Annotated in this window: 163 protein-coding genes, 1 pseudogene and 1 riboswitch (1 of these 165 only partly in view); of the genes and pseudogenes, 101 read left to right on the forward strand and 63 right to left on the reverse strand. The window is 69.1% G+C overall.

The features are described from left to right. Positions 1 to 277 carry the end of a SpoIIE family protein phosphatase gene (locus tag H074_RS34480; RefSeq protein WP_007034726.1) on the forward strand. Its footprint begins 1,301 nt before the window's first position, so the window shows 277 of its 1,578 coding nt (coding positions 1,302-1,578); its start codon lies beyond the left edge, outside the window; its stop codon occupies positions 275 to 277. On the opposite strand, the gene H074_RS34485 is transcribed toward H074_RS34480, so the two are convergent. Continuing rightward, a complete protein-coding gene (locus H074_RS34485; protein ID WP_039924166.1) occupies positions 260 to 1,267 on the reverse strand; it encodes a DNA topoisomerase IB in 1,008 nt (335 codons plus the stop codon). The two genes, H074_RS34480 and H074_RS34485, sit on opposite strands and share 18 nt — an antisense overlap. Positions 1,268 to 1,366: 99 nt before the next feature. Between H074_RS34485 and H074_RS34490 the strand changes: the two genes are divergently transcribed. Both H074_RS34490 and H074_RS41205 read left to right on the forward strand, forming a co-directional pair. Continuing rightward, positions 1,367 to 1,909 (forward strand): type 1 glutamine amidotransferase domain-containing protein, encoded by a 543-nt coding sequence (locus H074_RS34490; RefSeq protein WP_007034728.1) that lies wholly within the window; start codon positions 1,367 to 1,369, stop codon positions 1,907 to 1,909. A gap of 58 nt (positions 1,910 to 1,967) precedes the next feature. Continuing rightward, positions 1,968 to 2,144, forward strand: a complete 177-nt coding sequence (locus H074_RS41205) for a hypothetical protein (RefSeq protein ID WP_167333193.1) — start codon at positions 1,968 to 1,970, stop codon at positions 2,142 to 2,144. Here the strand turns inward: H074_RS41205 and H074_RS34495 are convergent. Both H074_RS34495 and H074_RS34500 read right to left on the reverse strand, forming a co-directional pair. Continuing rightward, positions 2,137 to 2,523 carry a hypothetical protein gene (locus H074_RS34495; protein WP_007034729.1) on the reverse strand — a complete coding sequence of 129 codons (387 nt, stop codon included), beginning with the start codon at positions 2,521 to 2,523 and terminating at the stop codon, positions 2,137 to 2,139. The genes H074_RS41205 and H074_RS34495 overlap by 8 nt on opposite strands. Positions 2,524 to 2,572: 49 nt before the next feature. Beyond that, entirely contained in the window at positions 2,573 to 3,889 is a 1,317-nt protein-coding gene (locus H074_RS34500) for a serine/threonine-protein kinase (protein WP_007034730.1), read from the reverse strand. Positions 3,890 to 4,033: 144 nt separating this feature from the next. Between H074_RS34500 and H074_RS34505 the strand changes: the two genes are divergently transcribed. Further along, entirely contained in the window at positions 4,034 to 5,131 is a 1,098-nt protein-coding gene (locus H074_RS34505) for a sialidase family protein (RefSeq protein WP_007034731.1), read from the forward strand. A gap of 138 nt (positions 5,132 to 5,269) precedes the next feature. After that, entirely contained in the window at positions 5,270 to 6,100 is an 831-nt protein-coding gene (locus H074_RS34510) for an SAM-dependent methyltransferase (protein WP_007034732.1), read from the forward strand. Between the two features lie 46 nt (positions 6,101 to 6,146). On the opposite strand, the gene H074_RS34515 is transcribed toward H074_RS34510, so the two are convergent. The 3 genes from H074_RS34515 to H074_RS34525 form a co-directional block, all read right to left on the reverse strand. Continuing rightward, entirely contained in the window at positions 6,147 to 8,030 is a 1,884-nt protein-coding gene (locus H074_RS34515; RefSeq protein ID WP_007034733.1) for a M48 family metalloprotease, read from the reverse strand. A gap of 190 nt (positions 8,031 to 8,220) precedes the next feature. Beyond that, positions 8,221 to 9,054, reverse strand: a complete 834-nt coding sequence (locus tag H074_RS34520) for an aldo/keto reductase (protein WP_007034734.1) — start codon at positions 9,052 to 9,054, stop codon at positions 8,221 to 8,223. A gap of 28 nt (positions 9,055 to 9,082) precedes the next feature. Then, positions 9,083 to 10,264, reverse strand: a complete 1,182-nt coding sequence (locus H074_RS34525) for an MFS transporter (protein WP_007034735.1) — start codon at positions 10,262 to 10,264, stop codon at positions 9,083 to 9,085. Between the two features lie 146 nt (positions 10,265 to 10,410). Between H074_RS34525 and H074_RS34530 the strand changes: the two genes are divergently transcribed. The 4 genes from H074_RS34530 to H074_RS34545 are packed head-to-tail and all read left to right on the forward strand — an operon-like array spanning position 10,411 to position 13,343. After that, positions 10,411 to 10,863 (forward strand): MarR family winged helix-turn-helix transcriptional regulator, encoded by a 453-nt coding sequence (locus tag H074_RS34530; protein WP_007034736.1) that lies wholly within the window; start codon positions 10,411 to 10,413, stop codon positions 10,861 to 10,863. 49 nt (positions 10,864 to 10,912) lie between these two features. Further along, on the forward strand, positions 10,913 to 12,370 hold the full coding sequence (locus tag H074_RS34535; RefSeq protein WP_039924100.1) for an amidohydrolase: 1,458 nt from the start codon (positions 10,913 to 10,915) through the stop codon (positions 12,368 to 12,370). A 44-nt stretch (positions 12,371 to 12,414) separates the two neighbouring features. Next, positions 12,415 to 12,819: a hypothetical protein gene (locus H074_RS34540; protein ID WP_007034738.1), complete on the forward strand. Its 405-nt coding sequence runs from the start codon at positions 12,415 to 12,417 to the stop codon at positions 12,817 to 12,819. Between the two features lie 59 nt (positions 12,820 to 12,878). Then, positions 12,879 to 13,343 (forward strand): DUF2127 domain-containing protein, encoded by a 465-nt coding sequence (locus H074_RS34545; protein ID WP_007034739.1) that lies wholly within the window; start codon positions 12,879 to 12,881, stop codon positions 13,341 to 13,343. 9 nt (positions 13,344 to 13,352) lie between these two features. On the opposite strand, the gene H074_RS34550 is transcribed toward H074_RS34545, so the two are convergent. From H074_RS34550 to H074_RS34580, 7 genes are all read right to left on the reverse strand, one after another. Beyond that, entirely contained in the window at positions 13,353 to 14,051 is a 699-nt protein-coding gene (locus H074_RS34550) for a PP2C family protein-serine/threonine phosphatase (protein ID WP_007034740.1), read from the reverse strand. A 149-nt stretch (positions 14,052 to 14,200) separates the two neighbouring features. After that, positions 14,201 to 15,022 (reverse strand): hypothetical protein, encoded by an 822-nt coding sequence (locus H074_RS39745; RefSeq protein WP_200865848.1) that lies wholly within the window; start codon positions 15,020 to 15,022, stop codon positions 14,201 to 14,203. A 44-nt stretch (positions 15,023 to 15,066) separates the two neighbouring features. Continuing rightward, positions 15,067 to 16,917, reverse strand: a complete 1,851-nt coding sequence (locus H074_RS34560) for a glycosyltransferase family 39 protein (protein WP_007034742.1) — start codon at positions 16,915 to 16,917, stop codon at positions 15,067 to 15,069. A 3-nt stretch (positions 16,918 to 16,920) separates the two neighbouring features. Further along, positions 16,921 to 18,174, reverse strand: a complete 1,254-nt coding sequence (locus H074_RS34565) for a bifunctional glycosyltransferase family 2/GtrA family protein (protein WP_007034743.1) — start codon at positions 18,172 to 18,174, stop codon at positions 16,921 to 16,923. A 74-nt stretch (positions 18,175 to 18,248) separates the two neighbouring features. Next, the gene (locus H074_RS34570; protein ID WP_007034744.1) at positions 18,249 to 20,099 is read right to left on the reverse strand and encodes an ArnT family glycosyltransferase; all 1,851 of its coding nucleotides are present in this window, start codon (positions 20,097 to 20,099) and stop codon (positions 18,249 to 18,251) included. 4 nt (positions 20,100 to 20,103) lie between these two features. Beyond that, positions 20,104 to 21,636 carry a sensor histidine kinase gene (locus tag H074_RS34575; protein WP_007034745.1) on the reverse strand — a complete coding sequence of 511 codons (1,533 nt, stop codon included), beginning with the start codon at positions 21,634 to 21,636 and terminating at the stop codon, positions 20,104 to 20,106. A 156-nt stretch (positions 21,637 to 21,792) separates the two neighbouring features. Then, entirely contained in the window at positions 21,793 to 23,805 is a 2,013-nt protein-coding gene (locus H074_RS34580) for a fatty acid desaturase (RefSeq protein WP_007034746.1), read from the reverse strand. 465 nt (positions 23,806 to 24,270) lie between these two features. Here H074_RS34580 and tig point away from each other — a divergent pair, with 465 nt between their 5' ends. From tig to H074_RS34610, 6 genes are all read left to right on the forward strand, one after another. Continuing rightward, positions 24,271 to 25,641: a trigger factor gene (gene tig, locus H074_RS34585; protein WP_007034747.1), complete on the forward strand. Its 1,371-nt coding sequence runs from the start codon at positions 24,271 to 24,273 to the stop codon at positions 25,639 to 25,641. A gap of 184 nt (positions 25,642 to 25,825) precedes the next feature. Continuing rightward, a complete protein-coding gene (locus H074_RS34590) occupies positions 25,826 to 26,428 on the forward strand; it encodes a ClpP family protease (protein WP_007034748.1) in 603 nt (200 codons plus the stop codon). A 28-nt stretch (positions 26,429 to 26,456) separates the two neighbouring features. Then, on the forward strand, positions 26,457 to 27,128 hold the full coding sequence (locus H074_RS34595) for an ATP-dependent Clp protease proteolytic subunit (RefSeq protein ID WP_007034749.1): 672 nt from the start codon (positions 26,457 to 26,459) through the stop codon (positions 27,126 to 27,128). Positions 27,129 to 27,346: 218 nt separating this feature from the next. Beyond that, positions 27,347 to 28,642: an ATP-dependent Clp protease ATP-binding subunit ClpX gene (clpX, locus tag H074_RS34600; protein WP_005158397.1), complete on the forward strand. Its 1,296-nt coding sequence runs from the start codon at positions 27,347 to 27,349 to the stop codon at positions 28,640 to 28,642. A gap of 114 nt (positions 28,643 to 28,756) precedes the next feature. Continuing rightward, the gene (locus tag H074_RS34605; protein ID WP_007034750.1) at positions 28,757 to 29,140 is read left to right on the forward strand and encodes a hypothetical protein; all 384 of its coding nucleotides are present in this window, start codon (positions 28,757 to 28,759) and stop codon (positions 29,138 to 29,140) included. Between the two features lie 74 nt (positions 29,141 to 29,214). Then, positions 29,215 to 30,135, forward strand: coding sequence for a sensor histidine kinase (locus tag H074_RS34610; RefSeq protein ID WP_268744786.1), 921 nt, complete (start codon positions 29,215 to 29,217; stop codon positions 30,133 to 30,135). 7 nt (positions 30,136 to 30,142) lie between these two features. Here H074_RS34610 and H074_RS34615 read toward each other — a convergent pair whose 3' ends face one another. Then, positions 30,143 to 31,084 carry an alpha/beta hydrolase gene (locus H074_RS34615; protein ID WP_007034752.1) on the reverse strand — a complete coding sequence of 314 codons (942 nt, stop codon included), beginning with the start codon at positions 31,082 to 31,084 and terminating at the stop codon, positions 30,143 to 30,145. A gap of 98 nt (positions 31,085 to 31,182) precedes the next feature. After that, on the reverse strand, positions 31,183 to 31,881 hold the full coding sequence (locus tag H074_RS34620) for a TetR/AcrR family transcriptional regulator (protein ID WP_007034753.1): 699 nt from the start codon (positions 31,879 to 31,881) through the stop codon (positions 31,183 to 31,185). Positions 31,882 to 31,963: 82 nt separating this feature from the next. Here H074_RS34620 and H074_RS34625 point away from each other — a divergent pair, with 82 nt between their 5' ends. Further along, positions 31,964 to 33,409, forward strand: a complete 1,446-nt coding sequence (locus tag H074_RS34625; RefSeq protein WP_007034754.1) for a carotenoid oxygenase family protein — start codon at positions 31,964 to 31,966, stop codon at positions 33,407 to 33,409. 68 nt (positions 33,410 to 33,477) lie between these two features. On the opposite strand, the gene fdhD is transcribed toward H074_RS34625, so the two are convergent. Then, positions 33,478 to 34,311: a formate dehydrogenase accessory sulfurtransferase FdhD gene (fdhD, locus tag H074_RS34630; RefSeq protein WP_039924103.1), complete on the reverse strand. Its 834-nt coding sequence runs from the start codon at positions 34,309 to 34,311 to the stop codon at positions 33,478 to 33,480. Positions 34,312 to 34,426: 115 nt separating this feature from the next. Between fdhD and H074_RS34635 the strand changes: the two genes are divergently transcribed. Genes H074_RS34635 through H074_RS34645 form a run of 4 tightly spaced genes read left to right on the forward strand, consistent with a single transcriptional unit; the run spans position 34,427 to position 38,137 of the window. Continuing rightward, positions 34,427 to 35,788: an L-lactate MFS transporter gene (locus H074_RS34635; RefSeq protein WP_007034756.1), complete on the forward strand. Its 1,362-nt coding sequence runs from the start codon at positions 34,427 to 34,429 to the stop codon at positions 35,786 to 35,788. After that, positions 35,785 to 35,913: an MFS transporter small subunit gene (locus H074_RS42155; protein WP_007034757.1), complete on the forward strand. Its 129-nt coding sequence runs from the start codon at positions 35,785 to 35,787 to the stop codon at positions 35,911 to 35,913. The genes H074_RS34635 and H074_RS42155 overlap by 4 nt, the downstream gene beginning before the upstream one ends. 13 nt (positions 35,914 to 35,926) lie before the next feature. Continuing rightward, on the forward strand, positions 35,927 to 36,685 hold the full coding sequence (locus H074_RS34640) for an SDR family NAD(P)-dependent oxidoreductase (RefSeq protein WP_200865846.1): 759 nt from the start codon (positions 35,927 to 35,929) through the stop codon (positions 36,683 to 36,685). Positions 36,686 to 36,733: 48 nt separating this feature from the next. Then, a complete protein-coding gene (locus H074_RS34645) occupies positions 36,734 to 38,137 on the forward strand; it encodes an LCP family protein (RefSeq protein ID WP_039924170.1) in 1,404 nt (467 codons plus the stop codon). Between the two features lie 59 nt (positions 38,138 to 38,196). Here H074_RS34645 and H074_RS34650 read toward each other — a convergent pair whose 3' ends face one another. The 4 genes from H074_RS34650 to H074_RS34665 all read right to left on the reverse strand — a co-directional run bounded on the left by H074_RS34650 (position 38,197) and on the right by H074_RS34665 (position 43,545). Continuing rightward, complete coding sequence (locus tag H074_RS34650) at positions 38,197 to 39,762, reverse strand: SMI1/KNR4 family protein (RefSeq protein WP_039924105.1); 1,566 nt, start codon at positions 39,760 to 39,762, stop codon at positions 38,197 to 38,199. Between the two features lie 38 nt (positions 39,763 to 39,800). After that, a complete protein-coding gene (locus H074_RS34655; RefSeq protein WP_007034761.1) occupies positions 39,801 to 42,107 on the reverse strand; it encodes an FdhF/YdeP family oxidoreductase in 2,307 nt (768 codons plus the stop codon). Between the two features lie 101 nt (positions 42,108 to 42,208). Beyond that, positions 42,209 to 42,535, reverse strand: coding sequence for a hypothetical protein (locus tag H074_RS34660; RefSeq protein WP_007034762.1), 327 nt, complete (start codon positions 42,533 to 42,535; stop codon positions 42,209 to 42,211). 29 nt (positions 42,536 to 42,564) lie between these two features. Further along, positions 42,565 to 43,545: a hypothetical protein gene (locus tag H074_RS34665; RefSeq protein WP_167333194.1), complete on the reverse strand. Its 981-nt coding sequence runs from the start codon at positions 43,543 to 43,545 to the stop codon at positions 42,565 to 42,567. A gap of 108 nt (positions 43,546 to 43,653) precedes the next feature. Between H074_RS34665 and H074_RS34670 the strand changes: the two genes are divergently transcribed. Then, complete coding sequence (locus H074_RS34670; RefSeq protein WP_007034764.1) at positions 43,654 to 46,287, forward strand: valine--tRNA ligase; 2,634 nt, start codon at positions 43,654 to 43,656, stop codon at positions 46,285 to 46,287. Between the two features lie 66 nt (positions 46,288 to 46,353). Here the strand turns inward: H074_RS34670 and H074_RS34675 are convergent, their stop codons facing one another. Then, positions 46,354 to 47,229 carry an SGNH/GDSL hydrolase family protein gene (locus H074_RS34675; RefSeq protein ID WP_007034765.1) on the reverse strand — a complete coding sequence of 292 codons (876 nt, stop codon included), beginning with the start codon at positions 47,227 to 47,229 and terminating at the stop codon, positions 46,354 to 46,356. A 107-nt stretch (positions 47,230 to 47,336) separates the two neighbouring features. Continuing rightward, positions 47,337 to 47,966: a class I SAM-dependent methyltransferase gene (locus H074_RS34680; RefSeq protein WP_007034766.1), complete on the reverse strand. Its 630-nt coding sequence runs from the start codon at positions 47,964 to 47,966 to the stop codon at positions 47,337 to 47,339. Positions 47,967 to 48,036: 70 nt separating this feature from the next. Between H074_RS34680 and folC the strand changes: the two genes are divergently transcribed. From folC to H074_RS34695, 4 genes are read left to right on the forward strand one after another with little or no spacing between them, the layout of a single operon-like run. After that, positions 48,037 to 49,713 (forward strand): bifunctional tetrahydrofolate synthase/dihydrofolate synthase, encoded by a 1,677-nt coding sequence (folC, locus tag H074_RS34685; protein WP_007034767.1) that lies wholly within the window; start codon positions 48,037 to 48,039, stop codon positions 49,711 to 49,713. Then, positions 49,710 to 50,105 carry a DUF4233 domain-containing protein gene (locus tag H074_RS34690; protein WP_007034768.1) on the forward strand — a complete coding sequence of 132 codons (396 nt, stop codon included), beginning with the start codon at positions 49,710 to 49,712 and terminating at the stop codon, positions 50,103 to 50,105. Before folC ends, H074_RS34690 begins: the two co-directional genes overlap by 4 nt. Positions 50,106 to 50,115: 10 nt before the next feature. Then, on the forward strand, positions 50,116 to 50,262 hold the full coding sequence (locus H074_RS40860; RefSeq protein WP_161630721.1) for a hypothetical protein: 147 nt from the start codon (positions 50,116 to 50,118) through the stop codon (positions 50,260 to 50,262). Continuing rightward, positions 50,259 to 50,543 (forward strand): hypothetical protein, encoded by a 285-nt coding sequence (locus H074_RS34695; protein WP_152521553.1) that lies wholly within the window; start codon positions 50,259 to 50,261, stop codon positions 50,541 to 50,543. The genes H074_RS40860 and H074_RS34695 overlap by 4 nt, the downstream gene beginning before the upstream one ends. A 64-nt stretch (positions 50,544 to 50,607) precedes the next feature. Here the strand turns inward: H074_RS34695 and H074_RS34700 are convergent, their stop codons facing one another. Continuing rightward, positions 50,608 to 52,215, reverse strand: a complete 1,608-nt coding sequence (locus H074_RS34700; protein ID WP_007034770.1) for a hypothetical protein — start codon at positions 52,213 to 52,215, stop codon at positions 50,608 to 50,610. A gap of 165 nt (positions 52,216 to 52,380) precedes the next feature. Here H074_RS34700 and H074_RS34705 point away from each other — a divergent pair, with 165 nt between their 5' ends. Further along, on the forward strand, positions 52,381 to 53,931 hold the full coding sequence (locus tag H074_RS34705; protein WP_007034771.1) for an alkaline phosphatase D family protein: 1,551 nt from the start codon (positions 52,381 to 52,383) through the stop codon (positions 53,929 to 53,931). Here H074_RS34705 and H074_RS34710 read toward each other — a convergent pair. Continuing rightward, entirely contained in the window at positions 53,885 to 54,778 is an 894-nt protein-coding gene (locus tag H074_RS34710; RefSeq protein ID WP_007034772.1) for an NAD(P)-dependent oxidoreductase, read from the reverse strand. The genes H074_RS34705 and H074_RS34710 overlap by 47 nt on opposite strands. A 112-nt stretch (positions 54,779 to 54,890) precedes the next feature. Here H074_RS34710 and H074_RS34715 point away from each other — a divergent pair, with 112 nt between their 5' ends. The 4 genes from H074_RS34715 (at position 54,891) to H074_RS34730 (ending at position 59,986) form a co-directional block, all read left to right on the forward strand. Further along, entirely contained in the window at positions 54,891 to 55,238 is a 348-nt protein-coding gene (locus tag H074_RS34715; RefSeq protein ID WP_007034773.1) for a winged helix-turn-helix transcriptional regulator, read from the forward strand. Between the two features lie 64 nt (positions 55,239 to 55,302). Continuing rightward, on the forward strand, positions 55,303 to 55,713 hold the full coding sequence (gene ndk, locus H074_RS34720; protein WP_005158515.1) for a nucleoside-diphosphate kinase: 411 nt from the start codon (positions 55,303 to 55,305) through the stop codon (positions 55,711 to 55,713). 56 nt (positions 55,714 to 55,769) lie between these two features. Continuing rightward, the gene (locus H074_RS34725) at positions 55,770 to 56,513 is read left to right on the forward strand and encodes a maleylpyruvate isomerase family mycothiol-dependent enzyme (protein ID WP_007034774.1); all 744 of its coding nucleotides are present in this window, start codon (positions 55,770 to 55,772) and stop codon (positions 56,511 to 56,513) included. 128 nt (positions 56,514 to 56,641) lie between these two features. Further along, the gene (locus tag H074_RS34730) at positions 56,642 to 59,986 is read left to right on the forward strand and encodes a phosphodiester glycosidase family protein (RefSeq protein WP_007034775.1); all 3,345 of its coding nucleotides are present in this window, start codon (positions 56,642 to 56,644) and stop codon (positions 59,984 to 59,986) included. Here the strand turns inward: H074_RS34730 and H074_RS34735 are convergent. Continuing rightward, a complete protein-coding gene (locus H074_RS34735; protein ID WP_063705488.1) occupies positions 59,973 to 61,037 on the reverse strand; it encodes a M14 family zinc carboxypeptidase in 1,065 nt (354 codons plus the stop codon). The genes H074_RS34730 and H074_RS34735 overlap by 14 nt on opposite strands. Before the next feature lie 118 nt (positions 61,038 to 61,155). Between H074_RS34735 and H074_RS34740 the strand changes: the two genes are divergently transcribed. From H074_RS34740 to H074_RS34750, 3 genes are read left to right on the forward strand one after another with little or no spacing between them, the layout of a single operon-like run. After that, a complete protein-coding gene (locus H074_RS34740) occupies positions 61,156 to 62,070 on the forward strand; it encodes an ABC transporter ATP-binding protein (RefSeq protein WP_051072078.1) in 915 nt (304 codons plus the stop codon). Beyond that, entirely contained in the window at positions 62,070 to 62,885 is an 816-nt protein-coding gene (locus H074_RS34745) for an ABC transporter permease (protein WP_007034778.1), read from the forward strand. The genes H074_RS34740 and H074_RS34745 overlap by 1 nt, the downstream gene beginning before the upstream one ends. Then, positions 62,885 to 63,727, forward strand: a complete 843-nt coding sequence (locus H074_RS34750; protein WP_039924116.1) for an ABC transporter permease — start codon at positions 62,885 to 62,887, stop codon at positions 63,725 to 63,727. The genes H074_RS34745 and H074_RS34750 overlap by 1 nt, the downstream gene beginning before the upstream one ends. Before the next feature lie 39 nt (positions 63,728 to 63,766). Here H074_RS34750 and H074_RS34755 read toward each other — a convergent pair whose 3' ends face one another. After that, positions 63,767 to 65,197 (reverse strand): S8 family peptidase, encoded by a 1,431-nt coding sequence (locus tag H074_RS34755; protein ID WP_007034780.1) that lies wholly within the window; start codon positions 65,195 to 65,197, stop codon positions 63,767 to 63,769. Positions 65,198 to 65,732: 535 nt separating this feature from the next. Between H074_RS34755 and H074_RS34760 the strand changes: the two genes are divergently transcribed. The 5 genes from H074_RS34760 to proB all read left to right on the forward strand — a co-directional run bounded on the left by H074_RS34760 (position 65,733) and on the right by proB (position 72,289). Beyond that, on the forward strand, positions 65,733 to 68,834 hold the full coding sequence (locus H074_RS34760) for a translation initiation factor IF-2 N-terminal domain-containing protein (RefSeq protein WP_007034781.1): 3,102 nt from the start codon (positions 65,733 to 65,735) through the stop codon (positions 68,832 to 68,834). Between the two features lie 165 nt (positions 68,835 to 68,999). Next, entirely contained in the window at positions 69,000 to 69,314 is a 315-nt protein-coding gene (rplU, locus tag H074_RS34765) for a 50S ribosomal protein L21 (RefSeq protein WP_005158538.1), read from the forward strand. 38 nt (positions 69,315 to 69,352) lie between these two features. Continuing rightward, on the forward strand, positions 69,353 to 69,610 hold the full coding sequence (gene rpmA / locus H074_RS34770) for a 50S ribosomal protein L27 (protein ID WP_007034782.1): 258 nt from the start codon (positions 69,353 to 69,355) through the stop codon (positions 69,608 to 69,610). 109 nt (positions 69,611 to 69,719) lie between these two features. Continuing rightward, the gene (gene obgE / locus H074_RS34775) at positions 69,720 to 71,183 is read left to right on the forward strand and encodes a GTPase ObgE (protein ID WP_007034783.1); all 1,464 of its coding nucleotides are present in this window, start codon (positions 69,720 to 69,722) and stop codon (positions 71,181 to 71,183) included. Next, complete coding sequence (gene proB / locus H074_RS34780) at positions 71,180 to 72,289, forward strand: glutamate 5-kinase (protein ID WP_039924118.1); 1,110 nt, start codon at positions 71,180 to 71,182, stop codon at positions 72,287 to 72,289. Before obgE ends, proB begins: the two co-directional genes overlap by 4 nt. Positions 72,290 to 72,350: 61 nt before the next feature. Here proB and H074_RS34785 read toward each other — a convergent pair whose 3' ends face one another. Further along, positions 72,351 to 72,986 carry a TetR/AcrR family transcriptional regulator gene (locus H074_RS34785; RefSeq protein WP_007034785.1) on the reverse strand — a complete coding sequence of 212 codons (636 nt, stop codon included), beginning with the start codon at positions 72,984 to 72,986 and terminating at the stop codon, positions 72,351 to 72,353. A 91-nt stretch (positions 72,987 to 73,077) separates the two neighbouring features. Here H074_RS34785 and H074_RS34790 point away from each other — a divergent pair, with 91 nt between their 5' ends. Then, positions 73,078 to 74,352, forward strand: coding sequence for an FAD-dependent oxidoreductase (locus H074_RS34790; RefSeq protein WP_007034786.1), 1,275 nt, complete (start codon positions 73,078 to 73,080; stop codon positions 74,350 to 74,352). Here H074_RS34790 and H074_RS34795 read toward each other — a convergent pair. From H074_RS34795 to H074_RS34805, 3 genes are all read right to left on the reverse strand, one after another. Next, positions 74,347 to 74,526 carry a DALR anticodon-binding domain-containing protein gene (locus tag H074_RS34795; RefSeq protein WP_007034787.1) on the reverse strand — a complete coding sequence of 60 codons (180 nt, stop codon included), beginning with the start codon at positions 74,524 to 74,526 and terminating at the stop codon, positions 74,347 to 74,349. The genes H074_RS34790 and H074_RS34795 overlap by 6 nt on opposite strands. A gap of 71 nt (positions 74,527 to 74,597) precedes the next feature. Beyond that, the gene (locus H074_RS34800) at positions 74,598 to 75,884 is read right to left on the reverse strand and encodes an MFS transporter (RefSeq protein ID WP_039924121.1); all 1,287 of its coding nucleotides are present in this window, start codon (positions 75,882 to 75,884) and stop codon (positions 74,598 to 74,600) included. Positions 75,885 to 76,034: 150 nt separating this feature from the next. Then, positions 76,035 to 78,140, reverse strand: a complete 2,106-nt coding sequence (locus tag H074_RS34805; protein ID WP_007034789.1) for a RecQ family ATP-dependent DNA helicase — start codon at positions 78,138 to 78,140, stop codon at positions 76,035 to 76,037. A 161-nt stretch (positions 78,141 to 78,301) separates the two neighbouring features. On the opposite strand from H074_RS34805, the gene nadD reads away from it, so the two are divergent. From nadD to H074_RS34840, 7 genes are all read left to right on the forward strand, one after another. Further along, positions 78,302 to 78,901: a nicotinate-nucleotide adenylyltransferase gene (nadD, locus tag H074_RS34810; protein ID WP_083920547.1), complete on the forward strand. Its 600-nt coding sequence runs from the start codon at positions 78,302 to 78,304 to the stop codon at positions 78,899 to 78,901. A 55-nt stretch (positions 78,902 to 78,956) separates the two neighbouring features. After that, positions 78,957 to 79,361, forward strand: a complete 405-nt coding sequence (gene rsfS, locus H074_RS34815) for a ribosome silencing factor (protein WP_005158575.1) — start codon at positions 78,957 to 78,959, stop codon at positions 79,359 to 79,361. After that, positions 79,358 to 79,972, forward strand: a complete 615-nt coding sequence (locus H074_RS34820; protein WP_007034791.1) for a histidine phosphatase family protein — start codon at positions 79,358 to 79,360, stop codon at positions 79,970 to 79,972. The genes rsfS and H074_RS34820 overlap by 4 nt, the downstream gene beginning before the upstream one ends. Positions 79,973 to 79,975: 3 nt before the next feature. After that, the gene (gene octT, locus H074_RS34825; protein ID WP_007034792.1) at positions 79,976 to 80,704 is read left to right on the forward strand and encodes a diglucosylglycerate octanoyltransferase; all 729 of its coding nucleotides are present in this window, start codon (positions 79,976 to 79,978) and stop codon (positions 80,702 to 80,704) included. A 10-nt stretch (positions 80,705 to 80,714) separates the two neighbouring features. Next, the gene (locus tag H074_RS34830) at positions 80,715 to 81,560 is read left to right on the forward strand and encodes a DegV family protein (RefSeq protein WP_007034793.1); all 846 of its coding nucleotides are present in this window, start codon (positions 80,715 to 80,717) and stop codon (positions 81,558 to 81,560) included. Between the two features lie 147 nt (positions 81,561 to 81,707). Beyond that, positions 81,708 to 82,430 carry a ComEA family DNA-binding protein gene (locus H074_RS34835; RefSeq protein ID WP_007034794.1) on the forward strand — a complete coding sequence of 241 codons (723 nt, stop codon included), beginning with the start codon at positions 81,708 to 81,710 and terminating at the stop codon, positions 82,428 to 82,430. Then, entirely contained in the window at positions 82,427 to 84,832 is a 2,406-nt protein-coding gene (locus H074_RS34840) for a ComEC/Rec2 family competence protein (protein WP_007034795.1), read from the forward strand. The genes H074_RS34835 and H074_RS34840 overlap by 4 nt, the downstream gene beginning before the upstream one ends. A gap of 17 nt (positions 84,833 to 84,849) precedes the next feature. On the opposite strand, the gene thrC is transcribed toward H074_RS34840, so the two are convergent. Beyond that, positions 84,850 to 86,115: a threonine synthase gene (gene thrC, locus H074_RS34845; RefSeq protein WP_007034796.1), complete on the reverse strand. Its 1,266-nt coding sequence runs from the start codon at positions 86,113 to 86,115 to the stop codon at positions 84,850 to 84,852. A gap of 13 nt (positions 86,116 to 86,128) precedes the next feature. Beyond that, positions 86,129 to 86,261, reverse strand: a riboswitch (SAM riboswitch). 135 nt (positions 86,262 to 86,396) lie between these two features. Here thrC and holA point away from each other — a divergent pair. Next, positions 86,397 to 87,380 (forward strand): DNA polymerase III subunit delta, encoded by a 984-nt coding sequence (gene holA, locus H074_RS34850; protein WP_007034797.1) that lies wholly within the window; start codon positions 86,397 to 86,399, stop codon positions 87,378 to 87,380. A gap of 52 nt (positions 87,381 to 87,432) precedes the next feature. On the opposite strand, the gene rpsT is transcribed toward holA, so the two are convergent. Next, entirely contained in the window at positions 87,433 to 87,693 is a 261-nt protein-coding gene (gene rpsT, locus H074_RS34855; protein WP_007034798.1) for a 30S ribosomal protein S20, read from the reverse strand. Between the two features lie 362 nt (positions 87,694 to 88,055). On the opposite strand from rpsT, the gene H074_RS34860 reads away from it, so the two are divergent. Together H074_RS34860 and H074_RS34865 are read left to right on the forward strand one after the other, a co-directional pair. After that, entirely contained in the window at positions 88,056 to 88,934 is an 879-nt protein-coding gene (locus H074_RS34860) for an EamA family transporter (RefSeq protein WP_007034799.1), read from the forward strand. A gap of 23 nt (positions 88,935 to 88,957) precedes the next feature. Next, positions 88,958 to 89,332 carry a VOC family protein gene (locus H074_RS34865; RefSeq protein ID WP_007034800.1) on the forward strand — a complete coding sequence of 125 codons (375 nt, stop codon included), beginning with the start codon at positions 88,958 to 88,960 and terminating at the stop codon, positions 89,330 to 89,332. On the opposite strand, the gene H074_RS34870 is transcribed toward H074_RS34865, so the two are convergent. Beyond that, positions 89,329 to 89,916, reverse strand: a complete 588-nt coding sequence (locus tag H074_RS34870) for a class I SAM-dependent methyltransferase (protein ID WP_051072072.1) — start codon at positions 89,914 to 89,916, stop codon at positions 89,329 to 89,331. The two genes, H074_RS34865 and H074_RS34870, sit on opposite strands and share 4 nt — an antisense overlap. Positions 89,917 to 89,997: 81 nt before the next feature. Here H074_RS34870 and lepA point away from each other — a divergent pair, with 81 nt between their 5' ends. Next, the gene (gene lepA / locus H074_RS34875) at positions 89,998 to 91,872 is read left to right on the forward strand and encodes a translation elongation factor 4 (RefSeq protein WP_051072073.1); all 1,875 of its coding nucleotides are present in this window, start codon (positions 89,998 to 90,000) and stop codon (positions 91,870 to 91,872) included. A 50-nt stretch (positions 91,873 to 91,922) separates the two neighbouring features. Here lepA and H074_RS34880 read toward each other — a convergent pair whose 3' ends face one another. Together H074_RS34880 and H074_RS34885 are read right to left on the reverse strand one after the other, a co-directional pair. Continuing rightward, a complete protein-coding gene (locus tag H074_RS34880; protein ID WP_007034803.1) occupies positions 91,923 to 92,369 on the reverse strand; it encodes a pyridoxamine 5'-phosphate oxidase family protein in 447 nt (148 codons plus the stop codon). Between the two features lie 57 nt (positions 92,370 to 92,426). Further along, the gene (locus tag H074_RS34885) at positions 92,427 to 94,190 is read right to left on the reverse strand and encodes a family 20 glycosylhydrolase (RefSeq protein WP_007034804.1); all 1,764 of its coding nucleotides are present in this window, start codon (positions 94,188 to 94,190) and stop codon (positions 92,427 to 92,429) included. Positions 94,191 to 94,342: 152 nt separating this feature from the next. On the opposite strand from H074_RS34885, the gene H074_RS34890 reads away from it, so the two are divergent. After that, positions 94,343 to 95,395, forward strand: coding sequence for an NAD(P)H-dependent flavin oxidoreductase (locus tag H074_RS34890; protein WP_007034805.1), 1,053 nt, complete (start codon positions 94,343 to 94,345; stop codon positions 95,393 to 95,395). On the opposite strand, the gene H074_RS34895 is transcribed toward H074_RS34890, so the two are convergent. From H074_RS34895 to H074_RS34905, 3 genes are all read right to left on the reverse strand, one after another. Next, positions 95,370 to 96,848: an amino acid permease gene (locus tag H074_RS34895; RefSeq protein ID WP_007034806.1), complete on the reverse strand. Its 1,479-nt coding sequence runs from the start codon at positions 96,846 to 96,848 to the stop codon at positions 95,370 to 95,372. The genes H074_RS34890 and H074_RS34895 overlap by 26 nt on opposite strands. Before the next feature lie 78 nt (positions 96,849 to 96,926). Further along, positions 96,927 to 97,970 carry an alpha/beta hydrolase gene (locus H074_RS34900; RefSeq protein ID WP_007034807.1) on the reverse strand — a complete coding sequence of 348 codons (1,044 nt, stop codon included), beginning with the start codon at positions 97,968 to 97,970 and terminating at the stop codon, positions 96,927 to 96,929. 199 nt (positions 97,971 to 98,169) lie between these two features. Continuing rightward, positions 98,170 to 99,135 (reverse strand): quinone oxidoreductase family protein, encoded by a 966-nt coding sequence (locus H074_RS34905; RefSeq protein ID WP_007034808.1) that lies wholly within the window; start codon positions 99,133 to 99,135, stop codon positions 98,170 to 98,172. Positions 99,136 to 99,195: 60 nt separating this feature from the next. Here H074_RS34905 and H074_RS34910 point away from each other — a divergent pair, with 60 nt between their 5' ends. Genes H074_RS34910 through H074_RS34920 form a run of 3 tightly spaced genes read left to right on the forward strand, consistent with a single transcriptional unit; the run spans position 99,196 to position 100,237 of the window. Beyond that, entirely contained in the window at positions 99,196 to 99,399 is a 204-nt protein-coding gene (locus H074_RS34910; protein WP_007034809.1) for a hypothetical protein, read from the forward strand. Between the two features lie 11 nt (positions 99,400 to 99,410). Further along, a complete protein-coding gene (locus tag H074_RS34915; protein WP_007034810.1) occupies positions 99,411 to 99,884 on the forward strand; it encodes a guanyl-specific ribonuclease in 474 nt (157 codons plus the stop codon). Continuing rightward, a complete protein-coding gene (locus H074_RS34920) occupies positions 99,881 to 100,237 on the forward strand; it encodes a barstar family protein (RefSeq protein ID WP_007034811.1) in 357 nt (118 codons plus the stop codon). Before H074_RS34915 ends, H074_RS34920 begins: the two co-directional genes overlap by 4 nt. On the opposite strand, the gene H074_RS34925 is transcribed toward H074_RS34920, so the two are convergent. From H074_RS34925 to H074_RS34965, 10 genes are all read right to left on the reverse strand, one after another. Next, entirely contained in the window at positions 100,234 to 101,007 is a 774-nt protein-coding gene (locus H074_RS34925; RefSeq protein ID WP_007034812.1) for an enoyl-CoA hydratase family protein, read from the reverse strand. The two genes, H074_RS34920 and H074_RS34925, sit on opposite strands and share 4 nt — an antisense overlap. Before the next feature lie 79 nt (positions 101,008 to 101,086). Beyond that, positions 101,087 to 101,710, reverse strand: a complete 624-nt coding sequence (locus H074_RS34930) for a hypothetical protein (protein WP_007034813.1) — start codon at positions 101,708 to 101,710, stop codon at positions 101,087 to 101,089. Positions 101,711 to 101,889: 179 nt separating this feature from the next. Further along, on the reverse strand, positions 101,890 to 102,636 hold the full coding sequence (locus H074_RS34935; RefSeq protein ID WP_007034814.1) for a sirohydrochlorin chelatase: 747 nt from the start codon (positions 102,634 to 102,636) through the stop codon (positions 101,890 to 101,892). Beyond that, a complete protein-coding gene (locus H074_RS34940) occupies positions 102,633 to 103,895 on the reverse strand; it encodes a sulfate adenylyltransferase subunit 1 (RefSeq protein WP_007034815.1) in 1,263 nt (420 codons plus the stop codon). The genes H074_RS34935 and H074_RS34940 overlap by 4 nt, the downstream gene beginning before the upstream one ends. Beyond that, positions 103,895 to 104,845, reverse strand: coding sequence for a sulfate adenylyltransferase subunit CysD (gene cysD, locus H074_RS34945; RefSeq protein ID WP_007034816.1), 951 nt, complete (start codon positions 104,843 to 104,845; stop codon positions 103,895 to 103,897). The genes H074_RS34940 and cysD overlap by 1 nt, the downstream gene beginning before the upstream one ends. A gap of 11 nt (positions 104,846 to 104,856) precedes the next feature. Continuing rightward, positions 104,857 to 105,552 carry a phosphoadenylyl-sulfate reductase gene (locus H074_RS34950; protein WP_007034817.1) on the reverse strand — a complete coding sequence of 232 codons (696 nt, stop codon included), beginning with the start codon at positions 105,550 to 105,552 and terminating at the stop codon, positions 104,857 to 104,859. Next, on the reverse strand, positions 105,549 to 105,701 hold the full coding sequence (locus tag H074_RS41815) for an eL43 family ribosomal protein (RefSeq protein WP_007034818.1): 153 nt from the start codon (positions 105,699 to 105,701) through the stop codon (positions 105,549 to 105,551). Before H074_RS41815 ends, H074_RS34950 begins: the two co-directional genes overlap by 4 nt. Further along, a complete protein-coding gene (locus H074_RS34960) occupies positions 105,698 to 107,392 on the reverse strand; it encodes a nitrite/sulfite reductase (protein ID WP_007034819.1) in 1,695 nt (564 codons plus the stop codon). Before H074_RS34960 ends, H074_RS41815 begins: the two co-directional genes overlap by 4 nt. 36 nt (positions 107,393 to 107,428) lie before the next feature. After that, positions 107,429 to 107,515, reverse strand: coding sequence for a putative leader peptide (locus H074_RS42415; RefSeq protein ID WP_360907593.1), 87 nt, complete (start codon positions 107,513 to 107,515; stop codon positions 107,429 to 107,431). A 152-nt stretch (positions 107,516 to 107,667) separates the two neighbouring features. After that, positions 107,668 to 108,240: a TetR/AcrR family transcriptional regulator gene (locus H074_RS34965; protein ID WP_007034820.1), complete on the reverse strand. Its 573-nt coding sequence runs from the start codon at positions 108,238 to 108,240 to the stop codon at positions 107,668 to 107,670. 82 nt (positions 108,241 to 108,322) lie between these two features. On the opposite strand from H074_RS34965, the gene H074_RS34970 reads away from it, so the two are divergent. The 3 genes from H074_RS34970 to hemW all read left to right on the forward strand — a co-directional run bounded on the left by H074_RS34970 (position 108,323) and on the right by hemW (position 110,458). Next, entirely contained in the window at positions 108,323 to 108,736 is a 414-nt protein-coding gene (locus tag H074_RS34970; RefSeq protein WP_007034821.1) for a VOC family protein, read from the forward strand. 85 nt (positions 108,737 to 108,821) lie between these two features. Beyond that, a complete protein-coding gene (locus tag H074_RS34975) occupies positions 108,822 to 109,178 on the forward strand; it encodes a hypothetical protein (RefSeq protein WP_007034822.1) in 357 nt (118 codons plus the stop codon). Positions 109,179 to 109,243: 65 nt separating this feature from the next. Continuing rightward, a complete protein-coding gene (gene hemW / locus H074_RS34980; RefSeq protein ID WP_007034823.1) occupies positions 109,244 to 110,458 on the forward strand; it encodes a radical SAM family heme chaperone HemW in 1,215 nt (404 codons plus the stop codon). Between the two features lie 48 nt (positions 110,459 to 110,506). Here hemW and H074_RS34985 read toward each other — a convergent pair whose 3' ends face one another. The 4 genes from H074_RS34985 to H074_RS42295 are packed head-to-tail and all read right to left on the reverse strand — an operon-like array spanning position 110,507 to position 116,531. Continuing rightward, complete coding sequence (locus H074_RS34985) at positions 110,507 to 111,202, reverse strand: hypothetical protein (protein ID WP_007034824.1); 696 nt, start codon at positions 111,200 to 111,202, stop codon at positions 110,507 to 110,509. Next, on the reverse strand, positions 111,199 to 113,001 hold the full coding sequence (locus H074_RS34990) for a carbamoyltransferase family protein (RefSeq protein WP_007034825.1): 1,803 nt from the start codon (positions 112,999 to 113,001) through the stop codon (positions 111,199 to 111,201). Before H074_RS34990 ends, H074_RS34985 begins: the two co-directional genes overlap by 4 nt. Positions 113,002 to 113,022: 21 nt before the next feature. After that, entirely contained in the window at positions 113,023 to 114,300 is a 1,278-nt protein-coding gene (locus H074_RS34995; RefSeq protein ID WP_007034826.1) for a hypothetical protein, read from the reverse strand. Next, positions 114,297 to 116,531: a glycosyltransferase gene (locus H074_RS42295; protein ID WP_007034827.1), complete on the reverse strand. Its 2,235-nt coding sequence runs from the start codon at positions 116,529 to 116,531 to the stop codon at positions 114,297 to 114,299. The genes H074_RS34995 and H074_RS42295 overlap by 4 nt, the downstream gene beginning before the upstream one ends. A gap of 321 nt (positions 116,532 to 116,852) precedes the next feature. On the opposite strand from H074_RS42295, the gene H074_RS35005 reads away from it, so the two are divergent. The 4 genes from H074_RS35005 to H074_RS35020 all read left to right on the forward strand — a co-directional run bounded on the left by H074_RS35005 (position 116,853) and on the right by H074_RS35020 (position 120,848). Beyond that, positions 116,853 to 117,578, forward strand: coding sequence for a hypothetical protein (locus tag H074_RS35005; protein WP_007034828.1), 726 nt, complete (start codon positions 116,853 to 116,855; stop codon positions 117,576 to 117,578). 110 nt (positions 117,579 to 117,688) lie between these two features. Beyond that, positions 117,689 to 118,792, forward strand: a complete 1,104-nt coding sequence (locus tag H074_RS35010; protein WP_007034829.1) for a hypothetical protein — start codon at positions 117,689 to 117,691, stop codon at positions 118,790 to 118,792. Continuing rightward, a complete protein-coding gene (locus H074_RS35015) occupies positions 118,789 to 119,832 on the forward strand; it encodes a hypothetical protein (protein ID WP_007034830.1) in 1,044 nt (347 codons plus the stop codon). Before H074_RS35010 ends, H074_RS35015 begins: the two co-directional genes overlap by 4 nt. Next, positions 119,826 to 120,848: a GNAT family N-acetyltransferase gene (locus H074_RS35020; protein ID WP_007034831.1), complete on the forward strand. Its 1,023-nt coding sequence runs from the start codon at positions 119,826 to 119,828 to the stop codon at positions 120,846 to 120,848. Before H074_RS35015 ends, H074_RS35020 begins: the two co-directional genes overlap by 7 nt. A gap of 41 nt (positions 120,849 to 120,889) precedes the next feature. Here H074_RS35020 and H074_RS35025 read toward each other — a convergent pair whose 3' ends face one another. Beyond that, positions 120,890 to 121,564 carry a TetR/AcrR family transcriptional regulator C-terminal domain-containing protein gene (locus tag H074_RS35025; RefSeq protein WP_007034832.1) on the reverse strand — a complete coding sequence of 225 codons (675 nt, stop codon included), beginning with the start codon at positions 121,562 to 121,564 and terminating at the stop codon, positions 120,890 to 120,892. A gap of 112 nt (positions 121,565 to 121,676) precedes the next feature. Here H074_RS35025 and H074_RS35030 point away from each other — a divergent pair, with 112 nt between their 5' ends. From H074_RS35030 to H074_RS35045, 4 genes are read left to right on the forward strand one after another with little or no spacing between them, the layout of a single operon-like run. Continuing rightward, entirely contained in the window at positions 121,677 to 122,117 is a 441-nt protein-coding gene (locus H074_RS35030) for an SgcJ/EcaC family oxidoreductase (RefSeq protein WP_039924187.1), read from the forward strand. A 29-nt stretch (positions 122,118 to 122,146) separates the two neighbouring features. After that, positions 122,147 to 122,947: a siderophore-interacting protein gene (locus H074_RS35035; RefSeq protein WP_007034834.1), complete on the forward strand. Its 801-nt coding sequence runs from the start codon at positions 122,147 to 122,149 to the stop codon at positions 122,945 to 122,947. A 10-nt stretch (positions 122,948 to 122,957) separates the two neighbouring features. Continuing rightward, positions 122,958 to 124,193, forward strand: a complete 1,236-nt coding sequence (locus tag H074_RS35040; RefSeq protein WP_007034835.1) for a serine hydrolase domain-containing protein — start codon at positions 122,958 to 122,960, stop codon at positions 124,191 to 124,193. A gap of 10 nt (positions 124,194 to 124,203) precedes the next feature. Beyond that, positions 124,204 to 125,433, forward strand: coding sequence for a styrene monooxygenase/indole monooxygenase family protein (locus H074_RS35045; protein WP_007034836.1), 1,230 nt, complete (start codon positions 124,204 to 124,206; stop codon positions 125,431 to 125,433). Here the strand turns inward: H074_RS35045 and H074_RS35050 are convergent. Beyond that, a complete protein-coding gene (locus tag H074_RS35050; protein ID WP_007034837.1) occupies positions 125,409 to 126,878 on the reverse strand; it encodes an alpha/beta hydrolase in 1,470 nt (489 codons plus the stop codon). The genes H074_RS35045 and H074_RS35050 overlap by 25 nt on opposite strands. A 174-nt stretch (positions 126,879 to 127,052) precedes the next feature. Between H074_RS35050 and H074_RS35055 the strand changes: the two genes are divergently transcribed. Then, the gene (locus H074_RS35055; RefSeq protein ID WP_007034838.1) at positions 127,053 to 128,546 is read left to right on the forward strand and encodes an FAD-dependent monooxygenase; all 1,494 of its coding nucleotides are present in this window, start codon (positions 127,053 to 127,055) and stop codon (positions 128,544 to 128,546) included. Positions 128,547 to 128,612: 66 nt separating this feature from the next. Here the strand turns inward: H074_RS35055 and H074_RS35060 are convergent, their stop codons facing one another. Genes H074_RS35060 through H074_RS35075 form a run of 4 tightly spaced genes read right to left on the reverse strand, consistent with a single transcriptional unit; the run spans position 128,613 to position 133,362 of the window. Further along, positions 128,613 to 129,602: a TIGR03842 family LLM class F420-dependent oxidoreductase gene (locus H074_RS35060; protein WP_007034839.1), complete on the reverse strand. Its 990-nt coding sequence runs from the start codon at positions 129,600 to 129,602 to the stop codon at positions 128,613 to 128,615. Positions 129,603 to 129,612: 10 nt separating this feature from the next. Further along, the gene (hydA, locus tag H074_RS35065) at positions 129,613 to 130,998 is read right to left on the reverse strand and encodes a dihydropyrimidinase (protein WP_007034840.1); all 1,386 of its coding nucleotides are present in this window, start codon (positions 130,996 to 130,998) and stop codon (positions 129,613 to 129,615) included. Beyond that, positions 130,998 to 131,840 carry a nitrilase-related carbon-nitrogen hydrolase gene (locus tag H074_RS35070; RefSeq protein ID WP_007034841.1) on the reverse strand — a complete coding sequence of 281 codons (843 nt, stop codon included), beginning with the start codon at positions 131,838 to 131,840 and terminating at the stop codon, positions 130,998 to 131,000. Before H074_RS35070 ends, hydA begins: the two co-directional genes overlap by 1 nt. Next, positions 131,791 to 133,362 (reverse strand): NCS1 family nucleobase:cation symporter-1, encoded by a 1,572-nt coding sequence (locus tag H074_RS35075; protein WP_007034842.1) that lies wholly within the window; start codon positions 133,360 to 133,362, stop codon positions 131,791 to 131,793. Before H074_RS35075 ends, H074_RS35070 begins: the two co-directional genes overlap by 50 nt. Before the next feature lie 242 nt (positions 133,363 to 133,604). Between H074_RS35075 and H074_RS35080 the strand changes: the two genes are divergently transcribed. The 3 genes and pseudogenes from H074_RS35080 (at position 133,605) to H074_RS35090 (ending at position 137,002) form a co-directional block, all read left to right on the forward strand. Continuing rightward, positions 133,605 to 134,288, forward strand: a complete 684-nt coding sequence (locus H074_RS35080) for a response regulator transcription factor (protein WP_007034843.1) — start codon at positions 133,605 to 133,607, stop codon at positions 134,286 to 134,288. Beyond that, positions 134,285 to 135,321, forward strand: a pseudogene (locus H074_RS35085) (HAMP domain-containing sensor histidine kinase). Before H074_RS35080 ends, H074_RS35085 begins: the two are co-directional and overlap by 4 nt. Positions 135,322 to 135,448: 127 nt before the next feature. Continuing rightward, positions 135,449 to 137,002, forward strand: a complete 1,554-nt coding sequence (locus tag H074_RS35090) for a DUF4153 domain-containing protein (RefSeq protein WP_007034844.1) — start codon at positions 135,449 to 135,451, stop codon at positions 137,000 to 137,002. A gap of 161 nt (positions 137,003 to 137,163) precedes the next feature. Here the strand turns inward: H074_RS35090 and H074_RS35095 are convergent, their stop codons facing one another. Together H074_RS35095 and H074_RS35100 are read right to left on the reverse strand one after the other, a co-directional pair. Then, positions 137,164 to 137,529, reverse strand: a complete 366-nt coding sequence (locus H074_RS35095) for an SSI family serine proteinase inhibitor (protein WP_007034845.1) — start codon at positions 137,527 to 137,529, stop codon at positions 137,164 to 137,166. Positions 137,530 to 137,588: 59 nt separating this feature from the next. Next, on the reverse strand, positions 137,589 to 139,211 hold the full coding sequence (locus H074_RS35100; RefSeq protein ID WP_007034846.1) for a PucR family transcriptional regulator: 1,623 nt from the start codon (positions 139,209 to 139,211) through the stop codon (positions 137,589 to 137,591). A gap of 143 nt (positions 139,212 to 139,354) precedes the next feature. On the opposite strand from H074_RS35100, the gene H074_RS35105 reads away from it, so the two are divergent. After that, entirely contained in the window at positions 139,355 to 140,851 is a 1,497-nt protein-coding gene (locus H074_RS35105; RefSeq protein WP_007034847.1) for a CoA-acylating methylmalonate-semialdehyde dehydrogenase, read from the forward strand. A 54-nt stretch (positions 140,852 to 140,905) separates the two neighbouring features. On the opposite strand, the gene H074_RS35110 is transcribed toward H074_RS35105, so the two are convergent. Next, positions 140,906 to 142,156, reverse strand: coding sequence for a lipase family protein (locus H074_RS35110; RefSeq protein WP_007034848.1), 1,251 nt, complete (start codon positions 142,154 to 142,156; stop codon positions 140,906 to 140,908). A gap of 178 nt (positions 142,157 to 142,334) precedes the next feature. Between H074_RS35110 and H074_RS40505 the strand changes: the two genes are divergently transcribed. The 21 genes from H074_RS40505 (at position 142,335) to H074_RS35210 (ending at position 158,802) form a co-directional block, all read left to right on the forward strand. Next, on the forward strand, positions 142,335 to 142,706 hold the full coding sequence (locus H074_RS40505) for a hypothetical protein (protein WP_152521554.1): 372 nt from the start codon (positions 142,335 to 142,337) through the stop codon (positions 142,704 to 142,706). A 118-nt stretch (positions 142,707 to 142,824) separates the two neighbouring features. Then, on the forward strand, positions 142,825 to 143,850 hold the full coding sequence (gene hrcA / locus H074_RS35115; RefSeq protein WP_007034849.1) for a heat-inducible transcriptional repressor HrcA: 1,026 nt from the start codon (positions 142,825 to 142,827) through the stop codon (positions 143,848 to 143,850). 42 nt (positions 143,851 to 143,892) lie between these two features. Next, the gene (gene dnaJ, locus H074_RS35120) at positions 143,893 to 145,056 is read left to right on the forward strand and encodes a molecular chaperone DnaJ (RefSeq protein ID WP_007034850.1); all 1,164 of its coding nucleotides are present in this window, start codon (positions 143,893 to 143,895) and stop codon (positions 145,054 to 145,056) included. Positions 145,057 to 145,059: 3 nt separating this feature from the next. After that, positions 145,060 to 145,812, forward strand: a complete 753-nt coding sequence (locus tag H074_RS35125; protein WP_007034851.1) for a 16S rRNA (uracil(1498)-N(3))-methyltransferase — start codon at positions 145,060 to 145,062, stop codon at positions 145,810 to 145,812. 575 nt (positions 145,813 to 146,387) lie between these two features. Beyond that, on the forward strand, positions 146,388 to 146,738 hold the full coding sequence (locus tag H074_RS35130; protein WP_007034852.1) for a histidine triad nucleotide-binding protein: 351 nt from the start codon (positions 146,388 to 146,390) through the stop codon (positions 146,736 to 146,738). A 114-nt stretch (positions 146,739 to 146,852) separates the two neighbouring features. Continuing rightward, positions 146,853 to 147,950 (forward strand): PhoH family protein, encoded by a 1,098-nt coding sequence (locus tag H074_RS35135; protein WP_007034853.1) that lies wholly within the window; start codon positions 146,853 to 146,855, stop codon positions 147,948 to 147,950. 127 nt (positions 147,951 to 148,077) lie between these two features. Beyond that, positions 148,078 to 148,632, forward strand: a complete 555-nt coding sequence (gene ybeY / locus H074_RS35140; RefSeq protein ID WP_007034854.1) for an rRNA maturation RNase YbeY — start codon at positions 148,078 to 148,080, stop codon at positions 148,630 to 148,632. 13 nt (positions 148,633 to 148,645) lie between these two features. Beyond that, positions 148,646 to 149,998: a hemolysin family protein gene (locus H074_RS35145; protein WP_007034855.1), complete on the forward strand. Its 1,353-nt coding sequence runs from the start codon at positions 148,646 to 148,648 to the stop codon at positions 149,996 to 149,998. Further along, a complete protein-coding gene (locus tag H074_RS35150) occupies positions 149,991 to 150,317 on the forward strand; it encodes a hypothetical protein (RefSeq protein ID WP_007034856.1) in 327 nt (108 codons plus the stop codon). Before H074_RS35145 ends, H074_RS35150 begins: the two co-directional genes overlap by 8 nt. Continuing rightward, the gene (era, locus tag H074_RS35155) at positions 150,317 to 151,216 is read left to right on the forward strand and encodes a GTPase Era (protein WP_007034857.1); all 900 of its coding nucleotides are present in this window, start codon (positions 150,317 to 150,319) and stop codon (positions 151,214 to 151,216) included. Before H074_RS35150 ends, era begins: the two co-directional genes overlap by 1 nt. A gap of 157 nt (positions 151,217 to 151,373) precedes the next feature. Next, the gene (locus tag H074_RS35160; RefSeq protein ID WP_007034858.1) at positions 151,374 to 151,715 is read left to right on the forward strand and encodes a CD225/dispanin family protein; all 342 of its coding nucleotides are present in this window, start codon (positions 151,374 to 151,376) and stop codon (positions 151,713 to 151,715) included. Positions 151,716 to 151,740: 25 nt separating this feature from the next. Next, entirely contained in the window at positions 151,741 to 152,091 is a 351-nt protein-coding gene (locus tag H074_RS35165) for a CD225/dispanin family protein (protein WP_007034859.1), read from the forward strand. Next, positions 152,088 to 152,540 (forward strand): DUF2752 domain-containing protein, encoded by a 453-nt coding sequence (locus H074_RS35170; RefSeq protein WP_007034860.1) that lies wholly within the window; start codon positions 152,088 to 152,090, stop codon positions 152,538 to 152,540. Before H074_RS35165 ends, H074_RS35170 begins: the two co-directional genes overlap by 4 nt. 147 nt (positions 152,541 to 152,687) lie before the next feature. Next, the gene (locus H074_RS41830; RefSeq protein ID WP_007034861.1) at positions 152,688 to 153,941 is read left to right on the forward strand and encodes an RDD family protein; all 1,254 of its coding nucleotides are present in this window, start codon (positions 152,688 to 152,690) and stop codon (positions 153,939 to 153,941) included. A gap of 54 nt (positions 153,942 to 153,995) precedes the next feature. Next, the gene (locus H074_RS35180; protein WP_007034862.1) at positions 153,996 to 154,466 is read left to right on the forward strand and encodes a CD225/dispanin family protein; all 471 of its coding nucleotides are present in this window, start codon (positions 153,996 to 153,998) and stop codon (positions 154,464 to 154,466) included. A gap of 37 nt (positions 154,467 to 154,503) precedes the next feature. Continuing rightward, positions 154,504 to 154,935, forward strand: a complete 432-nt coding sequence (locus H074_RS35185; protein ID WP_039924138.1) for a CD225/dispanin family protein — start codon at positions 154,504 to 154,506, stop codon at positions 154,933 to 154,935. Between the two features lie 49 nt (positions 154,936 to 154,984). Then, positions 154,985 to 155,746, forward strand: a complete 762-nt coding sequence (gene recO / locus H074_RS35190) for a DNA repair protein RecO (protein ID WP_007034864.1) — start codon at positions 154,985 to 154,987, stop codon at positions 155,744 to 155,746. Between the two features lie 39 nt (positions 155,747 to 155,785). Beyond that, positions 155,786 to 156,607 (forward strand): isoprenyl transferase, encoded by an 822-nt coding sequence (locus H074_RS35195; RefSeq protein ID WP_007034865.1) that lies wholly within the window; start codon positions 155,786 to 155,788, stop codon positions 156,605 to 156,607. Beyond that, positions 156,604 to 157,026: a hypothetical protein gene (locus H074_RS35200; protein WP_007034866.1), complete on the forward strand. Its 423-nt coding sequence runs from the start codon at positions 156,604 to 156,606 to the stop codon at positions 157,024 to 157,026. Before H074_RS35195 ends, H074_RS35200 begins: the two co-directional genes overlap by 4 nt. Before the next feature lie 37 nt (positions 157,027 to 157,063). Next, positions 157,064 to 158,080 carry a permease gene (locus H074_RS35205; RefSeq protein ID WP_007034867.1) on the forward strand — a complete coding sequence of 339 codons (1,017 nt, stop codon included), beginning with the start codon at positions 157,064 to 157,066 and terminating at the stop codon, positions 158,078 to 158,080. After that, positions 158,077 to 158,802, forward strand: coding sequence for a TIGR03943 family putative permease subunit (locus H074_RS35210; protein WP_007034868.1), 726 nt, complete (start codon positions 158,077 to 158,079; stop codon positions 158,800 to 158,802). The genes H074_RS35205 and H074_RS35210 overlap by 4 nt, the downstream gene beginning before the upstream one ends. Positions 158,803 to 158,873: 71 nt before the next feature. On the opposite strand, the gene H074_RS35215 is transcribed toward H074_RS35210, so the two are convergent. Both H074_RS35215 and H074_RS35220 read right to left on the reverse strand, forming a co-directional pair. Beyond that, positions 158,874 to 159,287 (reverse strand): Fur family transcriptional regulator, encoded by a 414-nt coding sequence (locus H074_RS35215; protein WP_007034869.1) that lies wholly within the window; start codon positions 159,285 to 159,287, stop codon positions 158,874 to 158,876. A 2-nt stretch (positions 159,288 to 159,289) separates the two neighbouring features. Next, on the reverse strand, positions 159,290 to 159,673 hold the full coding sequence (locus H074_RS35220) for an ArsR/SmtB family transcription factor (RefSeq protein ID WP_039924190.1): 384 nt from the start codon (positions 159,671 to 159,673) through the stop codon (positions 159,290 to 159,292). 265 nt (positions 159,674 to 159,938) lie between these two features. On the opposite strand from H074_RS35220, the gene H074_RS35225 reads away from it, so the two are divergent. The 10 genes from H074_RS35225 to H074_RS35270 all read left to right on the forward strand — a co-directional run bounded on the left by H074_RS35225 (position 159,939) and on the right by H074_RS35270 (position 169,667). Then, positions 159,939 to 161,006 (forward strand): hypothetical protein, encoded by a 1,068-nt coding sequence (locus H074_RS35225; protein ID WP_007034871.1) that lies wholly within the window; start codon positions 159,939 to 159,941, stop codon positions 161,004 to 161,006. Positions 161,007 to 161,013: 7 nt separating this feature from the next. Next, entirely contained in the window at positions 161,014 to 161,643 is a 630-nt protein-coding gene (locus H074_RS35230) for a class F sortase (RefSeq protein WP_007034872.1), read from the forward strand. Positions 161,644 to 161,730: 87 nt separating this feature from the next. Beyond that, positions 161,731 to 162,417: a class F sortase gene (locus tag H074_RS35235; protein ID WP_007034873.1), complete on the forward strand. Its 687-nt coding sequence runs from the start codon at positions 161,731 to 161,733 to the stop codon at positions 162,415 to 162,417. Between the two features lie 92 nt (positions 162,418 to 162,509). Further along, the gene (locus tag H074_RS35240) at positions 162,510 to 163,898 is read left to right on the forward strand and encodes a glycine--tRNA ligase (RefSeq protein WP_007034874.1); all 1,389 of its coding nucleotides are present in this window, start codon (positions 162,510 to 162,512) and stop codon (positions 163,896 to 163,898) included. Positions 163,899 to 164,202: 304 nt separating this feature from the next. Further along, the gene (locus H074_RS35245; RefSeq protein ID WP_007034875.1) at positions 164,203 to 165,135 is read left to right on the forward strand and encodes an ABC transporter ATP-binding protein; all 933 of its coding nucleotides are present in this window, start codon (positions 164,203 to 164,205) and stop codon (positions 165,133 to 165,135) included. Then, complete coding sequence (locus H074_RS35250) at positions 165,132 to 165,860, forward strand: ABC transporter permease (RefSeq protein WP_007034876.1); 729 nt, start codon at positions 165,132 to 165,134, stop codon at positions 165,858 to 165,860. Before H074_RS35245 ends, H074_RS35250 begins: the two co-directional genes overlap by 4 nt. A 14-nt stretch (positions 165,861 to 165,874) precedes the next feature. Further along, a complete protein-coding gene (locus tag H074_RS35255; protein ID WP_007034877.1) occupies positions 165,875 to 167,071 on the forward strand; it encodes a sensor histidine kinase in 1,197 nt (398 codons plus the stop codon). Further along, positions 167,068 to 167,673: a response regulator transcription factor gene (locus tag H074_RS35260; protein ID WP_007034878.1), complete on the forward strand. Its 606-nt coding sequence runs from the start codon at positions 167,068 to 167,070 to the stop codon at positions 167,671 to 167,673. Before H074_RS35255 ends, H074_RS35260 begins: the two co-directional genes overlap by 4 nt. A 32-nt stretch (positions 167,674 to 167,705) precedes the next feature. Continuing rightward, a complete protein-coding gene (locus tag H074_RS35265; protein ID WP_007034879.1) occupies positions 167,706 to 168,359 on the forward strand; it encodes a YdcF family protein in 654 nt (217 codons plus the stop codon). A gap of 39 nt (positions 168,360 to 168,398) precedes the next feature. Then, entirely contained in the window at positions 168,399 to 169,667 is a 1,269-nt protein-coding gene (locus tag H074_RS35270) for a deoxyguanosinetriphosphate triphosphohydrolase (RefSeq protein WP_007034880.1), read from the forward strand. Positions 169,668 to 170,542: the final 875 nt, after the last annotated feature.

Genomic DNA, 170,542 nt, shown 5'->3' on the forward strand with positions numbered 1-170,542 from the left:
CTCCCCGCAGGCCCGGTTCGCCGAGACGGCCATCCGCCTGGCCGAGGGCGACGTCTGCCTGCTCTACACGGACGGGATCACCGAAGCGCGTCACCACGAGCGGCCGTCGGACCTGTTCGGGGACGAACGGCTGCGTGAACTGCTGACCGGTTGCCAGGGGCTGTCCGGTCGCGAGGTGGTCGCCAGGGTCCGCTCCGCGGTGCGGGAGTGGCTCGGCAGCGGGACGCACGACGACATCGCCGTCCTCGCGATAGAGGCGTCACGACCCGTTCAGTAGCCGCACCACCGCCCGCTCCACGATGTCGCGGGCCTCGTCGGGGCCGGTCGCCTTCGCGGCTCGCCGCACCGCGCGTCCGACGGTCCGGTCCCGCCGGTACGCCTCGATCACCCGTGGGTCCACATAGGACCGTCGCGCCACGGCGGGCGTGTTGCCCAGCCCTTCGGCCACTTCGGTCATCACGGCCTTCTCGACCCGCTTCAATCCTCGTTCGCTGGAAGGTTTTTCTGTGTCCGCGAAGGCCGAAGCGGCCAGGACGGTGGCGTTCCAGGTGCGCAGGTCCTTGGCGGTGAAGCCCTCGCCCACGAGTTCACGGAGCCGTTCGTTGATGTCGTCGGCCTTCACCTCGTGCCAGCCCGCGCTGTTGCGGTACGCGAGCAGACGGACGTTTCCGCCCCGCGCCCGGCGCAGGGACCGGACCAACCGCACCAGCGCCTCGTCCCGCAACCGGACCTTGCGCTGGATCCCGTGCTTGGCCGGATAGTCGCAGACCAGGCATTCGTCGCGGAGCTCGACGTGCTCGCACAGCAACGTCGCCACCCCGTGCGTGCCGTGCTCGTCGGCGTAACTTTCGCCGCCGGTGCGGAAGACCCCGAGGTCGATCATGCGCAGCGCGCCGGCGAGCACGCGTTCCCGCTTCAGGCCACGCGAGTCGAGATCCTCTCGGACCGCTTCGCGCAGCTTGGGCAGCTTCCGTGCCAGCGCGAGGACGCGCTCGTGTTTCTCCTCGTCACGGGCACGCCGCCATTCCCCGTGGTAGAGATACTGTTTCCGCCCGGCGTCGTCGACCCCGACGGCCTGGATGTGGGCGTTCTCGTGCGGGGAGATCCACACGCGCCGCCACGCGGGCGGGATCGCCAGCGCGGTGATCCGTTCGATCGTGTCCGGGTCCTTGAGCGGTTCGCCGTCCGGGGTCATGTAGCCGAAGCCCCGGCCTCTTCGCCGCCTCCGGATGCCGGGGGACCCGAGGTCCGCTCGCCGAAGTCGCATACGCGGCGGATACCCGACGTGATCGCGGTTCATACCCATGGTTCGCCGGTGCCGGTCCGGGGTAGTCCGAGAGCGGACGACGACCTCAGGAGGGAACCCATGGCGACATCGCTGAACGGACGCCGCGTGGCCATCCTCGCCGCGGACGGCGTGGAACAGGTCGAATTGGTCGAACCGCGCAAGGCGGTCACCGACGCCGGGGCGAAGGCCGAAGTCGTCTCGCTGGAACCGGGCGAGATCCAGGCCATGAACGGCGACATCGACAAGGCGGACAAGTTCACCGTGGACCGGGTCGTCAAGGACGTCACGGTCGACGACTTCGACGCGCTCGTGCTGCCCGGCGGCACGATGAATCCGGACAATCTGCGCGCGGACGAGAACGCGGTCCGCTTCGTGCGCGACTTCGTGAACAGCGGCAAGCCGGTCGGGGTCATCTGTCACGGGCCGTGGACGCTCGTCGAGGCCGACGTCGTCCGCGGCCGCACGCTCACGTCGTACCCCAGCGTGCGCACCGACATCCGCAACGCCGGCGGCACCGTCGTCGACCAGGAGGTCGTCAACGACAACGGCCTGATCTCCAGCCGGAATCCCGGCGATCTGCCCGCGTTCTGCGCCGCGATCGTGGCCGGATTCGCCGAATAAAAGAGTGGCGCGCGTCACATTACTGAGGGATCGTGGTGGCGGAGAAGGAGGTGCCGCGATGACCGTGCATGCCAGACGCTACGGACGTTGGTGCCGTGAGCATTTCGAGGCCGAGCACGAGCCGGACCGAAAGCGGCCCGCGGAGGCCACAGCCGCCCCGGAGGTCGCCGACGCCCAGGCCGAGCAGGCCCAGGCCGGCGACGCCCCGAACGGGAAACCGGGCTCGCTCAGCTGAGCGTTCGCCGGTACCAGACCCGCTTCGGGCCGGGGAGGCCGATCCGCGACACCAGATCGGTCACCACGCCGCCGATGATCAGCCACAGCAGCGCGGCGAGACCGTCGTTGAACAGGGTGCGCAATTTGAGGCCCTCCGGGGTGAACAGGTTGCGCAGTCCGAGCGAGACACCGCGTGACCACTGGTCGATCAGCTGCGCGAACCCGTTCCCCGGGTTGGCTTCGCCGAACACCAGCAGGATGTGCACGATCAGCACCAGCGCGAAGATCCAGCACACGGCGTGGACCAGGGCGTTGATGACCCGCACGGCGCGGATCCTGGCGGGCGTCTGCTCGACGATCTCTTCCTGAGGCTCACGCGGGTCGTTGATGTAGGTCATCGCGGTCTCCCATCATCGTCCACAGTGGACCCCCTGACTGCGCGGTCGCTCAGCCGGGTGGCCCGGGCCTGCTGCTCTTCGTCGGAGGCCTGGGTTTGGTCCTGCTCGGCTTCGTCGAGGTGCTCGGCAGGTCGTTCGAAGCGGTCGTGTCACTCGGTGCCGAGGTGACACCGGTGTTTTCGGTGGTGCCGGGCGGATTCGCGGAGACCGGGACGGCTTCGGTCACCACCACCGTGCCGTTGCTCGCTTTCGGGCCGTCGGTGGGCACTTCGACCGCCTCCGAGGACTGTGGCCCCCGGCCTGCCACCGGAGCGGACGAGCCGGTGGCCGCAGGGGGAAGCATCCCGCCCGGCTGGAGTGGCGCGTTCGCCCCGGTCTGGTTGACCGCCAGCAGCACGCCGACGGTGATCGCGGCGGCGGGCGCGCTGATGGCGGCGACCACGGCCGCCCGCTTGCGGGTGCCCGGCGTGAGATGGGCGACCTTCGTCCCGGTGGAATCCTCCAGCAGGATCCGCGAGATCGCCGCGGCCGTCGGGCGCTGCGACGGCTTCCGCGCGGTCATCCCGCGCAACAACGTCGTCATGGTCACCGACAGCCCGCCGGGGATCCGGGGCGGCCGGTGCAGCCGCCCGACCGCGGCCTCGACCGGCGTCCCGGTGTACTCCCGTTCCCCGGACAGGCATTCGAGCAGGACCAGGCCGAGTGAATAGATGTCGGCGGGCGGGCCGACGTCCTCGCCGCGGACCTGTTCGGGCGCCATGTACGCCGCCGTGCCGACGACACCGCCGGTCTCGGTCACCCTGGTCGCGTCGAAGGCGTGCGCCACCCCGAAATCGCCGATCAACGGGCCGTCGTCGGCCATCAGGATGTTCGCCGGTTTCAGGTCACGGTGGGTGATGCCGTGCGCGTGGACGTGTGCGAGCGCGTCGGACAGCCGGGCGGCCAGTTCGACGACCGCGTCCTGGGGGAGGGGGCCGGAACGCAGGCGCTGGGCCAGGTTCGGCCCTTCGACCAGGCGCATCGTGAGGTAGGTGTAGCCGTCGTCGGAGCCCGCGTCGTACAGCGGCACGAGTCCGGGGTGGCGGACCGCGCTGAGGGTCTTGATCTCCTGCTCCCGGCGGCGCTCGTCCCGGATCATCGTGTCGGCGTGGAACAGTTTCAGTGCGACCTCGCGCCGTTCGCGCAGGTCCCGGGCCCGGAATACGCGGGCGGTCGCGCCGCGGCCGAGCAGGTCCCCGACCTCGTACCGGCCGGCCAGTTTGCGCGGCAGATGGTCCGGGTCGTGGACGTTCAGGCTGAAGCGGCGTCGAGTGGTCCCGGGGTCTTCGTCTTCGTCACCGCCAGCGCGCGAATCCGCGTCGTCCATCGGTGCTACCTCCGTCTCACCGGCCGAACGCCGTATACCCGGTCCGGCCCCGGGCGAAACAAGGTTTGAGAGCGTACCGGAGATGATCTCCGGGTTCACCCCGAACGGCGGGCAACCCCGGCGGGGTCCGGACGTCTCGTGGTCATGAAGCCGAACCGGTGGGCCGCGCTCGCCGCCGCCACACTGACCGCCCTGTCCGTCTTCACCCCGCCCGCCGCCGCCGATGCGCTGGTGCCCAAGGGTTTCGCCCCCGCGTCGACGAGCTGGACCGGGCCGCTGCGCGGTCTCGTCCTCGGGTTCTCACCGTGCGGAAAACCGGGATGGTGCGCTTCCCTGCTGTCGACGACCGACGGCGGCAAACGGTGGCGGCGCGTCGGCGAGCCGCCGATCTCGCTGCCGGACAACCACAATCAGGTCAAGCTCACGGTGATCGACGACCGTGACGTGTTCGTCTCCGACGGCACCCGGCTGCTCGCCAGCCACGACGGTGGCGGCAAGTGGTCGCAGGTCCGGCTCGCCGGGATACGGGAACCCTTCTATATTTCGAAGATCGCCGAATCAGGACCTCGTGTGTTCGCGATGGTCACCGGTTTCGGCAGCCCGTCGACGACGACGCTGTACGCCGGGATCTCCGGCGCGCGGCTCCTCCTGCCGGTCCCGGGCTTCACCGTCACCGGTTCCTCGACCTACGGCGACATCGCCACCAGCGGCGGAATCCAGGTTTCGATGGGGGCGGACTATCGCGTCCAGAAGTACTGGACATCGTCGGACGGCCTGACCTTCGCGGCCGCGCCGCCGCCTTGCCCGGCGGACACTTCGGCTTCGCTGAGCGGTGTCCGGCAAGGGCATGTGCTGGCACTGTGCAGCGCGGGGCCGGGGACGCCGCAGCCGGGGGCTACCGTCCGGCGGCTGTGGCGCGCGCCGAAGCTGGGCGGGCACTTCACCGGGACGGCGCAGGCGCCCACTCTCGGGATCAACCAGAGCTTCAGCGCGGCCTCGCCCGCGGCGGCGACCGTCGCGGCGGAAGGCGGCGGCACCGGTTTCCTGCACAGCACCGCCGACGGCGGGGCGACCTGGACGACGACCGTGCTCAGCGGCCGCGGGGTCTGCCTCAACGATCTGGACTTCCCGGACGAGCGGGTCGGGGTGGTCGTGGACGGCCTGCCCGACGCCGAAGGCGGGTCGGCCGTCTACCGCACCACCGACGGCGGCCTCACGTGGCGTGAACTCGTTTTCGGGTGATGTCGCAGGTGACCAAGGCCCTTGGGGAGGTTCACTTGGATGCACGCCATGTCGTAATCTGTGTACGGTCCGTCGATGGCGAGGGAGCCGTGGGCGCGTTCGCGCGGCCCGTGCGCGGCTGAAGGGTGGAACGTGTCCATGACTTCGGACGAGGTCCGGTCTGTGCCGGGGCGCCCGCTGCCCCTCGACTACAGCAAGCCCAACCTCGCCCGGATGAAGGACGTCCTCCTCGGCGGGCACGACCATTACGAGGTCGACAGGCAAGCGGTCGTGGACCTGCTCGCCCTCGCCCCCGACGCCGCCGCGATGGCCAAGGAGTTCCGCGCCTGGGCGAACCGGGTGGTCCGGTTCCTCGCCGGTGCCCGCGATATCGACCAGTTCCTCGATCTGGGCTCGGGCCTGCCCACCGCGGAGAACACCCATCAGGCGGCGCAGCGGTACAACCCGGACGCGCTGGTCGTCTACGTCGACCACGACCCGGTCGTCCAGGCGCACGGACTGGCCCTGTTGGAGGACCATCTCGTCCACGTCAGCGGTGCGGATCTGGCCGATCCCGCCCGGACCCTCGCCGATCCGGTGGTCGCCGAGCACATCGAACTCGACCGCCCGGTCGCGGTGATCCTGAACTCGGTGCTGCACCACATCGAAGACCTCGGCAAGGCGCAGGCCATCGTCCGCGCCTACGTCGACGCGATCGCACCGGGGTCCTACGTGCTGATCAGCCACGACTTCACACCAGGCGAGGGCTCGCGCGGTGCGCTCGCCCGGAAACTCGACGACCTGATGGCCGACACCGGACATCGCACCGTGCACCGCGGTCGCGACGAGATCGAGTCGCTGTTCGACGGGCTGGAGATGCTCGAGCCGGGTGTGGTCCACCTGCACGAATGGTGGCCGGATGGCCCGCGCCTCGCCCCGCTGACCGAGTTGAACCACCTGAGCCTCGGCGGCGTGGGGATCAAGCCCTAGGGAGAAGCCCGGCAAGGCTCCGGCGGCACAGTGACGACCGGCCTCGTCAAGCCCTCAGCGAGCCGAAGAACGCCGTCAGTTCGTCGTGGGCTGTCCCGAAGTCCTCGGTGTTGCCGGTGATCGCCAGTTCCAGCGTCTCGCCGTCGGACAGCTCCAGCGTCAGGTACTCGGTCAGCTTCCGGCGGGCGAAACCGCCCGTGACGATGTCCGAGAACGGGATCCGCCGGGCACCCGGTTCGGCGCGCAGATCGTCGAGGCCGCGCTCCCGCAGCTTCCGGATCCGCTTGCGATCCGACACCCCGCGCGCCCCGATCAGGCCGGCGAGGCCCCGGCGGATCAGCACCGAACGCGCCATCGGCAGCAGCACCACTTCGGTGTCGCAGACGATCAGGTCGTAGAGCTTCCGCTTGGCCTTCAGCGCGGTGAACATCCCGAGCATCCGGGCTTCGGCGGGATCCGGCTCCAGCCGGGGCACCTGCTTGCAGAAGTACCCGGCGGGGACACTCAGCAGCCGCAGGTTGTGGACCAGCTCGTCGACCGCGCGCGGGCTCCGCACCGCCGGGCCGACCAGCTCTGCGACGTCGAACGGCTCGCCATCGCCGAGACACAGTTCCCAGCCGCCGCCCCAGTTCAGGCGGTGCGCGGCGACGCCGTTGTCGATCATCGCGGCGGTGACGGTGTCGGCGAACAACTCGGTCAGCAGTTCGAGACCCTCTTCGCGGGACGGGGCCCGCAGGGGCTTGGCGAGCGCTTCGGCGTCTCCGTCGCGCAGCACCCGCACGACCTCGCCGATCGTGCCGCGAGGCGCCAGCCTGCTCTCGATCCCGGCCGAGGTCAGCAGCCTCGCGCCCTCCGCCACCGACGCGCGGCCGGCGCGTTTGACGACCTCGTCCCAGTCCGCGCGCGGCCCGACGTCGCGGATCAGCACGTCCAGTTCCGCCTCGGGCACGTCGATCTTCGGCGCACCCAGCAGCGACCAGCCCGGCCGCGCGTCCGGCTTCACCGGGTTGTCCGGGACACCGGCCAGCGCGGCGATCCGCCGCTTCGTGGGCGGATGGCTGTCGTACTTCGACAGCTCTTCGCCGTCAAGGATGTCTTCGGAGTACTCGGCCACCCAGTCCCGCTGGGCGGGGTGGTTGAGGTACGAGCGGAACCCCAGTAGCACCGGGGGAGTGCGCCGTGCCGTCGCGCCGAGCGACAGGTAACGCTCGGCGTAGTCCTTCCAGAGCGGGCTCAGCGTCGCGGCCTTCCGCAGCGCGGCGGCCGCCGTCCGGCTGCCCGCCGCGAGCACGGAGGCCTCGTCGGCCTGCAGTTCCTGCCGCCGGTTCGCCGACCGCGCGATCAGCAGGTACAGCTTCGAGTAGGCGGAGAGCAAGGCCTTGGCGGGGCCGCCGTCCAGCCTGTCGACGGTGAAGGCGAGCGTCTGGGTGCCGCGGTAGGTCAGCGCGAGCAGCCGGGTGTGGCCGCCGCCGTAGTGGCCGAGTTCGTGCGCGAGCACCGCGCGCAGCTCGCTGACGCTCATCGCGGCCAGCAACGGCAGCCCGATCAGCATCGTGCGGCGGCCCGGCCGCAGACCGAGGAACCGGGCGTCCTCGCTGACCGCGGCGTTGATCTCGCCGATCAGCACGATCTCGTCCGGCGGCCGTGTCTTCACCTGGGCGGCGAGGCCGTCGATCATCTCCCACAACGCGGGATGGGCGTCGCGGTCCAGCCGCGGCCCTTCGATCGGGGGACGCCGCGCCCTCAGCGCGCTCACCAGCCCGAAGCCGAGCGCGATCATGATCGCGAGCCCGCCGAGCATGACGTAGGTGCCGGCCTTGCCCTGGATCCGCAGGCCCACCAGCACACTGGCGACCCCCACCGCGACGACCACCACTGGGAACGCCACGAGCAGAAGTGTCGCGAGGACGGCGCGTCCTCGGGCCTGCATCGTCCGGTTACCTCTTTTCGCACAAGTGCCTTCTGTGCGGCCGAATAGTAACCGGCTACACAGCGGGCTCGGGCGAAAACGAAGAGCTACGCCCGCTACCTGCGAACACGCAATTAGTCACCTACTTGCGCTCACTGGGCGCGCGACGCGCCCTGGAGGCCGCAAGTAGGTGACTGATTGCGGGAGGTGCTCAGGCGACGTTGAAGGTGTCGGGATCCGGCCCGGTCCGCTCACCCCGGTCCAGCACGGACAGCGAAGCGATGTCCTCCTCCGACAGCGTGAACCCGAAGACGTCGAGGTTCTCCTTGATCCGCGACGGTGTCACGGACTTCGGGATCACGACGTTGCCCAGCTGCAGATGCCAGCGCAGGACGATTTGCGCCGGCGTACGGCCGTGCTTCGACGCGAGCGCCGTGATCGCGTCCTCGCCGAGCAGGTCGCCGCCCTTGGCCAGCGGGCTCCACGCCTCGGTCGCGATGCCGTGCTTCGCGTCGAACTCGCGGACCTCGGCCTGCTGCAGGTACGGGTGCACCTCCACCTGGTTGACCGCCGGAGTCACCGAACCGGCGTCGAGAAGCCGTTCCAGGTGGGCGGGCTGGAAGTTGGACACGCCGATCGCGCGCACCCGGCCGTCGGCGTAGAGCTTCTCGAAGGCTTTCCACGTGTCGCGGTAGAGGTCGCGCTCCGGCGTCGGCCAGTGGATGAGGTACAGGTCCAGCTGCTCGAGGCCCAGCTTGGCCAGGCTGGCGTCGAACGCCTTCAGCGTGGCGTCGTAGCCCTGTTCGCTGTTCCACAGCTTGGTGGTGATGAACAGCTCGTCGCGGGCGATGCCGGACTCGGCGAGTGCTTTGCCGACGCCCGCTTCGTTGCCGTAGATGGCGGCGGTGTCGATGCTGCGGTAGCCCGCGTCCAGCGCGGCCTTGACCGCGGCGGTGGTCTCCTCGTCCGGCACCTGGAAGACGCCGAACCCGAGCTGCGGCATCTCCACCCCGTTGTTGAGCTTGACGGTGGGAATGTCGGTCACTTGCGTTCCTTTCTTGGGTGTTTCCGGTTCAGGCGGCGGGGGCCAGTTCGGCGCGACGAGCCTTTCGCCGCCCATGGTCGAGCATGCCCGAGATGACCGCGACCAGCAGTCCGGCGAGCGCGAGCGCGGCACCGATCCAGTTGGGCGCGGTGTAGCCGAGACCGGCGTCGATGGCCTTGCCGCCGAGCCACGCGCCTCCGGCGTTGCCGAGGTTGAACGCGGCGATGTTGGCCGCCGAAGCCAGCGCGGGCGCGCCTTCGGCCTTGTTCATGACACGGGCCTGCAGCGGCGCGACGGTCGCGAAACCGGCGGCGCCGAAGACCGCGATGGTGATCGCGGCGGGAAGCTGGGCATGCGCGGTGAAGACGAACACGACCAGCACGGCCGCGAGCACGGCGAGGATGACGTACAGGCTGGGCATCAGCGACCGGTCGGCCGCCTTGCCGCCGAGCAGGTTGCCGACGAACAGGCCGCCGCCGAACAGCACCAGCAGCCAGGTCACCGCGCCGGAGGAGAAGCCGGCCACCTCGGTCATCATCGGGGCGATGTAGGTGAAGGACGCGAACACCCCGGCGAAGCCGAGCGCGGTCATCGCCAGCGCGAGCCACACCTGCGGACGCCGGAACACGGCCAGTTCGCTGCGCAGTCCGGCGCTCTTCGTCGTCGCCTGTGCGGGGACCAGCGCGAGGATCCCGATCAGGCCGATCACGCCGAGCACACTGACCGCCCAGAACGTCGAGCGCCAGCCCAGCGCCTGGCCGAGCGCGGTCCCGGCGGGGACGCCGAGGACGTTGGCGACGGTCAGCCCGGTGAACATCATCGCGATGGCGCCCGCCTGCTTGTTCGGCGCGACCAGCGAGGCGGCGACGACCGCGCCGACGCCGAAGAACGCGCCGTGCGAGAGCGCGGCGACCACGCGGCCGGTCATGAGGAGGCCGTAGGTGGGGGCCAGCGCGGAAACGACGTTGCCGGCGATGAACAGGACCATCAGGCCGACCAGGACCGTCTTGCGCGGCACCCGCGACGCGAGCGCGGTCAGCAGCGGGGCGCCGACCACGACGCCGAGCGCGTAGCCGGAGATCAGCAGCCCCGCGGAGGGGATCGAGACGCCGAAGTCGCCCGCGACCTCGGGCAGCAGGCCCATGATCACGAACTCGGTGGTGCCGATACCGAAGGCACTGATCGCCAGTGCGAGCAGAGCGGCGGGCATTGGATGCTCACTTCTTCCCGTAGAGTGGTGGTGTTGGCTGGCGTTGGCAACTACGGGCGTCCGAAATAGTTGCACGCGCCGTATATTGCACACGCTTGATGATGCATGACGCAACGAAGCTCGGGCAACCGGGGAAGAGGTGAACCGTGTCACTGGCCGATGACGCCGTGGAGGCACGCGCGCAGGGCTGGCGGACCCTCGCCGCACTGCACGCGCGGATCGAGGACGCGCTCGAGCGCGCGCTGGCGCAGGAGCACTCGCTGTCCGTCAGCGAGTACACCGTGCTGGACGTACTCGCCCGGCAGGACGGTTTCCACCTGCGGATGAACCAGCTGTCGAACGCCGTCGTGCTCAGCCAGTCGGCGACGACCCGGCTGGTGTCGCGACTGGAGGACCGGGGACTGCTGCAGCGGTATCTGTGCCCGGACGACCGGCGGGGGATCTACACGGAAGTCACGCCGTCGGGACAGGAACTGCTCGCGGCCGCGCGGCCGACGCACGACGCCGTCCTCACCGAGGCGCTCGCCGCCGCCGAAGAACTCCCCGAACTCGCGCCTTTGGTGGGCGCGCTGGGAAAGCTCACCTTCGCCCGCTCCTGACCGCCGCAAGTAGGTGACTACTCGCGAGGTGGGCTGGCAAGGTGAGGGCGTGGACGATCTTCTGTTGCGCCGGGTCCGGGTCGGCTTGGCGGGTTCCCTGTCGGACGTGCGGATCGAGAGCGGCCGGATCGCGGCCATCGCGGGCCCGGGGCAGGCGGGTGAGGCGTCGGAGATCCTGGACGGGCACGGCGGCACGCTGCTGCCCGGCCTGGTCGACGCCCACGTGCACACCGCGCAGTGGGCGGCCGTGCGCCGCCGGATCCCCCTGGGGAAGGCGACGTCCGCCGCGCACACGGTCGAACTCGTGCTGGCCCATCTGCTGGCGAATCCCGCGCCGCCCGGTGATCTCGTGCTCGGCGCCGGGTTCCGCGACGGCCTCTGGCCCGATGCCCCGCACAAGGATCTGCTGCAGAAGGCGCTGCCGGGACATCCGGTCGCCCTGTTCAGCGCCGACCTCCACACGCTGTGGCTCAGCCCCGCCGCACTGAAGCTCATCGGCCGCGAGCACCCGACCGGGGTACTGCTGGAGAACGACTGCATGAGCGCGACGGCCGAACTCCCGGTCGCCCCCGAGGACGTCCTCGACGGCTGGGTCGCCGACGCCCTCGACGCGGCGGCCGCCCGGGGCGTCACCAAGATCGTCGACTACGAATACGCCGACACGGTCACCGACTGGCGGCGACGGCTGGCGCGGAAACCCCTGCCGGTCCGGGTTTCCTGTGTGATCGCGAAGTACCTGCTCGACACCGCCGTCGAACGCGGTCTTCGCACCGGCGACGTCCTCGAAGGCAGCGGTGGGCTGCTTACGGTCGGCCCGTTCAAGCTGTTCGTCGACGGTTCGCTGAACACCCGCACCGCGTACTGCGTGGGGCACTACGCCGGAACCGAGTCCCACGGGCTGCTCGAACTGCCGCCCGAGGAGCTGGAACCGTTGATGCGCAAGGCTTCCGAGCATGGCCTGTCGCCGGCGGTGCACGCGATCGGCGATCACGCCAACAAGATCGCGCTCGACGCCTTCGAAGGCGTCGGCTGCGCGGGCCGCATCGAGCACGCGCAGCTGCTGCGCGCCGAGGACGTCGCGCGCTTCGCCGAACTGGGTGTGGTGGCGAGTGTGCAGCCCGCCCATCAGCCGGACGACCGCGACGTCGCCGACCGGCACTGGCACGGCTGGACCGATCGGGCCTTCCCTTACGGCGCTTTGCACCGCTCCGGGGTGACCCTGGAGTTCGGCTCGGACGCGCCGGTCGCGCCGCTGGACCCGTGGGACGCGATCGCGTCGGCGGTCAGCCGCACCGACGACGACCGTCCGCCTTGGCATCCCGAGCAGGCCATGCCGCTGGAGGCCGCGCTCGCGGCGGCGTCCGGTGGCCGGGCAGGAGTGGCCGTCGGGGACGTCGCGGATCTGGTCGTCACCGCGGTGGATCCGGCGCGGCTGTCCACGGCCGGACTGCGCGACATGCCCGTCACCGCCACCGTGATGAACGGTCACGTCACCTACACGGCGTAAGACGCGACTTTCGTTTCCCTGCGGCAACGCCTTAATGGGAAGGCATGGATCACCGCCTTCTCGACCGGCTCCGGGACCTTCACGGCTCCCTGGGCACCGACATCACCTTCGTCACCCGGATGGTCGAGGACGACGTGCCGCGCGCCGACGTCCTCCGTGATCTCGGCGAACGGCTCACCGACCTCGGCACGGCGCTGCTCCGGCGCTCGGACGACGTCAACGCCGACGTGCTCGCGAAGCTGCCGGACGACGGCTGGCTGCCCGAAGCGGGCGAGCACCACCGGGCGCTGGCCGTGGCCCACAACGTCGGCGAACGACCGCTGCGGTGCGGGCGGATCTACCTCGCCGTCTGCGGGGCGCCGTGCTTCCCCTTCTACGGCAGGGACCCCTCCGGCCGGACCGCCCGGCACGAACGGTGCCTGCCCTGCCAGGACCGCCTGTTCCGGTGACGGTGGCTGCGGGCGGCGGCCGGGTGCGCCAGGGTGAGGTGAGCACGGAGGGAGCGCCCATGAGCACCGAGAAGCTGTTCCGGATCGCCATCACCCTGAAGGGGCTCGACGGCGCTTTGCAGCTGGTGGGCGGGCTCGTCCTGATGATCGTCCCGGCGTCGGTCATCTCCGGTTTCGCGCACGCCGTGGTCACCCGTGACCTGCTCGGCGACCCCGAGGGAACGCTGGCCCGGCACCTGGAACTCGCCGCCGGCCACTTCGCCGAGGGCCGGACGTTCGCCGTCGTGTACCTCTTCGCGCACGGGCTCATCAAACTCGGCCTGGTCTGGGCGCTGGCGCGCAAGGTGATGCGTGCCTACCCCGTGGCCGCCGTGGTGCTTTCGGCGTTCGTGATCTACGAGGTCTTCCGCGCGATCCACACGCACTCGCTCGCGCTGCCGTTCTTCGCCGTCCTCGACGTCGTGATCGTCGTGCTGGTGCTGCGTGAGTACCGGCAGCTGAAACAGGATCGCGTCGCGGCCTGACCGCCCGGTTCAGGCCGCGACGCGAAACTTTTCCGTGGTGACGTCCGCGCCGGGCGGATCCACCACGATCGCGGTGGCGTTGTCGGAGCCACCGAGCGAGATCGCCGTCCGCACCAGCGCCGTGGCCGCCCCGTCCGGCATCCCGAGGATGCCGAGCATGGTCGGCCCGCTGAGCGTCTTGTGCACGCCGTCGCTGGTGAGCAGAAGCCCGCCGGTCGTGACGGTGGCCGTGCCGATCTCGTGTGCACCGGCCGTGCGGACGCTGGTGGTGACGACGTGTTCCATCCGCGGTGTCACGGGTTGTCCGTGGTCGCGGAAGTACTGTGCGAGCGTATGGTCCTTCGTCACCTGCCGCACGGTGTAACCGTCCCAAGCGTACGCCCGCGCGTCCCCGGCCCACGCGATGCCATACCCTTCGCCGGTCTTGACAGCCACGACGAGGACGCAGTCACCGGCCCCGCCGAGCGCGAGCACGGCTCGCTGAGCAGCGAGAACGGCCCCGACCGCCCCGTGCTCGACCGGTGTCCGGGCTGCCGCCGAGGCCGCCGTCCGCGCCGCTTGTGCCGCGTTCGGGTGATCTCCGACTCCATCGGCCAGCGCGAACACGATCCCCCGGCCGCCCGCCGCCGCGTACGCCGCGACGGCGTCCGCGTTGTGCTTGCGCGGTCCTTGCGCGCTCGCCGTGTGCCAGTGTGGAAGCTCCCTCATGGTCTTCTCCTCACCCTTGGGTGATGCCCTGCTTCCAGGATCCACCCGGATCCTGTGTGGCGCCTGAGGGTTCGGTGATAGACGGCTGTCGGTCACGCCTCGTGAGTGGTGAGGACGGTTAGAACCGTCCTCACCACTCACGAGGCCGGTCAGCGCAGTCGCGTGATCAGCGTCCGCAGCCAGCTCTCCGCCATCGCCGGTTCCTTCCGCAGATGCCGCACCAGCAGATCCCGCCCCGCCTTCGAACGCCCCGCCTCGACGATCGCGACCGCCTCGGCCAGCCCCCGCACGCGCCGTTCCGAATGCTCCGGCGCCCGGCCGTTCTCGTCCGACCAGCGCGGCCGTGGGAACGACGCCGTGAGCTTGTGCTGCGAGTTCCCGAAGTAGAGCCAGACCGGCTCGTCGAGCGAGATGTTCCGGACGCCGTTCGCGGGCAGGCCGGCGGGCCAGTCGAAGTGCTGCTGCCAGCGGAACGCCGACGGCGTCGTGCGCTCCCGGATGGTGATCCCGAGGAACCGGAGCCGCCCGCGGATGATGCTCCAGGCCTCGCGGTCGTCGTCGATCCAGTCCCGTAGCACTCCGTAGAGATCGGTGAACGTCTGTCCTGTGTAGACGAGGTCGACGAAGACCTTCGGCCGCCCGCGCGCCAGGTCGTGCGGGCTCAGGCCCACCGAAGAGAGATAGCGGCGGAGCCTGTCCACATCGGACTCCGTCAGGCCGTCGCGGGTTCCCGCGAACGACAACGGCAACCGGTGGATCCGTTCCCGCCACGGCGTTCCGCTCAGCAGGTCGTGCACGCTGTCCGCGGATCGTCCGACGAAGTACAGATCCGCGTCACCGGCGCGGGCGATCACTTTCGCGGCACATTCGATCAGCTCGTCGAGAAACCACAGCGACGGTTCTCCGGCGCGTTCCAGTAGCGTCCCGAGCTGGTCGGGGCGCACGAGATCCCAGCGGTACGGCCGATTCACGCCGTCCAGGATCGCCGTGCGTCCCGAGGGCTGTCGACGCATTTTCAGGAGAGCAGGTCGTACACCGTCTGCTCGCCGACCGTGGTGGCGGTGAAATTCGCGGCGACCCATTCGGCGATCTCGTTCGAGCCGCCACCGGGACCACCGCCTCGGCCGCCTTCGACGTAGTAGGTGATGTCGCCGTTCGCCACGTACTGCTGGAATTCCGCCAGCGTCGGCGCCGGATCCGAGCCGCTCCAGCCGCCGATGCCGATCACCGGCTTCCCGCTCGCGAGTTCCAGGCTCGCCGCCGACTGCGAACTCGCCGTCGCGGCCGCCCATTTCGTCGTGGTCGCCGCGAGTACGGCCCCGATCTCCGCCGAGGACCCCTCTTCCATCCCCATGCCCATTCCCCGCTCGCCACCGGTGGACGGGCCGGAGATCGGGATCGACCCGGAGTGTGCCTGCGAAGCGGTCTCGATGCCGTACGCGGTGGTCCCGAGGCCGATGGTCAGCACGGAGACCGTCGCGACGACGGCGACGAGTTTGCGCAGCGGCGGCACACCCACCAGGACGACGGTGGCGGTCGCCAGACCGAGCCCGGCGATGATCCAGCGCAGCGCGGGCAGCCAATCCGCGTCACGGTCCAAGAGGATGTACGCCCAGACGGCGCTGGCCGCGATCATCAGCGACAGGAACACCCGCGGCGCGAGATGCGCCCGGCCACGCCACAGCGAGGTCCCCGAGATCGCGACCACGGCGGCGATCGACGGCGCCAGCGCGACGGCGTAGTACGGGTGCACGATCCCGCTCATGAAACTGAACACCAGCGCGGTGACGAGCATCCAGCCGCCCCACACGATCAGCGCGGCCCTCGTCCGGTCGGTCCCGGCGGCCCGCCTGGTGAACCACAGCCCCGCGACCAGTCCGATCAGCGCGGCGGGCAGCAGCCACGACACCTCGCCGCCGAAGCTGGCGCCGAACATCCTGGTCAAGCCGCTCTCACCGCCGAAGCCGACGTTCCCGCCGCCGGAACCGCCGGAGCCGCCCGGGCCGCCGACCATCACGCCGCCGCCCATGCCGAAGATCCGGCCGAGACCGTTGTAGCCCAAGGCCAGTTCGAGCAGGCTGTCGTCGGTCGAACCGCCGATGTACGGCCGTGAGCCGGTCGGCCACAGATCGACCAGTGCGATGAACCAGCCGGCGGAGACGATCACCGCGACCACCGCTCCGACCAGATGAAGCAGACGTTTGCCCAGCGAGGTCGGTGCGGCGACCAGGTAGGCGAGCCCGAACGCGGGCAGTACCAGGAACGCCTGCATCATCTTGGTCAGGAAGCCGAACCCGATGGCGACGCCGGCGAAGGCCAGCCAGCGCGGGCTCGCCTTTTCGATCGCGCGGATCGTGCAGTACCCGCTGGTGATCAGCAGCAGTGTCAGCAGCGCGTCGGGGTTGTTGAACTTGAACATGAGCGCGGCGACCGGCGTGACGGCGAGCGCCGCCCCGGCGAACAGGCCCGCGACCGGTCCGGAGGTCCGCTTCACCGTCAGATACAGCAGGCCGACCGAAGCGACCCCCATCAGCGCCTGCGGGGCCAGCACGGTGAAGCTGGAGAAGCCGAAGAGCCGGGCGAATGCCGTCGTGACCCAGAGCGCGGCGGGGGGTTTGTCGACGGTCAGCACGTTCCCGGCGTCGAGGGAGCCGAACAGCCACGCCTTCCAGTCCTGCGTGCCGGACTGCACCGCCGCCGCGTAGAACGAGTTGCCGTAGCCGGAGGCGGTCAGGTTCCAGAAGTACAGCAGCGCGGTGGCGGCGAGCAGCCCGAAGACCGCGGGCCGGACCCAACGGCCGGGCGGCTGCGTGGCGCTTTCTTCGACGCGGCCGGGTTCCACCCGTGAAGCGAGTGCGGTGGTCATGGATCAGCTCTCCATCTCGGTGGCGGGCCGGCGGCGGAACACCCAGCCGCGCAGCAGCAGGAAGCGCAGGACGGTGGCCGCGAGGTTCGCGAGCACGAGCGCGGTGATTTCGAGCGTCAGCCCCGGCGCGGTCATCGTGTGCAGCAGCGCCAGCGCGCCACTGGTGAGCGCGAGCCCGAGGCCGAACACGATGAGGCCTTGGAACTGGTGCAGCCCGGCTCCTTGCCTGCCGCGGATGCCGAAGGTCAGGCGCCGGTTGAGCGCGGTGTTGCCGATCGCCGTCACCAGCAGCGCGACGAGGTTCGCCGCCTGCGCGCCGGTGAACGTCCGCAGCAGCAGGAACAGCACGAGGTAGGCGATGGTGCTGGCGACGCCGACGGCGGCGAACCGCACCAGTTGCCGCACCAGGCTCGGCGCCACGCCCGGTGCCTGAACCTGGATCGGCGCGCGGCCGAGTTGTTCGCGCAGGCCGCTGATCGGGATCTGCCCGGTCAGCGTCGCCTTGGTCAACCGGGCGATGCCTTTGAGGTCGGCGGTCGCGGTGGCGATGATGTTCACCGACGAGTCCGGGTCGTCCACCCAGTCGACCGGGACCTCGTGGATCCGCAGGCCGGCTTTCTGCGCCAGGACGAGCAGTTCGGTGTCGAAGAACCAGCCGGTGTCCTGGATGTGCGGGAGCAGCCGCTCGGCGACGTCGGCGCGGATCGCCTTGAACCCGCATTGCGCGTCGCTGAACCTCGCGGCCAGTGTGCCGCGCAGGATCAGGTTGTAGCAGCGGGAAACGAACTCCCGCTTCGGCCCGCGCACCACCCGCGCGCCGCGGGCGAGCCTGCTGCCGATGGCGAGGTCGGAATGGCCGGACAGCAGTGGCGCGACGAGCGGTCCGAGCGCGGCCAGATCGGTCGAGAGGTCGACGTCCATGTAGGCGAGCACCGGAGCGTCCGAAGTGGACCAGACCGACCGCAGTGCCCGGCCGCGGCCTTTTTCTTCGAGGTGGCGGACTTCGACGTCTTCGAACTCGCGGCTCAGGCGTTCGGCGATCCGCAGGGTGCCGTCGGTGCTGGCGTTGTCCGCGACGGTGATCCGGAACGGGTACGGGAACTGCTCCACGAGGTGGGCATGCAGTCGCCGGATGCACGGTTCGAGGTCGGTTTCCTCGTTGTAGACCGGGATGACGACGTCGAGGACGGGGGAGCCGTCCGGGGCGATGGCGGGGCGGCGGCCGGTGCCGGCGCCGGAGAGGATCGCGGTTGGCATAGCGTCAATCTCGGTCATCGCGCTGAGGTCGCCTTGTGTCCGAGCTGTGCTGTCGCTGTGTCCTGTCACGGGATTCACCGGCTCAGGTCGTAGACGTTGACACCGTCCACAGTGGTCGGTGTGTGGGTCTCCGCGACCCAGGCGGCGATCCGCTCGGCGGCGTCGCTGCCGGTCTCCCCGCGCATCATCATGCCTTCGCCGAGGAAGTAGTGGATCTGTCCATTCCGGACGAATTCCTGGAACTGTTCCAGCGTGGGAGCCGGGTCCGTGCCGTTGAAACCGCCGACGGCCATCACCGGCGCCCCGCTGCCGAGCTGGTAGCCCGCCGCGTTGTTGGAGCCCACGGTCGCCGCCGCCCAGGTGTACTTCGCGCTGTCCTGCCGGATCAGGGCGGCGAGATCTTCGCCGGGCAAGCTTGTTCCGAGCAGTCCGCCGGGGCCGCCCATCCGCATCCCCCGGCCCGTTTCCGGACCGGCGGAAGGAAGCGCGCCGGAATGCGGGGTGGCGGCCGTCGCGACCGTGTACGCGCCGGTGCCCGCGAGAACGGTGACCAGCGTGCCGACGGCGACCAGACGCCTTGCCGCGTCGGGCAATCGTGAGGCGAAGAACACCAGGAAGGCGCATAGGAGACCGGCCACGAGGATCGCGATCGCCAGTCCGGGAAGCCAGTCGGATTGCCGCGACAGCAGGAAATACGCCGTCAACGCGGTCAACCCGATGCCCGCGCTCAAGGTTCCGGCGGCGGCCGGATTCCCCCGTGCTCGCCACAACTGTGCGCTCGCGATCCCGACGAGCGCGGCGACCGCCGGGGCGAGCGCGATCGTGTAGTACGCGTGGATGATGCCGCCCATGTAGCTGAACACCACGGCGGTCACCAGGAACCAGCCGCCCCAGACGATCAGCGCCGCGCGCCCGCGATCGGTGCGCGGGGCACGGCGGGTGAACCACAGACCGGCGGCCAGCGCGACGACGGCGGCCGGAAGCAGCCAGGCGATCCCGCCCGCCATCTCGCTGCCGAACAACCGGTCCCAGCCCGTGCCGCCCCAGCCGCCGTTGGGGTTTCCGCCGACACTGCCGACCTCGTCGCCGGTGATGCGGCCGAGACCGTTGTAGCCGAAAGCGAGTTCCCACAGGCTGTTCTCCTGCGAGCCGCCGATGTACGGCCGGTCGGCGGCGGGCCACAGCGCGACGACGGCGAGATACCAGCCAGTTGAGAGGAGGGTTGCGCTTAACGCGCCGAGCAGATGCAGCAGGCGACGGCCCGGCGAGGTCGGCGCGGCGATCAGGTAGGCGAGGCCGAACGCGGGCAGCGCCAGGAACGCCTGCAGCATCTTGGCGAGGAAGCCGAAGCCGACAGCGACACCGGCCAGTGCCAGCCAACGCGGGCTCGCCTTCTCCAGCGCGCGGACGACGCAATAGGCGCCCGCGGTCAAGAGCAGGACGAGCAGCGCGTCGGGGTTGTTGAACCGGAACATCAGTGCGGCGGCCGGGGTGAGCGCGAGAACGATGCCCGCCAGCAGACCCGCGGCCGGACCGGACGTTCGTCGCACCGAGGCGAACAGCAACGCCACCGAGCCGACGCCCATCAAAGCCTGCGGCACCAGGATGCTCCAGGCGTTGACGCCGTACAAGCGCGAGGAAAGGCTCATCACCCACAACGCGGCCGGTGTCTTGTCGACCGTGATCGCGTTCGCGGCGTCGCTGGAACCGAAGAACAGCGCCTTCCAGCTCAGTGACCCGGCCTGCGCTGCCGCGGAGTAGAAGGCGTTGGCCCAGCCGGATTCGCCGAGGTTCCAGAGATACAGGACGGCGGTCGCGAGCAGGAGCGCGGCCAAGGACGGCCGGACCCAGCGCGGGTCGGTGGGCCTGCCTCGGGCGGGGGGAGCGGTTCGATCGGCTTCGTCGCGGGAGGCGAGGAGGGTCATGGCCTCAGCGTCGGGGGCCGACCTGGGGTGTGGTTGTGCCGACGCTGTGCACCCGCTGTGAGGATCCGATCACCGGCAGATGGACGGCGAACTCGGTGCGCCCCGGACGGCTGTGCACCTCGATCGTGCCGTGATGGGCCACGACGATGGCCGACGCGATCGCCATCCCGAGCCCGGTGCTGCCCGCTATCCGTGACCGGGAGGAGTCGCCGCGGGCGAAGCGTTCGAACACGCTCGGCAGGAGTTCGTGGGCGATACCGGGACCGTCGTCGGTGACGGTGAGCACCGCGGCCCCGCTGTGCGAGCGGGTCAGCGCGGTGATCACCGTGGTGCCCGGCGGGGTGTGCGTGCGCGCGTTGGACAGCAGGTTCGCCAAAACCTGGTGCAGGCGCTGGACGTCGCCGCGGACGAGTACGGGGTCCGGCGGGAGCCGCAGTTCCCAGCGGTGACCCGGGCCCGCGACATGCGCGTCGCCGACCGCGTCCGCGGCCAGCCGGGAGAGGTCGACCTCACCCGCTTCGAGTGGCCGCCCCGCGTCGAGCCTCGCCAGCAGGAGAAGGTCCTCGACCAGTGTCGTCATCCGGGCGGCCTCGGACTGGATCCGCGACATCGAGTGCGCGACCTCCGGCGGCGCCGGCGCGCTGCCGCGGCCGGCGAGTTCGGCGTATCCGCGGATCGCCGCGAGCGGGGTGCGGAGTTCGTGGCTCGCGTCGGCCACGAACCGGCGGACCCGGGTTTCGCTGGCCTGCCGGGCTTCCAGGGCCTGCGCGATATGCCCGAGCATGAGGTTCAGCGCCGAACCGACCTGGCCGACCTCGGTACGCGGATCGGTGTCGATCTCGGGCACTCGCACGGAAAGCGCGACCTGACCGCGGTCGAGCCGCATCGCCGACACCCGGCCCGCGGTCGCCGCGACCCGGTCGAGCGGCCGCAGCGTGCGCCGGACCGCGAACGCGCCGAGGAACCCGGCACCGGCGACCCCCGCCGCCGCGACCCCGAACAGGATCCAGCCGACGGTGGTCAAGGTGTCCTGCATCGGTCCGAGAGGGAGCCCGGTGACGACCACGCCGCCGGGGATCGAGACGGCCTGCACGCGGTAGTCGCCGAGACCGCCGAGCGTCATCGTCATCGGCGGCCGATCCGCCGGGACGGCGAACAGGCCTGCCTCCAGGCCGGCCGACAGCCCTTGGGGAAGTCCTTGCACGGTAAGGACTCCCGCGTACAACACCCGGTCACCGGAGAAGCGCGCGCTGAGCGTCCCGGAAGCCTGACCCGGCGCGTTGAGCGGGTTGGGGCCGAGGCCGTCCTCCGGCGGCCGGTTCGCGAAGTCGTGGGCACGGGCCGACGCGGCCGAGAGCTGACCGTCGATCTGACGGGTGAGGAACGACCGCAGGGCGATCTCGCTGGCGACGCCGATCACCAGGCAGACGAAGGTGAGCAGCAGCACCATCGATCCGGTCAGCTTGGCGCGCAGGGAAAGCCGCCCGGGCCGGGTCCGCCGGCGCGGGCCGGTGGTCGTGACCGGACCGGGTGCCATGACCCGAGCGTGCGCCGCGGTCGTATGCGCGCGTTGTGTCCCGCCTGTGAGCCCGCTGTGTGCCTTGGTCACGGAAAGGTCTGACGGTGGGGACAGGCCGGGCTCCGACGGCACCCGAAAAGCCGCAAGTAGGTGACGAATTGCGAAGAGGGAGGATCAGCGGTCGTAGTCCACATCGAGCTGGGGCGAGGTCGCCACCGCCCGGCAGGTCAGGATCCGCCCCGCCGCGACCTCCTCGTCCCCGAGCGCGTAGTGCACGTCCATCCGCGCACTGCCCCCCACCACCGTCGCCCGGCACGTGCCGCACGCCCCGCCGACGCACGCGTACGGCGCGTCGACGCCGTGCCGGAGCGCGGCGCTGAGCACGGTTTCTCCCACCGTCGCGGGGATTTCGACGGTCTTCCCGCCCGCGGTCACCGTCAGCGTCGGTCCCGGCCGCCGCGAGGGGCGGACGGGAAGCGCGCCCTGGAACAGTTCGAAGTGGACGTTCTCCTCGGGGACGTCCCGGTCCGCCAGCGTCCGGCGGGCCATGTCGACGAGGTCGCGGGGGCCGCAGAGGAACCAGTCGTCCACCTTCGCCGGGTGCAGCCGCGCCTGCAGCAGCGCGCGGAGGCGGGTGCCGTCGAGGCGGCCGCGCTGGTAGCGCTCGTGCGAGATGGCCAGCGCCTCGCCGACGATGTCGAACGGCTTCTCGAGCCGTTGCGTGCGCAGGTCCGGGTCGCGTTCGTCGGTGCGGTAGTGCACGACGTGCAGCCGTCCACCCAGCCGCGCGGCGAGGGCGCCGAGTTCGCCGGCGAACATCGTGCTGGCGCCGGAGGTGTTGATGTAGAGCAGGGTCGCCTTGCTGTTCGGCTCGTCCTGCAGGGTCGCGGTCAGGATCGACAGGATCGGCGTGATTCCGCTGCCCGCGGCGATCGCGACGTACCGGCCGGTCCGGCCCCGCGCCGGGGCGAGGGTGAACTCACCGTCCGGAGGCAGGACGTCCAGTACGTCGCCCGCGGCGAGTTCCGTGGTGGCGAACGTCGAGAACGCGCCGCCGATCTGGTGCTTGATCGCGATCCGCAGTACGCCGGAGTCCGGTGTCGAGCAGATCGAGTAGGCACGCCGCACCTCTTCCCCGTCGACCTCCGCGCGGATGACGAGGTGCTGGCCCGGGGTGAACCGGAAGGTCTCCCGCAGCCGTTCCGGCACGTCGAACGTCACGGTGACGGCACCCTCGCACAACGGCCGGACCTCGGCGACCCGCAGCGAGTGGAACCGGCTCGGCCGCCGGGGCTGGGGTGCGGGCGGTTCCTCGTCGAACGAGCCGGTGAGCTGACGCCATTCGCGGTACTCCGACGACGTCAGCTCACGGCCCCACGGGGTCGCGATCGGGACGTCCCTGGCGAGGTAGGCGTCGCGGTTGTCCTTCCACGTGCGCAGGTAGCGGTAGAACGGGACCGCCGGGTGGAGATGGTGCACCAGGTGGTAGTTCTGGCACAGCATGATCGGCGTCATCAGCCATTCGAGCCCGACGCGGACGCGGGTGGCGCCGAACCGGTCCTGCCGCCGTGCGCCGAGGTCGTGATGCGGCAGCCAGTCGAACCACCAGGCCAGCACGGCCAGTCCGACGCGCTGCGGGATCAGGTAGACCATCAGCAGTTCCCAGCCGTGGCCGCTCACGGTCAGCCAGGCGAACGCGGTGAGGCTCAGCGCGACGACGGCCGCGGTCTCGATCCGCTCCGACGGCGGCCGCGTGCGCTGCCTCGCCACGTAGAAGCGGGAGTACCAGAAGTCGATGGTCAGCCAGCGCAGCGGCAGCTGCCACCAGGGGCCGTGCGCGGTCCAGGCGTCGGGATCGGTGTGGGCGTCCTCGTTGGTGTTGCGGTGGTGCTCCAGATGGATGTAGCGCATCAGGGGAAAGGAGCCGTAGGCCGCCACGAACGGCATCGCGAGCCTGCCGAGCAGTTCGTTGACCCAGGTGAGCTGTCCGGCCGCGTGGTGCGTCGACTCGTGCAGCACGGTGAACATGGTGAAGGTGACGAGCGCGTGCAGGGGAATGGTCACCCAGAGCGGCGCGGCCTCGTTGACGACCAGCCAGGTGGCGCCCGTCCAGACCATGACGCCGCCGGTGAACAACAACACCGTCGGCACCGAGACCACCGGCAACGGGATCCGCGGGCTGGGCACACCGCGTCTCGGTCTTCTCTCGGGTGTTTCCCCCGTGTCCTCGGACCGGGTTACGGCGACGGTCATCGATCGTTCCCCTCGGTCGATGGCTACCGGGACAAGCTGTCACACCGTAGACAACTAGTACTGGTTTGTAAACTTCATCCGATTGCCGAAACGCCTCGTCACGGCGCCCGATGGTGAAGCGTGGCATGCATCCGTGTCCAGGAAAGGGCGGGTTCGTAACAGAGAAGAACCGAAAACTGGTCCGATCGGGTGGTCCACGGCCTGTTCGTCTGACGACGCCCGGAAGCTGTGATCGGTGAGAGAGGACGGGCTGGACGCGATGGTGATGGCCCCGGGCCCGGGCCGGAGAGGGACACGGCCTAGACTCGGACGGCCCGGTCTGCAAGGTGACCAGGGCACATCCGCCGTCGACGACATGCGGATGCTCAAACACATCGTTTACCGCTCGAGGAGAATACGTTGAAGAGCACCGTCGAGCAGCTCAGCCCGACGCGAGTCAAGATCAATGTCGAGGTGCCGTTCGACGAGCTCAAGCCGAACTTCGACCGCGCCTACCGCAAGATCGCCCAGCAGGTGCGCATTCCCGGCTTCCGCCCGGGCAAGGCGCCGGCTCGCGTGCTGGAAAGCCGGATCGGGCGAGCCCCGGTGCTCGACGAGGTCGTCAACGAGGTCATTCCGGCCAAGTACATGGAAGCCGTGCGCGCGGGCGAGGTCCGCACGCTGGGCCAGCCCGAGTTCGAGGTGACCAAGCTGGAGGACCGCGAGGTCCTCGAGTTCACCGCCGAGGTCGACATCCGCCCGGAGATCTCGCTGCCCGACCTCGAGGGCTTCGCGGTCAGCGTCGACGACGTCGAACTGACCGACGCCGAGGTCGACGAGCAGCTCGACGAGCTGCGCGCCCGCTTCGGCACGCTGACCGGTGTCGACCGCCCGGCCGAGAACGGCGACTTCGTCTCGATCGACCTCGCGGCCACCGTCGACGGCCAGGAGGTCGAGGAGGCCTCGACCACCGGCCTGTCCTACGAGATCGGCTCCGGCCAGCTCGTCGACGGCATCGACGAGGCGATCATCGGCGCGAACGCGGGCGAGACCAAGACCTTCACCACGAAGCTGGTCGCCGGCGAGCACACCGGCAAGGACGCCGACGTCACCGTCACCGTGCAGACCATCAAGCAGCGCGAGCTGCCCGAGGCGGACGACGAGTTCGCCCAGATGGCGAGCGAGTTCGACACGGTCGACGAGCTGAAGGCCGACCTTCGGGAGCGTCTCGGCCGCGTCAAGAAGATGCAGCAGGGCGTCCAGGCCCGCGACAAGGTCCTCGAGGAGCTGCTCGAGCGCACCGAGGTCGCGATCCCGGAGAAGGTCCTCGAGGCCGAGATCGAGAACCGCAAGCACGACGCGATCCACCCCTTCGACCACGACGAGGCGCAGTTCGCGAAGGCGCTGGAGGCCGAAGGCCGCACGATCGAGGAGTTCGACACCGAGGTCCGCGAGGAGTCGGAGAAGGCGGTCCGCACGCAGCTGCTGCTGGACAGCATCGCCGACGCCGAGCAGACGTCGGTCAACGACGGCGAGCTCACCGAGCGGATCATCTACCAGGCGCAGCGCTTCGGCGTCAGCCCGGACGAGTACGTCCAGCGGGCGCAGCAGTCCGGTCAGCTGACCGCGATCTACGCCGACGTCCGTCGCGGCAAGGCGCTGGCTTCGGTGGTCCGCAAGACCGCCGTGACCGACGCCTCCGGCGCCACGGTCGACCTCGAAGAGCTCTTCGGCCCCGCAGCCGAGGAGACGCAGGTCACCGAGGAACCCGCGAAGACTGCGGCCGAGTAGGGAATATCCGGTCCGGTCGAAACGGACCGTAAAGCTGTAAGCGAACTTGGGCGGTGTCAGGCATTCTGCACCGCCCAAGTTCGTTAGGGTCGGTTGCAAGATCCTCAGCACCTGGACACAGCATCTGGACATACAGCGGCGGCCGAGGCACGGCTGGCCGCCGTCGGCGAAAAGGCAGGCAGACGTGACGCAGCACATGCCCGAGGCGCGGACCGGAACCGCGGGGCTCAACCTCACCGACTCGGTCTTCGAGCGGTTGCTCCAGGAGCGCATCGTCGTCCTCGGCTCCGAGGTCAACGACGAGGTCGCGAACCGGATCACCGCCCAGTTGTTGCTGCTCGACGCAGACGACTCCGAGTCGGACATCCGCTTCTACATCAACTCGCCCGGTGGCTCGGTCACCGCGGGTTTCGCCATCTACGACACCATGCAGCTGATCCGCCCGGACGTCGCGACCTACGCGATGGGCCTGGCCGCGTCGATGGGGCAGTTCCTGCTCTCCTCCGGCACGCCCGGCAAGCGGTACGCGCTGCAGCACGCGCGCATCCTCATGCACCAGCCCTCGGCGGGCGTCGGCGGCACGGCCTCCGACATCGCCATCCAGGCCGAGGTGTTCGGCAAGTGGAAGCAGGAGCTGGCCCGGATCACCGCCGAGCAGACCGGCCAGACGGTCGAGCAGATCGTCAAGGACGGTGACCGCGACCGCTGGTTCACCGCGCAGGAGGCGAAGGACTACGGCTTCGTGGACCAGGTCCTCACGCGTGAGAACCCGCTTCCCAACAGCTGATCCGCGCCCGGCACACAGGAGAATCCCAATGAACGACTTCCAGCTTCCGATCGGGTCGCAGGCGCCCGGGATGCAGTCGCGGCTCCAGCTGCCGCAGTCGCGGTACGTCCTGCCCTCGTACGTCGAGCGCACGAGCTACGGCATCAAGGAATCGAACCCGTACAACAAGCTGTACGAAGAGCGCCAGATCATGCTCGGCGTGCAGATCGACGACGCGTCGGCGAACGACGTGATGGTCCAGCTGCTGCACCTCGAGCACGAGGACCCGGACCGCGACATCATGATCCTGATCAACTCGCCCGGTGGCTCGTTCACCGCGCTGATGGCGATCTACGACACGATGCAGTACGTCCGCCCCGACATCGTCACCATGTGCATCGGGCAGGCCGCCTCGGCCGCCGCGGTGCTGCTGGCCGCCGGTACCCCGGGCAAGCGGTTCACGCTGCCGAACTCGCGGGTGCTGATCCACCAGCCCGCCACCGAGGGCACCTACGGCCAGGTGTCGGACCTGGAGATCCAGGCCAACGAGATCCAGCGGGTGCGGCGCCAGATGGAGGTCATCCTGGCGAAGCACACGAAGAAGGACGCCGACGAGGTCAAGAAGGACATCGAGCGCGACAAGATCCTGACGGCCGACGAGGCCAAGGCGTACGGGATCGTCGACGAGGTGCTCGAGTACCGCAAGGCTTCGAGCAGCTGATCGCGGGAGGGGACCGGTGCGTGTCGGGAGACGACACGCACCGGATCCCTGGTCTATGGTCAGCTTCTGGCGTGCTCAGATGTGACGTTGGTTCTCCCGCCGACGGCATCGGACGGGTACCGTCAGTGGCAGTGTGTGAGGCTCCGAGAGGTCATCCGTGACCGGGGCGGCAAGACAGTCAGGCGCGTATCGCGCCGGAGGGGACGAGGTCAACGGCCATGGCACGGATCGGTGACGGCGGCGACCTGCTGAAATGTTCTTTCTGCGGCAAGAGCCAGAAGCAGGTGAAGAAGCTCATTGCCGGCCCCGGGGTCTACATCTGCGATGAGTGCATCGATCTCTGCAACGAGATCATCGAAGAGGAACTGGCCGAGGCCGGCGAGGTCAAGCTCGATGAGCTGCCCAAACCCGCCGAGATCCACGAGTTCCTCGAGCAGTACATCATCGGCCAGGACGACGCGAAGCGGTCGCTGGCCGTGGCGGTGTACAACCACTACAAGCGTGTGCAGTCCGACGACAAGGCCGGGCCGAAGGATTCCAAGGACGAGACCGTCGAGCTGGCGAAGTCCAACATCCTGATGTTGGGGCCGACGGGCTGCGGCAAGACCTATCTGGCCCAGACGCTGGCGAAGATGCTGAACGTCCCGTTCGCCATCGCGGATGCCACGGCGCTCACCGAAGCCGGGTACGTGGGCGAGGACGTCGAGAACATCCTGCTCAAGCTGATCCAGGCGGCGGACTACGACGTCAAGCGCGCCGAGACGGGCATCATCTACATCGACGAGGTCGACAAGATCGCCCGGAAGTCGGAGAACCCGTCGATCACCCGCGACGTGTCCGGCGAGGGCGTGCAGCAGGCGCTGCTGAAGATCCTCGAGGGCACCACCGCGTCGGTGCCGCCGCAGGGCGGCCGCAAGCACCCGCACCAGGAGTTCATCCAGATCGACACGACGAACGTGCTGTTCATCGTGGCCGGCGCGTTCGCCGGGCTGGAGAAGATCATCAACGAGCGGGTCGGCAAGCGCGGCCTCGGGTTCGGCGCGGAGATCCGCACCAAGGCCGAGATCGACGAGAGCGACATCTTCTCCGACACCATGCCGGAGGATCTGATCAAGTTCGGGCTGATCCCGGAGTTCATCGGCCGCCTCCCGGTCGTGGCGACGGTGACCCACCTGGACAAGGACTCGCTGGTCAGCATCCTGACCACGCCGCGCAACGCGCTGGTGAAGCAGTACAAGAAGCTCTTCGAGATGGACAACGTGGAGCTGGAGTTCACCAAGACCGCGCTCGAGGCCATCGCCGACCAGGCCGTGCTCCGCGGCACCGGTGCCCGAGGCCTGCGCGCGATCATGGAAGAGGTCCTGCAGCCGGTCATGTACGACATCCCCAGCCGCGACGACGTCGCGAAGGTCGTCATCACCGAGCAGACCGTCCGCGAGAACGTGAACCCGACGATCGTGGCGCGTCAGCCGTCACGCCGTCGCAACAGCGAGCGCGGCGAGAAGTCCGCCTAAGGATCGCCACTTCGAAGCACGCTGTCGTCACCGATGCCCCGGCCTGATTCTTCCGGCCGGGGCATCGGTTTCTCCGGCCCGGTCCGGCCGGTGACCGGACCGGGATAGGATGCGATGGTGCCGCTGACTCCCACGAAGGACGAAAACGAGGCTCCCGAACTGGCAGCCGCGAGTCCACGCGAGGTCAGGGGACTCGTCGAACTCACCGAACGCATCGTCGTCGGGGCCTACCGCGGGCATCCGTGGATCCCGCGCGCGCTGACGATCGCACTGGGCGTCCTGGTGGCGACCTGCCTGGTGGCCGGTGTCGTCCGCTTGTCGCCACTTCCGCTGATCCCGCTGCCGTTTTTCGCCGTTTCGGCGTACGCGCTCATCCGGATCAAGGCGGCGCGAAGCGCGGAGGCGAACCAGTCGCTCGTCGCGTGGACCGGACTGTTCACCGGTGCGACGCTCGCCGGATTCTGGTTGATCTCGATGGCGGGGCGCTGGCTCGGCTGATCAGCCGACACTATTTTCGGACTTTCCTCCATTAGCGGGGTTTCAGAATCACCTCGACGGGGTATGACGAGTCCGTGACAGTCACCGTGGGTCCCTTCTCTCATGTGGGCCTGCTCTACTCTTGTGACTCTGAGTACCTGGATGGCACGGTTCCGTACATCCTGGAGGGGCTGAAGCTCGACGAGCCCGTCGCGGTGGCCGTGCCGGGCCGGAACCTGACGCTGATCGAGGCCGCCCTGGGCGATGCCGCCGCCGAGGTCGAACTCATCGACATGACCGAAGCGGGCCGCAACCCGGGCCGCATCATCCCCGGCGTACTGCTCGCGTTCGCGGACAACCGGCCGGGTCCGGTCCGGATCATCGGCGAGCCGATCTGGGCGGGCCGGTCGACCATCGAGTACCCGGCGTGCGCGCAGCACGAGGCGCTGATCAACTTCGCCTTCGGCGGCCGTGACCTCGGCATCCTGTGCCCGTACGACCGGACCCGGCTCGAAGACGACGTCCTCGCCGATGCCGAGCGCACTCACCCGATCCTCTCCGGCTCGGGCGGCGATCGCCCGAGCGAGCGGTACGCCCCCGACGCGGTCATCGACAAGTACAACCTGCCGCTGCCCGAGCCGCTGGCGGCCGACGCGTTCCGCTTCGACCTCGCCAGGCTCGCCGCGGTGCGCCACTTCGCGCAGAACCGGGCCGAGGAGAGCGGACTCGCCCCGGGCCGGGTGGACGACCTCGTACTAGCCGTGGCGGAATTGTCGGCCAACAGTGTGCTGCACGGTTCGGGTCACGGTGTCGTCCGTGTCTGGCGCGACGAGGACCACGTGCTCTGCGAGGTCATCGACGAAGGCACACTGAGCGATCCGCTGGCGGGCCGTCGTCCCGCCTCGCCGGGACAGATCGGCGGACGCGGTCTGGTGCTCGTGAACCAGGTCGCCGATCTGGTCCGGCAGTACCGGAGACCGGGCTCGACCGTGACCAGGATCTACTTCCGCGTCTGAACGGACGTCAGGCCCTCTTCGGGACGTGTTTGCCGAGGAACGCGATCAGGCTCGGCACGACCGTGCGGTTGAAGGTGTCGCCGTGCTTGCCGCGCGCGGTGTGGGCGACCATGGGCCGCGCTTCGGAGATGAACTTCCGCACCCCGCCGATGAACGGGTCTTCGGTCCCGCACCAGATCCCCGTCGGCACGCTCTTGGTGACATCGATGTGGCGCAACGGATCCAGCGAGCCCCAGTCGGCGGCGTCGCGGAACGCGCGCCGTTTGCTCATCTCCGCCCACGACGTGATCAGGGCGGGCGCGAGCGCCGCGACCGCGGCGGGCGGGCGACGGCGTTCCAGACGTCGCCGGGTGTACAGCAGTGCGCCGAAGCCGCCCATCGAAAGCCCGGTGGCGGCGAACGGCTGTCCGTCCTGGCCGCCGAGGCCGCGTGCGGCCAGCCAGCGGGGGACTTCTTCGAGCAGCATCGCCATCGGGTTGTCGCCGGGCTGGTTCTCGTGCCAGTAGTGGTCGCCGCCGTCGACCGCGACGAACCCGAAGGGGGGCACAGCCTTGCGGGCGACGTCGCTGCCGAGTTGCTTGAGCAGCCCCGTCGGGGCCGCGTGCCGCGCGGTGCCGTGGAGGCCGTGCAGCATCAGCGACATCGGTAGGCCCTTGGGCGGCGCCTTGGTCGGCAGCAGCAGCACGAGATCGACCTCGCGTCCCCGGGCTTCGGAGTAGACGCGTTCGACGCGGGGGCTGCCCAGCTGGGTGGCCGGGGTCGGCGACGCGACGCCGAGCGCCCGCTGGAGCGCTTCGCTGAACGGCAGGGCTCCGGTGGCCGTTCCGGCGGCGAGCCCGGCGACTCCGAGACCGGAAGCGCCGGCGATCAGCACGGAACGACGGCTCAGCCACCGACGGGCGCCGTCCACCCCCGGCAGCGTCGTGTGCCCCTGGTCGTCGTCGTTCACCGATCCCGTTCCCCCCCGTTGTGCTTCTACCAGGTCAGACGTGCGTTTCCGCTCGAAGGTTGCACGATTCGCCGACCTGTGACCGGGGTATCGCCGGATCAGGTGCCGATGTTTCCCTCTTTCGCGCGCCACGCCTCGATCGAGACCCGTGCGGACCGCGTCGCGGCCTCGTAAGTGTCGCCGAGACCCACGCCGAGGGCGGTGGCCAGGGGAATCAGGATGTGGTCCACGCCATTCCCGCCGTCGCCGAAGTGGCCGGCGACCTCCAGCGTGATGTAGCCGTGCACGGCGCTCCAGAGCTGGGCGGCGACTTCGAACTCCGGGGCGGGCCGGAACCGGCCGGCGTCGATCACCCGTTTCGCGGCGCGGACGAGGTAGCCGAAGGCCTCCACGCCTTCTTCGCTGAGGTTCTCGCGGGTTTCCTCGTTGGTCATGTCGCCCAGCGCCGCCCTCTGCCCGTTGGGCTGGCTCTGTCCGAAGGTCACCGCGTAGAGCTGCGGGTTGTCCACCACGGTCCGCCGGTATGCCAGCGCCAAGGTGAGGATGTCGGCCACCGGATCGCCGGTTTCCCCGACCTCGCCCAGATTCGCCGACAGCCGCCGGAAGCCCTCGCGCGCGACCTCGTCCACCAGCGCGCTCATCCCGCCGAAATGGGTGTACACGGCCATGGTCGACGCGCCGATCTCGGCCGCCAGCTTGCGGGCCTGGAGCGCTTCCGGGCCGCCGTCGGAGAGCAGCCGGATCGCCGCCTCGATCAGCTTGGCCTTGACCTCGGCGGCGGAAGGTTTCGGTGCCATGCTTGCCAGTATTCCATAACCCTGTTATAAACGTATCCATAACCGCGTTATATCGCCGCAGTCATCGATCAGGGGGCCTGTGATGGGCAACAAGTTCCTCGAGGGCAACTTCGCCCCCGTCAGCCGTGAGCACACGATCACCGAACTGAGCGTCACCGGTCACATCCCGGAGTACCTGGACGGGCGCTATCTGCGGAACGGGCCGAACCCGCTGTCCGAAGTGGACCCGGCGACCTATCACTGGTTCATGGGCGACGGCATGGTGCACGGCGTCCGGCTGCGGGACGGCCGCGCCGAGTGGTACCGCAACCGCTGGGTCCGCAACCCCCGGCTGTCACGCGAGATCGGCGAGCGCTGGGAAGGCGGATCGGTCTCCGGAGTCGCCTCCATGGGGGCCAACACGAACGTGATCGGCCACGCGGGCAAGACCCTCGCGCTGATCGAGGGCGGCGCCTCCAGTTTCGAACTGACCGACGAACTCGACACCCTCGGCGCCTGCGACTTCGACGGCACCCTTCCCGGCGGCTACACCGCCCATCCGAAGCGCGACCCGGAGACCGGCGAACTGCACGCCGTGTCGTACTTCTTCGGCTGGGGCAACAAGGTGCAGTACTCGGTCATCGACGCCGAGGGCCGCGCGCGGCGCAAGGTGGACGTCGAGGTCGCCGGCTCGCCGATGATGCACGACTTCTCCCTGACCGAGAAGCACGTCGTCTTCTACGATCTCCCGGTCACGTTCGAGGCCGAGCAGGCCGTCTCCGCGTCCGTCCCGTCCTTCCTGCGCGTCCCCGCCCAGCTGGTGATCTCCGCGCTGGTGGGCAAGGTGAAGGTGCCGGACCCGTTCGGCGCGCGGCTGCGCCGGCGGATCTCGGGCAACGCCGGTCTGCCGTACCGCTGGAACCCGGAATACCCGGCGCGGATCGGTGTCATGCCGCGGGAGGGCGGCAACGGCGACGTCCGCTGGTTCGAGATCGAGCCGTGCTACGTGTTCCACCCGATGAACGCCTACGACGACGGCGACGACATCGTGCTGGACGTCGTCCGGCACCCGAAGATGTTCGCCACCGAGTTGCTCGGGCCGGCCGAGGGGCCGCCGACCCTGGACCGCTGGACCATCGACCTGACCGTCGGCAAGGTCGTCGAGGAACGCCTCGACGACCAGGGCCAGGAGTTCCCGCGCGTCGACGAGCGGCTGGTCGGGCGACGGCACCGCTTCGGCTACTCGGTGTCCACAAAGGATGGATCGGCGTCCTCGGGTGCCTTGCTGAAGCACGATCTGTGGAACCGGTCGGTCCGGAGCAAGCGGTTCGGCGACGGAGCACAGGTGGGGGAGTTCGTGTTCGTCCCGTCCTCAGTGGACGCGGGCGAGGACGAGGGCGTGCTGATGGGGTTCGTCTACGATCCCGCGACGCAGAAGAGCGATCTGACCATTTTGGACGCGGAAACGCTGGAAACCGTGGGCGCCGTGCACCTGCCGGACCGGGTGCCGAACGGCTTCCACGGCAACTGGGTCGGCACGGAGGGCTGAGGGGACTTTCCCCTCATGCCATGCGGTGAAGGGCGCTTTCGTCTCGTGAGATGCGGGGAAAGCGTCCTTCAGCCTCCGAGGCCCAGCACCCGCTGTTCGCCGCTGTAGAGGTTCATGCTGTCGCCGCGCAGGAAGCCGATGAGGGTCATGCCGTTCTCCTCGGCCAGTTCCGCGGCCAGCGACGACGGCGCGGAAACCGCCGCCAGTAGACCGATCCCGGCCATGGCGGCCTTCTGTACCAGTTCGAACGACGCACGGCCGGAGACCAGCAGACCGGTGTCCGCCGCGGGGATCCGGCCCTCCTGCAGAGCCCAGCCGAGCACCTTGTCGACGGCGTTGTGCCTGCCGACGTCCTCGCGGACGACGGCGAGATTCCCGTCGCCGTCGAACAGGGCGGCAGCGTGCAACCCGCCGGTGCTGGAGAACACCTTCTGGTGCGCGCGGAGCGTGTCCGGAAGCTTCGCCAGGACGTCGGTGCCGACCGTGAACTCGGACTTCTCCGGTGAAAACCGGCTCCGCAGCCTGACCGCGTCGAGCGCGGCCTTACCGCAGACACCGCACGAGGACGTGGTGTAGAAGTTCCGCTCGACGCCCGTCTCCGGCGGTGCGACACCTTCGGCCAGTGCGATGTCCAGGACGTTGTAGGTGTTGCGGCCCTGGTCGTCGACGCCGTCGCAGTACCGCGCGACCGCGACGTCCTCGCGGGAAGTGAGCACGCCCTCGGACAGCAGGAACCCGTGCGCGAGTTCGACGTCGTTGCCGGGCGTCCGCATGGTGACCGCGAGTGCCTTCCCGCCGACGCGGATCTCCAGCGGTTCTTCGGCCGCGAGCGCGTCGGGCCGTCGTACGTCCTTGGTCGCGGAGATCTTCCGCACCGGACGCCGCACCGTCACCCTGCCCACGTGTGGTCCACCTTTCTGCCCGTTCGACGCTGAAACATTCGACACCTGCGTACTGCAACGCCGGGAATTAAGTAATACATTCCCAGTGCACATCCTCAGAGTACGGAGGCGCCGGATGGCTGTCGGCTTCCTGGACCGTTCCCGCATCGTCGCGTCACCGGGCTGGAGTCGCTGGCTGGTGCCACCTGCCGCGCTGGCCGTCCACCTGTCGATCGGGCAGGCGTACGCGTGGAGCGTCTTCAAACCGCCGCTGGAGAAGACCCTCGGGCTCAGCGGCACGGAGAGCGCTCTGCCGTTCCAGCTCGGCATCGTGATGCTCGGGCTGTCGGCGGCGTTCGGCGGGACACTGGTCGAGCGCAACGGGCCGCGCTGGGCGATGTTCGTCTCGATGGTCTGCTTCAGTTCGGGCTTCCTGCTCTCCGCGCTCGGTGTGGCGACGTCGCAGTACTGGCTCGTCGTCCTCGGCTGGGGCGGGATCGGCGGCATCGGGCTCGGGATCGGCTACATCTCGCCGGTGTCGACGTTGATCAAGTGGTTCCCCGACCGGCCGGGGATGGCCACCGGGATCGCGATCATGGGCTTCGGCGGCGGCGCGCTGATCGCCTCTCCGTGGTCGTCGCAGATGCTGGGCGGGGCGCCGTGGTCCATCGGGACGGTCGCGACGGCCTTCCTCGTGCACGGCCTGGTCTACGCGGTCTTCATGAGTCTCGGCATCCTGCTGGTGCGGGTTCCCGCCGACGGCTGGAAGCCGGCGGGCTGGGAGCCGAAGACCGACCACGGCAACGCGATGATCACCACCGCGAACGTGTCGGCGCGCAACGCCCTCAAGACACCGCAGTTCTGGCTCCTCTGGGTGGTCCTCTGCTTCAACGTGACGGCGGGCATCGGCATCCTGGAGAAGGCGTCGCCGATGATCGCGGACTTCTTCCGCGAGACCTCGGCCCCGGTCGGCACCGCCGCCGCGGCCGGGTTCGTCGCGTTGCTCTCGCTGACCAACATGCTCGGCAGGTTCGTTTGGTCGTCCACTTCGGACTTGGTGGGACGCAAGAACATCTACCGCCTGTACCTCGGTGCCGGCGCCCTGCTTTACCTGGTGATCGCGCTGACCACCAACGCGTCGAAGCTCGTTTTCGTCTTGTGCGCCATGCTGATCCTTTCCTTCTACGGCGGCGGCTTCGCGACCGTGCCGGCGTACTTGAAGGACCTCTTCGGCACCTACCAGGTGGGAGCGATCCACGGCAGGCTGCTGACCGCGTGGTCGATGGCGGGGGTACTCGGGCCGCTCATCGTCAATGCCATCGCCGACAGCCAGAAGGCGGCGGGCAAGGTCGGCCCGGACCTCTACACGACGTCGCTGTTCATCATGATCGGCCTGCTCGTCGTCGGCTTCGTCGCCAACGAACTGGTTCGCCCGGTCAACCCGAAGTACCACGAGCCGGCGTCGTCCGGCGAGGCCGCGAGGAGTGAGGCCCGATGACCGAACAGGCTCCCGGACGCCGCCGCACCGGGCTGATGGTCTTCGCGTGGCTGTGGGTCGCGCTCCCGTTCGCCTACGGCGTCTACGAACTGTTCCGCAAGGTGGTCCAGCTCTTCGGCGGCTGAGTAAGGTCGGCTCGTGGGAGTTCTGGTGACCGGGGCGTCGCGCGGCATCGGCCGTGCGATCGCCCGCGCCTTCGCGGAAAAGGGCGACCGTGTCGCCGTCCACTACGCCTCGAAGCGGGAGGACGCCGAGCGGACACTCGGCGATCTGCCCGGTTCCGGCCACGGGCTGGTCCAGGGAGACCTCTCGGATCCCGAGGTGGCGCGGCGGGTCGCCGACGAGGCCGAGGCACTGGTGGACGGTGTCGACGTCCTGGTGAACAACGCCGCCTTCGCGCCGTCCGCGGCGTCGGCCCATCCCGTCGCCGAAGTGTCCTATGAGGACTGGCAGCGGGTCTGGCGGCGGATGCTCGACGTCAACGTGCTCGGCACGGCGAACGTGACCTACTGCGTGGCGCGGCACATGATCGAGCGCGGCACGCCCGGCCGCGTGGTCAACATCGGCTCGCGGGGCGCCTTCAAGGGCGAGCCCGAATTCCCGGCGTACGGCGCGAGCAAGGCCGCGCTGCACTCCCTCGGGCAGTCGCTCGCCGTCGCCCTCGCCCCGCACGGGATCGCGGTGACCTCGGTCGCGCCCGGTTTCACCGCGACGGACAGGGTCGCGCTCAAACTCGAAGGCGCGAGCGGTGAGGTCCTGCGCGGCGAGAGCCCGTTCGGCCGGGTCGGCACGCCGGAGGAGGTCGCGGCGGCGGTGCTCTACCTCGCTTCCGGCGAGGCCGCGTGGGCGTCCGGTGCGATCCTCGACCTGAACGGCGCGTCGCATCTGCGGATGTGAACTGGATCACCCATGCAGCAATGACGGCCTCCCGTGCGTCAAAGGATCGTGCACAAGCTGGGGAAGGTCCTGGTCGCCGCGCTCGCGGTGGCGGTGTTCGGCGGGACCGCGTACGGATACACGACGCTGGAGTCGCTCGACGGCATCACCCGCGAAGACGTGATCGAGGCACCGGACCCGGGGGAGCAGCCCGCTGACGGGTCGCTGGACATCCTGCTGGTCGGGCGCGATTCGCGGACCGACGAGCACGGCAACCCGCTGTCCCCGGAGATGCTGCGTGAGCTGCGCGTGGGCGCGAACGGCGACGACCTGACCGACACGCTCATCGTGCTCCGCATCCCCAACGGCCAGAAGGCGGTGAAGGCCTTCTCGATCCCGCGCGACTCCTGGGTCGCGGAGCCGGGGACGAAGGACAAGACCAAGATCAACGGGATCTTCGGTCACGCCAAGTTCGCTTCTGCCAGTGCGCAGCGCGCGGCGGGCAAGACCGACAAGGCGGAGATCGACAAGGTGGCGATCACGGCCGCGCGGAAGGCGACCTTGAAGGCGGTCGAGGACCTCACCGGCGTCAAGATCGATCACTTCGCCGAGGTCAACCTGCAGAGTTTCTACGACATCAGCAAGGCCGTCGGCGGGGTCGAAGTCTGCTTGAAACGGGACACCAAGGACATCAAGTCCGGCGCGAACTTCAAGGCGGGCAAGCAGACGATCCAGGGCGCCGACGCGCTGGCCTTCGTACGCCAGCGCGAGGATCTGCCTCGCAGCGACCTCGACCGCGTCCGCCGTCAGCAGGTGTTCCTCGCCGGGCTGGCGAAGCAGGTGCTCTCCGCGGGGACACTCGCCAATCCGGGCCGCCTCTCCGAACTGATCGACGCGGTGAAACGTTCGGTCGTGCTCGACGGCTCGTGGAACCTGCTCGACTTCGTCCGGCAGATGCAGGGCGTCACCGGTGGCGGCATCGCCTTCGACACGATCCCGGTGGTCAACCCCGACTACCGCTACAACCCCCGGCAACCGACCGCGACCGCCGTGCAGGTGGACCCCGCCCAGGTGAAGGCATTCGCCGCGTCCCTGATCGGTGCCCAGCCCACGACACCGCAGGCGCCCGCCGGTCCCAAGGTCGACGTCGTCAACGCGAGCGGCAAGGACGGTCTCGCCGCCCGCGTCTCGGATCTTCTGGCGGAGAAGGGATTCGGCAAGGGCGACACGACGGCCGAGACCGGACGGCGGACATCCGTCGTCCGGTTCAGCGACGCGTCCGGGCCCGCGACCGAGATCGCGAAGCTGCTCGGTGGGCTGGAAACCCAGAAGGCCGATTCCGTCGCGGCGGGCCATGTACAGGTCGTCCTCGGACAGGTCTACAAGGGACCGGGCGTGTCCGCGGGCGGCGGGGCGGCCGGGGTCCGGGCCGATCAGCCCATCACCTCCGACGACACCGGATGCATCAACTGAGCCGGGCCTGCGGTTCCGCGAGTGCGGGATCAAGGTGTTCCAGGATGACTCCGGGCAGCCTAAGGCGCGGTCAGCGTGCCCGAAGCCTCGATCACCTCCGGCGCGGGGCCGTCCGGACGCAGCCTGCGGCGCAGCCGCACGATCTCCGCGAGCGGGGCCCCGCCGGTGATCTCGATCGCGGCCAGCGAAGGCAGCGTGACACCGGCGTCCAGCAGCCGCCGGACCTGTCCGTCGTCCAGGGTGAGCACCCGCAGTGAGGGCAGTTCGCCGACGCGTTCCAGCTCGGGCACGTCGAGCCCGGCCAGACCCAGCCTGATCAGACCGGGTAGTCCGGTCAAGGGGCCGAAGTCGATCGGATGCGTCACCCCGGCGAGCGAAAGGCTCCACAGGGTGGGGTGCCCGGCGAGCCCGGTGAGATCCACCTTCGAGGTCTCGATGGCCGCCGCTTCGAGCACCGGGAACCCGGAGAGGTCCGCGACGACGGACTCGGCGCGGTTGACCCGCAGATGACGCAGCGACGACAGCGGGTTCAGAATCGCCAGATCCACCGAACCCGGGTCGTTGAGGTACAGCTCCTGGACGAGTTCCGGATCGTCGACGTCGCCGAGGTCCGTCGTCTCGGTCAGCACCTGATCGTGGCCGCGGGCGGGCTCGTCGTGGAAGGCCGCGCCGGCGATCAGATACGGCGACTCCGGCTCGTCATTGTCGTACTCGCCCGCCTTCAACGCGCGGATGACTTCTTCCATCATCTCGGTGATCGAGGCCGCGACGTACCGGATGGGACCCCAGACGTTCCGCCCGTATTCGAGAATCTGGCCGCTCGTGCCCTTTTCGGTCGGATCGAGGTCCACGGCGAGGAAGTCGCCGGCGTGATCACTGCCGAAGGTGATCCACCAATCGTTACGGGACAAGCGTTTCACCCGGCCGGCCGGCTGGGTCTCGAAGACCACGCCCTCTTTATGAACGGGGTCTTCCCAGCCGTAGGAACCGGGAACGCCGTCGAGGTAGCTCTCGACGAGCAGGGGGAGCGGATCGTGGGCGTACCGGCCCAGAAGCCCGGATTCGTTGTCCCAGCCCGTCACCCGGAACAGCGCGCGAAGGTCCTCGGGCAGCCGTGCGCCGATCCGTTCTTCGGCCTCGGCGAGCTCGGCCTCGGTGTGACCGGGCTTCCAGTCCGGCGCGTGGCCCTTGATCTTTTCGTACAGCCCGGCGAATTCCGCGGCGAGGGTGGTGATCCGCGCGAGCACGGCCGGGTCGGTCGGCGCACCGGTCGGCCGGGACCGCACGGGCAGCGGGAGACCGGGCAGCGGATGCCCCGGATAGCGGAAGCCGTCGTCGAACACGAGCCAGGCAGGGGACGTGGTGCCGACGTCCGGCGTCGCGATGAAGGCGTACTCCCCGGTGTGGCTCAGCCGGACCTCGTAGATCGACGGGGGCGAGGGCAGGAACAAGTCCGCCAGCGCCGTCATGTCGGGATGCAGGTACCGGCCGCTCATCGTCTCCGCTTGGATGGAGAGCCCGCCGCCGGTGTTGTGGATCCGCAGCACCGCGCTCGTGAATTCGACCGAACGGGTGCTGTCCCGCAGCAGGCGTGCCATCTCGCGGCCGATGTCCCCAGGGTTCATGGGCGCAGGACACTAGCGGGAGAGTCCGACAGAACAGGTCAGGTCACCGGCTCCAGCCGCACCACGACCGCCTTCGACACCGGCGTGTTCGACTTGTCCGCCACCGAATCCAGCGGCACCAGGGCGTTCGCCTCGGGGAAGTACGCGGCCGCACAGCCGCGCGCCGTCGGATAGGAGACCACCCGGAACCGCGGGGCCCGGCGGTCGCCGTCCCGCCATTCCGAGACCAGGTCGACCATCACGCCGTCGGACAGCCCGAGCGAAACCAGGTCCTCGGGGTTGACCAGCACCACGCGCCGCGCGTCCTCGATCCCTCGGTAACGGTCGGAAAGGCCGTAGATCGTGGTGTTGTACTGGTCGTGGCTGCGCATCGTCTGCAGCAGCAGCCTGCCTTCGGGCACCGCGGGGTACTCGAGCTCGGAGACGGTGAAGTTCGCCTTGCCGTTGGCGGTTCCGTTGAACTGCCGCGAGTCGCGCGGCGCGTGCGGCAGGACGAACCCGTCCGGCTCGCGCACCCGGGCGTTGTAGTCGTGGCAGCCGGGGACGACACGGGCGATCCGGTCGCGGACGAGGTCGTAGTCGGCGTGGAAATCCCGCCACGGCACGGCGTGCCCGGCACCGAGCAGGGCTTCCGCGAGATGGCAGATGATCGCGACCTCGGAGAGCAGATGCTCACTGGCCGGGGCCAGCCTGCCGCGTGAGGTGTGCACCTGGGACATCGAGTCCTCGACGGTGACGAACTGCTCGCCGCTCGCCTGGACGTCGCGTTCCGTGCGGCCGAGGGTGGGCAGGATCAGCGCGGTCCTGCCGGGGACGACGTGCGAGCGGTTGAGCTTCGTCGACACGTGCGCGGTCAACGAGCACGACTTGAGCGCCTTCTCGGTCAGCTCCGTGTCCGGCGTGGCGGAGGCGAAGTTGCCGCCGACGGCGAAGAAGACCTTGCCCTTGCCGTCCCGCATCGCGCGGATCGCGGCGACGGTGTCGTAGCCGTGCTGTCGCGGCACCTTGATGCCGAACTCCGCGTCGAGGTCGTCCATGAAGGACTCCGGCATCTTCTCCCAGATGCCCATCGTCCGGTCGCCCTGGACATTGGAGTGCCCGCGAACCGGGCACAGGCCCGCGCCCGGTTCGCCGATCATGCCGCGCACCAGCGCCAGGTTCGCGATCTCGGAGATGGTCTGCACCGCGTGCTTGTGCTGGGTCAGGCCCATCGCCCAGCAGTAGATGGTCCGCTTCGACGTCGCGATCATCCGTGCCAGCCGCTCGATCTGCTCACGCGGCAATCCGGTCGCGGCGCCGACCTCGGTCCAGTCGATCTCCCGCAGATGCCTCGCGTAGTCCTCGAACCCTTCGGTGGAGGACTCGACGAACGCGCGGTCGACGATCGTTCCGGGAGTCTCCTGCTCCCACCGCAGCAGAAGATGGCCGATCGCCTGGAACAGCGCGAGGTCGCCGCCGAGCCGGATCTGCGCGAACTCGTCGGCCAGCGGGGTCCCCTTGCCGACCACGCCGCGGACGTTCTGCGGGTTCTTGAACCGCATCAGGCCGGCTTCGGGCAGCGGGTTGACCGCCACGATCTTCGCGCCGTTGCCCTTGGCCTCCTCCAGCGCGGACAGCATGCGCGGATGGTTGGTGCCGGGGTTCTGGCCGACCACCACGATCAGGTCCGCCTTGTGGATGTCCGCGAGCGACACCGAGCCCTTGCCGATCCCGGTCGTGGCCGCGAGCGCCGCGCCGGAGGACTCGTGGCACATGTTGGAGCAGTCCGGAAGATTGTTGGTGCCGTAGGAACGCACGAGCAACTGGTAGAGGAACGCGGCCTCGTTGCTGGTGCGGCCGGAGGTGTAGAAGATCGCCTCGTTCGGGTCCTGCAGCGCGCGAAGCTCGTCCGCGACCAGGGTGAACGCGTCGTCCCAGGAGATCGGTTCGTAGTGCGAAGCCCCTTCGCGCAGCACGAACGGCTCGGTGATGCGGCCCTGCTGGCCGAGCCAGAAATCCGTCTTCTCCGCCAGCTCTCGAATGGAGTGCGTGGCGAAGAACTCGCGGCCGACCCGGCGCTTCGTCGCCTCCTCGGCGACGGCCTTCGCGCCGTTCTCGCAGAACTCCGCGAGCTTGCGGTGCTCGCCGTCGACCTCGCGCGGCTCCGGCCAGGCACAACCGGGACAGTCGAAGCCGTCGCGCTGGTTCAGCAGGCGCAGCGTCTTCACCGTGCGCGCGGCACCCATCTGCTCCATGCCGCGCATCAGGGAGACGGCGACCCCGGGGATCCCGGCCGCCCAGCTCTTCGGTTTCCCGACCTCGAGCTGTGTCTCGTCAACGTCGTTCGCGGGTGCTTCGCGGGTCATGGCCCCATCGTGCGCCTTGCCGCTTCCGCGCGCGACCGAGGGGTGGCTCACCTCGTGAGTGGTAAGGACGGTTAGAACCGTCCTTACCACTCACGAGGTGGTCAGGCGTCGGTGACGAGCCGGGTGATCTGCGACTCGTCCAACGGGAACCAGGGTGTCTCGTTCACGCCGCGCTCCTGCACCGCGTTCACCGTCACCGCGGCCACGACCAGCACGATCAGCCCGACGATCGCGGCGATCCCCGGCCACCGGCTCGAACCCGGCGAGCGGTAGCCGCCACCGGAGGCCGCGGCCGCCTTGCGCTGCTTGCGGCGCTTCTTCTTGAGCTCCTTCTTCGCACCCAGCCAGGCGTCCAGTTCGGCGTGCTTCTGCCAGTTCGGGTCGACCAGGTCCGGATGGGTCTCGATCCGCCGGTCCTCTTCGTCCATCTCGGTCCTCTTCCCCAGGGTTCGGCCGACTACCTGCAGGTGTCCCTCGTCGGCAGGGGTTTCGTCGGGTCGTAGGTGGCGGCTTCGTCGCCATCGGGCACGCCGTAGCCGGGTCCGCTCTTGTCAGCGTACTGGGGCGCGAGGACGCCGGTCTTGATCGCGTCACAGGCCATACGTGAGGTGAAGCCCGCGCTGTCGCCGAAGCTGAGCCCGGCGTCGGCCTTCGCGAACGGCGGCGCTTTGCGGATCACGTAGTCCTGCTCGTCGCGGACGAACGGGACGATGTCCGATGGCGACTTGGCCTCGCTCGGACGGGCGTCGAAGGCGTAAGCGGTCGCGTAGCTCGCGTGGATGATCAGCTCACCTTCGCGGCCGGGCTTCGCCGTCAGAGAGCCCGTCATGCGCGGAGGCTGCGGTAGCAGCCGGTTCGGCCCGATGAGGGTCAGATACTTGCCCTTCTCGACGGTGGGCGCGCTCGTGAGCGTCGGTTCGAGCCGGGCGCGCTCGTTCGGGGTCAGCAGGGCGAGCAGTTCCGAGCCGTCGTGGTCCTGCAGTGCCCGGGAACCGAGCCGTGTGGCCGCGATGGCCTCCGTCACCTTGCGATACGCCGCGTCGACCTCCACCGCGGTGAAGCCGCCGATGTCCTGACCCGGCGGCACGGTGATCCCGGCGATCCCTTCGGCCCAGGTCGCGGCGGGAGTGCGGTCGTACGGCCGGGTGAGGTCGACCCCGGTGCGCACCGGAGCCGCTTTCGGGGGCTGCCCGGCGTCGGGGACGCTGCTTCCTCGCATCTGCTGCACGACGATCGCCGCGGCTCCGAGCAAGCCCACGGTCAAGACCAGAAACAGGACCACGATGAGCCTCCGGGACATCCGGAAACGGCGGCGCGGCCGCTGCTTCCGCCGCCGTTTGAGGTCCTTCTTCGCGCCGAGCCGAGCGTCGCGTTCGGCGCGCTTGCGCCAGTCCGGATCCAGCAGGTCCGGATGCGTCTCCAATCGCGAGTCTTCCAAGAACCCCGTCCCTCCCCAGTACGTGACGACATCCCCTCAGCGGCTGGGAACGGCGGGCGTTACGGCCGGTGAGGAACTCGGTAGAGGGGGTTCGTAGACTTGTCAACTGTGACCGAGAACGCCCAGCCGCAGCAGACCGACCTTCCGGGTACCTGGAACCCGGCCGACGAAGAAGCCTCGCTCTACCAGCGTTGGGTAGACGCCGGCTACTTCACGGCCGACCCCACGTCGGACAAGCCGCCGTTCACGGTAGTCATCCCGCCGCCGAACGTGACCGGTTCGCTGCACATCGGGCACGCGTTCGAGCACACCCTGATCGACGCCATCACCCGTTACCACCGCATGCTCGGCGACGAGACGCTGTATCTGCCGGGCATGGACCACGCGAGCATCGCGGTCCACGCGCTGGTCGAGAAGCAGCTCCGCGCCGAGGGCACCAGCCGCCGTGAGCTCGGCCGCGAGGCCTTCGTGGAGCGTGTCTGGCAGTGGAAGAACGAGCACGGCGGCAAGATCCTCGCCCAGATGAAGCGCCTCGGCGAGGGCGTCGACTGGAGCCGCGAGCGGTTCACCATGGACGACGGCCTGTCCAAGGCCGTCAACACGATCTTCAAGAAGCTCTTCGACGACGGCCTGATCTACCGCGCCGAGCGGCTGGTCAACTGGTCGCCGGAACTGCGGTCGGTGCTCTCCGACGCCGAGGTTAAGCACGAAGAGGTCGAGGGTGAACTCGTCTCGATGCGCTACGGCGACGGCGAGAACGCGATCGTCGTGGCCACCACCCGGATGGAGACGATGCTCGGCGACACCGCCGTCGCGGTCCACCCGGACGACGAGCGCTACACGCACCTCATCGGCACCGAGGTCGAGCTTCCGCTGACCGGGCGCAAGATCCCGATCGTGGCGGACAAGCACGTCGACCCGGAGTTCGGCACCGGTGCGGTCAAGGTGACCCCCGCGCACGACCCGAACGACTTCGAGATCGGCCAGCGCCACGACCTGCCGATGATCACGATCATGGACGAGCAGGGCCGCATCGACGGCACGGGTACCGAGTTCGACGGCATGGACCGGTTCGAGGCCCGTGTCGCGGTGCGGGAGAAGCTGCGCGAGCAGGGCCGCATCGTCGCGGAGAAGCGTCCGTACCTGCACAGCGTCGGGCACTCCGAGCGGTCGAAGGAGCCGATCGAGCCGCGGCTTTCGCTGCAGTGGTTCGTCAAGGTCGGCCCGCTCGCGAAGGCCGCCGGTGACGCGGTCCGCGACGGCCGGGTGAACGTCCACCCGCCGGAGATGGAGAAGCGCTACTTCGACTGGGTCGACAACCTGCACGACTGGTGCATCTCGCGTCAGCTGTGGTGGGGCCACCGCATCCCGGTCTGGTACGGCCCGAACGACGAGGTCGTCTGCGTCGGACCGGACGAGGAGCCGCCCTCGGGCGAAGGCTGGACCCAGGACCCGGACGTCCTCGACACCTGGTTCTCCTCGGGCCTGTGGCCGTTCTCCACCCTCGGCTGGCCGGAGAAGACCCCGGACCTGAACAAGTTCTATCCGACGTCGGTGCTGGTCACCGGCTACGACATCCTGTTCTTCTGGGTCGTGCGGATGATGATGTTCGGCCTCTACGCCACCGGCGAGGCGCCGTTCAAGACCATCGCGCTGCACGGCATGGTCCGCGACCAGTTCGGCAAGAAGATGTCGAAGACCGCGGGCAACGGTGTCGACCCCATCGAGTGGATGGACAGCTACGGCACCGACGCACTGAGGTTCACCCTCACGCGTGGCGCCAACCCGGGCACCGACGTGCCGATCGGCGAGGAATGGGTCGCGGGCTCCCGGAACTTCACCACGAAGCTCTGGAACGCCACCAAATTCGCCATGATGAACGGCGCGGACGCGAACGCGCCTTTGCCGCCGGCGGCCGAGCTCACCGAGGCCGACCGCTGGATCCTCGGCAGGCTCGGCAGCGTCGTCGACGACGTCACCGGGTACCTCGCGGACTACCAGTTCGCCAAGGCCACCGACACGCTCTACCAGTTCACCTGGACCGAGCTGTGCGACTGGTACCTGGAGCTGTCGAAGGTCCAGGTCTTCCAGGGTGACGAGGCCCGCGTCACGGCGACGCGCGCGGTGCTGGGGCACGTGTTCGACACGGTGCTGAAGCTGCTGCACCCGTTCATCCCGTTCATCACCGAGAAGCTGTGGACGGCACTGACCGACCGCGAGTCACTGGTGATCGCCCCGTGGCCGGTGGCCGAGGCCTCGTACGCCGACGCCGTGGCGGACAAGCGGATCGCGGACGTGCGGAAGCTGGTCACCGAGGTCCGCCGGTTCCGCGCGGACCAGGGCCTCAAGCCCAGCCAGAAGGTGGCGGCGCGGCTGTCCGGCGACGGGTTCGCCGAGATCACCGGGCACGACGAGCCGATCCGCTCGCTGGTCCGGCTCACCCAGCCCGAAGACGGCTTCGCGCCGAGCGCGTCGCTCGAGGTCGGGCTGTCGGCCGGTGTCGTCACCGTCGAACTGGACCTGTCCGGCACGATCGACGTCGCCGCGGAGCGCAAGCGCCTGCAGAAGGACCTCGGCGCGGCGGAGAAGGAACTGGCGCAGGCCGAGGCCAAGCTCGGCAACCAGGCCTTCATCGACAAGGCGCCGGAGCCGGTGATCGGCAAGATCCGGGCCCGCAAGGAAACCGCCGTGGCCGACATCGAGCGCATCAACGCCCGGTTGGCGGCACTGCCCGCTTCCTGAGGCCCTCGTGAGTGGTAAGGACGGTTCTAACCGTCCTTACCACTCACGAGGTTCGCGCGCGGCGGCTCAGCGGAGGTGACGGAGGATCACTTCGGCCACGCCCGCCATCCCGGTGCGATACGGGTGGTATGCCGCCGCGGCGAGCAGTTTCGTGTCCTGCCCGTTGATCCACGCGGCACCGTTCGGCGCGCAGGCGTCATGTCCGGCGGACGGTCCGAAAGTGTCCACGAAGGTCGCCTTGCCGTCGGCGGCGACGGCCTTCTCGATCGCCGAGTTCAACGCCTTCTCGACGTCGTTGAGCCAGGCGTAGTCGCCCTCGGCGAAGGGCAGGATTTTCGGGCAGTAGCCGGATTCCGGCGCGATCCGCGGGTAGCCGACGACGAGCACGTCGGCGCGCGGCGAGCGGGCGTGGATTCCCGCCAGCACCTTCTCGACGTTCTTGCCGGTCTGGTCGATCTTGGCCTTGACGCTGTCGACACCGCCGGCGGTGAACCTGTCCTGGCACGGGTTCCCGGTGGGATCGCCGGCGCGCAGCGAGGGGCAGGTGCCGACCAGCGTGCCGAAGACGCTGTGGTCGTTGCCGCCGATACCGACGGTGACCAGGTCGGTGTCCGCGCGCAGGGCGCTGAACTGGGGCGGGTTGCTGCCGAGGGTCACGTTCTGCCGCTGCGTCATGTCGGTGGTGTCGGCGCCGCCGCAGCTGATGTCGGTGAAGGAGCGGACCTGCAGCGCCGCGGCGAGGATCGACGGATAGTTCTGCGTCGACTTGCCGCAGAAGAGCGGGTCGAGGCGGGGGAGCGGGATGAGCGGTCCGGAAGTGTAGGAATCACCCAGCGCGACGTAATTCCGGTAGGACCGCGTGGCGGCGGTGGCCGCCGTGGCGGAGGCGATCAGCAGGACGACGGTCGAGACGGCCGCGAACAGGACGCGTCTGAAGCGCATGAGGACCCCGATCTCCGGACTGGATGGCCTCTCGAAAATGAACCGGATCCGGCCGGATCGGCGCCGCCGATCGGGTGGTCGAGCGCCTGTTTCACCCGCTCGTGGTGTCACATCGGGTGATCGTCTTCCGGTCTGCGGTAGACGAGGAGGTAGCGGTAGAAGAGCAGGTTCCTGACCTCGCTCCCCGGCAGCAGCCGGGCCGCGTCGCGCCGGATCCGGTTCATCGGCGGGAACGTCTCCACGATCGGCGCCGTCGGCAGCGGATCGACCCCGCCGTTCAGCCGGTCACCGGCGTACACGACCACCCTGGCCAGCGCGTTGACCGGACAGGCCACCATGGCGCGCGCGTAGTCGGCGAACGAACTGGGCTTGCCGATGCCGAGCACGGCCAGCACACCGCCGGGGACCAGCGCGTCACGCAGCTTCGTGACCATGTCGAACGGCACATGGTGGAGCGCCGCGAGGCAGGAGATGAAGTCGTACGCCTCCTCCGGCAGCTTTTCGGCGACCACGTCGGCCTGCCGGTACGAGATCGTGCCGGGTCCCGGCGAACCGGCGGCGCGGGCGAGGTCGATCATCGGACCGGATCGGTCGATCGCCTCCACGTGCATCCCGGTCGCCGCGAGGCGCCGCGCGAACCGTCCGCTGCCGCAGCCCACGTCCAGCGCCACGCCAGGACCGGGAGGCAGCTGGTCGAGCAGCAGCGGGTGATAGTGGTCGTTGTGGTCGAACCCCATGCGTCGAGAGTGCCAGCAAAAGCCGCACGTAGACTCGGCCCGACAGGCAGCAAGGCTAAGAGGAGAGTTCGTGCCGCGAGGTGACGGCCGGGATTCCGAAGATTTCAGGGAATCCCCGGACCTGGCAGATCTGGACAGTTTCGCCGGTGTCGACGAATTGGGGGCACGCGCCCACGATCCGTCCGACGACACCGACCCGGATCTGGACGCACCCGACGCCGCGTACCAGGCGGGCGGCGGTGCCGGCGGCGGGATCGGCGGGATCGGGCAGCTGGGGGACAACCTCGCCCTCGGCCCGGTGCCGGACCTCGTCGCCCCGGAGGACGTGGAACTGCACGAACTGGACGACCAGGGCGACGAGTTCGCCCCGTCCGACCCCAACGGGCAGCAGGCGCGGCGCGAACTGCTCGCCGTCGAGGCCGAGCTGAACCAGCGCTGGCCCGAGACCAAGATCGAGCCGTCCCTCGCCCGCATCGCGGCCCTGGTCAACCTCATGGGTGAGCCGCACCGCGGATATCCGGTGCTGCACGTCGCCGGGACCAACGGCAAGGGCTCGACCACCCGGATGATCGACGCGTTGCTGACCCGGATGGGCCTGCGCGTCGGCCGGTACACGAGCCCGCACCTGCAGCTGGTCACCGAGCGGATCGCGCTCGACGGCGCCCCCGTCTCCGCCGCCGCGTACGTCGACCTGTACCGCGACGTCGCGCCGTACGTGACCATGGTGGACAACGCGGGCGGGCCCGACGCGGTGCCGATGAGCAAGTTCGAGGTGCTGACCGGCATGGCGTTCGCAGCCTTCGCCGACGCGCCCGTCGAAGCCGCGGTCATCGAAACCGGCCTCGGCGGCTCCTGGGACGCCACCAACGTCGTAGACGGCGACGTCGCCGTCATCACCCCGATCGGCGTCGACCACGTCGAGTACTTCGGCGGCTCTCCGGCCAAAGCCGCGGTGGAGAAGGCCGGGATCATCAAGCCCGGCAGCGTCGCGGTCATCGCCGAGCAGGACCCCGAAGTGCAGAAGATCCTGCTGGAACGCGCCGTCGAGGTCGACGCGAGCGTCGCCCGCGCGGGCAGTGAGTTCGGCGTGCTGGAGCGCGAGGTCGCCGTCGGCGGGCAGATGCTGAAACTGCAGGGCCTCGGCGGGGTCTACGACGAGATCTTCCTGCCGCTGCACGGCGCGCACCAGGCGGCCAACGCCGCGCTCGCGCTGGCCGCCGTCGAAGCGTTCTTCGGGGCGGGCAAGGACAAGCAACTGGTCGTCGAGGCCGTCCGCGAGGCCTTCGCCGAGGTCGAGACCCCCGGCAGGCTGGAGCGCGTCCGCGCCGCGCCGACAGTGCTGCTCGACGCCGCCCACAACCCGCACGGCGCCAAGGCGCTCGCGACCACCGTCGCCGAGGAGTTCGCCTTCCGCCGTCTCGCCGCCGTGGTCGGCGTGATGGCGGAGAAGGACGCCCGCGGCATCCTGGACGCCCTCGAACCGGTCGTCTCCGAGATCGTCGTCACCAAGAACTCCTCGCCGCGCGCGATGCCGCTCGACGAACTCAACGACATCGCCATCTCGATCTTCGGCGAAGACCGGGTCGTGGCCGAGCCCAGCCTCGACGCCGCGATCGAGACCGCCATCGGCCTCGTCGAGCAGAGCGACGATCCCGAGGAGCCGCTGGCGGGCGGAGGCGTGCTGGTCACCGGCTCGGTCGTCACGGCGGGCGAGGCCAGGACCCTGTTCGGTAAGGAGCCGGCGTGACCGACGAGACCCCGAAGCCGCCCGCCAAGGACCCGATGAAGTCCTTCCGCGGCGTGATGGCCGGTTCCCTGATCATGGAGGGCATCACCGTCGCGCTCGCGTTGCCGGTGGTGGCGAAACTCGGCGGCGGGGTCGGCTCGCTCACCGGCTGGTCGGTGATCGTCATCGCGGTCGCGCTGATCGTGCTGTGCGGTTTCCTGAAGAAGCCCTGGGCGGTGCCCGCGGTGCTCGTCCTGCAGGTCGCGTTGATCGCTTTCTTCGTCGCGCTGCCCGCCGTGGCGATCCTCGGGGTGATCTTCCTCGGGATCTGGCTGTGGCTGCTGTGGCTGCGGCGGGACGTGGCCCGGCGGATGGCGGCCGGGACGCTCCCGAGTCAGCAGCAACCTCAGTAAGGTCCTTCCTGTGGCCCGGAGAGCATTGATCGTCGCCTGCTCGGAGTACGCGGACGAACAGCTCGACGACCTGCCGGTGGTGCGGTCCGATGCCACCGTCCTCGCCGGGGTTCTCGGCGACCCGGCCATCGGGGACTTCGAGGTCGAGTGCTCTTGAACGGTACGGAGAGTGAGAGCCGCCGCGGAATCGGGCGGCTCTCCTTACGAGTACGACTCCACGACGGTTTCGTCGTCGCGAAGGCGCTGTCCCAGCCCAGGTCCTGGTGCGGACCGAGCCTGCTGCGGAAGTTCGCGCCGTTGCCGCGCGACAATCCCCGCGGGACGAAGCTGTTCGTCGACACCTACAGCGTTTTCCGCGCGATCAGGACGCTCGACCCGATCCTCGCCGCCGACCATTTCCCCGAACCGCTCCGGGAGGTCGCCACCTCACCAAGGTGACCACCCACCCGCTCCATCTCTTATCCACAATGGACCGACGGACGTCACCGGCGACGTGGTGGCGTCAGCCGGTCAGCCGTTCCGCCTCATCGGGACTGATCGGGAGGTGGCGGACGGTGAACTCGGTCAGCGGCCGGTCCGCCGTTACCCAGCCATCGGGCCGGACGAACATCTCCTCGACGGCGCCCCTTTGCCGCATCACCAGTTGTGCCTCGGCCAGGTCGAAGGCGGCCGACTGCGTGGGGAAGATCGCGAAGTACTGGATCTCGTCGTTTCGGTGTGCGACGCCCCGCCTGAGCGTCGCGGACCAGAACCTGCGGCCGACCATGCCGCGCTCGTCCACTTCGGTGACATACCACGTCGGCTCCCGGGGCAGCCGCGCGAAGACGTCGGACGGCTCCCAGCCGAGGTCGAGGGCGGACTCCTCGGCGGTCGCGGTCAGCCGCACCAACGCGACAGGTCCCCGCTCGCGGCAGCGTAACTCGAAGTAGCGAGGCTCCGCGGTGGCGAGTCGTCCGGTGATCCGGTCCAGGTCGGCCTGGCTGATCGCCAGTGTGTGCTCGTTCTGCGGGCTCGCCGTCGGCAGCCACTCGCCTGGCCGCAGGAACATCTCCCACCGCCCCGGCTCGTCCGTCGTGCGGCGGATCGCCGAGTACGCGTTGTTCACGTCCGTCGTGGCTCTGGCGCTTTCGAAAACCGCGAAGTGTTGGTGCCCACCGACAGCGGCAGCGCGTCGCTTCGCGTTCCTGACGTGGAGGCGGGCCGCGAGACGTTCCGACTCCATCGAGGACAGCGGTAGGACGATTTCGTGCTCGGGCCCGGGCTCCCGGACTATCGCGTACGCCGACTCGGGATCGAGCACGTCGGTCGGGTGGTGGAAGACCGCGTAGGCGCCCGGCGCCTCCCGCTCGGCACTCCGCTGCCGGACCAAATCGGCCATGATCCGCACGGCGGAGTCGAAGTCGATCTCCTGGATACTCGACGCCGACACCTTGTCCAGCACCTCGGTCGGCCGGAACTTCCCGTCACCGGTGAACTCCTGCGTCCCCGTTTGCCGCTGCGGGTCCTTCGCCGCCACGACCACGGAGTACGGCGTGCCATCGGCGAAGAAGACGACGTGATGGCGCCATAGTGCGGCCCAGTTCGCGTCGATCCTCTGCCTGAGGAACTGAGCCCCGGCTTCGCTGATCGCGATGTACTCCTCGGTCCAGTCCCGGCCACTGTCGAGCCGGTAGAGCTTGTCGGTTTCCTCCCACCGGTTGTGCCCGGCGTACTTCTCCTCGCGGTAGGGCTGCGGTCGCCGGATCAGCAGGTAGGCCTTGCTGAGGTCGACCACGTCCTCGGTGTGCTTGAAAACCGCGTAGTACTTGTGGTCGCTCAGTTCCGACTCGTGCGTGGCCGCGCTGATCTCGCGCACCATCTGGACCAGGAAACCGTTGGCGTATCCGACGGCGGCTTCCCGGGCGGTCCACTGTGGTTCGTCCGGCACGCGGCTCAAGAGGTTGGACGGTTCCCACATCAGGTTGTGGGTGAAGGCGTCTTCGGTGGTACCCGTCAGCCTGACCACGGCGTGCGGTAGTCGTTCTCCCTCGACGAGGATCACGAGGTAGCGGACGTTCGGATCTTCGTCGGCGGCGTAGTAGTCGCGCAGGCCCCAATTAGTGTCACGCATACGATCGCCCCCCAAGCAGACCTTTTCGTCAAGCTACTTCAACCGGGCTCCCATCAGGACAAAAGCGCGCGAGATCACATCACCCGCGCCACTACCGTCCGTTCGTTCATCACCGCGCAAACCGCCGTTGGCCGACCAGCCGTGGCCGCGGGATAGAACCTCGCCATGACCGCAACCCACCACAACCGCCGCACACTGCTCAAAGCCGGTCTCACCGGCACCGGAGCGGTCGCGGGCGGCCTGCTCCTCCCCGGGACCGCGAACGCCGCCCCCCTGATCCGCCGTGACCGGCCGGTGCTCACCCACGGTGTCCAGTCCGGCGACGTCACCACCGGTTCCGGCATCGTCTGGTCGCGCGCCGACCGGCCTGCGCGGCTGATCGTGGAGGTCTCCAGGGATCCCTCGTTCCGGCACGCGCGCCGCGTGCGCGGCCCGGTGATGAGCCCGGAGACCGGCGGTACCGGCAAGGTCCGTGTCGCCGGCCTGCCGCCGGGGGCCGAGGTCCATTACCGCGTGACCGCGGAATCCCTCGACGGCCGGACCTGCAGTGAGGCCGTCACCGGCCGGTTCGCCACCGCCCCCGTCGGCCGCTCGGACGTCCGGCTGTTGTGGTCCGGTGACGTCGCCGGGCAGAACTGGGGCATCAACCCCGAACGCGGCGGCATGACGATCTACCGCGCGATGGCCGACCGCCGCCCGGACCTGTTCCTCCACTGTGGAGACACGGTCTACGCCGACGCGCCGCTCACCGAGACCGTCGCGCTGCCCGGCGGGCGCGTGTGGCGCAACATCGTCACCCCGGAGAAGTCGAAGGTCGCCGAGACGCTCGACGAGTACCGCGGCCAGTTCGCCTACAACCTGCTCGACGAGAACCTCAAGCGCTTCACGGCGAACGTGCCCGCCTGTGTCCAGTGGGACGACCACGAAGTCGTCAACAACTGGTACCCGGGGGAGATCCTCGACGACCGCCCCGAATACACCGAGAAGCGCGTCGACGTGCTCGCCGCGCGGGCGTTCCAGGCGTTCCACGAATGGCATCCGATCGACCGGCGCCAGGCCGTCGACGGCCGCGTCTACCGCAACTTCCGGCACGGCTCCCGCGCCGAGGTCTTCGTGCTGGACATGCGGACCTACAAGGACGCCAACACCTCGGACCAGACCAAGCCGGGCCATATCCTCGGCGACCGTCAGGCCCGCTGGCTCGTCGACGCGCTCGACCGCAGCACCGCCACCTGGAAGATCATCCAGGCCGACCTCCCGATCGGGCTCACCGTCCCGGACGGCAAAGCCATCGAGGGCGTCGCCAACGGCCTGCCCGGCGCGCCCGGCGGCCGCGAGACCGAACTCGCCTGGGTGCTGCGGGAGATCTCGCGGCGCCGAGTGCGCAACGTCGTCTGGCTGACCGCCGACGTGCACTACACCGCGGCGCACCACTACTCGCCGGATCGCGCTTCCTTCACCGATTTCGACCCGTTCTGGGAGTTCGTGTCCGGCCCGCTCAACGCCGGCGCGTTCGGCCCGAACACCCTCGACCCGACCTTCGGACCGGAAGCGGTGTTCGTGCACGCCCCGCCCGCCGCGAACACCTCGCCCGCCGACGGCTTCCAGCACTTCGGTGAAGTGAACATCGACGGACGGAGCGGCGCGCTCACTGTCGATTTGAGGGACGCTACGGGCGCTTCGCTGTGGTCGAAGACCCTGCAGCCCCAACGCTGAGCAGTTCCGTCAGGACCGCGATGCTGCGGTCGCCGTACCCGGCCTCGGCGGCCCTCCGCACGAGGTCGTGCATCGGCCGCTGCCAGTCGACGTCGACGCCTTCCTCGGCCAGTTCGAGGTCGGCGGCGGCGCCGGCGTGGAAGATGTTCACCGATGCCGCGGGATCCGAGTAGTCGCCGCTGTCGATCTCCTTGGCGTACATCGGAAGTACCGAGATGATCATCTCCAGCCACTTGGTGGCGTACGGCAGGAGCGTTTCGGCTTCGAGCCCGCGCGACCGCAGCGCGGCGGCGCCCTGGAAGAACCCGACCAGCGCGGGCAACAGGGTGCCGCCGACGGCCATCTCGTACAGCGCCGCGAGGTCGGTCTCCTCGCCGAGATGGACGGTGTCGCCGCCCAGCACCCGCAACGTGTCCAGGTGTTCGTCGAAAACGGCCTTGTCACCGCCGTAGTACAGCAGCGTGTCCGGCGCTCCCACGGCCGATGGCACGTTCTTGATCGCGCCGTCGAGGAATCGCGCGCCGTGGTTCGCCGCCCACTCGGCCATCCGGCGCGCTCCCGCCGGTGAGCCGCTGTTCAAGGTGATCAAGACACGTCCGGACAGCGAAACCGGTTTCAAGGCCGCGCGGGTGTCTTCGTAGGTGGTCAGGCAGGCGATGGCCAACGGGCTCGCCCGCACCGCGTCCCCGGCCGTCGCTGCCCGGCTCGCTCCCCGCGCGACAAGAGGATCGGCCTTCGAGGCCGTCCTGTTCCACACGGTGGTCGGATGCCCGGCCGCGAGGAAAGCGCCCGCCAGGGCCGAGCCCATCGAACCGAGGCCCAGGACGGTCACCGGTGTCTTCGGCATTTTTCGCTCCAGTCAAAGGAAATCTTCGGGATGACCTCATGCTGGGCGGTCGCATACATTCGATCAAGTACCTACTATTTTGCCGGGTACTGACAAAAAGGTAAGTGACGCGATGACCAAGAACCGCACGTTCACCTGCGGCCTCGACGCCGCGATCGCCGTCATGGGCGGCAAATGGAAAGGGCTCATCCTGTTCGCGCTCCAGGACGGGCCGCTGCGCTTCGGGGAGCTGCGGCGCGCGGTGCCGGGCATCAGTGAACGGGTGCTGATCCTGCAGCTGCGCGAGATGGAGACCACCGGACTGCTGCATCGCGAGGTGTACCACCAGGTTCCACCGAAGGTGGAGTACTCGCTGACCGAGTTCGGGGATTCCCTCAACACCGCGATGGCCGCGCTCGGCGAGTGGGGCGAGGAGCACATCGAGCGCATCGAGGCCATTCCCTGGTCCGACGTGAAGTGAGCGGCGAAGCACCCAGTAGGCTCCGGGCGAATAGCACGAATCCCACCCAAGGAGAAATACCGCCGTGACTGAACGCACGCTGGTCCTCGTCAAGCCCGATGGCGTCGCGCGCGGCCTCGTCGGCGAGGTCATCGCTCGCATCGAGCGCAAGGGCCTGAAGCTCGCCGCCCTCGAACTGCGCACCGTCGAGCGCTCGGTCGCCGAGGAGCACTACGCCGAGCACAAGGAGCGCCCGTTCTTCGGCGACCTCCTCGAGTTCATCACCTCGGGCCCGCTGGTCGCGATCGCCGTCGAGGGCCCGCGCGCCATCGCCGCCTTCCGTCAGCTCGCCGGCGGCACCGACCCGGTCGAGAAGGCCACCCCCGGCACCCTGCGCGGCGACTTCGCGCTGGAGACCCAGTACAACCTGGTGCACGGGTCGGACTCCCCGGAGTCGGCCGAGCGCGAGCTCAAGCTCTGGTTCCCCGAGGTCTGACACACTCGTGGATGGCGCGGGATCGCCGCGCCATCCACGGACCTGGGGGTTTGTCGATGACACCGGACGAGTACCTGGCACGCCTGCGCGAACTCACCGCCGGTTTCGCGCGGGTGGCACGCGCCGGGGACCACGCCGCGCCCGTACCGTGCTGCGGCGATTGGCGCCTGCGTGACCTGGTCGTCCACCTCGGCAACGTCCACCGCTGGGCCACCGGGATCGTGCGTACCGGCGACCCCGCACCGCAGATCTTCGAAGCCGAACCGGACGGAGATCTCGCCGCCTGGTACGGCGAGTGCGCGGACGGCCTCGTCGAGGCACTGCGCGAGGCTTCCCCGGAAGACGGCGCCTGGAACTTCACCGCCGCCGCCAAGACCAAGGCCTTCTGGTTCCGCCGCCAGGTCCACGAGACCGCGGTGCACCTGCTCGACGCGCACCGCGCGGCAGGGACCGAGTACACCCTCGACCCGTCCGTCGCCGCCGATGGCGTGGACGAGGTCCTTCTCGGCATGCTGCCGAAGGTGAAACGCTGGCACACCCCGCCCACGGTCACCGTTCCGTTGCTGCTGAAGACATCCGACACCGGACACGCCTGGTTGATCACACCGCCGGGTGAGACCGGCGTCCCCGGCTCCCGAACGGCCGATCCCGCCGAATCCGCGGGAGCCGTCGTCGAAGGCCCCGCGGAAGGGCTCGACTTGTTGCTGTGGCAACGGGTCGGGCTCGCCGAGTCGGGCCTCGGAATCACCGGTGACGTCGCTGCGGCGGAGACCTTCCTCGCCGGGCCTTTCACGCCCTGACCTTCGGCGCCCTACGCCGTTCGGTTCACGTTCACCCCGGGGTCTTCTCCTGGCGGCTCACGTCCGCTGTGCTGAGTCGAGCTTACTATCACTCGATCGTGGGGTATTTCGTGAGAAATTCACGCCTGTTGCTGCTCGCTGCCCTGCTGCCCGGATTGTTCGTCGCCGCACCGGCGCACGCCGATCCCTTGGCCGCCCCGCTCGGTCCGGCGCCCGTCGAAGCCGCCCCCGCGGCCTCCTCCGCGAAGGAAGGGCCGTCCGCGTACGCCGTGGCCGCGCCCGACGACGGTCTCGTCACCACCAGCGCGACTTCGCGCGTGGCACCGGGCCTGAGCCTCACCGAGTTCGACCGGTACGACCCGGCGGGCTGGATCCGCGGCGACATCCTCGCCGTCGACCTCACCAGCAAGACACTCAAGCCGACGTATCTCAGCCCTGGCACGGTTTCCGCGCGGACACCGCTTTCGCACCAGGTCGCCAGGGCCGGTGCGGTCGCCGGGGTCAACGGGGACTTCTTCGACATCAACGCCAGCGGCGCGCCGATCGGTGTCGGCATCGACGCCGGGAAACTCCAGGCGGCGCCCGCGCGCGGCCACAATCTGACCGCGTCGATCACCGAGGAAGGGAAGGCTCGGCTCGCGGAGGTTTTCCTCGACGCGTCGGTCACTCTGCCCGACGGCCGGGTCGTGCCCGCGTCGAACTTCAACAGCCCCGTGCTGAGCGGCGACGCGATCGGCGTCTACACCCCGCTGTGGGGCGCGTCCTCGCGGCGGACCTCGGTCGCCAACGCTCAGCGTGTTCTCGAGGTCGAGCTCCGGGACGGCATCGTCACGCAGGCGCGTCCGCAGCCCGCGGACGGCCCGATCACGGCCGGTGCGACGGTCCTGCTCGCCCGTGACGGTGGCGTGGACACGTTGTCCGGCTTGAAGATCGGCGACAGGGTGGGTGTCGCGTACGCCCCGAAGAGCGACGCGGGCAAGCTGTCCGTCTCTGTCGGCGGAAACAAGGTCCTGCTGCGCGACGGCGCGGTCCAGCCGGTCGACAACGTCGCCATGCACCCCCGGACCGCGGTCGGGTTCTCGGCCGACGGTACGAAGATGTGGCTGGCGACGGTCGACGGCCGCCAGGCGGACAGCCGCGGGATGACGGAGCTGGAACTCGCCCGTCACATGAAGTCTCTCGGCGCGGACGACGCCCTCAACCTCGACGGCGGCGGCTCGTCGACCATGCTCGCCCGCGAGGAGGGTGAGAAGGCGCCAATGGTGCGCAACTCGCCGTCGGACGGCGGGGAACGCCTGGTGCCCAACGGGATCGGCGTCGCCACCGTGCCGGGAAGCGGACGCCTGACCGGATTCTCGCCCCGTCCCGCGCAGGACACCGCCGACGCGACACGCGTGCTTTCCGGGCTGACGCGGAAACTCGCCGCCGGCGGCCACGACGAGACCGGTGCCGCCGTCGACGCCAAGGTCCAGTGGCTCAGCACCAACCCCTTCCGCGGCACCGTGACCGGTGGCGTGTTCACCGCGCACGCCGACCGGTTCCGGCCGGACGCGCCCGCGAACGTCGACGTCTACGCGAAACACGGCGGCGTCATGGGCAAGACCACGCTGAACGTCCTCGGCTCACCGGTCCGCCTGGGCACGAGCACCGAACAGGTCGCGTTGTCCGGCGAAGGCGCGAAGAGCACGTTCAGGGTGTTCGGCTACGACGCCGACGGTTACGGCACGTGGATCGAGCCCGACGACGTCAAACTCGACTACGACCCCGCGGTGGTGAAGATCGAACCGTCCGGCGACGGGTTCGCGGTCACCGCGCTGAATGCCTCGGGCGCTTCGGCGATCACCGCCACCGCCGGCGGGAAGAAGACGCATCTGGCGGCCTCCGTCGGCACGGAATCCCGCGTGGCGGCGCCCCTTGACGGCCCCGCGGGATGGACCGCCAGTGTCTTCCCCGCCGTCGTCGGCGCCGCGCTTTCCGAGGCACCCGGTCGTGACGGCGGGCGTGGTCTCGCGCTGGACTACCGGCTCGACGGGACCAACGCCACGCGCGCGGCCTACGTCAACTCGGCGGCACCGATCGCGCTGCCTCCCGGCACCCAGCGCGTCGGCCTGTGGGTCAACGGCGACGCGAAGGGCGCCTGGCTGCGGGCGGAACTCCGTGACGCCGCCAACGTTCCGTCCGTTGTGGACTTGTCGCTGAGCGTCGACTGGACGGGCTGGCGCTACGTCCGCGCGGCGATCCCGGCCGGGCTCCCCGACGGTCAGCGGCTGACGAAGTTCTACGCCGTCGAGAATGTGCCGGACCAGCAGTACGAAGGACGGCTGGTCTTCGACGACCTCACCTTCGAGGTCGCGCCCGCGGCCGCCGTCCCCGCCGACCCGGCACCGCGTGATCCGGCCCTGATCACCGACGGCGCCGCGACCGGCGGACTGCGGATCGCCGTGGTCGGCGACGCGCAGTTCACCGCCGACCAGCCGAACGGCCCGCTGGTCGCCCAGGCCCGGCGTGCGCTGCGCGAAGCGGTGGCGGCGAAACCGGATCTCGTGCTGATCAACGGCGACTTCGTCGACCGCGGCACGGCCGCCGATTTCGTGCTGGCGAAGTCGGTCATCGACGAGGAACTCGCCGGCAAGGCGCCGTGGTACTACGTCCCGGGAAACCACGAAGCAGACGGCGGGCACGGACTCGCGGAGTTCCAAGCGGCGTTCGGGGCGACCCATCGCGTCGCCGACGTCGCCGGAATCCGGCTGGTGCTGATGGACTCCTCGCGCGGTTCGCTGCGCGCGGGCGGGTTCGACCAGATCCGGATGCTGCGCGAGGCGCTGGACGGGGCGAAGGCGGACAGGCGGATCCGCGGCGTTGTCGTCGCGATGCACCATCCGGTCAAGGACCCCAGCCCCACCGGCAACTCGCAACTGGCCGACCGCAAGGAAGCCGCCATGCTGACCGGCTGGCTGACCGCCTTCGAACGCGAATCGGGCAAGCAGGCGGCCGCGATCGCCTCGCACGCGGGCGTTTTCAACCTCTCGCGGGTGGACGGCGTGCCGTATCTGGTGAACGGCAACTCCGGGAAGTCGCCGGCGGCGGCCCCCGGTGACGGCGGGTTCGTCGGCTGGACGATGGTCCGGTTCGAACCGGGAGACAAGGCGCAGCCGGTGCGGTTCGAGACGCGGCCGAACGTCGACGCGCTGACGCTGTCCGGGCCCACGTCGCTGGCTCGTGGGGAGAAGGCGGACGTCCGGGCCGTGGTGACGCAGGGAGCGCGTCAGGTGCCGGTTTCGTACCCGGTCAGCGCGGACTGGAAGGGCGGCTGGGCTACGCATGTCGCCGACGGGTTCCTGCCCGCGATGCCCTGGGACGTCGCGTCCTTCGACCCGGCGACCGGCATGCTGACCGCGTTGCGGCCGGGGGTGGCGAGCCTTTCGGTCACCGTCAACGGGGTCACGCGGAGTCTGTCGGTCACCGTCCGCTGATGGCTCGTGAGTGGTAGGGACGGTTAGAACCGTCCCTACCACTCACGAGGCCCGGCAGTGCCGGGCCCCGCGGCGGGATCGCGTCGGCCTTCGCCGGGTCCACCTTCCGCACCGAACCGTCGGCCGCGCTCCGCGCGATCGCGAGCATCGAGGCCAGCGCGTCCTGGATCTGCTGCTGTTCCCTCTCCGGGATGAGGCTCAGTTCGATCAGCACGCTGCCGCTGCCGCGCAGCCCGTACCCGTTGCGCGCGATGCCTTGGTAGTCACCGCCGGGGTACTGCGAAACGTAGCCGCCGTTGTCGTCGATCGACCGCTGTACCACGACCGCGATCTGCTTCGCGAAGTCCACATCGGACGGTTTCACGCCCGGGTTCGTGGGCCACAGCGTCGAAGCGGTGATCTCCTTGCCGCTCGCGTCGCGGTACCGGCCCTGCATGTGGTAGTCGACCATGATGTCCGGCTTGAACGACGCGTTCCGCCGCTGGATCAGGCCCGCTTCGGTGGCCGGGTTGTCCTTCGGCGCGACGGCCGGGTCGTGGTAGCGGTTGATGTCGTACCCCTTGCCCTTCTCGCCGTACTCGGGTGTGGCGTTCGGGTCGTGGTTGTAGCGCCAGTCGCGCTCGTGCCCGTCGGGGTTGGCGCGCACGACGATGTCGACGGTCACCTTCGACCGCAGCTTCCGCGCCCACGGGCTGTGCCCGATGCCGACCTTGCGCAGGAATTCGAGCGCGGCGGGGGTGCCGAGCGGTTCGTCGCCATGCTGCTGGGTGACGTACTGGATCCGTGTCCTGCCGTGGCCGACCCTGGCCGCCCACACCGGGCGGCCCTCGTTGCTGCGGCCGATCTTGTCCACCCGGATCTTGCCGTGGCTGAGCGCCGCCAGTTTGCGCAGTTCGAAGGCCAGCTCGGCGGTGGAAGGACGCGGAGCGACGGTCCGGCCGTCCACAGTGGTCTCGGCCGTGGTGCTTTCGACCGCTTGGGCCGTGGGCGCCACCAAGAGCCCGGCGCTGACAAAAACGGACAAAAGAGCGATTCTGGGCTTGAGGCTCATGGTCGGTGAGTATCGACGAGCGTTGACCGGCCAACAAGGGTTCGGATAAACCTGTCGAATTTTGTCGGTGGCAGGTCCTAGGGTGCCTACCGTGGGTGACTCGGAGCACGAACCGGCGATGGTGCAGGCGAAGGCGTTGGTCAAGCGTTTCGGCGACTTCGAGGCCGTACGCGGGATCGACGTCGAGGTCCGCCCGGGGGAGGCGTTCGGTTTCCTCGGGCCCAACGGCGCGGGCAAGTCCTCCACCATGCGGATGATCGCGAGCGTCTCCCCGCGCACCGACGGTGACCTGCGGGTCCTCGGCATGGATCCGGACATCGAGGGGCCGAAGATCCGTGCCCGGCTCGGAGTCGTGCCGCAGCAGGACAACCTCGACACCGAGCTCACCGTCCGGCAGAACCTGCAGATCTACGGCCGCTATTTCGGGCTCTCCCGTGCGCACGTGCGGAGCAAGGCCGAAGAGCTGATGGAGTTCGCCCAGCTCACCGACCGGGCGAACGCGGAGGTCGATTCGCTCTCCGGCGGGATGAAGCGGCGGCTGACCATCGCGCGGTCCCTGGTCAACGACCCGGAGCTGCTCCTGCTCGACGAGCCGACCACGGGGCTGGATCCGCAGGCCCGTCACCTGTTGTGGGACAGGCTGTTCCGGCTCAAGGCCGGCGGGACCACGCTGATCATCACCACGCACTACATGGACGAAGCGGAACAGCTCTGCGACAGGCTGGTCGTGATGGACGGCGGCCGGATCGCCGCCGAAGGTTCGCCCGCGGACCTGATCAGCCGGTACTCCACCCGCGAGGTCGTGGAGTTGCGCTTCCCGAACGGTGAGCAGGAGGCGGCCGCGAAGCAGATCGAAGGCCTCGCCGAACGCGTCGAGGTGCTGCCGGACCGTGTCCTGCTCTACACGATGACCGGCGAGGCCACCCTCGAGCAGGCGCACGCGCGCGGGCTGCGTCCTCTGTCGAGCCTGGTCCGCCGAAGTTCGCTGGAGGACGTCTTCCTCCGCCTCACCGGCCGGACGCTGGTCGACTGATGACCACAGCGCAGACGAAGGCGTCGACGGGCCGCGTGGTCTCGCGCTGGGCGGGAGCCTGGCTGCGGGTCGAGGGTCATTGGATGTGGTACCGCCGGTACTGGGTGTCCACTCTGTATTCGACGGGCCTGCAGCCGGTGCTGTTCCTGGCCGCGATGGGGCTCGGGTTCGGCTCGCAGGTCCAGGCGGGCGCGGCCACGGGCGGGTTCTCGTACCTGGAGTACGTCGCCCCCGCGCTGCTCGTGGCCGGCGCGGCACAGCTGGCGGTGGGCGAGTCCAGCTACCCGGTGCTGTCGGGTTTCAAGTGGCAGCAGGACTACATCGCCGTCACCGCCACCCCGATCACGCCGGGGCAGGTGCTCGGCAGCCAGATCATGTGGGTGAGCCTGCGGCTGACCCTGGCGGGCACGATCTACGCGGTCATCGCGGCGCTTTTCGGATCCTGGACGAGCTTCGGCGTGCCCGCCGTCGTCCTGATCGGGACGCTCACCGGCATCGCGTGCGGCACCCCGGTGATGGCGCTGGCCGCGACCACCTACGACGAGGGCACCCGGTTCGGTCTGGTGTTCCGGTTCATCCTGATCCCGATGACGTTGTTCTCCGGCACGTTCTTCCCGATCGCCGAACTGCCGGCCCCGCTGAGGTGGATCGCCTGGTTTTCCCCGCTGTGGCACGGCAACGAGGCCGCCAGGGCGGTCAGCCTCGGCACCGTCGGGCCGCTCGCCACGCTGGGCCACCTCGCCTTCCTGGTCGTGCTGGCCGGCGTGGGCTGGGCGCTGGCGCACAAGTACTTCTACCGACGGCTGGTGGTCTGATGGCAGTCCTCACCGAAGCGCTGCGACGTGGAAAGCCGAGGCGTGGGGTGCTGCTGCGCGTCCTGCCGTCCGCGTTGTACAGCGGCCGGTCGACGGCGGTGCTGGAGCGGACCTTCCTGACGTATTCGCACGCCTGGATGCTGTTCGTGTCCGGCGTCTTCGAGCCGCTGTTCTACCTGATGGCCTTCCAGCTCGGTTTCGGCAAGCTCGTCGGCGAGGTCGTCGGGCCCGGCGGCCAGGCGATGAGCTACGTCGCCTTCGTCGCGCCCGGCCTGCTGGCGGCGTCGGCGATGAACGGCGCGATCCTCGACTCGACGTACAACCTGTTCTTCAAGCTGAAGTACGCCAAGCTGTACGACGCCATGCTCGCCACCCCGATCGGGCCGCTGGACATCGCGCTCGGCGAGGTCGGGTGGTCGGTGCTGCGCGGCGGGATCTACTCGGCGACCTTCCTCGGCGTGATGACCGTGATGGGGCTGCCCGGGTCGTGGTGGGCCCTGCTGATGATCCCGGCGGCGCTGCTGATCGCGATGGCGTTCTCGGCCATCGGCATCGTGCTGGTGACCTTCCTGCGGTCGGTGTCGCAGTTCGACTACATCAACCTCGTGCTGATGCCGCTGTTCCTGTTCTCCACGACGTTCTACCCGCTTTCGGTCTACCCGGGGGCGATCCAATGGATCGTGCAGATCTTCCCGCTGTACCACGGGATCGAGCTGATGCGCGGCCTCTCGGTCGGCGTGCTGTCGTGGGGCATGGTCGGCAACGTGGCGTACCTGCTGGCGCTGGCGGCGGTCGGGATCTACGCGTCCTCGAAGCGGTTCGGCAAGCTCCTGCTGCGCTGACCCTCATCGCGCGAGTGGTCACCTGCTTGAGGGGAAGGGTCACCGCGCCGGGTTCGAGCCTGTCCGCCGGGGCGCCACCGCGGCCAGCGCGTCGACCATCCCGTGCCCGTAGAAGCCGTTGAACCCCGCGTACCCGGTGCAGTACGCGTCCTGAGAGCCGTCACCGGTCAGGTCGTAGTCGGCGGGACACGCGATCGGGGTGGCCTGGGCGTCCAGCGTCCGCCTCAGCTGGCGGGCGCTGTAGCCGGGGTGCTTCGAAGCGAGCAACGCCGCGACACCGGCGACGTGCGGCGCCGCCATCGACGTCCCGCACAGCGGCGCGTACCCGCCGGGAACGGTCGAAAGCACGCACCGCCCGGCCTCGCCGCCGGGAGCGGTCACGTCGATCACGCCCAGCCCGTACGAGCTGTAGCCGGCCTTGACCCGCTCCTCGCTCACCGACGACACCGCGACGACGTCACGCAGGCCGGCGGGCAGCGCCTGGCAGCCATCGGACTGGGGCCGGGTACCCGAGCGCGGTGACGGCACCAGCCCGGCGGCCTCGTTGGTCGCGGCCGCGATGTTGAGGGTGCCTGCCGAGGTCGCGTACTCGACGGCGCGGGCCATGACCTCGTTCACCACGCCCCGTTTGTCGTTGTGGGCGCACGAGAGCGACCACGGATCGACGAAGTAGCTGCTGTTCGTCACCGCCATGCCCTGTGAAGCGGCCCACATCAGCCCGCAGACGGCGGCTTCGGGGTCGGCGTACCCGCGGTCGTCGATCACCTTCACCGAGGCGATCCGCACGCCGGGCGCCACCCCGCTGACGCCTTTGCCGTCGTCGGCCGCGGCGATGATCCCCGCGACATGGGTGCCGTGCACCGACGTCGTCGCGGTCCAGTTCCGGTCCGGCGCGCCGGTCAGGCAGCCCGCGGACTTGCCGGGGTCGAGGGCGCTCGCCAATTCGGGGTGAGTGGAGTCGACGCCGGAGTCGAGGACGCCGACGACGACGTCCCGGCTGCCCGGCTCGATCACGCGGGCCTTGTCGGCGCCGATCGCGCGCATGTCCCACTGCTCGCCGGTACGGTCGGCGGACGGCACCTTCGCCGGATCCGTCGGTTCGAGTTCGGCGCGGGCGGGCGCGGACCTGGCGGGTGACGTGTCGTTGGCCCGCTGCATCGCCAGCCGTTCCGCCTGCGCGCTGAACGCGGCGGCCGGCCGGACCAGTTCGGCGAAGTCCCGGTCGGCCGAGGTCGCCACGGCCACCGCGATCTGCGGATAGTAGATCGTCGTGCTGCCGCAGCCGCCGGCGACGGCCGCCCTGGCCTCGGCCTCGGAAGTGTCCCTGTCGAAGGCGACGACGTAACGCAGCGCCCGTCCCTGGGGATGACACGAGGGCTCTGCCTCGGCCGTCGCGACGGCGGCGACCGAGCCGCAGAACACCACCAAGGCGCACACGGCCGCTCGCAGGGATCGCCCCAGCAGGGACACCGGACCTCCCACCGGAGAACAGAGGACATCGGGGGCACCGCTGTCTGGGCTGGGCTGGACTTCGGTACCCCCGAGCGGCACGCTAGCCACCCTCGGCCGGGTCGACAAGCTCTCACGCGAAGTTCGCTCGGCCGGTGGCCGCGGCGCGCCCGCGAGCCAGGTCTGTGGCACCGAGTACACCGGAGTGGGGCCGGGGTGTGGGATACTCGCGGTGGCCGCTGGCCGACGGGCACACGTGAGAGGTGGCGCTCGCGGTCTCGTGGCCCGGTGGTGTGCTGCACATCCTCCACACGCGTCGCCGCTGCATGCGGCTCGACGACGTGGCGGGCGGCCCGATGTCGCGAACGTGGCCAGCGCTCCGCCGAGCAGACCTTCAGCCGTATGCGGCGCCCGGACAACCCCGGCGCCGTCGCGGTGCAGGGCAAGGATTCCCGCTGCTGGTGACCACCACGGCGGAACGAACAGAAAGGGGCCCCTGCGCGGCCGCGTCGAGCCGGTGTGAGCCAGCCGACGCGCCCGGGGGCGGAGGAGATATATGTCGAACGCGGACACACCCGCCGTCACCGGCGGGAATACCGCCACACCCATCGCAGGCCAGCTGGCCGAGCTGCCTCCCCGGATCCGGGTGCACGCCTTGGCGAAGCTGCTGGGATCCAACAGCCGTGAACTGATGGCCAAGCTCGGTGAGCTCGGCGAGACCGTCCGCAGCGCGCAGTCCAGCGTCACCCGCGATGTGGCCATCAAGCTCGCCGAAGCCCTCGCCGGCGGAGACGAGCCCGAGACCGCCGAGGCGGCCCCTGTCGCCGAGGCGCCCGTCGCCGAGACGCCGGCGGCTCCCGAGGTCAAGGCCGAGGCGAAGCCCGAAGCCGAGCCGGAGCCCGCTCCCCAGGCGGAGGCCCCTTCGCGGCGTGTTCCGCCCGCGCTGGCCGCCCCGGTGACCCCGGAGCCGCCGCAGCCGACGACCAGGCCCGCGAAGGCCGCCGTGCACGTCCCGGTGTTCGCCGCGCCGTCGCCGGTGTTCCTGCCGCCGGAGCCCGTCGCGGCGAAGCCGGCCCGCAAGCCGGAGCCTGCCTTCACCCCGACCGAAGAGACCGTTTCCGACGAGGACGAGACGCAGACCGAGCAGGCCGAGGGCCACGGCACCGACGATGACGGTGACGACGCCAACGGCCGTCGCCGCCGTCGTCGCGGACGTCGTGGTCGCGGCCGGGGCAAGGGCGGCGACGAGAACTCGGCCGAGTCCGAGAACGAAGACGAGCAGTCCTCCGAGGCCCCGCGCGGCCGTCAGCAGCGTGCGAAGGACAAGGATGCCGAGGCCGAAGAGGCCGGAGCCGAGACCACCGAAGAGGCGTCCGCCGAGTCCGATTCGGACAATGACGGTGATTCGGACACTGGCAGCAAGCGCCGCCGTCGTCGCCGCCGTCGCAAGGGCGGGGACGACGACAACGCCGAGGCCACCAGCGACGACCCGCCCAACACGGTCGTCCACGTGCGCCAGGGCAAGGCCGCCGAGACCGAGCGTCCCGCCAGGGACGAGGTCCGCAGCGTGCGCGGCTCGACCCGGCTCGAGGCCAAGCGCCAGCGCCGCCGGGACGGCCGCGAGGCGGGTCGTCGTCGTGCGCCGATCCTGTCCGAGGCCGAGTTCCTCGCCCGCCGCGAGTCGGTCGAGCGCACCATGGTCGTCGCCGAGAAGGGCGAGTCCACGCAGATCGGCGTGCTCGAGGACGGCGTCCTGTGCGAGCACTTCGTGACCTCGTCGGGCACCGGCTCGATCGTCGGCAACGTGTACCTCGGCCGCGTGCAGAACGTGCTGCCGTCGATGGAGGCCGCCTTCATCGACATCGGCCGCGGCCGCAACGCCGTGCTCTACGCCGGTGAGGTCGACTGGGACGCCGCCGGTCTCGAGGGCAAGGCCCGCAAGATCGAGCAGGCGCTCTCCACCGGCGACTCCGTGCTGGTCCAGGTCACCAAGGACCCGGTCGGGCACAAGGGTGCCCGGCTGACCACGCAGATCTCGCTGCCGGGCCGTTTCCTGGTCTACGTGCCCGCGGGCGGTGCCACCGGCATTTCCCGGAAGCTCCCGGAGAACGAGCGCCGCCGCCTGAAGGACATCCTCAAGCGCATCGTCCCCGAGGACGCCGGTGTGATCATCCGCACCGCGTCCGAGGGCATCAGCGAGGAGGAGCTGGACCGTGACGTCCGCCGCCTCAAGGCGCAGTGGGACGTCATCAAGGAGAAGGCCGAAGCCGGCAACGGCGGCAAGAAGAACAGCGCCCCGGTCATGCTCTACGAAGAGCCGGACCTGCTGGTCAAGGTCGTGCGCGACCTGTTCACCGAGGACTTCGCCAAGCTGGAGATCCAGGGCGACAAGGCCTGGGACACCATCTACAACTACGTGCAGCACGTGGCACCGGACCTGGCCGACAGGGTCAAGCGGTACACGGGCACCGGTTCGGCCTTCGCCGACCATCGGATCGACGAGCAGATCACCAAGGCGCTGGACCGCAAGGTCTGGCTGCCCTCGGGTGGTTACCTGGTCATCGACCGCACCGAAGCGATGACGGTCATCGACGTCAACACCGGCAAGTTCACCGGATCGGGTGGCAACCTCGAGGAGACGGTGACCAGGAACAACCTGGAGTCGGCGGAGGAGATCGTCCGCCAGCTCCGGCTCCGGGACATCGGCGGCATCATCGTCATCGACTTCATCGACATGGTGCTCGAATCCAACCGTGAGCTGGTGCTGCGGCGCCTGACCGAATGCCTCGGCCGCGACCGCACCCGCCACCAGGTCGCCGAGGTCACCTCGCTCGGCCTGGTGCAGATGACCCGAAAGAAGATCGGCACCGGGCTGCTCGAGGCGTTCTCGACGCCGTGTGAGCACTGCAAGGGCCGCGGCGTGGTCGTCTCGACCGAGCCGCAGCGCACCGGTGGCGGTGGCAACGGTCACAACCACGGCGGCGGCGGTGGCGGCAAGGAGCAGGGCTCCCGCCGGTCCCGCGGCCGGGGCAAGGGCGAGGACCAGGGGCAGAACGAGCCCGCCGCGGCGAAGGCCGAGGCTCCGCAGGCGTCCGGTCAGCGCGAGTCGGTGGTTTCGGCGGTCCAGGCCGTGGCCAACGCCACCAAGGCGGCCAAGGGTGAGCACTCGCACGAGGTCGCCGAGGAGGTCGCGCTCAACGGCCACGCCCCCCAGGCGGCGGAGCAGCCCGTTGAGCCGGCGAGGGAGACTGAGAAGGCTGCAGGGTCTTCGGAGCCCGTTGCCGAAGCGACCGTCGAGCAGGCGGCCGAGGCGGCGGCGGAGCCGGTTCCGGAGCCGGTCGCCGAGGCGCCCGCGACCGAACTCGCCGGTGAACCGGTGACGACTTCGGCCGATGAGGCTCCGGCCGTGCGGGAAGAAGAGATCGCCGTCGTCGCGGAGTCGGGCCCGGAGCCCGAAGCACCCGAGATTCCGGTGACTCCTGAGGCTGTTGTGACGGAAGAGGTTTCCGAGCCCGACGTCCCGGCGGCTCAGGAGGAAACCGAACCCGAGGTGGACGTCCCGGCCCCGGCCGTGCGCTCCACCACGCGCCGTCGTCCGCGACGGGCGGCCTCGCGGCCGGCCGGTCCGCCGGTCAAGGCGTCGGAAAAGAGCCAGTGAACACCTAGGGGCACCCCGGTGTGATCGCACCGGGGAGCCCCACGTAACCTGTAGAACGGCCCGCCACCTAGAGCGGGCACCTTGCGCAGCACCTGGACCACCGAGAATTCTCTGTGGGCCGGTCACGCAAGCCCCCACCCGTTGTCGAGTAAGCAGGAGACTTCCGTGTCGGCGTACGCGATCGTCAAGACTGGCGGCAAGCAGTACAAGGTGGCCGTCGGCGACGTCGTCGAGGTCGAGAAGCTCGAAGGCGAGCCGGGTACCGAGCACACCTTCCCCGCAGTCCTTTTTGTGGACGGTGGCGACGTCACCACGGACGCCGACGCGCTGGCGAAGGTCTCGGTCACCGGCAAGGTCGTCGAGCAGACCAAGGGTCCGAAGATCCGGATCCACAAGTTCAAGAACAAGACCGGCTACCACAAGCGCCAGGGTCACCGGCAGAAGCTGACCCGCGTCGAGGTCACCGGCATCTCCAAGTAGGACTTTCTCCGGATCTTCGTCAGAAAGAGGATTGAGCCATGGCTCACAAGAAGGGTGCGTCCAGCTCCCGCAACGGTCGCGATTCGAACGCGCAGCGACTGGGCGTCAAGCGCTACGGCGGTCAGGAAGTCAACGCGGGCGAGATCCTGATCCGCCAGCGTGGCACCAAGTTCCACCCCGGCGTGAACGTCGGCCGTGGCGGCGACGACACGCTGTTCGCGCTGGCCGCCGGTGCGGTCCAGTTCGGCGAAAAGCGTGGCCGCAAGACGGTCAACATCGTGCCGACCGAAGCCTGAGTTCCGGCTTCGAGTTAGAACCTCTGACGAGGGGTGGGGCCGGAATATCCGGGCCCACCCCTCGTTTGTTTTGTGTATCCCCTTTTTCGCGAGTGAATAGAGGCAAGTCATGGCGTCCCGGTTCGTGGACCGCGCGGTGATCCATCTGGCCGCCGGTGACGGTGGGAACGGCTGCGCCTCGGTGCACCGCGAGAAGTTCAAGCCCCTCGGCGGCCCGGACGGCGGTAACGGCGGCAACGGTGGCGACGTCCTCCTGATCGTCGACCCGAACGTCCACACCTTGCTCGACTTCCACTTCCGCCCGCACGCCCGCGCCGGCAACGGCAAGCTGGGCCAGGGCGGTAACCGCGCCGGTGCGGCGGGGGAGACGCTGGAGATGCGCGTCCCGTCCGGCACCGTCGTGATGACCGAAGACGGCGAGATCCTGGCCGACCTGGTCGGCCCCGGCACCACCTTCGTCGCCGCGCAGGGCGGCCGCGGCGGCCTCGGGAACGCGGCGCTGGCCTCGAAGGCCCGCCGGGCACCCGGGTTCGCGCTGCTGGGCGAGCCGGGGGAGACCCGCGACCTCGTCCTGGAACTGCGTTCGGTCGCCGACGTCGGCCTGCTCGGCTTCCCGTCCGCGGGCAAGTCGTCGCTGATCTCGGTGCTGTCCGCGGCCAAGCCGAAGATCGCCGACTACCCGTTCACCACGCTGGTGCCGAACCTGGGCGTGATCACCGCCGGGTCGACGGTGTTCACCATGGCCGACGTGCCGGGACTGATCCCGGGCGCGAGTGAGGGCAAGGGCCTCGGCCTCGACTTCCTGCGCCACATCGAGCGCTGCGCGGTGCTGGTGCACGTCGTGGACTGCGCCACCTTCGAGCCTGGGCGCGACCCGCTGTCCGACATCGACGCCCTCGAAGAAGAACTCGCCCGCTACACCCCGAGCCTCGGCGGCGACCTCGCCGACCGGCCACGCGTGGTGGTGCTCAACAAGATCGACATCCCGGACGCCGCCGAACTCGCCGAGTTCGTGCGCCCGGAACTGGAAGCCCGCGGGCTCAGTGTGTTCGAGATCTCCACGGCGTCGCGGCAGGGTCTCAAGGAACTGACCTACGCGCTCGCGGCTGTCGTGGAGAAGTACCGCTCCGAACAGCCCGCTCCTGAGCCGGCGAAGGTCGTGCTCAGGCCGATGGCGGTCGACGACGCCGGTTTCACCGTCGAGCTCGACCCGGAGGAGGAGGGCGCGTTCATCATCCGCGGCTCCCGTCCGGAACGGTGGATCCGGCAGACCAACTTCGGCAACGACGAAGCGGTGGGTTACCTCGCCGACCGGCTCAACCGGCTGGGCGTCGAGGAAGTACTGGCACGCAAGGGCGCCGTACCCGGCAGCCCCGTCACCATCGGCGACGTCCAGTTCGAGTGGGAGCCGTCGACCCCGGCCGGGGTCGCGGTGCACCTGTCGGGCCGGGGCACGGACGTGCGGCTGGAGAACACCAGCCGCATCGGTGCCGCCGAACGTAAAGAAGCCCGCCGGATCCGTCGTGACGGTCCGGACGGCGTCGAAGACGAAGACGAGATGGACGACGAGTGAGTTCAACCCGGGTGGCGATCGCCGACGCGAAGCGTGTGGTCGTCAAGGTCGGTTCCTCCGCACTGACCACCGCCGGCGACGGTCTCGACGTGGCCAGGCTGGACGCACTGGTGGACGCGATCGCCGACCGGGTCGCCCGCGGCACACAGATCGTGCTGGTGTCCTCGGGCGCGATCGGCGCGGGACTCGCGCCGCTCTCGCTCGGCAAACGACCGCGTGATCTCGCCACCCAGCAGGCCGCGGCCAGTGTGGGGCAGCTGGCGCTGGCCCATGCCTACGCCGAGTCGTTCGGCCGGTTTTCCCTGACCGTGGGCCAGGTTCTGCTGACGTCGGACGACGTCGTGCGCCGGGCGCACTACCGCAACGCGCAGAACACGTTCACCCGTCTGCTGGCCCTCGGCGCGGTTCCCGTGGTCAACGAGAACGACACCGTGGCCACCGAAGAGATCCGCTTCGGCGACAACGACCGGCTGGCCGCGCTGGTGGCTCACCTGATCGGCGCCGACGCGCTCGTCCTGTTGTCCGATGTGGACGGTCTGTACGACGGGGATCCCCGTGATGGCGCGACCCGCAAGATCGCCGAGGTCGCCGGAGAGTCCGATGTGGACGGAATCACCGTCGGCATGTCGAGTTCCGGGCTCGGCACCGGTGGCATGGTCTCGAAGCTCGCCGCGGCCCGCACCGCCGCCGGCGCGGGGATCCCGGTCCTGCTCGCCGCCGCTTCAGAGGCCGCACGCGCTCTCACTACCGCCGAGGTCGGCACCGCGTTCGCCGCCGCGGACTCCCGGCTGTCGGCCCGCCGGTTCTGGCTGGGCTACGCCGCGGGTGCGTCCGGGAAACTGCACCTCGACGACGGCGCGGTCGCGGCCGTCGTCCGCCGCCGGCGCTCACTGCTGGCCGCCGGGATCACCGGCGTCGACGGTGACTTCCAGGCGGGCGACGTCGTCGACCTGGTCGACCTTCGGCAGCGAACCGTGGCGCGCGGGGTCGTGGCCTTCGACGCGGGCGAACTACCCGACCTCATCGGCCGCTCCAGCCACGACCTCCCCGCGGAACAGCGGCGCGAGGTCGTCCACGCGGACGACCTGGTCCCTCTTCGCCGCTAGGGCATCAGACCCGGGGGCCGGAGGTGGCCCGGAAGGTTCAAGCGACAGCGGGGGACCTTTGCTATCGCTTGCCTGGATCGGCGAGGTGACCGACGAGGCGTGCCAGTTGCTCGCCGTAGGCCTCGGCGAACTCGGCCGAGCCGGGGTCCTGGCCCGAGACGGCTCGTACGACGCGAGGTAGCGCCAGCGCGGCACTGGACGCGGCCATGAAGATCACCAGCAGGAACGCCGGGTCGAGGTCGGCGGGGAAGTCGCCCGCGGCCTGACGGGCTCGCACGTACTCCACCTGCCGCTGGAGGAATTCGCGCTGACCCTCGACGCCGATCGCGTCGGGGGCGCCGTCGGTCAGGTTCTCCCAGAGGAACAGCTTGGCGAGATCGTGATCCCGGACCCCCGACTGGACGAAGAACCGGACGACCTCCGCGAATGGCTTGTCGTGGTCGGAAGCCGCGACGTAGTCGTCGTACATCGTCGCGGTCAACGCGTTGTACAGCCCTTCCTTGCCGCCGAAGTAGTACGAGATCAGCTGCTTGTTCACCCCCGCTTTCGCGGCGATCTCGCTGACGCGTGCCGCGGCGTAACCCTTCGCGCCGAACTCGGCCTTCGCCGCCTGCAAGAGCTGTGTCTTCGTGCGCTCGGGATCGCGCTGGCGTTCGACGGGGGCGCGGCGAGGGCTGCGAGGGGCGGCTTCGGACATGGAGTTCAGCTTAGCCGCTGACTTTTTCAAACGTATGGTTGACTTAATTACCCTTCTGGTTGATAGTTGTCGGCGGAGAGAGGAGAAAGCCATGACCACGAGGATCGCGATCATCGGCGGCGGAACAGGCGGGCTCTGCTTGGCGCAAGGGCTGCGCAAGGCGGGGATCGACGTTTCCGTCCACGAGCGCAGCCGCACCCGGACCGAACGACTGCAGGGCTATCGTGTGCACATCAATCCGCACGGCTCGGCCGCGCTGCACGAATGCCTGCCGCCCGAGCTCTGGCAACGCTTCCTGGCCACCACCGGCACCACGAGCGGTCCGTTCACCTTCGTGACCGAGCGGCTGCAGGACCTGATGGTGATCGACAGTGAGCTCACGTCGAGCCCCGATCCCGCGTCGAGCCACCACTCGGTCAGCCGGATCAGCCTGCACCAGGTGCTGTCCGATGGGCTCGAGGGAGTTCTGCGCCACGGCAAGGAGTTCGTCGGCTACCGCCGCGAGGGCGAGGTGGTCGTCTGTGAGTTCGCCGACGGCAGCACCGTCGAGGCCGACTTGGTCATCGGCGCCGACGGGGCCAATTCCCGGGTGCGCAAACAATTCCTGCCCGAAGCCGACCGGGTCGACACCGGGATCGTCGCGATCGCGGGCAAACACCCGCTGACCGAAGAGACCCGCAAGCGTTTGCCCGCCCGGCTCACCGACGGCCCGAGCATGGTGATGCCGCGTACCGGCGCGGGACTGTTCAGCGCCCCGCACGAGCTGAGCGGCTCCTCGTCCGTCAACGACGAGACCGCCGAATACGACCCTGTCTTGTTCGACAACACCTCGAGCTACATCATGTGGGCGTTCGCGGCGGACAACCGGCGCTACCCGGCCGGGGTGTCCTCATTGGACAGCGAGGGCCTGCGGGCCCTGGTGATGGACCTGATCGACGGCTGGGACCCCGCGTTCAAGGAGTTGGTCGCCGGCTCGCCCGAAGGGTCGGTGTCCCGGCTGCCGATCTTCACCTCGAAGCCCGTCGGACCGTGGCCGACAAGCAACATCACCCTGCTCGGCGACGCGATCCACAGCATGACCCCGTTCCGTGGCATCGGCGCGAACACCGCACTCCGAGACGCGCAATTGTTGTGCCGCAATCTCGTCGAAGCACAGAAGACCGGTGCGGTCCGCTCCGCGGTCGCCGACTACGAGCAGCGGATGCGGCACTACGGCTTCGCGGCGGTGCGCGACTCGGAACGCAGTGCCCGCCAATTCGTGTCGGAGAACCGGGCGGGCCGCACGATGGCACGCGGGATGTTCCGCTTCTTCCAGGCAGTCCCTCCGTTGAAGCGCAAGGTCTTCAGCGACCACGGCGACTCATAGCCGGGCAGGGGTGGAGATGCCCAGCAGGCACAAACCCAGCGTCAGCGTCTTCGAGGTGAGTTCGGCCAGCAGCAGACGTGAGTCGCGGACGCCGGGACCCTCCGCGTCCAGCACCGCAAGCCCGGACTCCACCACGCGTCGCGCCAATTCCTCGCTTACATCGCCGAACAACACGGTGTCCCTCCTTCGCGCTCGTCGTAGGAGCGCGAGGGTAGCCACCTACCCACGTCGTCGGCGACGGAGTTTCAGCGCAGATCGCTGCCCTTGGTCTCCGGCAGAGTTCTGATGACGAAGAACGCGATCACCGCTCCGGCGGCCACGTACCAGAAGAACAGCGTCGACAACCCGGCGTCGGACAGCGCGGTGAGCACCAGGGGAGCGGTACCGCCGAACAACGCGACGGTCAGGTTGTACCAGGCGCCGATGCCCAGACCGCGCAGTTCGGTGGGGAAGAGCTCGCTCATGATCGCCGGCGCGATCGACGTCATCGCCGTGTACAGGCAGAGCCCGACGCAGAACACGACCAGCAGCCCCGGCAGACCCGGCCTGACCAAAGTGGACAGTGGGACGATGAGGATCGCGGTCGCCGCCGCCCAGACGAGCAGCTGTGGCTTGCGGCCGAAGCGATCCGAGAGGGCGCCCATCGGGTATTGAAGGGCGACGAACAACGCCGTCGCGATCGACAACGCGAGGAACACGTCGACGTCGTCGGCCTTGCGGGTCTTGACCGCGAACGAGGTCAGTGCGCTGAAGAACGTGTAGTAGCAAAGGGTCGACAGCATCGAGAAACCCACGAGCTGCACGACGGCCCGCGGGTGCTCGCGAAGGGTGGTGCGCAGTGGTCGCTCGACCCGGCGCGCCGTCGACTTCTTCTCCTCGAAGATCTCGGTCTCGGCGAGGCTGCGCCGGAGCCACAGGCCGATGATGCCGAGAACGCCGCCGAGCAGGAACGGGATCCGCCAGCCGTACGCCGTCAGATCCGCTTTGGACATCGTCCGCGCGAGCACGAACCCGAGAATCGAGGCGAGCAGGACGGCGGAACCGGTCGAGATGTAGAAGAAGGCGGAGTACCGCCCACGGCGGGCGGGCGGCGCGATCTCACCCAGGTACGCCGAAGCGTTGGAGACCTCGCCGCCGAGCGACAGTCCTTGCGCCACCCTGGCCAGCAGCAACAGGATCGGGGCCAGCCAGCCGACCTGGTCGAACGTCGGCAAGAGGCCGATGGCCACCGAACCGCCCGCCATCAGCACGATGGTCAGGATCATCGCGGGCTTCCGGCCCTTGACGTCGGCGAAGCGGCCGAGCAACATCCCGCCGAGTGGCCGGAAGAAGAACGCCAGTGCGTAGGTGGCGAAGGTGTTGATCAGCGCCAGTGCTTCGTTGCCCTTCGGGAAGAACTCGCTGGCGAAGTAGATGCTGAAGGTCGCGTAGATGGTCCAGTCGAACCATTCCAGCGCGTTCCCGACACTGGCGGCGAACAACTTCTTCACCGGGAGCCGATGCCCTAGCCGTTCCGTCGTTGAGTCCGCCATCGGCACCTCCGTACTAGCGCTTGGACGGAACCTTGCCAGAAAGTCCTCGTGCGGGAAAGAACCTGTCAAATGTCGGGATCGGTTCGTGGTGACCGGAAGTGTTCGACCACCCACACCCCGCGAACGAGTGGTCGGCTCACGGGCTTCTGCTCACGAGGTGCTGGCGAGGGCGAACGGCAGTACGGCGCGGGCTCCGGCCTGGCGAAGCAGGCGTGCGGACAGCGTCATCGTCCACCCGGTGTCGATCAGGTCGTCGACCAGCAGGATCGGGCCCTCGGCCGCGGCGATCTTGGCGGCGAGCTCGTCGGGAAGGCTGAGGCGCTTCCACAGGTCGGCCAGCCGTTGCGCGCTGTTCGCCTGACGCGGGGGCGGCCCCGCCGAGGCGACGGCGCCCAGATAGTCCAGCCGTCCGATCGAGGCCAGCTTCGTCGCCAGGCTGTGGACCAGCCGAGGCCGGGTGGCGGACGGCACCTCCACGACCGCGACCGGTCGCTCCGTCCACTGCCAGCCCTTGAGTACCTCGATACAGGCTTGGAAGACCGGATCGGGGAGTTCGGTGTCCGCCGCGGACGGGCCGACGAGTTCGCGCAGTCGCGTGCCCCAGCCAACGTCGGTCACCCGGCCGACGACCTGGCCGGTTTCAGCCTGCTCGCCCGCCGGCAGCCGCCCGGAGAGCGGGACCTCCAGCCCGGCCATCCCGGTCGGCCACATCTTCCGCGGCGCAACCTCGACCCCCGGACGGCGCAGCCGTTGCCGGGTGGCGTCGACGACGTCGTCGGAAATCGTGGTGTCCCAATGCCTTCCAGTGCAGTTGTCACATCGTCCGCAGGGTGTCGCCTCGGGATCGTCCAGCTGCTTTCGCAGGTACTCCATCCGGCAGCCGGTGGTTTCGAGGTAGGCCAGCATGGCGTTCTGTTCGTTGGTCCGCGCCGCGCTCACCCGCGCATAGCGTTCCCTGTCGTATTGCCATGCTTCGCCAGTGCCTTCCCAACCGCCCTTCACCCGGCGGACGGCGCCGTCGACGTCCAGCACCTTGAGGACCATCTCCAGGCGGGAACGGGACAGCTCGACGAACGGTTCGAGCGCGGGTGTCGACAGTGGACGGTCCGCGTACGCCAGCGCGTTGAGCACCTGGGTCACCCGCAGTTCGTCCGGGAACGCCAGCGAACCGAAGTACGCCCAGATGTCCTTGTCCTCGTGGCCCGGCAACAGGATCACTTCGGCGCGATCGACGCCACGACCGGCACGGCCGACCTGCTGGTAGTACGCGATGGGGGAGGACGGGGCGCCGAGATGGACGACGAAGCCCAGATCCGGCTTGTCGAACCCCATGCCCAGCGCCGACGTGGCCACCAACGCCTTGACGTTGTTGTTCAGCAGATCGTCTTCGGCGGCCTGCCGGTCCGCCGGGTCGGTCTTCCCGGTGTAGGCGGCGACCGGATAGCCGCGCTCGGTCAGCAATCCCGCGACATCGTGCGCGGCGGCGACAGTGAGTGTGTAGATGATCCCGGAGCCCGGCAGTTCCGCCAGGTGTTCGGCCAGCCAGGCGAGCCGGGCCTGCGAAGTCGGCAGCTTGGCCACCGACAGATGCAGGCTTTCGCGATCCAGGCTGCCGCGCAGGACGAGGGTGTCGCCCCCGTTGCCGATGCCGAGCTGTTCGGCGACGTCGGTCGCCACGCGGTCGTTCGCGGTCGCGGTGGTGGCGAGCACCGGGACGCCGTCGGGCAGATCCTTCAACAGTGTCCGTAGCCGTCGGTAGTCCGGCCGGAAGTCGTGCCCCCAGTCCGAGATGCAGTGCGCCTCGTCGACCACGAGCAGGCCGGCGCTCGCCGTCAGCTTCGGCAGGACGGTGTCGCGGAAGTCCGGGTTGTTGAGCCGTTCCGGGCTGACCAGGAGGACGTCGACCTCGCCCGCCGCGATCGCGGCCTGGACCTGATCCCACTCCTGCGGGTTCGCGGAGTTCATCGTCGCCGCGTGGATGCCCGCCCTCGCCGCCGCGGAGATCTGGTTGCGCATCAGCGCGAGCAGCGGCGAGATGATCACGGTCGGGCCGTCGCCGCGCTCCCGCAGCAACGCGGTGGCCAGGAAGTACACCGCGGACTTCCCCCAGCCGGTGCGCTGCACGACGAGCGCGCGACGGCGGTGCGCGACCAGTGCCTCGATGGCCGTCCACTGGTCGTCACGCAGGCGGGCACCCTCGCCCGCCAACGACTGGAGGAGGGTCTCGGCGCGATCCCGGAGAGTCGATGTGTCCACGTCCCCACCTCTACCCCATGCCGCCGACGAAGTCGCGATCGGCATGTCGTGAACGGACCGTTCATCCATGGAACGGACTGTAATGTGATCCAGATCACCACCCGTCGGTGGGGCGGTCGACCCGAGCGTGCAGCCTCATGCGCTGTATAGGCTCACGACCCATGTCACCACGCAGGATCGGGGTCATGGGCGGCACGTTCGACCCCATTCACCACGGGCACCTCGTCGCGGCCAGTGAGGTCCAGTCGCGGTTCGCGCTCGACGAGGTCATCTTCGTGCCCACCGGTCAGCCGTGGCAGAAGTCCGACAGGGTGGTCACCCGTGCCGAGGACCGCTATCTGATGACGGTGATCGCGACGGCGTCCAACCCCGTGTTCTCGGTCAGCCGCGTCGACATCGACCGCGTCGGGCAGACCTACACCGTCGACACCCTGCGCGATCTGCGCACGGAGTACCCGGACGACCAGCTGTTCTTCATCACCGGCGCGGACGCGCTCGAACAGATCCTCACCTGGCGCAACGCCGACGAGCTCTTCGATCTGGCGCATTTCATCGGTGTCACCAGGCCCGGCTACCGCCTCAATTCGCAGCATCTGCCGAGCGGGAAGGTGAGCCTTGTCGAGGTGACCGCGATGGCGATCTCGTCCACCGCCTGCCGCGAGCGCGTCGAAGGCGGGGAGCCCGTCTGGTACCTCGTGCCCGACGGTGTGGTGCGCTACATCGCCAAAAAGGACCTCTATCGCAAAGACCAGGGTTCCTGACCGGGTACCCTCGTCGGGCGAACCCGCGAGTAAAGCGATCTGTTTGAGGAGAACTGTGACAGCCACGTCCGAGGCACGAGAGCTGGCCGTAGCGGCCGCCCATGCGGCGGCGGACAAGAAGGCGAGCGACGTGGTCGTGCTGGACGTGTCCGACCAGCTGGTCATCACCGACGCCTTCGTCATCGCGTCCGCGCCCAACGAGCGCCAGGTCGGCGCCATCGTCGACAACGTCGAGGAGCAGCTGCGGCTCGGCGGGCACAAGCCGGTCCGCCGTGAAGGCGCCCGCGAGGGCCGTTGGGTCCTGCTGGACTACGTCGACGTCGTCATCCACGTCCAGCACCAGGAGGAGCGCTCCTTCTACGGTCTCGAGCGGCTCTGGAAGGACTGCCCGCGGATCGAGGTCGAAGGTTTGGAGACACCCGCCGAGGAGGACCCCGCCGACGCGCAAGGCGCCTCGTGAGCCCGCGGCGGCTGGTGCTCTGGCGCCATGGCGAGACCGACTACAACGCGGCGGGCCGGATGCAGGGGCATCTGGACTCCGCGTTGACGCCGGTCGGCTGGAACCAAGCCAGGTTCGCCGTGCCCGCGCTCGCTCGGTTCTCACCGGATCTGGTGATCGCCTCGGATCTGCGCCGCGCGACCGACACGGCCACCGTGCTCACGGAGGCGATCGGTGTCCCGCTGCGAATCGACAAGCGCCTCCGGGAAACCCATCTGGGTGAATGGCAGGGCTTCACCGGCCAGCAGGTCGACGAGGCCTATCCCGGCGAACGCGCACGATGGCGCGTCGACGCGACTTGGGCGCCGCCCGGCGGCGAGTCACGGGTCGACGTCGCCGAACGCGCGATGGAGGTCGTCGCGGATCTGGACCAGCCCAATTCCGACGCCGGCGACGCCGTGCTGCTGGCCACACACGGCGGCCTGATCATCGCGCTGACCGCGAAACTGCTCGGCCTGCCGGTCACGTCCTGGCCGACGCTGGGCGGGATCGCGAACTGTCACTGGGTCGAGCTGACCAGGCGCGACGGCAACTGGCGCCTCGCCGCCTACAACGCGGGAATCACCGGCTGATCCATGGCCCCGCGCCTGCTGGTGTTCGGCGATTCCCTCAGCTTCCACGGCCCGGACGGGCCGCTCGCCGCCGACGACGCGCGCCTGTGGCCCAATATCGCCGCCGAAGCGCTCGGCGGTGGTGGAGTGGACCTCGTCGCAGGGTTCGGCTGGACCGCCCGTGACGCCTGGTGGTCGTTGATCGGCGACCCGCGTGTCTGGGCGGATCTCCATCACGTCGACGCCGTCGTGCTGGCCGTCGGAAGCATGGACACCCTGCCGTCGCCGCTGCCCACCTACCTGCGCACCGGCCTCCGCTACGTACGACCCGACCCGCTGCGACGCTTGGTGCGCAAGACGTACCTGGCCGCTCAGCCACGACTCGCGATCGCCCTTCGAGGACGTCCGGTGGTCTTGCCGTCGAAGCTCACCGTCCAGTATCTCGACACCGCTGTCGGAGCCCTGCGCGTGCTGCGACCGGAACTGCCGATCTTCGGCATCCTGCCGTCCGTTCACCGGTCCGACGCCTACGGCCGCGTGCACACCGCCCGCGCCGGTGCCGCCGCCGCCATCGCCGCCTGGGGGCGGCGCGCGGACGTCCCGTTGCTGGATCTCGAAGCCGTCGTCGGCGACCACGTGCTGAGTGGGCGGGGCAATCCGGACGGGATGCACTGGGGATGGGAAGGACATGCCGCCGTCGGCGCGGAAATGGCCGGCCTGATGGCCCCGGTGCTCCGCCCCGCGGCAACGTAGGCTGACTGCCGTGTCGGTCGCCGTAGTCACGGATTCCACCGCCCACCTGCCTGAAGGCTTCGCCGAACGGAACGGGATCCGGGTGGTCCCGTTGCACGTCCTCGTGGACGGCGTCGTATTCCTCGACGGCGTCGAAATGGGCCCCGCGGCCCTGGCCGAGGCGCTCGGCAAACGCAGCCTGGTGACGACGTCCCGGCCGACGCCCGCGGAATTCGTCAAGGAGTTCCGGGCGGCGCTGGCCGAGGGCGCGGACGCCGTCGTGTCGGTTCATCTGTCCCGGGAGTTGTCCGGGACCTGGGAGGCGGCGGTGCTCGCGGCCCAGGAGGTCGGACCGGACAAGGTGCGCGTCGTCGATTCGCGCAGCACCGCGATGGGACTCGGGTTCGCCGCCCTGCGAGCGGCGAGTGCCGCCGCGGACGGGGCGGAACCCGCCGAGGTGGAGGCCGCCGCGGTCGACGCGGTGAGCCGCTCGGAGACCCTGTTCGCGGTCGAGACCCTCGAATACCTGCGCCGCGGAGGGCGGATCGGCCCGGCGGCCGCCCTGTTCGGCACGGCACTCGCGGTGAAACCGGTGCTCCACATGTCCGAAGGCCGGATCCAGCCGCTGGAGAAGGTGCGGACGATGAATCGCGCGGTGGCGCGGCTGGTCGAACTAGCCGTGAAGGCGGCCGAAGGCGGGCTCGCCGACATCGCAGTCCACCACCTTGCTTCGCCGGAGCGCGCTGTCGAACTGGCCAACCGGCTTGAGGAATCCATCAACTGCCCGGAAGGGTGCGTGGTCTCGGAGATCGGAGCCGTCATCGGGGCCCACACCGGCCCCGGTGTCCTCGGTGTCGTGATCCAGCGAGCAGGTTAGGGAAAACGCGCCAGCGTCCCATACGGCTCCGACGAAAACCGGTGAACCGGTCTCGGCCGCGGCCGGGTTGTCCACAACACCCCACTTGTCCACAGCCTCGGGATTCACCACTGCCGCCCGCCATCCCCGCTCCGTAGCGTCGTTCACGTGTTCGACCAAACCGCCCGTCCACCGGGTCCCTCCGTCAACGCCAGGCTGGCGTGGCTGGCCGCGCAGCTGTCGTCGCCCACCCAGGGGCCGCCCTCGGGCAGGCTCGTACGCCGCTGGGTGCCCGCCCGGTTCACGGCGGACGGGATTCCGGTGAACCGGCGGTGGTTCGCCGTGGTGGCCGTGCTGATCGCGGTGGCCGTGATCGTGACCGGCGCGATCGCCTTGTTCGGACACCGGCCAGGGGCGGAGACCCCGCCGCCCCTGCCGTCGGCGAAGGCCGCCGGAGACGTCCCCGCCGCAGCGGGCAAAGCGCCTCTGGTGGTCAGCGTCGTCGGCCGGGTGCTCAGGCCCGGCCTGGTCACGATCCCTCCGGGCGCACGGGTCGCCGATGCCCTCACGGCGGCCGGTGGGGCACAGCCCGGAACGGATCTGACCGGGGTGAACCTGGCCCGGCGGCTCGCCGACGGTGAGCAGGTGGCCGTCGGCGTCCCGGTTCCGGCCGCGGCCGGAACCGGGACGCCGACAGGGAAGCTCGACCTGAACACGGCCACGGCCGAGCAACTCGACACCCTGCCCGGGGTCGGCGAGGTGATGGCGAAACGCATCGTCGACTGGCGGTCCGGGCACGGTGGGTTCACCACCGTCGAGCAACTCCGTGAAGTGGAAGGGATCGGCGAAAGCAAGTTCAAGAAAGTCCGGGAATTGGTGTCCGTCGGATGAACCCGTCCGCCGATCCGTCCGAAGTGGACACCGCGTCGTGGCGAGGTCAGAACCTGCGGCTGGTACCGGCCGCGGCGACTGCCTGGCTCGGCACTCTTTCCGGGCTGCTCGGCGGATGGTGGATCACGATGCTCTGCGGCGCGGCCGCCGTGGTGCTCGCGATCACCGCCGGGGTCCGTGCCCGCCGGACGGCGTCCCGGTGGGTGGCGGGCCTGGGTGCCCTGGCGGTCCTCGGCGTGCTCACCGCCGGTCCGGTGGCGCTGCGGATCCGGGCCGCCGAGCAGGACGACCTCCGTGCCGCCGCCGCACGAGGGGTCGAGGCCACCGCGAGGGTGGTGGTCACCGAGCGGCCACGTCCGGTCCGCGGTGCCGGATACGCCGATCGCCGGGCAGGCACCCGCCTGGTGGTCGTCGCCGCGGCGGTGGACGCCGCGGTGACGGGTGAGCGGGTGGTGGATTCGGCCGGCCGGATCCTCCTGCTCGCCCCGGCCGAGGGGTGGACGGACCTGTTGCCCGGGCAGCAGGTCACCGCCTCCGGGCGGCTCGCACCGGCGAAGGGGGTCGAACTGACGGTCGCGGTCCTCTCGGTGCGAGGCCCGCCGTCGGCTCTCGGACCGGCACCCTGGTGGCAGCGAGCCGCGGAATCGCTGCGCACCGGGCTCCGGGACCTGTGCGCCGTGCTCCCGGAGGAGCAGGCCGGTCTCGTGCCCGGACTGGTCGTGGGGGACACGAGCACGCTGTCCCCGAGAGTCGAAAGCGAGTTCACGGACTCCGGCATGTCCCACCTGATGGCCGTGAGCGGTGGGAATGTGGCGATCGTCTGCGGTTCGATCCTTCTCCTGCTGAGAGTGCTCCGGGTCGGGCCGCGGACGTCCGCCGCCGCGGCCGCCGCGGGGCTCGCCGGGTTCGTGGTCCTCGCCGGGCCCGCACCCAGCGTGCTCCGCGCCGGAGTGATGGGTGCGGTCGGGCTGCTGGCGCTGGCGCTGGGACGCCGGGGTTCGGCGCTGCCCGCGCTGGCGTTCGCGGTGGCCGGGCTCGTCGTGGCCGATCCCGCGATGGCCGCCGACTTCGGGTTCGCGCTTTCGGTGCTGGCCACGGCCGGGCTCGTACTGCTGGCGCCGAGGTGGGCGGAATGGCTGGTCGGACGCGGTGTGCCGGCCGGCTACGCCGAGGGGCTGGCCATCCCGCTGGCCGCGTTCGTGATGACGGCACCGGTCATCGCGGGCATGGCGGGATCGGTCAGTCTCGTCTCGGTGGTGACCAACGTGCTCGCCGCCCCGGTGGTCGCGCCGGCCACCGTGTTCGGCGTACTCGCCACCGTCATCGGACCGTGGTGGCCCCCGGCGGGCAGGCTGCTTGTCCGTCTGACCGAACCCGAGGCGAGCTGGCTCATCACCGTGGCCCGACACGGCGCGCGTGCGCCGGGAGCGGTCGTTGCTTGGCCGGATGGTTGGTGGGGCGGGCTTTTGGTGGCTGGACTGCTCGCCGTGCTGCTCGTCGCCATCCGGCTGCGGTACGCCAGGATCCTGCTGGCGGTCGCGTTGGCCGCAGGGCTGCTCGTCTTCGTGCCGGTGCGGGCGCTGGCCCCGGCGTGGCCGCCTGCGTCGTGGAGCGCCGTCGCCTGCGATGTCGGGCAGGGTGATGCCGTCGTTCTCGCCACGGGCGAGCCGGGGAGGGCGGTCCTGGTCGACACCGGGCCGGAACCGGGACCGGTCGACGAGTGCCTGAGACGGCTCGACGTGGACCGTGTGCCGCTGATCGTGCTGAGTCATCTGCACGCCGACCACATCGGCGGTCTCGAATCCGTCTTCGAGGGCCGGTCGGTCGGGGCGGTCGCCGTCGGCCCGGGCCGGGCTCCCGCGTGGGCGTGGCAGCAGGTCGCGGACGAGACAGCGCGCCGCGGTGTTCCCTTGCTGGAGCTGAGTATCGGGCAACGGCTGGACTGGCCGGGGTTGTCACTGGATGTACTGGGGCCGCGATATGTCACCCGACGATCGGTTCGCGAGCAGGACGGTACGGTGATCAACAACGGTTCGGTCGTCCTGCGCGCCGGGACCGCGGCGGGCCGGCTACTGCTGACGGGCGACGTCGAGCTCGCCGCACAGGCCGACCTGATGGCCGAGGGTGCCGATCTGCGAGCCGAGATCCTGAAGGTTCCGCACCACGGAAGTCGTTACACGGCACCGGATTTCCTCAACGCCGTCGCCCCGCGGGCGGCGTTGGTGAGCGTCGGTGCCGGAAACACCTACGGCCATCCGAACAAGTCCACTTTGGACAATCTGGTGGCCGTCGGCGCGTCGGTCGCCAGGACGGACACGGATGGCGACACCGCGGTCCTCCTCGACGCGCGAGGTCTTGCCCTGGTACGCCGGGGTGAGCCCCGTGGCCCGCCTCGTTCTTGAGGCGGGCCGACGGGAACTCAGATGCCCAGAGCCTCGCGGACCGCGTCGGCCGAGGCGCTGACGGTGGCCTTCGGGCCGATCTTGTCCTCGACGGCGTCGAGGGTCTTGAGGCCGTCACCGGTGATCAGCAGCACGATCTCCTCGTCCGGGTTGAGCTTGCCGGTCTCGATGAGCTTCTTGGCCGTCGCGACGGTGACCCCGCCGGCGGTCTCGGTGAAGATGCCCTCGGTGCGGGCGAGCAGCCGGATGCCCTCGACGACCTCTTCGTCGGTGACGTCCTCGATCGCGCCACCGGTGCGGTTGACCACATCGAGGACGTAGGGGCCGTCGGCCGGGTTCCCGATCGCCAGCGACCGGGCGATCGTGTCCGGCTTGACCGGCTGGACGACGTCGTGTCCCGCGCGGAAGGCCGCCGAGACAGGGGAGCAGCCGGTGGCCTGCGCGCCGAACACCTTGTACGGCGTCTCGTCGACGAGGCCGAGCTTTCCGAACTCGCGGAAACCCTTGTCCACCTTGGTGAGCTGAGAACCGGAGGCGATCGGCACCACGATCTGAGAGGGAAGCCTCCAGCCGAGTTGTTCGGCCACCTCGAAGGCCAGCGTCTTGGAGCCTTCCGAGTAGTAGGGCCGGACGTTCACGTTGACGAACGCCCAGCTCTCCTGCTCGGCGGCGAGCTGGGTGGCGAGCCGGTTCACGTCGTCGTAGTTGCCGTCGACCGCGATCAGGTCGCCGTCGTACACGGCGGTGGTGAGGATCTTGGCGCGCTCGAGGGTCTTCGGGATCAGCACGACCGACCGCCAGCCGGCGCGGGCCGCCGCGGCGGCGACCGCGTTGGCCAGGTTGCCGGTCGACGGACAGGCGAGTACGTCGAACCCGAACTCGCGTGCGGCGGCCAGCGCGACGGCGACCACCCGGTCCTTGAACGAGTGGGTGGGGTTGCCGGTGTCGTCCTTGACCCAGACCTTCTTGACGCCCAAGGCTTTCGCGAGCCTGTCGGCCTGGATGAGCCGGGTGGCGCCGGGTTCGGTGTTGGGGATTTCTTCGACGTTCGACGGAACGGGGAGGAGTTTCTTGTAGCGCCAGATGTTCTTGGGCCCGGCTTCGATGTCCTCGCGGCGCACGCGGCCGAAGTCGTAGGCGACCTCGAGCGGTGAGAAGTCCTCGGCGGAAACGAATTCGGGAGCGAGCGGCTGCCGGTGTCCCTCTTCCTTCGACACCAGTTCGACGGCCGGTCCGAGATCCGGGGTCTTGGTGGTGGAGGTCGTGCCGAGGGTTGCGGTCATCGCGAGGTTCCTTTCCTCATCTGCCCCGCCGTGGCGGGCCGGAATTGGCACCGCGCTCGTCAGCTACCCCGCGATCGCGGGATGACAGGCTGACGCCGGTTGCCGGGGCTTCATCGGGCCGTTCCCTCTGCCCCTCTGGATGAGCGGTATTCGATTGTCGGCACGCGCATGATCGCGTCGCCTCGCCAACACCGTACGACATGAGGCTCAGGTGGGGCCACCGTGCCCGGAACACATCACCGGACAAAGCACACGAGAGGACGAGTGGCAGGATCGTCATCGTGACGACGCAAGCTTCCGCCCCATCGCCGCTGGTCCTGGTTCTCGGTGAGGAAGAGCTGCTGATCGAACGCGCGGTCCGCAGCGCTTCGGACGCTGCCAAAGCGGCCGATCCGACGGCGGATCTCACCCGGATCCGGGTGTCGGACCTCACAGTCCCGGCACTCGCGGAAATGGTCAGCCCCTCGCTGTTCGCCGAGGGCAGGGTGATCGTCCTCGAGTCCGCGCACGACATCTCGCAGGAGCTCGCCGACGGGGTGATGGCCTACGTCAAGGCACCCGCCGACGGCATCGTGCTCGTCGTCGTGCACAGCGGAGGCGGCCGGAGCAAGGCCGCGAAGGGGCTTCCCGCCGCCTTGAAGAAGGCCGGCGCGGAGGTCGTCGAGTGCCCGAAACTGACCAAGCCCGCTGAACGGGAATCCTTTGTCCGCAACGAGGTCCGCCGGGTCGGCGGGAAGATCGACGGTGCGGCCGTGCTCGCGCTGATCGACGCCGTCGGCTCGGATCTGCGTGAGCTGTCGTCGGCCGCGACCCAGCTCGTCGCGGACGCCGGTGGGGCGGTCGACGAGCAGGCGGTCCGGCGTTACCACCGGGGCCGCGCGGACGTGAACGGGTTCGCCGTCGCGGAGAAGGCCGTCGCCGGTGACAAGGCGGCGGCGCTGGAGTCACTGCGCTGGGCGATGCAGCTGGGCGTACCGCACGTGCTGGTCGCGGACGCCCTCGCCGACGCCGTCCGGACGATCGCGCGGGTGTCCGGTGCCGGTCGCGGGAACCCGAACCAGATGGCGGGCGAGCTGGGGATGCCGCCATGGAAGGTGCGTAAGGCGCAGGGTCAGGCCCGTGGCTGGGGGCAGGACGGTCTCGCCACGGCGATGCGGGTGGTCGCCCGGCTCAACGCCGAAGTCAAGGGGGTCGCGGCAAACCCGGAGTACGCGTTGGAGCGCGCCGTCCTGGAAGTCGTCGACGCCCACGGCACAAGCCGCTGAGAACGGCGAAAGGCCCCGGCGACGCGAGTCACCGGGGCCTTTCGAAAGCCGATCAGAGAGAGTTCGCGCGCTTCGCCAGCGCGGACTTCTTGTTGGCGGCCTGGTTGGCGTGGAGAACGCCCTTGGTCACGGCCTTGTCCAGCTTCTTCGCCGCGTCCTTCTGCAGCTCCAGGGCCTTGGCCTTGTCGCCGGCGTCGGCGGCCTCGCGGAACTTGCGGATCGCGGTCTTCACCGAGGACCGGATCGCCTGGTTGCGCTGACGCGCCTTCTCGTTGGTGGTGATGCGCTTGATCTGCGACTTGATGTTGGCCACGGGGGCGCTCCTCTTGAATCTCTCGGTGGTTTCACCGCCGCGCTGTGACCGGCCCTGCGTGCTCGTGGGAGCGGCGCGGGTTTCCTCCATGACGGAATGCCACACGACGGTGAAGGGCAAGCTTAACAGCCGTCCAGGGGCGGCTCGCGGCCACCTCGGGAGGGGGGTGTTTGCGGTACGGTGAAGATCGTAGTGCCTAGGGTTCCGCCGCCTGCCCGTTCAGCGAAACACACAATCAGGGCAGACGGGACAGGTCCGAGCGGCACCATCGACGGGGCCGGAAGCGCCGTCGTTCATCTGACGGGACAAAAGCCTGGAGGACCGGTGTTTTCCGCGTGCGCGGAAAACGTGAAAGGTCCGCCGTGAACGCCACCGCTCTGTCCTTCGTCATCATCGCCGCCGTCATCCACGCGGGCTGGAACCTGGCTGCCAAGCGGATCCGTCGTGGCGGAGCCCGGTTCGTCTGGGCTTACTACAGCCTCTCCGCGATCCTGCTGGTCCCCCTCGTGGCGGTGTCACTGGCCGTGGAGCCGCAGCGTCCACAGTGGACCTGGCTGTTCGCCGCCGTGGTCACGGCGGTGTTCCACGTCACCTATGGAATCGTTCTCCAAAGGGGATACGCCGTCGGCGATCTGTCGGTCGTCTATCCCGTCGCCCGCGGTACCGGGCCGCTGATCTCGGTGCTCGCGGCCGTCGTGCTACTCGGCGAGCGGCCGGGAGTGCTCGGCCTGCTGGGCGCGTTCCTCGTGGTCGCCGGGGTGCTGGTGATCGGCACCGGGCGAGCACCGGCCCACGCTGACGCCGCTGATCGCGTCGCTCGCCGCAAAGGCCTGGTCTACGGGCTGCTGACCGGCCTCACGATCGCCGCCTACACACTGTGGGACGCACATTCGGTCACGGCTCTCGGCGTCCCGCCGATCGTCTACTTCGGAACCGGCGCGATCGTGCAGAGCCTGCTCATGGCGCCGTACGCGCTGAAGGACCGTGAAGAGGTCTTGTGGCTCTGGCGCGAGCACAAGCGCGAGGTCCTCATCGTCGGCGTGCTCTCGCCGGTCGCCTACCTGCTGGTGCTCTACGCCCTCCAGATCGCCCCGGTGAGCCTCGTCGCACCCGCCCGGGAGCTGAGCATCGTCCTGGGTGGCCTCGCCGCCTGGCTGGTTCTGGGAGAAGCGAACGCCGTCCGCAGGCTGGCCGGGTCGGTGGTGGTGCTGGCGGGTATCACGGCGATTGCGATGGCCTGAACCCATCCGGTAGGGATTGAGTCATGGATGTGCTGAGCAGCAGGGTGCTGATCCACCCGAAGGACCTCGACGTGTCGACGGCGTTCTATCGGGACACCCTGGGCCTGGCCATCGACAAGGAGTTCCCCGGCGGGACGGTGTTCTTCGCCGGGAACGGGTCGATCGAGATCGTCGGTACCGGGAAGACCGGCCCGACTCCTGACGTCGCCTTGTGGCTCCAGGTCCGCGATCTGCCCGCGGCGCTCGAGGAGCTCGCGGAGAAGGGTTTGGAGCCGGTCCGTGGCGCGCGGCGTGAACCGTGGGGTCTGGACGAAGCGTGGATCGCCGACCCGGACGGCACGAGGATCGTGCTGGTCGAGGTGCCGCGTGAGCATCCGTTGCGCACTGATCCGCGCTAGGCCGAAGGCTTGATCGCGCGCAGCTGGGCGGCGAGGGAGGCGCCGAAGCCCGGCGGGTCCCAGGTCCAGGTCTGCAGGTCGGTGAAGCCGGCGGCGGCCGCTTCGTCGGCCAGCTCGTGCCGGGACACCGGCAGCCACTTCTCGTGCGACGACAGCAGCAGCCTGCCGCCGGGCCGCAACACGCGGAACAGTTCGGCGAACCCGGCCGCCCGGTCCTCCCACAGCTGCACGTTGTTGACGCTGAGGACCACGTCGACGCTCTCGTCGGGCTCACCCGTGGAGTCCGCGGTGCCGTGCCGCAGCTCCACCTTGTCGCCGCAGCGGCGGCGCGACCGGGCGAGCATCTCCGGGGAGGGGTCGACGCCGATCACACGGCCCGCGCGTTCGGCCGTGGCCTGCAGGCCGACTCCCGGGCCGGGGCCCACGACCAGTGCGGTTTCGCCGGACTCGATCGACGCCAGCTCGACGACGCGAAGTTCGGTGGCGGCGTTGCCGTGCGCCATCGCCCGGCCGCCGAACCGGCCGAGCAGTCCCCGGGGATGGCCGAACGTGCGGTCGAGCATTTGGGACAGTGAAGTACTCATACTTCGAGGGCACCACAGCTCATCACGGGCCGCATCGGGGATGACCCCCACTCGCACCCGGAGCGGCATGGGACCATAGAGATGGCACACCCCGACCTTCGCGAGGAAACCCCGTTGACGACGTTCGCCGACACGACCTTCACGCCCCCGGAGCTCATCCGGAACTTCTGCATCATCGCGCACATCGACCACGGCAAGTCGACCCTGGCCGACCGGATGCTGCAGCTCACCGGCGTGGTCGAGGAGCGGGCCATGCGCGCTCAGTACCTCGACCGCATGGACATCGAACGGGAACGCGGGATCACCATCAAGGCGCAGAACGTGCGCCTGCCCTGGAAGGTCGACGGCCAGGACCACGTCCTGCACCTGATCGACACCCCCGGCCACGTGGACTTCACCTACGAGGTCTCCCGGGCCTTGGAGGCCTGTGAAGGGGCGATCCTGCTGGTCGACGCCGCGCAGGGGATCGAGGCGCAGACGCTGGCGAACCTCTATCTGGCGCTCGAGAAGAACCTGCACATCATCCCGGTGCTGAACAAGATCGACCTGCCGTCGGCCGATCCGGACAAGTACGCGGCCGAGCTGGCGCACATCATCGGCTGCGAGCCTTCTGACGTGCTCCGCGTGTCGGCGAAGACCGGCATGGGCGTGACCGAGCTGCTGGACGAGTGCGTGCGGCAGGTCCCGCCGCCGGTCGGCGACCCGGACGCGCCCGCCCGCGCGATGATCTTCGACTCGGTCTACGACACTTACCGGGGCGTCGTGACCTATATCAGGGTCGTCGACGGCAAGATCACGCCGCGTGAGCGGATCAAGATGATGTCCACCGGCGCCACTCACGAACTCCTCGAGGTCGGGATCATCTCGCCGGAGCCCAAGGCCAGCAAGGGGCTCGGGGTCGGCGAGGTGGGTTACCTCATCACCGGGGTGAAAGACGTCCGCCAGTCGAAGGTCGGTGACACCGTCACCTCCGAGCGCAAGGGCGCCGAGGAGCCGCTCGCGGGCTACCGCGAGCCGAAGCCGATGGTCTACTCCGGCCTGTATCCGGTCGACGGTTCGGACTACCCCGAACTGCGTGAGGCGCTGGACAAGCTCCAGCTCAACGACGCCGCGCTCGCCTACGAGCCGGAAACCTCCGTGGCGCTCGGGTTCGGGTTCCGCTGCGGCTTCCTCGGGTTGCTGCACCTGGAGATCACGCGGGATCGGCTCGAGCGCGAATTCGGTCTCGACCTGATTTCCACCGCGCCGAACGTCATCTACAACGTCGTGCTCGAGGACAAGAGCGAGGTCGTGGTGACGAACCCCTCGGACTGGCCGTCCGGGATGAAGATCTCCGAGGTCCACGAGCCGGTTTCCAAGGTGAGCATCCTGGCGCCGTCGGAGTTCGTCGGCACGATCATGGAGCTGTGCCAGGCCAAGCGCGGCACGCTGCTGGGGATGGACTACCTCTCCGAGGACCGCGTCGAACTGCGCTACAACATCCCGCTCGCGGAGATCATCTTCGACTTTTTCGACACGCTGAAGTCGCGTACGCGCGGCTACGCGTCCCTCGACTACGAAGAGGGCGGTGACCAGATCGCCGATCTGGTCAAGGTCGACATCCTGCTGCAGGGTGAAACCGTCGACGCGTTCTCGGCGATCGTGCACAAGGATGCCGCTTATGGCTACGGCAACCGGATGGCGACGCGGCTGCGTGAGCTGATCCCGCGGCAGCAGTTCGAGGTACCGATCCAGGCGGCCGTCGGGTCGCGGATCATCGCCCGCGAGACGATCCGCGCGATCCGCAAGGACGTGCTCGCGAAGTGTTACGGCGGTGACATCTCGCGTAAGCGCAAGCTGCTGGAAAAGCAGAAGGAAGGCAAGAAGCGAATGAAGACCGTCGGCCGGGTCGAGGTCCCGCAGGAGGCCTTCGTCGCCGCATTGTCCACTGAGGACGCCGGTAGCAAGAAGAAGTAGGCGATACTCGCGAAAGGCCGCTCGGATCTCGATCCGTGCGGCCTTTCGCGTCAGCGATTCCCGCTGACGCGGTTCGCCGTGAGGAAGACGGCGACGCGGCGTTCGGCGGCCATCACGCGGTCGTACTCGTCCCAGTCGTCGTGGGTCCCTGTGGCAGCGATGAAGACTTCGCGCAGCAGCCGGGGAAGACCGGCCGGGTCGAAGTCCGGGTCCGGGTCGTCCGGTCCGATGAGGTGGGTGCGTCCCTGGACCGCAGCCCACTCCCAGCCGCGCCGGAAGGTGATCGTGGCGTGGCCCGCCCGGCGGAACAGGTCGAGTTTCTTCACCCCGCCCATCGCCACGAAGGCGACTCCCGGCACCTTGGTGACCGGGTCTTCGAAGACGCCGGCGTTGACCACCGACGAGTGGACGGTGCCGTCCGCACGGACCGTCGAGACGGTCGCGAGTCCGTTTTCGCGCAAGGAAAGAGCGCGGACGAGTTCGAGGTCTGCGGCCATGGGACCACCGTAGCCCGCTCGGCCGGAGATGAGGGGCCGAGCGGGCTGCCGGACGGGTCAGCAGGTGCCGTTGTCGCGCCAGACACCCCATTGGCCGGTCGTACCGGGTTCTTCGCCTTGCGTCCACCACTGGGCCGTCCACTTGTGCCCGTTGTGGGAGACGGTCGCTCCGCCGGTGTAGACCGACGCACGGTCCCACGCCGGGAGTGAGCAGGTGCCCGGGTTGCCGGATCCGGTTTCCCAGGGCACCTGGCTCGACTTGTAGTAGTCGAGACCCTGGGCCTGCCAGCGCGGGGCTTGAGCGCCGAGGCGCACTCGGAAGGTGTTCCAATCATGGGTCGACCACGGCGACCAGCCGAGTTCGGCGTGCGCCGGGAGCCGGGGGAAGGCGAGGTAGTCGATGTTCGCCGGGGTCACCACGGTTTCGGTCCACAGCGGGGATTCGACGCCGCGGACGGCGGATTCGGGCACACCGGCGAGGTAGGCGCCCGGGTTCCAGTTGTAGGCGTCCTGGACCTCGATGTAGCCCGCCCACGAAAGCCCGATCGGGGTGCTGGAGTTGTACTTCATGTCCAGGTACGCCTTGTTCGCCGGTGACAGGATGACCTTGCTGCCACGGGCGACGGCGTTCGAGACCTCCGTGCTGGACGTCGTCGTGCCCCAGAACTGCGGGGTCGCCGTGGTCGGCAGGGTGGCCTTGCCGATCTCGTGCCAGCCGACGACCTGCTTGCCCGCGGCGGCCACCATCGGCAGCACCCGGTTCATGAACGTGCGGTAGTCGGCGTCGCTGGTGGCCTGGGCCTCGTCGCCCCCGAGGTGGAAGTACGGCCCGGGCGTCAGCGCGGCGATCTCGCGGATGACGTCGTTGACGAAGGTGTAGGTGATCTCCTTCGAGATGCAGAGCGAGCTGTAGCCGACGGCGGTGTCGGTGCGCAGCGGGGGAGCGGTGTTGTCGCAGTTCAGCTCGGCGTACGACGCCAGGGCTGCGTTGGTGTGCCCGGGCATGTCGATCTCCGGGATGACCGTGATGAACCGTGAGGCCGCGTAGTCGACGATCTCCGTGTACTGCGCCTTGGTGTAGTAACCGCCGGGGCCACCGCCGACCTGGGTGCTGCCGCCGTAGGTGGTCAGTCGCGGCCAGCTGTCGATCTGGATACGCCAGCCCTGGTCGTCGGCGAGGTGCAGGTGCAGGTTGTTGATCTTGTACTGCGCCAGCTGGTCGATGTACCGCTTGACCGTGGCGACCGGGTGGAAATGCCGGGCGACATCGAGCATCGCGCCTCGGTAGCCGAAACGCGGGTAGTCCAGGACGTCGGCGCCCGGGATCGTCCAGGGGCCTTGTTGCACCGTTGGGCTTTCGATCTTGCCGGGCAGCAACTGGCGCAGTGTCTGTACGCCGCCGAAGAGGCCTTGCGCCGTCTTCGCGCGCAGGACGACCGAGGCGGACGTCGAGTTCAGCTGGTAGCCCTGGTCGCCGACGCGCGAGTCGGCGCCGGACAGCAGGAGCGAGATTCCGTCGGCCGGCGTGTCCGATGGCGCGTCGGAGACGGGCAGGGGGAAGCCGGTGGACGTGCGGAAGATCCCGGCGAGGTAGTCGCCGACGGCCTTGGCCTGCGCCGAACCGGCCTGGGTGTAGATCTTGGTGTTCGCGGTCAGGGTGTGGTCGGAGCCGGTCAGCGCTTGGGCCGAGACCGGGACAGGGACGATCGCCTGCAGCGGCGGGGTGGCCGCGTCTGCGACGGGGGCGGCTGCGGTGGTGGCGCCGGCGAGCAGCGCCACCCCGACGAAGGCGCGGCCCAGCCGCGCTCTCAAGGTCTTCACCGGGGCCTCCAAGGGAACAAGGGACGTGACGCGCGTCACGACTGTCCGATCGTCGCATTTTCGGCGGTAAAGGTCTAGACCACCACGGGAGAACCTTGGAGTGACTCGAACGTCACATTCCGTGTCCTCACGAGGGGGCTATCGTCGGAAACGTGTTCGAAGACCTGCGTTTCCCCGTGATCGCGGCCCCGATGGCCGGTGGGCCGACCACTCCCGAACTCGTGGCCGCGGTGACCGCGGCGGGTGGCTTCGGCTTCCTGGCTGGAGGCTATCTGAGCTCCGAAGCCCTCTCGGACCGGATCGCGAAGACGGCGGAACTGACCAGTGAGCCGTTCGGCGTGAATCTCTTCGTGCCGGGTGGCTCCGCCACCGAAGCGGATCTCGGCGGGCACATCGAGCGCTGGCGCGCGGAGGCCGAACGCCACGGCGTCGAGCCCGGCGAGCCGCGCTGGGATGACGACGCCTATGCCGCGAAGCTCGAGGTCGTGCTGGAGCGGAAGGTGCCGGTCGTTTCCTTCACCTTCGGCACGCCTTCACCCGAGGATGTCGAACGCTTGCACGCCAACGGGAGCAAGGTGGCCGTCACCGTCACAAGCCCGATGGAAGCCGATCAGGCCGTGGCCGTCGGCGCGGACGCGCTCGTGGTCCAGGGATTCGAAGCCGGGGCGCATCGAGGGCTCTTCGCTGACGAGCCCGGCGCCGAAGGCGGAGGTGCGCAGTATGGCGTCCTCAGCCTGCTCCGCCTGGTCTCGGCGCGGACGGACCTGCCGCTCGTCGCGACCGGTGGGCTCGTGCACGGCGCCGACATCGCGGCAGTGCTGGCGGCGGGGGCCGTCGCGGCGCAGCTGGGCACCGCTTTCCTGCGGGCGGACGAGGCCGGGACACAGCCCGCGCACCGGCAGGCGCTCGCGGACGGGGGAAGGCCGACGGCGTTCACCCGGGCGTTCAGCGGACGCCCCGCCCGGTCACTGGTCAACCGCGCGGTCGCGGACTTCTCGGCCACCGCGCCGTCGGCGTATCCGGAGGTCAACAACCTGACCAAACCGATCCGCGCGGCGGCGGGGAAGGCGGGAGACCCCGAGATCATGTCGCTCTACGCGGGGCAGACCTATGAAGTCGCGGGCTCCGGCCCGGCGGCGTCGATCGTCGAACGCCTCCAGGCCGAAGCCCGCGAAGCCGCTACGCGTTTGAGTCCTCTCCGCTGATCTGCTTCGTGTCGCCGTTGTTCGCGTTCATCACGGAGTGACGGCGGCTGTAGGTGAAGTAGATGATCAGGCCGATGCCGAACCAGACCGCGAACCGCAGCCAGGTCTCCGGGTTCAGGAACGTGATCAGCCAGATCGAGAAGACGATTCCGATGATCGGCACGATCGGCATGCCGGGGGTCTTGAAGGACCGGGGCAGGTCCGGCTGCTTGTAGCGCAGCACGATCACCGCGACGCAGACGACGACGAACGCGAGCAGGATGCCGATGTTCGTCAGTTCCGCGGCCTCGCCGATGGGCAGCAGCCCGGCGATGATCGCCGACGCGATGCCGAGCACCCAGGTCATCCGGCTCGGCACCTTGCGCACCGGGTGTGTCTTGCCGAACCACTTGGGCAGCAGGCCGTCACGGCTCATCGAGTAGCCGACGCGGCTCGCGCCCATGAGGAAGGTGAACAGCACCGTGGTGATACCGATGATCGCGCCGACGGCGATGATCAGGCCGAGCCACTTCATCCCGAGGCCCGCGAAGGCGCTGGAGAAGGCGGCCTCGCTGTCGATGTCCTTGTAGTTGACCATCCCGGTCAGGACCAGGCAGGCCAGCACGTAGAGGACCATCGAGATGGCGAGCGAGTAGATGATCGCCTTCGGCATGTGCTTCTGGGAGTCGGTCGATTCCTCGGCCGCGGTGGACATGGCGTCGTATCCGAAGACCGCGAAGAACACCGTCGCCGCGCCGGTGAACGCGCCGCTGAGGCCGAACGGGAAGAAGTTCGAATAGTTGTCGGTGTTGATGTGGAAGACACCGACGACGATCACCAGAATGACCAGGCCGACCTTCAAGTAGACCAGCAGCGTTTCGAACCGGGCCGCGTTCTTCATGCCCTGGTTGAGGATGAAGGCGATCAGCAGGCACAGCAGCACGGCGAACAGGTTGATCTTGTAGGACCCCGGTTCGACACCGGCTTTTTCGGTACCCGGAGCGCCCAGCATCCACGTCGGGAGCTCGATGTCGAGGTAGCCCAGCAGTTCGTTGAAGTAGCCGGAGATGCCGATCGCGACCACCGCCACGATCGCGGTGTACTCCAGCAGCAGATCCCAGCCGATGAACCAGCCGACGATCTCGCCCAGCACGGTGTAGCCGTAGGTGTAGGCCGACCCGGCGCGGGGGATCAGCCCGGCGAACTCGGCGTAGGAGAACGCGGCGGCGGCGCTGGCGATACCCGCGATGAGGAACGAGATCAGCACGGCGGGGCCCGCCGTCTGGTTCGCGACCGCGCCGGCCAGGGAGAAGATCCCCGCACCGATGATGCCCCCGACCCCGATCGCGGTCAGCTGGCGAAGGCCCAGCGTGCGCTGGAGCCCGCCACCGCCGTCACTGAGTTCTTGGATCTGATCGATCGGTTTGCGGCGGAATACCCCGGATCCCGAGCCCAGGCTTCGCGGTGCGGACATCGTCGTCTCCCAACAGGTTGTGCCGTCGGACTGGGTCACAGTCCGAAAGGCACGGTAGCGGCAGAAGGGACTTCGCACCTATCCGGCGACGGTGTCTTCGCTCACTTCGGCGGCCACGCGAGCGGCGATCTTCGACGGCCTGGACGCTCCGGCGGAGAAGTAGGTCAGCAGTTCCGAGATCTCGACGGGGTCGTCCAGTTGCGGGCAGTGGCCCCAGTCCTCGCGCACCATCAGCCTGCTGTGCGGGACCAGCGCGTGCAGCTGCCGCCCGGAGGCGGCGCTGACCAGCTTGTCCTTGCCACAGACGACCACCAGGAGCGGGACACGGACCTCTTCGAGCCGGTACGCGTTCGCCAGCTCTTCGACGAGCTGCCTCGCCTGTTCGAGCCGGGTGGTGGTGGAGCGGTAGTCCGGGAACAGCGAGGTGAACCGGCGCACCTGGGCGGCGTCCGCGGCGGCGGAGTCGGCGTACAGCAGCCGGGGGACGACCTGTTCGGCGACGGCGCGCACTAGGAAGCCGGGGATCGGCAGCGGCAGGGCGGAGTACATCCGCAGCGGCAGCGGGTAGCGGGCGACGGTGCGGATGAGCCAGCTGTCCACGAAACCGGGCGCGGCGATCGACACCACGCCCGAGACCGGTAGCCGATGGTTCTCCGCGGCACGCAGGCTCATCGTGCCGCCGAGCGAGTTGCCGGCGAGCACCACCGTGCCGAGTACCGCCTGCTCCTTGACGACGGCCGCGGTGAACGCGTCCAGCTGTGGCAGCATCGGGCCCGGTCGCAGTGGCTGAGCGTCACCGAATCCGGGCAGATCGACCGCGACCGCCGGAACACCTGCGGCAGCGAGCAGCTCCAGAACCGGGCGCCAGGTGTCGGCGCTGTCGCAATAGCCGTGCAGCAGCACGAGCCTCGGCGCCGTCGGCTTGACCTGTCCGCGTGCGGTGCCACGCTTGCCGAGCATCCGCCGGGGTGCGCGGTCGGGGGATTCCACCGGCTGCGGTCCGACCTCGAGCACTCTGGTGCGGACACCGGCATAGCGCCGGAAGGAGACGCGGATGGGGTCGGTGTCGGTGGTGGTCCGGCCCCCCGGGTCCGCCGGTTCGGGCCGCTGCGATGCGGTCATCCTTCAAGGCTAACCGCGAGAGGTCGGATTTTGGTCGAACTTTGGTCGTGAGAATCTCGCTGAGTCATAACGTTCTTGACACTTGACAAGACCGCGGAATGACTGGTTGACCTGCGTGGAACGCGCGGACGTGCGCTTGTGCGCGCGCTTCGCCGAGACGAGGGAGAGAACTCACCCCTCCGATCAATGCGTGGCTGCGCTAGTGAAAGAAAGTCACCTTGCCGGAAGTTTCCCCGTCGAGCATGTTCTTAAACCCGGTCTCGGCCTCCGCGAACGGCAATTCGGCACCGATTTGCGGACGGACTCCCGTGAGCTCCAGGTAGGCGAGGAGATCGGTCAGTTCGTCCCTGGTGCCCATGGTCGAACCCGCGATACGCAGTTGCAGAAAGAACACGCGCTGCAACTCCGCGTGAGCGTCCGGGCCGCTGGTCGAGCCCGAGACGACGATGATCCCGCCCGGTTTGAGCGACTTCACCGAATGTGACCAGGTCGCCTTCCCGACGGTTTCGAAGACGGCGTCGACCCGCTCCGGCAGCCGCGCGCCGGACTCAAAGGTCTGATGTGCGCCCAGATTCTCGGCCAGCGCACGCTTTTCTTCGCTACGTCCGGTCACCCAAACCCGGAATCCGGCCGCACGCCCGAGCTGGACGAGCGCGGTCGAGACGCCGCCGGAGGCACCTTGGACGAGCATCGTCTGTCCCGGCCGCAGCCCGGACTTCACGAACAGCATCCGGTACGCGGTCAGCCACGCCGTGCCCATGGTCGCGGCTTCCGTGAAGCTCAGGCTCGACGGTTTCGGTACGACGTTGCGCGCCGGAACCACGACCTGTTCGGCGAAGGTGCCCTGGTGCTTCTCGGTCAGCAGGGTGCGCTTCGGGTCGAGAGTGTCGTCGCCCTGCCAGCCCGGGGCGTTGATCACCGAGTGGATGACGACCTCGGTGCCGTCGTCGAGGGTGCCCGCGCCGTCGCAGCCCAGGATCATGGGGAACTGCTCGGGTTTGATGCCGACGCCGCGCAACGTCCACAGGTCGTGCATGTTGAGGCTGGCGGCCTTGACCTTGACCCGCACCCAGCCTTCGGGCACGTCGGGCTCGGGTCGCTCGCCGATCACGAGCGAGTCCAGCGGCTTTTCGGCGTTGGGTTCGGAAGCGTAAACGGCGAACATGTCAGCAACCTACATGGCCTGACCGGCGGTGGCAGTGGGTGCGAGCGTAGGCTCACACCCGTGTTCAACGGGCTTGCTGACTGGTGGGACGGCGTCGAGCTGTGGCTCGCGCAGGCCCCGTTTCCCGTGCAGTTCGTGCTGGTCATGGCGGTCGTGGTGCCGCTGTGCCTGGTCGCGGCCTGGGCGCTCGACACGGTCTTCGGCAAGGTCGCCCGGCTCTTCGGCGCGGCCCGCGATGCGAACGACCCCGACCGGTCCTCCTAAGCTGGCACACCATGTTCAACCGTAGGCGGATCACCGCCGCCCTGATCGGCCTGATCGTGCTGGTGCTCGCAGGCTGGTTCGTCAAGGACGGCATCAGCGGTGACGACACGAAGAGCGCTCCGACCAGTTCGTCCGCTTCGGCCGCGCCGTCGGGCGACGCCGCGGCGGCCAAGGGCAAGGTCGCGGGCGAGGAGTCCGGTCTCCCGGTCAAACCGCTCACGGGACTTCCCCCGCAGGCGTCCGATACCTGGAAGCTCATTAAGGCGGGCGGGCCGTACCCGTATCCGCGCAACGACGACGTCACCTTCCAGAACCGGGAGAAGGTCCTGCCCGCCAAGGGTTCCGGCTACTACCGGGAGTACACGGTCAAGACGCCGGGCAGCCCGGATCGCGGGGCCAGGCGGCTGGTGACAGGTACCGGCAAGGAGCTGTACTACACCGAGGACCACTACAAGTCCTTCGTCGTAGTGGATCCCAGCCGATGAGCGCGGGCAGGGACGCGGCGGACAAGGCGTTCGCCCGCGGCGCGTATCCGCACCTGATCGACGGTGCGCGGACGGTCGACAAGGACTCGACGCTCGACGCGATCGCGGAGGCACTGTCCTTCCCCGACTACTTCGGGAAGAACCTCGACGCGCTCTACGACTGCCTCACCGACCTGTCTTGGCTCCCGCCGGGGGAGCACGTGCTGATCTGGGCCGGTTCCTCGGCGCTCAAGGCGCACGACCCGAAGGCGTACCTGGCCGTCCGGAGTGTGCTTTCGGACGCACAGCGGGCGCTGGGGCCGTCCGGTGAGCGGACGGACTCCCGGCGCCTCACCGTCGTCCTTCCTGATTAAGCCTCAGGGACCCAGTTCGGCTTGCGCTTCTGCGCGAAGGCCGTGATGCCCTCCTGGCCTTCTTCGCTCGCGAAGAATCCGGCGGACAGCTTGTTCATGGCCTCGAAGCCTTCGGCCGGTGTCGCCGGGCGCGGCTTGCTGAGCAGCTCCTTCGTCGCCGCGAGCGCCTTCGGCCCGCCGAGAGCGAGCGCCTTGACGTAGCGGGCGACCTCGCCGTCGAGTTCGTCGGCGGGGACGGCGGAGTTCAGCAGGCCGATCTCGACGGCGCGCTTCGCGTCGAAGGTGTCACCGGTCAGGAACAGCTCGTGCGCGGCGCGGGCGTTGAGCCGCGGCAGCACGGTGAGCGAGATGACGGCGGGAACGACGCCGATCCGCACCTCGGAGAAGGCGAAGGTCGCTTCGGGCACCGCGACGGCGATGTCGGTCGCCGCCACCATGCCGATACCGCCGGCCCGCGCGGGGCCCGCGAGCCTCGCCACGACGGGCTTGGGGCTGGTCCACAGCTGCTCGAGGATCTTCGGGAACTCGTTGACGCCCTGGGCGCCCGCACCGGCGCCGCGCGCCTCCTTGAGATCCATTCCCGCGCAGAACACCGGACCGGTGTGGGTGAGCACGATGACCCGCACCGCGTCGTCCGCCTGTGCCTTGTCCAGCGACTCGCTCAGTTCACGCCGCAGCTGGGCGGAGAGCGCGTTGCGGTTGTGCGGGGAGTCCAAGGTGATCGTGGCGGTGCCGCCCACCACGTCGTAGTGCACCAGTTCGTCAGCCATGCCCCACCTTCGCACGGGCGAAGTCGGGCCGGGCAGTGGCCTGCGCCACCATCTCCACCGACGGTGGCGCAGGCACGGGTCAGCCGATCGTCGTCGTGGTGAAGGTCGGGCTCGGGTTCGGGAAGCACGCCGTCGGGGCGGAGACGTCGAAACCGGCGCTGACCACGGCGGTGAAGGTCAGGCCCGGGTCGCTGTAGCTGGAACCGCCCAGTTTCGTCTCGATGGTGCCGGACGCGCCCGCGGTGAGGTGCGCGGTCACGGTCGGCAGTTCGAACGTCGAGCCGCCCGCGATCGGACCGGGGAAGCTCAGCGTCGCCACGCTGCCGGAGACGGTGATCTTCGGCGGGGTCGAGCCGATGCCGGAGCCGCCGGCGAGGTCGGCGCCCACCCAGGTCGAGTTCGCCGGGATCGGGATCTTCAGGGAGAAGTCCTTGATGTTCTTGACCTGGTAGCCGCTGACCTCGGCCGGGACGGTGTTGGCCGCCGGGTCGATGACGATGTCGAGCGCGGCGCCGGGGGCGACCGTGGCCGGAGCGGTGACGTCGGCGTCCTGGTTCAGCTTGAGGTACTTGTTGCCGACGAGCGGCGGCTTCGCCTCGCAGTCGAAGACGACGGTGGTCGCCGCCGAAGCCGGGGCGGCGAGACCGGCGAGCGGGACGAGCACGGCCGAAGCGCAGACGAGGGCACGGATGGCAGCCTTCATGTTCCACCTACCTGGGGGTTCGATGGGGAGAGAGGGAGCTGCGCAGCGTTTAGAGAGTTACCGGCAAGTTAAGTAACTCGTCAAGAAATCTCCGTTCCCATACGCGGGGTGTCACGGAAATGGGAACGAAACCCGCCGAAGATCGGTATCAAGCGCCCGAACGGGACGCGGCGCTCTACTCAGGCGGCGAGCCGGGCGGCGACGTCGTAGCGGTCCAGGACGAGCCCGGCGATCCGCGGATCCGGTCCCAGCGGCCCGGCGACGATCACCGACGGGTCGGCTTCGCGGGCCAGGCGGGCGATCCGGTCCGGCAGCAGCCCCGGCGCGAGGAACCAGCCCGCGACCGCGAGCCGCTGTGCGCCGTTGAGCCGCAATCGCGCGATGGCGGCGGGCACGTCCGGCTGCGCGGCGCCGGCGAAGGCGGGAGTCGCGAGCAACCCGCGACGCAGATGCCAGCGGGTGGTGATCCCGGCGACCGCGTCGTTCGCCGCGACGTTCGACGAACCGACGCCCGCCAACAGGACACCCAGTCCCGGATCGTCCAGATCGGCTCCCGCTTCGGTGAGCCGGTCCAGCGCGACCGTCTCGATGAGCGGGTCGATGCCCAGCACCCCGGAAACCCGCACGTCGAGACCCGGGCAGTCCGCGGTCACCTCGGCGACGAGCGCGGGCAGGTCGACCCGGGCGTGGTAGGCGACGCCGAGCAGCAGGGGCACCACGACGACCTTGCGATGTCCCTCGGCGTAGAGACCGCGAAGGGCGTCGGTGAGCAACGGCTCCGAGAGGTCCAGGAAGGACTCGCGGATGTCGAGGCCCGGCGCCAGCCCACGGGAGACGTCGAGCAGGGCGCGGATGGTCGCGGCGGACCGCGGATCGCGGCTGCCGTGGGCGACGGCGACCAGTGGCGGGGTGAGGCTTGGGGTCATGCGAACCTTTCGCCGACGAGTCCGGCGGCGAGCGTGTCGCCGTCCTTCGGGTCGATGACCAGGAACGCGCCCGTCCGCGGGCTCACGCCGTAGTCGTCGACGCCGATCTCCTCGGCCAGCCTCAGTGTGACCCGGCCGATGTCGTTCAGCTCCAAGGTAGCCGGATCGTCCACACTGGACAACGTCTGCTCGTCGAACCGTGCGTGGAGTTCGCCGACCAGGGCCTGAACCGTCCGCGTGCCGTGCTTCACCAGCACCCGCGCGCCGGGTTTGAGGGCCTTGGCCGAGAGCCAGCACAAGGTCGCGGTGATCTTGTCGGTCACCGTCGGCTGCCGGTCGGCGGCGGCGATCAGGTCACCCCGCGAGATGTCGACGTCGTCCGCGAGCAGCAGGGTCACCGAGGTGCCCGCGCCGGCTTCGGAGAGCGGCCCGTCCGCGGTGTCGATGCCCTCGACCCGGCTGCGGATTCCTTGCGGGAGTACGACGATCTCGTCGCCAGGCCGGACCGTGCCCGCCGCGATCTGCCCCGCGTACCCGCGATAGTCGGGGTGGTCGGCCGTGCGCGGCCGGATCACGTACTGCACCGGGAAGCGGAATGCCGAATCGTGTGGATCCGGCGCCACCGGCACGGTTTCCAGATGCTCCAGCAGGGTCGGTCCGGAGTACCACGGCGTCTTGTCCGACTTCTCCGCCACGTTGTCGCCCACCAGCGCCGAAACCGGCACCGCGAGCACCGAACCCCGTTCGTAGCCCAGGGAGGCGGCGTGCTCGGCGAACTCCTCGGCGATCACGGTGAACGTCGCCTCGTCGTAGCCGACGAGGTCGATCTTGTTCACCGCCAGCACCAGATTCGGAACACCCAGCAGCGCGAGCACCGCGGCGTGACGGCGGGTCTGCTCTATGACGCCCTTGCGCGCGTCGACCAGCAGTACGGCCAGTTGCGCGGTGGACGCCCCGGTCACGGTGTTGCGCGTGTACTGCACGTGGCCCGGGGTGTCCGCGAGGACGAAACTGCGCTTCGGTGTCGCGAAGTACCGGTACGCCACGTCGATCGTGATGCCCTGCTCGCGTTCCGAGCGCAGGCCGTCCACGAGCAGCGAAAGGTCCGGAGTGGACAGTCCTTTGTCGACACTGGCGCGGGTGACCGCGTCCAGCTGGTCGGCGAGGACGGATTTGGTGTCGTACAGGAGCCGCCCGACCAGGGTCGACTTCCCGTCGTCCACACTGCCCGCGGTCGCGAGCCTGAGGAGGCTGGACATCAGAAGTACCCTTCCCGCTTGCGGTCTTCCATGGCCGCCTCCGACATCCGGTCGTCGGCGCGGGTGGCGCCGCGTTCGGTGAGCCGGGAGGCCGAGACCTCGGCGATGACCTCGGCAGGCGTGGCGGCGGTCGATTCGATGGCGCCCGTGCACGAACCGTCGCCGACGGTCCGGTAGCGCACGGTCAGTTCCCGCACGACCTCGTCCGGCCGCGGGCCGCCCCACGGGCCTTCGGCCAGCCACATGCCGTCGCGCTGGTAGACCTCGCGCCGGTGCGCGTAGTAGATCGACGGCAGTTCGACCTTCTCCCGCGCGATGTAGTTCCAGACGTCCGCCTCGGTCCAGTTGGACAGCGGGAAGACGCGGACCTGCTCGCCGGGGCGGTGCCGCCCGTTGTAGAGGTTCCACAGTTCCGGCCGCTGACGCCGCGGCTCCCACTGGCCGAAGGCGTTGCGCAGACTGAAGATCCGCTCTTTGGCGCGGGCGCGCTCCTCGTCGCGGCGCCCGCCGCCGAAGACCGCGTCGAACTTGTTCTCGGCGATCGTGTCGAGCAGCGGCGTGGTCTGCAGCGGGTTGCGCATCCCGTCGGCGCGCTCTTCGAGCCTGCCGTCGTCGATCCAGTCCTGGACCTTCGCCACCACCAGCCGGAGCCCGTGCTGCTCCACCACGCGGTCGCGGAAGTCGATGACCTCGTCGAAGTTGTGCCCGGTGTCGACGTGCAGCAACGGGAACGGCACCGGAGCGGGCCAGAACGCCTTGATCGCCAAGTGCAGCAGGAGCGTCGAGTCCTTGCCGCCGGAGAACAGGATCACCGGCCGGTCGAACTCACCCGCCACCTCGCGGAAGATGTGGATGGCCTCGGATTCCAGCGCCGCCAGGTTGTCCGAAGCCAGGGGGCCCTGGGGGGTTTCCCCGGAAAACACAGCTGTGGCCGGTTCGAGCGTGGTCATTTCGTCCCTTCTCACCCGTGCAGGCCGCATTCGGTCTTGCCCTGCCCGGCCCAGCGGCCGCTGCGCGGGTCCTGGCCCGGAGCGACCTTGGCGGTGCACGGCGCGCAGCCGATCGACAGATAACCGATGGACACCAACGGGTTCTCGAGGATCCCGTGTTCGCTGATGTAGCCGTTGAACTCGTCATCGGACCACGGCGCGATCGGGTTGATCTTCACCAGCCCGTTGCGGTCGTCCCAGGTGACGATCGGGGTGTTCGCGCGGGTCGGCGCGTCGACCCGGCGGACGCCGGTCACCCACGCCGAGTACTTCGCGAGCGTTTTGCGCAGCGGCACGACCTTGCGGAGGTGACAGCACTGGTTCGGATCGCGTTCGTGCAGCTTCGGGCCGTACTCCGCGTCCTGTTCGGCGACGCTCTGTTCGGCCTCGGCGTTGACGATCCGCACACCGGGGTACACCGCCTGCACCGCGTCACGGGTGCCGATCGTCTCCGGGAAGTGGTAACCGGTCTGCAGGAACAGCACGTCGACGTCGGGTTTGACCTGGGTGGCCAGATCGATGAGGACGGCGTCCTGCATGTTCGACGCGACGATGAAGTCGTCGCCGAAGGTCTCCACGGTCCAGCGCAGGGCCTCGGTCGCGGTCGCCTCCGCGAGTTCCTTCGAGGCCCGCTCGGCGAGGGTCTTGTAGTCGGCAGTGGCGGTCATCCTTGCGACACCTCCGGAAAGGACAGTCCGAGGAACTTCACGGTGAAGACCCGGCGACAGCCCGAGCACAGCCAGGAGCCGCCCTCTTCCGGCCGCAGGTCTTCATCGCCACAGAAAGGGCAGTGGTACGGGGTCGCGCGTTCGGTCATTGCAAGACGCCCTCGTCGGCCCGCAGGACCCACTGGGCGAACCGCTCACCGGGTTCGCGGCCGGCGATGTACGCCCGCACGACCCGTTCGACGTACGCGGTCAGCTCCGACGCGGTCACCTTGTGCCCGCGCAGTTTCCGGCCGAACCCGGCGTCCAGGCCGAGCCCGCCGCCGAGGTGCACCTGGAAGCCTTCGACCTGCTTGCCGTCCTCGTCGGTGACGATCTGGCCCTTGAGTCCGATGTCGGCGGTCTGGACCCGGGCGCAGGAGTTGGGGCAGCCGTTGAGGTGCACGGTCACCGGGTTCTCGATCTCGGCCTGGATGTCGGCGAGGCGCTTCTCCAGTTCGGTGACCAGTTCGATCGCGCGGGCCTTCGTCTCGACGATCGCCAGTTTGCAGAACTCCAGGCCGGTGCACGCCATGATCCCGCGCCGCCACGGCGACGGCTCGGTCTGCAGGCCGAGGTCGGCCAGTTCGGTCTTCAGCCCGCTCACCTCGGCCTCGGGGACGTCGAGGACCACGAGCTTCTGGTGCGGGGTGAGGCGGACACGGTTCGAGCCGGCCCGCTCGGCGGCCTTGGCGACCGCCAGCAGGGTGGCCCCGGAGACGCGGCCCGCGACCGGTGCGGCGCCGACGTAGAACCTGCCGTCGATCTGCGGATGTACGCCGACGTGGTCGATCTGCGTGGCGGGCACCTCGGGCGCCGGGCCGTCGGTCAGCTTGCGCTTGAGGTACTCGTCTTCCAGTACCTGGCGGAACTTCGCGGCGCCCCAGTCCTTCACCAGGAACTTGATCCGGGCGCGGGCGCGGAGCCGCCGGTAGCCGTAGTCACGGAAGACACTGATCACGCCTTCCCAGACGTCGGGGACCTCGTCGAGCGAGACCCAGGCGCCGAGGCGCTGCCCGATCATCGGGTTGGTGGACAGGCCGCCGCCGACCCAGACGTCGAAGCCGGGGCCGTGTTCGGGGTGGTTCACGCCGACGAAGGCGACGTCGTTGATCTCGTGCGCGACGTCCTGCTGCCCGGAGACCGCGGTCTTGAACTTGCGCGGCAGGTTCGAGTAGCGCGGATCGCCGATGTAGCGGCGTTTGATCTCGTCGATCGCGGGTGTGCCGTCGATGATCTCGTCGGCGGCGATGCCCGCCACGGGGGAGCCGAGGATGACGCGCGGGCTGTCGCCGCACGCCTCCATCGTGGTCATCCCGGCCTTTTCCAGCTTCGCCCAGATCGTCGGGACGTCCTCGATCTGGATCCAGTGGTACTGGATGTTCTGCCGGTCGGTGATGTCGGCGGTGTCGCGAGCGTGGGTCTGCGAGATCTCGGCGAGCACGGCCAGCTGGTCGGTGGTCAGCGCGCCGCCGTCGAGCCGTACCCGCAGCATGAAGTAGCGGTCGTCGAGCTCTTCGGGCTCCAGCGTCGCGGTGCGGCCGCCGTCGATCCCCGGCTTGCGCTGGGTGTAGAGACCGAACCAGCGGAATCGGCCGCGGAGGTCACCGGGGTCGATCGAATCGAAGCCGCCGCGGGCGTAGATGTTCTCGATCCGCGCCCGGACGTTGAGCGGGTTGTCGTCCTTCTTGGACCGCTCGTTGGGGTTCAACGGTTCGCGATAGCCCAGTGCCCACTGTCCCTCGCCCCGTTTCTGTTTGACCCGGGGCGTGCGGGCAGGGGTCTCGCGCGTGGGCGACGACATGGGAGTCCTCCGGCAGATCGTGGTGGTGGCGGGGAGTCAGCGGTTCGTCGCACAGAGCGCGCTCGCCACACGACGGAGATCCACGTGGCGGCGTGCCACGAGGGTGATTCCGGCGCGGGTCATTCATTCAGCGTGCCACGCGCCCACTATGTGGTCTAGGCCGGTCCGGATACTGGGAACAGCTTTCGGAGGCGACTGTTTTCGCAGGTCAAACCCCTGTTTCGAAGGTCAAGCCCGGGTTCGTCGCCATCACTGTGACGCAGAACGCGCACGACTCAAGATGGCAGGACGCGGTCCACGAGGATGCGGATGACGTCTTCGTCGGCGACGTCCGCGAGCACCTCCGGCAGGGTGAGCCGTTCGACGGTGAGCCCGGTCAGCGCGAGGTACATCAGCAGTACCTCGGCACGCCCGCCCGGCATCCCCGCCGCGACGTGCCAGTCGACGCTCATGTCGATGCTTTCGCGGATGGTCTTCGTCAGCTCGGCCGAGAGATCCGGGCGCCGGGTGGCTTCGAGACGGAGTTCCAGCAAGGCGAGATAAGGCTCGCGGTGCCCGGTCAGCCGCCCCATGAGTTCGCCGAGCAGGACGCCGACCCGGTCGTGGGACGGCGTCTCCGCCTGTGGGTTCGCCATGACGTCGGCCGGTGCCGACAGTCGTTCGTGTACGCGGACGCCGACCTCGCCGAGCAGCTGGTCCCGGTTGCGGAAGTAGTTGGACGTCGTTCCCGGCGGGACGCCCGCCTCGACGTCCACGGCGCGGTAGGTGAGGCCACGGGCGCCCTCGCGGGCGAGGACGGTGATGGCGGCGTCGGTGAGCGCGGTCCGGCGCTCCGGGTTCTGTCGCATCGGGACATTCTCCTTGCCTCGGTCAAACCACTATGCTTATAGTACTACACGTCAAGTGGTTCAAACTGGGAGGAAACACCAGATGCGACTCAACGGTTTCGGTGCCTGCGCGGTCGTCGACGACATCGCCGAGACCACCGCCTGGTGGAAGCGGCACCTGCAGCTGACGGTGACGATCGAGCTGGACTGGTTCTCCAGCCTCAACGTCGGGGTGCCGGGTTATGAGATGAGCTTCGTGAAGCGCGGCCACAAGTCCACGCCGGAGCCTTGGCGGGCGCAGGAACCCGCCGGATCGATGGTCGGGCTGATGGTCGCCGACGCGGCGGGCGAGTACGAGCGGTTGCGCGAGGAAGGGGTCAAGATCGTGACGGAACCCGTGGACGAGGAATTCGGCCAGCGGCACTTCTATATCGAGGACCTGAACGGCTTCCTGATCGACATCATCGAGCCGATCCCGCCGTCCGCGGAGTGGCTGGCCGCTAACGGGTTGGCCTAGTACCGCTTCGGGTGAGTGAGGCCGCGCGGGGCCGTCTTCGCCGCTAGCTTCGGTCTCCGATCCACAGAGGACGGAGGAGTTGCGCATGCGCCGATGGGTGGTCGCCGCGATGGTGCTGGCGTCCCTGCTGATCCCCGGCACCGCTTCCGGGGCTCAGCAGGGCTGCAGGCTGGTCTCGCCCGAAGAGGGGGCGGTACTGCACAAGGGCGACTCGTACCGGTTCGAGGCGGTCGGCTGCTCGCCGGACGTCCGGGGACACCTGTCCCATACGGTGCTGGTCGAGGTGGCCATGAGCCGCGACGCCGTGACGGACGATCACGGCGACTGGTCGCTCGATTACGTGGTCAACGACTACTCGTTGAGCTTGGAGACCCTCGTCTGGGTGCGGTTCGAGGACGGTACCCGCTCCACCTCGGTCAAGGTGTTCATCGCCGACCGCTGACCCACCTCCGTGAAGGCCTCGTTCCCCGGGGAAGGAGGCCTTCGCGGCGTGGGGGACACTGGGGTGTGCCCGCGTTGCTGCCCGAATCCACCACGCCCGTCGAGTCCGCGCTTCCCGAGAGCGCGCTGGAAGGGCTCGGCACGCGACCCTTCGGCGTCTACGTGCACGTTCCGTTCTGCGCGACCCGATGCGGCTACTGCGACTTCAACACCTACACCGCCGGAGAACTGGACAGCGATTCGTCACCCCAGTCCTGGCTCGAAGGCCTCAAGCGCGAGTTCGACCTGGCCGCGCGGGTGCTGAAGAAGCCGCCGGCGGTCGACACCGTCTTCGTCGGCGGCGGCACCCCGTCCCTTCTCGGCGCCGACGGGCTCCGAAGCGTTCTCGACGCCGTTCGTGACACTTTCGGGCTCGCGCCGGGCGCCGAGGTGACGACCGAGTCCAATCCGGAGTCCACCTCGCCCGAGTTCTTCGCGGGCATCCGCGACGCCGGGTACAACCGGATCTCGCTCGGGATGCAGTCCGCCGCGCAGCACGTGTTGAAGATCCTCGACCGGGTGCACACGGCGGGCCGTCCGGTCGCGGCCGCCGAAGAGGCGCGCGCCGCCGGGTTCGAACACGTCAACCTCGACGTCATCTACGGCACCCCGGGGGAACGGGTCGAAGATCTCCAGGCTTCGCTGGACGCGGTGCTGGCCGCCGGCGTCGACCACGTCTCGGCGTACGCGCTGATCGTCGAAGAGGGCACCGCGCTCGCCCGCCGCATCCGCCGCGGCGAACTGCCCGCGCCGGACGATGACGTGCTGGCCGCCGACTACGAGATGATCGACCGCGTCCTCGCCTCGGCGGGATTGCGCTGGTACGAGGTGTCCAACTGGGCGACCTCGGAAGAAGCCCGCTGCCGGCACAACATCGGCTACTGGCGCGGCGGCGACTGGTGGGGCGCCGGACCCGGCGCGCACAGCCATGTCGGCGGCGTCCGCTGGTGGAACGTCAAGCACCCGGCCCGCTACGCCGCGTCCCTCGCGGCCGGGGACTCACCGGCCGCGGGCCGCGAATCGCTGACCGACGAAGACCGGCATCTCGAACGCGTGATGCTGGAACTCCGGCTGTCCGAAGGGCTTCCGCTCGACGCCCTCGACGACGACGGCAGGGCCGAAGCCCGTGCCGCCGCCGCCGAGGGGTTGCTCGAACAGTCCGCTTTGGATGGTCACGGTCGTGCGGTGCTGACCGATCGCGGCCGGTTGCTGGCCGACGGTCTGGTGCGCCGTCTCACGTGAGTCGTGGATCTCGTGAGTGGTGAGGACGGTTCTAACCGTCCTCACCACTCACGAGACGTGCCCCAGAGCCCGGTCGACCCACCGCCCCACCGGCAGCGCCACGATCACCGCCGCGAGTACCAGGTGCACCAGCATGAACACGACCGCGACCGGAACGCTCGGCGGTCCGCCGAGGAACACGATCATGTGCGAGGCCCACTTGAGCTCGGTCGGTTTCGTCCCGGCCGACCAGACGTCGTTGAGCGCCCAGAACGTCAGGTCGTTCGCGCCCGAGATCACCACCAGGATCGACGCGGCACCTGCCTTGAGCACGTTCGCCGTACGGCCGCCGCCCAGCCGGTACGCCATCAGTCCGAAAAGGACGATGAACGTCACGATGAACAGCTCGAATTGGTACACCGGCTGGAAGGCGTCCTCATCGGTGGCTGCGTTCCTGGCGAAGGCCTGGATCCGCATGATCAGCTCGGTGTCCAAATAGGACATGTAGACGAACACCGCGAGCACGATCAGCGCCGGACCCCATTTGGTGCGCGGGAAGAGCGCCACCGTGGCGACCGCGAACACGAACGGGCACAGCTTGAAGGCCCAGTCGACGACGTTGTCCAGCGTCTGGTCCGGCGGCAGGATCACCATGATCAGCAGCGTGGTCACCACGGCCGGGACGGCGGGCACCAGCCACAGCCATTTGCGCCGCCGGTAAAGCGCGGGAACCCAGCCGTCCGTGTCGGGCAGTGTGGCGGTCACAGGTCGTCCTTCTCTGCCCAGAACGGCCCGAGGGCGAGCGCGTCGACGTCGGTCTTCAGGTAGCAGGCCACCGCGTCGGCCGGGCTGGCGACGATCGGTTCGTTGTTGTCGTTGAACGAGGTGTTGACCACCATCGGCACACCGGTGATCTTTTCGAACTCGCTGATCATCCGGTAGTACAGCGGATTGTCCGACTCGCTCACCGTCTGCACGCGGGCGGTCCCGTCGACGTGGGTGATGGCCGGGACCTCGTCGCGTTTGTCCGGCAGGACGTCGAACACCAGCAGCATCACCGGCGACGGATAGTCGCTGACGAACCAGTCGCCCGCGCGTTCCGCCAGGCACGACGGCGCGAACGGCCGGAACGCCTCGCGGTGCTTGACCTTCTCGTTCATCCGCGTCTTCGAGTCGGGGTCGCGCGGGTCGGCCACCAGCGAGCGGTTGCCGAGCGCGCGCGGCCCGCATTCCATCCGCCCCTGCACCCAGCCGATGATCTTGCCCTCGGAGATCTTCTTCGCCGTGTGCGCGGCGATGTCGTCGACCTTGGTGTAGCGGACCCCGGCGTCCTGCAGCGCCAGTTCCATCTCCGCTTCGGTGTAGTCCGGACCGGTGTAGGTGTAGCCGTCGCGAGGACGCGGCTTGCCGTACTTGCCGACCGACACCTCCAACGCCGAGCCGAGCGCGCAGCCGTCGTCGGCGGCCGCGGGCTGGGCGAAGAAGTCCTCGAACGGGGTTTCCAGCAGGATCCGTCCGTTCATCACGCTGTTCAGCGCGACGCCGCCCGCGACGCACAGCCGCTTCGATCCGGTCTCCCGCTGCAGCCAGCGCGCGATGTGCAGTCCCGCTTCCTCCAGGGTGACCTGCAGCGCGTAGGCGATGTCGCAGTAGTGCTGCGGCACCGGGTTCTCCGCGGTGACCCGGGTCTTGGGCCGCGCCGGGCCGAACAGATCGGTGAACTTCTTGGACATCACGTGCTTGCCGGTGCGGTGGTGGCCGAAGAAGCTCAGGTCGAGCTCGTACCCGCCGTCGTCGTCGAGGTGGATCAGCTGCTTGAACGCGTCGACGTAGGTGTCGGCACCGAGCGGTGCCAGCCCCATGATCTTGCCTTCGTCACGGGTCGGGTAGAAGCCGAGGTAGCCGGTGACCCCGGCGTACATCGCGCCGAGCGAGTGCGGGAACTTGATCCGCCGGATGTCGATGATCCGGTTTCCCTTGCCGTGCCCCAGATAGGTCGCGGTGCCGTCGCTGCCGATGCCGTCGAAGGTGAGCACCGCCGACTCTTCCCACGGCGAGATGAAGTACCCGCTGGCGGCGTGCGCCTTGTGGTGGTCGACCAGATGCGTCTTGAACTTCGTCGGGCCGCTCCAGCCCACGGCTTCCTTCACATCGCGTTCGAGGGTGTAGGACCGCTTGATGTGCGCGAGCACCGCGCCGCCGACGTGGTAGTCGTCGACCCCTTTGCCGCCACCGGTCTTGAACGTCTCCACCATGCCGGCCGAGGAGCCGCCTTCGTCGCCGTTCTGGTTGCGGAACACCTCCAGCGTCGCCGGGAAGTACTTCGCGAACACCTTCGCGGCGTGGATGCCTTCGCGCCAGCGCTGCCAGTAGTAGGCGACGTGGTCGACGTCGGCGAGGGTGATCCCGCCGCGCTCCAAGCAGAACTTGATCGCCTCCGCGGGGAAGTCCCCGTCGTGCTTCACCCGGGTGAAGCGTTCTTCCTCGGCGAAAGCGATGATCTCGCCGTCGCGCACGAGCGCGGCGGCCGAGTCGTGGACCCTGCTGATTCCCAGTACGTACATGTTCCTTCTCCAGTGCGACGTTCAGAGTTCGGGGTGGTGGCGGCGCAGCAGCCGCCGGAGCACGGTCGCCCGCGCGCCGATGGCGAAGACGAGGGCGGCGAACCCGCCGACCGGTCCCATCGCCGGGACGAGCGCGGCGGCGGCCAGCGGGGTGGCGATCAGTCCGGCGATCGAGGCCGACGCGGTGAGGGTGAGAACCTTGCTGTTGGTGTTCTCGATCAGGAATCCCGCGTAAAGCCGGACAGCGAACAGCACCGTTTCGACCAGGACGAAGACGCCGAGGACCACGTACGCGCCGACGGTGTCTTCGGCGGTCAGCACCGCACGGGCCGCCGGGATGACGAGGGCGATCCCCGCCAGGACGAGGAACGCGAGCGAGCCCCGTTCGACCAGTTTCAGCAGCTCGACCGCACGGGCCCGGCCCGCCGCCGCGCCGCTGCCGCGCAGCCGGGCCGAAATCGTCGGCTGGTGCACCCGGAGCTGATAGAACAACAGCGAGCAGAACGCGCTGCTGGCCAGCAAGGCGACGTAGAACGGCCCACTGTCGACGGTCCGGCCCGCCAGTGCCAGCACGCCGAACACCGTCGACGTCGCGAGGACGTCCAGCACCTCGGTCATCCCGAGCAGCACGGTGGTCCGGCCGAAGGCGGGCAGGAGCCGGTGCCCGTCGATCCTTTCCCCGCGTAGCCACTTCTTCGGCAGCAGCGCCGCGGAGAAGCCGAGAATGAGCAGGATCCCGCCGAGCAACAGGCCGAGGTGCGTCAACGGTGACCAGCGGACGAACCAGGTGCCCGCGGTCACGGCGCCGACCACCAGCGCGCCCGCCGTGAACGCCAGGGCGTCCAAAGTGGACTTCCCGGTGAAGCGGTGCAGGCCGGAGACGGTCATCAGCAGGCCACCGGAGATCGACCAGCCCGCGGCCGTCAGGTACAGCGCGACGTCCGAGTCCGGCGCGACGATCAGCGCGACCGCCATCGCCGCCAAGACCACCACTACCGGGACGACGGCGACCCGGACGGCCAAGGCCGCGACCGCGTCCCGGGTCATCCGCAGGCGGGGCAGGCATTTCAGCGCCGACTTCTCCGCCGCGGACGGCACGAAGTTGAGCCACGTCATCAGCCCGAGCGCGGTGGCGAACCGGCCGTAGTCGTGCGCACCCCACGCGGTGACCAGCACCAGGCCCATCGCCTGGATCGCCAGCCGGAAGACGCCACGCCCGGCGAGCAGCCGGAGCACCATCGACGGCTTCGGCGCCGCGATCGACGCGGTGCCGGCGCCGGTGAGCGAGGTGCCGGTCAAGGGAGCGGTACCGCCATACCCTGCTCGTCGAGCAGGAATTTCAGCGTGCCGCGCAACTCGTCCTCGGCCGCGAGCACCTCGCGTACGGTCGGCGCCGAAAGCACGGCGTAGCCCATCTTGTAGCCCGCCTGCTCGTACGGTTTGACGTACGAATCCTCCTCCGCGAACAGCTCCAGGTTGTGCACCGCGGGCATGGCGCGGACCTCGTCGGTGCCTTCGATCCGCACGATCCGGCCGCCGCGGTCGGAGGCGAGGATGTGGATGAGCGTCGGCCGCGGGTCGCGGGGCGAGAGCACGACCTCACCGCCGGTCGCGGCGGCGATCCCCGCGGCGATCAGGTCGACACCGGTGCTGTGCTCGATCGCCTCGGCCAGGCCGTTCCCGCCCATCCGGGCGCCCATCTCGATCAGGTAGAACTTCCCGTCGCGACCCAGGACGGCGTCGAGGGTGAGCGGCCCGGTGCGGTAGCCGAGTTCGGCGCACAGCGCGGCCAGCATCACCGGGAGCGCGCGGTCGACCACCGGCGGCAGGCCGGCGGGCAGGAGGTGGGACGCCGTGACGAAGAACGGTGGCGGGGTCAGCGTGCGCCGGGTGACCGCGTGGAACACGATCCGGCCGTCGACCACGAGTGCTTCGATCGTGTAGTGCGAGCCGTCGAGGTGTTCCTCGACGACCAGCTTGCCGGACGGCGAGAACGCGAGAGAGTCGGAGAACGCGGTGTTCAGGCCGCCGGGGCTCGCGCACGAGACGACACCGCGGCTCCCGGAGGAGTCGACCGGTTTCACCAGCGTGGGGAATCGCAGTTGCTGCGCGGCGAGCGCGAGGTCCGGACCGGGCTTCCCGCCGACACTGCGGTAGGTCGGCAGGCGCAGCCGGTCACAGAGTTCGCGGAAGACGGACTTGTCGACGGAAGCGGCGACGGCGGCTTCGGGCAGCGGGTCCGGCAGGTTCCAGTGCCGGGTGAGCCAGGCGAGCGCGGGCAGCCCGACGTCGCTGGCGGGACAGAGCACCCCGGCGATGTCGTCCCGTCCCTCGAGCGCCGCCGCGATCTGCTCCGGCGCGCGGACGCTGACCTGGACGAACTCGTCGGCCAGCGCCACGGCGGGTGCGCTCGCGCGGACGTCCACGCAGATGGTGCGGAAACCGAGTTCCCGCGCCCGGTGATACGTGCTGACCGAACCGTCGGCCCCGCCCAGGATCACCAGGCTCCGAGCCGCCGCCGTGTCTTCGGTGTTCTTCACTCCCGCTTGCCTTTCCCCAGGATGGATCTCGGCGATGGCCGAGGCGTAGAGCCGGTCGTCCTCGTCGACCGGGAAGTTGGCTTCCCTGATGTAGAACTGCCGTGGCCGCGCCTGTCCCGCGCCGACCACGACCAGGTAGCGGACGGACAACGCGAGCACGGTCAGCAGCACGGAGAACATGACGAACGTCAGTGCCGACGCGGCGGTCAGTCCGAGAAGCCCGGTGGCGGCCGCGATCCCCGCGAGCACCGAGATCCCGGCGGTCAGCATCGCCGTGGTCGAAGCCACCGTCGTCAGCCGCCGGGTGAAACCGACGAACAACTCGATGGCGTGCGAGGAAAGGAAGCCGAAGCCCACTTTGGACTCACCGCGTTCGCGGGCCCGGTGTGCCACCTGGACGGTGGTGTAGCGGCTGGTCAGCCTCGGCACGGTGGCGAGGAAGTACGGGGTGCCCAGCCGGAGGTCGACGATCTTGCGCGCGAGCTCCGTACGCACCAAGCGGAAAGCCGTCGCGCCGGGCGGGATCTCGATGCGCAGGACGCGGCGGCCGAGGAAATGGAAGGCCGCGGTGCCCCAGCGTCTCAGTAAGGGATCTTGCCTATTGGTGCGAACACCGAAAACGGCGTCGTTGCCCTCCTCGGCCGCGGTGATCAATTTCCCCGCTTCGGAGGCCGGGAACTGCTGATCGGCGTCGATGTGCAGGAGCCACGGTTTCCCCGCGTACCGATAGCCGGCGGAAAAGGCCGCTTCGAACCCGAAGTTCCTGGTGAAGGACAGGTATCGCACCCGTGGGTCGGTGTGCGCGAGCGCCCGGATGACGTCCAGTGTCCCGTCGGTGCTCCCATCGTCCACATAGAGCAGTTCGAGTGGGAGATTGCCCAACTCGGCGACGATCTCCTGATAAGAGGGCTCGACGTTGTCGACTTCGTTGAAGCACGGGACGACTACGGTGAGTCCACTCTGTACAGGTCCGGGTATCGGCCAGCTCATCTGTCGAATCCCTGCGGTGAGTGCGCTATTGTGTTCGTAGCGTCACCCGTCGTGATTTCACGGTTCATGAGTCCCCTTGGCCCAGGCGCCCGGCAGGTCGTGCCGGCTCGAAAGTTCCCGTGTTATAGGCAGACTCGCTTTGTTCCCGCCAGCACATGCCGAAAGTTCGTCCTTTCAGCTCAGTCGAAAAGGTGGGAAGTCGGTCGAAAACCGGGTGAACCCGGCGCGGGGTATTCCCAAACCCGCCTCGATGGCGCAGGCTTGCGCGCCATGTGGACTGTGGGGGTGAGTGCTGCCTGGCGAGCCGCCTATCGGCGGTCCGTGCGGTCGGCCTTCGCGACGGTGCCGTTCTACCGGGAGCGCTGGGCTCTCGACGGCAGAACGGATCCCGTGCTGGTGCCCGGTCGCACCGGGACGGATTCCGGCGCGGCGCCGCTGGCCGAGGCGATGCACAAGATCGTCGACCTGGTGCCGCTCGCCGGTGGCGCGCACCAGGTCGAGCCGAGCCGTGGCCTGGGTCCCGTGCTGCGTAAGGCACGTTCGGTGACCGGGGACGCACTGGTCGTCGTGCTCGGCGGCGACGAGGTGCGGCCGCCGGTGGACCTGCCGCGCGGAGTTCGTTGCTGCGTGGTCGATCCCGACGTCCCGGCGCCGAGTGTGGTGGCGGAACTGTCCTCCGCGCTTCGCCGCGGTCGTCGCGTGCTCGCGGTCGGTGACGACAAGCAACTGGCCGTCTTCGCCGCGGCGCTGCCCGAAGACCGTGCGTACCGGGTCGAATCCGTACCGCGACGAGAACTGGACACGATGGACTCCGGCCCGTACGGGGTGCTCCACGATCCGGCGCTGGGTTACCTGGGCGCGATCGAAGAATGCGGTCGCTGGCATCTCGACTGGCCTCGCGTCTACGCGCGCCCGACGACGGGCGGTCTCGCGTTCACCCTGCTACGCCAGGATTCCCCGCGGTTCGTGGACGTCCTTCCGGCGGGCGGGGTCCGCGGCGAGATCGCGCCGTGCCCGCGACACGGGACGCCGGTCGTGCTCACGTGAAGATCGGCTTCCACGATCCCCGTACCGACCGGTCTGCCCGAATCCGAGGCCACGCTGGGATTCCGGGCTTGCCCGGGTTACTCCGCGGCCGTGCCGAGACAGGTACTGGGATGGTGACGATGAAGGTGGCGGCACGGAGCACCGCGTTCGAGGTCGAGGTGCTCGATCCGAGGAGCGCGGCCGAACCCGAAGGCTGGCGTGGTTTCCTGCGGCGGGCGAGGTTGTGGCCGGTCTGGGAGTACGAGGTCCTGCGCAGGGAAGCCTGGATGGCGAAGAACCCCGCGGTGCTCGCGGTACTCCGCCGGGGCGATGAGATCGTCGGCGCTTTCACCGTGATGGTGTGCCGTGGCTGGCGGGCGGGGGACTTCGCACCGTTGTCCGTCTTCGGTGGACGGTTCCGTCCGCGCTGGGCCGAGGCCTACCTCTGGCAGCTCAGCGGCTATCCCGCCGGGATGCTCGACGAGCGGCTGGACGAGACCGAGCGGCGGGAAGTGGTCCGCCGATTCGAACGGGCACTGTGCGCCCACCTCGGTCCGGGACTGCTGGGCGTGATCTACCGCGCGATGAACCCGGAACTCCTGCCCGCGCTGGAAGGCCGCGGCCGGATGTCCCGCGAGATCGACCCGGCGGCCGTGCTGTCCAACAATTATTCCACTGTGGACGATTGGGAACGGGCACTCGACGGCGAGACCCGGAAGACGCTGCACGATCTGCGTGAGGACGGGGACCTGCACACCGAAGCGGCTTCCGCCCGCGAGGACCTGGACTGCCACGAACTCGCCGTGATGCTCAACGCCCACCGCGCCAGGCAGGACGACCGGGCCTGGGCGGGGGGACAGCGGTCGAGGTTCGGCGGGCTGCACATGGACACCCGGAGCCCGATCGCACCGTCCTACCTGGACGCGCTCGTCCGCCGTCCGGACGTCATCACCCGTACCTACCGCGACGGATCCGGGCGGCTGCTGGGATTCGGCACGGTGTTCGACGCCGACGACGGATGCGTGCTGCACCAGTGGGCCGCGCTGCCGAGTGCGAGCGGCGGCCGGAAAGGGCTCTATGTCGACTTCTACGCCAGGGGAGTGGAGCACATGATCACGCATCGGCGCCCCGAACTGACCGCCGGACGGGCGATGCTGGAGAACAAGACCCCGCTCGGTTTCGGCACCAGGTCCCTGGTGTCGGTCGCCGTGCCGAGACCGGTGCTGGGCCGATGACCTGGGAAGTGCGGGTGCTCGACCCGCGGACCGATCCGGAACCCGAGGGCTGGGCCGGATTCCTCGCCGCGCAGCAGGCCCCGGTTCCCTGGGACTACGGGTTGCTGCGGGTGGAGTCGCGCTTTTCCCGCAGCCCCAACGTGCTCACCGTGATCAGCGACGGGGGCGAGATCGTCGCCGCGGTGCTGGCGATGCTGTGCGCCCCGGTCTCGCCGGACCGTCCCGGGGCGGTGCGCGGCGTGGCACGGCTGGGACCGCGCTGGGTCGAGGTGCAGCACGCGTGGCTTTCCGGATACCCGCCGTGGTTGTTCGCGGACGGCGTCGACGCCGCCGACCGGCGGGAGATCATGCGCCGGTTCGAGCGGGCCGTCGGCCGCTTCACCGGACCCGGGTGCTTGGGCGTCGTCTACCGCACCGTCCCGCCGGAGTCGCTCGACATGCTGACCGGACGGGGAAGGCCCGTGCGCGACACGATGCCGACCTCGGTGCTGGAGAACCGGTTCGTCGACGTCGACGGGTGGCTGGCGTCCCTGCGCCGGAGCAGACGGCTGAGCCTGCGTGGCCAGTCGAAGAAGATCGCCGCCGACCCGGACGTGATCGTCCGCACCGAGGCCGCCCGCACCGACCTCGACGCCCTGGAGCTGGCCACCCTGCTGCGTGAGCACCGCGAGCGGATGGGGCCGGTGAAGTTCGACCGGCGTGGTCCGGTCACCGCCGAATACCTCGGCGAACTCATACGCCGGCCGGACGTGATCACTTCGACCTACCACGACGGCGAGGGCAGGCTGCTCGCGTTCACCAACGTGCTCGATCACCCCGTGGCGCCGCTGCACCAGCATTGGGCCGCGCTGGCCCCGGAGGAGGGACGGCCGAAGCACCTCTACTTCGAGGCGGTCGTCCGGAACGTGCGCTACATGATCGAGGGAAACCGGAAGTCCCTGTCGATGGGGCGGGGGCTGACCGACCTCAAGGCGACGCTCGGCTTCCAGCCGGTCCCGTTGCTCGGGGTCATCGTGCCGAGACCGGTGACGCGATGGTGATCGAGGTACTGGACCCCCGCCGCGATCCGGAGCCCGCGTACTGGAAATCGTTGCGGGCCAAGGCCGGTCTGCGCGCGGACTGGAGCTGGGAGGTACTCACCACCCAGGCGTGGGCGGCGCGCACCGAGCAGCCGGTCACGGTCCTGCTCGAAGACGGGGAACCGCGCGGCGTGGTCAGTTCCGCGTGGGTCACCGGACTCACCCGGCGGCACCGGTTCGCCCGTACGGCGGGACGCGGACGGCTTGGCGGGCTCGACGTCCGTGCCCCCGGTTCGGGTGCGATGCCTGGCTGGTGGTTCGACGGCGCGGACGGTGACGGCGGCGTCGGCAGACTGCTGGACTCCTTCGTCCCGGCCATGCGCGCGGAACTCGGCTTCGGCCTGCGCGGGCTTCTGGTGCGCCAGGTCGGCGAGTCCGGAGTGGACAGTGTGCGCGGCGGGCTGAAGATGGTGCGCCGGACCGAGGACGTCGCCGTCCTCGACGTCTCGCCGTTCTCGAGCCGGGACGACTGGATGTACTCGCTGGCCAGGAAACGCAAACAGAACCTGCGCAAGATCTTCCGCACCTTCGAGGCCGATCCGTCGCTTGAGGTGCGCGTGCGGCGGGGTGCCGAGGCCGATCCGGTCGAGATCGCGGAACTGTTGCGGCACAACGAGTCCAAACACCACGATGTGCCGATCGTGCCGCTTCCCGCGTTCGTGGGGTATGTGAGCGCCCTCCTGCGGCAGCCGGACGTGCACGTCATCGAGTACCGCGAGACGGCCACGGGCCGGGCGATCGCCGTCGCGACCTTGCTCGATCACCCGACGCTGCCGATCGCCCGGCATTGGGCGGCGCTGCCACCGGAACTCGGCGGGCGGCCCAATCTGTACTTCCACTTCTACGGCGAAGCGGTGCGCTGGGCGGTGGAAGCCGGGCGGCCGCAGGTGGTGTTCGGCAAGAAGATGTCCGAAATGAAGGCTTCGCTGGGGGCTCATCTGGTGCCGCAGTACGCGGCCGCGGTCGCGATGCTCTAAGACTCGTGAGTGGTTAGGACGGTTAGAACCGTCCTAACCACTCACGAGGTGGTGGAAGCCAACCCGCGCAGGAACAGGTCGATGGCGAACTCGAACCGTTCCTGCGCGGTCTCCGCGGTGAAGTACTCGCGCGCGCCCAGCAGGTTCGGGAAAGCGCCGGGCGGGAACGATGTCATGTACTCGACCATCCGCCTGCCGCGCTCCTCCTGTTCGGCCAGGTTGATGTCGCCGTGTTGCCAGCCGGCCCCTTCGTAGGCGAAAGCCTTGGCATAGAGCCATAACGCGTCGGCGGCGAACAGTGCCCGCTTGAGGTCGAGGCCACCCGCGCGCAGCACCGCGAGCATCGCTTCGGCCTGCTGCAAGGCGTTCGCGCCGACCGGGACGGGGATGGTCCACGCGATCTTGGCGATCCCGGGGAACGACGTCAGCGCGCGCACGTTCTCGCGCAGCAGGTCTTTCGCCTGCTCGACCCACCGCCGCGGATCGGGCTCCGGGAACGGGCCGAAGTCGAGGACGTGGTCGACCATCAGCTCGTGGAGCTCTTCCTTGTTCGCGACATGGGCGTAGAGCGACGCCGGGCCGGTCTCCAGCGCCTGGGCCACGCGCCGCATGCTCACCGCCTCCAGCCCTTCGGCGGCGAGGAGGTCCAATGCCGTCTTCACCACGAGGTCCTGGGACAGCACGGGTTTCTCGGCGCGACGCCGGGGCCTGCTCACTTCGTTCGCCTCCTGATCCGGGGTTCGCCGGGAACTCTACTTGACGCGAACACTGTTCGTCTGTAGAACGGTGTTCGTCAAACGAACGCTGTTCGTCCAACTGGAGGAAGCCGTGACCGAACGACAGATCGAAGTCCTGGCCGTGCTGAGCAAGCTCGCCGACGCGTGGAACGCCGGGGACGCGGCCGCATACGCGTCGCACTTCACCGAAGACGCCGACTATGTGACCTTCTTCGGGATGAACATGCCCGGCCGCGCGACCATCGAAAGCGCGCACCGGGCCCTGTTCGAGGGACCGCTCAAGGGGTCGAAACTGGTGGCGGGCGGTGGTGAGCCCAAGGTCCGGTTCGTCCGGCCGGACGTCGCCATCGCCGTGTCCGGCGGAGGGTCGTCGCTGTCGGGAGGCAAGCCCGAGCCGGGCCGCGAATCGACGCTGACGTACGTGCTCGTGAAGGAGTCCGACGGCTGGCGCGTCGCGTCCTTCCAGAACACCCGGGTGAGCGATCCGGCCGCGGGCGCCCCGTCGGGCGGGGAGAGGCGTACGCTCGGTTAGGTTCACCTAACCCAGGAAAGGAAGCGTGAATGGCCGAGGCGCGGAGAGCGGTGTCGGCGACCCGGTTACGGGTGCTGCGCACCGAGCGGATCACCCCGCACATGGTCCGGATCGTCGCTGGGGGCGAAGAGATCGCCTCGTTCCAGCCCAACGACTTCACCGACGCTTACGTCAAGGTGCACTTCCGGGTGCCCGGCGTCACCTATCCCGAACCGTTCGATCTGGCGCGTGTCCGCGAAGAACTGCCGCGCGAGCAGTGGCCGCGGATGCGCTCCTACACCGTCCGTGCCTTCGACCCGAATCTCGGCGAACTGGTGCTCGACTTCGTCCACCACGGTGACGAGGGTGTCGCCGGGCCGTGGGCAGCCGCCGCGAAACCCGGCGACGAACTGCTCATCTCCGGACCCGGCGGGGCGTACGCGCCGGGCGAGGAGGCCGACTGGCATCTGCTCGCCGGTGACGAGAGCGCCTTGCCGGCGATCGCCGCTTCACTCGAGGCGATGCCGGCGGGCGTTCCCGTGCACGCGTTCATCCTCGTGGAGGACGCCGCCGAAGAGCAGCCGCTGACCACCAAGGGCGACGCGCGGATCACCTGGCTGCACCGGAGCCGGGGCGACGATCTCGCGGCCGCCGTCCGCGCGCTCGAGTGGCGCGAAGGTGTCGTCCAGGCGTTCGTCCACGGCGAGGCCGGGTTCGTCCGGGACCTGCGTCGCCATCTGCTGGACGACCGGGGGATGCGGCGCGACCTGCTGTCGATCTCCGGGTACTGGCGGATCGGGAAGACCGATGAGGCGTGGCGACTGGAGAAACAGGCCGAGCGGAACGCGTAGCCTCGGTCGCATGATCGAGCTGAAGGTGGACGTCGACCCGGCCGAGGTGGGTTTCGACGCGGAGCGGCTGCGCCGGATCGACAAGCACTTCGACGGATACCTGGAGCGGAACCTGCTCCCCGGGTATCTGGCCGTGGTGACCAGGAACGGGAAGGTCGCGCATCTCGCGGCGAACGGGCAGCGCGACATCGAGGCCGGGCTGCCGGTCGAGACCGACACGATCTGGCGCGTCTATTCGATGACCAAACCGGTCACGTCGGTCGCCGCGATGATGCTCGTCGAAGAGGGGCTCATCGACCTCAAGGATCCGATCTCCCGCTGGCTCCCGGAGTTCTCGGAACCGCGGGTCTTCGCCGGGGGTTCGCCGGTGAAGATGGCGACCGTGCCCGCGACCGAACCGATCCGGCTCTGGCATCTGCTCACCCACACCTCGGGGCTCACCTACGGGTTCCATCGCACGCATCCGGTCGACGCGGTCTACCGGGGGGCAGGATTCGACTGGGGCACCGCGCCGGGGCTCGATCTGGCCGGTGTCTCCGAGGCGATCGCGCGACTGCCGTTGCTGTTCCAGCCGGGGTCGGAATGGAACTATTCGGTCGCGACGGACATCCTCGGCAGACTCGTCGAGGTCGTCTCCGGGCAATCCCTCGACACCTTCTTCGCCGAGCGGATCTTCGCCCCACTCGGTATGCACGAGACGGGTTTCCAGGCCGACCCCGGTGCCCTCGACCGGCTGGCCGCGCTCTACGTGCCGCATCCGGGCACCAAGGCGCCGTTGCGTCACGACGAGATGGGCGCCGTCGGCCGCGTCACGCCCTCGTGCTTCTCGGGCGGCGGCGGGCTGGTCTCCACCGCCGGTGACTATCACCGCTTCACGCAGATGCTGGTGCGCGGCGGCGAACTCGACGGCGTCCGGCTGCTCGGCCCGCGCACGATGCGGCTCATGGCGACCAACCACCTGCCCGGCGGCGTGGATCTGGAGACCTACGGACGGACCGGGTTCTCCGAGGCGCCGTACCACGGTTTCGGCTTCGGGCTGGGCTTCTCCGTACTCGACGATCCGGTGAAGGCGAAGACCCTCGCCAGCGCCGGGGAATTCGCCTGGGGCGGTGCGGCGAGCACCGCGTTCTGGGTCGATCCGGACGAGGACGTCACGGTGCTGTTCTTCACCCAGTTGCTGCCGTCGTCCTCCTATCCGATCCGCGTCGAACTGCGCAACCTGGTGTATCAAGCCTTGGTCGACTGAGGGGGGAGCCATGCGCCGGATCGTGGTGGCCGGGGCCGGTCAAGCCGGACTGGTCCTGGCCTTGGGCCTGCAGCGGCACGGATACGCCGTCACCGTGGTCACCGACCGCGACGCGGAAACGATCCGTGACGGCAGGCTCATCTCGAACCAGTGCGTGTTCCACCCCGCGCTGACCCGGGAACGCGCGCTGGGCATCAACTTCTGGGACGGGGAGGCCCCGGAGATCCTCGGCGCGTCGTTCGGGCTCGCCGGGGACTCCCCGGAGCCCGCCGTCTCGTGGCAGGCCCGGTTCGACCATCCCGCGCAGTCGGTCGATCAGCGGGTCAAGGTGTCCGCCTGGCTGACCGCCTTCGCCGAACGCGGCGGCGAAGTGCGGATCGGCAAGGTGACTCCCGACGGGCTGGAGGAGTACGCCCGCGAGTTCGACCTCGTGCTGGTCGCGGCCGGACGGGGTCCGCAGTTCGACGCCCTCTTCTCGCGTGATGACGCGCGTTCCCCGCACCGCGAGCCGCAGCGGACCATCGGGATCATGTACCTCGTCTCCGGCCGGGACGAGCCGCTTCCGGTATATCCGGGCCTGACGTTCGGGCTCTCCCAGGCCGGTGAACTGTTCGGGCTGCCGATCCAGTCCGTGCGCGGGCCCGTCTTCGGCCTGGGGTTCTTCGGCGTGCCCGGCGGGCCCATGGACGTCTGGGACGGCGTCACCGGCCTCGACGAGCATTTCGAACTCGCGATGACGCTGCTGCGCGGGCAGTTCCCGTGGGTCGAGGAGTCGCTTGCCGGCGCTCGCCCCAGCGGGCCACTGGACGTCCTGCGCGGCCGGGTCCTGCCGATCGTGCGCGACCCGGTCGGGACGCTGCCGTCGGGGGCGAAGGTGCTGGCGATGGGCGACGCCGCGGTGACGAACGACCCGATCGCCGGACAGGGCGCGAACATGGCGGCGCACGCGGCCGCGGTCTACGAACGGCGCATCCTCGACCACGGTGACCGTCCGTTCGACGAAGCGTTCCTGCGCGGTACTTTCGCCGAATACTGGGAAAAAGCGCGGCACGCGACCCGGCTGAGCAACGATCTGCTCGCTCCGCCGCCGGATCACGTGCTGGCCACGCTGGAAGCCGCGCAGACGGCGCCCGAGGTGGCACGCCGGTTCGCGAACATCTTCTCCGATCCCGTCGACTACGCCCGTTGGCTCACCGACGAGGACACCGCCCTGGCTTACCTGGCGTCGAAAGGCGCGTGATCCGGGGCGCAGACGGTGCCGCGCGCCGGAAGACGTCCGTAGGAGAGATAGGCGTCGAGAGCCGCGTCGACACAGGCGCTGCGGTTCGCGGCGCCGTGTCCCCAGGCGTCCAGCGTCAGGAGCCGGGCGTCGCCGAGGATGCGTTCGGTCCGCTTCGCCCCGGCGTAGGGCGTTTCCGGGTCACCCTTTCCGTTGGCCAGCAACAGGATCGGCGCGGTCGGCCGGTTCCACGGTCCCGTGTGGCGTGCCGGGTCGGAGGCGGTCCAGAAGGCACACGGCAGGGACAGATACGCGTCGTAGGAACCGAAACCGCGACTCTCCCGATCGGCCGCGCGGGCGGCGCGGGGCCAGGCCGCCGGGTCAGGCGGGTTCGTGGTGTCCGCGCAGATCGTCCCGCCGCCGCCCAGCGCGGAGTCGAAAGGTGTCGCGATGGCCTTCGCCGTTAAGGGATTCGTCGCGGACTGAAGGAATTCCGCCAGCGCGGGGGAGTTGGCCTCGTCGGTCAGCGCGTTGTGGGTACGCCGGATGACGTCCTGATAGGTGATCGCTCCCGGCGTGGCTTCGAGCCGGTCCAGCAGAGCGTTGTACTTGGCCCGCAAGTCCGTCCCCGGCTCGCGGAACGCGCACCGTGTGTCGGCCGCGCACGTGTCGAGAAACGCCTGGAGCGCGCGGTCCGCGTCGCGGAAGCCGCCGAGCCTGGTGCTGAACGGGATGTTCGCGTCCTCCGGCCGGTGGCCGGTGGACCAGGCGATCGGATCGTCGACGGCGTCCAGTGCCAAGGCGCCGACGCGATGCGGGAACAGGTTGGCGTACACCTCGCCGAGATACGTGCCGTAGGAAAGCCCGTAGTAACGCAGACGAGGCTCGCCGACGGCTTCGCGCAACCTGTCCAGGTCCCTGGCGACGTTCGTGGTCGACAGGTGACCCAGCAACGGCCCGGCGTTGCGGCCGCACAAGGCGGCGACCTCACGGACGTCGGCGAAATGCCGGGTCTCCTGTTCGGTGGTGATCGGAAAAGTACCCAGAATCCGTTTGAGCGGCTCGGTTTCTGCTTCGGACGTGAAACAGCGAACCGGCGTGCCGGCACCGACACCGCGCGGGTCGAAGCCGACGATATCGAACTGCCGATGCAGCGACGGGGTCTGGAACTTGCTGAAGCGGCCCGGGTTTCCGGGGCCGCCGGGGTTGGTGAAGAGGGTGCCGCGTTTGTGCCTCTGGTCCGTCGCCGGGAGACGGCCGAGCGCGATGGTGATCCGAGGGCCGCCCGGGTCCTGGTAGGACAACGGAACCTCGAGTTCGGCGCAGTCGTGGCCCGGTGGCGATCCGGCCGGACAGGGACCCCAGGCGAGACCCTTCGGGGCAGCCGAGACCGCGGGCGCGATCGTGGCGGCGGCGAGTGCGGTGAGGGTGAGCAGAGTTGCGGTGCGGACTCCGATGGTGGTCACCGGCCCAGCGTCCCGCCTCGCGGGCGCGCGAACCCTGGTGCGCGTACCCGGAAACGTGGTGGGGCAAGCCCCTCCATGTTCAACATATAGCGCACCGGGGGGCTTGCGGCAAGACCCCCGTGGTGCCGCAGAATCCTCGGCCGTAGCCAGAACAGGCCGAACAGGAGTGAAGATTTGACGGACGTCGACGTGATCATCGTGGGTGCCGGCCCGACCGGTCTGATGCTGGCCGCCGAACTGCGGCTGGCCGGTGCGCGCCCGCTGGTCCTGGAACGGCGGCCGGAACAGGGGAAGACTCCGAAGGCCCACGGCCTCAGCGGGCAGATCCTGGACCTGCTGCACTATCGCGGCCTGCTGGACGGGGTGCGGGGACTTGTCACCGATCCCGTCCCGCCGCACCGTTTCCCCTTCGGTGGGGTGCACGTCGACCTCACCCGCTTCGAGGAGCCCCCGCTGAAGGCGCTTTCGGTGCGGCAGCAGTCGCTGGAGCGGCTGCTGGAGGAGCACGCCACCGGGCTCGGCACGGAAGTGCGGCGCGGGCACGAGGTCGTCGGGGTGCGCCAAGACGAGGAGTCGGTGACCGCCGAGGTGCGCGGCCCGGACGGGACGTACGAGGTCACCGCCCCGTACCTGGTGGGCTGCGACGGCGGCCGCAGCCCCGTGCGTGCGATGGCCGGGATCGGGTTCCCCGGCACCACCTATCCCGAGGTCAACCGGATCGGGCAGGTCAAGATCCCCGAGGGGCTGACCGTGCACGACGACGGCGACATCGAAACGCCGGAACTGGGCCGGATCAAGGCGGGCTTCACCCGCACCGGCACCGGCGTGTTCGCGCTCGGTTCGCTGACGCCGGGGATCCTGTTCATCCAGACCACGGAGGACGATCCCGGCGAGGTCGACGACGACGTGCCGATGACCCTGGCCGAACTCGGGGACAGCATCCGCCGCGTGCTCGGCGGGGACGTCCCGCTGGGCGAACCGGTCCGGCTTTCGCGCTATCAGTTCTCCGCCCGCCAGGCCGAGCGCTACCGCGAGGGCCGGATCCTGCTGGCCGGGGACGCGGCCCACCTGCTGCCCTCCACCGGCACGGCGATCAACGTCGGCATGTCCGACTCGGTCAACCTGGCGTGGAAACTGGCAGCCGAGATCCAGGGCCGGGCGCCGGAAGGACTGCTGGACACCTATCACGCGGAACGGCACGCCGCCGGTGCTCGTGCGCTGCTGCAGTCCCAGGCACAGGTCGCGTTGCGGCGCGGGCACGACGAAGCGGCCGAAGCGCTCCGCTCGGTGTTCCAGGAACTGCTGGACGACGAGCAGGCCGCGCGACGGCTGTCCGCCCACGTCGCCGGGACCGACCTGCGGTACCCGATGCCGGGTTCCGGGCACGCGCTCGCCGGCACGTTCGTCCCGGATCTCGCGCTGGAGACCGATCAGGGCGCGACCAGCGTCGCCGAACTGCTGCGCCCGGCGCGGCCGGTCCTGCTCGACCTCGCCGGGCGGCCGGAACTGAGCGAACTCGCTGAAGCGGCGGGCGTCGACGTCCACGCCGCGAAGGCGGAGGACCGGCCTGCCGACGTCCTCCTGATCCGCCCGGACGGCTACGTCGCCTGGGCGGGCGATGCCGATACCGAGGGCCTGCGCGAGGCCCTCGCCGCCTGGTTCAGCTGACCCCCCACGCAATTGGTCACCTACTTGCGCGCGAAACTGCCGCAAGTAGGTGACTAATTGCGAGGGTCAGCGGCCGATGACTTCGGAGCCGTATCGCTTGAGGGTTTCCTCCCGCTGATCGTGCATGAGGTACAGCGAGAACTGGTCGACACCGAGCGAAGCCAGTTCCTCCAGTCGCTCCACATGCGCCGACGATGGCCCGAGCAGGCAGAACCGGTCCACGATCTCGTCCGGTACGAAGTCGGTCGACGGATTCCCCGCGCGCCCGTGGTGCGAGTAGTCGTAGCCCTCCCGCTCGCGGATGTAGTCGGTCAGCTCCCGCGGCACCGGCCCGGAATCGCCGTACCGCGCCACGAGATCCGCGACGTGGTTGCCGACCATTCCGCCGAACCAGCGCAGCTGTTCCCGCTGATGCGCCAGATCGTCGCCGACGTACGCCGGGGCCGCGAGGCAGATCGTGATCCCGCCCGGATCCCGCCCCGCCGCGCGGGCCGCCTCGCGGACGGAGCCGATGGTCCACCGGGCGATCGCGGGATCGGCACACTGCAGGATGAAGCCGTCGGCGTGTTCGCCGACCGTTTTCAGCGCCTTCGGCCCGTACCCCGCCATCCACATTTCGAGCCTGCCGTTGCGGATCCAGGGGATCCGGACCGGCTTGTCCCGCAACAGGACTTCGCGTCCTTCGGCCAGTTCCTTGACCACGTGCATGCAGTCGCGCACGGTGGCCAAAGTGGACGGTGCCATGCCGACCACCCGGTGCGCCGAGTCGCCGCGGCCGATCCCGCACACCGTCCGGTTGCCGTACATGTCGTTGAGTGTGGCGAAGGTCGACGCCATCACCGACCAGTCCCGGGTGGCCGGGCTGGTCACCATCGGGCCCACGATCATCGACGACGTCGCCGCGAGGATCTGCGAGTAGACGACGAACGGTTCCTGCCACAACACGCACGAGTCGAACGTCCAGCCGTAGCGGAACCCCTGGCCCTCGGCGGCCTTCATCAGCCGCACGAGGTCGCGTGCGGGCGGGTCGGTCTGGAGAACTATCCCGAAGTCCACGGCCACCGCCTCAGTTCAGGTACTGGTTCAGGTCGCGCGAGAGGAATTTCCCGTGCGTCGTACTGCCCGAGAAGCCGGACGGCGACACCACCACGCGGCCGCGCGAAAGCACCGTCTCGACCTTGCCGGTGATCTCCATTCCTTCGTAGGCCGAGTAGTCCACGTTCATGTGGTGCGTCTCGACCGACAGGGTCTGCTTCGCGGCCGGGTCGTAGACGACGATGTCCGCGTCCGAACCCGCCGCGATGACACCCTTGCGCGGGTACAGCCCGAACATCCGCGCCGGGGTGGTCGAGCAGGTCTCGACCCAGCGGCCGAGGGTGAGTTCGCCCGCCACGACGCCTTGGTGCAGCAGGTCCATCCGGTGCTCGACGCCGGGGATCCCGTTGGGGATCGCGCGGAAGTCGCCGCGGCCGAGTTCCTTCTGGTCCTTGAAACAGAAGGGACAGTGATCCGTCGACACCACCGAGAGGTCGTTGGTGCGCAGCCCTCGCCACAGATCCGCCTGATGCGACTTCTCGCGTAGCGGGGGAGAGGCGACGTACTTCGAACCCTCGAAATCCGGCTTCGCCAAGTCCTCGATGGACAGATAGAGATATTGCGGACACGTCTCCGCGAAGACGTTCTGCCCGTTGTCGCGCGCTTCCGCGACAGCGGCCAGCGCCTGCGACGCCGAGAGGTGCACGATGTACAGCGGCGCCCCGGTCACCTTGGCCAGCTGGATCGCGCGCGAGGTCGCCTCGCCCTCCAGCTCCGGCGGCCGGGTGAGCCCGTGCTGCACCGGGTCGATCTTCCCGGCGGCGAACGCCTGCGCGGCCAGCTGGTCGATCGCGATGCCGTTCTCCGCGTGCATCATGATCGTCGCGCCGATCTCGCGCGCCTTCTGCATGGCCAGCAGGATCTCGCCGTCCGTGGAGTAGAAGACCCCTGGATACGCCATGAACATCTTGAAACTGCCGACCCCGCCGTCGACGCACGCCTGCATCTCCTTCAACGACGAGTCGTTGACGTCGGAGACGATCATGTGGAAGCCGTAGTCGATGGCGCAGTTGCCGTCGGCCTTCTCGTGCCACTTGTCCATAGTGGACAGGAGTGAGGTGCCCTTGGCCTGGACGGCGAAGTCGATGATCGTGGTGGTCCCGCCCCACGCCGCCGCCGTCGTCCCGGTGCCGAAGGTGTCGACCGAATGCGTCCCGCCGAACGGCATCTCCATATGGGTGTGCGCGTCGATCCCACCGGGCAGCACGTACTTCCCGGTGGCGTCGATGGTCTCGTCGGCCGGTCCCAGCGTGCCGGGCGCGCCGACCGCCGAGATGGTCTCGCCGTCGACGAGGACGTCCGCCGCTGAAGCGCCCGCCGTGGACAGGACCCGGCCGCCGCTGATGAGGGTGGTCATCACGCCTCCGCGAGGGGTCCGTAGCTGTCGGGACGGCGGTCTCGGTAGAAGGCCCACAGATCCCGTACTTCGGCGAGTTCGCCCATGTCGAGGTCTCGGACGACGATCTCCTCTTCGGTGTCGGACGCGGCTTCGCCGACGAGTTGGCCGCGCGGGTCCGCGAAATACGACTGACCGTAGAAGTCGTTGTCGCCCAAGGGCTCCACGCCGACGCGGTTGATCGTGCCGACGAAATACTCGTTCGCGACGGCGGCCGCGGGCTGCTCCAGCCGCCACAGGTACTCCGACAGGCCCCGGCTGGTCGCCGACGGGTTGAACACGATCTTCGCCCCGGCCAGGCCCAGTGCGCGCCAGCCCTCCGGGAAGTGCCGCTCGTAACAGATGTAGACGCCGATGCGGCCGACGGCGGTGTCGAACACCGGGTAGCCCATGTTCCCGGGCCGGAAGTAGAACTTCTCCCAGAAGCCCTTCACCTGCGGGATGTGGTTCTTGCGGTGCTTGCCGAGGTAGGTGCCGTCGGCGTCGATCACCGCGGCGGTGTTGTAGTACACGCCGGGCTGCTCGACCTCGTACATCGGTACGACCAGCACGACGCCGTGCCGTTCGGCGACCTCCTGCATGAGCTTCGTCGTCGGCCCGTCGGGGATGCCTTCGGTGTAGGAGTAGTAGTCGGTGTCCTGCACCTGGCAGAAGTACGGGCCGTAGAACAACTCCTGCAGGCAGACGACCTGCGCGCCCTGCGAGGCGGCCTTGCCGATGGCTTCGACCGCGCCTCTGATCATCGACTCCTTGTCACCCGTCCACCGCTGCTGGATCAATCCGGCTCGGACCAGGTCGCTCACTTGCTTCCTCCTCTGGATCGGCGGTGCGGTTGCGTTCGGGCAGGGCCAGCAGCAGGTAGACGACGAAAGCGCCCGCCAGGCCGACGACCCAGTTGTAGTCGTAGAGCGGTTTGAGGAAGGGGATCAGCCCGTCGGCGGGGAACGGCCCGCCGTACGCGCCACCGACCGCGAGCACGGCACCGACCAGCGTCGCGGCCAGCGCGCGCCAGTTCCAGCCGCCGTTGAACCAGTAGGCGCCGCGTTCGGTGTAGAGATCCCGCAGGCGCAGCTTGGTGCGGTCGACCACCCAGTAGCCGGCGACGAGCACCCCGGCGACGGCGCCCAGCAGGCCGCCGTAGAAACCGAGCCACGCGAAGATGTAGATGTTCGGGTCGGAGTAGAGCCGCCAGGGCTGGATGACGATGCCGATGATCCCGGTGATCAGCCCGCCGACCGCGAAGGTGATCTTCTTCGGGAAGGCGTTGGAGAAGTCGTAGGACGGGCTGACCACGTTGGCGGCGAGGTTCGCCGACACGGTCGCCAGCACCAGCGCGATCAGCGCGACCACCACGACGATCGGGGAGTCGAACCGGTCGGCCAGTTTCGCCGGGTCCCAGATCTGCTCGCCGTAGAGGACGCTGCCGCCCGAGGTGGTCAGGATGGCCACGATCGCGATGAACGTCATCGTGGTCGGCAGGCCGAGGATCTGGCCGCGGACCTGTTTGCCCTGGCTGCCGCCGAACCGGGTGAAGTCGGGCATGTTCAGCGAAAGGGTCGACCAGAACGCGATCATCGCCATCAGCGACGGGGCGAACACCTTCCAGAAGTCCGGTCCCCAGCCGAGTTTCCCGGGTTCGGCCAGGATCGGGCCGAGCCCGCCCGCCTTGACCAGTACGTAGCCCAGCAGGATCAGGAAGCCGACCGAGACCAGCGGCGCCGTCCAGTTCTCGAACCGGCGGACCGCCTCCATCCCGCGCCAGATGATGAGCATCTGGAACAGCCAGAACAGGCCGAAGGAGAGCCAGAGCGTCCAGTGCTGGCCGAGGACGACGGCGGAGTCCTTCCAGCCGGAGCCCGCCAGCCGCCCGACGATGATGTAGATCGCCTCGCCGCCGACCCAGGTCTGGATGCCGAACCAGCCGCACGCGATGAACGCGCGCAGCAACGCCGCGAGGTTCGCGCCGCGCATGCCGAAGAAGGCGCGGGCGAACACCGGGAACGGGATGCCGTACTTCGTCCCGGCGTGGCTGTTGAGCAGCATCGGGATCAACACGATCAGGTTGCCGATGGTGATCGTGAGCAGCGCCTGTACCCAGTTCATCCCGAGCGCGATCAGTGACGCCGCGAGCGCGTAGGACGGGATGTTGTGCGCCATGCCCATCCACAGCGCGAAATAGGTGTAGGTGGTCCAGGTCCGCTTTTCGACCGGGACCGGGGCGAGTTCTTCGTTGTAGAAGCGGCTGTCCTTCAAGGACTTGACCTCGCCGAGTTCCACCCGGCCATCAGGATGCACGTGCTGTGTTCCGCGTGCCGTCGGCTCCATTGCGGAATCGTGCTCGCCCGCGCCGCGCGGGTGGGACTGGCAGACTGTTCACTGTTGATGGCGTCGGAGCGCAGACTGTCGATTGCGTTCGAAGGGTCCGGAGTGCATGACCTGCGTCACATACGCCGGCGTAGTAATCCGGCAAACCGGCTGAAACATCTCCACAGGATCTCCACAGCTCACCCGGATGGCCTCCACGGCCGATGCCTACAGTCGTCCCCATGGAACTGGGAGGACGCCGGGTGCTGGTCGTCGAGGACGACGTGACCATCGCGGAGAGCATCGCCGCGCGTTTGCGGGCCGAAGGATTCTCGGTCGACCTGGCGCACGACGGCCCTTCCGGCGTCGAAACGGACGCCGAGCGCGAGCCGGACCTGGTGGTGCTCGACGTGATGCTGCCGGGGTTCGACGGGCTCGAGGTCTGCCGCCGGATCCAGGCCCGCCGCCCGGTCCCGGTGCTCATGCTGACCGCACGTTCGGACGAGACGGACATGCTGATCGGTCTCGGCGTCGGCGCGGACGACTACCTCACCAAGCCGTTCTCCATGCGCGTGCTCTCGGCGAGGGTGCACGCGCTGCTGCGCCGCGTCGAGCGATCGGCCCGGACCGACGTGAGCGAAGCGGGCACGAAGATCGTGCTCGGCGACCTCGAAATCGACGTCGACCAGCGGCGCGTCACGCGGGCGGGCATCCAGGCCCAGCTGACGCCGATCGAGTTCGACCTCCTCGTCCACTTCGCGAAGCGTCCGAGGGCGGTGCAACCGAGGGAACGTCTGCTGAGCGAGGTCTGGGACTGGGACGTCGCGGGCACCGGTTCGGGTACTCGCGCGGTCGACAGCCACATCAAGGCGCTGCGCCGCAAACTGGGCGCGGACCTCATCCGCACCGTGCACGGCGTCGGCTACGCCCTGGAGGTGGGATCGTGAAGCTTCGCCCGTTGCTCAGCCGCGTCGTCGACGCGCTCCCGAGACCGCTCGACCCGGTCCGTTCCATCAAACTCAAGCTCGCGATCCTGCTGGTGTCCTCGGGCGGTATCGCGTTCGCCTTCTTCAACTGGCAGATCGGCTGGCTGCCGCCGCGGACCACGATCGCCGCCATGGTGCTCGCCGTGGTCACGTCGCAGATCCTGGCGCACGGGATGACCAGGCCGCTGCGCGAGATGACCGCGGCCGCACGCGCGATGGCCAAGGGCGACTACACCCGGCGGGTCCGGGCGACCGCCCGCGACGAGGTCGGCGAGCTGTCGCACGCCTTCAACCAGATGGCCGCCGACCTGGACGCCTCGGATCAGCGCCGCCGTGAGCTGATCGCGAACGTCTCCCACGAACTCCGACGCCGATCACCGCGCTGAACGGGGTGCTGGAGAACCTGGTCGACGGGGTCGCCGAACCCGATCCGGCGACGTTGAAGACCGCGTTGCAGCAGACCGAACGGCTCGGCAGGCTGGTCTCGGAACTCCTCGACCTTTCGCGGATCGACGCGGGCGCGTTCCCGTTGCAGCTGGAGGAGTTCGATCTCGAACTGCTGCTGGAGGAGGTCGCCGCCGAAGCGGGGGTGACCGCCGGCGCGACCGGCCGTGGCGTGCGGTTCGCCGTCGACGTCCAGCCGCCCGGCGCGACCGCCGTCGCCGACCGCGGCCGGCTCTACCAGGTCGTGGTCAACCTGCTCGACAACGCCGTCCGGCACGGACCCGCCGGGGGAGAGGTCCGCGTGCGGGCGGAGGCTCGCGAGGCCGACGTCGTCATCGAGGTCGAAGACGAAGGCCCCGGGATCCCGCCGGGGGAGCGGGACAGCGTGTTCGAACGGTTCACCCGCGGCGAGCGGGCGGGCGGCGGGGGCACCGGCCTCGGTCTCGCGATCGCGCGATGGGTGGTCGACCTCCACGACGGCAGCATCGCCGTCGTCACGCCCGAGCAGCGGCCGGGCTGCGTCATCCGTGTCGTGATCCCCGTTCCCTAGCGGGGGCTGAAAGGGATTTTCCCCGCAGCCGATGGGGTGAAAGCGTCCTTCGCCGCGTGAGATGAAGCGAAGGACGCTTTCGGCCCCCACACCCAACGATATGTGCTTTCGCAAACTGGAGGGTTCGATGAGCGAAGAACCGGAAGACCGGCAGGCGCACGCGTCGCCGCCCTCGGCGACGACCACGCTGCCGCCCGCACCGCCCGTGCCGGTGCTGATGCGGCCACGGGTGCCGCCGAAGTCGGCGATCGTCCCGCTGCCCGGCTCCGTACTGCCCGCGGCGGTCGCGGCCGGCCTGATCGCCGCCTTCGCCATGCCGGACGATCCCGGAGCCGGCTGGTTCGTGGCCGGGCTCGCCTTCGCGGTGGCCGTCTACTTCGCCGACAAGCGCGCCCGCGGCGACGCCGAACCGCATTTCCGCCTGGTCAGCGCGTTGTGGGCGGTGGCCGCGCTCGGCCTGCTCGCCGTCGGCATGATCCGCGCGTCGGTGTGGCTGAACGTGCTGTGCGTGCTGGCCGCCTGTGTCGCGGGGTCGCTCGCGGTGGTCGGGAAACGCACCGTGAACACGATCGTCTACGACGTCTTCGCCGTCCCGATCGAAGCGTTGTTGTCGATCCCGTGGATCGGGCGCGGGCTCGCGAAACTCGGCAAGAAGCAGGAAGGCCGTACGAGGCCGAGGTTCCTGGTGCCGGTGCTGGCGAGCGCCGGGCTCCTGCTGGTGTTCGTCCCGCTGTTGCGCGGCGCGGACGCCGCGTTCGCGAACGTCGTCGACGCGGTGATCCCCGAGCTGAACCCGGGAACCTTCGTACGCTGGGGTTTCCTCTTCGTGGTGACCGCGTTCGCCGTCACCGGGGCGTGCTACCTGCTGGCGGCGCCCCCGCTGCGCGCCGACGACGACGCACCGCGCAAACGGCTCGGGCACCGCCTGGAATGGACGTTGCCGCTGGGTGTGCTGGTGCTGCTGTTCACGAGCTTCGTCGTGGTCCGCCTGGTCGTGCTGTTCGGCGGCACCGAATACGTCCTGGCCACGAGCGGCCTGACGGCGGCCGAATACGCCAGGAGCGGTTTCTGGCAGCTGTCCGCCATCACCGTGCTGACCCTGCTGCTGGTCGCCGCGGCGTTGCGGTGGGCACCGAAGTCCTCGGTGGCCGATCGTGCCTGGCAGCGCGGGCTGCTCGGGGCGCTGAGCGTGCTCAGCCTCGTGCTGGTCGCGTCGGCGTTGAGTCGCATGTGGACATACCAGCAGGCGTACGGGTTCACCGTGCTGCGGCTGCTGGTCGAGGTCTGCGAACTGTGGATCGGCCTGATATTCCTGCTGGTACTGGCATCCCTGATCCCGCTGCGGTCGGCCTGGCTGCCGCGCGCGGTCATCGGAGCCGCCGTCGCGGCGCTGCTGGGGCTGGCCGTCCTCGATCCGGAACGGTTCATCGCCGACCGCAACATCGACCGGCTCGCGCACGGCAAGACACTCGACACCGGTTACCTCTCACAGTTTTCCGCCGACGTCGTGCCGTCGGCGGACCGGCTCCCGGAGCCGTTGCGGTCCTGCGTGCTCGGACCGGTCGTGACCGGAATCTCGGAAGATGATTGGCGCGAATGGAACCTGAGCCGGTCCCTCGCGCGTCAGACCCCCGTTGCCGCGAAGGACGGGGTCGGGTGCCGGTACCTGACCCGTCCTTGAGCCGTGACACCACGGCCTTGATCGCCCTCTTGGGGGTGAGGGCGATCAAGGCGGTGGTGAACGGCGCCGCCGGGCCACCGAGGGGGAGGTCCGGCGGTCACCTGTGAGCCACGACGGCCTTATCGGACAGAAGTCCTTCGTGGCAACGTTTTCCGGCGCGGTCAGAAGGTGAAGACGCCTGCCGACTCGGCGTCGGCGACGCAACGGTTGGCGTAGGAGGTGCGGTAGGTGACCGGTTCGCCGCGCCACTTGCCGACCGCGGAGACGTCCACCGGGGAGTACTCGAGGGTACAGGCCCGCGGTTCCGGGCGGAGCCTCTCGAACTTTCCGTCCACTTCGGACAGTTTGCCGCAGGCGTCGCCGCGGGTGGGGTGGGATCCCCCGGTGGGCCCGCAGGTGAGCGAGACGGTGCCGATCCGGCCCTTGGTGTCGTGGCTGGTCAGCTGAAACGTGGATTCGGCGGGTTGCGCCGGTGCCATACAGGCCAACGCGAGCACGCAGGCACCGATCGGTTCGAAGAAAGCCATATCAACCCTATCGGCGGACGTGACCCGATCACTGTGTTCCACGCTTGGGTGAGATTTACTCACCCGGACGTGTGGTCGTCCGCTTCTCGAATGTCGTGGGCGAGCAACGCGACATAAAGGGAGAGCATCGACTCCGGATCTTCGAGCCGCACCCCGAGGACCTGCTCGATCCTGGCCAGCTGCTGGTAGTAAGCGGTGCGGGAGGTGTGCGCGGCGGCCGCCGCCGCCGACTTGTTGCCGCCGTGCTCGCAGTAATGCCTCAACGCCTGAACGAGTCTGCTGCCCTGCGCGGCGTCCCGGCTCAGCAGCGGACCGAGCTCCCGGGCGGCGAACGCGGTGATCCGCTCGTCGTCCGCCAGCAGATGCAGCAGTCCGCGCAACCGGACGTCGTCGAGACGGTGGACCACCCGTTCGACGTTCCCGGCGAGCGCCGCGGCGGCGACCTGCGCGGCTTCGACGAGCGTCCGGCGTGCTTCGGCGGGCCCGCTGCCCGTGGTCCCGACCGCGACCACGGCGGGCGCGCCGGAGCGGGCGTCGTGGATGTCGGTGGCCAGCCGATGCAGGACCGCGTCGACCCCCGCCTCCGGTGAAAGCGCGATCAGCGCGCGCACCAGGGTGTCGTCGGTGGCCACCAGCGCGGACACCTTGGCACGCCGGGCGGCGAGCGCGGTCGCCTCGGCGAGTTCCCTCAGCAGCACCGGAGTCGACTGCGTGGTCTTGGTGGTCGCGGTGATCCGGGGGCGCACGGCGACCCCGACCAGCAGCCGTCCCGTCAGCGGGACACCCAGTGCGGAGGCCCTCGCGGTCAGTTCGGCAGGCGGCACCGGATTCGCCAGCAGTTCGGTCAGGATCGCGCGGTGCGCCTGGCGTTCGAGACTGTCGGTGTCCTTGGCGACCAGCCGGTGGACCGCGAGCGCGGACGCGGCGCGTTCGGCGACCACGACGTGCCGGTGCGGTGGCGGATCCCCGCAGACGAGCACCAGCCGCCCCCAGTCGTGCCCGCGTGCGCCGACCACGGTGATCAGCCAGCCCGCGCCCGGGTGGAAGCCGGTCCGCTCGCCGACCTGCACCGGTCGTGACCGGGACGGCCAGCCGGGCAGCAGTTCGCCGGGATCGGCCCCCGCCGTGTCGTAGGCGAGGACTTCGTGCGACAGCGTCTCCAGCACGGCGGGATGTTCGGTGAGCCTCGCGACCTCGCGCAGGATGTCGCCCGGTTCGGCGCCGGCGACCGTGAGCGCGGTGAACGTCTCGTGGACCCGCTCCGCCGCGCGCAGCTCGTCGACCTGGGCGTCGACGATCAGCCCGTTCACCGCCTCGGTGACCGACACGAAGCGCGTCTCGCGCGAAAGGGTGATCAGCGGGACACCGTGCCGGTCCGCGGCCTCGACCAGCGCGGGCGGCAGCTTGTCACTCCAATGACGGACCAGCTCGACGACGATCCCGGCGACCCCGACGCCCGCCAGGTCGGCGACGTACCGGGCGAGCGCGGCGCCGTCGTCGGGCAGCGCGACCCCGGTGGTGAGCACGAGCTCCCCGCCCCGCAGCAACGGGGCGATGTCCGCGACCTCGGCGACATGCGCCCAGCGGACCGGCGCGTCCAGCCCCGCCGCCCCCGCCACCACATGGGGCCTGCCCTGACGCAGCACCGGCAGCGCGAGCACCTCGGCGACGGTCGGGTACATCGGCCTCCCACCTGGTTCGGCAACGCTGGAGACAGACTGTACGGCGGGGACCGGGAGTCCGTACACGTTGACGATGGCGTCGGTGTGGCGCGCGCACCCAGACTCGACCGGGAGCAGGCACCCGGATCAGGAAGGCGGAACCCGTGACCGACCGCATCACCCATTGGATAGACGGCAAACCGTGCGAAGGCGTGAGCGAACGATCCGGTGACGTGTTCGATCCGGCCACCGGCCAGGTGCGGGCGAAAGTCGCCTTCGCCGCGCAAGACGACGTCGACGCCGCCGTCTCGGCCGCCTCCCGGGCGCTGCCGGGCTGGCGCGGGACGTCGCTGGCCGGGCGGACACGAGTGCTGTTCGCCTTCCGTGAGCTGCTTTCGGCGCGGCGTCACGAGCTGGCGAAGATCGTCACCAGCGAACACGGCAAGGTGGAATCGGACGCGGCGGGCGAGATCGCGCGCGCCATCGAGAACGTCGAGTACGCCTGCGGCGCGGCGCAGATGCTCAAGGGCGGGTTCAGCGAGAACGCCTCCACCGGCGTCGACGTCTACTCGATTTCCCAGCCGCTGGGCGTGGTCGGCGTGATCTCGCCGTTCAACTTCCCGGCGATGGTCCCGCTGTGGTTCGTGCCGAACGCGCTCGCCTGCGGCAACACCGTCGTGCTCAAGCCGAGCGAGAAGGACCCGTCCGCGGCCGTGTTCATCGCGGAACTGTTCGCCGAGGCGGGCCTGCCCGACGGCGTCTTGAACGTCCTGCACGGCGACAAGGTGGCCGTCGACGGGTTGCTGGAACACCGCGACGTCAAGGCGATCTCGTTCGTCGGGTCGACGCCGATCGCGAAGTACGTCTACGAAACCGGGACCAGGCACGGGAAACGCGTGCAGGCGCTCGGCGGCGCGAAGAACCACATGGTCGTCCTCCCGGACGCCGACCTCGACCTCGCCGCCGACGCGGCCGTCTCGGCGGGCTTCGGCTCGGCGGGGGAGCGGTGCATGGCGGTGTCGGTCGTGGTCGCGGTCGACCCGGTCGGCGACGAACTGGTCGCGAAGATCGCCGAGCGGATCACGCGGCTGCGCGTCGGCGACGGCAGAAGGCCCACCTCGGAGATGGGGCCGCTCGTCACCGCCGCCCACCACGAACGCGTCGAATCCTATGTGGAGGCGGGTGTCGAAGCGGGCGCCCGGCTCGTCGTCGACGGCCGCGGCGTCGAGGTCGACGGTGAGGACGGCGGGTTCTGGCTCGGCCCGACGCTGTTCGACCACGTCACCCCGGGCATGTCGGTCTACACCGACGAGATCTTCGGGCCGGTGCTGGCGGTCGCGCGGGCCGAGGGGTACGACGCGGCGCTGGAGCTGGTCAACGCCAACCCCTACGGCAACGGCACCGCGATCTTCACCAACGACGGACGGGCCGCGCGGCGGTTCCAGAACGAGGTCGAAGTCGGGATGGTCGGCGTGAACGTGCCGATCCCGGTGCCGGTCGGCTACTACTCGTTCGGCGGGTGGAAGGACTCGCTGTTCGGGGACAGCCACGCCTACGGGCCGGAGGGATTCCACTTCTTCACGCGGACGAAGGTCGTCACCTCGCGGTGGCCGGATCCTTCGCAGGGCGGAGTGAACCTCGGGTTCCCGCGCAACAGCTGACGGCACCCTCGTGAGTGGTAAGGACGGTTCTAACCGTCTTTACCACTCACGAGATCAGAACCGGCCGCAGTTGCCGCTGCCGGCTTGCCCGTTGAACGCCCCCTTCAACCACTCGGTGGCGTCGTTGGGCGCTGTCGTCATGCCCAGCGCGTGGGAGAAGAACGGCGTGAAGGACGCCAAGTCCTTCCACTGGACGTTGGCGCCCTTGCCGCACCAGTCCTTCGCCATCTGCTTGCCAACGGCGGCCGGGATGACGTCGTCCATCGGGCTCTGTTCGACCATGACCGGCATGGCGGGCTTGACGGTGCCGATCCGGTTCTCCGCCACGATCGCGTCGAACGGCGGTTGGGCCAGGTAAGAGGACACGGGCCTGCCGTTCTCGGTCAGCGAACCGGACTGCTTGTACATGAACCGGAAGACCGCGTTCAAGGTGCAGGTCTGACGGGCCTGCAGGAACAGTTCGGCACCGGTCTGGTTGGCCAGGTTCATCAACTTGGCCTCGGGGTAGGCCTGATTGATGCCGATCAGGGCGTAACCCAGGAACCCGAAGTACATTCCGCCGTCGAGCGACTTCGACAGCGCGGCCTTGTCGGCGGGTGGTGCGCCGGAGTAGACACCTTCGACGTTCAGTTCGGGCGCGTAGGTGGCGGCCAGTTCGGCGGCGGCCGCGGCGGCACTGCCGCCCTCGGAATATCCGGCGATGCCCACCGGGCCGTCGGCGGGCAGGCCGGTACCGGGCAGTCGCTGTGCGGCTCGGATGACGTCGAGCACGGTGTGCGCCTCGGACAACCGGATGACGTACGGGTGATCACCACCGCCTTCCACCCACGGCCCGATGTAGTCGGTCTGCGCCACGGCGAACCCGGCGCCGAGCAGCGCGTTGACGAAACTGCCCTGGAAACCGGAGACCAGGTCCGAGGCCCCTTCGCCCGCGAGGGTTTTCGAGGGGGCGCAGTCCGATCCCATACCGAAGGTGAAGGGCGCGTAGGCCACGATCGGCCGCTCGCCGGGACCGTTCCACGGGTTGTTCGGCACCAGGACAGTGCCGCTCACCGCGACTTGCTTGTCCTTGTTGTCCCGGGACAGATATTGGATCCGCGTCGCCTTCGCCCCGTTGTAGGTCGAGGGCTGGGACTTGACCACATCGCCGTTCTCACCGGCGGGAAGTGGTGAAGACGAGATGTAGACCGAATTCGTGTCCGCGCTCGCCGCCGGGGCGCCCACCGACTGGGTCGCCATCGCGCCGGCCGCGACCAGTGTCGCGGTCATGGTGGCGATCAGGCCATGGCGAAAGGAAAAAGTCATACTGCACTCCACACTGAGTCGGAAGGTGAGGTCGGTCGATGAAATGCCTTGATCGCGAGAACTGTCGCAGTCGTGCCGGGGTTTTCCGCACGTGGCACAGATGGAAACCCGCCGGCCCCGTCCCGTCAATGGAAAACGACTTACCGGTCGTCGAGTTGTCATGGAGTGACGGCTGATCATGTCCGCGATTGTCAAGCCCGCTACCAGTGCATCTCGATGGCAACACCATGAAAACCCGAAATGGCATTCAAGTGACGGTTTTGTTATTTCTGTCAGTGTGGATCACCGGAACCCGCTCACGGTGTTCAAGGCTTTACGTCGGATTGTTGTCGAAGTCCTGGTTACCGTCTTCGTCATATCGGAAATGAGGCGGCCGGCGATGCGGGTGGCTGATTCCGGCCGCGAAAGCGTCGCGGATCCGCCTCCTGGAGGCACGCTCGCCCTGACCCGCACCGGAGACGATGGCCGAGGCGGACGGCGCTCGTTCGCCGTCATGTCCGCCGCCACCCGGCGCTTCGGCGGCGGCCGAACAGCCCGGTGGGCCTCGTGAGTGGCTAGGACGGTTAGAACCGTCCTAGCCACTCACGAGGCCCCAAAGAAGTCCGGTGACGCCCCGCGCGCCCCGCCTTCCGTAAACTCGTCGTGAGGACGAGCCGAGGGAGGTGCAGGTGGCCAACGCGGAAGAGCGCCGCTTCGAAGTGCTGCGCGCGATCGTCGCCGATTACGTGTCCAACCAGGAGCCCGTCGGATCCAAGGCGATCGTCGACAGGCACAACCTCGGTGTGTCCAGCGCCACGGTGCGTAACGACATGGCGGCGCTGGAAGAAGAGGGCTACATCACACAGCCCCACACCAGCGCGGGCCGCATCCCGACCGACAAGGGATACCGGCTCTTCGTCGACCGGATCGCCGAGGTCAAACCGCTCAGCTCGGCCGAACGCCGGGCCATCACGGCCTTCCTCGACAGCGGCACCGACGTCGACGACGTCCTGCGCCGGTCCGTCCGGTTGCTCGCCCAGCTGACCAGGCAGGTCGCGGTCATCCAGTACCCGACGATGACCAACTCCGCCGTCCGCCACCTCGAAGTGGTGCCGCTCACCCCGGCCCGGCTGATGCTGGTGCTGATCACCGATTCCGGCCGCGTCGACCAGCGCACCGTCGACCTCGGGGACGTCATCACCGAAGAGAACGTCGGCAGGCTGCGCACGGTGCTCAACGGGGCTCTGGCTGGCCGCCGCCTCTCCGAGGCCGCGGCGGCGGTCGCCGAACTGCCCGAGAAGTCGCCGGGTGAACTGCGCGACAGCCTCACCCGCGTCTGCACCGTGCTGGTGGAATCGCTGGTCGAGCACCCCGAAGAGCGGCTGGTGCTCGGCGGCACGGCCAACCTCACCCGCAACGTCTCCGACTTCCCCGGATCGCTGCGGCAGGTGCTGGAGGCGCTCGAGGAGCAGGTCATCGTGCTCAAGCTCCTCGCGGCCGCGCGCAACCCCGGTGCGATCAGCGTGCGCATCGGTGAGGAAAATGAGGACGAGCAGATGCGCAGCACCTCAGTGGTGTCCATCGGCTACGGCATGGACGACATGCTGCTGGGCGGGATGGGCGTCGTCGGGCCGACCAGGATGGACTACCCGAACACCATCGCCGCGGTGCGTGCGGTGGCGAACTACGTGGGGCAGATCCTCTCCGGCCGCTGAACGCGGCGTTGAGGTCGAAGTCAGAAGGAGAAGGCGAAGACGGTGGCGAGGGACTATTACGGCATTCTCGGGGTTGCGAAGAACGCGACGGATCAGGAGATCAAGCGCGCGTACCGCAAACTGGCCCGTGAACTGCACCCCGACGTCAACCCGTCGGAGGACGCACAGCACCGCTTCGGCGAGGTGACCACCGCGTACGAGGTGCTGTCGGATCCGCAGAAGCGCAAGGTCGTCGACCTCGGTGGCGACCCGATGGACGGCGGGGCCCGCGGCGGAGGCGGAGACCCGTTCTCGGGCTTCGGCGGCCTCGGCGACATCATGGACGCCTTCTTCGGCGCCGCCGGAGGTGGCGGCGGCCGCGGCCGTGGCCCGCGCAGCCGCGTGCAGCCCGGGTCCGACGCGCTCATCCGCCTCGGCCTGACCCTCGAGGACTGTGCCACCGGCGTCGACCGCGAGATCACCGTCGACACCGCCATCGTCTGCGACCTGTGCCGCGGCGCCGGCGCGGCCGAAGGCACCGGCACCAAGACCTGCGACACCTGCGGTGGAGCGGGCGAGGTCCAGTCCGTGCAGCGGTCCTTCCTCGGCCAGGTCGTCACCGCCCGCCCCTGCCCGGTCTGCCGCGGCTTCGGCGAGGTCATCCCCGACCCCTGCCGCCAATGCGGCGGTGACGGCCGGGTCCGCGCCCGCCGCAACGTCACCGCCAAGATCCCGCCGGGCGTCGGCGACGGCATGCGCATCCGCCTCTCCGGCCAGGGCGAGGTCGGCCCCGGCGGTGGCCCCGCGGGCGACCTGTACGTCGAGATCGACGAGTCGCCCCACGAGGTCTTCGTCCGCCAGGGCAACGACCTCCACTGCAACTTCCGCATCCCGATGACCACCGCCGCCCTCGGTGCCACGGTGCCCATCGAGACACTCATCGACGGCGACTACGAACTCGACATCGAGCCGGGAACCCAGCCCGCCACCGAACTCGTGCTCACCGGCAAGGGCATGCCCCGGCTGCGGTCCTCCGGCCGCGTCGACGGCCGCGGCGACCTGCACGTCCACATCGACGTCGTCGTGCCGACCAAACTGGACGACGCCCAGCGCGACCTCCTCGTCGAACTCGCCCAGCAGCGCGGCGAAGACGTGCCGTCACTCTCCTCGAACGGTTCCAAACCCGGCGGGCTGTTCTCCAAGCTGCGCACCAAGAACCACCGGTAATCCGTGCCCGAGACGACACTGCCGGTCTTCCTCACCGCCACGCTGCCCGCTTCCGGGCGCACCACACTCGACGGTGAGGAAGCCCGGCACGCCGCCACCGTCCGCCGCCTGCGCGTCGGCGAACGTCTCGTGCTCTCCGACGGCGAAGGCGGCATGGCACGCTGCGTCGTCGAAGCCGTCCAGGCGGGCCGGGACGCGGCACTCACCCTCGCCATCGAAGAACACTGGACCGAGGAACCACCCGCACTGCGCGTCATCGTCGCCCAGGCACTCGCCAAAGGCGACCGCGGCGAACTCGCCGTCGAACTCGCCACCGAAGCGGGCGCCGACGCCATCGTTCCCTGGCGCGCCGCCCGCAGCGTCGCCCGCTGGGAAGAAGGAACCCGCGGCGACAAAGCACTCACCCGCTGGCGCACCACCGCGCGCGCCGCCGCCAAACAAGCCCGCCGCGCCCACATCCCCGAAGTCGCCGAACCCGCCACCACCCGCGAACTCGCCGAACTCGCCCAGACCGTTTCCCGCGCACTCGTCCTCGAATCCGGCATCACCACCCGCCTCACCGAGATCGAACTCCCGGCACAAGGCGACATCCTCCTCGTCGTCGGCCCCGAAGGCGGCATCACCGACGACGAACTCACCACCCTCACCGACGCCGGCGCCACCGCCATCCGGTTGGGCCCCACCGTTTTACGCACCTCCACCGCCGCCGCCGTCGCGCTGGGCGCGCTGGGAGTTCTCACGGACCGCTGGAAGTGAAAAAACACCCCACTAATTTGCGGCGAGTTATGGCGCGATCACGCAAACAGCCGTTACTCTCGTCAACTGACGCGCAACACACGGTTTCGGCGCGCCACTGGGGATGAAACCCAGTCGCGCGCGTGAATCCCCGCCGGGCACCTCCCCCCTCGGTCCGGCGGAGCCGCGGCGGCGGTGGAGCGACCCCCAGGCTCCACCGCGCCGCGGCGTCTTCATTTCGGGGGCTTCGCAAGCTACGCCCCGAAATTCGCGCCGCGGCGCGGTTCCGCGTGTCTGCCCGGGGGGCCGAGCCCCCCGGACCCCCCACGGTGCGGTCGGCGGCGGTTGGCGGGCGTGGAGCGAAGCGTAGGGCTGGTGAGGTGGGGCGGTGAACGGCGTAGGGCCTGGCGGCCCTCGCCTGGTGAGGGGAAGGCGTGACTCGCGTGATCGAAGGCGTGACTCGCGTGACTGGATGCCGATCACGTGAAATCCGGCTCCAGTCACGTGAGATCCGTCTTTGGGCACGCGAGATCCGGGTTCGAGCACGCGAGTGCGGCGTCGCGTGGGCTGGGCCGGGTGGGGGATAGGGTGGGGGAATGAGTGACGCGGAGACGTTGTTCGAGCGGATCATCGCGGGCGAGATCCCGTCCGACAAGGTGTACGAAGACGCGACGACGTATGCGTTCCGGGACATAGCGCCGCAGGCGCGGGTCCACGTGCTCGTGGTGCCGAAGAAGCGGTACCGGAACGTCGCCGAGCTGGCCGCGGCGGATCCGCAGTTGCTGGCGGACGTCGCCTCGGCGGCCGAGAAGGTCGCGGAGATCGAGGGGATCGCCGAGTCCGGTTACCGGGTGGTGTTCAACACCGACGGTGACGCCGGACAGACCGTTTTCCACGTGCACGCGCACGTGCTCGGCGGCGAGCAGCTGGGGCATTTCGGGCGCTGAAGCGCGCGGCCTGCGGAAACCGGACTGCGTGCCGCCACCCGCAACCAGTAACATCGACCTTGTCACTGTCGTTGAAAATCGCAGCTTAAGCGCAGGAAGTAGGCCCGAGGCCACGTGGCCGGAACCGTACCGGGTGAAGCCGCCCGACCCGACGTTCCCGCGGACGTCACCCCGACGAAGGCCGACGAGGCCACGATCGCCGAAGCGGCCCAGTCCCGATTCCCCATCCCCGACGCCGCCGCGCTCAGCCTGCTCGGCTCGAGGGACGAAAACCTCCGCGTCGCCGAAGAACTCCTCGCCGCCGACGTCCACGTCCGGGGCAACGAGGTCACCCTGACCGGCGCCCCCGCCGACGTCGCCTTCGCCGAACGTGTCTTCGCCGAACTCGTGACGCTCGCCGGCCGAGGCCAGCAGGTCGACCCGGCCACCGTCCGCCGCACCGTCGGCATGCTCTCCACCGGTGACCACGAGTCACCTGCCGAAGTGCTGAGCATGAACATCATCTCCCGGCGCGGCAAGACGATCCGGCCCAAGACGCTCAACCAGAAGCGCTACGTCGACGCCATCGACAAGCACACGATCGTCTTCGGCATCGGCCCAGCCGGTACCGGCAAGACGTATCTCGCCATGGCCAAGGCCGTCCAGGCGCTGCAGGCGAAGCAGGTCACGCGCATCGTGCTGACCCGCCCCGCGGTCGAAGCGGGCGAGCGCCTCGGCTATCTGCCGGGCACGCTCAACGAGAAGATCGACCCGTACCTGCGCCCGCTCTACGACGCGCTGCACGACATGGTCGAGCCCGAGTCGATCCCGCGGCTGATGCAGGCCGGCACCATCGAGATCGCGCCGCTGGCGTACATGCGCGGCCGCACTCTCAACGACGCCTTCATCATCCTCGACGAAGCGCAGAACACCACGCCGGAACAGATGAAGATGTTCCTCACCCGGCTCGGGTTCGGCGCCAAGATCGTCGTCACCGGTGACGTCACCCAGGTCGACCTCCCCAACGGCCAGAAGAGCGGCCTGCGGGTGGTCCGCGACATCCTCGAAGGTGTCGAGGACCTGCACTTCGCCCAGCTCACCAGCCAGGACGTGGTGCGGCACAAGCTCGTCGGCGACATCGTCGACGCGTACGAGAAGTGGCAGGCGCTGCAGGACAGCCAGGACCAGGGCCGGCAGAACCAAGGCAGCGGTTGGAAAGGGCAGCGGCGATGAGGAATGAGCGCCCGTTGCTCAAGGTGACCAGAGAGCGCGCGTTTTCGGCCGGAGGCCCCGCTGATGCGGAGGCAGGCCGGAGGTCTGTCTACGGATCAGCGGTCGCGCGCACCATCGGGGATGAAGAATGAGCATCGAGATCGCCAATGAATCGGGCGTGAACGTCGACGAGGCCTCCATCGTGTCGGCCGCCCGCTTCGCGCTCGACAAGATGGAGGTCAGCCCGCTCGCCGAGCTGTCCATCCTGCTCGTCACCCTCGAGGTGATGGAGGACCTGCACGAGCGGTGGATGGACCTGCCAGGGCCCACCGACGTGATGGCCTTCCCGATGGACGAGCTCGACTCGTCGCGCCGCCCCGACGCACCCGACGCCTCGCCCGCGCTGCTCGGCGACATCGTGCTGTGCCCGGCGTTCGCGAAGGACCAGGCCAAGACGGCGGGGCACTCGCTGATGGACGAGCTGCACCTGCTCACCACGCACGGCGTGCTGCACCTGCTCGGCTACGACCACGCCGAACCCGCCGAGGAACGCGAGATGTTCGGGCTGCAGAAGCGGATCCTCGGCGAGTTCCAGGCGGCCGTGGCCGCGCACAACAAGCGCGACGCGCAGCGTTCCGCGGACGACAGGCTCCTCGGCACCGCAGGCCTCGACGCCGTGCCCGCCGAAGAGCCACCCGCCTAGGCGGCTCGCCGACATGGGTAGTCCCACGGGCCTGCTGGTCATCGCCATCGCGCTGATCCTGCTCGCCGGGGTGTTCGCGGCCGCCGACGCGGCGGTCAGCACGGTGTCCAAGGCCCGCGCCGACGGCCTCGTCCGGCTCGGCCGCCCCGGTGCGCGGCAGCTGTCGCTGGTCATCGCCGAACGCCGCCGCCACATCAACCTGATCCTGTTGCTGCGGATGACCTGCGAGCTGACCGCCACCGTGCTGGTCACCGTCGACATCCTCGGCTGGATCCGGCCGCTGTGGCTCGCCATCGTCGTCGCCGCGGGTGTGATGGTCGTGGTGAGCTACGTGCTCATCGGGGTCGGCCCGCGCACCCTCGGCCGCCAGCACCCCTACCGGATCGGCCTCGTCGTCGCGGGCCCCGTCCGCGTCCTCGGATCGATCCTCGGCCCGCTCAGCAGGCTGCTGATCGTCCTCGGTAACGCCATCACCCCCGGCCGCGGCTTCCGCGAGGGCCCGTTCACCTCCGAAGTCGAACTGCGCGAACTGGTCGACCTCGCCCAGGAACGCGGCGTCGTCGAGGAATCCGAACGCGAGATGATCCACTCGGTGTTCGAACTCGGTGACACCGTCGCGCGCGAGGTCATGGTGCCGCGTACGGAGATCGTCTGGATCGAGCACGACAAGACCGTGCGCCAGGCGCTCGCGCTGGCCCTGCGCACCGGGTTCACCCGGCTGCCGGTGATCGGAGACTCCGTCGACGACGTGGTGGGCGTGGTCAACATCAAGGACCTCATGCCCGCCTACATGGCCGAGGGCGGCTCGCAGCGCCAGGTCGGGGAGCTGATGAACCCGGCGAGCTTCGTGCCCGATTCCAAGCGGCTCGACGAGCTGCTCAAGGAGATGCAGGTCTCGCACAACCACATGGCGATCGCCGTCGACGAGTACGGCGGCACCGCCGGCCTGCTCACCATCGAGGACATCCTCGAGGAGATCGTCGGCGAGATCACCGACGAATCCGACACCGACGAACGCCCCGAGGTCGAAGAACTCGAAAACGGCGCGGTCCGCGTCTCGTCCCGGCTCTCGATCGACGACCTGGGCGAACTGTTCGGGATCGACCTCGAAGACCACGACGTGGAGACCGTGGGCGGACTGCTCGCCGAGCGACTGGGTAGGGTCCCGCTGCCGGGGGCCGAAGCCGAGGTCGCCGGACTTCGGCTGTTCGCCGAAGGCGGTAAGGACCGGCGCGGGCGGATGCGGATCACCACGGTGGTCGTCCACCCCGCCGACGCGGACGCGGTGACCGACGCAGCCCAGGGCAGGCGCCGGACCCGGGTCCCGCAGCCCGATGAAAGTGACAGGAGTGTCGAACATGCCTGAGCTGGACGCCGAGGACGAGAAGCTGGTGACCCTGGCCAGGTCCGCGCGAGCCCGCACCCAGGCCGCCGAGGGCGCCGCGCTCCGCGACACCGACGGCCGTACCTACGCGGCGAGCACGGTCGACCAGCCGTCGTTCAAGCTCACCGCGCTGCAGGCCGCCGTCGCCGCCGCCGTTTCGAGCGGAGCCGAAGGGATCGAGGCCGCCGTCGTGGTCACCGCCGAAGGCCTGCTCAAAGAGGCTTCCGTGCACGCGGTGCGCGACATCGCCGAAAACGCCCCGATCTACCTGGCCGACCCCAGTGGCAAGGTGCTGAACTGATGGCCGAGCCGCACCGTTCCGGTTTCGCCTGCTTCGTCGGGCGGCCCAACGCCGGCAAGTCGACGCTGACCAACGCACTCGTCGGCAGCAAGGTCGCGATCACCTCCAGCAAACCGCAGACCACCCGGCACGCCATCCGCGGCATCGTCCACCGCGACGACGCCCAGCTGGTGATCATCGACACACCGGGCCTGCACCGGCCGAGGACCCTGCTCGGCGAGCGGCTCAACGACATCGTCCACTCGACATGGTCCGAAGTGGACGTTGTCGGATTTTGCGTGCCCGCCAACGAAAAGGTCGGCCCCGGTGACCGATTCATCGCCGCCGAACTCAAAAAGATCGCGAAGCGCACCCCGGTGATCGGCGTCGTCACCAAGACGGATCTCGTGAAGCCCGAACAGGTCGCCGAGCAGCTGCTCGCCCTGCAGGAGGTCATGGAGTTCGCCGAGCTGATCCCGGTGTCCGCTGTGGACGGTTTCCAGGTCGGCGCGCTCGCGGACCTGCTGGTGCGCCACCTTCCCGAAGGCCCGCAACTGTATCCGGGCGGCGAACTCACCGACGAGCCCGAGCAGACCCTGGTCGCCGAGCTGATCCGCGAGGCCGCGCTGGAGGGTGTCCGGGACGAACTCCCGCATTCGATCGCCGTCACCGTCGAGGAAATGCTGCCGCACGAGGGCAGGGACGACATGATCGACGTGCACGCGTTCCTTTATGTGGAACGACCGAGTCAGAAGGGCATCATCCTCGGGCACAAGGGTGAGCGCCTGAAGGACGTCGGAGCCCGCGCCCGGCAGCAGATCGAGGGGCTCCTCGGTTCGAAGGTCTACCTCGATCTGCACATCAAGGTCGCCAAAGAGTGGCAGCGCGACCCCCGTCAGTTGCGACGGCTGGGCTTCTGACTTAACGGAATGTCTCGATTCGGTCGCGGAGACCGGTTGATGGTGTGGAACCGGACGGGTGACCTTAGAGTCTCAACCCTTGACTCCGGTGATCGCTGATCGGGCGGCGGGCGCCCGGGTCGATTTCCACATCTCATTCGTGAAGGGAAAGCGGTAAATGACCGACAACCAGGGCCTGCCCAACTACTCCGGCGACCCTCAGGGCGGTGGCGGCTTCAACAACCCCGGCCCGCCGCCCAACAACAACCTGGTGTGGGCCATCCTCACCACGATCCTGTGCTGCCTGCCCTTCGGCATCGTCGCCATCGTCAAGGCGAACCAGGTGAACACCCTCTGGGCGCAGGGTCAGCCCGCCGCGGCGCAGGAAGCGGCCGACGCCGCCAAGAAGTGGTCGATCATCGCGGCGATCGTCGGTGGCGTGCTCATCGTTCTGTACGTTGTCCTCGTCGTCGTCCTGGGTGTCTTCGCGGCCTCGGTGGACGTGAACAACTACCGCTGATCCCGGCGATCGAGGGGGAGACCTCATGACCGACCAGTACCCGAACTACCCGCCTCCGGGCGGGCCACCGCCGCAGCAACCGTATTACGGCGGCATGCCGAACTACGGTCCTCCGCCGGACAACAACCTGGTGTGGGCCATCCTCTGCACGGTGTTGTGCTGCTTGCCGCTGGGTATCGTGGCGATCGTGAAGTCGAGCCAGGTGCAGACGTTGTGGTCGCAGGGCTTCCACGCCGAAGCCCAGAAGGCCGCCGACGACGCGAAGAAGTGGTCCATGTGGGGAGCGATCGCCACCGGTGGTCTTTTCCTGCTGTACATCATCTTCATCGTGGTGATGGTCATCATCGGCGCGTCGGCGGGAAGCTTCACGCCGTGACGACGTCCGTCTACACGGGATTCCCGGCGCGCGGGTTCAAAGCACGGACCCGCGCGCTGGGACCGCCCCTGGCCGTCGCCGCCGGCGCCGCGGCGGGCTGCGTCGTCCTCTGGCTGGGCGATCCCACCACTCCGGGCGGGCCGCTTCCGGTCTGTCCCACCAAGGCGCTGCTGGGTATCGCCTGTCCCGGCTGCGGTGGCATGCGCATGGTCTACAGCGCGCTGCACGGGGACATCCCCGCCGCGCTGCACTACAACGCGGTGTCCTTTGTGGTCGTTCTGCTGCTCGTCTGGAGCACCGTCGCCTGGGCGGTCGGCAGGCTCCGCGGCCGTGCGGTGAACAGCTGGCTGCACTGGCGCTGGACGCCGCTCGCGTTCGGTGTCGTGTTCGTCGTCTGGTTCGTCATCCGTAACCTGCCCTTCGCCCCGTTCACCTCGCTCTACGTCTGAGTACCGGGCCGAGGCCCGGATCGTCGGTGGTACCGAGTACGCTCCCGCGCACCGGTCTGCTCGGCGCGTACCCATGCCGTACATTCAGCCCGGGTCGCCGCACGAGGCCCCGTGCGCCAGGGGCGAGGAACCAGCGAGGGGATTTCGATGACCACTCCCTACGGCCAGCAGCCGCCGGGACAGCAGCCGCCGCCCGGATCCGGGCCTCCGCCGGGGGACGGGCAGCAGCAGTCACCGCAGCCGCAGCAGCCGTTCGGACAGCCGCCATCGGGAGAGCAGCCCTCGCCGTTCGGGCAACAGCCTCCGCAGGGTGACCAGCCTTCGCCGTTCGGCCAGCAGCCCGCGCAGCCTCAGGGGGACCAGCCTTCGCCGTTCGGCCAGCAGGCTTCCGGCGAGCAGCCGTCCTCACCCTTCGGCCAGCAGTCGCAACAGCAGTCGCCCTTCGGCCAGCAGCCGCAGCAACCGCAGCAGCCGTTCGGCGCGCAGCAGCAGTCGCCGTTCGGGCAGCAGCCGCAGCAGTCGTCGCCGTTCGGGCAGCAGGGCCAGCAGTCGCCGTTCGGCCCGGCCTCCCAGTTCGGCCCGCAAACCGACTACGCCCACTGGGGCCTGCGCGCGGCCGGGACCCTGATCGACTTCGCGCCGATCGTCGTGCTCCCGATCATCGGCGCCATCATCGCCACGAACGCGAATTCGCTCATCGGCGGCATCATCTCCGCCATCGGCTACCTCGCGGGCCTCGGCTGGACCGTCTACAACCGGTGGATCAAGATGGGCACCACCGGCCAGTCGCTCGGCAAGAAGATGGTGAACATCAAGCTCGTCCGTGAGAGCGACGGCCAGCCGATCGGCCCGCTGATGGCCTTCGTCCGGGACCTGTGCCACAACCTGGACGGCTGGGTCTGCGGCCTCGGTTACCTCTGGCCGCTGTGGGACCAGAAGAAGCAGACGTTCGCCGACAAGATCCTCAGCACCGTCGTCGTCCCGGGCGAAGCCGCCGCCGCGCCCGCGTCGGCGCCGTTCGGCCAGACCCCGGGATTCCCGGCGCCGCCGCCGTCTTCGCCGTCGTTCCCCGCGCAGCCTTCGCCGTTCGGCCAGCAGCCGCCGCAGCAGCCGTTCGGCGCGCCGCAGCAGCAGGGCCAGTTCGGCCAGCAGTCCCAGCAGCAACAGCCGCAGCCGTTCGGGCAGCAGCCGCAGGGAACCGCGCAGCCGTCTCCGGAGTCCCAGCCTGAACCGGCCCTGAGCGAGGCCGAGCCGACCCAGGTCCTCCGCCCGGGGCAGCCGCAACCGGCGCCGTCCGGGTTCGACGAAGCCGAGCCGACGCAGAAGATCACCCCGGAGCAGCTGAGGCAGCAGTTGCCCGGAGCGGATGGGCCGAACGGCCCCGGAACACCGCAGCAGTAAGGAACGACCGGCGGGATCCACCCGTCGGGAAGCACGACAAAAGTGGGGAACCCGATGACGAACCCGTACGGCCAGCAGCCCGGCTACGGCCAGCAGCAGCCCTATGGCCAGCAGCCTCAGCCCGGATACGGACCCCCGTCCGGCGCCACGCCCGCGCCGTACGGCCAGCCTTCCGGCGCGAACCCGATGCCGTACGGCCAGCCGGCGCCCTACGGTCAGCCCGCACCGTACGGCCAGCCCGCGCCGTACGGCGCTCCGGGCGGCATGCCCGGCGGTGGCGACATCAACTCGATCCCGGACTACAAGGGCTGGGCGATCGGCTGCATCTTCCTCTGCTGGATCATCGCGATCTTCGCGATCATGAAGTCCAACGAGGTCAACACCTACAAGATGCAGGGCAACTACGCCGCCGCCATGGACGCGTCGAAGTCGACGAAGACCATGTGCATGATCGCCTCGATCATCGGCGGCGTCGGCTGCCTGTTCTCCCTTCTCTGGATCATCCTGGTCGCCGCGAGCATCTAGCCCCACCGCAGACGAAAGAACAACGAGGACCAATTCAATGACCAACCCCTATGGCCAGCAGCAGCCCTACGGACAGCAGCCTGGCTATGGTCCGCCGTCCGGTGGCATGCCCGCTCCTTATGGCCAGCCCGCCCCGTACGGCGCGCCGTCTCCCTACGGTGCGCCGGGCGGCATGCCCGGTGGCGGTGGCGACATCAACGCCATCAAGGACTACAAGGGCTGGGCGATCGGCTGCATCTTCCTCTGCTGGATCATCGCGATCTTCGCGATCATGAAGTCCAACGAGGTCAACACCTACAAGATGCAGGGCAACTACGCCGCCGCCGCGGACGCGTCGAGGTCGACGAGGACCATGTGCATGATCGCGTCGATCATCGGTGGCCTCGGCTGTCTCTTCGCCATCGTGATGATCATCATCTCGATCGTCGCGGCCGCGTCCGTGCCGAGCTGCTACGGCCGCTACTGCTGATTCCGGGGCGCACCGCCCCGATGTCGGTCCCGGGTGGGACGATGTCGGGGTGGTGAACCTCTATCGCGACACCGGAGTGGTGTTGCGGACGCACAAGCTGGGTGAGGCCGACCGGATCGTCACCCTGCTCACGCGGCGGCACGGCAAGGTCCGTGCGGTCGCGAAAGGCGTGCGTCGGACGTCATCGCGCTTCGGGGCGCGGTTGGAGCCGTTCGGGCACGTCGACGTGCAGTTCTACACAGGCCGCTCCCTCGACGTGATCACCCAGGTCGAGACGGTCGACGCCTTCGCGCTGCCGCTGGTGGCCGACTACCAGCGCTACACCGCCGCGAGCGCCATCGCCGAGACCGCGGACCGGTTGTCCGCCGAAGAGGGCGAACCGGTGCTCAAGCTCTACATGCTCGTCGTCGGCGCCCTGCGCGCACTCGCGGGCGGCGAACGGGACAGTTCCCTCATCCTCGACGCCTTCTTCCTGCGGGCCATGGCGTACGCAGGCTGGGCGCCCGCGATCACGGAATGCGCCCGATGCGGCCTGCCGGGACCGCACAAGGCGTTCAGCGTGTCCGCCGGCGGCTCGATGTGCCCGGATTGCCGGGTCCCCGGCTGTGTCCATCCCTCCCACGAGGTGCTGACCCTGCTCGCGGCGCTCCTGCACGGCGAGTGGCCGGTGGCCGAAGCGTCGCAGCCCGTGCCGCGGCGGGACGCGTCCGGCCTGGTCGCGGCGCATCTGCAGTGGCATCTGGAGCGCCAGTTGCGGTCGCTGCCGCTGGTGGAGAGGCGTGCGCGGGAGGGCGCCACGCCGGCGCAGTAGGGTCGCAGGCACAGGTTCACTCGATCAGGAGGCTCGAAGGTGCTGCGCAGGGGACGCGAGAACAAGGCGTCACAATTCGAACTTCGCGCGCCGGAGCCGCATCCGTCCGGTGCCCGGCCGCCGGAGATCCCCAAGGAACTCCTCCCGAAGCATGTGGCGCTGGTGATGGACGGCAACGGCCGCTGGGCCAACCAGCGGGGACTGCCGCGGATCGAAGGCCACAAACGCGGTGAAGCGGTGATGATCGACGTCGCCAGCGGTGCCGTGGAGCTGGGCGTCAAATGGCTGTCGGTGTACGCCTTCTCCACGGAGAACTGGAAGCGGAGCCCGGAAGAGGTCCGCTTCCTGATGGGCTTCAACCGCGACACCATCCGCCGCCAGGTCGACTACCTCGGTTCGATCGGCGTCCGCATCCGCTGGGCGGGCCGCCGTCCCAAGCTGTGGGCGAGCGTCATCAAGGAACTGCAGGTCGCCGAGGAGAAGACGAAACACAACACGGCGCTGAACATGACCATGTGCGTCAACTACGGCGGACGTGCCGAACTGGGCGACGCCATGCGCCGGATCGCCCAGGACGTCGCCGACGGGAAGCTGAACCCGGACAAGGTCACCGAGAAGACCATCGGCAAGTACCTGTACCAGCCCGAGATGCCGGACGTGGACCTGTTCCTGCGGCCGTCGGGGGAACAGCGGACGTCGAACTTCCTGCTCTGGCAGTCGGCCTACGCCGAGATGGTCTACCAGGACACGCTCTTCCCCGACTTCGACCGCACCCACCTGTGGCGGGCGTGCCTCGAGTTCGCGAAACGGGACCGCCGCTTCGGCGGAGCCGTCGACAAGGCTTCCGAAGGGACCGCATGACCACCGAAGCAGCGGACACGGCGGCGTTGCTGACGTCGGCACGGGAAGCCCTGGAGCGCTATCTCGAAGTCCACGTCGACGACGACGGCGCGCTGACCTTCTCGCACGCGGACGTCCCGTGCGTCATCCAGGCGACCCGGCTGGCCGAAGGGCTGACCGTGCTGAGCCTGACCTGCGTCGTCGCCTGGGACCTGCCGGACGATCCGGCGATCGCGGCCTCGGCGGCGGAACGCGCCGGACAGGGCCTGTTCGGGACGCTCGGTGTCGTGCGTTCGGAGAAGGGGATCGACATCACGCTGAGGTACGCGTTCCCGGCCGAGGGCATGGACCCTTCGCCGCTCGGAACGCTGCTCATGCTGGTCGTGTCCACCGCGTCGCAGCTGCGCGGCGATCTTCTGGGCATTGGCCCCGGGGAGTGACGACCGGAACGCAGGGTCACCTGGCATCATCTCGCGCATGGAAACCATTTCCAGAAGCGCCCCGGAGAAGAAGCCGGCCCGGCGGTTCAAGATCACCTCGATCGAGGTGCTCTGCGCGATCCTGCTGATCGCGATCCTCGGGCAGAGCTGGCTCCAGCAGGTGTTCGACGTGCCCGCCCTGCGGACCGGCTCGACGGTGTTCGTCGCCGTCTGTGTGCAGGCGCTGCCGTTCCTGGTGCTCGGGGTGCTGATCAGCGGTGCGATCGCGGCGTTCGTGCCCGCGCGGGTGCTGGAGAAGGTGCTCCCTCGCCGGGCAGGCGCGGCGGTCGGTGTCGCGGGCCTGGCGGGTGTCGCCCTGCCGGGTTGCGAATGCGCGTCGGTGCCGGTGGCGCGGCGGCTGATCGGCCAGGGTGTCGCACCCGCGGCCGCCCTGACGTTCCTGCTGGCCGCGCCCGCGGTGAACCCGGTGGTCCTGGTCGCCACCGCGGTGGCGTTCCCCGCGAACCCGGAGATGGTGTTCGCCCGGTTCGCCGGTTCGCTCGCCACGGCGATGGTGATGGGCTGGCTGTGGGCGAAGTGGGGCAAGCTCGACTGGATCGCGGAACGGGCTTTGCGACGGCTTCCGGAGGTTCAGCGCGGTTCGCGCTGGAAGACCTTCGCCGAAACCGCGCGGGCGGACTTGGTCGAGGCGGGCGGATTCCTCGTGCTCGGCGCGATGATCGCCGCCGCGATGAACGTGCTGGTGCCCGCCAAGTGGTTCGGCGTGCTGGGGGAGCAGATCGTGCTCGGGGTGCTGGTGATGGCCGTGCTCGCCGTCGTGCTGGCGCTGTGCAGTGAGGCCGACGCCTTCGTCGCCGCGTCGCTGACCGCGATGCCGTTGCTGCCGAAGCTGGTGTTCCTGGTGGTCGGTCCCGCGATCGACGTGAAGCTCTTCGCCCTGCAGACCGGCACCTTCGGCAAATCCTTCGCGCTGAGGTTCGCGCCGGTGACGTTCGTCGTCGCGTTGTCCTGCGCCGTCGTCTCCGGCGTGCTCATCCTCGGAGGTGGCGCGTGAAACGCGAGACCCAGAACATCCTGCTGATCCTGCTCGGCGGTGCGCTGCTCAAGATCACGATCAACGGCGACTACCTGCGTTACGTCAAACCCGCGCAGCAGCCGTGGATCATCGCGGGCGGCGCGGTGATGGTCGCGCTGGGCGCGGTCGCGATCGTCCGCGATCTGCTGGCCGCCCGTGCCGCCGCCGTCTCCGCGGGCGACGTCCACGCGCACGAGCACAACACCCGTTCGGCCTGGCTGCTGATGGTGCCGGTGCTGGCCGTGTTCCTGGTCGCGCCGCCCGCGCTGGGTGCCGACTCGGTGACGCGGACCGAGGCACGGGCGCCGCAAAGCGCTTCGGCGAGCAACGCGGCCGCCTTCCCGCCCCTGCCCGCCGGGGACGTGGTGCCGCTGGAGGTCAACGAGTTCGTCAGCCGGGCGGGTTGGGACAAGAGCGGGACCCTGAACGGGCGCACGGTGCGGTTGTCCGGGTTCGTCGTGCACAACGAGGGCAACACGATGCTGGCCAGGATGGTCATCGGCTGCTGCGCGGCCGACGCGTTCCCGATCACCGTGCGGCTGGTGGGCGAGGGCGCGTCGAGGTTCGGCAACGACACCTGGCTGGAGGTCACCGGGACGGTCGTGCCGGGCACCGCGGTGCGGGAGAACAGCTACATGCCGGACTTGACACTCACCTCGGTGCGGCAGGTGCCGGCGCCGAAGGACCCTTACGAGTACTGAACCGATGCGTCGCCTCGTGAGTGGTAAGGACGGTTCTAACCGTCCTTACCACTCACGAGACGCACAGCGCGTCAGTGGTTGGAGCAGGTCCCGACGATCTCCACGGTGTGGCTGATGTCGGAGAAGCCGTGCTCCATGGCGATCTTCTCCGCCCACCGCTCCACGGCCGGTCCCTCGACCTCGACGGTGCTGCCGCAGAGCCGGCACACCAGGTGATGGTGGTGGTGCGAGGAGCAACGCCGGTAGATGGCCTCGCCGGTGTCGGTGCGCAGGACGTCGATCTCGCCCGCCTCCGAGAGCGACTGCAGCGTCCGGTACACCGTCGTGAGGCCGATACCGTCGCCGCGTTTGCGCAGCTCGTCGTGCAGTTCCTGGGCGGAACGGAAGTCGTCGATCTCCTTGAGCAGCTCGACCACGGCGGCCCGCTGTTTCGTCGACCGGCGTCCCGGCACCGGCGCGGAACTGTTGGCCGTCGTCGGACTCATGCTCACTTCCCCTCCTGAACGTGGGCTACGGCGTCCACCACGATATGCGCAAGGTGATCGTCGACCAGCCGGTACACCACCTCACGGCCGCGTCGCTCACCCTGTACGACACCCGCTGTCTTCAGTACCCGCAGGTGCTGGCTGATCAGCGGCTGCGCGACATCGAGTGTGTCCACCAGTTCGTGTACGCACCTGTCCGCGCTACGCAGTTGCAGGACGATGGCGATGCGCACGGGCGCGGCGAGCGCCCTGAGCAGGTCGCCCGCGTCCGCGAGGACGGCGGGCGAAGCCGACGCGGCGGGTGCGGCGGGGGGACGGGCCGACGAATGCGGTCCGGGGTCTTCCGTGAAGCCCGGGGCGGCCGAGTCCGGGGTCACCGTAGCCATCGCCGCCTCCAAGTCCATCATGATTTCCGAAGTCATTGCCAGTAACAGTCCAGCCCATCTTAGTGTTCCCGTCCCTAGTGGTCTGTTCGCCGACCGGGCGACCACCTGGCGGTGCCGTTACTGCTCCATTCGGGTGACTTCGCGAAGAAATGACCATTCCACTTCGCATGTGGTCGCCAACGGTGCAAGGTTGTCGCGGAGCGTTTCGTCGCTTCTCGTACGCTGACGACCGCGCTCTGAGGGCCCGGAGAGGCAGTGGGGAGACATGACTCGTTTCGTGACGAAGCTGGCCGCCGTGACGGCGGCCGTCGCTTTGGCGTCGGTTCCGGGGCTCGCCTCGGCGCAGACGACGCAGGCCGTCGATGAGAAGACGGGCCCCGTGTCGTTCGCGAACGTGGCGTCGGTGCGCATCGGGAATCCGGGATCGCTGATCACCGAGACCCAGCGTTCGCCGCTGACGCCCGGCCAGTCGAAACTCTCCCCGGACCGCACCGTCGTCCCGCGTGTCGAAGAGCGAAACACCTTCGGCGACAAATGGGACATCAACCTGGGCCGCTACGGCGCGCAGAGCCCGTACCCGCCCGGTATCGCCAGCCGCGACCACAACGTGATCGCCGCGTTGCAGCAGACCACGGTCCCGACAGCGGTCGCGGAGAGCAACTACGCCCTGATCGACAACGGGCGTGGCGGCGCGAAGCCCGCCGACAACACCGTGCTGGTGCTCGAAGGTGCGAAGAGCGCCGTCGACTGCTCCTCGCCGAGCAAGGCGACGTCGTCGACGAGCGTGAGCAAGATCTGGGTGCGGGACGAATCCGGCGCGCTCAAGCCGTCCGGCGCTTCGGGCGTCGACGTCAAGGGGCTCAAACTCGGCCCGCCGTCGCTGGTCAAGAACGAGAGCATCGACAAGGGAAAGACCACCTCCGACCTGACCGTGTCCCGGGTGACCGCCTTCGATCAGCTCATCCGGCAGGACGGCTGGCGCAGCGGTGACGTGACCGCGGTGGCGGGCTGGAAACTGGACATCGTCACGCACGTGCGCGACGAGGACGGCAAGGACCTGCGCGAGGCCCGCACGACGATCGTGCTCGGCGGCGTGAGCTGCGCGATCCCGAAGAACTTCGTGGCGAAGCCCGCCGGCGGCACGGGACCGGGCGCGGCGCCCGAGCAGCCCGCGGTGCCGGGGATCGTGCCCGCGGGCGGTGTCCCGCCGCAGGCCGCCGACTCGACGCGGACCGTGGTCGGGCTCGGACTGCTGGGTGGCGGCATCGTGATCGGCGCCGCGGCCATGCTGCTCTTCCGCCGTCGTGAGCCCGCTCCGGTACGGGAGAAGTAGCGGCGCCGTGCGGCCCTGGCTGGCGGCACTTTCTGCCGTCGTCTCCGCGCTCGCCATCTCAGCGGGCGTGATCGTGCTGACCTGGATCCCGCCGGAACCGGCGGCTTCGTTCGCGGAACCCGCGGTCATGCCGGGCGAAGACGGTGCTCCCTTGGCTCTGCCCGCGGACAGTGCGAAGCGCGGGCAGCGGCCCGGCACCATCCGCCTGCCCGAAGGCGGATCGGCGAAACTCGTCCGCTCCGAAGTCAACTCCGACGGTGTCCTCCCGGTCCCGCGCGGGCTCGGCGACGCGGCCTGGTGGGGTGCGCGGCTCGGCGCCGAAGCGGGCACGGCGCTGATCTCCGGGCACGTCAACTGGGGCGGCGTCAAAGGGCCGTTCGACGAGCTGTGGCGGATGCGCGAGGGGCAGGAGGTCGCCGTCAGCGACGCGACGGGCGGTATCTGGGTCTATCGCGTGCGCGAGGTCGTCACCATGCACAAGAACGACCTGCCCGCGCAGGCGGCGAAGTTGTTCGCGCAGAGCGGGCCGCACCGGCTGGTCCTGGTCACCTGCGGCGGTGACTACCTCGGCGGGACGGACGGCTACCGGGACAACAGGGTCATCGTCGCGACTCTCGTTTCCGGGCCGCCCGCCTGAAGTCGGTGCAACCTCTCTCGGCTCACGTCGCGTGTCTAGCGACACCGGCCGCTCCGGCGGCTTGACGCGAGCAAGGAGTAATACCCGATGGTGGGACGGTTTGACGTGAACGAGACCGCCGCGGCGAGCGAGGAACAGCCGAAGAAGCGCTCCGGCCTGGGGTGGATCCTCGCCTGTAGCGCGATCTTCGTGGTGGCGGCCGTGGTCGCGGTGTTCGTATTCACCGGGCTTGTGTTCACTGAAAAGAGTGATCCGGTCGTCGCGGCCGCCCAGGACCAGGCGAACACGTCGGCGGTGCAGACGCCCGAAGCCCCGGCCGAGACGGGCCAGGCGCCCGGCACGGTCAAACTTCCCGGTGGCGGCACGGCGAAACTGATCCGCAAGGAACTGACCGCGGACGGGACCCTCCCCATCCCCGAGGGGCTCGACGAAGCCACCTGGTGGGGTGCGAAACTGGGCGCCGACCAGGGCGCTTCCCTGCTTTCCGGGCACGTGAACTGGAAGGGCAAGAAGGGGCCGTTCGACGAACTGTGGCGGCTCAAGACCGGTCAAGAGGTCGATCTCGTCGACACCGACGGCGGCAAGTGGGTCTACAAGATCGGCGAGATCGTCACCGTGCACAAGACGAAGCTGGCCGAGCAGGCGGAGAAGCTGTTCGGACCGGACGGGCCGCATCGGCTGGTGCTGGTCACCTGTGGTGGCGAGTACGTCGGCGGGACCGACGGTTACGAGGACAACCGCATCGTCACCGCCTCGTTGGTCAGCAGGCCCTGAGCGGTTCCAACCTCGCCGGAGGTCGTGCGGGGACGGGCGGTTAGTCTTGTCCTTCTAGTCCATACCCGTCCCCGCATGCTTCGGAGCGTGGAGTGCCCGCCAACACCATTGAGACCGTCGTCAGCCTGTGCAAGCGTCGAGGCTTCGTTTTCCCGTGTGGAGAGATCTACGGCGGTACCAAGTCGGCGTGGGACTACGGGCCCCTCGGTGTCGAACTCAAGGACAACATCAAGCGCCAGTGGTGGAAGACCGTCGTGCAGAGCCGCGACGACGTCGTCGGCCTCGACTCCTCGGTGATCCTGCCGCGCCAGGTGTGGGTCGCGTCGGGTCACCTCGACGTCTTCACCGACCCGCTGATCGAATGTCTCTCCTGCCACAAGCGTTTCCGCGCCGACCAGCTGGCCGAGGACTTCTCCGCCCGGTCGGGCAAGGAGGTGTCCGAGGACGACCTGTCCGAGGTGCCGTGCCCGAACTGCGGCACCCGCGGGCAGTACACCGCGCCGCGTGACTTCAACATGATGCTCAAGACCTACCTCGGCCCGGTCGAGTCCGAGGAAGGCGTGCACTACCTCCGCCCGGAGACCGCGCAGGGCATCTTCATCAACTTCCTCAACGTGCAGACCGCGGCGCGCAAGAAGCCGCCGTTCGGCATCGGCCAGATCGGCAAGTCGTTCCGGAACGAGATCACGCCGGGCAACTTCATCTTCCGCACGCGCGAGTTCGAGCAGATGGAGATGGAGTTCTTCGTCGAGCCGGGCGAGGACGAGACCTGGCACCAGTACTGGATCGACGCGCGCACCGAGTGGTACAAGGACCTCGGCATCAAGGCGGACAACCTCCGCCTCTACGAGCACCCGAAGGAAAAGCTCTCCCACTACTCGAAGCGCACCGTCGACATCGAGTACCGCTTCGCGTTCAACGCGGGCCAGGAATGGGGCGAGCTCGAAGGCATCGCGAACCGCACCGACTTCGACCTCACGACGCACTCGAACCACTCCGGTGTGGACCTGTCGTTCTTCGACCAGGCCACGAAGCAGCGGTTCCGCCCGTTCGTCATCGAGCCCGCGGCCGGTGTCGGCCGGTCGATGATGGCGTTCCTCGTCGACGCCTACCACGAGGAAGAGGTGCCGAACGCCAAGGGCAGCACCGACACCCGCGCGGTGCTCAAGCTGGACTACCGGCTCGCGCCGTTCAAGGTCGCCGTCCTCCCGTTGTCCCGCAACGCCGATCTCACGCCGAAGGCGCGCGACGTCGCGGCGGCGCTGCGAAAGCACTGGAACACCGACTTCGACGACGCCGGCGCGATCGGCCGCCGCTACCGGCGCCAGGACGAGATCGGCACGCCGTACTGCGTCACCGTCGACTTCGACTCGCTCAACGACCACGCGGTGACCGTGCGGGAGCGCGACACCATGGCGCAGGAACGGGTCGCGATCGACAAACTGGAGTCCTACCTGGCGGGTCGCCTGATCGGCGCCTGAGACACCGTCGGAAGTACGTGAAGGCCCCCTTCATTGCGTCTAGCGCAATGAAGGGGGCCTTCACGTACTTCAGGCGACCTGAGCGGCGGACCGCGGTGGGGCTCGTGAGTGGTTAGGACGGTTCTAACCGTCCTAACCACTCACGAGGCCCGCCACCAGGTCACGACACCTGCCTCTACCGTCACATCGGCATCGTGGGTGAGCCGCCCCTGCCCGCTGGGGAAGTCCACCCCTGACAACTGTCACCCTCAGGTCATGACGCGCGGCCCACGGACGGGACGCCCTGGCGCGACAAGCTTCAGGCATGCGAGAACAAGACATCACCGCGGGGGCGGCGGTACGGCTTTCCGGCCTGCGTAAGCATTACGGCGACGTCCACGCCGTCGACGGCGTGGACCTGACGATCGCGCCGGGCGAGGTGGTCGCGCTCCTCGGCCCCAACGGCGCGGGCAAATCCACGACCGTCGACATGATCCTGGGCCTGTCCTTGCCCGACAGTGGCAGCGTGACCGTCTTCGGACGCGAGCCGGGTGACGCGGTCGGCGACGGGATGATCGGCGCGATGCTGCAGGGCGGCGCGCTGGTCGAGGATCTCACGGTCGCCGAGACGGTCGGCATGGTCGCGGCGCTGCACCGCGAGCCGATGCCCGTGCGGGAGGCGCTGCGCCGCGCCGGGATCGAGGATCTCGCGAACCGGCGCTCCACCAAGCTTTCCGGCGGGCAGAAGCAGCGCGTGCGGTTCGCCGTCGCGCTCGTGAGCGATCCCGATCTGCTGATCCTCGACGAGCCGACCGCCGCGATGGACGTCGGCACGCGCCGCGAGTTCTGGAAGTCGATGTACGAGTACACGAACTCCGGCCGCACGGTCCTGTTCGCCACCCACTATCTCGAAGAGGCCGAAGAGTTCGCCGACCGTGTGGTGCTGATGCGGTCGGGGCGGATCGTCGCGGACGGTTCGGTCGCGCAGGTCCGTGCGCTGGCAGGGGGACGCACGATCCGCGCGGCGGTGCCCGCGGCGGCGGAACCGGTGATCGCGGGGCTGCCCGCGATCACCGGGTTCGAACTCCGCGGCGGCCGCGTCGCGATCTCCAGTTCCGATTCCGACGTCACGCTGCGGGCCCTGATGACCGAAGTCCCCGAAGCACACGACATCGAGATCAGCGCCGTCGGCCTCGAAGGCGCGTTCCTTTCCCTGACCACCGACGACACCGAGAACGCCGAGGAAGCCGTCCGATGAACCCGACCTATCTCAAGACCGAGATCGTCCGAACCTTCCGCTCGACGCGGTTCGTGTTCTTCGCGGTCGCCTTCCCGGTGCTGATGTTCCTGTTGCAGGCCAACGTTTTCAGCACCGCCAACGTGGACATCTCCGGGGTGATCATGGTCAACATGATGGCCTTCGGAACCTTCTCCGCCGCGATGACGAGCGGCGCGAAACTGGCCATCGAGCGGTCCACGGGCTGGCAGCGCCAGCTGCGGCTGACCCCGTTGACCGGCACCGGCTACCTCGGTGGCAAGGCACTGTCGGCGATGCTCGTCGCGCTTCCGTCGCTGCTGGTCGTTCCCCTGGTCGGCGTCCTGGTCCAGGGTGTCCACCTCGACGCCGCGGGCTGGCTGCGGCTGGTGCTGGGCATCTGGCTCGGCGCGATCCCTCTGGTGCTGCTCGGTCTGTTGCTGGGCCAGTTCGGCACCCCGGAGTCGATGCAGCCGCTGAACATGATCGTCATGATGGGCATGGGCTTCCTCGGCGGCCTGTGGATCCCCATCGACGGGATGCCGTCGTGGATGGCCGACATCGCCCAGGTGACGCCGACGTACTGGCTGATCCAGCTGGTCCGCCCGGTCGTCACCGACCATCTCACGGTGAGTCTCCCGGCCGCGCTCGGCGTGCTGGCGGCGTGGACCGCCGTCCTCGGGGCGCTGGTGATCAGGCGTTACCGTAAGGACAGTGCGCGGGTCTGAGAAAAGGTGACCAGGTGAAGAACTACCCGGGCAGGGTGCAGACGGGCTTGAACAACCGTGAGAACTGGTGGTCGGACATGCCGCCGCGGACCGGGAGGGGGCCCCGGCCGTGGCGGTGGGCCGTACTCGGGATCGCCTTCATCCTGCCGAGCTTCATCCCCACGGTGGTCGAGCTGACCACCGACGGGGTCACCGTGGAAGAGCTCGTGATCACCGCTCTCTTGCTCCTCTACGGTGCCTGCTACGTGCTGTTCCCGCTCACGTTGCGCCCTTCCCGGCGGAAGACGACCTACTTCTTTTCGGTAGTGATGCTGCTCATCGGCCTCACCTTGGTCTTCCTGCACGACAACAACCCATACATCCTGATCTACGCGACGGCGGTGCTGGCCTTCACACTGCCCCCGGCGTGGGCGCTGATCCTGGACGGCGGGGCCTTGTTGCTGGTGCTGGGCGTCCACCTGGCGCTCGGGAAGGACGACTTCGGGGATCTCGTGGCCGTCACCTCGATCACGGCGGCGATGTTCTTCATGGCGAACCTGGTCCGCGCGGTGCGGAAGCTGGAGGCGGCGAACCGGGAGATCGCGACGCTCGCGGTGGCGGGTGAACGCGAGCGACTGGCGCGGGATCTGCACGACATCCTCGGCCACAGTCTCACCACCATCACGGTCAAGGCCGGGCTCGCCCGCCGGATCCTGGAGAGCGGCAAGGACGACCCGCGCGCTCTCCAGGAGATCACCGACGTCGAGAACCTGACCCGCAGCGCCCTCTCGGACATCCGCGCCACGGTCTCCGAGTATCGCGAAGTGTCGCTGTCGGCGGAGGTCGCCGGGGCGCGGGCGGCGTTGCGGGCGGCCGAGATCGACGCGGACCTGCCGCACGCGGTGGACAACGTCGACCCCGCCCTGCAGCGGACCTTCGGGTACGTGCTGCGGGAGGCGGTCACGAACGTGATCCGGCATTCCGGGGCGAAGCGGGTCAAGGTCCGCCTCGGCAAGACCTGGCTGGAGATCGAGGACGACGGTGACGGCGGCGAGGTCGCCGCGGGGAACGGGCTGCGCGGGCTCACCGAACGGCTGGACGAGGTCGGCGGAACCTTGACTGCCACGGCGCCTTCTGCGGGAGGATGGCTCGTCCGCGCGGAGGTACCGGAGTCCGCCGTGCGGAGCGGCGCGCGGGCGCCGCTCACCGAACCGGCTGGAGGCTGCGCGTGATCCGGGTCCTGCTCGCCGACGACCAGGCGATGGTGCGCGGGGCGTTGGCCACCGTGCTCGGCCTCGAAACCGACATCGAGGTGGTCGCCCAAGTCGGCTCGGGTGACGAAGTGCTTCAACGGGCGAAGGAGACCACCCCGGACGTGGCGCTGCTCGACGTCCAGATGCCGGGCAAGGACGGTCTCGAAGCCGCCGCCGAGCTGCACGGTGCGCTCCCGTTGTGCCGGATCATCATCTGCACCACCTTCGGCAGGCCTGGTTACCTCTCGCGGGCGATGGCGGCGGGCGCCGCGGGATTCGTGGTCAAGGACGCTCCGCCGGAGCAGCTCGTCGACGCCGTCCGCAGGGTCCACGGCGGGCTCAGGGTGGTCGATCCGGCGCTCGCCGCCGAATCCCTCGCCACCGGCGCGAGCCCGCTCACCGGACGCGAACACGACGTGCTCAAGGCCGCCAAGGACGGCAGCACGGTGGCCGACATCGCCCGCGCGCTGCACCTTTCCGAAGGCACCGTGCGCAACCATCTTTCGGCCGCGATGGGCAAGACCGGGGCGCGGACACGGGCCGAGGCGGTGCGGCTCGCCGAAGAGCACGGCTGGCTCTGAGATCGTCTCGCCGCTCTGCGAGAATCTCCCGCGTGAGTACCGCCGAAAGGATCAAACCCACCCGCGCGAACTGGGTGCGCCGGATCCTGGCGGGGTTCCTGCTGGTCGTCGTCGCGGTGATCGGCGGGACGGCGTTCCGGGTCTGGCAGGTCGCGCGGGAGGACGTGCGCGATCAGGCCGACGTCATCGTGGTGCTCGGCGCGGCCCAGTACAACGGCAGGCCGTCGGAGATCTTCCAGGCGCGGCTGGCCAAGGCGAAGACGCTGTACGACCAGGGCGTCGCCAAGGTGATCGTCACCGCGGGCGGAAAGAAGGCCGACGACAACTACACCGAGGCGCACGCGGGCGCGCAGTGGCTGCGCAAACGCGGCGTCCCCGCGTCGGCGACGCTGCCGGTCGGTGAGGGCAGTGACACCCTGCGGAGCCTCCGTGCGGTCGCCGATCAGGTGCGGAATCGGGGCTGGAAGACCGCCGTGCTGGTCAGCGACCCGTGGCACTCCTTCCGCGCGCGGGTGATGGCCGACGACCTCGGGCTCCAGACCTGGACGTCGCCCACCCATCGAGGCCCGATCGTGCAGACCCGCGAGACACAGGCGCGCTACATCGTCCGCGAGACCGGCGCGCTGCTGTACTACCGCCTCACGAAGTCGCCGGCGGACAGTCTGTTCGGTACCGGCGAGGTCTGACACCCGATAAGTGTCGGTGAGCGCGTTTAAGCTGGTCGCGTGGACACCTACACCGAGGCCGACAGGGCGCGCCTGCTGCCCGAGCGGCCCAAGGGCGCGGCGTTGGAAGGCGCCGAGGACGGGCGAAGCGCCTTCGCCCGTGATCGCGCACGCGTGCTGCACTCGGCGGCCCTGCGGCGGCTGGCGGGCAAGACGCAGGTGGTCGGCCCGGGTGAAGGCGCCGAGGTCAGCGGCGTCCCCCGCACGAGGCTGACACATTCGCTGGAGGTCGCCCAGATCGGCAGGGGGATCGCGGACGAACTGGGCGCGGACCCGGATCTGGTGGACACCGCCGGCCTCGCGCACGACATCGGGCACCCGCCGTTCGGGCACAACGGCGAGCGCGCGCTGAACGAGGTCGCGCAGCCGTGCGGTGGTTTCGAGGGCAACGCGCAGACGTTGCGGATCCTGACCAGGCTGGAGCCCAAGGTCCTGCGCGAAGGCGGGGCCGTGGGCGGGCTGAACCTCACCCGTGCCTGTCTCGACGCCTCGACGAAGTACCCGTGGCCACGTGAAGAGGGCAATCCGAAGTACGGCGTCTACGCCGACGACGCCGAGGTGTTCGCGTGGGTCCGGGCGGGCGCGCCGGACCGCCGCACCTGTCTGGAAGCGCAGATCATGGACTGGTCCGACGACGTCGCGTACTCCGTGCACGACGTCGAGGACGGGGTGCTGGCGGGCCGGATCTCGTTGCGGGTACTGGCCGACGCGGAGGAACGCGCGGCGGTGGCCGAGGCGGCTCGGAGGTTTTCGCACCAATCCCGGTCCACTTTGGAGGGTGCGGCGAAGGAACTGCTCGACCTGCCCGTGGTCTCCGAACTCATCGAACCGGGGCTCGACGGCTCGCTCAAGGCGCAGGTCGCGCTGAAGCGGTTGACGAGCGAGCTGGTCGGCAGGTTCGCGACGGCGGTGGTCGGCGCGACGAGGGAGGTGTATGGCGAGGGGCCGCTCAGCCGCTACGCCGCGCGGCTGGTCATCCCGGAGCAGGTCGCGGCCGAGGTCGCGTTGTTCAAGGCGCTCGCGTTGCGGTACGTGATGAGCGACAAGCGGCGCCTCGCGATGCAGGACGGTCAGCGTCAGACGCTCGCCGAGCTGGTCGGCGCGCTGTGCCGCCGCGCGCCGGACGCGCTGGACGGCTTGTTCCTGCCCGCTTGGGAAGCCGCCGCGGACGACGCGGCCCGCCTGCGCGTGGTCGTCGACCAGGTGGCGTCGCTCACGGACGCGCAGGCCTACGCGTGGCACGCCTGGCACACCGGCCGCCACGGCTGAGCCTGGTGGCCGAGGTGGTCATGAGTGGCGATTCGGGTTCCAACGACGGGTGGGGCAAAGGTGTCGTGCCCGATCGCTCGTGGGCTTGCCGTCGTCGGGTGTCGCGAAAGCCACTTTCGCGACGTCGGACGTCTCGAAAGTGGCTTTCGCGACATCGTCGAGCCTGTGCCGTTCGCGAGAAGCCGCCACAGCTGTGGTGAAGGGGGCTTTCGGCGCGTGCGGTGAGGGGAAAGTTCCCTTCACCTCGTCAGGCACCCGCTCCTGGCCTTGTGGGTGGCGAGGACGGTTGTTGCGGAGGCCTCGGGGTGGTCGTGAGTGGCGATTCGTGTGCTAACCGAATCGTTGCAGACGAGGCTGGTGTGATCGGTGGTGGACGCGGCCAGTGCCTGAGATGCCGTTAAGGCCTCCTTCCCTACCCTCACAGTCAATGCCAGAAACTTAAGGCCGGTGGGGCGGTCGCGTTTCAGGAATGTTCGCCCAGGTCGGGCGGTCCGACTCCAGTGGATACCGCCCGTTCAGGCACTGATGGTTCGCCGACGAGGGTTGGTGGGGTCCGTGAAGGCCTCCTTGAGGGACTCAGAGTCCCTGAAGGAGGCCTTCACGGACTTGAGGAAACGGGCAAATAATGAGCAATCGGACAATTCGACACCGCAGGCGTCCTTTATGGACGGTCTGAGAAACCTCGGGCACTGCCGCTTAAGTTCCTGGCATTGATCCTCACAGTAGGGAAGGAGGCCTTCACGGCATCAGAACCGGCATTCTCATCCACCCTCGAGCGGGCACGCCGGCACTGATCTCAAGGTCTAAGAGCCTGTCTTTGATGCCGGTTGCGGGTATGGGTCGGGCCTCTGCTAGTGATCTTGACACCACATCTC

The organism is Amycolatopsis decaplanina DSM 44594 (assembly GCF_000342005.1).
GTDB lineage: Bacteria > Actinomycetota > Actinomycetes > Mycobacteriales > Pseudonocardiaceae > Amycolatopsis > Amycolatopsis decaplanina.

Coding starts and splice junctions, on each gene's coding strand:
- H074_RS34625 (WP_007034754.1), top strand. CDS start 31,964: ATGGGCAACAAGTTCCTCGAGGGCAACTTCGCCCCCGTCAGCCGTGAG.
- H074_RS34525 (WP_007034735.1), bottom strand. CDS start 10,264: ATGCCCGCCGCTCTGCTCGCACTGGCGATCAGTGCCTTCGGTATCGGC.
- H074_RS34915 (WP_007034810.1), top strand. CDS start 99,411: ATGTTCAACCGTAGGCGGATCACCGCCGCCCTGATCGGCCTGATCGTG.
- H074_RS35130 (WP_007034852.1), top strand. CDS start 146,388: ATGAGTGACGCGGAGACGTTGTTCGAGCGGATCATCGCGGGCGAGATC.
- hydA (WP_007034840.1), bottom strand. CDS start 130,998: ATGACCACCCTCATCAGCGGCGGCCGGGTCCTGTCCACGGCGGGCGCT.
- octT (WP_007034792.1), top strand. CDS start 79,976: ATGGCCCCGCGCCTGCTGGTGTTCGGCGATTCCCTCAGCTTCCACGGC.
- H074_RS34705 (WP_007034771.1), top strand. CDS start 52,381: ATGACCGCAACCCACCACAACCGCCGCACACTGCTCAAAGCCGGTCTC.
- H074_RS34965 (WP_007034820.1), bottom strand. CDS start 108,240: ATGCGACAGAACCCGGAGCGCCGGACCGCGCTCACCGACGCCGCCATC.
- H074_RS34790 (WP_007034786.1), top strand. CDS start 73,078: ATGACCACGAGGATCGCGATCATCGGCGGCGGAACAGGCGGGCTCTGC.
- H074_RS41815 (WP_007034818.1), bottom strand. CDS start 105,701: ATGACCGAACGCGCGACCCCGTACCACTGCCCTTTCTGTGGCGATGAA.
- H074_RS34895 (WP_007034806.1), bottom strand. CDS start 96,848: ATGTCCGCACCGCGAAGCCTGGGCTCGGGATCCGGGGTATTCCGCCGC.
- ybeY (WP_007034854.1), top strand. CDS start 148,078: ATGAGCATCGAGATCGCCAATGAATCGGGCGTGAACGTCGACGAGGCC.
- H074_RS35075 (WP_007034842.1), bottom strand. CDS start 133,362: ATGGAGCCGACGGCACGCGGAACACAGCACGTGCATCCTGATGGCCGG.
- H074_RS35205 (WP_007034867.1), top strand. CDS start 157,064: ATGGAAACCATTTCCAGAAGCGCCCCGGAGAAGAAGCCGGCCCGGCGG.
- H074_RS34760 (WP_007034781.1), top strand. CDS start 65,733: ATGTCGAACGCGGACACACCCGCCGTCACCGGCGGGAATACCGCCACA.
- H074_RS35220 (WP_039924190.1), bottom strand. CDS start 159,673: ATGGCTACGGTGACCCCGGACTCGGCCGCCCCGGGCTTCACGGAAGAC.
- H074_RS35020 (WP_007034831.1), top strand. CDS start 119,826: ATGGTGATCGAGGTACTGGACCCCCGCCGCGATCCGGAGCCCGCGTAC.
- H074_RS34930 (WP_007034813.1), bottom strand. CDS start 101,710: ATGAAGGCTGCCATCCGTGCCCTCGTCTGCGCTTCGGCCGTGCTCGTC.
- H074_RS34550 (WP_007034740.1), bottom strand. CDS start 14,051: ATGAGGGAGCTTCCACACTGGCACACGGCGAGCGCGCAAGGACCGCGC.
- H074_RS34785 (WP_007034785.1), bottom strand. CDS start 72,986: ATGTCCGAAGCCGCCCCTCGCAGCCCTCGCCGCGCCCCCGTCGAACGC.
- H074_RS34950 (WP_007034817.1), bottom strand. CDS start 105,552: ATGACCGCCACTGCCGACTACAAGACCCTCGCCGAGCGGGCCTCGAAG.
- H074_RS34725 (WP_007034774.1), top strand. CDS start 55,770: ATGACACCGGACGAGTACCTGGCACGCCTGCGCGAACTCACCGCCGGT.
- H074_RS34920 (WP_007034811.1), top strand. CDS start 99,881: ATGAGCGCGGGCAGGGACGCGGCGGACAAGGCGTTCGCCCGCGGCGCG.
- H074_RS35110 (WP_007034848.1), bottom strand. CDS start 142,156: ATGACTTTTTCCTTTCGCCATGGCCTGATCGCCACCATGACCGCGACA.
- H074_RS35250 (WP_007034876.1), top strand. CDS start 165,132: ATGAACCCGACCTATCTCAAGACCGAGATCGTCCGAACCTTCCGCTCG.
- H074_RS34750 (WP_039924116.1), top strand. CDS start 62,885: ATGGCAGTCCTCACCGAAGCGCTGCGACGTGGAAAGCCGAGGCGTGGG.
- H074_RS34635 (WP_007034756.1), top strand. CDS start 34,427: ATGGCTGTCGGCTTCCTGGACCGTTCCCGCATCGTCGCGTCACCGGGC.
- H074_RS34865 (WP_007034800.1), top strand. CDS start 88,958: ATGGATGTGCTGAGCAGCAGGGTGCTGATCCACCCGAAGGACCTCGAC.
- H074_RS34485 (WP_039924166.1), bottom strand. CDS start 1,267: ATGCGACTTCGGCGAGCGGACCTCGGGTCCCCCGGCATCCGGAGGCGG.
- H074_RS34510 (WP_007034732.1), top strand. CDS start 5,270: ATGACTTCGGACGAGGTCCGGTCTGTGCCGGGGCGCCCGCTGCCCCTC.
- H074_RS34975 (WP_007034822.1), top strand. CDS start 108,822: ATGCGCCGATGGGTGGTCGCCGCGATGGTGCTGGCGTCCCTGCTGATC.
- era (WP_007034857.1), top strand. CDS start 150,317: ATGGCCGAGCCGCACCGTTCCGGTTTCGCCTGCTTCGTCGGGCGGCCC.
- H074_RS35185 (WP_039924138.1), top strand. CDS start 154,504: ATGACCAACCCCTATGGCCAGCAGCAGCCCTACGGACAGCAGCCTGGC.
- H074_RS34700 (WP_007034770.1), bottom strand. CDS start 52,215: ATGCGTGACACTAATTGGGGCCTGCGCGACTACTACGCCGCCGACGAA.
- H074_RS34745 (WP_007034778.1), top strand. CDS start 62,070: ATGACCACAGCGCAGACGAAGGCGTCGACGGGCCGCGTGGTCTCGCGC.
- H074_RS34935 (WP_007034814.1), bottom strand. CDS start 102,636: ATGACCCCAAGCCTCACCCCGCCACTGGTCGCCGTCGCCCACGGCAGC.
- H074_RS41830 (WP_007034861.1), top strand. CDS start 152,688: ATGACCACTCCCTACGGCCAGCAGCCGCCGGGACAGCAGCCGCCGCCC.
- H074_RS34545 (WP_007034739.1), top strand. CDS start 12,879: ATGAGCACCGAGAAGCTGTTCCGGATCGCCATCACCCTGAAGGGGCTC.
- H074_RS34660 (WP_007034762.1), bottom strand. CDS start 42,535: ATGGACGAAGAGGACCGGCGGATCGAGACCCATCCGGACCTGGTCGAC.
- H074_RS35150 (WP_007034856.1), top strand. CDS start 149,991: ATGCCTGAGCTGGACGCCGAGGACGAGAAGCTGGTGACCCTGGCCAGG.
- H074_RS35015 (WP_007034830.1), top strand. CDS start 118,789: ATGACCTGGGAAGTGCGGGTGCTCGACCCGCGGACCGATCCGGAACCC.
- H074_RS34655 (WP_007034761.1), bottom strand. CDS start 42,107: ATGACCCGCGAAGCACCCGCGAACGACGTTGACGAGACACAGCTCGAG.
- H074_RS35215 (WP_007034869.1), bottom strand. CDS start 159,287: ATGAGTCCGACGACGGCCAACAGTTCCGCGCCGGTGCCGGGACGCCGG.
- H074_RS35010 (WP_007034829.1), top strand. CDS start 117,689: ATGGTGACGATGAAGGTGGCGGCACGGAGCACCGCGTTCGAGGTCGAG.
- H074_RS34905 (WP_007034808.1), bottom strand. CDS start 99,135: ATGTTCGCCGTTTACGCTTCCGAACCCAACGCCGAAAAGCCGCTGGAC.
- H074_RS34570 (WP_007034744.1), bottom strand. CDS start 20,099: ATGACCCTCCTCGCCTCCCGCGACGAAGCCGATCGAACCGCTCCCCCC.
- clpX (WP_005158397.1), top strand. CDS start 27,347: ATGGCACGGATCGGTGACGGCGGCGACCTGCTGAAATGTTCTTTCTGC.
- H074_RS34800 (WP_039924121.1), bottom strand. CDS start 75,884: ATGGCGGACTCAACGACGGAACGGCTAGGGCATCGGCTCCCGGTGAAG.
- H074_RS34605 (WP_007034750.1), top strand. CDS start 28,757: ATGGTGCCGCTGACTCCCACGAAGGACGAAAACGAGGCTCCCGAACTG.
- H074_RS34575 (WP_007034745.1), bottom strand. CDS start 21,636: ATGGCACCCGGTCCGGTCACGACCACCGGCCCGCGCCGGCGGACCCGG.
- H074_RS34505 (WP_007034731.1), top strand. CDS start 4,034: ATGAAGCCGAACCGGTGGGCCGCGCTCGCCGCCGCCACACTGACCGCC.
- H074_RS34880 (WP_007034803.1), bottom strand. CDS start 92,369: ATGGCCGCAGACCTCGAACTCGTCCGCGCTCTTTCCTTGCGCGAAAAC.
- H074_RS34900 (WP_007034807.1), bottom strand. CDS start 97,970: ATGACCGCATCGCAGCGGCCCGAACCGGCGGACCCGGGGGGCCGGACC.
- H074_RS35235 (WP_007034873.1), top strand. CDS start 161,731: ATGGTGGGACGGTTTGACGTGAACGAGACCGCCGCGGCGAGCGAGGAA.
- H074_RS41205 (WP_167333193.1), top strand. CDS start 1,968: ATGACCGTGCATGCCAGACGCTACGGACGTTGGTGCCGTGAGCATTTC.
- H074_RS34495 (WP_007034729.1), bottom strand. CDS start 2,523: ATGACCTACATCAACGACCCGCGTGAGCCTCAGGAAGAGATCGTCGAG.
- thrC (WP_007034796.1), bottom strand. CDS start 86,115: ATGACCGCAACCCTCGGCACGACCTCCACCACCAAGACCCCGGATCTC.
- H074_RS34940 (WP_007034815.1), bottom strand. CDS start 103,895: ATGTCCAGCCTCCTCAGGCTCGCGACCGCGGGCAGTGTGGACGACGGG.
- H074_RS34675 (WP_007034765.1), bottom strand. CDS start 47,229: ATGCGCTTCAGACGCGTCCTGTTCGCGGCCGTCTCGACCGTCGTCCTG.
- H074_RS34650 (WP_039924105.1), bottom strand. CDS start 39,762: ATGAACCCTGGGGACATCGGCCGCGAGATGGCACGCCTGCTGCGGGAC.
- H074_RS34740 (WP_051072078.1), top strand. CDS start 61,156: ATGGTGCAGGCGAAGGCGTTGGTCAAGCGTTTCGGCGACTTCGAGGCC.
- H074_RS34735 (WP_063705488.1), bottom strand. CDS start 61,037: ATGAGCCTCAAGCCCAGAATCGCTCTTTTGTCCGTTTTTGTCAGCGCC.
- H074_RS42415 (WP_360907593.1), bottom strand. CDS start 107,515: ATGACCCGCGCCGGAATCACCCTCGTGGCACGCCGCCACGTGGATCTC.
- H074_RS34595 (WP_007034749.1), top strand. CDS start 26,457: ATGAACGACTTCCAGCTTCCGATCGGGTCGCAGGCGCCCGGGATGCAG.
- H074_RS34500 (WP_007034730.1), bottom strand. CDS start 3,889: ATGGACGACGCGGATTCGCGCGCTGGCGGTGACGAAGACGAAGACCCC.
- H074_RS35035 (WP_007034834.1), top strand. CDS start 122,147: ATGGCCGAGGCGCGGAGAGCGGTGTCGGCGACCCGGTTACGGGTGCTG.
- H074_RS34490 (WP_007034728.1), top strand. CDS start 1,367: ATGGCGACATCGCTGAACGGACGCCGCGTGGCCATCCTCGCCGCGGAC.
- H074_RS34990 (WP_007034825.1), bottom strand. CDS start 113,001: ATGTACGTACTGGGAATCAGCAGGGTCCACGACTCGGCCGCCGCGCTC.
- H074_RS35045 (WP_007034836.1), top strand. CDS start 124,204: ATGCGCCGGATCGTGGTGGCCGGGGCCGGTCAAGCCGGACTGGTCCTG.
- H074_RS34565 (WP_007034743.1), bottom strand. CDS start 18,174: ATGCCAACCGCGATCCTCTCCGGCGCCGGCACCGGCCGCCGCCCCGCC.
- lepA (WP_051072073.1), top strand. CDS start 89,998: ATGGCACACCCCGACCTTCGCGAGGAAACCCCGTTGACGACGTTCGCC.
- H074_RS34870 (WP_051072072.1), bottom strand. CDS start 89,916: ATGAGTACTTCACTGTCCCAAATGCTCGACCGCACGTTCGGCCATCCC.
- H074_RS34960 (WP_007034819.1), bottom strand. CDS start 107,392: ATGTCGTCGCCCACGCGCGAGACCCCTGCCCGCACGCCCCGGGTCAAA.
- H074_RS35145 (WP_007034855.1), top strand. CDS start 148,646: ATGGGTAGTCCCACGGGCCTGCTGGTCATCGCCATCGCGCTGATCCTG.
- H074_RS35225 (WP_007034871.1), top strand. CDS start 159,939: ATGACTCGTTTCGTGACGAAGCTGGCCGCCGTGACGGCGGCCGTCGCT.
- H074_RS35180 (WP_007034862.1), top strand. CDS start 153,996: ATGACGAACCCGTACGGCCAGCAGCCCGGCTACGGCCAGCAGCAGCCC.
- H074_RS34925 (WP_007034812.1), bottom strand. CDS start 101,007: ATGGCTGACGAACTGGTGCACTACGACGTGGTGGGCGGCACCGCCACG.
- H074_RS35040 (WP_007034835.1), top strand. CDS start 122,958: ATGATCGAGCTGAAGGTGGACGTCGACCCGGCCGAGGTGGGTTTCGAC.
- cysD (WP_007034816.1), bottom strand. CDS start 104,845: ATGACCACGCTCGAACCGGCCACAGCTGTGTTTTCCGGGGAAACCCCC.
- nadD (WP_083920547.1), top strand. CDS start 78,302: ATGTCACCACGCAGGATCGGGGTCATGGGCGGCACGTTCGACCCCATT.
- H074_RS42155 (WP_007034757.1), top strand. CDS start 35,785: ATGACCGAACAGGCTCCCGGACGCCGCCGCACCGGGCTGATGGTCTTC.
- H074_RS35165 (WP_007034859.1), top strand. CDS start 151,741: ATGACCGACCAGTACCCGAACTACCCGCCTCCGGGCGGGCCACCGCCG.
- H074_RS34715 (WP_007034773.1), top strand. CDS start 54,891: ATGACCAAGAACCGCACGTTCACCTGCGGCCTCGACGCCGCGATCGCC.
- H074_RS35100 (WP_007034846.1), bottom strand. CDS start 139,211: ATGTACCCGACCGTCGCCGAGGTGCTCGCGCTGCCGGTGCTGCGTCAG.
- H074_RS34560 (WP_007034742.1), bottom strand. CDS start 16,917: ATGACCACCGCACTCGCTTCACGGGTGGAACCCGGCCGCGTCGAAGAA.
- H074_RS42295 (WP_007034827.1), bottom strand. CDS start 116,531: ATGAGCTGGCCGATACCCGGACCTGTACAGAGTGGACTCACCGTAGTC.
- H074_RS35160 (WP_007034858.1), top strand. CDS start 151,374: ATGACCGACAACCAGGGCCTGCCCAACTACTCCGGCGACCCTCAGGGC.
- rpmA (WP_007034782.1), top strand. CDS start 69,353: ATGGCTCACAAGAAGGGTGCGTCCAGCTCCCGCAACGGTCGCGATTCG.
- H074_RS35200 (WP_007034866.1), top strand. CDS start 156,604: ATGACCACCGAAGCAGCGGACACGGCGGCGTTGCTGACGTCGGCACGG.
- H074_RS34710 (WP_007034772.1), bottom strand. CDS start 54,778: ATGCCGAAGACACCGGTGACCGTCCTGGGCCTCGGTTCGATGGGCTCG.
- H074_RS34515 (WP_007034733.1), bottom strand. CDS start 8,030: ATGCAGGCCCGAGGACGCGCCGTCCTCGCGACACTTCTGCTCGTGGCG.
- H074_RS35090 (WP_007034844.1), top strand. CDS start 135,449: ATGAGCGAAGAACCGGAAGACCGGCAGGCGCACGCGTCGCCGCCCTCG.
- H074_RS35245 (WP_007034875.1), top strand. CDS start 164,203: ATGCGAGAACAAGACATCACCGCGGGGGCGGCGGTACGGCTTTCCGGC.
- H074_RS34540 (WP_007034738.1), top strand. CDS start 12,415: ATGGATCACCGCCTTCTCGACCGGCTCCGGGACCTTCACGGCTCCCTG.
- obgE (WP_007034783.1), top strand. CDS start 69,720: ATGGCGTCCCGGTTCGTGGACCGCGCGGTGATCCATCTGGCCGCCGGT.
- H074_RS34620 (WP_007034753.1), bottom strand. CDS start 31,881: ATGGCACCGAAACCTTCCGCCGCCGAGGTCAAGGCCAAGCTGATCGAG.
- H074_RS34970 (WP_007034821.1), top strand. CDS start 108,323: ATGCGACTCAACGGTTTCGGTGCCTGCGCGGTCGTCGACGACATCGCC.
- H074_RS34840 (WP_007034795.1), top strand. CDS start 82,427: ATGAACCCGTCCGCCGATCCGTCCGAAGTGGACACCGCGTCGTGGCGA.
- H074_RS34680 (WP_007034766.1), bottom strand. CDS start 47,966: ATGGGGTTCGACCACAACGACCACTATCACCCGCTGCTGCTCGACCAG.
- H074_RS35095 (WP_007034845.1), bottom strand. CDS start 137,529: ATGGCTTTCTTCGAACCGATCGGTGCCTGCGTGCTCGCGTTGGCCTGT.
- H074_RS40505 (WP_152521554.1), top strand. CDS start 142,335: ATGTCCGCGATTGTCAAGCCCGCTACCAGTGCATCTCGATGGCAACAC.